This is a genomic window from Kibdelosporangium persicum, assembly GCF_013280595.1.
Taxonomy (GTDB): Bacteria; Actinomycetota; Actinomycetes; order Mycobacteriales; family Pseudonocardiaceae; genus Kibdelosporangium; species Kibdelosporangium persicum.
In genome coordinates, this window is record NZ_JAAATY010000018.1 from 1 (window position 1) to 198,352 (window position 198,352).

Below are 198,352 nucleotides of genomic sequence, written 5' to 3' on the forward strand. Positions count from 1 at the left end.
GCGACCAAACGCGGCCGCACCCGGCCTGCTTCGGCCTTGGCCTTGATCTCACGGACCTTCTGCCGGTCAGCCTCCTCACGCAGAGCCTTCTCCCGAGCAGCGTCACGCTCATCGGCCGCCTTCATACCGGTGTCGATGAACGCCTTCCAATCCGCCGGATTGGTACTGCGCAACGCGGCGTCCGCGGCGTTCTTCACCTCGATGTGCCGCGGCTGCGCCAGCTCCGGCGTGGTCAGCAACTGACGGATGAAATTGTCGTCCGACAGCGTCAGCCAGCCTTCCGGCGCGATGATCCCCAGCAGCGCGGCCGCGTTCTTCTTCGCCTGCTTGGCAGCCAGAATCCGCGCGGCCTCCTCGCTTTCCTGCTTGGCCTTCTCGATCGCGTCGCGCTGGTCCTCGATGTGCAGGGTGTAGATCGTGGTGGTGATGAACGTCTTCCACGCCACCGCGTCACCACCCCACGCGTCCACCGCGCCCTGCTTGACCTTCGGGCCGGTCGAGCGGCGCCACACCTGGTAGACGAAGTTCTGGTCGTTGCCGTCCAGCATCGCCGCATCCGCCGGGATCTCCGCGAACGCCGCCGCGTTCTGCCGCGCCTCCCGCGCCTGACGCGCCTCTTCCGTACGCCGGGCATACTCAATATGGTCACGATCGACAAAATCATGAATACCAGTACGGATGAACGCCGTCGCATCCGGCGCATCCGGCGTATCCACCACAATCCGGTAAACCCGGTAAGCCTCAGCCTTCGTCAGCGGATACTTGTCCGGACTGATCCGGTCATACACCCGGAACACGAAATTCTTGTCCGACAACATCAACCACTCATCGGTCGCCTCACCGACCTCGATCGCGCGCACCGCACGGACCTTCTCCACCTCAGTGGACTCCGGCATCGCGGTGGCCGCCGGGTCGTCGGCTATCACCGGGATGGCGGGCACGGCCGGAGCGACCGGCTCCGCGTGCGCGGCCTGCGGCACCAGCAGGCCGGTGATCATCGCGACCGACGTCACCCCGTAGACCAGTCGTCTACTTCGGACACGTGGTCTTCGCATACTTGTTCCCACCCTTGTTGAAGGAAAAATGGGCAGACCGCACCCACGAAAAGAAAAAGGGACCGTCACAAGACCGGCGGCGCGAACCGCCTAACGGCCTTGCCCCCGAATGGCCCCCAGCCGACTACTCCCCAGTCGCCAACGCGAGAAAACGTTCACATCAATCGCCCCCATGTGTGGCCGGCCCACCTCCGGCACGCGCGTAACAACGTATCCACCGGGACCACGACTGCGCAAGCGGTAGCCTCGCGACGTGACCAGCACCGTTGAAGCACCGATCGTGGCCGTGACCGTGTACCCGGGGCAGGCCCGCGTCACCCGGCGGGCGACCGTCACGCTGGACCGGGGCGAGCAGCGGGTCGAAGTGGGCGGGTTGCCGCTGGGCCTGCAACGTGACTCCGTCCGGGTCAGCGGACGCGGGCAGGTCACTGTGCTGGGGGTCGACGTCGTCATGCAGACCCGGCCGCGCTCCGAGGACGCCAAGGTCTCGGAGTTGCGGCGAAGGCTGCTCGAGATCAGCGGAGCGTTGCAGGAACTGGCGGACAACGCCGCGGTGGAGGACAGCCGCGCCGAGCTGCTCGGCAAACTGAGCGACCGAGCCGGTGGCGCGTTCGCGAAAGCCTTGGCCAAGGGCGAGATCCAGCCCGACCGGATCGCCGACCTGACCAGCAGCCTGGGTGTTCAGCTGGCCCAAGTGCTTGGCCGCAAACGGGAACTGGCCGAGCAGCAGGTGCGCCTCCAGGAGGAGTTTGAAGCGGCCAACCGGGAACTCGCCGGTCTGAGCACGCAGCCACCCGACCGGCAGGCGGTCCTGATCGATCTCGACGTCACTGACGGCACTGTCGAGTTTGAACTGTCCTACGTGGTCAACGAGGCGTCGTGGAGTTCCGGCTACGACATCCGTTTGGACAACCAGGCTCTCACCCTCACGTGGTACGCCCAGATCACGCAGTACACCGGCGAGGACTGGCCCGAGTGCGAGCTGGCGTTGTCCACCGCACGGCCCGCGGACACGGCGAAGCTCCCCGAACTCGCCCCTTGGTTCCTGGACCGTCAGCGGCCGGTTCCGCCGCCCGCGCCGATGGTCGTCGCCGAGCAGGCGGTCTATGGCGCACCGGGCGGCATGATGGACGCGGGGGCCCCTGTGGAGCGGATGGCCGTCGCCACAGTCGTGCACGGCGAAGCGGCGACGACGTACCGTCCGGCCAGGCAGGTCGCGGTGCCTTCGGACGGAACCGCGCACCGGACAACGGTCGCGGTGGTCGAACTGTCCGCGGCGATCGACCACGTCACCGCCCCGGTCCACGGCCTGGAGGCATACCTGCGCGCCACCGCGGTGAACACCTCGGAGCACACGCTGAGGCCGGGCAAGGCCTCGGTGTTCCACGACACCGAGTTCGTCGGCACGACCACCCTCGACACCTGGGCGCCGGGCGAGGAGGTCGAGCTGAACCTGGGCGTCGACGACCGGATCCGGGTCGAGCGTGAACTGGTCCGGCGCACCGCGGGCAAGGCTGTCATCGGCGGCACCAAGCGCCGCGAGGCGCAATACCTGATCACGGTGGGGAACTACGGCAGGCGAGCCACAAAAATCACCGTCCTTGACCAGATCCCGGTGTCCCGCGACGACGGGATCGCGGTGAAGGACGTCAGCTGCCGGCCGGAACCCGCGCGGCGAACCGAACTCGGTGAGCTGATCTGGGAGCTGCCCCTGGACCCCGGGCAGAACGCCGAGATCCGGGTGAGCTTCCGGGTGGACGTGGCACGCGGCGTCGACCTACTCGGCTGGCGCGAGTAGCCCCCACCCCCTCGTGAGTGTTTATCAGGGGTTAGAACACGGATAAACACTCACGAAGGGTCAGCCCTGGGTGATGTAGGCCTCGAGCTGCTGCTGGTCTTCTTCGAGCTTCTTGATCCGGCTCTTGACCACGTCACCGATGCTGACGATGCCCACGAGCCTGCCGCCCTCCACCACCGGCACGTGCCTGATCCGGCGCTCGGTCATCAGCACGCTGAGGCTGTCGACCGAGTCGTCAGGCCCGGTGGTGAACACCTCGGTGCTCATGATGTCGGCGACCGGCGAGTCGAGCAGCCCGGCTCCGTAGTCGTTCAGGCGGCGCACGACGTCGCGCTCCGAGACGATGCCCGCGACGCTGTCGTCGTCGGCGAGGACCACCATCGCACCGATGTTGTGCTCGGCCAGCGCGGCCAGCAGTTCTCTGACCGGCGTGCCCGGCTCGACCGTCGCCACGGTAGAGCCCTTGGTACGCAACACGTCCGCGATCCGCATCAGCGCCTCCATCCCCGCAACCGGTGTGACCCTGCTGACAAGGAGGTTAGGCCTTCCCCCGTGATCAGCAACAGATCACGGAATGTGTCCGTTATGTTTCGTTCTGTGCCGGTCGGCGCAGCACCACGCGTGCGCCCAGCTCGTCCAGCCCGGCCCGGCGCTCCTCCGCGACGAGTTCCGCCAGCTCAGGGCCGGGTTCGGCGAGGACCCCGAAGCCGAGCCGGGTGTACCAGGGAGCGTTCCACGGCACATCGGCGAAGGTCGTCAGCGTGACGCCGCGTGATCCCGCACGGTCGAACACGGCTTGCATCAGCGCGGTGCCGATCCCCTGTTTCGCCCACCGCGGATCCACCGCGATCTGGAACAGGTGGAGATGGTCGTCGACCTGCCCGACGTAGGCGAACGCGACCGGCGGATCGCCCACGACCAGCACGTCGGACGGGTCGGTGACGGTCTCGACGACGGTCGTGCCCGGCGGGAACACGATGCCGACGGACTCGAACACACCGTCAGCGGCGCGTTCGATGTCGCCCAGAGCGGGCAACTCGGCCGCGGTCGCGGTTCGGACGACTGGGACCATGGCAGCGCACGCTACCGTCCCGATGGAGCCACTGACGATGAATTTCGAGCCGCACACGAAGCTGGAACGCCGGGTGGCCGCCGCGGCCGAGCAGGAGCTCGCCGAGGCGAAGATCGTCACCCCGCTCGCGGTGTTCCGGCGGATGGGCTGGCTGCACAAGGTCGAGCGCTGGGAACGCGAACAGGTCGAGACGCTGGAGTCGATCGCGGCGGTCAGCGCGGACAAGCTCACCGACGCGCGCGAGATCCTCAGCCGCTGGGCCGAGGCACGAGGCCTGACGCCCGGGGAAAGCACTTACGTGTCAACCAATCGCGGCCGTCGCCCGCTGAAGTTCACCGTGAGGCAGGACGAAGCGACCGAACGGGCGTACCGGACGCACTGGACGTCACCGGACCTGTCCGACAAGCGGCGGGAACGGATCACCCAGAAGCAGAACACCGCGCCGGACCTCGTGGTCGTCATCCCGCTGACCGACTGGACGTGCGTCTCCTGCCGGGACACCGGCCCGTACTTGATCATGGACAACAGCGGCCCGCTGTGCCTGACCTGCGCGGACATGGACCACCTGATCTTCCTGCCGGCCGGCAACGCCACGCTGACCCGGCGCGCGAAGCAGGCCAGCGGCCTGTCCGCGGTGGTGGTCCGGTTCGACGCCCGGCGCAAGCGCTACCAGCGGCAGGGCCTGCTGGTCGAGGAATCCGCCCTGGAGCAGGCCGAACAGTCCTGCCTGGCGGACGAGGAGGTACGGCTGCGGCGCCGCGAACGCGACCGGGAGCGCCGGGCGAACGAGGACGTCGTGCTGATCACGCGGATGACCGAACTGATCGGCACACTGTTCCCGCACTGCCCCACGGAACGGGCCGAGGCGATCGCCCGGCACACCGGGTTACGCGGCAGCGGGCGGGTCGGGCGTTCGGCGGCCGGCCGCGCGCTGGACGAGGAGGCGATCACCCGGGCGGTCGTGGCGTCGATTCGTCATGAGGACACCGAGTACGACGCGCTGTTGATGTCCGGAGTGGACCGTGACGAGGCCAGGGCCAGGATCCGGTCCAAGATCGACTCGGTTCTCGCATCCTGGCGGGACGGCTGACACACTGGGCTCATGAGTGAGCACGACGACCCCTACCTCTGGCTCGAAGAGGTGACCGCGGACGACGCGATGGCGTGGGTCCGCAAGCGTAACGCGGAGACGGTCGCCGAGCTGACCGGTAGCGCGCGTTTCGCCGAGCTGCGTGACGAGATCCGCGCGGTGTTCGACGCCGACGACCGGATTCCCTACGTCCGCCGCCGCGGCGAATACCTCTACAACTTCTGGCAGACGCCGGCCAACCCACGCGGGCTGTGGCGCCGTACCACCCTGGAGCAGTACCGCCTCGACGAGCCGGACTGGGAGGTCTTGCTCGACGTGGACGCGCTGGGCGAAGCCGAAGGCGAGAACTGGGTCTGGGACGGTGCCGCCATACTGCGGCCCGGCTACCGGCTGGCGCTGGTGAACCTGTCGCGCGGCGGCGCCGACGCCGCCGTGGTCCGGGAGTTCGACCTGGCGAAGCGCGAGTTCGTGCCCGGCGGGTTCGAACTGCCCGAGGCCAAGAGCTTCCTGCGCTGGATCGACGCCGACCGGGTGTACGTGGGCACCGACTTCGGGCCCGGGTCGATGACGTCGTCCGGATACCCCCGCGTGGTCAAGGAATGGCAGCGGGGCACGCCGTTGACCGAAGCGGTCACGGTGTTCGAGGGCAAACCCGAGGACGTGTCGGTCTACGCCACCCACGACCCGACACCGGGCTACGAACGCGACTTCGTCGGCCGCAACATCGACTTCTACCGCTCGGAACGCTTCCTGCGCACGGAATCCGGCGACCTGATCCGGATCGACGTTCCGGACGACGCCGAGACCGACGTGGAACGCGAGTGGCTGCTGATCACGCTGCGCTCGCCGTGGACCGTCGGTGGGACGACGTATCCCGCCGGTGCGCTGCTGGCCACCAGGTTCGACGATTTCCTTGCCGGCGCACGCGAAATGGACGTCCTGTTCGAACCGGACCCGCACACGTCGCTGACGTACCACTCGTGGACCAAAAACCACGTCCTCATCAACACGCTGCACGACGTGCAGAGCCGCATCGAGGTGCTCACGCCCGGCCCGGACGGCTGGCGGCGCGCGCCGCTGACCGGCGTGCCGACGGGCGCGCTGTCGGAGATCACCGACACCGATCCCGATGTCAGCGACGAGTACCTGATGAACTCCAGCGGGTACACCGAACCCGCGACGCTGCGGCGTGGTGTGGTCAACGGCGAGCCGGAGATCCTCAAGCAGGCGCCTGCCCGGTTCGACGCGACCGGGATCGAGGTGCGGCAGCACTTCGCGACTTCGGCCGACGGCACGAAGATCCCGTACTTCGTGGTCGGCAAGGACGACCCGATCGCCCGTCCCACCCTGCTTTCCGGGTACGGCGGCTTCGAGGTCTCGTTGACGCCAGGCTACCTGGGCCACGTCGGCCGGGCATGGCTGGCACGCGGCGGCACGTACGTCGTGGCCAACCTGCGTGGCGGCGGTGAGTACGGGCCGAACTGGCATTCCCAGGCGGTGAAAGCGAATCGGCACCTGGTCTACGAGGATTTCGCGGCGGTGGCGCGGGATCTGATCGACCGCGGCATCACCACGCCGGACCGGCTGGGCATCCAGGGCGGCAGCAACGGCGGCCTGCTGATGGGTGTCATGCTGACCCACTACCCCGAACTGTTCGGCGCGATCGTGTGCCAGGTGCCGCTGCTGGACATGAAGCGCTATCACGAGTTGCTGGCCGGCGCGTCCTGGATGGCCGAGTACGGTGATCCGCGCAAGCCGGAGGAATGGGCCTTCATCGAGCCGTTCTCGCCGTACCACAACGTCCGTGCGGACGCGAAGTACCCGCCCGTGCTGTTCGCGACGTCCACAAGGGACGATCGGGTGCATCCGGCGCACGCCCGCAAGATGGTCGCCCGAATGCGTGAGCACGGCCACGACGTGCGCTACTACGAGAACATCGAAGGCGGGCACGGCGCGGCCGCGGACAACGAACAGCTCGCGTTCAAGTGGGCACTGGTCTTCGAGTTCCTCTGGGAGAAACTCAGCTGACCTCGCCGGCCGGGGCCAGCCAGGTGTTGCAGGACGCGGTGTTGTTGTTCTTCACACCGGCTGTGCCCCACTGGATCTGGTGCTTGACGCTGCCGTGTGTCTTGTCCGCGACCGAACTGCGGAACGCCGAGGACGCGGAGTTGCTCAGCGACTTGGTGATCGACCCGCGTCCCCCGGCGGCGCCGATGAACATGCCGGAGAAGCAGTCGGCCTGCAGTTCCATCCGGCGGGTCAGTTCGAGGTACTCCGGCGAGCCCTCGTCCATCCCGGCCATCTTCATGCCCATGCCCTGGTTGATGCGGCTCAACGCCTGCACGTGGTGGCCGTACTCGTGGGCCAGCACCATGACGTGGCCGCCCTGGTTGCTGCCCATGGACTCGTTGACCCGGCTGCGCGGCATGAAGATCCCCTTGTCCCGTGGGCAGTAGAAGGCGACCGCCTCCTCCCTGCTCGGGGTGCCGCAACTGCTCGTCGGGGCGTCGTCGACCGACAGCTTCGGCGATTCGAAGACGTGGTCGGCCTGTTCGAGCAACGGGCGCCACGCTTCGTCGAGACACCCGATCATGGCCTGGTAGTAGGCCCGCAACTGGTCCGCGGACCGGCCGAACCCGGGCAGCTTGCACGTGATCTGCGGCAGCTGCAGGCCCGGCGTGAGCAGCGGGTTGGCCTCGGTCAGCTCCTGCCAGCGCGGCTTCGACGACCTGCTGGTCGTCGTCGGGGTGACGGTGTTCGGGGCCGCGGCGTTCGGTTTGTTCTCCACCGGAGGCGCGGCCAACGGGGTACCGGCCACCGCGGTGGTGAACTTGCCCGGCGCGCCCATGGCCAGCACGACGACGAGCACAAGACCGAGGACTGCGAAGATCGCCAGCGGTGAGTTGCGCCGCTGGCCGGCAACCTGGATCGTCTCCGGCCGAGGCAGTGACCGCCACCTCGGCTCCGGCGGTTCCGCGACCGGCGGGCCCTCGTCCTCGGCCATGTGTCCCCCTCTGGGTGCAGTGCGATCATGCCATCAGCGGGTGCCCGTCCGCTGTGCCCCCACCAGATCACGCACGGCCGTGTCTGGTGTGGACAGTACGGCGGGCGCGCGGTTCCAGATGGCCTCAGGCACGGCCGCGACCGTGGCCAGCCACTCCCGCAGACGGTTGCGGGCAAGGCTGAACACGGAGCAGTCGCAGGCAGCGGCCACACCGTCGGCCTGCACCCCGAGACCGCGGCAGAGCGCGACGGCCCGCGGCAGATGATAGGGCTGCGTGACCAGCAACGCGCGGTCTATTCCGTAGACCTGGACGGCCCGTGCGCATGTGTCGTACGTATCCAGGCCGAACGGGTCCACCACGATCATCTTCGGATCGACACCCCTGGCGGTCAGGTACTCCGCCATCGCCTTCGTCTCGTTGCCCGAAGTACCGTTCGCGTCCCCCGACACGAGGACGACCTTCACCTTGCCCGCCCGCACCAGTTCCACGGTCGCGTCCAACCGGCCTGCCAGGAACGGCAGCGGCCGGTCATCCCGCACCTTCGCCCCGAACACGATCGCGACAGGCGCACTGGGCGCCCCGGCCACATCGAACCGATGGCCGGCGGAGGCGCCGTAGGACCACGTCAGGCTCCCGCCGACCGCGGCACCGGCGACGCCGACGGCGATCAGCCCGAACCGCAGAGTCAGGCGCCGCCAGCGCCGCTTGTCCATACGACAATGAAACCAGAAACCCGCCTGGCAAGCCGGGAACGCCGTGCCAGGCGGGCGGACGGCCGGTCAGGTGCGGCGGCGTTTCCTGGTGAACAGCACGGCGCCGATTCCCAGCGCCAACACCGCGATTCCGCCGATGGTCAGGCCGATGACGTTGGCGCCGGTGGTGGCCAGTGTCTGGGTCTGGTCCGCGGAGACCTTCTTGGCCTGCACGACCGGGCCTCGCGGAGCCTCGACGGGTGCGGTGCCGGCTGGGCCGGGCACGACCGGGATCGCCCAGCCGTCGCCGAAGCCGTCCGCGCTGACCACGACGAACTCGTTGAACTTCATCTTCCACGGGCCCTGGAAGACCGGGACGTACCAGCCAGCCGGGATGTTCTCGAACCGGTAGCCGCCGTCGGCGCCGGTCGTGGCGGACGCGATCTTCGTGCCGTCAAGGGGATCGGTCAGCGTGACGACGAGGCCTCTGACGTGCTCGCCTTCGTCGACCGCGTTGTCGTTGTCCTTGTCGTGGTAGAACAAGCCGCTGCCGGTGCCGTTCTTGCCGGGCACCTTGGCCAGGGTGAAGATCCGCGGGAAGCCTTCGACGTTCGGGTCACCCTTGCGGCCCACGTCGCAGTGGACGAACACGACGCCCTGGTCGATCGCACCTTCCGGCACGAGGCCGTCGACCGTGTACGTCCGGGTCTCCCCCGCCTTGACGGTCGTGCCCTGGCCGAGGACGGCCAGTTCGCCCCAGCGTTTGAAGTTCTGGCTGCCGAGCAGGTGCACCGGGTTGTCCGCGCGGTTGCAGGTCGCGACGACGCCGGTGATCTCGTCCGCGCCGCTGTTGGTCAAGGTGATCGCAGCGTGGCCTCGTCACCCGGCTTGTACGGGCCCTCGTTGAACTTCGCGGTCGCCTTGAGTTGCGCGGACAACGGGCGGACCGCCTGGATCAGGATGTTGTCGTTGGGCCTCTCGCCGTTGACGACAACCGTGGCGGTCTGGGTCAGCCATCCGTCGGCCAACTGGCGGGGCGCGTTGACGGTGTACTGGCCCGCCGGCAGGTCCTTGGCCTCGAACCGGCCGTTCGCGTCCGTCCTGACCGTCAGGTCCTGCACGCGCGGGCCGTTGATCGTCACCGGGACGTCCGCGGCGCCTTCACCCGCGTCCGCGATGGTGTTGTTGTACTTGTCCAGGTAGACGGTTCCGGCGACCGAGCCCTTCGTGGCCGGCGGAACGACCGGGACGGACACGACCTTCTTGTTGTCCGCCAGGTCCGAGTCGTTCACGGTCGTGGTGGAGAACTCCAGTTGCGCGCCGGTCCCGGTCGCCTCCTTGAAGTGACCGGTCACGCGCAGTTCACGGGTCTCCTTGGGGGCCAGCGTCACCCCGGTCCCGAGGTCCCCCCACTGCGCGTCGTCGAACGTGAACTGCGCGCCGCTCACCGACCGGAAACCGGCCTTGACCTCCTTGGCCTCCCCCGGGCCCATGTTGGCGATGGTGAGCGTCACCCGCAGCGGTTCACCCTCGACGTATCCGCGTGACTCGAACTGCGGTTCCCGCAGCTCCACATCGGGCTGGAGCTCGGGCTGCCCCGGCTCGGCGGGCTGGCCCTTGGGGGCGATCTCAGGGACGGCCTCAGGCGCGTTCGACGACGTGGGGACCGCGGAGCCGGACGGCGCCGGATCAGCGAAGGCCGGTGCGCCGCCGAGGGCGACGAACAACGCCGCGGACGCACAGGCCATGTGTCTGAGTCGACGCGTGTGCAAGGGACACCCCCGTGTCAGGCCACCCCCATGGCGTTCGCGACGCCCCGACACCGCACGTGAGGTCGCCAGAGTGTGACGTACCGATGAACAACCGAAAACCTATCGGTACGCGCCTGCCCTTGAACACCCTCGGCACCGAAACTGTTACCTGGCGCTACTTCAGCAGTACAGGCAGCGAATCGACGCCGTAGACGATGGAGACCTTGCGGAACTCGAGTTCGTCGGCCGACTTCGCCAGCCGCATCTTCGGGAAACGCCGCACCAGCGCGGGATACGCGGCCCGCAGCTCCATCCTGGCCAGCTCGGCGCCGATGCAGCGGTGCACGCCGTACCCGAAGGCCAGGTGCGAAGTCGGTGTCCTCGCCGGGTCCACCTTCTCCAGGTCGGTGCCGAGCGCGCCGTCCCGGTTGGCGCCGCTCAGTGACACGATGACCACGTCACCCTTGGCGATGCGCTCGCCTGCCACCTCGATGTCGTCACGGGCGAAGCGCGGGAACGCGACCTGCACGACCGTCAGGTAACGCAGGATCTCCTCGACGAAACCGCTGACCGCGTCGTCGTCGTCGTGGATCAGCTTGAACGTGTCCTCGTCCTGCAGCAACACCAGCGCGCCCAGGGCCAGCATGCTCGCCGTGGTCTCGAAACCACCGGTGAGCACACCGTCGGCCAGGCCCGCCAGCTCCATGTCCTCGACCTCGTCCCCGTGCTCCCGGATGATCATGCCGAGCAGGCCGTCACCGGGGTTCTCCCGCTGCTGGCGGACCACGCCCAGCAGGTACTCCAGGGATTCGGAGATCGCGCCGAGCGAGGCGTCCGCGCCGCCGAACAGGTCGAAACGGGCCATGGCGAGGCGCTGGAAGTCGTCCCGGTCGTCGTACGGCACGCCGAGCAGCTCGCAGATCACCAGCGACGGGATCGGTAACGCGAACTCCGCGACCAGGTCGACCGGGCCCGCGGCCTGGTCCATGGTGTCCAGGCAGCCCTCGATGATCCGCTTGATGCCGGGCGTGAGCCGGGCCAGCCGCCGCATGGTGAACTCCGGCGTGAGCAGCTTGCGCAGCCGGGTGTGCACCGGCGGGTCGGCGAACCCGAGGCCACCCGGGTTCTGCTGGACGCTCGTGGCCCCCGTGCCCATCAGGTGCGCGAAGTCGTTGCTGAACGCCTTGGTGTTGCTCAGCACCGCCTTCGCCTCTTCGTAGCCGCTGACCAGCCAGAGGTTGATGCCGAACGGGATCGGCAGCTTGTTGACCGGCGCGTCGGCGCGCATCTGCCCGAGATCGGGCACCGGATCCAGGCCGGTGCGCTTCAGCGGCATCAACGCGCTGTCAGGAATCGGCATCTTGCCGAGGTCGAACCCCTTTTTCCTGGCACGGGCCAGGTACCAGCGTGCGAACCAGGCTGTGACGCGCGAGCGGAGACTCCCCACGGTGTTGAGGCTAGGACAACCTTGCTGAGAAGCGGGAGGCGGGTGACCTGGTTAATCTTCGAACTGTGAATGAACAAGAGATTCTCGACCAGATCCGGACCCTTGTCGATCAAGAACACGACCTGCGCACCCGGAGCGTCGCGGGCGAAATCGACTCCGCCGAGGAACAGGCCAGGTTGCGGTCCCTCGAGGAGTCGCTCGACCAGTGCTGGGACCTGCTGCGCCAGCGCCGCGCCCGGCGTGAGGTGGGCGACAATCCCGACAACGCCGAGGTGCGCCCAGCCCAGCAGGTCGAAGGCTACCTACAGTAACCACCCAGCCTCGTGAGTGTTTAGCCGGGTTCTAACCCTGATAACCACTCACGAGGGGTTCTCGGCGCGGGCTCGCAGCGCGGCGTCCTTGGCCCGGGCCTCCTCGGTGAACTCGTCGCCGAAGTCGTCCGGCCCGAACACCGGCCGGATCTCGATCTCGCCGTGCACGCCCTCCGGGTTGGGCACCTGCTTGACCCACTCGATGGCCTCCTCCAGCGACGGCAGCTCCCAGATCCAGTAGCCCGCGATCAGCTCCTTCGTCTCGGCGAACGGGCCGTCGATCACGGTGGTCTTCTTGCCGTCGAACTTCACCCGCGCGCCCTTGGAGCTCGGGTGCAGGCCGTCGCCGCCGACCATGATCCCCGCGTTGACGAGCTTCTCGTTGAACTCGGTCATCTCGGTGAGCAGTTCCTCACTCGGCATGACCCCGTTCTCCATGTCCTCGGTCGCCCTGATCATGACCATGAACTTCATCGGATTTGTGCTCCCACCAGTAAAGTGTTGCCTATGCGACGGTGACTGAGGCGTAAACTGTATCCATCGGACGCTGTGTAGGCCAGACACGGTTCTTCTACCGGAAGCAGGGCTGTGGAGAACGTCTTCGGTGATCATGCGGACGTCGTCGAACTGCTGTGGGGCCTGCGGGAGCCGCCGAGCCGGGGCCCGAAGCCCACGCTCAGCGTCGAGCGGATCGCCCGGGTCGCGATGGGCATCGCGGACACCGACGGGCTCGCGGCCGTCTCGATGCAGCGCGTCGCCGGCGAGCTCGATGTCACGAAGATGGCGCTGTACCGGTACGTCTCCGGCAAGCCGGAACTGCTCGCGGCGATGATCGAACTCGCCGCCGGAGACCCGCCGGACCTCAGCGGCGTGCCCGGTGGGTGGCGCGGCAAACTGGAGGAGTTCGTCCGCAGGCTGGCCATCGTGTGGCGGCAGCACCCCTGGCTGCCCTGGTCCACGCTCGGCGACCGCCCGATGGGGCCCCGGGAGCTGGGCTGGATCGAGTCGGCGATCAGCGCGCTGGCCGGCACCGGGCTGACCGGCGAGGAACAGCTGGACGCCGTGTTCATCCTCTTCGGACTGATCCGGAACACGCAGTCGATGTCCACGGCGGGCACGCAGCCGTGGGACGCCGACAAGAATGTCAAACCCCTCATGCAGGAACTACTGCACCGCTACGGCGACAGGTTTCCCGCGTTGACCGCTGCGACGACGGGAACCACATGTTCGTCACGGGACAACGGCCGCGAATTCGGTGTGCACAGATATCTCGACGGCCTGGAAGCCCTGATCAACCAGCGCGCATCCGACGGTACCCGCCCGGAGGCAGGCCGAAAGCCCGCTTGAAGGCCTTGGCGAAGGCGAACTCGGAGCTGTAACCCGCCCGGCCCGCCACCCCGCCGACGGGAAGGTCGGTGTCCCGCAACAGTTTCGCCGCCATGGTCATCCGCCACCACGTCAGGTACGCCAACGGCGGCCTGCCGACCAGGTCGGTGAACCGCCGCGCGAAGGCGGCACGGGAAAGCCCGGCCCGCGCGCCGAGCTCCTCGACTGTCCACGGGTGCTCGGGCGCGTCGTGGATGGCCCGTAACGCCGTACTGATCCCGGGGTCGTTCACAGCGCTCGCCCAGCCACCGATGTCCGCGTTCTGCTTGTACCAGGCGCGCAAGGCATAGAGGAGCAATGTGTCGAGCAGCGCCGGGACGATCGCGTCCGACCCGGCCTGTGGCTCCGCGAGCTCGGCGTCGAGCAGGTCGATCGGACCGGCCATGTCTGTCAGGTGGATGACGTCGGGCAGTTCGTCCAGCAACGGATGTGGCCGTGATCGGTCCAGGAAGTAAGCGCCACACAGCATTCGCGTGTCACCGAACCCGCTCAACCGATACGCGGTCCGGCGCGGCAACACGCACACGACATCGCCCGCGGACAACGGCACCGGTTCGCCTGCCGGCGGGGTCAGCAGGCAGGAACCTTGCCGCACAACGTGAAAACCGAACCCGGCGAACGGTTCCCCGACGAATTCCCAGGCACCGCTTTGGTGTGTGCGGGCGGCATGCGGTTTGCCCGCCCGGGTCGCGGTGATCACGTCGCTCAGCACATCCACGGCACCCAGCCTAGAAGACGATCGGACAAAGTCCGAAGACTTTGTGACATAGGGCCACGACGTGGTTCGTCATAGCGTGACGGCATGACAATCGCCGTGTACGGAGCCACTGGCCACACCGGGAAACTGGTCCTCGCGGAACTGGCTCGCCGCGACCTCGACGCCGTGCTGGTCGGCCGGAACGCAGAACGTCTGCGAGCCGCCGGATCGCCGGTGCGCCAAGCGTCCCTCGACAACGAAGCCCAACTGGCCGACGCGTTCCGCGACTGTTCCGTCGTGATCAACTGTGTCGCGCCCTTCACCAGGTACGGCGCACCGGTGATCCGTGCGGCCATCGCCGCGGGCGTGCACTACCTCGACATCGCCGGGGAACAAACGTACATCAAAAGCGTTTTCGACACGTTCGCCGCCGAAGCGACGGACGTGACAGTCATTCCCATGGTGAACGACGGCGGATTCCTCGCCGACCTGCTCGTCGGCATGCTTGCGTCGCCGGACGCTCAGGACGTGGTGGTGGTGCACCGGTTCTCCGACGTGGAGCTGTCGCGCGGCAGCGCCCGGACCGCGCTGGCCAACCGGGATCTGTTCACCAGCGGTGGACTGACCTTTGTGGACGGACAATGGCGGTCCGGGGCACCGCAGAAGCACACGGAGATGACGTTCCCCGGCGAGGAAACGCCGGTGCCGCTGGTCAAGTTCGCGATGCCCGAGATCGCCACCATCCCCCGGCACCTGCCCGCCCGGCACGTCGAAGGCCTCGCCGAGCAGGCACTCAGCACCGCGTTCACCGCACTGACCGAGGACATGATCGAGAGCTTCCCCGAGTCCCCTGGCCACGCCGGGACGTTCACGCTGCTCGCCGACGTCGACGGGCGACGTGGAGTCGTCGACGGTGCCGACACGTACGGAATCACGGCCGTGACCGTCGTCGAGGCCGCTCACCGGCTCATCACGACCGGCGCCAAGCCGGGAGTGCTCGCTCCGGCACAGGCCTTCGACCCGGCGGACTTCCTCGATTCCCTTGCCTCGCGTGGAGTTCGCACTCAGGCGTGAGTCAGCCGATCGTGATCTGCTCGCCGGGTCGCACGATGCGCGCGTGGACGCCGTGGACCTTCGCCGCGTGCAGGAGATCGGTCACCGGGTCGGCGACCTCCACGTACGCGGGTTGCCCCTCGACGCCGTAGTGGATCGGGATCACTTCCCGCGCACCGAGGATCTTGCCGGCCACGATGGCCTGTTCCGGGGTGAGGACCGCGGGCAGCGGGCTGGGTGGCTGACGTTGCGGGAAGTTCACCGCGGCTCCGTTGATCGGCAGGAACGCCGCGTCGACCGGGCCGCAGCGGCCGGCGATCAGCCACCAGAAGCCGTGGAACACGGTGTCGCCGCCATGGAAGATCCGGCCACCGTCGGCCGAGATCACCCAGCTGACCTGGGGATCACCGAGGCCGTCCACGGCCGGGACCGCGGTGATGCCGAACGGGCCGACGGTGACGGTCTGCCAGTCCGTCACCGTCCGCACGTCCAGGGATCGCGCGGCGAACCCCCGTTCCGCCAGCACGGTCCACAGGTTCTCGGCGGTGCTCCCGCCAAAAGCGGCCGGGCGCAGGACGATGCCGTCCGGCGCGAGGACATTCTCAATGGCCACGGGGTCCGCATGGTCGCTGTGCAGGTGGGTGCACAGCGCCGCGACCGCACCCTCACGCGCCGGTAACAGCGCGCCGTCCGGGAGTACCGAGGTCAGCAGCCCGGACTCCGTCACCAGATCCACGACCAACGTCTGACCAGCCGATTCGACTTCCACACCGGCCCAGCCCAACCTGCGCACCCGCATCGCGACCCCTCCATTTAGCGACCGATCGTTCGGACTCTATAGCACGTTATAGCGACCTGTCGATCGCTAAAGTAGAGTTTCCGGCATGTCACCCCGGCGCACGGCCGTTGAAGCCCAGCACACCAAGGACTCGATCCTGACCACCGCGTTGGACATCGCGTCGCTGGACGGCCTGGAAGGCGTGACCATCGGCAGGCTCGCGGCCGAGCTGACGATGAGCAAGTCCGGTGTGCTCAACCACTTCGGCACCAAACAGTCGTTGCAACTCGCCGCGGTGCACTGGGTGGTCAACGACTTCACCCATCGCGTCGTCGAACCGGCCACCCGGTCACGGCCAGGGCTGGATCGGCTGCTGGCCTTGTGCGACAACTGGTTCGACTACCTCGCGGACACCGGCCTGCCGGGTGGCTGCCTGCTCACAGCCGCTGCCGCGGAATTCGACGGCCGGGACGGCGAAGTCCGCGACGCCGTCGTGGACTCGTGGCGAAGCTGGCAATCCCACCTGCGCGCCGAACTGGTCCGCGCCAATCTGGACGTCGACCCGGACCAGGCGGTCTTCGAGATCGTCGCTTTTGGACCCGCCCTGAACCAAGCGCTGCAACTGCACGGCGACCGCGAAGCCGTTCGGCACGCCAAACGCGCGGTACGCCGGACGCTGGGCCAACCGGATTCCGGGTGATCCCCTTGGCCGCTTGGCCGACCCCAGGGTGACACACCGGAACATCTGGGCCGCCTCCGCTTCACACGTGCACGACGACCACTCGCTGGTCCTTACGGCGGTCGGGCTCCTCGACAAGCCGGTTCAGATCGCCGGGATCGCTCGTCAGCAGGACAACCGGTCGAGCCATGACCAGTGCGGTGGCCGCCACTACTGAATCGACCGCGCACCTGTGTCCCGACAGCCCGGTGGCACCCAGCAGTGCACCCGCTGCGCGACCGAGTTCCGTGGTGACCGGAACCGTCACGATCCTGGACAGCACGCGATGCACTGCCGCATCCCGGGCGCCACCTCGCAGGACCTCAGCCAGCGTGATCGCACTGACGACGACTCTGGCTCCCCGCACCCGTGCGGTCTCCAGGTACGCCCGCACCCGCGAATCCCCGGCAGCCAGCTTGGACAGCCCTTCGCAGTCCAGGACAAGCGTGCCCGCCGCGACTACTCGCCGTCCGGCCATGCCGCCGCAGCCTCCGCCAGGTACTCCTCAGGGACGCGCCCGTGCTCGGCTTCGAGCGTCTCAGCCAGCTCCGCCAGCAGGTCCAGCTCCAACTGCCGGGCCACCGCACTGGCCACGTACTGGCTGAACTCGCCTTTGCCCACGCGCTCCTGCACAGCGGCGGTGAGCTCCTCGGGCAGGGACACGCTGACCTTACGCGCCTTCCCTAACGGCATTCCGGAGAACTCGACGGCCACCTTGCCTGGGTCGTGCAACTCCGCCAACCGCCACACAAGGTCGATCGTGGCTCGGACGGGGACCTCGGTGTCGTCCTTCTCATGCGGCAATGCAGTCATATCTTCATGCTACCACCGGTAGCAACATAGCTTGACCTGCACAAACAGTGCGACCCCAGGCAGAGCATGTCCGCCTGGGGTCGCACTGTCGGAGTTCGCGCTGCCCGTCATGCCGGGCAGCGCCAGCGGTCAGCTGCAGCCGGAAGTGGAGCCGCAGCCCTCGCAGACGTAGCAGGAGCCGGCGGGACGCATCTTCGTGCCGCAGGTCATGCAGAGCGGGGCGTCGGCGACCGTGCCGAGTTGCAGTTCGAGCAGTTCGGTCGAGCTGTGGGCCTTCTCCAGCCCGGTCTTCGGGGCAGGCGGCGCGGTGGCGGACGAGGCCTCCACAGTGGACCGCATGCCTTCCAGGTCGACGTCGGACGAGCCGTAGTCGTTGTTGACCTGGGCGGAGCGCTCGTCGGCCGTGTAGATGCCGAGCTGTGCGCGCTTCTCCAACGGCAGGTAGTCCAGTGCCAGGCGGCGGAACAGGTAGTCCAGCACGCTGGTGGCGATCCGGACGTCCGGGTCGTCGGTCATGCCCGCCGGCTCGAAGCGCAGGTTCTGGAACTTCGAGACGTAGAACTCGAGCGGGATGCCGTACTGCAGGCCGACCGAGATGGACATCGAGAACGCGTCCATCACACCGGCCAGCGTCGACCCCTGCTTGCCGAGCTTGACGAAGATCTCGCCGAGGCCGTCGTCGGGGTACGAACCGGCGTGCAGGTAGCCCTCCGCACCACCGACGGTGAACGACACCGTCTGCGACGGGCGCTTCTTCGGCAGGCGCTTGCGGACCGGCCGGTACTCGACGACCGTCTCCTTCTCCGCGCCCTTGTCCGCGCGGGCCGACTTGCCCGCCGACAGCGGCTGGCCGACCTTGCAGTTGTCGCGGTAGATCGCCAGCGCCTTCAGGCCCAGCTTCCAGCCCTGGAAGTAGATCTCCTCGACGTCCTCGACGGTGGCCGCCTCGGGCATGTTCACCGTCTTGGAGATCGCACCCGAGATGAACGGCTGCACCGCGGCCATCATCCGGACGTGTCCCATCGGCGCGATGGAGCGCTCGCCCATGGCGCAGTCGAAGACCTCGTAGTGCTCACGGCGCAGGCCCGGCGCGTCGACGACGTGCCCGTGCTCGGAGACGTACTCGACGATCGCCTCGATCTGCTCTTCCTGGTAGCCCAGTGCCTTCAGCGCCCGCGGCACGGTCTGGTTGACGATCTGCATCGAGCCGCCGCCGACCAGCTTCTTGAACTTGACCAGCGCCAGGTCCGGCTCGATGCCGGTGGTGTCGCAGTCCATCATCAGGCCGATGGTGCCGGTCGGCGCGAGCACCGACGCCTGCGCGTTGCGCCAGCCGTCCCGGACACCGATCTCCAGGCCACGCCGCCATTCCTCACCGGCGACACGCTGGATCGCGGTGTCGTCGTCGGCCAGCGTGCGGATCAGGTCGTTGGCCGCGGCGTGCTTACGGATCACGCGGATGTGCGGCTCGGCGTTGCGGGCGTAGCCCTCGTACGGGCCGACGACACCGGCGAGCTCAGCGGAGCGACGGTACGCGACGGCGTTCATCAGCGAGGTGATCGACGCGGCGAGCGCGCGGCCGCCCTCGGAGTCGTACGCGTGCGCGGTCGCCATCAGCAGCGCGCCGAGGTTGGCGTAACCGATGCCCAGCTGACGGAACTTGCGCGTGGTGTCCGCGATCGGCTCGGTCGGGAAGTCCGCGAAGCAGATCGAGATGTCCATCGCGGTGATGACGAACTCGACCGCCTTGACGAACGTCCGCGTGTCGAACGTGCCGTCCTCACGCAGGAACTTCATCAGGTTCAGCGACGCGAGGTTGCAGCTGGAGTTGTCCAGGTGCATGTACTCGCTGCACGGGTTCGACGCGGTGATCCGGCCGGACTCCGGGCAGGTGTGCCAGTCGTTGATCGTGCTGTCGTACTGGATGCCGGGGTCGGCACACTCCCACGCGGCCTGCGACAGCTTGCGGAACAGGCTCTTGGCCTCGACCTCTTCGATGACCTCGCCGGAGGTCCGCGAGCGCAGGCCGAACTTGCCGCCGTTCTCCACCGCGTGCATGAACTCGTCGGAGACGCGGATCGAGTTGTTGGCGTTCTGGTACTGGACCGAGGTGATGTCCTTGCCACCGAGGTCCATGTCGAAGCCGGCGTCGCGCAGGACGCGGATCTTGCGCTCCTCCTTGGCCTTGGTCTCGATGAACTCCTCGACGTCCGGGTGGTCCACGTCGAGCACGACCATCTTGGCCGCCCGCCGGGTCGCGCCACCGGACTTGATCGTCCCCGCGGACGCGTCGGCGCCGCGCATGAACGACACCGGGCCGGACGCGGTGCCGCCGGAGGACAGCAGCTCCTTGGACGAACGGATCCGGGAGAGGTTCAGGCCCGCGCCCGAACCGCCCTTGAAGATCAGGCCCTCTTCCTTGTACCAGTTGAGGATCGACTCCATGGTGTCGTCCACCGCGAGGATGAAGCAGGCGCTGACCTGCTGCGGCGACGCGGTGCCGACGTTGAACCAGACCGGCGAGTTGAAGCTGAACACCTGGTGCAGCAGCATGTAGGTGAGCTCGTGCTCGAAGATCTCGGCGTCCTTCGGCGTGGCGAAGTACGCGTGCTCCACACCGGCCGCGACGTACGTCTTGACCACGCGGTCGATCAGCTGGCGCAGGCTGCTTTCCCGGACCTGCGAGCCGACCGCGCCGCGGAAGTACTTGCTGGTGACGATGTTGACCGCGTTGACCGACCAGAAGTCGGGGAACTCGACGCCGCGCTGTTCGAAGTTCACCGACCCGTCACGCCAGTTGGTCATCACCACGTCGCGGTGCTCCCACGTGACCGCGTCGTAGGGATGCACTCCCTCGGTCGTGTAGACCCGCTCCATCCGCAGGCCTTTGACCTGCTGATCACCCCCAGCGGGCACACCCACCGTTTCCGTCATGACCAGTCCCTCTCCCTCAACACTCGCGTTAACTGGCGCGGCCACGTCCGGGGTCCCCGTCCGATCCGGTCCGTGCGAATTCCTTGTTGTCCGTGCGCGCGTCCGGCGGCTCACCGTTCCGCCTCCGCACGCTTGGCGATCGCCGCTTTCAGGTCCGCGATCTCCTTCTCGAAGTCCTCAACCGATGTGAACGAGCGGTACACGCTGGCGAACCGCAGGTAGGCGACCTCGTCGAGCTCGCGCAGCGGGCCGAGAATGGCGAGCCCCACCTCATGGCTCGGGATCTCGGCGGCACCGCCCGAGCGGATCGACTCCTCGACCCGGTGGGCCAGTTTCTGCAGCGCGTCCTCGTCGACCGGCCTGCCCTGGCAGGCGCGTTGCACGCCGCGCACGACCTTGTCGCGGCTGAACGGCTCGGTCACGCCGGATCGTTTGACCACCGCCAGCACGGCCTCCTCGACGGTGGTGAACCTGCGGCCACAGCTCGAGCACGACCGCCTGCGCCGGATCACCTGGCCCTCGTCGACTTCCCGGGAGTCGACCACCCGAGAGTCGGAATGCCGGCAGAACGGACATCTCATCGCAGGCTTCCTCACTCTCACTCACGGTCATCCGGCAACACCCGTGCGTCACCGCAACAGCCTGGTTGGTGATCGACTTGTGGATGAAGGGTGGACAACTCGTCCGCCCCCAGCCCCAACCTGTGGACTACTTACAGCGGTGTAACTACTAGATGTTGGGGTGACAGTATGCCCGAGGCCTACTCGACGCAAGTCGACACGGCGCGACTCGCCTGGTCACGAACGCACTGTGGCGAGCGCCACACGGGGTGTCGATCCAGACCGGACCACGCCAACGCAATCAGCCGTTCGAGGGAACTCAGCACGATCGACTGCGCACAGCGCGTACACCCGTTGAACGACCCGCTCGACGACCGACGAGCGCCCCGGAGATCCACACGGAGCCCTCATGCCGGGAACAACACGGTCCTCCAGCCGCGCGATCGGACCAACTGGATCACAGTTCCCACGACCGGGCGCGACCCACGACAAAGGCCGACACGGCAAAGGTCCCCGCGCGATCAAGGCAACGCGTGGTGTCATCCCGAGCGAGTCGCGGAAGTCGCGGCCTTGAGTTGATCAAATCGGCTGCCGTGGCCGCGGGATTCCGGTAAAGTTGATCTTATGCGGGACCGGGCACCGTCCAGGGCGAACAGTCGCGGCGAGCGGTTTCCGTTACAGCGCGGCATGTCCCGCCGAAGCGCGAATTCGGCAGCCCGCAACCAGCACACGGTCGAACCTCACACCAGCACGGCAGATCGACCGGACACAAAGGACGTTCTGGCCCGCCGGACGATCAGGGCGCGGACGGGACCTGCAATGCCTGACCGGCGAGCACCCCGGCACCGGAGATCTCGTTGAGTTCATGGATCCGGGCGACCACTGCCTCCGGGTTGTACCCGGGCGCCGATCGTTCCGCCACGTCCCACAGGCTCTCGCCGGGCTGGACCCAGACGACCGCCGTCCGCTCGGGCACCACGTTCGACGTGAACACGTCCACCAGGCTGCCGACTCCGAACACCGTGAGGAACATGCCGAGCCCGACCAGGATGGACGCCGCCACTCGCCTGCGGCGCCGGATCGCCGGCGTGCAGGCGGCCACACGCCGGTGCGACGGCCGGCGCTTGCGCGGCGCCTTGGGTTCGGTGACCCGCGGTGCCGCCTTCTCCTCCCGGGGTTTTTCCTCGACCTCGGGCAGTGGCGGCACCAGCCGGAGCACCGGCCGGCCGGCCGGCTGCGACAGGTCGATCTTCGTGCGTACCGGAGCCGCCATGTCGTATCCTCCTCGCGTGACCTGAGATCGAACACCGGTTCGATCGAACGTCCGTGCGAATGTGTACCACCTACCACCGACAAAAATCGAGATCCGCTCGGCGTGTCCCTCGAACAGGTGTTTGATCTCCTGGTCGAAGCGGACTACGGTCGGTGAAGATGATCGAGCTCGCCCACAGGTGGGCGAGGATTTTTGGAGGCGGAAGCGGTGCCGCAGCGCAGCAAGACACCAGAGCAGGGCGACAACATCCGCCCCTTCCCCGAGCAGGCCGAAGACCTGGACTCGGGCACCCTGCCGCCGCGACAGCGCGCGGTGCTCGAGGTCATCAGGGCCTGGGTCGAACGGGTGGGGTATCCGCCCAGCGTGCGGGAGATAGGTGAGGCGGTCGGCCTGACATCGACCTCGTCGGTCGCCTACCAGCTGAAGGCCTTGGAGCGGAAGGGCTACCTGCGCAGGGACCACAACCGGCCGCGGGCGATCGGCGTGCTGCCGCCGGACGCCGACGCGGCCCAACTGGCCGGCGAGGACACCCCGGCGCCCACGCCGGCGTACGTCCCGGTGCTGGGCCGGATCGCCGCCGGTGGCCCGATCCTGGCCGAACAGGCCGTCGAGGACGTCTTCCCGTTGCCCAAGGAGATCGTCGGCGAGGGCTCGCTGTTCCTGCTCAAGGTCGCCGGCGACTCGATGATCGACGCGGCGATCGCGGACGACGACTGGGTCGTGGTGCGCCAGCAGTCGGTCGCCGACAACGGCGAGATCGTCGCGGCGATGATCGACGGCGAGGCCACGGTGAAGACGTACAAGCTGCGCGACGGCCACGTGTGGCTGTTGCCGCAGAACGAGGCGTACGAGCCGATCCCCGGTGACGAGGCCACCATCCTCGGGAAGGTGGTCGCCGTCCTGCGCCGGCTCTGACGGGTCACCGTCACCTCCGGGCGGCCGTGTTCTCCGCCGCCGCTCGGAGGGCGCACAGCTAGGCCGTGTTTCAAATGCCCGATCGCGATAGCCGGGCCGGATGCGGCCCCTGACGCCACCGCGGGACCGCCCAAAGACAACCAGTATTCGCGGCGATCCCGCGGCGACGCCAGGAACCGCCCCACCGAGCCGATTCCGGCCTCCGGCCGGGGCAGACTCTCATCGACCGGGACATTCGAAACACGACCTAGCGGGTTTTGCCCTTGCGGGCCATGAACGCCAGTCCGCCGAGCACGACGACACCGCCGACCACGACCGCCAGCCAGGTCGGGAACCCGGAGTCCTCGGTGGCCGGAGCGGCGTTCGCGTCCCCTGCCGCGCCGCCGGGACTCGCGGGGTTGCCCCCGGCCTGCGGTTTGGGGGACACCAAGCCGGTCGCTCCCGCGACCGTCCGGATCGGCTGGCCGACTCCTTCCGAGCCGGTCAGCAGCGTGCCGTCCGGTTCGAAGGCGATCGTCTCGCCTTGCGGTTCGTTCGGCAGCGGGACACGGACGGGGTCGCGGCCCAGTGCGGCCACGATGTCGCCGTCAGGTGCGCTGTAGAGGTACGCGTCGGTGTACGTGCGCAGCGCGACGACCTTTCCGTCGGCGCTGACCGCGCCGCCGGTCACCAGGATCGTGGCGATGGAGTGCGGAATCCGGGTCGGGCCGCCCGCGGTTTCGGTGGTCTTCAGGTCGACCGAGGCCACTTTGGTCAGTTTTGTCGGCCCGGGGCTCCGCAGTTCGCCGTCGGGCCGGTAGACCTCGGCCGGGCCGAACGGCTCCTTGGTGACCAGGTACGGCACGCCCTTCTGGTCCATCAGCAACGCTTCCGCGTCGTGCTGTCCGTCCGGATAGGACAACCGGTACAGCGTCGCCTTGCCGTCCGGGGACAGCGAGTGCAGCGCGACGGTCTCGCGTTTCTTGCCGTTGTCGCCGGTGTCGGCCAGCCAGATCGTGCCGTCCTTCGTCCGTGCCATGTCCTCGACGTCGAACGGGTCGGTCTTGTTGGTGATCGTGCGCTCGACCTTGCAGTCCTTGTTGAGCACGCTGACGGTCAGCTTGGTGCCGCCGTCGTTGGTCGCGTACATCTTCGAGCCGTCCGACGCCAGGCCGGACAGCTCGCCGATGTTCCTCGCACTGATCTTGCAGCGCTCCACCGGATCGGCGTGAGCCGCCGTCACCGGTGCGAGCGCCCAAGCGAGAGCCAGGGCGCCTCCCCACGCCAAGACTCTCCTACCCTTGATCACGACCAGTAGACGCGTCAGACCGGGGCGCCGTTGCTTGCGAACTGACCCAAAGCACCGGCCAGGTCACCGTTCACCCGTGCGTGCAACTGGGTGCCCTCGGCGGTGTGCCGCTCGGCGAGCACCTCACCCTCCCGGTGCACCCTGGCCACGAGCTCGCCACGGGCGTACGGCACCAGCACCTCCACCTCGACGTCCGGCCGCGGCAACGCCGTGGCCAGGTGCTCACGCAGCTCGTCGAGCCCGAGGCCCTTGTGCGCCGAGACGAACAACGCGCCGGGCAGCAGGTGGCGCAGACGCGCCAGTTGCAGCTCGTCCGCCGCGTCGATCTTGTTCACCACCAGGACCTCCGGCGGCATCGGGGTGTCGTTGCGCTCGGCGATCTCGCCCAGCACCTCGCGCACCGCGTTGACCTGCCACTCCGGGTTGGCTTCCGATCCGTCCACCACGTGCACCAGCAGGTCCGCGTCGGCCACCTCGTCCAAGGTGGACCGGAACGCCTCGATCAGCTGGTGCGGCAGGTGCCGCACGAACCCGACCGTGTCGGTCAGCGTGTACGTCCGCCCGTCCGGTGTCTGGGTACGGCGCGTGGTCGCGTCCAACGTGGCGAACAACGCGTCCTCGACCAGCACGCCCGCGCCGGTGATCGCGTTGAGCAGGCTGGACTTGCCCGCGTTGGTGTAACCCGCGATGGCCACGCTCGGCACCTCGTTGGCCACCCGGCGGCCACGCTTGGTCTCCCGGACGCCGGCCATCGCCGTGATCTCACGCCGGAGCTTGGAGATCTTGGCGCGGATCCGCCGCCGGTCGGTTTCCAGCTTGGTCTCACCGGGGCCACGAAGACCCACACCGCCGTTGCCGCCACCGGCCCGGCCACCGGCCTGCCGGGACAGCGACTCACCCCAGCCGCGCAGGCGCGGCAGCAGGTACTGCAGCTGCGCCAGCTCGACCTGGGCCTTGCCCTCCTTGGACCGCGCGTGCTGCGCGAAGATGTCCAGGATCAGCGCGGTCCGGTCGATCACCTTGACCTTGAGGCGCGCCTCCAGCTGGCGGAGCTGACCGGGTGAGAGTTCACCGTCGCAGATCACCGTGTCCGCGCCGGTCGCCAGCACGGTCTGGAAGATCTCCTCCACCTTGCCGGAGCCGACGTACGTGGCCGGATCCGGCCGGTCACGCCGCTGGATGAGCCCTTCGAGGACCTCGGAACCGGCCGTCTCGGCCAGCCGCGCCAGCTCGGTGAGCGACGCGTCGGCCTGCTCGGCGGTGCCCTCGGTCCAGACGCCGACCAGAACCACCCGTTCCAGCCGGAGTTGGCGGTACTCGACCTCGGTGATGTCGGAAAGCTCGGTGGACAGCCCGGCCACTCGACGTAGCGCGGACCGGTCCTCGAGTTCCAGCTCCCCAGTCGAGACCAGTTCTTCCGCGTAGTCTTCCGTCATCGAGTAAGCCCTGTCCTTACCTGTCGTTTCGATGTTGCCTGCCCATCGTCGCACGCTCGGCGGAATCCGCCGACTGGTTATCGCACCTCCTACAACGCTCCGGACCACCCAATTCGTTCCCATCCGGCCCGGCGTTCGGGCAAGGTGAGAGCCGTGTCCCTATTCCGCCACCACGGTTTCCGGATGTTGTGGGCCAGCGACACCCTCAGCCAGTTCGGCACGTACATCGGGCACACCGTGTTACCGCTGGTCGCGGTCACCGTGCTGGCCGCGACGCCGTTCGAGATGGGCCTGCTCACCGCCGCGGAGACAGCCGCGTTCCTGCTGATCGGCCTGCCCGCCGGGGCCTGGGTGGACCGGATGCGGCGCAGGCAGCTCATGCTGCGCGCCGACCTCGCGCGGGCCGCGTTGCTGCTGAGCGTTCCGGTGGCGTGGTGGCTGGACGTCCTGACGTTGCCGCACATGATCGTCGTAGGGCTGCTGGTCGGCGTCTGCACGGTCTTCTTCGACGTGTCGTACCAGTCGTACCTGCCGACGCTGGTCGGCCGTGACCAACTGCTGGAGGGCAACGCGAAGCTCCAGGCCAGCCAGTCGGTGGCGATGGTGTCCGGACCCGCCATGGGCGGTGGCCTGGCGGCGCTGGCCGGCGCCGCCAACGCGACCATCACGGTGGGACTGGGCTTCCTGGCGTCCTGGCTTTTCCTGTTCCGGATCAAGCAGGAGGAGCCACGGCCGGTCCGCACCGAGCACCGCAAGCTGCGCGCCGAGGTCGCCGAGGGCCTGCGGTTCGTGTTCCACAACAGCATGCTGCGGGCGATCGCGCTGACCGGCACCACCGCGGGTTTCTTCTTCCAGATGGAGACCGCGGGCATGGTGCTGTTCCTGACCAAGGACCTGCTGCTCAGCGAGGCCCAGGTCGGCCTGGTGCTCGCGGTCGGCGGCGTGGGCGGGTTCCTCGCCGGGATGACGGCGAACTGGTGGTACCGCCGGATCGGCAACGTGCGGGCGATGTGGGTGTCGCTGGTGGCGATCGCGCCGTTCGAGCTGCTGATCCCGCTGGGCCAGCCGGGCTGGCTGGTCTGGCTGACCGTGCTGGGGCACGTCGGCGTCGGCTACGGCGTGATCGTGCACAACATCGCGCAGGTCAGCTTCCGTCAGTCGATCTGCCCGGACCGGTTGCTCGGCCGGATGAACGCGAGCATGCGGTTCATGATCTGGGGCGCGTTCCCGCTCGGCTCGCTGGCCGGCGGCGTGCTCGGCGAGGTCATCGGGGTGCGCGGCACGCTGTGGGTCGCGGCGAGCGGCCTCGCGGTGTCCTGGATCTGGATGATGTTCTCGCCGATCCGCACGATGGTCAGGACACCGAGTCCCACCACCGCCGATCCAGCTGACCACGGGCGACCAGCACCGCAGGCCCCGTGAGCGTGCTGGCGTCCTCGCCGATCTCCACCCGGACCCGGCCGCCGGGGACGTCCACGTAGGACGAACCGGTGGGCTCGTCGGCCAGGTGCAGCAACGCGGCCACGGCCGCGACCGTGCCCGTCCCGCAGGACCGGGTCTCCCCCACGCCCCGCTCGTGCACACGCATCTGGATCGCGTCCGGCCCCTTGCGGCGGAACAGTTCCACGTTCACGCCGTGCGGGAAAAGCACCGGATCGTGCCCGGGAGGCAGAGAGAGGTCCAGGTCCGCCGGGTCGCTGTCGATCTGGCACGCCAGGTGCGGGTTGCCGACGTCGATCGCGATGCCGGGGAACGCCTCACCGGACACCGTGGCCTGGGAGCGGCCGAACACCCGGGCCGGTCCCATCTGGACGGTCACCGAGCCGTCCTCGTGCGTCTTCACCGGGCGCGGGCCCGCCCGCGTCCCGAGCACGAACTCGCCGGGTTCGGCCAGACCGGCCTCGACCAGGTAGGCGGCGAACACCCGGACCCCGTTGCCGCACATCTCGGCGATCGAGCCGTCGGCGTTGCGGTAGTCCATGAACCAGCCGTCTGGGTCCACATCGGACGGCTTGTCCGGCACGGCCGCCCCTTTGACCACCCGCAGCACACCGTCCGCGCCGAGACCGCGACTGCGGTCGCAAAGCGCGCGGACCCGTGCCGCGGTCAGCTCCAGGGTGCCGTCCTGGTCGGGCAGCACCACGAAGTCGTTCTCCGTGCCGTGTCCCTTGACGAATTCGATGTCCCGCACACCTCTGAGGTTACGGGGTGACGACCCGGAGCACCTCGTCGAGGAGGTCGTCGGCGCCCGCGTCCAGCCACGTGATCCGCTTGTCACGGCGGAACCACGAACGCTGCCTGCGCACGAACCGCCGGTGGCCCTGCGCGGTCAGCGCCGTCGCTTCGCCGAGGTCGTACTCGCCGTCGAAGTACGCGAGGACCTGCTGGTAGCCGAGGGCACGCGACGCGGTCAGCCCGTCACGCAGCCCGATCTTCTCCAGCTCACGGACCTCGTCGACGAACCCGGCGGCGAACATCCTGGCCACCCTGGCGTCGATCCGTGTGTCCAGTTCGGACGGCTCGCGGTCCAGTCCGATCAGGATCGTGCCGTAACGCGCGGGTCCCGGCTTGGGCATCGTCGCGGAGAACGGACGCCCGGTCAGCTCGATCACCTCCAGGGCCCGGACCACGCGGCGGCCGTTGCTCGGCAGGATCGCGCCCGCCGCGACCGGGTCGAGCGTGGCCAGCCGCTCGTGCATCAGCTGAGCGCCCACAGTGGCCAGCTCCTGGTCGAGCCGCTCCCGGATCCGCGGGTCCGTGCCGGGGAACTCCAGGTCGTCCAGGACGGCCTGGACGTACAGGCCGGAACCGCCGACCAGGATCGGTACCTTCCCGGCCGCCAGGACGTCCTCCACGACCCGGCGGGCGTGCCGTTGGTATGCGGCTACCGACGCGGTCTCGGTGACGTCCAGGACGTCCAGGAGGTGGTGCGGGACGGCCTCGCGTTCGGCCCGCGTGACCTTGGCCGTGCCGATGTCCATGCCCCGATAGAGCTGGGAGGCGTCGGCGTTGACGACCTCACCGCCGAGCTTCTCGGCCAGCGCGATGCCCAGGTCCGACTTGCCGGTCGCGGTGGGGCCGACGACTGCGATGGGGGTGGTCACGACCGGCCATTTTCCCAAACGGCGACGTGGTAGGCGACGCCGAAGGGCACCATGAGCTCGCTGCCGGCGCACCGCCAGTCGCCGCCGGTCCCGGCAAGCACCTGCCAGGGCGCCCGGCCCTGCGCGTCCAGCTCGCCCGCCAGGCCCTCGTCCAGCGCGAGCAGTGCCTCGGCATCGGCGTTCGACAGGGCTGTGTGGACGGCGTCGTCGAAGTCAGGGGCCCGCTCGTCCGGCCTGCCCGGAGCACGGTCACCGTGCTTGGGCGAGCCGTCCCCGAGCACGAGCAGGCCAACTGGACCGCTCGTCTCCCGGGCGAGGCGGGCGCCCAGCTCCTGGCATTGCTCCCTCGTCGCCTCGGGTGAGACCAAATGGACGCTCACCGACTGTGCGCCTGCTTGCTGTCGCAACCACCCGGCGATCAGGACCGGTAAAGGCAGAGACGGATCAACGTCACCCTCCGTGTCGGCGGCCAGCCGGACCCGGACGTCCACCCCGAACCCCCGGAACGTGCCCACGGCACCGTCCGGGACCTCGCCGAATCCCGGCGCGACCGCGATCCACCTGCGGGAACCCGCTGCCAGGAACCGCGCCGCCGCCACGCACGCGCGCCGCACCGAGGACACCTCAGGCACGTCGGCGACGACCAGTTCCGGCACCAGAAGTGGTGGATAAGGCACTACAGCGGCACGAGCGATCACGCTGAGGAACGTTACTAGGATGACCGGAGGTGAGCCTGGTGGTTCCGACGCGGGCCTTGACCTGTTTGAATGCGCGCGGAACCAGTCGCCTCAGGCGACCGGATTCCACGTTGCTGGGCCCCGGCGAACGACGGGGCGCCCGTGGGAGGCGCGGGCACGCAGGCGAGGAGGAGCCGGCGATGACGGACAGGGAAACAACCCAGAGCACGGATGTGGCCGAGGTGGCGGAGGTGGTTGTGGCTGAGCCGGCTGCTCCGGCCGAATCCGCTGCTGTCGAAACCGCTCCGGCTGGAGAGCTCAAAGCACCCGCGCCGGTGCCGGTCGCGTCGACCGACCCGGGCAGGTGGGGCCGGGTGGACGAGTCGGGCACGGTTTTCGTGAAGACCGTGGACGGTGAACGAGCGGTCGGCTCGTGGCAGGCGGGCGAACCGACGGAAGGGCTGGCGCACTACGCGCGGCGGTTCGACGACATCCGCACCGAGGTCGAGCTGCTCGAGGCACGGATCGTCTCCGGGGCCGGCGATCCGAAGCAGTCGCTGACCAGCGCGAAGCACATCAAGGAGAGCCTGGTCGATGCGGCGGCGGTCGGCGATCTGGCCGCGCTGGAGGCCCGCGTGGAGTACGTGCTCGCGCACGCCAAGCAGGCGATCGAGGCGTCCAAGCAGGCCCGCGAGGCGGCACGGGCCGCGTCGGTGGCGCGCAAGCAGGAGCTGGCCGAGGAGGCCGAGCGGATCGCGGCGGAGTCGACCCAGTGGAAGGCCGCGGGTGACCGGCTGCGGACGATCCTGGACGAGTGGAAGACCATCCGCGGGGTCGACCGGAAGACCGACGAGCAGCTGTGGCGCCGGTTCTCCAAGGCACGTGACACCTTCAACCGCAGGCGTGGCTCGCACTTCGCGGATCTGGACCGGCAGCGTTCCACGGCGAAGGCCCGCAAGCAGGAACTGGTCGAGGAGGCCGAGCAGCTGGCGGACTCGGACGACTGGGGCCCGACCGCGGGCCGCTACAAGGCGCTGATGACCGAGTGGAAGGCGGCCGGGCGCGCGCCGAAGGACTCGGACGACGCGCTGTGGCAGCGGTTCCGCGCGGCGCAGGACAAGTTCTTCGCCCGGCGGTCGGCGGCGTTCAGCGAGCGGGACGCGGAGTTCCACGACAACGCCCGCGCCAAGGAAGAACTGCTGGCCGAAGCCGAGAAGATCAACATCTCCGACCTGGACGCGGCGCGCTCGCAGCTGCACCGCATCCAGGAGCGCTGGGAGTCGATCGGCAAGGTGCCGCGCGAGCGGGTGCGGGAGCTGGAAGGCCGCCTGCGCGCGGTCGAGGAGAAGGTGCGCCAGGCCGCTGACCAGCAGTGGCGCCGTACCGACCCGGAGGCTCAGGCCCGTGCCGCGCAGTTCCGCGAGCGCGTGGAGGAGTTCGAGTCGAAGGCCGCCAAGGCCCGTGCGGCAGGCGACAACCGCCGCGCCGAGCAGGCCGAGGCGCAGGCCGCCCAGTGGCGTGAGTGGCTGGCCGCCGCCGAGCAGGCGGTCGCCACCCGATAGTCCGGTTCACTGTGGACTGCCCGGCCCGTTCGCGGGCCGGGCAGTCCTTTCTTCGAAACTTCCTCGAAAGTTGTTGCCACGCCCGCACTTGCGGATCCATAGTGAGGCAGCGCGGTACCACGCCCACGGTCAACCGAAAGTTTCGAGTCACGTGGGAAGAGGAAGACATGCGAAGGATCGCTCCCGCACTGGTCGCTGCTGTCACCCTGTTGCTGACTTTGTCGCCCGCCAAGGCGTCCGCGGCCGCGCTGACCGAGGTCACGAACTTCGGCACGAACCCGACCAACCTGCGGATGCACATCTACGTCCCGGACGGCATCACGAGCAGACCCGCTGTCCTGGTCGCGGTGCACTACTGCACCGGGTCCGGCCCGGCCTACCACTCGGGCACGGAGTTCGCCCGGCTGGCCGACCGTCACAAGTTCATCGTCGTCTATCCGTCCGCCACTCGCAGCGGCCAGTGTTTCGACGTGTCCTCGCCGCAGGCGTTGCGACGCAACGGCGGCAGCGATCCCGTCGGGATCATGTCGATGGTCCAGTACACCCTGCAGCGCCACAACGGCGACTCGAACCGGGTCTACGCCACCGGCTCCTCCTCCGGTGCCATGATGACCAACGTCCTGCTCGGTGACTACCCGGACGTGTTCAAGGCGGGTGCGGCGTTCGCCGGTGTCCCTTTTGGATGCTTCGCCACCACCGACGGCTCCGGCTGGAACAGCACGTGCGCGCAAGGGAACCTGATCAGGACCCCGCAGCAGTGGGGTGATCTGGTCCGCGCCGCCTACCCGGGCTATTCCGGCGCGAGGCCGAGGATGCAACTGTGGCACGGCACCGCGGACGACACCCTGAGGTACCCCAACTTCACCGAAGAGATCAAGCAGTGGACCAACGTGTCCGGCCTGAGCCAGACGCCGACGAGCACCGACCGTCCACAGTCGACATGGACGCGGACCCGGTACGGCACCCAGGTCGAGGCCATCAGCATCCAGAACGGCTCGCACAACATCCTGACCACCGGCATGGCCCAGTACGCGATCGACTTCTTCGGCCTGTCCCGCAGGTGAGGGTTTCCGGCATCTGGCGCTCAATCCGAAGAAGTCACGAGCGCTGATCGCCGAGGTCGGAAAGGAAGTCCAGTGATCGACAACTGGCGTAAGGCGACGTACAGCGCCAACAACTCGGCGTGCGTGGAGACCGGCTGGGCGGACGGATTGGTCGGCTACCGGGACACCAAGCACGCGGCGTTATCCGACGACAACCGCCCCACGTTGCTGTTCAGCAAGGACGCGGCCCGTACTTTCCTGACCATGATCAGATCGACGACCAACTGATCAGCAGGAACCCCTCCACCGTCCCCAACGTCTCACGAACAGCCAGTGATCATGGAATCACTCTTGGTAAGCTGTCGCGGTTGGCAACCATCAAGGGGAGTGAGCGGTGGCCGAGGGATTTCAACCTGAGCAATCGGAGCCGGCAAGACAGCAGATCGACACCGAAATCGCGGTGACACAGACCGGTCGCGCGATCGCGGCCATGTTCGGCGGTGAATACGCACACCAGTCCGGTGGCGGCGGCGCTGGTGGCTACTACGAGTTCACCAGCCTCGCCGAGCTCGACGAAATCATCACCGAAATCAAAACCGTCGCCGACGGCATAATCGAGGACAGCCGCAAGCTCTACCATGCGCGAGGCCTGATGACGCCGCCCGCGAAAGACATCATGAGTGTTTTGCAGGCCAACGCTGCGGCCGCCTCGGTCGAAGCCGCATACGAGCACAACGGGCGAATGTCGGCTGCTGCTGAAGCGGAGATCGTAAAGCTGGAGGCTGCCCGCCAAGCATATGCTCGGGTCGAGGATGTGAGCGCACAAAGCTTCCGGATGCGAGACTGATCAATGCGATCATCGCTAGCCTTGACACTGCTAGCCGCCAGCGTAGTGATACTCGCGGCGACAGCGTGCACAAGTACTGAGGCAGGTACCCCCCGCCCAGCACCCGGCACCAATTCGGACAGCCCAGCCAACGACTATGAGGCACCCCGAGTGGCGACTCCACTCGACGGGACGCCGTTCCTCGCCAAACCGTGCGCTACGCTCACACCAGCCCAGCTGCAGGTTCTCAATCTTCCGCCAGGAAAGCCAGACACCGACAGCGCCGTAGCCAGATCGTCCGGTCCTGCATGTGACTGGATCAATAGCGACACCCGTGAGGGCGTCGGAGTCGGGTTTCTGTCCGGTAACAAGAACGGCCTGTCAGATACGTACCGTGGCAAGGATCGGTTCGACGGGTATTTCGAACCGATCGAGGTAGATGGATACCCAGCGGTGTTCAATGATTCGGGTGACTATCGGCCTCAAGGAACCTGTGGCATGACGGTCGGCATATCGGACACGCTGACGTTCACCGTGTTGGAGCAGGGCAGGCTCGGGGTGAAGTCGTGCGAACGCGCGAAACAAGTGGCGTCCATGGTGATCCAGACGATCAAGGCGGGGGGCTGATCATGTTCTTGTCCGGACAGGACATCTACGAGAACTTCACCAACGCGCGTGGCCCGGCGGACATGGCCAGCGGCGCGGATGTGGTCGCCGAGGTGGTCAAGACCTATAACGAGCGTGGCGACCAGATCAAGAAGCTTCTCAACAAGATGGACGCAGTCTGGAAAGGCGACGCCGCCGGTGCGGCACATCGTGGCGTCGGTCCGTTGGCCGTCGAGCACGCTCTGGCCGCCCCGGCGATGGACACCATGCGTGATCTGGTGAGCCGTCAGGCCGGGTCGTTCAACGACGCGAAGAACGCCGTGATGCCGGTGCCGCCCGCGCCGGAGAAGGTCGATCCGCTGGCCGCGTTCCTGGCGCCTGGCGAACTGGTCACCTACCAACAACAACTCGGCAGGCACCACGCTGCGGCGCAGCACAACGCCGATGTCATGCGGGGCTACGAGAACGCGTCAACCTACAACATGAATCTGCCCAGCACGTACGGGTCCATAACTGCCGACCAGAGCGAGATCCGCATCGCACAGGCGCCGCCTCCCTCTCAACCCCCGCCGCCTGGTGACCGCCCGAGCCCTCCAAAGCCGAGAACAACGGCGCCACCTCCACCGATCCGCGGCGGTGAGGGTCCTGGCGGTACGGGCAGCAACGTGACACGCGCTGGCGGTCCTGGTGACGGACCGGGCGGCAGTGGTGTCGTGGTGTCGCCGTCTCAGAGCACGGCGCCGCCTGGAACAACGCCTGGCGGATACACATCCCCGGCGCCAGGGCCTGGACTGGGCACAAGCGGTTCCGGTGTTCTGGTCGGCGCGAGCCCTGGACCAGGGGCAGGCGGCCCCGGGCTCGGGTTCTTCGGCCCAGGTGCCGTTCCGGGCGAAGGCGCGGGTTCTCCCGGGCACACAGGTGCCCCAGGTGCGGCGGGCGGTGGATCTGTCGCCGGAGGTCCCGGACCGGCCGGCCGAACAGGTGCGGGTCCAGTGAGTGGCCCCGGAGCGGCCGCGGAGGCAGCGGCCGCGCGGAACGTTCCAGCGGGACGGGGCACCCCGGGCGGTCTGCCCATGAGCGCTGTCCCTGGCGGCCGGAACCAGGGCAGTGAGGACGAGGAGCATCGGCGGGCGTCGTTCCTCGAGGAGCCGGACCCGGAAGCGGTCTTCGGGACCGACAAACCGACCGCTCCCCCGGTGATCGGCGGCTGATCGCGGTGCTGTGGCCACGGCCAGTCCAGGTGGCACTGGACTCGCTGGCACGCCTGGTCCGGATCGAGGACATCGGTACCGTGCCCGAGGTGCTGTTGCCGTCGGCCGGATGGCAGCCACGGCACGAGGATCACGCGCTGGACAGACAGGTACGGGACGAGTGCGCCCGGCTGAACTGGCTGGACCACCGCGGCCAGCTGGATGTCGACGTGGCCTCGGCGTTGCGGGTGGTCTGCCGGGCCACCACGGAGTTCTACGGATGGATCACCGCGGGCCAGACGACGACGGGTGTGCTGGCTGGGCGTCTCGGGCGGCAGGCACTTCTGGCTGTCCGGCGTGAGACATCGGTGTCACTCTGCTCGATCCGGTCGGACAACCTCGCGACGATGGTGGTCGCTCAGACCCCGGACGTTCCTGCTGGACAAGGAAAGCCGGCCCGGGTACAACGCTCGGACGCGCTCGCTTTCGACGGCGGTCGGCCACGCCCGCACGGCGGGCTGACCGTGAAGCCGGTCCCGCCGGACGTCCGGCGGCTGATCCAGGTCGCCATGCTGCCGCGAACCGGCGGAGGCGAGTTCCACGTCGCGGTGCGGGATTCCATGGGCCGCCGAGTGTCCAGTGTGGACAATGTGTCTTATGTGGACACGGCGGCGGGCCGGTACGCCACCTTGACCAGCACCGTCGACGGCGACACCGAACTGCTGCTCATTCCGACAGATCAGCGCGACCTGGTCGCCCGGCTGCACGAAACACACCACTCACTGACCAGATGAGTCCTGCATGTCCTGCCCGTTCTCGGTTCGTGATCGCCGCCCGCTTCGAACGGCGATCACGAACCGGATTTGTCAGTGCAGCGGTGGGATGGTGTTGGCAACCGACAGCTGGCACGTGGCCGTGCTCGTGGCGCTGGGGTTGCTCTCCGACTTCGCGGTCAACGTCACCGTCGCGTGCGGCATGCCGCCATGGGCACGAACCGCGTTGACGGGCACCTGAACGGTCGTCCCGGCCTTGGCGGTCACGATCTCCGAAGGCAACTGGACGCTCCAGCCGTTGCCGGACACCGAAGCCGACAGACGGTAGACGTCAGAGTCCACGTAGGCGCTGACGTCCTCCGGGTGGCCGTTGGTGAACGGACGCACCTGGCCGGTGTTGCGCAGCGGGAACTGGCAGGTCGCGACCTCGGCGGGGACGCGACCGACCGGGTTGCCCCGGCCGACGGAGACGCCGCGGGTGTGCGGGCCCTGGCCGTCCAGCGACCGTACCGCCAGCTTGTAGCTCAGCACTCCCTTGGCGTCGCGGTTGACGTCGATGACGTAGAAGTGCAGGCGGTTGACCGAGTCGACGTACTCGTACTTCGTGCCCGATCCTGTTCCGGCGTGGAACAGGGCGTCCGACAGCTGCCGGTAGTCGCCGATCGTCATGTACTGCTTCGTCCCGTCAGGACGGACGAAGTCGACAGTCCGGATGTCCTCCGGGTGTGAGTCGACGACCCAGACGAACGGCGTCGAGTCGGCGTTCTTGGTCTTCGACAGCATCACACCGGAGTCCGGGGTGAACGAGTCGTAGCCGATCCGGTCGACCACCTCGACGGTGTAGTTGTTGTAGTTCCCGCCGTCACACAACGGATCCTCTGCCGTTTTGCACGATCCAGTCGACTTGTCGCCGTTCATCGCGATGTTGGCGCCGGTCAGGCCGGTCCGCCCGGCCGGGCCCATGGGGATCGCGCGGGCGGTCACGTTCATCACCACGACACCCGACGTGGCAAGGGCTTCCCGCGACAGCCGCAGGATGTTGGCCTCGTCCACGATGTTCAGTTTCATCTTGTCGCGCAAGGTGTGCTGCACGCCTGCCGCGCCGCCTTGCGTGGCGGGGATGTGGTAGCGCGTGTGCGGGCCGCCTGGGCCGTTGAACGTGCCACGGTCGAGCATGCTCCACGGACCGGCACCGGCACGGCGTTGTGGTGTGCCGTAAGGGTTGTTGTAGTTGTCCGCGATGCCGAAGACGTGGCTCAGCTCGTGGGAGAACGTGCCCAGACCGGAGCTTTCGGCCTGGGTCGTGCTCTTGCCCGAGGCGTTGGGCCAGTGGTTCGCGGCGGCCTGCCACGTGGTCCACGGCACGTACCGCGTCTTGGCGCACCGGGGTTTCGTGGGGTCCGGGCCGCCGAACGCGGCGGGGATCGACTCGCAGTCGGCGAACTTCATCTCGCCGAACTCCTGCCACGTCGACGATTCGTCGTTGCCCGCGGTCTGGTAGAAGATCACGTCGTACTTGCCGTCGATGTCCGAGCCCTGCTCGGCTCGCCACGCACCGCCCAGGTCGGTCCGCAGACTGCGGTTGCACTGGTCGCCTGCCGGGCAGCTGCCCGCGGCCTGATCCCATTCGTTGAAGCCGTATTCGTGCTTCTTGCCGGGCAGGCGGTACACGCCGAACGCGTCGAGCGTGACGCCGATGCGCCCGTTCGACACCTCCATCCAGTACCCGTGCATCGTCAGGCCGTGGTTGATCTCCTGCGGCTTGTTCAGGAAGTCCCGGTAGAAGTTCGCGACCTCTTTCGGGTCGAGTTTCAGGTCGGAACGCGGGTTGTTGTACACGTCGGTGTTGCGCGCCCGGGTGATCGCGAACTGCTCGTTGGGGTAGTCACCGAGGACGAGCGCCGCCTTGATCGTGCGCACCGAACCCTTGCGGTTCGGGTCGGACCAGTCGATGTCGGGGACCTCGCGCAGGTCCTGCCACGTCATCGCGTCCGGGTTCTCCCAGTTCTGCGGGTCGATCGGGGCGAGGACCTGCTCTTTGGTCGGCCACGGTCTGCCGGGTGCGGCGTACGCGGGAGCCGAGGCCAGCGCGAGTCCTAACCCGGTGACCACCATTAACGAAAGCAAACGACGGCCAGGTGGGGACATGACGTTCCTTCCGGAGGAAGCAGGGAGAAAGCCTGTCCCGCGAGCCTATGAGCGCCCGGCTATGTCGATCAATCGGCCGAAAGTCGCTGATTGTTGTCGAGATCCGGCCGTGACCAGGCGGTACGGAACCAGCACGTCGCGATCACGACCATCGCGATCACGGCGATGACGAGGCCGATGCCGGGCGACGCCTCCGGCGTGGACTGCCGCGACCAGATCGCCAGCATGCCGTCGACCGAGGCGAACCAGCCGCCGATCGCGCACACCCACGTCAACGCCCAGAGCCGCGTCATCAACGCCAGCATCGAGGCCAGCACCCCGAACCCGGCCGCGGTCGCCGCGAACAACCGGGGCACCACGCCCGCCTTGCCCTCGACGTGCCCTAGCAGCACCTGCCAGCCGTTCGCCCCGTTCAGCCACGGCAGCAGCAGGCCCACCAGCAGCACCAGCACCGCCACCGAGATCACGATCGCCCTGGCGCCCAGGTCGACGGTGCGAATGGCCTTGCGCTCCACCGCGTCGATCTGGTCACGCAGGTGGTCGACGTCCGTCATCGGACCGCACATCCTTCGTCGCTCGTCTCGACCACGGGCGGCTTGCCGAATCCCGGCAGCCCGAGGCTGATCCCGTTGGTCTTCGGCCGCAGCCCGGCCTCGGAGTTGTCGCCCGCACGCGTCCGCCTGTGGCTCACCAACGGACCGTCGGCGACGAGGTGGTGCGGCGCGCCGTACGTCACCGTCGCCTCGACCACGTCTCCGGGCCGTACGTTGGCGTCTCCCGGCGTGAAGTGCACCAGGCGACCATCTCGTGCCCGGCCGCTCATCCGGCGCGTGTCAGCGTCCTTACGGCCCTCGCCCGCGGACACCAGGACCTCGAGGGTCCTGCCGACCAGGTCCTTGTTCAGCTCCCAGGAGATCTCCTCCTGCAACGCCACCAGCCGGTCGTAACGCTCCTGCACGACCTGCTTGGGCACCTGCTCGTCCATCCCGGCCGCCGGCGTGCCCGGGCGCTTGGAGTACTGGAACGTGAACGCGCCCATGAACCGGGCCTCGCGGACCACGTCCAGCGTGGCCTGGAAGTCCTCCTCGGTCTCCCCGGGGAAGCCGACGATGATGTCGGTGGTCAGCGCCGCGTCCGGCATGGCGGCCCGGACCTTCTCGATGATCCCGAGGTAGCGCTCGGAGCGGTACGAGCGGCGCATCGCCTTGAGCACCCGGTCCGAGCCGGACTGCAGCGGCATGTGCAGCTGGTGGCAGACGTTCGGGGTCTCGGCCATCGCCGCGATCACGTCGTCGGTGAAGTCCTTCGGGTGCGGCGAGGTGAACCGGACCCGCTCGAGCCCGTCGATGTCGCCGCACGCCCGCAGCAGCTTGCCGAACGCCAGCCGGTCGCCGAACTCGACGCCGTAGGAGTTGACGTTCTGGCCGAGCAGCGTCACCTCGAGCACGCCCTCGTCCACGAGTGCCTGCACCTCGGCGAGAACCTCGCCGGGCCGACGGTCCTTCTCCTTGCCCCGCAACGACGGCACGATGCAGAACGTGCACGTGTTGTTGCAGCCGACCGAGATCGACACCCAGCCCGAGTAGGCCGAGTCGCGCCGGGCGGGCAGGCTGGACGGGAAGACCTCCAGCGCCTCGAGGATCTCGACCTGGGCCTCCTCGTTGTGCCGGGCACGCTCCAGCAACGTCGGCAACGAGCCGATGTTGTGCGTCCCGAACACCACGTCCACCCAGGGCGCACGCTTGACGATCTCGCCCTTGTCCTTCTGCGCCAGGCAGCCGCCGACGGCGATCTGCATGCCCGGATGGGCCTTCTTCGTCGGCAACAGGTGGCCGAGGTTGCCGTAGAGCTTGTTGTCCGCGTTCTCGCGGACCGCGCACGTGTTGAGCACCATCAGGTCAGGCGTCTCGTCGCCGGTCGCGGCCGTGTACCCGGCCTCTTCGAGCATGCCGGCCAGCCGTTCGGAGTCGTGCACGTTCATTTGGCAACCGAACGTACGGATGGCGTAACTGCGAGTCACACTGGCTCCTCAAACGATGGTGTCGCGCCCATCCAGGGTAGTTCCCACGTCTGGCACCATCGTGACCGTGTCTCGGAAGCTCGTCACACTGATTACCGTGCTGCTGGTCGTGGCCGGCTGTACGAGCGTCACCGAGGACCTCAGGCTGACGATCGCCACGGGGTTCCCGAGCGGCGTCTACAACAAGCTCGGCAACGCACTGGCCACGGAGTGGTCCAAGCAGATGGGCATGCCGACGCCCACCGTGCTGGCCACCGAGGGCTCGCCGGACAACATCAACCGGCTGGCGGCGGGCCAGGCCGACATCGCCTTCAGCGCCGCCGACGTGGCCAACGACCGGCGTAACGACAAGTTCAGCGCGCTCGCCCGGATCTACGACGACTACCTGCACATCGTCGTGCGGGCGGACTCCCCGATCCGGGCGCTGGCGGATCTGACCGGCAAGCGGATCGGGATCGGCGCGGCCAACTCGGGCGTCAAGACGATCGCCGAGCGTGTGCTGAAGATTCTCAAGGTGGACGGCCAGCCGTTCGAGTACGGCCTGCCGCAGTCCACCGACGCGCTGCGCAAGGGCGAGATCGACGCGTTCTTCTGGTCCGGTGGCCTGCCGACCGACGAGATCGTCCAGCTGTCGCGGGCCATGGACATCCGGCTGCTCGACATGAGCGAGCAGATGCGCACGATCCGCAAGGACTACCGCTATTACGGCGCCGCGACGATCCCGCTGTCGGTGTACCAGGTCGCCAACACCGTCCCGGTGACCACGTTGACCGTGCCGAACCTGCTGATGGTGACCGACCGGCTGTCCAACGACGCGGCCAAGGCGCTCGCCCAGGGCATCTTCGCGGCCCAGAAGCAGCTGGCCGACGTCACCGAGGCGGCCGACTCGATCGACATCCGCTCGGCCGTGGAAACCCACCCGATCCCGCTGCACCCCGGCGCCCGCGAGTTCTACCGCGACGAAAAACAGCTGTAAAACCCTCGTGAGTGTTTATCCGTGTTCTAACCCTGATAAGTACTCACGAGGGGTGAGCTGGGAGTTCGATGGTGACGCGGAGGCCGCCCGCGCCGTCGTCCGGCAGGTCGAGGCGGACGTCGCCGCCCGCCCGTTCCGCCAGGCGCCGGGTGATCGCCAGGCCGAGACCGGAGCCGCTGATGTTCTGGTGCGCCTGGCTGCGCCAGAACCGGTCGGTCGCCCGCTCCAGCTCATCCGGTTGCAGGCCGGGGCCGTGGTCACGGACCGAGACGAACACCCGCGACTCCTCGGCGCGCACGTCGACCGCGACGACCGACCCCTCCGCGGTGAACTTCAAGGCGTTGTCCAGCAGCGCGTCCAGCATCGCCTCGACGCTGCGCGGCGGCGCGGTGGCGAAGATCCGGTCGGACGACGTGGTCAGCTCCAGCCGCACCTCACGGGAGTCCGCGACCGCCTCCCAGTCGGTCAGCCGCGTGCTCACGGTCGCCACCACGTCCACGGGCACGAGTTCGCCACCCATGCCTTCGGCACGGGCCATCGCCAGCAGGTCGTCGACGATCTGGTTGAGCCGGTCGGTCTCGGCCATCGCGGCGATGTGGTGCTCGGCCTCCTCCTCGTCGACATGCCCCTCCAAATTGCTCAGCCGCAACCGCAGCGCGGTCAACGGGTTGCGCAACTGGTGGGACGCGTCGGCGACGAAGGCCCGTTGCGCGGCAAGGGTGTCGCTGACGCTCGCGGCCATCTGGTCGAACGAGCGGCTGAGGTGTCTCAGTTCCGCGGGACCGTGCCCGTCGTCGACCGCCGGGACCGTCCGGCCGCTCATCACCGCGGCCACCAGGGAACCGGTCGCCTGGTCGAGCCTGCGGACCGGACGCAGGGTCCATCCCACCAACGGCAACGCGACCAGCACGGCCAGTCCGAGTGCCATGGCGCCGCCGATGAGGATCACGGCCCACCAGAACACCACGCGGCCACGTGCGGAGTTCGTCGGCGAGCGGGTGATCACCGCGCCCTGCACCTCACCGTCGACCAGCACCGGTTCGGCGATCACCAGCGGGTCGGTGTCCCACGGCAACAGCAGCGACTCCGGCTCGGGATGTTTGCCGCTCAGCGCGTTGTCCAGTTCCTGCGCGACGTCCCCGGCCTGGAACGGCGGCTGCTGGGAGACGGCCGAACTGGCGACGGGCTCCCGGTCCCGGTTGAACACCACGGCGTCGATGTCGTACGTGGCGTGGAAGCTGATCAGCTCGTCCTGGAGCGCTTCCTCCTCCTCGTCGAGCAACGGCCGCTGCGACAACGAGGCGTACCGGCTGGTGTCGGTGAGCCGGTCGAGGAACAGGTCCTGCTGCTCGCGCTGCGCGACGCTCAACGCCAGCGGCACGCCGAGGCCGACGACGAGCAACGCGACCAGCGAGAGCACGATGCCGAGCAGCCGGACTCGCATCGCGTCACTCCGGGCGGCCGGCGAGCCGGTATCCGACGCCGCGCACGGTCTCGATCAGCGCGGGCCGCTTGAGTTTCGTGCGCAGCGTCGCCACGTGCACGTCGAGCGAGCGGTTCTCCGCCGCGCCGCTGCGGCCCCACACCTCGGCCAGGATCTGGTCCCGCGGGCAGACCGCGCCGCGTGCGGACATCACCAGCGCCAGCACCTGGAATTCTTTCCTCGACAATCCGATCGGCTCGCCCGCGACGGTCACCTCGTGCCGCCCGATATCGACTCGGACATCGTCGAACATTATCGGTTCGGTATTCGATTGACCACGATCCGTGCTCCTTCGGCGAACCGCGTGCACCCGGGCCACCAACTCACCGACGTCATACGGTTTCACCAAGTAATCGTCGGCACCGGCCTGCAACGCCAGAATTCGATCGTCCACCTCACCGCGGGCGGAGACGACAATGACCGAGACGTCACTCACCGCCCTGATCTGGCGACAAAGCGTCATCCCGTCGATGTCGGGCAGCCCCAGATCGAGCAGAATGACGTCGACCTCGCCGACCAGATCGAGCACGCCCCGGCCGTGCGCCAGCCGCCTGACCGCCAGGCCGCGCTTGACCAGGGCAGGGGCCAGCGCCTGAGCGACCCGGTCGTCGTCCTCGACAAGGAGCACTCGCACGCGTGTCCCCTCCGCAGGTGTCATGACCATGTGACAGAGTTGAGACCCTAAGTGTTGCTCAAGGTCGCTGGACTGTGTGAGCCGAGGCCCCTAGGTTTCCGCCAACGCACGCTGCCCGTTTTGGAGGATTGATGACCGAAGTTGCCGCCGCGCCTCCGATGATCCGGATGAAGGCGGTAGACAAGTTCTTCGGGCCGTTGCATGTCCTCAAGGACATCAACCTCGAGATTCCCAAGGGCGAGGTCGTCGTCGTGCTCGGCCCGTCGGGTTCGGGCAAGTCGACCCTGTGCCGGGCGATCAACCGGCTGGAGCCGATCAACGAAGGTGTGATCGAGGTCGACGGCAAGCCGCTGCCCGCCGAGGGCAAGGACCTGGCCAGGCTGCGTGCCGACGTGGGCATGGTGTTCCAGTCGTTCAACCTGTTCGCGCACAAGAGCATCGTCGACAACGTGACGCTGGCCCCGATCAAGGTCCGCAGGGTCGCGAAGGACGAGGCCCGCAAGCACGCGATGGAGTTGCTCGAGCGGGTCGGCATCGCCAACCAGGCCGACAAGTACCCGGCTCAGCTGTCCGGCGGGCAGCAGCAGCGTGCGGCCATCGCCCGGGCACTGGCGATGCGCCCCAAGGTGATGCTGTTCGACGAGCCGACGTCCGCGCTGGACCCGGAGATGGTCCAGGAGGTGCTGGACGTGATGACCAGCCTCGCCAAAGAGGGGATGACCATGCTGGTGGTCACCCACGAAATGGGTTTCGCCCGCAAAGCAGCCGATCGGGTGATTTTCATGTCCGACGGCGAGGTGGTGGAGGACTCCACTCCGGAGTCGTTCTTCACCGCGCCCAAATCCAACCGGGCGAAAGACTTCCTTGGCAAGATCCTGACCCATTGACGATGGACAGCGGCGCCTCCTTTCGCAGGGACGGGGTGCCGTGTGGAACAGCAGAGCAGGAGAAAAAAGACGATGAGGGTTCGTACCCTGGCAGTAGGCCTGATGGTCGGCGGCCTCGCGCTGACCGCGTGTGGCAAGGAAGGCACCCCGGGTGACGCCGGTGGCGCCACGCCGCCGCCCCAGGACGTCGCCACGAACGTCACCGTGGCCGGTTCGCCGACGTTCGACCAGATGAAGCAGCGCGGCAAGGTCATCATCGGCGTCAAGGAGGACCAGCCGGGACTGGGCTACAAGGACCCGACCACCGGCAAGTACTCCGGGTTCGACATCGAGATCGCCAACCTGGTCGCCGCCAAGCTGGGCTTCAAGCCCGACCAGATCGAGTACAAGGCCGTCGCGTCGGCCGGCCGTGAGGCCGCCATCGCCAACGGCAACGTCGACTACTACGTCGGCACGTACACCATCAACGCCAAGCGCAAGGAGCAGATCTCCTTCGCCGGCCCGTACTTCACCGCCGGCCAGGACCTGTTGGTGCGCAAGGACAACACCGACATCACCGGCAAGGACACGCTCAAGGGCAAGAAGGTCTGCTCGGTGACCGGCTCGACCCCGATCCAGCGGGTCCGGGAGCAGAACCTGACCGAGCCGGGCAACATCGTCGAGCTGCAGAACTACTCGCAGTGCGTCACCCAGCTCGACCAGAAGCAGGTCGACGCGGTGACCACCGACGACGCCATCCTGAAGGGCTACGCCGCCCAGGAGCAGAACAAGTTCAAGGTCGTCGGCAAGACGTTCTCCGAGGAGCCGTACGGCATCGGCCTGCCCAAGACCGACAAGGCGTTCAAGGACAAGGTGACCGAGGTCCTGCAGACCGCGCTGGACGACGGCACCTGGCAGAAGATCTACGACAGCACGCTGGGCAAGTCGGGCTCGCCGGCCACCAAGCCGGTTCTCGACAAGTCCTGATCCGTAAGTCCGTACCCGGTCGGTGGTCGCACGGCGGCCACCGGCCGGTCCGCGTCAGAGCTGGCGGGAGCCGATGAACGTCCTGTTGGAAAACGTCGACCTGTTCCTGAACGGGTTCGGCAACACCATCAAGCTCTTCCTGATCTCCGGGGTGCTGTGCCTGATCCTCGGCGTCATCCTGGCGATGATGCGGGTCAGCCCGGTGCCGGTGTTCCGGGCGTTCGGCACGGTGTACGTCACGGTCGTCCGCAACACACCGCTGACGCTCGTGTTCTTCTTCTTCGCCTTCGCGTTCCCGCTGCTGGAGATCATCGACCGGAACGACTACGACTTCTTCATCGCGGCGGTCATCGCGCTGACGCTCTACACCGCGGCGTTCGTGTGCGAGGTCGTCCGGTCGGGCATCAACACCGTCGCGGTGGGACAGATCGAGGCGTCCCGGGCGCTCGGCCTGACCTTCGGCCAGTTGCTGTCCAGCGTGGTGCTCCCGCAGGCGACCCGCTCGGTGGTGCCGCCGATGGTCTCCACCATGGTGGCGCTGCTGAAGAACACCACGATCGCCGCGGGTTTCTCGGTCGCCGAGGCCGGCGCGATCCGTGACTCGCTGTCCGAGGACGGCTACAACGTGATGACCGGCCTGCTGTGGGTCGCGTTCTTCTTCGTCGTCCTGGTGGTTCCGCTGACGCTGCTGCAGCGCAGCCTGGAGAAGCGTTGGAGTGTGGCCCGATGAGCGCATCCGCTCTGTTCGACCTCCCGGGGCCGAAAGCCCGGATGCGGTACCGGATCTACGCGGTGGTGGGCGCCGCGCTGATCGTCGGCGCCATCGCGTACGTGATCTACCGGTTCATCGACGCGGGCCAGTTCGACGCGCAGGTCTGGGAGTGGATCCAGTACGAGCAGATCCAGACCGACCTGCTGACCGCGTTGGGCCGGACGCTGACCGCGTTCGCGGCCGCCGCGGTGCTCTCGCTGATCTTCGGCGCGATCTTCGCCGCGGGACGGCTGTCGGACCACGCGATCTTCCGCGTGCCGTCCATGGTGATCGTCGAGCTGTTCCGGGCGATCCCGGCCGTCATCCTGATGTTCATCTTCCACTACGGCATCCAGCTCGGTGACCCGTTCAACTCGGTGGTCGCCGCGCTGACGCTGTACAACGGATCGGTGCTCGCGGAGGTGTTCCGCGCGGGCATCCTTTCGTTGCCACGCGGGCAGAGCGAGGCCGCGTACGCGGTGGGCATGCGCAAGACCCAGGTGATGATGCTGGTGCTGCTGCCGCAGGCGCTGCGGGCGATGCTCCCGGCGATCATCAGCCAGCTCGTGGTCGTGCTGAAGGACACCGCGCTCGGCTTCCTGATCACCTACGAGGAGCTGCTGTACTACGCACGTCTGCTCGGTGGTGTGGCGCAGTTCGGCCGTCCGCTGATCCCGCTGACGATCGTGGTCGCGGCGATGTACATCGTCATGTGCCTGTTGCTCTCGTGGCTGGCGAACTACCTGAGCAAGCGGGAACGCAAGAGCAAGAAGCACATCGAACCGGAGGGCAAGGGCCCGGTCGGCGAGGACACCACGTTCGCGGGCGCACCCGCGGGCGCGACCCTGTAGCTCACCCGGTAGGTAGCTCACCGACGAAGGGCGCACCAGTGCGGAACCACTGGTGCGCCCTTCTCGTCGACAGGGGTCGCCGCCCGCCCCCAGCGCCGTTGCTGGGAGCAGGCGACGGGGGTGATCAGCTCTTTTTCGACGAGCGGCGGAACAGCTTGTTGCCCAGCCACACGACCGGGTCGTACCGCCTGCCGGCCACTCGTTCCTTCATCGGGATGAGCGCGTTGTCGGTGATCTTGATGTGTTCCGGGCAGACCTCGGTGCAGCACTTGGTGATGTTGCAGTATCCGAGGCCGTGCTCGTCCTGCGCGGCGTCGCGCCGGTCGGCGGTGTCGAGCGGGTGCATCTCCAGCTCGGCCACCCGCATCAGGAACCGCGGCCCGGAGAACGCTTCCTTGTTCTCCTCGTGGTCACGGATGACGTGACACGTGTTCTGGCACAGGAAGCACTCGATGCACTTGCGGAACTCCTGCGAGCGCTCGACGTCCACCTGCTGCATCCGGTACTCGCCCGGCTTGAGGTCCGGCGGCGGCGTGAACGACTGCACCTCGCGGGCCTTGGTGTAGTTGAACGACACGTCCGTCACGAGGTCACGGACGACCGGGAACGTCCGCATCGGCGTCACGGTGATCACCTCGTCCTCGGTGAAGGTCGACATCCGCGTCATGCACATCAGCCGCGGCTTGCCGTTGATCTCCGCCGAACACGACCCGCACTTGCCGGCCTTGCAGTTCCAGCGGACCGCGAGATCGGGTGCCTGCGTGGCCTGCAGCCGGTGGATGATGTCGAGGACGACCTCGCCCTCGTTCACCTCGATGACGTAGTCCCGCAGCTCGCCGGACTCGTCGTCACCCCGCCAGACCCGGAATTGCGCTTTGTACCCCATGTCAGGCATTCCTTCCCGGGTGCGCGGCCAGCTCCTCGTCGGTGTAGTACTTCTCCAGCTCACCGATCTCGAAGAGCTCGAACAGCTCCTGGCGCATCGGGATCTGGGGCTGCTCCACCACTGACACGTCCGTACCGTCAGTCGAACACACCAGCAGCTTGTTGCGCCAGGTCGCGTTCATCGACGGGTGGTCGTCGCGGGTGTGCCCGCCACGGCTCTCCTCGCGCAGCAGCGCGGCCTTCGCCACGCACTCGCTGACCAGGATCATGTTGTACAGGTCGATCGCGAGGTGCCAGCCGGGGTTGAACTGGCGGTGGCCCTCCACCGCGATGTTCGGCACCCGGGACTTGATCTCCTCGATCTTCTCCAGCGCCTGCCGGATCTCGTCGGCCTTGCGGATGATGCCGACCAGGTCGTTCATCGACTGCTGCAGCTCGGAGTGCAGCGTGTACGGGTTCTCCTCGACGCCGTCGCCCTGCGGGTCGAACGGCCGCACCGCCTTCTCCGCCGCGGCGTCCACATCGGACTGCGCGACGGCCGGGCGCTCGGCGAGCGAGTCGACGTAGTCGGCCGCGCCCATGCCGGCCCGGCGCCCGAACACCAGCAGGTCGGACAAGGAGTTGCCGCCCAGGCGGTTCGAGCCGTGCATGCCGCCGGCGACCTCACCGGCCGCGAACAGGCCCGGGACCTTCGCCGCGGCGGTGTCCGGGTCGACCTCGACGCCACCCATCACGTAGTGGCAGGTCGGCCCGACCTCCATCGGCTCGGCCGTGATGTCGACGTCCGCCAGTTCCTTGAACTGGTGGTGCATCGACGGCAGCCGCCGCCGGATCTCCTCGGCGGGCATCCGGCTGGAGATGTCGAGGAACACGCCGCCGTGCGGCGATCCCCGGCCCGCCTTGACCTCCGAGTTGATCGCGCGGGCGACCTCGTCGCGCGGCAACAGGTCCGGCGTGCGCCGGTTGTTGTCCGGGTCGGTGTACCAGCGGTCGGCTTCTTCCTCGTTGTCCGCGTACTTGTCCTTGAAGACCTCGGGGATGTAGTCGAACATGAAGCGCTTGCCGTCGGAGTTGCGCAGCACGCCACCGTCACCGCGAACGCCTTCGGTGACAAGGATTCCCTTGACGCTCGGCGGCCAGACCATGCCGGTCGGGTGGAACTGGATGAACTCCATGTTGATCAGCGTCGCGCCCGCGCGCAGTGCCAGCGCGTGCCCGTCGCCGGTGTACTCCCACGAGTTCGACGTGACCTTGAAGGACTTGCCGATCCCGCCGGTGGCCAGCACCACGGCGGGCGCCTCGAACAGGATGAACCGGCCGGACTCACGCCAGTAGCCGAAGGCCCCGGCGATCCTGTCGCCGTCCTTCAGCAGATCGGTGACCGTGCACTCCTGGAAGACCTTGATCTTCGCCTCGTAGTCGCCGGTCTCCTTGTGGTCTTCCTGTTGCAGCGACACGATCTTCTGCTGCAGCGTGCGGATCAGCTCCAGGCCGGTCCGGTCGCCGACGTGCGCCAGCCGCGGGTACTCGTGCCCGCCGAAGTTGCGCTGCGAGATCCGGCCGTCCTTGGTGCGGTCGAACAGCGCGCCGTAGGTCTCCAGCTCCCACACGCGGTCCGGGGCCTCCCTGGCGTGCAGCTCGGCCATCCGCCAGTTGTTCAGGAACTTCCCGCCACGCATGGTGTCGCGGAAGTGCACCTGCCAGTTGTCGTTGCTGTTGACGTTGCCCATGGAGGCGGCCACGCCACCCTCGGCCATCACCGTGTGGGCCTTGCCGAACAGGGACTTGCAGACCACGGCGGTACGCAGACCGCGTTGCCGGGCCTCGATCGCGGCTCGCAGACCGGCACCGCCGGCCCCGATCACGACGACGTCGTACGTGTGCCGCTCGACCTGGGTCATGAAGAAATCCTCTTTCTCAAACGAAACGCAGGTCGGAGATCGCACCACTGGCCACGAGCATCACGTACAGGTCGGTGAGCATCAGCGTGCCGAGAGTGATCCATGCCAACTGCATGTGCCGGACGTTCAGCTTGGAGACGAAGGTCCAGAGTTTGTACCTGACCGGGTGGGCGGAGAAGTGCTTGAGCCTGCCGCCCGCGATGTGCCGGCACGAGTGGCAGGACAACGTGTACGCCCACAACATGATCACGTTGATCAGCAGGATGACGTTGCCGAGTCCCATGCCGAAACCGCCGTCCGGCGAGTGGAACGCGACGATCGCGTCGTAGGTGTTGATGACCGCGACGATGCCCGCGACGTAGAAGAAGTAGCGGTGCACGTTCTGCAGGATCAGCGGGAAGCGCGTCTCACCCGAGTACTTCGCGTGCGGCTCGGCCACCGCGCACGCGGTCGGCGACTGCCAGACCGAGCGGTAGTAGGCCTTGCGGTAGTAGTAGCAGGTGAGCCGGAAGCCCAGCAGGAACGGCAGGGCCAGGAAACCCATCGGGATCCAGCCGGGCAGTTCGCCTATCCACTCGCCGAAATGCGCGGAGCCCGGCACGCACGACTCGCTGATGCACGGCGAGTAGAACGGCGTCAGGTAGTGGTAGTCGTCGACCCAGTACCACTCACCCATGAATGACCGGACGGTCGCGTAAATGACGAACGTCGCCAGGCCGAGGTTGGTGATCAGCGGCGGGAGCCACCACCGGTCGGTGCGCAAACTGCGCACCGGGATCCGCGCCCGGCCCGGCGCGTTGATTCCAGCGGTCATCAGTCCTCAGTTCGGTTTTGACTTCTTTGTCTAGTCGTCGTGGCGGACGAACTCGTCGTCGGTCCCGCGCCACATCGCCGGGTCGTACGGGGTGTCCGGCACGACCACGACCTCGTGCTCGGAAACCTGGGGGCGGCGCGGCATGGGTGTCTCGGGCTCGCTGCGGAAGTCGCAGGTGTCGATATCCAGCCGCTCGACGTCGTTGACGAGCCTGCGCACAGCGGGGATGTCGCCGTACTTGGCGCGCAACTCGCCCACGGCCTGCTTGACCTGCCCGATAGCACGCTGCAGCTCCGTGATGTCGCTCATCGACATGACCCGACTCCATTCACCGTCTCGAACACACGTCAGCTACTTCAAGACGTCCTGGTCGGCCCTGTCGCCCTCGGGCCGGTTGGTGGTGGACGCCCTCTGCCGCCGACTGTGCCGCGCCGGTGACCTTGTGACAAGTACCACAGGACATGATCCGCTCTGTGACCGGATCAACACCCCTCCGCCTCGCCCTGGATCGATCCCTGTGTTCGACGTCACCGAGCCCTTTCGCGACACGACGAACTTGCTTGTGACGACGGGCACACTTCTTGCCCCCAAGCTGGGGACAAGCTCGGGCTTTGCCCACAGGGTGGAACGGTCAGCCATATGTTGAGAAGATCACAAGAGGGCCGCGAAGCCGCTGCGGAGACCGATAATCGGGGGTCTGACACCCCTCGCGGCGACGCCGGCCAACGTGTTCGCGCGACACCTTCCACGAGGCACTTTCCGAAGAGCGACACCGAACTGTTTGACTATCCGTAACTGGATCGATACCGAGCAGTCGCCCTGCAGATGGCCAACCGGCTCGGACCCACCCCAGACCTCACCCCGATTTTTCTTAATCGATTTTGATCCGTGGCCGCCGGATGACTACGTTGTGCCTTGTCACCACCGTGTGCGACGCCAGCGTTGCCGTCACCACCGAACGGGAGGCCGCAATGCACACGAATCTCCACCGCGTCGTCGGCGACGTCACGCAACGTATTGCCGAGCGCAGTGCACGTACCCGTCAGGCTTATCTCGACCGGGTACGGGGCATGGCGACCGACGGCCCAGCACGGGCCGGGATGGCCTGCAGCAACCTCGCGCACGGCTTCGCCGCCTGCGACGGCCCGGACCGCCTCGCCGTGCGGGGACTGACCAAGCCGGGCGTGGCGATCGTGTCCTCGTACAACGACCTGCTTTCCGCTCACCAACCGCTGCACGAGTACCCGGACTGGCTGAAGGACTCGGTGCGCGAGGCAGGCGGAGTCGCTCAGTTCGCCGGTGGTGTGCCCGCGATGTGCGATGGCATCACGCAGGGCCGCGCGGGGATGGAACTGTCGCTGTTCAGCCGTGAGGTCATCGCGATGGCCACGGCGATCGCGTTGTCCCACGAGATGTTCGACGGTGCCCTGTTGCTGGGCGTGTGCGACAAGATCGTGCCGGGCCTGCTGATCGGCGCGCTGTCGTTCGGGCACCTGCCGTCGATCCTGGTGCCCGCCGGCCCGATGACCTCCGGCCTGCCGAACAAGGAGAAGGCCCGCGTCCGGCAGCTGTTCGCCGAAGGCCGGGCCACGCGCGACGAACTGCTTGCCGCCGAGTCGGCGTCCTACCACGGCCCGGGGACGTGCACGTTCTACGGCACGGCCAACTCCAACCAGATGGTTGTCGAAGTGATGGGCCTGCACTTACCGGGCGCGAGCTTCGTGCACCCGCACACGCCGCTGCGACGTGCGCTGACCGAGGAAGCGGGCCGTCAGATCGTGCGGCTGACGCAGACCCGTGGGCAGTACACGCCGATCTCGGAGATCGTGGACGAGAAGTCGATCGTCAACGGCCTGGTCGCGCTGCTGGCCACCGGCGGCTCGACGAACCACACGCTGCACCTGCCCGCGATCGCCGCCGCCGCGGGAATCCAACTGACCTGGGACGACTTCGCGGACCTGTCCGCGGTCGTGCCGTTGCTGGCCCGCGTGTACCCCAACGGCAGCGCGGACATCAACCACTTCCACGCCGCCGGCGGCGTGCAGTTCCTGGTCAACACGCTGCTGGACGCCGGGATGCTGCACCGGGACGTCCACACGGTCGCGGGCGGCGGTCTCGACCTGTACCGCCAGGAACCCGTACTGGAGAACGGAAAGCTGATCTGGCGCGACGGCCCGACGGAGAGCCTGGACACCGATGTGCTGCGCGGTATGGACGACCCGTTCGAGCCGGACGGTGGGCTGCGGATGCTGTCGGGCAACCTCGGCCGCGCGGTGATCAAGGTGAGCGCGGTGCGGCACGAGAACTGGGTCGTGGAGGCGCCCGCACGCGTTTTCGAGAACCAGGAACAGCTTTCCGCGGCCTTCAAGGCGGGCGAGCTGGATCGTGATGTCGTTGTGGTGGTGCGCAATCAAGGCCCACAGGCGAACGGAATGCCTGAGCTGCACGGGTTGACGCCCGCGCTCGGCGCCCTGATGGACCGTGGCCACAAGGTCGCGTTGGTGACCGACGGGCGGATGTCCGGGGCGTCCGGCAAGATTCCCGCCGCCATTCAGGTCTCGCCGGAGTCGGTCGCGGGCGGTCCGCTGGCACGACTGCGGGACGGTGACGTGATCCGGCTGGACGCCGGACACGGCACGCTGGACATCCTGGCGGATCCGGCGGAGTTCGCTTCGCGGTCCATTGTGGAGACCCAGCGCCCGGCGTGGGAGGGTACCGGCAGGGAGTTGTTCGGTGCCTTGCGCAACGCTGTCGGCCCGGCCGAGCGCGGCGCCACCGTGTTCTCATCGATCTGAGGAGCTGGATTGACCACCACTGCGGAACACCTGCTGGACCTGTCGCCGGTCATCCCGGTCGTGGTGATCGACGACGTGGAGCACGCCGTCCCGGTCGCCGAGGCGCTGCTGGCCGGTGGCGTCCCGCTGATCGAACTGACCCTGCGCACGCCGGTCGCGATCGAGGGGATTCAGCGAATCCGCAAGGAAGTCCCGGACATCCTGGTCGGCGCGGGCACGGTGACCTCACCGGAGCTGGCCGCCCGAGCCGCCGACGCGGGCTCGTCCTTCCTGGTGACGCCAGGCTCGACGGACACGGTCGTCGACGCGTGCGCGGCAACGGGATTGCCGTTCCTGCCCGGCGTGAGCACGGTGACCGAGGCCATGCGGATGGCCGAGCGCGGCTTGACGGCGTTGAAGTTCTTCCCCGCTGAGGCGTCCGGTGGCGTCGAGTATCTGAAAGCGCTCGGCGGACCGTTGCCCGGACTGCGGTTCTGCCCGACCGGGGGAATCTCGGCCGGCACGGCGTCCACCTACCTGGCGCTGCCGAACGTCGGCTGCGTCGGCGGGTCGTGGCTCGTGCCGAAGTCCGCCTTGTCGGACAACGACTTCAACCGCGTGAAGGCCCTGGCCGAGGCGACTGCCGCGCTGCGCTGAGGTTCACTCGAAGGTGTCGAGGAGGTCGGTCTCGTCGCCGGCGTTGGCCAGTTCGTCCTTGACGACCCGGTACGCCAGGCCCTGGGTGTAGCCCTTGCGGGCGAGCATGCCGACGAGGCGACGGATCTTGGTCTGCTGGTCGGCGGACCGCATCGAGGGCAGCTTCTTGCGGACGAGTTGGCGCGCGCGGTCCTCTTCGGCTTCTTCGTCGACAGCGGCGACGGCCTCGGCGGCGGTGTCGTTGTCCACGCCACGACGACGAAGCTCGACGCTGAGGGCCTTGCGTCCCATGCCCTGATAGGTGTGCCGGGACCGGACCCACATCTCGGCGAACGCCTTGTCGTCGATCAGGCCGACCTCGTCGAGCCTGCCCAGCACCCGCTCGGCCACCTCAGGCGCGATTTCTTTCCGCAGCAGCGCCTTGTACAGCTCGGCGCGGGTTCGTGGCCGGGCAGTGAGCAGCGTCAGACAGACGTCCTTGGCGTGCGCTTCCGGGTCACGGTCCATCTCGGCGGTTTTTCGCTGACGACGCTGCTCGCCGTCAGGTGTCGTCCGTGATCGCCGCGGCTTCTGGTCACCGCGCCGCCGCGATCGCCCGCGGCCTTCCGCGGCGGGCGAATCCTCGACGCCGGTCGACTGACCGCGCAGGTCGGCAGTCTCATCGTGCGAAGAGTCCGCCGCCGGCCGCCGCGCGGAACGTTTCGGCTCCCGGCGCCCGAGCTGGTCCTGCGCCGAAGCCTCGGCCAGCCGAGCGCGCAACTGGTCCAGTCGCGCATCCCGCGAAGCCGCTTGGGAGGCCTCGGTCATTCCGGCACCCGGCTGAACATCCCGCGAAGCCGGAGCAGCCTGAGGCTTGGGCCGGGCCTGCGAGGACTTCGCCATCTGGTCACGCAGGTCGGCCACCACCGCGTCCGCGCTCTGCGACGCATCCCCGAGCCCAGCCGAAGGCCCGGCGATGTCCGTCTTCTCACCGCCGGATTGGGCATCCCGCCCGGCCTTCGGGGCCACGTCTGGCCCCGAAGGCCGGTGAGCGGGATGTGTCGGCGTCGGCGGGGTCGGTTCTTCCCCGGCCCAAGGGTCGATACCCGGGTCCGCCGGTGCCTGGGCTCGCTGGTCCGTCACCCAGTTCTCGAGCCACGTCAGATCGCCAGAGCGTTCCGGCATCAGAAGTCGACGGGGGCGGGCGCCGCTTCCTCGGCGTCAAGCTTCGGGCCGATCCCCATCTTGTCCTGGATTCGCTTCTCGATGTCGTTGGCGACGTCCGGGTTCTCCCGCAGGAACCGGCGGGCGTTCTCCTTGCCCTGGCCGAGCTGGTCGCCCTCGTAGGTGTACCAGGCACCGGACTTGCGCAGGATGCCCTGGTCGACGCCCATGTCGATGAGCGAGCCCTCACGGCTGACGCCGTGGCCGTACAGGATGTCGAACTCGGCCTGCTTGAACGGCGGGGCCACCTTGTTCTTGACGACCTTGACCCGGGTGCGGTTGCCGACCGGCTCGCCGCCGTCCTTCAGGGTCTCGATCCGGCGCACGTCGAGCCGGACCGACGCGTAGAACTTCAGCGCCTTGCCACCGGTGGTGGTCTCCGGCGAACCGAACATCACGCCGACCTTCTCGCGCAGCTGGTTGATGAAGATCGCGGTGGTGCCGGAGTTGCTCAGCGCACCGGTGATCTTGCGCAGCGCCTGGCTCATCAGCCGGGCCTGCAGACCCACGTGGCTGTCGCCCATCTCGCCCTCGATCTCGGCGCGCGGCACGAGGGCCGCGACGGAGTCGATGACCAGGATGTCCAGCGCGCCGGAGCGGATCAGCATGTCCGCGATCTCCAGCGCCTGCTCACCGGTGTCCGGCTGGGAGACCAGCAGCGCGTCCGTGTCCACCCCGAGGGCCTTGGCGTACTCGGGGTCGAGCGCGTGCTCGGCGTCGATGAACGCGGCGATACCGCCCGCGCGCTGGGCGTTGGCCACCGCGTGCAGGGCGACGGTCGTCTTACCGGACGATTCCGGGCCGTAGATCTCGACGATGCGGCCGCGGGGCAGGCCGCCGATCCCGAGCGCGACGTCCAGGGTGATGGAGCCGGTCGGGATGACTTGGATCGGCGCACGCGCCTCCTCACCGAGGCGCATGACCGAGCCCTTGCCGTACTGCTTGTCGATCTGGGCGAGGGCGAGCTCGAGTGCCTTGCCCCGGTCGGGTGCTGCTGGTGCCATCTGAAGTCCACCTCGTTGGGTCGAGCGGTCTGTGTCGGAGGAGACGCTACGGGTGGGGACCGACAATTTCGGGGGACCGCCGATCCCGGTGCCCCGACATCGTAGCGAACACCTGTTCGAGCCGCCGGGGCGACACGCCGGTCAGCGCCTCTCCCTGGGGACGCCGAAGTCGTCGCAGACCGCGCGCCAGATCTCCTTCGGCTCGACACCTGCCTCCAGGGCCTGGTCGACGGTACGCCCGCCGAGCGCGCCCAGCACGTGGTCACGAGCGAGCATCTCGGCCCGGACCGCGCCGAACTCGGTTGCCATCAGATTGCGGAAGACCGTGGTACGCATCAGCGACTAGGTTAGTGAGGGTGGAAGCCCCGAGCGGAATCGAGTCGGTGGGCCTGACGGTCCTGTCGATCGCCAGCGTGGTCGCCGCGCTGGTGGTGCTCATCCTGTGGTACCGGAACCAACGCAGGCGCTGAGACGGATCGGAGCGGACCGTTGCGCTACATGATCATCATCAAGTCCGACGAGGAGACCGAGGCCGGCCGGGTGCCGTCCGAGGACGAGTTCGCCGAAATGGCGCGGTTCAACCAGGAGATGGCGGACGCGGGCGTCCTGCTGGCCGCCGAGGGCCTGCTCGACAGCCACAAGGGTGCCCGGGTGCGGCTGTCCGGCGGCAACACCACGATCACCGACGGCCCGTTCACCGAGTCCAAGGAGCTCGTCGCGGGCTTCTGGATCATCCGGGCGGACTCGCTGGAAGAGGCCATCGACTGGGCGAGCCGGGTGCCCAGCCCGCCGGACGTCGAGACCAACCTCGAGGTCCGCCAGGTCGCCGAGGCGTTCGAGGACTACGCCGAGACGTACACCGAGGAGCTCAAGCAAGGCGAGGACAAGCTCAGGGAGCAAATGGCCGAGAACCAGTGAGCTGACCGATCTCCGTGGTCGGCGGCACCGTGGTCACCGCCGACGACGGTCGGGGCGTCGTGGATGGCGTCGAACCACCGGACAACGCCACGGTGGAGGCACCGCCCGCAGCGTTGTGCCGCACAGTCAGTTCCCCTGTCCGTTTGCCGGATTGGGCCGGTTTGAACTGCACTCGGACCCGGCAGCTCTTCCCCGGTTCCAGGCTGCCACCCGACTGCTTACACGTGCTACTCGTCCAGACGATCTTGAATTCCTTGGCGTGAGGTCCGCCGACGTCGTCGAATCCGGAGAGTTCGAGAGTCGCCAGGCCGGTGCTCCTGACGGTGATCTCGCCACACATACTCGCCACTCCGACTTTCGGCGACCCACAGGTGACGGATTCCGCGATTCCGATGGCGGCTCCCTCGGCGACCGGCTGCGGCACAACCGGTTTCGGCTTCGGTGGATCGACCGCATCCTTGGTGAACGGAAAAGTATTCTGTGTCTCTCCGGAAACGGACTTGCCCCTGATGTCGTCCAGCAGCTGGAACCCACCGAAGTTGACGATCAGCGCGCCACCGCCGAGCAGCAGCACCATGACCGCTTTCGCGCCGGTCGCGGCTCCGGCCTCGCTGCCTGCCAGGCCGAACGCGGCGAGCAGGGTGACGACGACGGAACCGAACAGCGTCAGCCAGGGGCTGCCGCTGAGCAACGACGTGATCACGGTCCCGCTCATCGTGCCCGCGAGGGTGAGCAGGAATCCCAGGACAGTGAAATTCCGGGCGTTCCGCAGATCTTCCTTGACGGAGTGATGTGCCGCCGGCGTGTGCGCGTAAGACATCCCGTCTCCCCCTCTGAGACAGATTTGTTCTCAGGCGAGAGTCCGCCGGCGAAGGAACCGCGTCAAGTCGATTCGCCCCATGGGGCAGCCGGAATGTCCTTCCGGGAATTCCCTGCGAAGTCATCGCGGAGCGTTTTCCCGGTGTGACGCTGCTGTGCTCGGTAAAGCCGTGGCCGTCATGCGGTCAGGTACCGGGCTGGACGTTCTTCTCCCAGTAGTTGGCGATGTCGTCGGGCGTTCCCGCGTCCCGCAACTGGACCTTGCTCAGCACGCCGAGCAGCGGCCGGTCCTTGACCGTGAAGACGAGTTTGCCGGTTCCGTTGCTGACCGCGGCCCGGTACTGCCCGGTCAGGCCGTTGCCCTTCCAGTCGGCCTGCACCATGTCGCCGCCGAGCGAGTTGATCACGGCGCGTGCCTGCTTGTCGGCCTCGTCGTTCGACGTGGCGTGCAGGTACGAGACCTGGTAGTCGTCGCTGAGGGTGCAGGTCGCGGTCAGCCCGGCGCCCGCGTCGATCCCGCTGCTCTCCACGCCGGACTTGCACGTGTTGCCGTCCGGCACGCTGCCCGCCAGCTGTCGCAGGCAGGAGGTGAAGCCCTTGTCGTCCTTCTCCCCCACCGAGGCGCAGTCCTCCGCCGAGGGCGTGCCACCGCCGTCCGGGAGCAGGTAGAACCCGCCGACCGCGGCCAGGGCCACGACGACCAGCGCCGCCACCCCGATCAGCAGCTTGCGGTTCGGTTTCCTCTTCGACGCCGCCGGGGTCAGCGTCGGGAAGTTGCTGGGCAGCGGCGCGGGCTGGGGTGGCTGCTGCGCCGGAAAGCCGCCGCTCGGCGGGGTCGGCGGCCGGAAGTTCGGCCGCACCGGCGACAGGGTCGCGGTCGGCTGGTCCTCGGCCAGCGCGGCCGGAACGGGACTCTGCACGGTCTGCGTCTGGGTACGTGCGCTGATGCCCTCGCGTGGCACGTGGTGCGCGCCCAGCGCCACGGCGGTCTCCGGCTGGTCGAGGCTCGTGGGCACGACCCGTAACTGCTCCGCGATCAGCGTCGCCACCAGCGGCATCCGGCTCGATCCACCGACCAGGTAGATCCCGAGCAGCCGGTCCGGAGTCATCCCGGTCGACCGGATCGTCCCGGCGAGCAGCTCCACGCTGCGCAGCAGGTTCGGCCGGACCAACGCCTCCAGCTCGGCCCGCGTGACGAGCACGTCGTCGAACGGCTCGGGCATCGGCACCTCGGTCTGCGGATGCCGGGACAACGCTTCCTTCGCGGCCTTCACGTCCTCACGCAGCGAGCGCTGCGCACGCCGGTCCGCCGTGGTCTCCGGGCGCAGCAACCGCTGCCAACGCGCGGGGTCGCGGTGCGAGACCTCGCGGCCGACGTGTTCGAGCAACGCCTGGTCGACGTCCAGACCACCCAGGTCGGGCAGGCCGTCCTCGGCCAGGACGGTGAAGCCGTTCTGGGTCGCGCCGACCACGGCGATGTCGAACGTGCCCGCACCGAGGTCGTACACCGCAAGCGCTTTCCCCGGCGCCAACGCCTGCCCTGGGAACGACGCGAAATGCGCGGCCGCGGCCACGGGCTCCGGCACGAGAACCAAGTTGTTGCCCAGGCCGGCGAGCCGTGCCGCCGCCATCAGGACGTTGCGCCTCGTCGGCCCCCATTGGGCCGGGTGCGTCAGCCGGACCTCGTCCGGTTTCGCGCCACCGAGTTGACGCGAGGTCTCTTCGCCGACGCGGCTCAGCACCGCGGCGAGCGCGTCGGTCACGGGCACGATGTTGTCGCCGAGCAGCAGCGTGCCTTCGTCGACCCGGCGCTTGGGGTTGGGCTCGAACCGGGACGGGTCCAGCCGCGCACGGCGCTCGGCGTCCCGGCCGACCAGCAGGTTCCCGTCCTCGCCCGCGAACACCGCCGACGGCATGGTCGCCGATCCGTCGACCTCCACCACACGCGGCGGCCGCCCATGGGCGGACAGCACGGCCACGGTGTTCGACGTGCCGAGGTCAACTGACAGGACGCGCACTGATCTCCCCTTTGATGCGACCGGATGGTCGGCCCAGATGCTGCCATGCCGAGTGGTCCGGATGGGTCCGGGTTGACTTTATGCTCATTGTGAGCACGATGGTGCTCACAATGAGCAATCTCCGCGTCCTCGTCATCGGCGACGACCTGACCGGCAGTAATGCGACCGGCGCGTTGTTCGCCCGGTTCGGGATGCACACCATGACTGTGCAGGGCACTACTGCCCTGCCGGACATCGAAGCGCTCATCGTCAACCTGGGGAACCGGCACGCGCCGCCGGACGAGGCCAGGGCCGCGGTCAAAGCGACCATCGCGGCCGCGGGCGACGTGCCGCTTGTCGTCAAACGCGTCGATACGACCCTGCGCGGCAACGTCGGTGCCGAGACCGATGCCGCCATCGAGGCGCTGCGTGTCCGGGCGCTTGTCGTGCCCGCGTTTCCCGACGCCGGACGGGTGACCGTCGGCGGGCTGCACCTCGTCGACGGCGTGCCGCTGGCTCAGACAGCGGCCGCACGAGATGCACTCAATCCGGTGAAGTCTTCGCGTGTGGCGACGATCCTGCGTGCCGGGACCACCCGATCGATCACCGAGATTCCGCTGGATGTCGTAGAGCAAGGTGCCGAGGCGATCGCCGGAGCGCTCCGGGCCGGCAGTGAGATCGTGGTGTGCGACGCGACCCGCAACGCACACCTTCGGGTGATCGCCGAAGCGGCGGCACAGGTGTCGAAACACTGGCTGTCGGTCGATTCCGGCCCGTTCGGCGTGCGTCTGGCCGCCGCGTTGGGCATCGCCCCCGGTGACCAGCCGCGGCCGCCGGTGTTCGCCGTGATCGGCAGCATCACCGCGATCACCGCGGAACAGATCCACGAGACCGAGCAGACGCTCGGCGCCCGCTACGTCACGGTGACCGGAACGGAATCACCCGAAGAGGTGGTCGCCCAAGTCGGCGCCCTGCTCGACCAGGACTTGGAAGTGGTCGGCGTCCGCACCATGGCCGCGGCACTGGACCGGCGGCTCGCCGCGAAACTGCCGGAGACGCTCGCCGAGGTCACCAGACTGGTGCTCACCAGGCACCGGATCAGCGGCCTGTACGCGACCGGCGGCGACATCGCCACGGCGATCACCTCGGCACTGAACACCGACGGATTCGTGATCGACGACGAGGTGGTACCACTCGCCGTGGTCGGCAGGCTCGCGGGCGGCCCGTTCAACGGGCTGCCGTTCGCCACCAAAGGCGGCCTGATCGGCGACCACACCGCGGCGGTGGCCTGTATCGAACGGCTGAGAGGAAGCACATGACCAAGCCCCTGCTCGCGGTGACGCTCGGCGATCCGGCCGGGATCGGCCCGGAGATCACCGCGAAGACCCTGGCCGCGCCCGAGGCCACGGACACCGCCCGTCCCCTGGCGGTCGGGGACGCGCCCGTGCTGCGCCGCGCGATCGACGTGCTGGGCCTGGATGCCAGGGTCAACGCGGTCTCCTCGGTCGCGGACGCGAAGTTCGAACCCGGCACGATCGACATCCTCGACCTGGGCATCGCACCCGGTGACCTGCCGTGGGGCGAGGTGAACGCGACCGCGGGCAAAGCGGCCGTCGCCGCGATCGAGGCGGCCACCGAGGCCGCGCTGCGCGGCGAAGTGGACGCCGTGGTGACGTCACCGATCAACAAGGAGTCGATCTGGGCGGCCGGGTCGAAGCACCTCGGCCACACCGAGATGCTCGGCGAGCTGACCGGGTCGGACCGGTTCAACACCATGTTCTGGGTCCGTGGCCTGCGGATCTTCTTCGCCACCCGGCATCTGTCGCTGCGCGAGGCGGTCGAGCAGATCACCCGGCCGAACATCGAGCACGCGATCCGCGAGGCGTACACGGCGTTGCGCGTGTTCGGCAACGATTCGCCCAGGCTGGCGGTCGCCGCGCTGAATCCGCACGGTGGCGAGGGCGGCAAGTTCGGCGACGAGGAGATCGTCGCGATCGCGCCCGCGGTGCGGGCCGCGAAGGCCGACGGGCTGGACGTGCACGGCCCGATCCCGGCCGATTCGGTGTTCCACCAAGGACTTGAGGGCCGCTACGACGGCGTTCTCTCGCTGTACCACGACCAGGGGCACATCGCGTCCAAGACGGTGGACTTCCACGGCACGGTCTCGGTGACCGTCGGTCTGCCGATCCTGCGCACGTCCGTCGACCACGGCACAGCCTTCGACATCGCCGGGACGGGCCGCGCCGAGCACGGCACGATGGTCGCCGCTTTCCGCGCGGCGGTCGATCTCGCTCCGTACGCACCACGTCTGCGTGAGGCCTATCCCGGCAAATGAACGCGCGAGAACGCCGGGCGCGGCTGCTCAACGAGGTTCGCGGCGGGTCGGGTCACATCCACGAACTGGCCGACCAGTTCCGGGTCTCCCCGTCCACGATCCGCCGCGATCTCACCGCGCTCGAACGCGACGGGCATGTCGTTCGGACATACGGCGGCGCGGTGGAACGCGGCGTGCGGGAGAAAGACGCGCGAAACTCCGCCGAAAAGGAGGAAATCGCCAGGAACGCCGCGGCGGTGATCGAGGACGGCGAGATCGTCGTGCTCGACGCGGGCACCACCACCGGCAGGCTGGCGGCGCACCTCACGCACCGCAGGCTGACCGTCGTCACCAACGGCCTCACCGCCATCCTCGCGCTGGCCGAGAGCCCGACCGTGGAGTTGATCATCCTCGGTGGACGGTTGCGGCAGCCGAACGCGGCGATCATCGGCGCCACGGTGAGCGAGCAGCTGCGGCACATCGGAGCCGATCGGGTGTTCCTCGGCACCGATGGGCTGCATCCGCAAAAAGGTCTGTGTTCACCGAGTCTCGAACAGGCGCACCTGAAGCACACGATGCTGCATAGCGCACGACACGCATACGTGCTGGCTGATCATTCCAAGATGGGCCAGGAACCGTTCTCCTACTGGACTCCCCTTGACAGGCCGTACACCGTGCTGACGAACCAGCCCGTGATCTGACCGAGACATCCCCTGAACCGGACGCACACGATTGCCCGTATGAACGGTGCAGCCGCCAAGAGACGGGAGTGATCGCGTGCGACACGGCCACAGTGTGGACACCAGCTTGTTCCAGCGTGCGGCGCACAGCCCGTCATACTTCGAGCTGATCCGGGGGATGGGCGACGGCGGCAGGCAGATCGCGGACTTCTGCATCCCGTGCAACCCGTACTTCCCGACGCCGGAGATGTTCGGTGAGCTGGCCAAGAACCTCGAGATGGTGCTGAAGTTCTACCCGAGCGACGCGGGCACCATCGCGGGCAGGCTCGCCCGGATCCTCGGGCTCAACCCGGCGACCGTCGCCATGTCGAACGGCTCCACCGAGCTGATCACGTGGATGGACCACCTGTGGTTCAAGGAAAGCGTGGCGGTGCCGATCCCGACCTTCGGGCGGTGGACCGACCAGCCGCTGGAGACCGGCAAACGCGTCGACATGTACCCGTTGCAGGAAAGCAGCGACTTCAACCTGAGCATCGACGACTACGTCAAGTTCATCCGGAAGCGTAAATCCCGGGTCGCGGTGCTGTGCAACCCGAACAATCCCGACGGCGGCTACCTGCCGCGCCGCGAGATCGTCCGGTTCATGGACGAGCTGGCCGACCTCGACCTCGTGGTGATCGACGAGTCGTTCATCGACTTCGTCGAGGTGGAACGGCATCCCTCGGTGGCGACGGACGCGACGATCCGCCCGAACGTGGTGGTGCTCAAGAGCCTCGGGAAGAACTTCGGCCTGCACGGCATCCGGTTCGGCTACCTCGTGGCCAACCCCGCGCTCGCGGGCAGGATGGCCAAGACCTTGCCCAAGTGGAACCTGAACTCGCTGGCCGAAACGGTCGTGTTCATGCTGGAGGAGCACGCCGCCGACTACGCGGAAAGCCTGCAGCTACTGGCCCGCGACCGTTACCGGATGGGCATGGAACTGGCCAGGAACCCGGATCTGACGGTCTACTCGTCGCAGGCGAACTTCCTGCTCGTCAAGCTGGCGGCGACCATCGACGGGCTGGCGCTGCGGGACTTCCTGTTGCAGCGCCACCAGGTCTTCATCCGCGAATGCGGCAACAAACTGGGAATGAGCAGCCAGTTCGTCCGCCTGGTGGTGCGTCCGGAACAGGACGTTCAGCGTCTGGTCGAAGGACTGCGTGCGTTCACCAAGACCCGATGGGAGCACGACCATGCCACCCCTGCCCTCGTCCACAGCGTGTCCTGACGACTGGACCGAACTGGTCGACTACATCGAGGTCTTCCGGCGCACACGGCGTTGACGCCGCACAGGTTTCTCGGGTGCCGCTGGTTCGGCGGCCGGCGGCACCCGAGCCCCGTCACACCGGACGGCGGGTGCGGCGCCACGCGATCACGATCAGCGCGACCAGGCCGAACAGCGGGATCGTGCTGATCGCCCAGCTCAGCCCGAGCGGCGGTCCCGGCTGCTCCATCACCTTGAGGTTGCGCAGTTCACCCGTTCCGGTACCCGCGGGTCCTTCGATGTCGAACCGCATGGTCCAGTCGCCGGGCTCGGGCAGGCTGTACACGTCCAGGCCCCAGACCTCGCGCTTGCGCGGGTGCCGCGCGAGCCGTTCGCCCTCACGCTCCTCGCCGAGGCTCAGCATCACCACACCTGCCTTGCCGGTGATGCCGTCGTCCGGCGCGAACGTGAAGTCCAGGGACTGCATGGCTTTCAGCGGCCACGTGCTGAAGCCGACGGTCACGTTGTACGGCCCGGCTTGCACTTTCTCGGTGTGCACGATGTTCACCGGCTCGTACGCCGAAGCCGGTGCCGCCAGCCCGAACAGCAGCAGGATGGCGGAGAGCAGGCACAAGGCGGTCTTACGCATGGCTCGTTTCCTTTGCTGGAGCGAGGTGTCGCAGCATCTGCCCGAAGCGCCTGCCGAGCAGCCCGGCGAGGGCGCCGAACACGGTGCCGAGCAGGACCGTGAAGACGTAGGGAGTGGTGTCCGGCAGGGAAGCGCCGTACACCAGTGACGTCTGCAGCGGCGCGCAGACCGTGACGATCAGGCCGCCGACGGCACCGGCCACGGCAGCGGGCAGTTTGCGCAGAAGCTCGACGGCCACTGCCACGATCAGCAGGCACATCGGGATCATCGACGGCAGAGCCGGGACACCGTCGACGTAGTCGCGCACCGGCAACCCGGTCGCGTCGGCGTACACCTCCGCGGCCCAGGGGGAGAACCACCAGAACACGGCTTGCAGCACCGCCACGACAGCCGCGACGGCAAGCGCGCCTCCGCGGCGACCGACCGCTCCGGCACCCATGAGCAGGATCAACACCGACATGAACGCGACGCCGACATCCACTGAGTCGACCGTGCCGCGAGGCAAGGCCTGGAGGCCCAGCACAGTGACCATGCTGAACGACAGCAACACGGCAGCGCTGCCGATCGTGCCGAAGAGGCCCCAGCGGTGTTCGCGCGCGGTCGCGAAGACCATGACCGCGCCGACCATGGTGATCGAGACCGAGAGCAGCAGCCCGATGTGCGGCGGCGACGCGATCACCGCGTCGAAGCCGTACAAGCCGTGCCACCACTGGTCCCACAGGCCGTACAGCAGGAAGGACGCCGCGCCGATGCCGGAGATCAGGTAGCCGACCGGCGCGGCGAACGTCCGGCCGAACACGCCGACCGCACGCCCGCCCACGATCGGATCTGTTCGCTGGCCACGCCGTTGCGCGGCCGTGGTCATCAGAACCACGACCAGGCTCGCGATTCCGGCGACGGCACTGCCGGAGTACAGGAACAAGTGCGGCATCGTGAAGAACGTGTCCGGCCCGACGTCCGAGTGCCACTGGATGTCCCAGGTGAGGCCGACGAGCGAGAGGAACGTCCCGCCGAGTACGAAACTCGCGGGCACCAGGCCTTTCGGCACGCTCCTGGCTTCGGCGGCCACCGACGCGGTCAGGTCCATTGATCCACCCCTTTCAGGTGAGCAGCAGGGGGACGACGACCCGGTCGGTCCCCAGCGAAACGGTTACTTCCCACTGACCCGCCATCGGCAGGTCGACGCTGTCCACGCGGTAGCGCCCAGGCTGGTGCGGCGACGCGGTGACCGGGCTGAGGGCGTGACCCATCTGCGGCATCGCCGGTTCGATCGTGACGTCGCCGGTCGCGGGATTGCCTGCCCGGTCGGTGATTTCGATGTCGAGTGAGTTGACGCCCTGCTTGAGCGGCTGTGCGGAGACTTTGAAGCTGTAGCGCTGCGAGTCGGCGACAAGCTGGTGCGTGTCGCCGGATCTCGGCCACAGCAACAGCGCGGCCACGGCGACGATGGCCACGCCCAGTGCGGTCAGGAGAATTTTCATCCCTGCACCCCTTGGGGAACTTCGACGACTGCCGGCACGGTGAGGACCGTGTAGTCGCGCTCGACCTGAATCCACACCAGATACCGGCCGGGCAACGGGAAGGAATAGGTGAACGACACGTCGGGGCCGTACGCGGCGACGCTCTCGTCCGGTTTGTCCGGCATCCCCGGTGTGGGCGGGATCATCGCGTGGACGTGCGCCCAGATCGGGGCTGCGCTGGACGTCGCGGCCGGGGTCTGGCTGTCGGTGACGGGTCCGACGACGATCATGTGGCCGAGCATGCCCAGCCACGGCTGCAGATCACGGGTACCGAACTTCGCGGTGATCGTGCTCGGCGAGCCTGCCGCGCGGATCTGCGTGGTCAGGTCCGCCTTTCCTTCGTTCGTGTGAGATTTCCCTTCGCCTGTCACCGTTATGGATGAACGCAGCAGTTGCACTCCCCCGCCGCGCCGGGCGATCTCGGCGGCGATCGCGTGCACGCCCGGTTCCGGCTTGAGCCGCGCCCGGAATTCGCCCGGTGCGACCCGGATCGGGTGCAGGTGCTGGAGCCGGCCGCTCGGCGAAATCACCACAAGGTGTATGAACGCGTTGTCGTGCACCAGAAGGTCGTCGACGGGACGGCCGGACGAACCATCGGTCAGGCTCAGCGTGAGGTCGTTGCCCGTGATGCTCGGTACCAGGTTCACCGGCGGCCGCGAGAAGTCCACTATGGACGTTCGCTGGTACGGGTCGTTGACGTTGTCGAACGTCGGATCGAGGTCCTCGCCCGGTGCCGGTGGCTGCGGGATCATCGGCGCGAGCACGGCGGCCGTCACGGCGACCGCGAGCGCGGCGATCATCCCGCCAGCGGGCACGATGGCCAGCCCGGTCCGTCCCCTGACGCCCAGCACCAGAGCGACGACCAGGAGCAACCCGGCCGCGACGAACCCGCCGTAGGTGGCGTTCTCCCATGGGGACGACACGATCGCGGGGACGACGAACGGGATCGTGGCCTCGTCGACCTTGAGCTCCCACGGACCGGCACGGTCCACGTGGACCGTGCCGGAGTAGAAGCCCGGTGTGCCACCGAGTTCCACCTTCGTCGTACTGGTGGGCGATCCGGCGGCGCCGGCGCTCACCGTGACCACGCCGGGCGGTGATCCGGCGTGCGTCACCAGATCGATGTGCACCGGCCCGGGGACCTCGGCGACCCGGCGGATGATCACGGTCAGTTCGCGATCGCCCAGGGTCTGCGCCACGTGGATGTCGGCGCCCGTCTGGGCACCGTCGGCCAGCGCCGGAGCGGTGATTCCCAGCAGCGTCCCCAGCGTGAACAGCACGATCGAGAGAGTTCGCATCGGCATGGATGCAACCAGGAAGCGCCCCGCGTTTCGTCCTTTCGCGGGTTGAATCCGCGTCCCCTGCACGGGGGATACGGACCCCCGAGAAGAAGGAGTGCCCCGGCCGCGCGATGCGGCAGGATGCCAGACGATGCTCCCCACCAGTGTGTCCTTGAAACGCCAGTCATGGCTGGTCGCTGCTGTGTGCATGGTCGCCGACGGCACGGCTGTCGTGCTGTACGGCTGTCACACGTGGCAGAACTGGCTGACGCTCGTGATGACGCTCGCTGTCGACGCGGCGCTCGCCGGACCTGCCCGTCTTTCGGGCTATGTCGCGTTCGCGCACGCGGCCGTCCCCCTCATGGCGATTTCGGTCGGCGACTGGACTCCGGCCAACGACGCGGGGATGTTGATCGCGGGCTACCGGGCGGGAGCCTGGTTGCACGGCGTACCGGCGGTCGCGTCCCTGATCGTGTTGGCGGCGAGTCTGCTGCTCTGCGGGTGGATCGAGAGCGGCGACCCGAGCCGGGGCATCGTCATGATGGGCAAAGCCGCGGTCCTGCCGTGGCTGGTCGGCCGGTACACCACCGCTCGGCGCGCGTACCTCGCCGAACTGGAACGGCGTTCGGAGCTGGAACGGCGTGACGCGCGGGAAGCCGTGGCCAAGGCGATCGCGGAAGAACGCAGTTCCATCGCGCGTGACCTGCACGACGTGATCGTGCACCACGTCAGCGCGATCGGGGTGCACGCCGGAGCGGCACGGCTGGGCCTGCCCACGGGCAACACGAGGCTGGAGTCCTCGTTGCGGTCTGTCGAGACCGCCAGCCGCGCGGCCATGGTGGACCTGCGTCATCTGCTCGATCTGCTGCACGGCGACAACTCCGAAGGGGCGCGTCAGCCCGGGCTGGACAACCTCGACGAACTGTTCGAGGGCGTGCGAGCGGCTGGTTCGCCCGCGCGCCTGACCGTGTGCGGGGTTCCGCAGGGCATCTCGGAGTCGTTGAGCGTAACGGTGTACCGGATCGTGCAGGAGATGCTGACCAACGCCTTGCGGCACGGTGATTCCACCGGGGTGGCGGTCACACTGGAGTACGGGCCGGATTCGCTGACCGTGACGTCGGTGAACAAGGTCGGCACCGAGCGGGAGCCTGCGGGAGTGGTCAGGCGAGGCCTGGCCGGCATCCGCAACCGGGCCGGTATGTTCGCCGGCCGGACCACTGCCGGCCTGGAGCCGGACGGCGAGACGTGGCGGACGAGCGTGAGGTTCCCGGTATGACACTGCGAGTGTTGCTGGCCGACGATCACGCCATGCTGCGATCCGGCATGCGCGCGATCTTCGACACCCAGCCGGACCTGGAGTGTGTCGCCGAGGTGGCCGACGGCCGGGCCGCCGTCGCCGAGGTGGCCCGGCTGCGCCCGGACGTGGCGGTGCTGGACATCCGGATGCCCAGACTGGACGGGCTCGGCGCGACCGAGGAGATTCTCGCCGACCAGGACAACCGCACCAAAGTCGTCCTGCTGACGACGTACGACAGCGACGAATACGTGTACCGGGCGTTGCGGGCCGGGGCCAGTGGCTTCCTGCTGAAGTCGTTGCCACCCGAAGAGATGATCTCCGCGATCCGGGTGGCCGCGCGCGGTGACGCGCTGATCGATCCTTCGGTGACACAACGCCTGATCGCGCGGTTCGCGGTCGGCATCACGCCGCCGGTCACCCCACCGGAACTGGACCAGCTCACCGCCCGCGAACGGGAGGTGCTGCAACTGATCGCGGCCGCGTACAGCAACGCGGAGATCGCCGCGAAGCTGCACGTGGGCGATGAGACGGTGAAGACCCACGTGTCACGGGTGCTCGCCAAACTCGGACTGCGCGACCGTGTGCACGCCGTGGCCTACGCGCACCTCAACGGACTGGTGACCGGACGGCATCCTCTTCCACCGGGGTGAGCCCGGCCTGCTTGCCGTCCCGCTCACAGCCCTTCGCCAGAACCCGCATGGCGCCTTGCTTTCGCAGAGGACCGTTCGCGGCCACCGTTCTCCGCTCACAGCGGAATCGCTACAAGCGAACAGGATTGTCACCCGACAGGGGGAAGCCAGCGAAAATCCCAGAATCAGAACGCTGGGTGCGACCATGGCGCGGTGACCGTGCCGAGTCGACCGACGTTCCTGCGCCGCAAACTGGGCGCGAAACTCCGGCGAATGCGCGAGCAGGCCGGACTCTCCCTGGACGAGGCAGCATCCCGGCTGGACAAGACGCGCAGTGCCCTGCACCGCGTCGAGACCGGCGAGACGAGAGTGGACGTGCACCTCGCTCGCTCGATCATGGACGTCTACGACATCTTCGACACCACATTGCTGGACGAGGTGCGCCAGGCTTTCAAGCCGCCCTGGCACTGGGCATACGGCATCAAGCGGCGCGGATATGTCGACGCCGAGACCGAAGCCGCACGCGTCCATGAGTACGTGGTGCTTGATATGCCGGGCCTGCTGCAGACCAAGGCATACATGCGGGCGCTCTTCGCCGGTGGCATTCCCCGATCCGAGCAGGTGATCGACCGGGACATCACCGTCCGCACCATTCGCCAGTACCGGCTGACTGACCCTGACCGACCGCTCGAACTGGTTGTCGTCGTTCATGAAGCGGCACTACATCGCGAACTGGGCGGCCGAGAGGTGATGCGGGCACAACTGTGGCACTTGATCGAGATGTCCCAGCTCACCACTGTGACACTCCAGGTTCTTCCACTCAGCCAAGGCGCGCACCTCGTCCCCAACGCGCCCTTCTTCGTACTGAGCTTCGCTGACGAGGAGGACCCCGAACTACTGCACGTCGAACATCCAGGTGGCTCCATCCAGACCGAGGAACCCGCGGAGGTACAAGCCGCTAAACTCGCGTTCGAGCAGGCGCAATCCGTTGCGCTGAGTCCCGCCGATTCCATCGCTTTGCTAGAGCGGTTGGCCGTCGAACTGTATGGCTTGTGAGGTGCGTGTCGTGGACAGCCTGGACTGGCGCAAGAGCAGCCGCAGTACCAGCGGCAGCGATGCCGGATGTGTCGAGGTTGCTCAACTTCCCCGCCTCGCAGCCGTCCGGGACTCCAAGAACCCCGAGGCCGGTGTCCTCACTTTCCCCGCGGCCCCCTGGGCCACTTTTCTCGCCGCCCTCGACTAGCGATGGGTCGCCGGTATGGCGACCCACCACTCACCTGATCACTGGAACCAGGGCATGTCCGCCTTCGGCTCCACCGGCGTACGCTCCTTGACCTTGCTCCACGAGAAGCCGTACCTGGCGAAGGTCTGGCCGTCGACGATGTGCCGGAATCCGAAGTAGGCGTCCCAGATGTACACCCGGGGGTCCCCGGGTTCCTTGACCAGTTCCGCGTCGTACAACGGAACGGGATTCGGATAGCAGGACAGGACGCCGTCGTTGATCACGTAGCTCCAGCTGTCCCACAACGAGAAGTACGTCGCCTGGTCCGGAATGGACCGCAGCCGGAAGTCCGGGTCGACCAGGTAGATCGCCGGACTGGTGGAAGTCTTGACTCGCTGCCCTGGCTGTGGGCAAGAGGCAGGCGCGGCTTGCTCCGACGCTGCCGCGACGGTGGGTGTCACCAGCGCGAACACCATTCCGGCGACAGCTGTGAGCACGGCGTGACCAGCACGCCTTGTCTTGTTCATGAGAACTGCAACCCCCTAGAGAAAACGAACCTCGCAGACCGTACAGACGTCCGGCTGCACCCACAACGGGGCCATTCCGCCGCGCCCGCTGCGCCGAACGGCCGGACCATCAGCCTGTTTTCGCAGGTCAGAGGGCACGCCGCAAAAACTGTCGGACCCCCGATGCATGATGGTCAGCGTGGACGAACTCGACCTCTTCTCACCCGCGACCCGTGACTGGTTCGCCGGAGCCTTCGCGGCCCCGACCCAGGCGCAGGCCGGGGCGTGGCGCGCGGCCGCCGCGGGTGAGCACGCGCTGGTCGTGGCGCCCACCGGATCAGGCAAGACGCTCGCCGCGTTCCTCTGGGGCCTCGACCGGCTGGCCACCCAGCCCGCCCCCAGCGAGCCGAAACACCGCTGCCGGGTCCTGTACATCTCCCCGCTCAAGGCGCTCGCGGTGGATGTCGAGCGCAACCTGCGGGCCCCGCTTGCCGGTATCCGGCAGGCCGCGCACCGGCTGGGACTGACTCCTCCGGCCATCTCGGTCGGCATGCGCACCGGCGACACCCCGGCCGACGAACGCCGGTCGTTCGCCAGAACCCCGCCGGACATCCTGGTGACCACGCCCGAATCCCTCTTCCTGCTGCTGACGTCGGCGGCGCGGGAATCGCTCAAGGGCATCGAGACTGTGATCGTCGACGAGGTGCACGCGGTGACCGGCACCAAACGCGGCGCGCACATGGCGTTGTCACTGGAACGGCTGGACGCGCTTTTGCCCGAACCGGCGCAGCGGATCGGGCTCTCGGCCACTGTGCGTCCCATCGAGGAGGTCAGTGCTTTCCTCGCGGGCGGCCGCCCGGTCACCGTCGTCCAGCCGAAGACGGCCAAGACCGTGGAGGTCACCGTCCAGGTCCCGGTCGAGGACATGGCCAACATCGACACCCCTCAGGCGCCCGGCCCCACCGGGGAGCTCCCGGTCGAGGACGGGATCGGCACGCTCGAGGAGATCGGCGCGCCCCGGCGGCCGTCGATCTGGCCCGCGGTCGAGGAACGCATCCTCAGCCTGGTGCGTGGGCACCGCTCGACGATCGTGTTCGCCAATTCCCGGCGGCTCGCTGAACGGCTCACCGCAAGACTCAACGAGCTCGCAGAAGAACAGCCCTGGGAACTGGACCGCTTCCCAGCCGAAGCGATCGGTCAGTCCGGGTACTCCGGCGGCGCCTCGCCGGTGATCGCCCGGGCGCACCACGGTTCGATGGCGCGCGAACAGCGCACCGTCGTGGAGGAGGAGCTGAAGTCCGGCCGGCTCCCGTGCGTCGTCGCGACGTCCTCGCTGGAACTCGGGATCGACATGGGCGCCGTCGATCTCGTCGTCCAGGTCGAGGCGCCGCCGACGGTCGCGTCCGGCCTGCAACGCGTCGGCCGGGCCGGGCATCACGTGGGCGCGGTGTCCCGAGGCGTGATGTTCCCCAAGTTCCGTGGCGACCTGGTGTCGTGCGCGGTGGTCGCGGAACGCATGCGCGACGGGGCGATCGAGGCGCTGCGATATCCCCGCAACCCGTTGGACGTACTGGCGCAGCACATCGTGGCGATGGTCGCACTCGAAGCATGGACCATCGACGAGCTGTCCACAGTGGTCCGGCGGGCCGCGAACTTCGCGTCGTTGCCGCAGTCCGCTCTGGAGTCCGTGCTGGACATGCTGTCCGGGCGGTATCCCAGCGAGGAGTTCGGCGAACTGCGGCCACGGGTGACGTGGGACAGGATCACCGGCGAGTTGCGCGGCCGTCCGGGCGCGCAGCGGCTGGCGGTCACGTCCGGCGGCACCATTCCCGACCGGGGGCTGTTCACCGTGATGACCCCGCCCAGTGAAGGGCGTGCGGGGTCACGGGTCGGCGAACTGGACGAGGAGATGGTCTACGAGTCCAGAGTCGGCGACACCTTCCTGCTCGGCACGTCGGCGTGGCGTGTCGAGGACATCACCCACGACCGGGTGATCGTGCTGCCCGCACCGGGGCAGCCTGCCCGGATGCCGTTCTGGAAGGGTGACGCACCCGGGCGTCCCTTGGAACTCGGCCGTGCGATGGGAAAGTTCCTGCGCGAACTGTCCACATTGGAGGACGCCAGGGCCAGGGAACGGGCCGCTTCGGCAGGTCTGGACGAATGGGCGACGGACAACCTGCTGGCCTACCTCGCCGAGCAGAAACAAGCCACGAGACACGTGCCGGACGACCGGACGGTGCTGGTCGAGCGGTTCCGGGACGAGCTCGGCGACTGGCGGCTGGTCGTGCACTCGCCGTTCGGCGCACGCGTCAACGCACCATGGGCGTTGGCCATCGCCGCGCGGCTGCGCGAGCAACGCGGTATCGACGCCCAGATGGCGCACTCCGACGACGGGATCGTCATGCGGCTGCCGGACGCCGTGGACGACTCGGGCGCCGAAGTCACCGCGACAGCCGAGGACGTTCTGCTCGATCCGGAGGAGATCGAGCAGATCGTGGTGGCCGAGGTGGGTGGTTCGGCGTTGTTCGCGGCCCGGTTCCGCGAATGCGCCGCCCGCTCGCTCCTGCTGCCCCGAAGGGATCCACGACGGCGCAGTCCGCTGTGGCAACAGCGCCAGCGCGCGGCGCAGTTGCTGTCGGTGGCGGCGAAGTACGAGCGGTTCCCGGTGGTGCTGGAGGCCATGCGGGAGTGCCTGCAGGACGTGTACGACCTGAACGGCTTGCGTGAGCTGATGACGGACGTGCGCTCCCGGCGGGTGCGTGTGGTCGATGTGGAGACGCCGACACCGTCCCCCTTCGCCCGCAGCCTGCTGTTCGGCTACGTGGGGATGTTCCTGTACGAGACGGACACGCCACTGGCCGAGCGGCGTGCCGCGGCCTTGTCGCTGGACTCGTCCCTGCTGGCGGAGCTGCTCGGCTCCGAGGCGATCCGGGAACTGCTGGACGCCGATGTGGTGGCCGAGGTCGAGCGGTCACTGCAACGGCTCGATCCGGACAGGCACGCCAGGCACGCGGAGGACGCGTCCGACCTCCTGCGTTTCCTCGGTGACCTGACCGAACAAGAAGCCGCCGCGCGCGGCATCAGGCCGGAGTGGCTGGCCGAGCTGATCGCCCAGCGCCGGGTGATCAGGGTGCGGATCGCCGGTGAAACCCGCAACGTCGGCATCGAGGACGCCGGCCGGATGCGGGACGCACTCGGGGTGGCGCTGCCGGTCGGTGTGCCGGAGGCGTTCACCGAGCCGGTCGCCGACCCACTCGGTGATCTGCTCGCCCGTTACGCCCGCACGCACGGCCCGTTCCCCGCGGCGGAGGCCGCGGCCAGGTTCGGGCTGGGCACAGCGGTGGTGACCGGTGTGCTGGACCGGCTGGCCGGTACCGGGCGGCTCGTCCGTGGCGAGCTGCGGCCGGGCGGCACACACACCGAATACTGCGACGCCGAGGTGTTGCGTCGCCTGCGCCGAGCTTCGTTGGCGCGGCTCAGGGCTGAGGTGGAGCCGGTCGAGCAGGCCGCGCTCGGGCGATTTCTCCCCAGTTGGCACGGTGTGGGGAAGCGTTTGCGCACCGCGCCGACAGCGGACGACGTGTTGTCCGTGGTGGAACAGCTCGCGGGGACTCCCCTCCCGGCGAGCGCGCTCGAGTCGTTGATCCTGCCGGCACGGCTGCCAGGCTTCTCCCCTGCTCTGCTCGACGAGCTCACCGCGGCGGGCGAGGTCACCTGGTGTGGCAGTGGTTCGCTGGCCGGGGGCGATGGCTGGATCGCCCTCGCGCCCGCGGACGTCGCCGACCTGTTGCTGCCGGACGTGGAGGAGAACGTCCCGGACTCCCCCGTGCACCAGGCCATCCTGTCCGCGTTGGACGGTGGTGCGCTGTTCTTCAGGCAACTGGCCGACCGGATCGGCTCCACCGACGACCAAGAGGTGGTCACCGCCCTCTGGGACTTGGTGTGGGCCGGTCTGGTCACCAACGACACACTCAACCCGTTGCGCGCCTTGGTGTCCGGCCGTGGAGCAACCCACAAGCCACGCCGCTCGGCACCGCGCGGCCGCTACGCCCGCATCCGAGCCCAACGCCCGGCGATGCCCAGCAGGACCGGCCCGCCCACGGTCGGCGGCCGCTGGTCCCTGGCGGTCGAACGGGAGTCCGACCCCACCCGCCGCGCCCATGCCCGCGCCGAGGCTTTCCTTGAACGCCATGGTGTGCTCACTCGCGGCGCACTGGACACCGAACGCGTCACGGGCGGCTTCAGCGGCGTGTACAAGGTTTTGCGCGCGATGGAGGAATCCGGCCAGGTCATCCGCGGCTACGTGGTCGAGGGGCTCGGCGCGGCCCAGTTCGCCGCCCGCGGCGCCGTCGACCGTCTCCGTGCCCTGTCCCGCACAGCAGGCCGCGACCCCGAGCCCGTCGGTGCGACAGTGCTCGCCGCCGCCGACCCCGCCCAGCCTTATGGCGCGGCCCTTCCGTGGCCGGCCACCGTCGGCGAGACAAAGCACCGCCCGGCCCGCAAAGCCGGCGCACTGGCGGTTCTCGTCGACGGCGAACCGGCCCTCTACGTCGAACGAGGCGGAAAGTCCCTGCTGTCCTTCACCGAGGACGACAAGGCACTGCGCTCCGCCGCCGAAGCCCTCTCCCGCGCCGTCCGCGAGGGCTGGCTAGGTCAGCTCGCCGTCCAACGCACCGACGGCGACATCGCCCTCACGTCCCACCTCGCCGACATCCTCCGCGACGCCGGCTTCCGCGCCACCCCCAAAGGCCTCCGCCTCCGCGCCTGACCCCGGCGTGTCCACCATTCCGACACCCCGAAATACACATTCCGGCACCCAGAAATGACCGTTCCGGCACAGTGAAATCCCTAGCCGGCGGCTGAAAGCCGGGCACGGCGGACTCACTGTGCCGGAAGGCGAAACTCGAGGTGCCGCAACGTGCATCTCGGGGTGCAGGAACGTGCATCTCACTGTGCCGGAAGGCGAAACTCGGGGTGCTGGAACGTGCAACTCGGGGTGCTGGAAAGGTGGACACGGCGGGGCGGTGCTGGTTCGGCGCTGGGGGTGGACGACCGTTCCGGCTCACCTGTTCGCGGTGGTGAGTTCCTCGAGACGGTCCATCGAGTCGCGGATGCCGTGTTCCATCCCGGACGCCACGGCGGCGTCACGGCCTTCGACCGACGGGTACACCGAATGGGTGTGCAGGCGGGTCCGCCCGCCGGGCAGCTCCGTCAGCGTCATCGTCTCGATGGCGACCTGGTGCGGAACGCCTTCGAACTCGAAGGTCTGGATGACCATCTCGTTCGGCACGACCGTGTGGAAGACGCCGCGGAAGGCGTACTCGCCGTTGTCGTCGCGGTGGAGGTAGCGATAGCTGCCGCCGGGCCGGGCGTCGTAGTCGATCACCTCGATCTGCACGTCGCGTGGCCCCAGCCACTGCCCGACCAGGTCGGGATCGGTCTGCGCCCGGTAGAGCCGCGCGGGCGTCGCGTCGAACTCCCGCACGACGTCGATGAACGGCGTGCCGGGCTGGGCGGTGATGGTGGTCGGGTTGGTCATTTCTCCTGCTCCTTCATCTGTTCCAGGACGGTGTCCAGTTGCCGGAACCGGCTTTCGGTGGCCAGCCGGTACTCGTCGATCCAGCTGGTCAGCTCCTCCAGCGCGGCCGCGTTGAGGTGACACGGCCTGCGCTGCGCGTCCCGGCTGCGGGTGATCAAACCGGCCGCTTCGAGCACCTGGATGTGCCGGGACACCGCCTGTTTGGTGATCGGGAACGGCTCCGCGAGCTCGTTGAGCGTCGCGTCGCCCCGTGAGAGGCGCGCGATCAGCCCACGCCGGATCGGGTCGCCCAGCGCGGTGAACGCCCGGTCAAGACGGTCGTCCAGGTCATCGTCGGCCATCTTAGTCAACCAATCGCTTTATCAACGGATTTGTTGACTATAGGCATGAGACGGGTCGCGGCGCAAGTCCCTCGGCCGGTTTCGCGTCGCGGCGGACCACCCCTGAGAGGCATTGACTTCGTAAAGAAAGTTCCCTATTAATAGGCGGTCCCTGGCCCTGAGGAGGCCCCGCATGTCCGCCTTTCGGGTGCGTGTCGCCCTTGCCCTGGCTGTCCTACTGACTCTCTCGCTGGCGCCTGCCAGCACCGCCGCTCCCGCCGACGTGGTGACCACGTTGTCCGAGGCGGAGTCCGGCACCACCGCCATCGCCGGCTGGCAGATCCAGTCGTCGGCCCAGGTCTCCGCGACCGGTGCGGAGATCTCCCAGCCGCGCTACGACGATTCCCGGTGGTACCGCGTCGGCCCACGCTCGACCGTGCTGGCCGGGCTGGTGCAGAACGGGCGCTACCCCGACTTGTTCCACGGCACGAACATGCGCGACAACGTCAACCGTGCCGACTTCCAGGTGCCGTGGTGGTACCGCACCGAGTTCCACGTGCGTGACCGCTCGCCCAACACCGTGCTCAAGATCCCCGGTGTGACCTCACGCGGTGAGGTGTTCCTCAACGGCACCGAACTGGGCGACGTCGTCGGCACCTACAACGCGCGCGAGTTCGACATCAGCGCACTGGTCAAGCCCGGCCGCAACGCACTCGCGATCAAGGTCGCGCCCGCCGATCCGAAGAAGGACTTCACGATCAGCTGGATCGACTGGGCGCAGCCGGCTCCGGACAACAACATGGGCCTGTTCCGCGACGTCGAGATCGCGCGCGGCGGTGCGGTGTCGCTGGCCGGGGCGTACGTGCACACCAAGCTCGCGCTGCCCGGCATGGGTTCCGCGGAGGTGCAGGCGTTCGCCGAGGTGCGCAACACCACCGACAGGCCGCAAACCGTTGCGCTGCAAGGTGAAGTCGCCTCACGATGGCTCAACCAGGTTGTGCGGCTGAACGCGAACGAGACGAAGACCGTGGCGTTCACGCCGGAAACGCTGCGCAATCCCCGCGTGTGGTGGCCCTACCAGTACGGTGAGCAACCGCTGTACCGGCTGGATCTGACCGCACGGGTGAACGGCCGGACAACCGACCGCACCGGTACGACGTTCGGTATCCGCGACGTCGTGTCGAACCTCAATGCTAAGGGCGACCGGCAGTTCATCATCAACGGCAGGCAGATCCAGATCCGCGGCGGCGGCTGGGCGTCGGACCTGTTGCTGCGCACGCAGCCGGACCGCCTTGAGGCACAGTTGCGCTACACGCGCGACATGGGCCTGAACGCCATCCGCCTGGAAGGCAAGCTGGAGACGCCGGAGTTCTACGAGCTGGCTGACCGCTACGGCATCATGCTGCTGCCCGGCTGGGAATGCTGCGACAAGTGGGAGCCGTGGACCGGCTGGGGCGGCGAGGCCTGGACGCCGGAGGACTACCCGATCGCGCAAGGTTCGCTCAACGCCCAGGCGCGCTTCCTGCGTAACCACCCGAGTGTGATCGCGTTCCTGATCGGCAGTGACATCTCGCCGCCGGAGGACGTGCAGCGGATGTACCTGGCCGAGTTCGAGAAGGTCGGCTGGCCCAATCCGGTGCTGCCCGCGGCTTCCCTCAACGGTGGCCCGCGGCCGCCGCTCGGCTCGTCCGGCAGCAAGATGGAAGGCCCGTACGACTGGGTCCCGCCGGTCTACTGGTACGGCGACAAGCTGGGCGCTGCCTTCGGGTTCGCCGGTGAGCTGAGCGCCGGACACTCCATCCCCGCCCTGGACACCGTGCGGGGCATGCTGAACGCGACCGAGCAGGAGCAGCTGTGGCGTGAGCCTGCGACGCCGCAGTTCCACACCGGCCGCGGCAACGAACCCTTCAACAACCTCTACCTGTTCAGCAACGCGCTGGCGCAGCGGTACGGCACGCCGACCAGCCTGGCCGACTACGTCGACAAGGCGCAGCTGGCGAACTACGAGCAGGTCCGTGCCCAGTTCGAGGCGAACGCGCGGCGGATGACCGCCGAGCGGCCCGCCACCGGCTTCATCTACTGGATGCTCAACAACGCCTGGCCGTCGCTGAACTGGCACCTGTACAGCTACGACCTCAACCCGGCAGGCGCCTACTTCGGTGCGAAGAAGGCGAACGAGCCGATCCACATCCAATACTCGTACGACGACCGCTCGGTGGTCATCGTCGGCCAGGGCCCGAAGAAGGCCGACCAGCTGACGGCGCTGGCCGAGGTCTACACGATCGACGGAAAACTGGTGCACAGCCAGACCAAGAGCGGGATTTCCGTTTCGCTGCCGGGTTTGGCGGAGGTGTTCACGTTGCCGGCGGTGCAGAACCTGTCGGCGACGTACTTCGTCCGGTTGAAGCTGACCGACGGGCACGGCAAGGACGTCAGCAGGAACACGTATTGGTTGTCGTCGAAGCCGGACATCCCGGACTGGGACAACAGCGAGTGGTACTACACGCCGGTCAGCCAGTTCGCGGACCTGAAAGGACTGGCTGCGCTGCCGAACGCGTCGGTCGACGTGCGTGCCCGCAGCTTCGGTGACAAGACGACGGTGACCGTTCGCAACACGTCCAGCACCATCATTCCGGCGGTGCAGCTCACGCTGCGCAAGGCGGACGGCTCGCAGCTGTTGCCGGTGACCTGGTCGGACAACTACGTGGCGCTCTGGCCGGGTGAGTCGATCACCGTCCAGGCGTCGCACGAACCGGCGCGGCGGCCCACTGTGGACATCGGCGGGATCAACGTGGCGACGCAGAGGCTGGCCGCCACACAATAACTGTTTCGGAGGAGTACACGTTCGTGTGGAGTGCGCTGGGTGACCGGCGCACTCCACACTTTCGGGTGAATCCCGCGTCAGTCACCGCGGAGTCGCACGCAGCACTCCCCCGGCGTCGGTTCGAGCACCGCGCGCACGGTGGGTGCCCGCAGGCCCTCCAGCAGTCCGCTGAGGAACGCCTGGTTGATCCCACAGACCAGCGCGGGCTCCTTGGCCGCGAGCGGGTGGAACGGGCAGTCGCGCAGCCGCAGGCAGGTCGGGCTGTCCCTGGCCGGTTCGAAGCCGTGCCTGGCCAGCAGCTCCTGGGCCACGGTCAGCGCGCGTTCGGAGCCCAATCGGCCCAGCTTCGCCTTGTCCCGCTCGCTTGTCCCGAGCTTCTCGCCGCGCTGGGCCGCCGCCCGGACGGCCGCGTCCTGGACGTCCTCGGCCACCACGGCATCCATCAGGATTTCGGCGAGGACGTCGTGCTGTCGCTGCGGGATGGCCACCCGGACGTCCACGTTGGCCGGTTCGTAGACCTTCGGGGCGCGCCCGACCTTCCCAGCCGCTTGGTAGCCCGCCCGCAGCAGGCCCGCGTCCACCAGTTTGTCCAGGTGGAAGGCGGCCAGTTTGCGGGAGATGCCCACCGATGCCGCGGCTTCGTCCCGGGTCACCGGGCGTCGCTCGGCCCGGATGAACGTGTACATCCGCCAGCGCAGGTTGTCGTCCAGCGCCGCGATCGCCTTGATGTCCGCCGAGCTCACCCTCCTACCATATCGCCAACTTGGATGTTCTAAACCACACTCCTTGACCTTTTCTGCGAATAAGACCAAGATTTGTTAGCGTAACTTGGGTCAAGAGGAGTCGCATATGCGTGCCGCAACCGGCCTGCGGGTCGTCCACGAGCCGGACACCGGGGTCGACCTCGCCGCCGCGGAGAACGCCGCGGCGGCGTTCCTTCACGCACTGGGCGTGTCGACCGATTCGGAGAGCCTGCGTGGCACGCCGGGCCGGATGGCCCGGGCCTACGCCGAGCTGTTCAGCCCGCGTCCGTTCGACCTGACGACGTTTCCCAACGACGAGGGCTACGACGAGCTCGTCCTGGCCCGCTCCATTCCGGTCCGGTCGGTGTGCGAGCACCATCTGCTGCCGTTCGTCGGCACCGCCCACGTCGGCTACCTGCCAGGCGAACGCATCCTCGGGCTGTCGAAGCTCGCCAGGATCGTCGAGTACTTCGCCTGCCGCCCGCAGGTCCAGGAACGGCTGACCAAACAGGTCGCCGACTGGCTCAACGACCACCTGCACCCGCGCGGTGTCGGCGTGGTGATCGAGGCCGAACACACCTGTATGACCCTGCGAGGGGTCCTGGCCGGCGGCTCGACCACGGTCACCTCTACCTTGCTGGGCAGTCTGCGTGACGACGCCCGCTCACGCCAGGAGTTCTTCGCGCTCAGCGGCGTCCACGCCTGAACCTTGGAGGAATTCGCGTGACCACCTTCGTCATCGTCGGCGGCGGCCTTGCCGGGGCCAAAGGCGCGGAAGCGCTGCGGGACCAGGGATTCGACGGCGACATCGTGCTCGTCACCGACGAGCGGGACCGGCCCTACGAACGACCGCCGCTGTCGAAGGACTACTTGCAGGGCAAGGCCGAACGCGACAGCGTGTTCGTGCACGGGCCGGACTGGTACGCCGAGAACGACGTGGACCTGCGGCTCGGCGTGTCCGCCACCGCCATCGATCGCGCCGCGCACCAGGTACGACTGTCCGACGGCTCGTCCGTCGAGTACGCGAAACTGTTGCTGGCCACCGGATCCAGCCCGCGTGAGTTCCCGGGTGCCGAGGATGCGCTGTACCTGCGCAAGATCGGCGACTCGGAACGGATCAAGGCGGCGATCGTCAACTCGTCCCGGTTGATCGTGATCGGCGCGGGCTGGATCGGCCTGGAGGTCACGGCCGCGGCGCGCAACGCGGGCGTCGAGGTGACCGTCCTGGAAGCCGCGACGCAGCCGTTGCTGGCCGCGGTCGGGCCGGAGGTCGCTGAGGTGTACGCGAATCTGCACCGCGCCAACGGCGTGGACCTGCGCCTGGGCATCGAGGTCGACCAGGTCGGCGCCAAGAGCGTCGGCCTCGTGGACGGCACGGTCGTGGAGGCCGACGCCGTGCTGGTCGGCATCGGCGCGGCCCCGAACGTCTCCCTGGCCAAGGCGGCGGGGCTGGAGGTGGACAACGGCGTGCTCGTGGACGCCTCGCTGCGCACGTCCGACCCCGACATCTTCGCGGCAGGCGACATCGCCAACGCCGAAAACCCCGGGCTGGGCAAGCGGGTCCGCGTCGAGCACTGGGCGAACGCGCTCAACCAGCCCGCCGTGGCCGCGACCGGGATGCTCGGCGGGTCGGCGGCCTACGACGAGTTGCCGTACTTCTACACCGACCAGTACGACCTGGGCATGGAGTACATCGGCGACATCACCGGGTACGACCGCGTGGTGTTCCGGGGCGACAAGCCGGGCCGCGAGTTCATCGCGTTCTGGCTCAAGGACAACCGTGTCCTGGCCGGGATGAACGTCAACATCTGGGACGTGGTCGACCCCGTCAAGGCACTGATCCGGGCCGGCAGGCAGGTCGACCCGGATCGGCTGGCCGACCCGGAGGTCCCGCTCGAGGAGATCTAGAACTCCAGCGTGCTGTACGCGTTCAACGCGGGCTGCCCGCCGAGGTGCGCGTACAGCACCGTGGAATCCTTCGCGATCTCCCCGGAGGCGACCAGGTCGATCATCCCGGCCATGGACTTGCCCTCGTAGACCGGATCGGTGATCATCGCCTCGGTCCGGGCCGCGAGTTTCATCGCCTCGATCGTCCGGTCGTCCGGAATTCCGTACGTGCCGGCGTGGTAACGCTCGTCCAGTTCGATGTGGTCGTCCGAGATGGACGTTCCGACCAGTTCGGCGGTCCGCCGGGCGATCCGGGTGACCGCGTCCCGCGTCTCCGCGGGCTTGGCCGACGCGTCGATGCCGATCACCCTGCGGTCGCCCGCGAAACCGGCGACCATCCCGGCCTGTGTGCTGCCGGTGACCGAACAGACCACGATCGTGTCGAAGAAAACACCCAGTTCGGCTTCCTGGCGGCGTACTTCCGCCGCCCAGCCGGCGAAGCCGAGGCCGCCGAGCGGGTGGTCCGAGGCGCCCGCCGGGATCGAGTACGGCTTGCCGCCACTCGCGTGGACCTCGTCGATCGCGCGCTGCCACGATTCCCTGATGCCGATGCTGAACCCGGACGGGTCAAGCCGGACGTCGGCGCCCATCAGGCGGCTCAGCTGGATGTTGCCGGTGGTGGCGTAGCCCGGGTCGGTCCAGTCCACCCACTTCTCCTGCACCAGAACGCATTTCAGGCCCGCACGAGCGGCGGCCGCGGCGACTTGCCTGGTGTGGTTGGACTGCACGCCCCCGATGGACACGAGCGTGTCGCAGCCGGTGGCGATCGCGTCGGCGACGAGGTACTCCAGTTTGCGGGTTTTGTTGCCGCCAAAGGCAAGTGGCGAGTTTCCGTCCTCACGCTTGGCCCACAGTCGAGCTCCACCCAAATGTGTGGTGAGGCGTTCGAGCGGGTGAATCGGCGACGGGCCGAACAGCAGGGGGTAGCGGGCGAAGTTCTCCAGTGTCACGTTTTCTCCTTCAACAACACGGCCAAAGTCGCCCAGTTGCGCTCGGCGAGGTCAGCGGCCAGGCTCGCGTCGCCCGCTTCGCAGGCGGCGATGATCCGCTCGTGCATCGGTGCCGAGTCACGCCCCAACGGTGAACCCAGGTACAGGTAGATAGCGCGGTGCAGCAACGGCGTGTACCGCTGGATCGTCGCGGCGACCGCACGGTTCTCACTCGCCTGCACCAGGACGTCGTGGAACGCGTCGTCGCACGCGATCGCGTCCTCCAACGCGCTCGCGTCGACCGCCGACGCGAACCTCAAGTTGGCCGCACGCATCGCGTCGAGGTGCCGCGGGGTGAGCTTCGGGACGGCGAGACGCGTGGCCAGCCCGTGCATCGACTGCACCACCGCGTGCGCGTCGCGGACCGCGGCCGAGTCCAATTGAGTCACGCGGGTGTAGCTGTGCGGCTTGGTCTCGATCAAGCCTTCGTCGGCCAGCCGGGCGAGCGCCTCCCGGACCGGTGTGCGGGACAGACCCATCTGCGCGGCCAGCTCGACGTCCTTGACCGGTGTGCCCGGAGCCAGTTCGCCCGCGACGATCGCACGCCGGATGGCACTGAGCGCCTGATCGCTGAGCAGAGCCCGGTCGAGCCGACCAATATATTGCATTTCACTAGGCTAACAGCCGAGGTCAAGGGGCCTCTTCACTGGCACGAAAGGTTTGCAAAGAGTAGACTTTGCAAAGTGCCCCCACCGGACCATCCGATTCGCGCCGCGCTGCTCGCGCTGCTGCGTGAGCGGGACACCGTGACCTCGACCCAGGCCGCGCAGGCCCTGGGCTTCAGCTCGGGACTGTGCTCGTTCCACCTGCGCCAGCTCGCGCGGTACGGCTACGTTGAGGAGGCCGCCACGACCGACGGCCGAGCCCGGCCGTGGCGGCTGGCCGGTCAGCCGGACGGGCCCGACCTCGGCCTGCTGGCCCGCGAGCTGGAGGACGAGGGCTATCAGCGCTGGCTGCAGCACAAGGACAGCGCTCCGGCCGACTGGTCGACCGACGACGCCTTCAGTTCGGTGCTCTTCCTCGAACCCGGGGAACTGGCCGAAGTGGGCGCGCAGATCCGGGCGGTGCTCGCCCGGTACGCCACCCGGGAGGTCAGCCCGGCCGCCAGGCCCGTCGCCGCGGTTGCCCGGTTGTTCCCCTTGCTCCCCGTCGAACAGGAGACGACATGGCCGTCCGAGAGTTGAGATACCTTGGCGACCCGGTCCTCACCACCCCCGCCGACCCGGTCACCCACTTCGACCGCAAGCTCAAAGCGCTCGTCGACGACCTGATGGACACAGTGTTACTGCCGGGCCGTGCCGGTCTGGCCGCACCGCAGATCGGCGTCGGGCTGCGGGTGTTCAGCTACAACGTCGGCGGGCTGCACGGGTACGTGGTCAATCCGCACCTGGTCGACCTGTCCGAGGAGACGCAGGAAGGCCCGGAAGGCTGCTTGTCCGTGCCGGAGTTGTGGTTCCCGACACGGCGTGCCGCGGAGGCGACCGTGAAAGGCGTCGACGTCAAGAACAAGCCGATCTCGGTCACCGGCACCAAGGAACTGGCACGTTGCCTGCAGCACGAGGTGGACCATCTGGACGGCAAGCTCTACCTCGACCGGCTGGATCCCGAGGTCCGCAGGGAGGCCATGCGCAAAGCCCGGGAATCCCGGTGGTTCTGGCGCGGGAACGGTCAGTGAACCGTGAGGGCGCGGCCCGCGCCGAGGCCCACGGCCGCCTGCGCCAGCGCCGCGGCCATCAGCACGGCCAGCGGCAGTGACCAGCCGTGCGTCCAGTCGTGCAGGGCTCCGAAAAGGACCGGGCCGGTGGTCGCGAAGAGGTAGCCGATCGACTGCGCCATGCCGGAAAGCGCCGCCGCGCCAAAGGAATCCGCGGCTCGCAGGGTGAAGAACAGCAGGGCGAGCACGAAGCAGATCCCACTGGCCAGGCCGACGACCACGGCCCAGAGCACGGCCAGTCCGGGTGCCACGAGCATGCCCGCGTACCCGCAGAGGCTCATCAGCGAACCACCTGTCGCCAGCAGCCGCTGATCGCGCATCTTGTTGGCCACCAACGGGATCGCGGCGCTCATGGTCACTCCGAGCACCTGCAGGAGCAGCAGCAGCCAGCCGCTGTTCTCCTCGCTGATCCCGTTGTCGTTCATGATCGCCGGGAACCACGCGAGCACGATGTAGAAGCCGAACGACTGCAGGCCCATGTACGCCGTCACCTGCCACGCCAGCGCGGAGCGCCACGGCGCGCCGGCAGCGTCCACCGTCGGTACGACCGGTTGTGCTTGACGGCCGAGTGCCTGCGGAGCCCAGACCGCGAACCCGATCAGGGCCAGCCCGGCGAGGCAGCCCAGGGCCATGCGCCAGCCGCCCGGCAGCACGCCGGCCAGCGGCACCGCGAGCCCGGACACCAGAGCGCCGACGACCCCCATGGTGACGGAGTAGAGGCTCGTCATCGGCGCCACCCGGTCCGGGAAGTCCCGCTTGAGCAGCGCGGGCAGCAACACGTTGCCCACCGCGATGGCCATGCCCAGCAGCACCGTGCCCAGCCAGAGCAGTCCGGTCACCGGCACGGACCGCAGGACGATCCCGGCCGCAAGGGTCAGCAGGGCGTACCAGGTCAGCCGCTCCATGCCGACCCGGCGGGCCACTTTGGGCACCTGCGGCGAGAACACCGCGAAGGTCAGCAGCGGCAGCGCGCTGAGCAGGCCCGCCTGTCCCGCGCTGAGCCCTTCCGAGCGCCTGATCGTCTCCATCAGCGGGCCGACCGCGGTCAACGCGCCTCGCAGGTTGGCGGCCACCAGGAGAATCCCGGCGATGAGCAGCACCCGTCGCGCGGTTGTCATCCGGGCGTCCGCCACCCGATCGCTGATCGTGCTCACGTCAGCGCTCATGTCACCGCCCACTTGGTCCAGATCGTCGCCGACGGATCATCCTACGTATCTGTCGACGATCGGCCAATGACGCGTTGTGAGCAGTTTGTCGGCTACCCAGCTTCCGCTAGCGCGGCGGCGTCAGGACACAGAACTCGTTGTCCTCAGGATCGGCCATCACCTCCCACGGCACATCCCCCTGGCCGATGTCGATCGGCCTGGCGCCGGACCGGCGGAGCCTGTCCACCTCGGCCTGCTGGGCGTCGCCTGCGTGCGGGCGGACATCGAGGTGCAGCCGGTTCATGACCGTCTTGGGCGGGTGCCCGGTCAGGAACTCCAGCCACGGGCCCCGGCCGTTGGGCGCCCGCAACGCGAATTCGCCATGGGGCTTGGCGGTCAGGTTCCATCCGGTCGCGTCGCGCCAGAACCGGCTGAGGGCACCGGCGTCGACCGACTGGACGACGATCGCCGCGATCGGACCGGCGTCCTGGTAGACCTCGCGGGGCTCCAGGACGCAGAACTCGTTGCCGTCCGGGTCGGCCATCACCTCCCACGGCACGTCCCGCTGGCCGATGTCGATCGGCTTGGCCCCGAGGCCCTTCGCTCGTTCGATGATCTCGGCCTGGTCGGCGGGCGTGGCGCTGGCCAGGTCGAGATGGACGCGGTTCTGGACCACCTTCGGCTGGTCGTCCCGGTCGAACACCAGGTCAAGGTGCCAGCCCTGGGACTCGGGCGCACGGACGTCGATCTCGCCGTGCTCGGCCACGACCGGCCAGCCCACCAGCCGCGACCAGAACTCGGCGAGAGCCTCCGGGTTCGCGGTGTGGAAGATGACGTTCTCCAGTCTGGTAGCCATGCCCGCAAGCTAGCAGCGGGCACCGACATCCGACGGGCGGGCAGGGCCGCCGGCCCGGCCCGCTCGGCGGCCCTTCGGGCACGTCAGCGGGTCGCGAGCCGCATCAGTGCCCACATCTGGTTGATCGCGTCGAAATCTCCTTCCCGGGTGACGGCTCGTTCACCGAGCCGGCCCCACAGGTAGCGGTACACGTTCGCCGGCGGCCCGGTGACTTCGGCGTCGATCCGGCCGATGTCGGCCCGGTCGATGTCCGAACCGGGGACGCGCCACGCGCCGACGCCCCCCGTTGTCACACGGACCAGCCATGCTCTGCCGCCGGTCCGGACGGCGACCGTGCCGTCCCGCGCGCCGACGACGCCCTGGACTGTCAGGCGATGGCCGAACCAGAGCGTGAGGACCTCGTCGACGCCGTCGACGGCGAGGTCGTCAGCGATCTCGCCGACCGGCCGGTCCAGCGCCGCCTGGACGTCCATCCGGTGGACCACGGTCTCGTGCGCCATCCGGCGGCGCCAGAAACCGTACGTCGAATCCGCCGCCCACCAGGTGGAGCACGGCTCCGCCGGGTCGTGCCGGGCGAGTTCGTCGACCAGCTCACGCACGCCGCTGATCACGTAGTCCCGCGACGACTGGAACGGCCCCGGCTGACGCTGCCACGTCTCGGGGGCGTCCCCGGTCCGCATCCACTCCAGCGCCATCCGGTACACACTGCCCACGTGCCTGGCCGTTTCCCCGACGGTCAGGCCCGGACAGTTCGGGATTCTCAGGTCCTCTCTCGCCCCGTCAACCGTCTCGGCCAGCACCGTGGCCTCGATCTCCAGGACGTCCAGCAGTCGTGCCTGATCGAACAGTGCCTTACCGCTCACCCCGGGACGACCCGGGCGATCAGACCGATGAACACACCCGCCTGCCTGACCAGGTCGTCGGCCGAACGAGCGCTGACCAGCCGGACCCGGCCGGCCTGCACCGCCGCCCGCGTTCGCGAGTGGGCCGCGAAGAACGCGGACCATTCCCGAAGCTCGGGCGCGACCGACGACAACAACGTCCACGCACTGGTGGGGCGGGCGCGGCCCCGGTGCGGACGGCCGCGGTGCGCGAGCATCGCGGCGGCCGCTCGTAGCGCGGACAGATACGCCTGAGTGAACCGCTCGGCGGGTTCGGTCTCCGCCTCCGCCGCCGCGATGCCGCATTCGGCCTGGCGCAGCAGTGAAGCCGGTGATCCCGAGGCCCAGGAACGGTTGCCTCGACGCGAGGGGGAGCTTGGGAAGTCGACTCTGGTTGACATCAGGCCTCCTCACGTCCCTCGGCGCGACCAGGCGGCCGCGCCGAATCCACCGTGGGGAAGCCGGTGGGCCCGGTGGCGAGGCGCTTCCCCCGCCCCACCACCGGGCAGTCGTGTTCGATTTCGAACACGTGTTCGAGTCTACCTGGGCGACGGCAGCCGCTCAAGCTGCTTCAACCCTGGTCATGGTGTGATTACGGGGTGACCACCGACCATCCGGCCGTCGCCAAGTTCACCGCCGCCCTGCTCGAGGCCGGCCAGACCGAATCCGCCCACGGGATCCGATTCCTCGACGACGAGGTGCGCACCGCCGCCGCGGCGGCGAACGCGCTGGGTGTCGAGGTCGGCGCGATCGCCAACAGCTTGATCTTCCGGGCCGCGCACGGGGACACCGTCGAGCCGCTGCTCGTCCTGACGTCAGGCGCGCACCGGGCGGACACCGGCCGCGTCGCGCGACTCGTCGGTGCGGACCGGATCGACAAGGCGGACCCCGCCTTCGTCAGGGCGAACACCGGCCAGGCGATCGGCGGCGTGGCCCCGTCTGGTCACCCGAGGCGCATCCGGACGCTCGTGGACAACCATCTGGCGACATATGACGTGGTTTGGGCGGCGGCTGGGCACCCTAAATCCGTATATCCCACTACGTTCGAGCAGCTGCTCGCCCTCACCGGGGGGACGGCCACGGACGTTCGAAGCGTGGAGGATGATTCCTGACGTGACCGCGGTGCCATCGCACAGAAGCCAGCTCGTCGAGCTGTCGGCCGACGCGTTGCGGGCGCGGCTCTACGAGGCCTTAGGCCTGTACATCACGGCCATGGGCTATCCGAAGGGAACCGCTGAACAACGAGCGCCCATGTGGCTGGCGCACATGCTGCGCGAGGGGTGGCGTTGTGTCGCGGCGCTGGACCAGAACGACGAGCTCACCGGGATCTGCTACGGCTACAAGGGCGCTCCCGGCCAGTGGTGGCACGAGCAGGTCCGCCGCGGGGTGCTCGAACTGGCCGGTCCCGGCGTCGCCGACGAGTGGATGCGCGACTATTTCGAGCTGACCGAGTTGCACGTCCGGCCGGACAGCCAGGGCAGGGGCACCGGCGAGCGGCTGTTGCGGATGCTGCTGGACGGCGTGCCGCAGGACCGCGTGCTGCTGTCCACGCCGGAAGGCAAGACCAGGGCGTGGAGCCTGTACCGCCGGGTTGGCTTCGTCGACGTGCTGCGCAACTACCGGTTCACCGGGGACCCACGGCCGTTCGCCGTGCTGGGGCGTCAGCTTCCGATGACGCCCTCGTGAGTGGCTTGCCGAAGCACGCCACCCACGAGGGGGTTCCGCCGCGCTCTTAGGGCCGTGGCGCGGGCAGCGCGGGCGGAACCGATAACCGCGGCGGCGGTGGGCGGCGCGACCGCGGTCTGGCCCAATGCCGTTGGCGGGTTCCCGGCGAAGATCCGCGCCACGTCGATGGTAAGCACCGCCGCCCGTTCTGACCTGGAAGAACATCGAATTTCACCGGATGGGATGGTTCGCCTGGCGTAACGCTCCGAAAGTGGTTGGATACGTGCCGCGATCGCTTGACTGACAGATATTGAAATCTGTCATCGCAACGCGCATACTTGAGTCGACCCCGAACACAGGAGGAGATCCAGTGCGCAACCGTCGACTTGGCACGACCGGCCCCGAGGTGTCCGAGCTGGGACTCGGCGCGATGGGCATGTCCGACATGTACGGACCGGCCGACGAGACCGAGAGCGTCGCGACCATCCACGCCGCGCTCGACAGCGGCATCACGCTGATCGACACCGGCGACTTCTACGGCATGGGCCACAACGAGATGCTGATCGGCCGCGCGCTGCGCGACCGTGTCCGCGAGGACGTCGTGATCAGCGTGAAGTTCGGCGCCCAGCGCGGCCCGGACGGCCAGTGGCTCGGCTACGACGCCAGCCCCACCGGCGTGAAGACGGCCCTCGCCTATTCGCTGCGCCGGCTGGGCACCGACTACATCGACATCTACCGGCCCGCACGGCTCGACCCGAACGTCCCGATCGAGGACACGGTCGGCGCGATCGCCGAGATGGTCCAGGCCGGCTACGTCCGGCACATCGGCCTGTCCGAGGTCGGCGCCGAGACCGTCCGCCGGGCCAACGCCGTGCACCCGATCGCCGACCTGCAGATCGAGTACTCGCTGATCAGCCGTGGCGTCGAGGAGAACATCCTGCCGGCCCTGCGGGAACTGGGCATCGGCCTGACCGCGTACGGCGTGCTCTCGCGCGGCCTGCTGTCCGGCCACTGGACGAAGGACCGGACGAACGCGCCCACCGACTTCCGCGCGCACAGCCCGCGGTTCCAGGGCGAGAACCTGGCCCACAACCTCACGCTGGTCGAGGCGTTGCGGGAGATCGCCGGCCAGAAGTCGGTGTCCGTCGCCCAGATCGCGATCGCCTGGGTACTGTCGCGGGGTGAAGACATCGTGCCGCTGGTCGGTGCCCGCAGACGGGACCGGCTCGCCGAGGCGACCGGAGCGCTGGACGTCGGCCTGTCCGAGGAAGATCTCGCTGTGATCGAGAAGACCGTGCCGAGCGACGCGGCCGCGGGCGAGCGGTACGCGCCCGCCCAGATGCGGACCCTGGACAGCGAGCGCTGATGGCGGAAACCCTGACGGCGGAGCAGATCCTCGATGCGGCGCAGGACGTCCTGCGCCGCTTCGGCCCGAGCAAGGCGACCGTCGTCGACGTCGCCCGCGCGCTGGGCGTCAGCCACGGCAGCGTGTACCGGCACTTCCCGAGCAAGGCCGCGCTCCGGGAAGCCGTGACGCGGCAATGGTTACACCGCTCGCACGCGCCGGTCGCGAAAGCCGCTGGCGCGGATCTGCCCGCGCCCGAACGGTTGCGCAACTGGCTGGCGACCCTGTTCGACACCAAGCGGCACAAGGTCCTGGACGATCCCGAACTGTTCGCCACGTTCACCGCGCTGGTGGTGGAGAACAGCACGGTGGTCGCCGATCACATCGCCGACCTGACCGGGGAGATCGCCCGGATCCTGCGGGACGGCGTGGCAGCCGGTGAGTTCGCGCCGATCGAGGACGTCGACCGGACCGCGCGTGCCGTTTTCGACGCCACCGCCCGGTTCCACGACCCGGCCTACTCGGGCGACTGGACGCGGGACGGCATCGACCAGGCCTTCGATGCCGTCTGCGTCCTGATCCTGACGAGCCTAACCGCGCAGCCCGGCCGCGAGGTTGTCCAGCCCCATTGAGCCCAGGCGCAGCGCGCGCATGTGGAAGTCCTTGGAGTCGAAGGCTTCCCCGTCGCGGCGGCGCGCCTCGTCGCGCAGCTGCAACCAGTAGCGCTCGCCGAGCTTGTACGACGGTGCCTGTCCCGGCCAGCCGAGGTACCGGTCGATCTCGTCCGGCACGAGCGCGGCGTCGGAGATCGTGCGGGTCAGCATGAACTCGAGGCCCAGGTCGGGCGTCCACCGCTCGCCGTCGTGGAACCCGGCGCCCTGGGGGATCTCCAGCTCCAGGTGCATGCCGATGTCGATGATCACCCGGGCGGCCCGGAACTGGTGCGCGTCCAGCATGCCCATCAGGTTGCCGTCGTCGGTCAGGTAGCCGAGCTCCTGCATCAGCCGTTCCGCGTACAGCGCCCAGCCTTCGCCGTGCCCGGACACCCAGCCGAACAGCCGCTGGTAGCGGTTGAGCGACTCGGCCTGGTACACGCCGGTGGCGATCTGCAGGTGATGCCCGGGAACGCCCTCGTGGTACACAGTGGACACCTCACGCCAGGTGCTGAACTCCTCGCGGCCCGGGGGCAGCGACCACCACATCGCGCCGGCACGGGAGAAGTCGTCGCTCGGGCCGGTGTAGTACGCGCCCGCGCCACCGCCGTCCGGCGCGATCCGGCAGTCCAGCCGCATCAACGGATCCGGGATGTCGAAGTGCACGCCGCGCAGCTCGGCCAGTGCCGCGTCGGACAACTGCTGCATCCACTGCTCGAACTGACGGCGGCCCTGGATGCGGTAGCGCGGGTCGGCGTCCAGCGCGGCGGCCGCCTCGGCCAGGGTCGCGCCCTTCTTGATCCGCTCGGCGACCGCGGTCATCTCCTTCTCCACGCGGAAAAACTCGTCCCAGCCCCACTCGTAGGCCTCGTGCAGGTCGAGTTTCGCGCCGAGGAAGTACCGCGACCACACCTCGTAGACGTCCTCGCCGACAGCGTCCTTCTTCGGCGCCTTGTCGGCGACGTCCTCGCGCAGGAAACGCGCCAGTTCCCGGTACGCCTCGGAGGCCGCCCGCGCGGGCGCCTCCAGCCGGACGTTCTCGGGCGCGTCCTTCACCAGCGTCGCGAAGAACGAGTCACCGTGGGCGCCCGACCACGTCTCGCACTGCTCAGCGACCTTTGTCACCTGACGTAGTGCGGCCAGTCTGCCGTTGTCCGCGGCGTGCAGCAGGCTCGCCTTGATGCCCTCGACCGCGTCGGGCACCTTGGCCAGCCGCGTGCCGATGTCGGCCCACTGCTGCTCGGTCCCGGTCGGCATCAGGTCGAAGACCGCGCGGACGTTCTGCACCGAGCTGGCGATCACGTTGAGGTTGCCGATGTCCAGGCCGGCCTCGTGCAACTCCACTTCGAGCCCGACACGTTCGAGGAAGTGCGCCTTGGCGGCCCGCTCCGAGTCGTCGGCCGGCTCCAGTGCCTCGATCTGCCGCACCGCGCGGGCCGCCAGCCGGGCGCGTTCCCGGTAGCCGTCAGGGGAGAAGTCGGTCATCTCCGACTCGTAGCCGGTGAGCCCGGCGTAGTCGGCGGAGATCGGGTCAAGGGTGGCGTACTCGTCCACGAAACGGTCACTCGCCTCGTGGACCCCCGCAGTGTGGTTGGCCATGGTCCGGACGGTACCCGCTGGGGTTGTGCCCCGAACCCGCCGGATTTCGCAAAAGGCTGGACATGACTGCCGGTGGGCACGACTGGCATAGTGGCCGCGTGCACCACGCTGCCCGCCGTTCAGCCCGCCGGTGGGCTGCCGTGCCCCTACTGCTCGTGCTGGCGTTCGCCCTCAGCGGCTGCGTGCGGGTGCGCGCGGCGATGGCGATCGACGCCCACGACCTGATCTCCGGCACCCTGGAGATCGGCACCGTCCAGGTCAAGCCCGAGGAGATCGGCCCGCAGCTGACCGTCCCGGCCGAGCTGTCCAGCCAGGTCACCATGGAGCCGTACAAGGCGGACGGCTACGTCGGGCAGACCGTGCGGTTCACCCGGCTCAGCTTCGACCAGCTGCGCACGCTCAGCGAGTCGATCAGCTCGGTGGCCAGCCGCTACAAGCTGAACTTCCGGCGGTCCGGCGACATCGTGTCGCTGGCCGGGGTGGCCGACCTGAGCCAGTTGCGGCAGGACGGCGTCGACGTGCAGCTCAAGATCGCCTTCCCCGGCCCGGTCGGCAAGACCAACGGCATCCTGGAGATGGACAACAACATCTCGTGGAAGCTCACCCCCGGCCGGATCACCGACATCACCGCGACCTCGCAGTACAACGCCGACACCGGACTGTCGTGGACCCGGTGGGTGCTTTTGGTGGGCGCCGGAGCCGTGGGCACGGCGTTGATCGTGCTGGCCCTGGCGCTGTACACACACCGGCGCAACAGGCGCAAGGAACAGATGTCGGAGTACGTCTAGGCAGTGCGGCTGGGCACCAGTCCCAGCCTGCCGAGCACCTCTTTCGTCGCCTTCGCCCGGTTGAACGTGTAGAAGTGCAGCACGTCCACGCCCTCGGCGAGCAACTGCTGGCACATTTCCGTCACCACATCGATGCCCTCGGCACGGAACGCCTTCGGGTCGTCCGCCAGCGGCTCCAGCCGGGCCGCGATGTGCGGCGGCACGGGCGCGCCGGACAGCTCCACCGTCTTGCTCAGCATCTTCGGGGTGGTGAGAGGCATCACACCGGGCAGGATCGGGGCGTCACAGCCGCGCGCGGCCACCCGGTCACGCAGCCGCAGGAAGTCCTCCGCCGAGTAGCACAGCTGGCCGATCGCGAAGTCCGCGCCCGCGCGCAGCTTGCTCACCAGCCGGTCGGCGTCCATCTCCACGTCCGTGCAGCGCGGGTGCCCGTACGGGAACGCGGCCACACCCACGCAGAACTCGCCCAGCTCCCGCACCAGGCGCACGAGGTCCTCGGCGTAGCTCAGGCCCTGCGGATGCTTGACCCACTCCCCCATCGGGTCGCCCGGCGGGTCGCCGCGCAGCGCGAGCACGTTGCGCACGCCCACGGCCGCGTACCAGCCGATGACGTTGCGCAGCTCGGCCACGGAGTGGTCGACCGCGGTCAGGTGCGCCATCGGCACCAGCGTGGTCTCCCTGGCCACTCGCCCGGTCGTCCGGATCGTGCGGTCGCGGCGGGATCCGCCCGCACCGTACGTCACCGAGACGAACGCAGGGTCCAGGCCTTCGAGTTCGCGGATCGAGCGCCACAGGATCTGCTCGTCGGCGTCGTCTCGGGGCGGCATGAACTCGACGGAGAACGTCGCTCGGCCGATATGGATGCGCTCCAGTACGGACGTCATGACCAAAATCCTATCGGGATCGGCGACCCCGCCGCGTCGGCCAACCGAGCCTGGACGCACTATGGAGGGGTGCACCCGACCACCATCGACGAGTCCGTCCGAGCCCACGTCGAACTCACTCTGACGGAGTACCTGGCGGCCAAACAGTCCACAATGGCCAGCCTGACCCAGGAGCTCGCGGACGCTCTCGACGCCCTGGTCGAGTTCATCCTGCGGGGCGGCAAACGCATCCGGCCGACCTTCGCGTGGTGGGGCTGGCGGGGCGCGGGCGGCCAGCCGGACGCTCCGGCCGTACTGCGTGCGGTCAGTGGTCTCGAGCTGATCCAGGCGTGTGCTCTCGTGCACGACGACCTGATGGACGCCTCCGCCGTGCGACGGGGTTCGCCGACCGTGCACGTGACGTTCGAGCGGCTGCACCGGGAGCGGGGCTGGCTGGGGCCCTCGGACCGGTTCGGCATGGCGGCCGCGATCCTGCTCGGCGACATCGCGCTGGCCTGGGCGGACGACATGTTCTACGGCTCGGGTGTCTCGGCCACCCGGATCGCGGCGGCCAGCGAGCCGTGGCAGGCGATGCGCTCGGAGATGCTCGCGGGCCAGTACCTGGACATCCTCACGCAGGTCGAGGGCGACGAGTCGCCGGAGGCGGCGCTACGGGTGGCGCGGATGAAGACCGCCGCGTACACCGTGGAGCGGCCGCTGCAGATGGGCGCCACGCTGGCCGGCGCCGACCCTGAGGTGATCGAGCGGCTGCGGGCGTTCGGCGCGGACATCGGCGTGGCGTTCCAGCTGCGGGACGACCTGCTCGGCGTGTTCGGCGACACCGAGGTGACCGGCAAGCCCGCCGGTGACGACCTGCGGGAAGGCAAGCGGACCCTGCTCGTGGCACTCGGTCTGCGGCGGGCGACCGAGGCGGGCGCGGCCGTGCTGCGGGACTGCCTGGGCCGTCAGGACCTCACCGGCGACGACGTCAACCGGGCGCGTGCGGTGCTGGTCGAGTCCGGTGCCGTGGACGCTGTCGAGCACAGGATCGAGGCGTTGACGTCGACCGCGATGCGGGCGTTGACGTCGACCGACCTCGCCGAGCCCGCGGGCGACCGGCTCGCCGAGCTCGCGGTGGCCGCGACCAGGAGGAACCACTGAGAACCGTCACCGGCCGGACTGATCACGTCGTCGTGGTCGGCGCCGGGCTCGCCGGCCTGTCCTGCACGCTGCACCTGCTCGGGGCCGGGCGCCAGGTCACCTTGCTGGAAACCGCGCCGACGCCCGGCGGACGCGCGGGCCGGACGCGGATCGGCGACTACACCGTGGATTCGGGCGCGAGCGTGCTGACCATGCCCGAGCTGATCGAGGACGCGCTGGCGCGGGTCGGGGCGCCGATGCTGGACCTGGTCAAGCTCGATCCGGCCTACCGGGCGCATTTCGCCGACGGCAGCACGATCCACGTGCACTCCGACGCCGCGGCGATGGAGGACGAGATCCGCCGGGCAGCCGGCCCGAAGGACGCTCTCGGCTACCGTGAGCTGCGGCGATGGCTGTCCGAGCTGTACCGCGTCGAGCGGGACTCGTTCATCGGCGCGAACTTCGACTCACCGCTCGACCTGCTCGGTTCACGACTGGCCAGCCTGATCGCGCTCGGCGGGTTCGGGCGGCTCGGGCCCGCGATCGCCAAGCACCTGTCGGACGACCGGTTGCGCCGGTTGTTCTCGTTCCAGTCGCTCTACGCGGGTGTGCCGCCGCGGCGGGCTTTGGCGGCGTACGCGGTGATCGCGTACATGGACACCATCGCGGGCGTGTGGTTCCCGCGTGGCGGTGTGGCCGCGGTCGCCGAACACATGGCGCAGGCGGCCTCGAAGGCGGGCGCTGACGTGCGGTACTCCTGCGGCGCCGCATGGCTGGAGCGCGTGGGTTCCCGCGTGACGGCCGTGCGCACCACATCGGGTGAGCGGATTCTTTGTGACGCGGTGGTCCTGACGCCCGATCTGCCCGTCGCCCGCGGGTTGCTGGGTCTGCCGTCCCGCCGTGTGGTGCCGCTGCAGTGGTCGCCGTCGGCCGTGGTCCTGCACGCGGGCGTGAACCGGTCGTGGGACTCGCTCGGCCATCACACGATCTTCTTCGGCGACGCGTGGGACCGGACGTTCGACGAGATCACCCGGCGCGGCACGCTGATGAGCGACCCGTCCCTGCTGGTCACGAGGCCGACCGCGACCGATCCGGCGCTCGCCCCGCAAGGCCGTGAGGTGGTCCAGGTGCTGGCGCCGTGCCCGAATCTGCGGACGTCCCGGATCGACTGGCCCCGGGTCGGGCCCGCGTACCGCGACGAGCTGGTCGGCGTGCTGGAGCGGCGCGGCCTGACCGGGTTCGGCGAGTCGATCGAGGTCGAGGAGCTGGTCACACCGGCCGAGTGGGAAGCGCGGGGCATGGGCGCGGGCACGCCGTTCTCGCTGGCGCACTCGTTCCGGCAGACCGGCCCGTTCCGGCCGCGCAACCTGGTTTCCGGCGTGGACAACGCCGTGCTGGCGGGCTGCGGCACGACTCCTGGCGTCGGCATCCCGCCTGTCGTGATCTCCGGACGCCTCGCCGCCCAGAGAATCACCGGAAGGTAGCGAATATGTGCCGGACTGGGCCGTGGAGTCCGACTGCAGCCCGTAGTCAACTAACGTTGATGCCGTGACACGGCACCGAATCGGCATCCTCGCGGTGGCGGTTCTGCTGTCTTCCGGGTGCACCGGGGACGAGCCGTCGCCCAACGGCCCCCCGCCGCCGCGCATCGTCACGACCGACGCGGTCGACCAGTCCATTGTGGACCTCAGAAGCGCGGGCGCGGTGCACTACAACGGTTCGCTGACCGCCCCCGCGGGCGACACGGTGACCATGAAGGTCACGGTCACCAAGGCGGGCGAGGCCATCGGCGACCTTTCGGTCAACGGGCTGCCCGCCGCGGTCCTCGTGGTCGGCCACACGCTGTACCTCAAGGCCGGGCTGGACTTCTGGCTCAAGCTCTCCGGTGTGCCGGACTCGACCGCGCCGACCGTGGCCGACCGGTGGGTGAAGGCGCCCGGCGTGCTGCTCGGCGTGGACATCGAGCGGATCTTCGACACCGAGACGCTGCCCGCGCTGTTCGGCAGACCCGTCGGCGGCCAGGCGCCGGATGCCGTCAAACGCACCAAGGTCGCCGGTCAGGAAGTCCTGGAGGTGCCGACCGACACCGGCGTGCTCTACCTCGGGGTGAACCCGCCGCACGGGCTGGTCCGGTTCGACCTGACCAAGTCGGGCAAGACGGACCCGACCAAGGTGCGTGACCTGGCGTTCAGCGTCACGGACGCGACCGCCGACATGGCCGCGCTCTACCGCGACCTCGCCGCGAGAACGGCCGAACTCGACACCGCCTACGACCCGTTCACCGGCGTCAGGCAGGGCGCGCACAGGTTCCAGAACTGCGGCGCGACCAGCTGCGCGATCGTGGTCGAGCTGACCAACACGGGCAAGCAGCCGATCCGCGTGGCGGTCAAGGCGACCTGGACCGGAGCCGGCGCCGTCATCGGCTCCTGCGAGAGCCGGGTGGGGCCGCTGCAACCCAACCAGGCAGGCAGTGCGACGTGCACGCTCGCCTCGCCGCAGTGGACACAGTTCTACCGCCGCGCGCAATCCGTGGCCGGGCAGCATCCGTACGGCGCCGAATGGACGGCTATGGCGCTGATCACCCCGCCTGACCCGACCGAGCTGCGCACATTGGCGACGTCGGCGGAGACACCGGTCGCCAACCCGCAGGGCAACCAGCACGTGTACGTGATCCGCGACAGCGCGGGCAAGGACGACAAGCACATCTGGAAGTACGGCGTCTCGACCGGCCCCGAGTGGCGCAGGATCGCCGATGACCAGCTGAAATACTGCAAGGCGAGCGGTAAGGCCGACTGTGTCGCCGAGGAGGTCGCCGCGACCGGCGACCCGGCCTCCGCGCACGCTTTGGCCCGCCAGCTGGTCGACGCATACCGTGGCCGGGCCGGTTCGTGCCCGCCTGCCCAGTGGGTCGGGTGTTGACCTACGCTGGCGCCGCCATGGTCCTCGCTCCTTCCCCCACGCAGCACCGGCTGACGGTCGCGCTCGGGTTCGTCGGCTCGGCCGCGATCGGTGCGAGCACGTTCGTGCCCGGTGGCCGGGTCGTGTTCTACGTGGGCGTCGCGGCTTTCGTGTGGGCGTGGCTGCGGCTTCGGACGTGTGACAAGCGGCAGATCCTGACGGCGATCGGTGTCTGGGCGGTGCCGCTGCTCGTGCCGCTGCCGATCCTGAGCCAGGACGTGTACATCTACCTGGCGCAGGGCGCCATCGCGCACGCCGGGCTGGACCCGTACACCGTCGGGCCGTCCGGATTGGACAGTCCACTGACCGATCGGGTCAGCTGGGTGTGGGAGAACACGCCTTCGCCGTACGGACCGCTGTTCATCCTGCTGATGAAGAGCATCGTCGCGGTGGTCGGGCCCAACGTCGTGGTGGCGGCTTTCGTGACCAAGGTCGTGATCGCGAGCGGTCTCGTGCTGCTGTGCGCGGCGTTGCCCGGCCTGGCACGGCATCTGGGCGGTACGCCGGAGCAGGCGTTGTGGATCGGCGTGGCGAACCCGTTGGTGCTGGTGCATCTGACCGGCGGGCCGCACAACGACCTGTTGATGGTCGCTTTCCTGGCCGCCGGGACATTGCTCGTGCTCGACCGCAGGCATGTCGCGGGCATCGCGGTGGTGGCGCTGGCGATGAGCATCAAGGTGACCGCCGGGCTCGTGCTGCCGTTCCTGGTGTGGGTGTGGGCGGCACGGGTGAAGCGCTGGGGTTTTGTCACCGCCGCTGGTGCCGGGGCACTGGTCACTGTCGTCGTTTTCGGGCTGTGCACGCTCGCCGCGGGCGTCGACCTGGGTTGGCTGGGCGCGCTCGACGGGAACGCGCTGCTGATCCACTGGCTGTCGATCCCGACCGGGATCGGCGAGCTGTTCGGGATCATCCCGGTCGCCCGGATCATCGGCTGGGGACTGCTCGCCGGGATCGTCGTCCTGCTGTGGGGCCGTTGCCGGTCCGGCGGCCCGGCGGCGATCTCCGCCGCCGCTTGGGCGTTGCTGGCGACCGTGCTGCTGTCGTCGGTCACGATGCCGTGGTACTTCACATGGCCGCTGGTCCTGGCCGCCGGATTCGCGCTCCGGCCGGCGATTGTGGCGGGAATCTCGGTGTGGCTTGTGCTTGTCAACTATCCCAACGGGGATACCGGTCTCTACAACTGGTGGTGGGTGCTGCTGACCGCGGCAGCAGGTGTTTTCGTCTGGTGGACGGTACGGCGTGAGTACGCGTGAGCTGGATGCGGCTGGGATCACTGATCCTGACCTGCGGGCCGCGTACGCCGAAAGCAAGGCCATCAACGCCAGCCACGGCCGGACGTACTTCCTGGCCACTCGGCTGTTGCCGATCGCCGACCGCCCGGCCGTCCACGCGCTGTACGGCTTCGCCCGGATCGCGGACGACATCGTCGACGGCACGCTCCCGAAGGCGCAGCAGACCATGGAGTTGCTGGCCCTGGAGCGGACCATGTGGGACGGCGGCCGGCCTGTGCTGCGCGCCCTGGCCGACACGGTCCGGCGCTACCGGATCGACCGGCGGCTGTTCACCGACTTCCTCGCGTCCATGCGGATGGATCTGCACGTCAAGGAGTACGCGACCTACGCCGACCTCGCCGAGTACGTCTACGGCTCGGCGAGCGTGATCGGGTTGCAGATGCTTCCCGTACTGGGCACGGTCTCGCCGCGTGAGGAGGCTGAGCCGTACGCCGCCGCGCTCGGTGAGGCGTTCCAGCTGACCAACTTCCTGCGGGACGTCGGCGAGGACCTCGACCGTGGCCGCGTGTACCTGCCGTCGGACGAACTGGCCGCGTTCGGCGTCGACCGTGACCGCCTGCGTTGGGCCCGCCGGACCGGACAGCACGACCCGTACGTACGCAGGGCGCTCGCCCATATGGTCGCTCGTACCGAGGCGATTTATCGCCGCGCCGAACCGGGCATCGCGATGCTTCGGCCGTGGTCGCGGCCGTGCGTGAGCACCGCCGCGAAGCTGTACCGGGGCATCCTCGACGAGATCGTGGCAGCGGACTACGCGATCCTCAACCGGCGCGCGGTCGTCCCCACCGGGCAGCGGTTACGGGTCGCACTGCCCGGCGCCGCGGCGTCACTCGGTCAGAACGCCAGGGCCTGGGCCCTGCGCTTGACCTCCCGGCCCCGGTCGCCCCGCAGCGCGTCGATCGGCGTGCCGGGCAGCGACTCGTCAGCGGTGAACAGCCACCGCAGGATCTCGCTCGGCGAGTAACCCGAGTCCACCAGCAGGGTGATCGTCCCGGGCAGGCCCTTGACCACCTCGTCGCCGTCGGTCAGGAAGACCGCCGGGACGAGCAGCTCGCCGTTCCTGCGCACCGCGATCAGCTGGTGGTCCCGCAGGGCCTGCTGAACGCGGCTGACCGGACGGTCGAACCGGTCGGCCACCTCCCGCAGGGTCAACACCTCCACCGCTGGGTCGAGCACATCGTCAGCAATGGGAATCGCACTCACGACTGAACACGATGCCACATGCCGGACGTATGAGAAATGAGGCAGGCCGACCCACAGGGGGCGAACCGATCCGTACGATCGCACACGTGCAGGAAAGAGGCGGGCTTGGAATGGCGACGTTGCTCGAGCAGCGTTACCGGGTCGACGCGCCGCTGGCCCGCGGCGGTATGTCGGCTGTCTACCGTGGCATGGACACCCGGCTCGAGCGGCCGGTGGCGATCAAGGTGATGGATCACCGGTTCGCCGAGGACCGGTCGTTCGTCGACCGGTTCGAGCGCGAGGCGAGAGCCGCGGCGAGCCTGCACCACCCGAACGTGATCGCCGTGCACGACCAGGGCTTCGACGGGGACCACGTGTTCCTGGTGATGGAGCTGGTCGACGGCGGCACCTTGCGTGACCTGCTGACCGAGCGCGGACGGCTGACCGTGCCGCTGGCGTTGTCGGTGCTCGAACCGGTGCTGTCGGCGCTGGCCGCGGCGCACCAGAACGGCCTGGTGCACCGGGACGTCAAGCCGGAGAACGTGCTGATCGGCAAGAACGGCGTGGTCAAGGTCGGCGACTTCGGCCTGGTCAAGGCCATGGCCAGCGGGAACAACACCAGCAACAGCGTCATCCTCGGCACGGTCGCGTACCTGTCGCCGGAGCAGGTGACCACAGGCGCGACCACCGCCCGCGGCGACGTGTACTCCGCGGGCGTGCTGCTGTACGAGATGCTCACGGGCACGCCGCCGTACGTCGGCGACACGCCGCTGTCCGTGGCGTACCGGCACGTGAACGACGACGTGCCTCCGCCGAGCCTGTCCGCCCCCGGCATCCCGAAGGCGCTGGACGAGCTCGTACTGCGCGCGACCCGCCGTGACCCGATGGCCCGTCCGGCCGACGCAGGCGCGTTCCTGCACGAAGTCGAGCGCGTCCGGCACGCGATCGGCGCCCCGCTCGTGCCGATCCCCGCTTCGGCGCACGGCATGAAGACCATGCCGTCCGTGCCCGCCGACGCGACCGTCCAGACCGTGCCCGTCCAGGCGCCTCCTGCCGTCGCCAGCGTGTCCGGACCGCGAGGCACGCGGGCCATGCTGCGCACCGACCTGGACCGTGAGCCCCCGTCGACCGGCCCGCAACCGGTGGCCTCCCCGTCGTCGCCGAGGAAGCGCTTCCCCGTGCCGAAGTGGGGCATCGCCGCGGCCGTGCTGGCGGTCGTCGCGATCGTCGCCACGTTCCTGCTGACCAGCGGACCCGACCCGGTCGCCATCCCGAACGTCGCGGGCAAGGACAAGGCCACCGCGGTCGCCGAGATCGAACAGGCCCAGCTCGTGCCGACGGTGCTCGAGTCCCGCAGCGACAAGGTCGACCGCAACAAGGTGATCAGGACCGACCCGCCGACCGGCACGCTGCTGCCGGGCTCCGCGGTGAACGTGTACGTCTCGGCCGGCCCGCCGATCGTGCCCGAGGTCGAACCCGGCGCCACGGTGCAGGCGGTCGAAGAGGCGCTGAAGAAGCAGGACCTGAAAGCACGCCTGGCGGCGGACGAGGACAGGTACGACAACAACGTGCCCCAGGGCGCCGTGCTGACCGTGTCCCCCAGCCCGGGAACGCAGCTCAAGCTCGGCGACTCGGTGACGTTGATCCTCAGCAAGGGTCCCGCGCCGTTGAAGCCGCTGCCGGACGTGCGCGGCAAAACCGAGGCCGAGGCCCGTCAGCTCGTCGAGGAGGCCGGGTACACGGCCACCGTCCGTGCCCAGTTCGACGAGCGGGTCGACGGCGGACGGGTGATCTCCACCAGCCCCGAGGCCGGCGCCGTCGCCGAGGACAAGAAGGTCACGCTGCTCGTCTCGAACGCCGTCACGGTGCCCGACCTGCGCAACAAGCGGCTCAACGAGGCCAGGGACCAGCTCGACAAGCTCGGCCTGAAACTGGAGGTCGCCTTCGGCAACGACCGCGGCAACCGGCGGATCTTCGCCCAGGGCCCGAACGCCGGGGCCCGCGTGCAGAAGGGCTCGACCGTCCGCGTCGGCGTCGACTTCTTCGGCTGAACCACCTCGTGAGTGGTTATCAGGGTTAGAACACCGATAACCACTCACGAGGGGTTTTTACGACCTGAGCATCTCCGCGACCAGGAAGGCCAGTTCCAGGGACTGCTGGGTGTTCAGGCGCGGGTCGCAGGCGGTCTCGTAGCGGCCGGAGAGGTCCGTGTCGGAGATCTCCTGGGCGCCGCCCAGGCATTCGGTGACGTCCTCGCCGGTCAGTTCGACGTGGATGCCGCCGGGGTGCGTGCCGAGCCTGCGGTGCACCTCGAAGAAGCCCTGGACCTCGTCGACGATCCGGTCGAAGTGCCGGGTCTTGTAGCCCGTCGAGGACTCGTGGGTGTTGCCGTGCATCGGGTCGCACTGCCAGATGACCTTGTGCCCGGACGCCTCGACCTTCTCCACGATGCCCGGCAGCACGTCGCGGACCTTGTGGTTGCCCATCCGGCTGATCAGCGTCAGGCGGCCGGGCTTGTTGTGCGGGTCGAGCCGCTCGACGTACTCCACCGCCAGCTCGGGCGTGGTGGACGGGCCGATCTTCAGGCCGATCGGGTTGGACACCAGCTCGGCGAACGCCAGGTGCGCGCCGTCCATCTGCCGGGTCCGCTCGCCGATCCACAGGAAGTGCGAGGACAGGTCGTAGAGCTTGGGCTCCTCGCTGGAGGTGTCCATCCGCAGCAGGGCGCGCTCGTAGTCCAGCAGCAGCGCCTCGTGGCTGGCGAAGATCTCGGTGTGTTCCAGCGAATGGTCGCGCACGCCACAGGCCTGCATGAACCGCAGGCCGCGGTCGATCTCGCCGGCCAGTGCCTCGTAACGCTCACCGGCCGGGGAAGTGCGGACGAAGTCCTTGTTCCAGTCGTGCACCATGGTCAGGCCTGCCATGCCCGCGCCGGTCAGGGCACGCAGCAGGTTCATCGCCGCGCCCGCGTTGGCGTACGCGCGGATCATGCGCGACGGGTCCGGCACACGCGCCTCCGGCGTGGCGACCAGCGAGTTGACGATGTCGCCGCGGTAAACCGGCAGGCCGAGCGCGTCCGTGGCGTTGGAGCGTGGCTTGGCGTACTGGCCGGCGATCCGGCCGACCTTCACCACCGGCAGGCTCGCGCCGTACGTGAGCACCACTGCCATCTGCAGCAACGTGCGGATGTTGCCGCGGATGTGGGGCTCGGTGTTGTCCGCGAAGGTCTCCGCGCAGTCACCGCCCTGCAGCAGGAACGCCTCACCGTTGGCCACCTGGGCCAACCGCTCGTGCAGCCGGTCGATCTCGGCGGGAACGGTGATCGGCGGCACGGACTCGAGCACCGTGCGCACCTTGCGCACGTCATCCTGGCTCGGCCACTCGGGCTGCTGCGCGGCCGGCTTGGCCAGGGCCTCGTCGAGCGCCTTGCGCAGGTGCGGCGGCAGCGGGGGCAGTTCGGGAAGCGTGTCCACAGGCACGTCCACGGTCCAGTTCACGCCCCTAGCCTAAGAGGTCGGCGACCGACTTTTGTCGTCAGGCAGGATTGGGGCCCATGTCCTCACTTCCCGGCACGAACCGGTTGGCAGGCGAGACCGCGAACCGGTTGCTGCAGACCGCCATCGCCAACATCCAGCGCGACTATCCGGTGCACTGGACCAGGGTGATCTCCGGCCCGGACGACCTCGTGCCGCACCGGCGGCTGCACCCGGTGTTCGCCGGTTCGTTCGACTGGCACTCGTGTGTGCACCAGACGTGGCTGGCGGTCCGCCTGCTGCGGCTCTACCCCGGCTTACCCGAGGCGTCCGCGGCCGGCTCCGTGCTCACCTCGTTGATCACTCCGGAGGGGTGCGCGACCGAGGCGGCCTACTTCACGACCGGCACCGCCTGGGAGCGTCCGTACGGCTGGGCATGGTTGTTCATGCTGGACGCCGAACTGGCGGGCACCCCGTGGTCTGTCACCCCGCTGACAGAGGTTCTCCGGGTGAACTGGCTCAAGTGGATCCAGGCGGCACGGTTGCCCGTCCGCGTCGGCACCCACGCGAACACCGCGTTCGCCACCGGACTCGTGCTGGACGCCGCCCGGGCGAAAGGTGACGAAGAACTCGCCGAGGCGTGCACGTCCGCGGCACTGCGCTGGTACTTCGACGACGCCGGATACGGCGGTTTCGAGCCGGACGCGGCCGACTTCCTCTCCCCCGCCCTGGCCGAGGCCGACCTGATGCGCCGGGTGCTGGACGGCCCCGAGTTCGCCCAGTGGTTCGACGCGTTCCTGCCGGACCTCACCGCGGAGCGCTGGCAGGTCCTGCGTGAACCCGTCCCCGTGGACAACCCGAGCGACCCGTACGGCTCGCATCTGTCCGGGCTGCTGCTGTCGCGGGCATGGGCCTGGCGCGCCATCGCCGAGACGTTGCCGGACTCGCACCGGTACACGGCTCTGGCGCGCGAGGCCGCCGAGGCCCACTCCACGGCCGGCTGGGACTACGTCTTCGGGTACGGCTACAACGCCGAGCACTGGCTCGGCACGTTCGCCGCGTACCTCGAAATCGGGGCGCTGTCCTAGCTAGGTCAGGCGGTCTCGTAGCCGAGGTTCGGCCGCAGCCAGCGCTCCACCACCTCGATGTCCACGTCCTGGCGACGGGCGTAGTCCTCGATCTGGTCGCGGCCGAGCCTGCCGACGGTGAAGTACCGGGAGGCCGGGTTGGCGAAGATCAGGCCGCTCACCGCGGCCGCGGGCGTCATCGCGTACGACTCGGTCAGCGCCATCCCGATCTTCTCCGCGTCCAGCAGGTCGAACAGCTGCTTCTTCTGGCTGTGGTCCGGGCTGGCCGGGTAGCCCAGCGCCGGGCGGATGCCGCGGAAGCGCTCCGCGTGCAGGTCCTCCAGCTTGGGATCGGCGTCCGGCTCGAACCAGGCACGCCGCGCTTCGAGGTGGATGTACTCCGCGAACGCCTCGGCCAGGCGGTCGGCCAGCGCCTTGACCATGATCGAGCGGTAGTCGTCGTTGCGCTCCTCGTAGTACGCGGCCAGTTCCTCCGCACCGTGGATCGCGACGGCGAACCCGCCGAGGTGGTCGCCTTCCGGCGCGATGTAGTCGGCCAGGCACCGGTTCGGCCGGCCGGTGGGCTTCTCGGTCTGCTGGCGCAGCATCGGCAGCCGCAACTGTCCGTCGAGGACGATGTCGTCGCCTTCGGCGTGCGCGGGCCAGAACCCGTACGCGCCCTGTGCCTGGAACGACCCGTCGGCGATGATCTTGTCCAGCAGGGCGTTGCCGTCGTCGAACAGTTCCCGGGCCACCGGCTGGTCGAGGATCGCCGGGTACTTGCCCTTCAACTCCCACGCCAGGAAGAAGAACTGCCAGTCGATCATCTCGCGCAGCGTGGCCGGCTCCGGCTCGACGATCCGCACGCCGGTGAAGTCCGGCGTCGGCAGGTCGTCGAACGAGACCTGCTCGCGGTTCGCCCGCGCCTGCTCGACCGTCAACAGTGGACGGCGTTCCTTGGCCTCGTGCTGCTCACGCAACCGGTTCTGCTCGATCCGGTTGGCCTCGTCCAACGCCGCCGCTTTGTCCTCGTCGAGCAGGTCCGAGACGACACCGACCACACGGGACGCGTCGAGCACGTGAACCGTCGAACCGTCGTAGGCGGGCGCGATACGGACCGCGGTGTGCTGACGGGACGTTGTCGCGCCACCGATGAGCAGCGGCAGCTTCATCCCGCGGCGCTGCATTTCCTTTGCCACGCCGACCATTTCGTCCAGCGACGGGGTGATCAGCCCGGAAAGGCCGATCGCGTCCGCGCCCTCCGCGATCGCGGTGTCCAGAATGGTCGCGGCGGGCACCATCACGCCGAGGTCGATCACCTCGTAGTTGTTGCAGCCCAGCACCACGCCGACGATGTTCTTGCCGATGTCGTGCACGTCGCCCTTGACCGTGGCCAGCACGACCTTCCCGTTGCCGCTGCGGGTGTCGATCTTGCCTTCGGCGCGCAGCTTCTCCTTCTCGGCCTCCATGAACGGCTCGAGGTACGCCACCGACCGCTTCATCACCCGCGCGCTCTTGACCACCTGCGGCAGGAACATCTTGCCGGACCCGAACAGGTCGCCGACGATCTTCATGCCGTCCATCAGCGGACCTTCGATGACGTCGAGCGGGCGGGCCGCGGACTGCCGCGCCTCCTCGGTGTCCTGTTCGATGAAGTCCACGATCCCGTGCACCAGCGCGTGTTCCAGGCGCCGCTGGACCGGCGCCTCCCGCCACGCCAGGTCGACCGTGCGCCTGGTTCCCTTGCCGTTCACCGTCTCCGCGAACGACACCAGCCGGTCGGTGGCGTCCTCGCGGCGGTCGAACAGCACGTCCTCGACCAGTTCCAGCAGGTCCGCGGGGATGTCCTGGTACACCGCGAGCTGACCGGCGTTCACGATGCCCATGTCCAGCCCGGCCTTCACGGCATGGAACAGGAACGCCGAGTGCATCGCCTCACGCACGACGTTGTTGCCACGGAAGGAGAACGACAGGTTCGAGATACCACCACTGATCCGCACGCCGGGGCAGCGCTGCTTGATCAGCGGCAACGCGTCGATGAACGCCTTCGCGTACCCGTTGTGCTCCGCGATACCGGTCGCGACCGCGAGCACGTTCGGGTCGAAGATGATGTCCTCGGCGGGAAAACCGGCCTTCTGGGTCAGCAGGTCGTACGCGCGGGCGCAGATCTCGACCTTGCGCTCGGTCGTGTCCGCCTGGCCCTGCTCGTCGAACGCCATCACCACGACGCCCGCGCCGTACCCGCGGATCTTGCGGGCGTACTCGAGGAACTGCTCCTCGCCTTCCTTGAGGCTGATCGAGTTGACCACGCCCTTGCCCTGCACGCACTTCAGGCCGGCTTCCAGCACGCTCCACCGGGAGCTGTCGATCATCACCGGGATACGGGCGACCTCGGGCTCGGTCGCGATCAGGTTCAGGAACGTGGTCATCGCCCGCTCGCTGTCGAGCAGGTCGGCGTCCATGTTGACGTCGAGCAGGTTGGCGCCGCCGCGCACCTGGTCGAGCGCGACGTCCACGGCGGCCTGGTAGTCGTCGGCCTCGATCAGGCGGCGGAACTTCGCCGACCCGGTGACGTTGGTGCGCTCGCCGATCATCACGAAACCGGTGTCCTGGCCGATCTCGAACGGCTCGAGCCCGCTGAACCGGGTACTGGTCTTCCGGCTGGGCACCTGGCGCGGCTTGAGGCCTTCGACGGCCCGCGCGATCTGCTTGATGTGCGCGGGCGTGGTGCCGCAGCAGCCGCCGACGATGTTGACCATGCCCTGCTCGACGAAGTCCTTGAGCAGCGCGGCGGTTTCGTCGGGTGTCTCGTCGTATCCGCCGAAAGCGTTCGGAAGACCCGCGTTCGGGTGACTCGCGGTGTACGTGCCCGCGAGCCTGGCCAAGTCGGCGACGTGCGGGCGCATCTGGACGGCGCCCAGCGAACAGTTGACGCCCACGACCAGCGGGTTCGCGTGTTCGATGGAGCTGAAGAACGCCTCGACGGTCTGGCCCGACAACGTCCGGCCGGACAGGTCGACAATGGTCACCGAGATCCACAACGGCAGGTGGGGCGCGACGTCCTTGGCCGCGGCCACGGCCGCCTTGGCGTTCAGCGTGTCGAAGATCGTCTCGATCAGCAGCAGGTCCACCCCGCCCTCGGCAAGGGCCTTGATCTGCTCGGCGTAGGAGGCGTAGACGTCGCCGAACGTGACCGCGCGGTACGCCGGGTCCTCGACCTTCGGCGACAGCGACAGGGTGACGTTCAACGGTCCGATCGACCCGGCGACGAACTTGCCGCCCGCCTCGTCCGCGGCCTGGCGCGCGAGCTGGGCGGCCCGCACGTTCATGTCGTGCACCAGCGGCTGCAGCGCGTAGTCGGCCTGGCCGATGCTGGTCGCGGTGAACGTGTTGGTGGTGGTGATGTCCGCGCCCGCGGCCAGGTACTGGCGGTGCACGTCGAGGATCAGGTCGGGGCGCGTGAGGTTGAGCAGGTCCGGATCGCCCGTGACGTCCTTGGGGTGGTCCGCCGCGATGAAGTCGGCCTGATAGTCGGCGGGGGTGAGCCCCGCGTTCTGCAGCATCGTGCCCCAGGCGCCGTCGAGCACGACGACACGCTCGCCGAGAAGCTCCTGCAGGGACTTATCCATGATCGCCTCCCACCATCTGGGAGGCGCCCTTGTTGACCTTCGTGCCAGGCCGAGCGTGGCGGACCTCCCCGGTCCGTTGCAGCGCCTCTCGGCCTAGGCTTCGTAGGTTACCGGGAAAGCGCACGCCTTGCACACATCCTCCAGCTAGCCTCGTGCGGTGTTCTCATTATCCGAACCGCCGCTGTTCACACGCCTGCGGAACGCTCAACGGGTTCTCGTCGCGGGTGCGGGCGGAGGCTTCGACGTCTACGCCGGAATCCCGTTGGCACTGGCGTTGCGCGCGAACGGCAAGGAGGTTCACCTCGCCAATCTGTCCTTCACCAATCTATCGGGGCTGGACACGGATTCCTGGCCGGCGCCGGGGGTCGCGGCGATCACTCCGTCAACTGGGGGCGTGCGGGGCGGATACTTCCCGGAAAGAGTGCTGGCTTCGTGGCTGGAACTGGAAGGTCTGCCGTCCACCGTGTACGCGTTCCCACGGCTCGGTGTCCAACCGCTACGGATCGCGTACACCTCGCTGCTCTCGCATCTTGGGATCGACGCACTGGTCCCTGGTCGACGGCGGAACGGACATCCTGCTGCGCGGTGACGAGGTCAGCCTCGGCACCCCGGAAGAGGACATGACGAGATCGGCCCCGTGAAGAGCCGCAGCGGGCGGGATGAGCTTGAACACGTTTATCCGACGGCCAGAATCTGCCGGGTCTGCCTGGCGTGAGCATCGTCAGACCCGGCCGTTGCGGGCTTTGCTGGACGGTTGATCGACCAGGGACCTAACGTGACAGCCGTGGACCTGCACAGCGCCGTCGCGAGCGGTGATGCGGACGCGGTCCGCGCGCTGCTCGCGGGTGGGGCGGCGTTGTCGGTCACGGACGACGACGGCAACACGCCGTTGGAGGTGGCGAAGGATCCGGACATCGCGCGGCTGCTCATCTCGGCGGGTGCTCCGGTCAGGACCAGCGGCGATTCCTCCCCGCTGCACCGGGCGGTCGCGTTCGGGTGGACGGATGTGGCGGACATGCTGCTCGAACGAGGTGCCGATCCGGGGTGCCGGGACGAGTTCGGGGACCTGCCGCAGGACCTGTTACCTCCAGGCCCGTCCGACCTGCGGGAACGGATGGCGCGGAGGCTTCGCTACCACGGGCGGTCGGCCCGGTTGGGGCTCGACGAGGTGGAGCACGGCCCGCAGCAGACGGTGGCGATCCGGCCGCATCGGGCGGAGGCGTTGACCACGATGTACCGCGGCACCGTGCTCGTCAGGTGGGAGCTTGAGCCGCGGATCAAGCCGTTGGAGATCCTGCGGGTCGGGTCCCGTACCGACCTTCGAGGGCCGGTCGGCTCGTTCACCGGTCCGTTGGTGGCGTTCGCCGGTGAGAAGTCCGTGCAGCTCAGGCAATGGGCGGCGGTCCGGCTGACGCACGAACTGCCGGACGTCCCGACCGGCAGCCTCGCCATGGCGCCGGACGGCGAACGGCTCGCCATCGGCGGCGACCAGAAGCTGCGGATCGTCGAGACCTCGACCGGCCGCACGCTCGCCGGCGACCAGGATCTCGACCACACCGACTGGGAAGGGCTCGGCGACACCCGGGTCACGCCCGAGTTCTCCCCCGACGGCCAACGGCTCGCGGTCGGCAATTCCATGCGGGGCAGCTGGTGGCTGACCGTTCTGGACATCGCCAGGGACGGCCATCTCCGGCACCGCTACGACCGGCGTGACCCGCAGCCGTGGAGTTCCGAAGTGTCCGGAACGCTGCGGTTCTCCCCGGACGGGGAGCTCATCGCGATGTGGGTGCATCCGACCGGTGTCGTGGCGACTCGGACCACGAACGGCGAAGCCGCGTGGACGCACGAGATGCAGTCCCGGACCGGCACTCTGTGTTTCACCGGTGACGGCCGGACCCTGGCTGTCGGCACCGCGTCCGGAGTGTCCTGGTTGGACGCTTACACCGGCAGGCCGCGTGGCCGCGAGACCACCTTCGGCGCGGTGAACGACCTCGCGTTCGCCGACCACTGCGGCATGCTCGCGGCCACGAGCACCGGTCTGCACCGGCTGATGGGCTGAACCGTCAGCAGGCGACGGTGATGGTCACGGGACAAGGCTTCGTTCACCACTCGGCGCCCGGCGTTCCCGCCCGCTCCGAACACTGTCATCCGCGTGGGTCGCTCCTTGGGTCTGGGCCGCGATCAGCGACAGCAGCACGATCACCGCGCCGATCACCTGGGCCGTGGTGAGTTCCTGGCCGAGGGCCAGCCAGCCGACGAGGGTGGCGACCACCGGGCTGAGCAGGCTGAGGAAGGTGACGTTCACGGCGGTCAACGACCGGATGCCGCGGAACCACAGGACGTACGTCACCGCGGCGCCGATGATCGACAGATACCCGAATCCCAGCAGGTTCACGCCGGTGACCTGTGCGGGCACCCCTTCGAAGAGCAGCGTCACGGGAAGCAGCAGCACGCCACCGGCGACGAGCTGCCACCCGGTGGTCGCCAGCACCGGCGCGGGCGCCACCCACCGCTTGCTCAGCACCACGCCACTGCCCATCACAAAAGCTCCGGCGAGCGCGGCGAAAACACCGACCGCGTCCAGTTGTGCGTTGGCACGCAGGACAAGCAGGGCGACGCCGAAGACGCCGGCCACTCCCGCCAGCGCTTTGCGCAGCGTGAGCCGGTCGTTGAGGACCAGGGCCGACAGGCCCACCACGATCAACGGCTGGATCGCGCCGACCGTGGCCGCCACACCGCCCGGAAGCCGGTACGCGGCAAGGAAAAGCAGCGGCATGAAGGCACCGATGTTGAGGGTGCCGAGGATCAGGGCACGCCACCACCAGTCGCCCTGGGGCAGGCGGCGGGTGACGGCGAGCAGCAACAGCCCGGCGGGCAGGGTGCGGGCCAGCGCCGCGAACAACGGCCGGTCCGGCGGCAGCATTTCCGTGGTGACGAAGTAGGTGGTCCCCCAGATCATGGGCGCCAGCGCGGTCACCAGCACGAGAGCGATCCGATTGCTTAGCACTAAGACAATGTATCTCAGCGCTAAGCTATCTCGGTAGGGTGAATTAGCTCACCACTAAGACAGTTCGGCTATCATTCGCCGCATGGCCGACCACGTCGACATGGTGCTCGATCAGTGGCGCAGAAGGCGTCCCGACCTGGACGTCTCGCCGATGGGGGTGATCGGGCGGCTGTCCCGGCTCACCCAGCTGGTGAACACCGAGCTGGCCAGGACGTTCGCCGAACACGACCTGGACCGGGCCTCGTTCGATGTCCTGGCGACCCTGCGGCGGTCCGATCCGCCGCACCAGCTGACGCCGAACGACCTGATGAAGGCGTCCATGGTCACGTCGGGGGCGGTCACCCAGCGGCTGGACCGGCTGGAAGCGCGCGGACTGGTGCGGCGGACCCGCAACGAGGCGGACGGCCGCAGCGTCAAGGTCTCGCTGACCGAGGAAGGCCGGGACCTGATCGACCGGGTGCTGCCGCGACACCTGGAGACGGAGAACCGCGTGCTGGGCGCGCTCACCGGCAAACAGCGGGACACGCTGGCCAGGACGCTGCGGGAACTGCTGGAATCCCTGGGCGACACCCAGGAGTGAGGTGGACGGGCCGCCGCGTCCCGCGGGATCCGGGCGGCCCGCCCACCGTGATCACTTCACCTTGCACGCCGCCTGCGACTCGGCGATCACCAAGTCACCGGCGAGGGTGTCGAGCGCTACCGCGCGCTGCGTCACCGAGGTCGCGGTCTTGACGGTGCTGTTCAACTTCAGCGAGCCGACCACCAACGGGACGGTGACCGGCTTGGAACCGACCGGGATCGCCACGCCGTCGATCCGCAGCGAGCCGACCTTCGACCCACCGGCCGGCTTGCCCTTGCCGCAGTTCGCGGCCGCCTGCGACTCGATCAGCCCGATCTCGACGTCCTGGCCGAGCGCGGTGATCTTCACCGTGCCCACCGAGGCCTGGGAGGTGGCCTGGCTGGTCTTCGCCGACACCGCACCGACCTGCACGGACAACAGACCGGCGTTGAGGTTCGCCGAGGCCACGGCTTTGGTGTCGTTCTTGCACGACGTCTTGGCCGGGTTGGCGACAGCGATCTTCTTGCTGAGCAGGTTCACGGCGTTCGCCGTGCACGAATGCACGGTGATGATGCCACCGTCATCGTCCTTGATGGTGATGGTGGCGGTGTCGACCACGCTGCCGCCCATCGACAGCGTCACCGTGAACGTCTCGTCGTACTCGCCGTAGTCGTCCTCGACGATCCGGACCGTGATCTGTTTACGGGTTTCCCCTGGCGCGAACGTCACCTCGCCGTTGACGGCGGCGTAATCCGCCGGCGCGGTCGCCGTGCCGTCGGAAGTCCGGTACTGCACGGTGATCGGACTACGGCTCGGCGCGTCCAGACTCAGGGCGATGGTCGCGGTCTCCCCCTCCGTTTCGCTGGTCGCGGCGGCCTGCACACCCGGCACGCGGACCGTGATGGTCTGTGCGAGGCCCTGCGAGGCACCGTTGATCAGGAAGTCGACCTTGCAGCGGTACGTGCCCGGCGCCGTTCCGGGCTTGACCGCGATCGTCTCGGCGAATTCGACTGCCCGTCCACTCTGGACAGTCTGGCTCGCCGGGGTGAGCGTCGTGGTCAGCTGCGAGGCACAGTCGACCAGGCGGTGCGTCACCGTGGCGTCGAGGTTCGTGACACCGTCCAGGACGGCCTGGGCGACCGCCGCCGGGGAACTGCCCGGCATCAGCCTGCCGCCGGTCTGCGACGTGATGGCCGTGGCCTGACCCAGGTTGTCCAGCCCGCCGCCGTCGGTCCCGGCGATCGGCACCGCGACCACCCGGATTCCCCTGGCCTGCAGGGCACCGATCGCCTGCTGCAGCGTGCGCCCGAGGCTCGGGTTCGCCGACCGTGCGTCCCCGAACCAGGCGACGATCCTGCTGCCGCCCTGACGGAAGGCGATCGCGTCGGTGGCGATCCGGTAGTGCGCGTTGATGAAGTCGGTCGTCGGGATCCCGCCGCCGCCCGCGTTGTCGATCCACTTCTGGGTGGCGGCGCGGACCTGTTCCTGGCTGCCGGTCAACGCCTGGTTCACCGTGAACGCCAGTGGCCCGTCGACGTTGTGTTTGTACTCGGCGACCGCGAACCGGGCGGACGGCTGGATGTCCAGGATCCGGTCGGTGATCGCGTCGGCGTTCGCCCGGACGTTCTCCATGACGTCGATCATGCTTCCGGTGGTGTCGCCGAGCAGCACGATGTCGGGGTTCGGCGGAACGACCGGGGTGGTGACCTTCTTGGTCAGGGTGGCACTGCCGCCGGGCCCCAGGGTGAAGTCCACCGACGCCGGATCCACCGGCGCGGGCGCGGACGCCGCCGGTACGGCGAAACCGGCGAACAGCGCGGCTGACGCCACGGTCAGCGCCAGCGTTCTTTTGGGCATAGCACCTCCTTCGATGCGCGCAGCCCTGTGAGCCTTGCGTGGAGGTTGGCCTGGGACAACACATGCGGGTGACGTCTGCGCTACGGCGCGGAAGGTGTGCCCTTTCGGGCGGAGGTCCGGACCGTAACGGCGCTGTCAGCGGTCCAATTGGCCGTCCTGGGCGACCGCGGTGCCGGTCTACCGGCGTGCCGGAGGTTCGATCTCGGCTCCGACCTGGGCCGCACGGGCGCCGCCCCAGTCGTACAGCGCCTGCAGAACCGGCCGGAGCGAATCGTCGGCCAGGGAGTACGACACGGCGAGCGGCAGGCCGGACTCGACGGTGCGTTCCACCAGCCCCGCCGCTTCGAGTTCGCGCAGCCGTTGGGTGAGCATCTTCTCGGTGATGCCCGGGATCAACCGGCGCAGCTCGCCGTACCGCGACGAACCTTCCTTCAGCTGCGCCAGGATCACCACGGCCCACTTCCCGCCGAGGGTGTCGACCGCGAACTCGACCGGGCACGAGTACCTTCTCACGCACCAGAAAGTACGTACTTGAGCGGCCGTTGCCAAAGTGGTCGACTGCACCCGTGATCATCGAGTACGTCCACTACCGCGTCCCGGCCGGCCAGACCGCGGCTTTCGAGGAGGCCTGCCGCAAGGCCGCGCAGGCACTGTCCGCCTCGCCGCATTGCCGTACCTACGACTTGTCGCGTAACGAGAACCGCTACACATTACGGATCACCTGGACGACACCGCAGGAGATCCCGGAACTCGCCGGATACGAGTCGGCCAGCCACCGGGAAGAGCCGATCGATCTCGCACCCACGTTGTACGAATGGGCGGGCGGCGCCGAGGCGTTCGAGAGGCTGTTCACCGCGTTCTACGCGAAAGTCGCCGAAGACCCCGTGCTGGCACCGGTTTTCGCCGGGATGCACCCGGATCACCCGAAGCACGTGGCCTTGTGGCTCGGCGAGGTGTTCGGCGGCTCCAAGGTCTATTCCGAACGGCACGGCGGCCACCGGCACATGATCTCCCGGCACCTCGGCCGGGCACTCACCGAAAAGCACCGCAGGCAATGGGTGAATTTGCTGATCGACACCGCGGACGAGGCCGATCTGCCGTCGGACGCGGAGTTCCGGTCGGCTTTCGTGGGCTACCTGGAATGGGGCACCCGGATGGCGTTGATGTTCTCCCGGCCCGGCGTCGAGGCCGAGGTCGCCGAGCCCATGCCGACGTGGAGCTGGGGTGAGGTCCGGCCCTGGTTCTAGCGAACGTCGAACCCGATCGACCGCGCGACCGTCATGGCCTGCTCCACGCCGATCATCGTGCCTTTCCGTGCGGCGCCGACGGGGTGAGCGACGACAGGTCGCTGAGGTTCATCCGACGAGCTTGTCCAGCGGGACGTCGACAGCCCTGGCGATGGCGGCGACGGTGAAGAAGGCGGGCGTCGGAATCCGGCCGTGCTCGATCTTACGCAGGGTCTCCACCGAGATCCCGGCCGCCTCGGCGACCTCGACCGTGGTCCGGCTCGCGCGTGCGGCACGCAGAGCCTCACCCAGGCGGACACCGCGTTCGCGGTCCTCGGGAGTCAGTGGTGGTCGCACCATGAGCCCGATGATAGTGCCGCGATTGACCTCGACCGCGGTTGAGGTTCTAGCGTCCGGGCCATGGTGATCGACTCTCGAGTGTCCGAAGTGCTGACGCACGTGCGCGTGGTGGAACTGGCCACGGTGGGCAAGGACGGCAGGCCGCAGGCGCGGCCCATGTCCGCGATCTGGGTGCCGGACAAGGGCCACATCGTGCTCACCACTCCACCGGCGTTCCCGCAGAAGGTGTTCAACATCCGGCGGGACGGCCGGGTCGCGCTGCTCTACTCCGACATGACCGGCAGCGGCCTCGACGGCGGGACAGCGGTCCTGGTGCAGGGCAAGGCCAGCGCTCCGGCGGTCGTGGCCGGAACGGAGGATCTCTCGGACTTCTGGCGCGCGGTCTACGCGCGTAACGCCGGATACGCCAAGGACCTCAGGGACCCGGGGTACCGGGCCAGGATGGACTGGTACTACTGGCGGCTGCCGATGTTCGTCACGCCTGAGCGTGTCCATGTCTTCGACACGACGCCCGTCGGCGGCGCGCTGGAGCCGTTCCCGTCGTCGGACCTGCCGATGTCCGAGCAGATCAAGGACGCGGTCTCGCGCTACCCCACGGCCGTGCTCACCGCGTTGGACGACACAGGGCATCCGTACTCCGTGCGCGCCGAGGTGTCCGAAGACCTGACAGTCACCCCGTTGCAGCCGTTCGCGGGCAAGCCGGGACCGGCGAGCTTGTTGTGGCACCGGCACGACGGCAGCACCGGCGGCATGCTTTCGTTGCTGGTCACGGGCACTCTCAGCGGCTCGGGTTTCGTCCCGGAGCGCATTCCCGGGGCGCTGCCCGGCGAGCACGAGGCCGGGCCCGAGCGGGACTGGATCGCCCTGGGCAGGCGGCGTTCGCTGGAGTACCTGGCGAAACGCGGGCTGGACGTGCCTGTGGTGGACTGGGACGCCTTGGTCGGCTACGCCTCCCGGGAAGTGTGATACGAATACTGGGATAGTTATCCCTGCCAGGAGAGCGTGATGGTCGAACTCAAGACACCTGCCGAACTGGAGCTGATGCGCGAAGCGGGCAAAGTGGTGGCCGCGGCGCTGGCCGCGACCAAGGAAGCGGCGGCTCCCGGCGTGTCACTGCGCGAGTTGGACACCATCGCGGCCGAGGTGATCGCGTCCCGCGGCGCCAAGTCGTCGTTCCTGCACTACCACCCGCACTTCGCCCCGACGCCGTTCCCCGGCGTGATCTGCGCGTCGGTCAACGACCTTGTCGTGCACGGAATCCCGGACGACTACAAGCTCGAAGAAGGCGACCTGCTGAGCATCGACTGCGGCGCGCACGTCGCCGGATTCCACGGGGACGCGGCGATCTCCTTCACCATCGGCGAACCGGCGCGGGAAGACGCGCGGCTGATCGAGCACACGCGGGAGGCGCTGTACGCGGGCATCGCCGCGGCCAGAGTCGGCAACCGGCTCGGCGACGTCTCCCACGCCATCGGCAAGATCGGCCGCGAGCACGGTTACGGCCTGCTGATGGGCTACGGCGGGCACGGGGTCGGTCGCAAGATGCACGAGGAACCCCATGTGCCGAACGAGGGAAAAGCCGGTCGTGGCCTGAAACTGCGAGCGGGCCTGGTGATCGCGATCGAGCCGATGTTCATCGCGGGCGGGCGCGACACGTTCACCACCGACCCCGACGGCTGGGGCCTGCGCAGTTCGGACCGGTCCCGGGCGGCGCACTGGGAGCACACGATCGCGGTCACCCCACAGGGCCCGGTGATCCTCACCGAGCCGTGAGCCGGTCCACTGTAGACAGCGAAATGCCCCCGATGTCGCCATCGGGGGCCTGGTGGTCGATTGTGGACGATCAGCCGAAGAAGACTTCGGCCTCCTGGTAACGCTCGAGCGGAACGGTCTTCAGCTCCGCGGTGGCCTCGGCCAGCTTCACGCGGACGATGTCCGTGCCGCGCAACGCGACCATCACGCCGAAGTCGCCGTCGTGCACCGCGTCGACCGCGTGCAGACCGAACCGGGTCGCCAGGACACGGTCGTACGCGGTCGGCGTGCCGCCGCGCTGCGTGTGGCCGAGCACCACGGCACGGGACTCCTTGCCCGTCCGCTGGGCGATCTCCTCGGCCAGCCACGTGCCGACGCCGCCCAGCCGGACGTGCCCGAACGCGTCCTTCTCGCCACTGGTGAGCACCTCGGCGCCGCCCTCGGGGACCGCGCCCTCGGCCACGACGATGATCGGCGCGTACTCGCGCTCGAACCGCCGCTCGACCCACTCGACGACCTTCGCGACGCTGAACTCGCGCTCCGGCACCAGGATCACGTTCGCGCCGCCCGCGAGGCCGGAGTGCAGCGCGATCCAGCCCGCGTGCCGGCCCATGACCTCGACGACGAGCGCACGGTGGTGCGACTCGGCCGTGGTCCGCAGCCGGTCGATCGCCTCGGTCGCGATGTGCACCGCGGTGTCGAACCCGAAGGTGTAGTCCGTCGCGCCGAGATCGTTGTCGATCGTCTTGGGCACGCCGACCACGCCGACACCGTCATCGGTCAGCCGCTTGGCCACCCCGAGCGTGTCCTCGCCACCGATCGCGACCAGCGCGTCGATGCCCTGGTCGGCCAGGACCTTCTTGATCTTTTCGACGCCGCCGTCGACCTTGTACGGGTTGGTGCGCGACGAGCCGAGGATCGTGCCGCCGCGGGTGAGGATGTCTTCGACCTGGTCGAGCCCGATGGGCTTCGACTTGCCTTCGAGTGGACCCTGCCAGCCGTTGCGGAACCCGACGATCTCCCAGCCGTGAGCCTCGATGCCCTTCCTGGTCACGGCCCTGATCACCGCGTTCAGCCCTGGACAGTCGCCACCACCGGTGAGTACGCCTATACGCATGCGTGCAGGGTGTCACGCGCTGGATCGGTAAAGCAACCGGGTCCGGCTTAACACGCGGGAAACCGTCCCACTTAGTGAAATCGGGCCTCAGCGGACCGGGAAGCCCTTGCGCAGCCGCTCGATCTCGATCACGTTCCAGCGTGCCAGGTTGTGCCGCGCGTCGGCCAGCGCGTCGTGCGCGTCGGTCGGCGGGTTCGGCAGCGGGGGCTTGCCCACGTCCTCCCACCGCTGGCGCAGGTCACGCGTGAACCGCGGCAACTGGCGAGGCAGCGCGGGCATCGCGCCCCAGAGCTGAGCCAGCGCCACGTGGTCGTACGCGGCGAACCAGGCCCACAGCTCCACACTCTCGCCGCGCGGGCTGAGGAACTCCATCAGGTCCTCACGGATGGTCCTGCGGTCGCGCCACGCCTTGTCGCCCGGCGCCGGGAGCTTGTCCAGCACGTTCTCCCGCACCCACTGGCCGGCCTTGTTCGGGTCGAACTCGGTCGAGACGGCGTAGAACTCCCTGCCGTCCTCGGCTACGACACCGATCGACACCAGGTCGATGGTCACTCCGTCTTCGATGAACTCGGTATCGTAGAAAAACCGCACCCGTACAACCTTAGTTGTGAATCATCCGGCTCTGGTCTCGGGGATGCGATCGGTGTCATCGCGCTGTGACTCACCGCGTTGGGCGGGCACACCGCCGGGCGCCTGCCCGTCGGTCTGCATCTCCTTGACCTTCGCGGCGTACATGTCCACGTACTCCTGGCCGGAGAGCTCCATCAGCGCGTACATCACCTCGTCGGTGATCGACCGCTCCACGAACCGGTCGCCGGACAGGCCCTCGTAGCGGGAGAAGTCCAACGGCTTGCCGAACTTCACCCTGATCTTGGTCGGCTTCCACATCTTCGAGCCGATCGGGTTGGCGACGTCCGTGCCGAACATCGCCACCGGGATGACCGGCACGCCCGCCTCGAGGGCGATCCGCGCCATGCCCGTCTTGCCCTTGTAGAGCCGGCCGTCGGGCGAACGGGTGCCCTCCGGGTAGATGCCCAGCAGGTGGCCTTCGCGCAGCAGCCGGATGCCGGTGTCCAGCGCGGCCTGCGCGGCCGAGCCGCCGGTCCGGTCGATCGGGATCTGGCCCATCCCGGTGAAGAACCACTTCTTGAAGGCGCCCTTGATGCCCTTCTCGGTGAAGTACTCCAGCTTCGCCGGGAACGTCACCCGCCGTCCCGGGATCACCAGCGGCATGAAGAACGAGTCGGAGACCGCGAGGTGGTTGCTCGCCAGGATCGCGCCGCCGGACTTCGGGATGTTCTCCAGCCCCTCCGCCTCCGGGCGGAAGAACAGCCGCAGGACCGGCCCGAGGAGGATGTGTTTCATGACGAAGTACAGCACCGTGAAGAGCGCCTCCTGCCCCTGACTGCCCACCGACTGCCCGCAGGACAGCCTACGAACAGTGCCCGCCCGGGCACAACGCGGCCGTCGCCACCCTTGTCGCGGATAACAACGCGCAAAAGAGCCGGAAGTAACTGGCCAACCGTACCGGTGTCCGTGCGACGATGGCGGTACGAGGCTGAGCTTGAGGAGGGTCATGAAGGGCGGGTCTGACGGGCCGGAGGACGTTGACGCCGCGTTCGCGCAGATCGTCGCCGACCTGGAACGCGAGGGCCTTGGCTCCGCCGTGCAGGCCGACTTGGACCGCGAGGCCGAGGCGGAGTCCCGCGCGGAGCACACCAGCACGGCCGAACCGGACGCCGAGCCGCCCGGCGACGAGGACAAACCCGTCACATCCACGAAAACCGGCCGGCTGGACGAACCGGACCTCCCGGAGATCTCCGCACCGGCCACCGCGGGCTGGCGCGGCCACGAGACCGAGATGGACTGGGCGTGGAGCTCGGACGACGACCACTACGTGCCGCCTGAGCCGCCGCCCATCCCCCGGCCGAGCCCGCTGACCATCCTCGCCCTGGTGCTGATGCTGATCGCGCTGCTGCTGCTGGTCGCGCCCGGCCTGATCGGGCTGGCCACCCGGGTGGCGACACCGATCGCGCTGGTCTCCGCCGCCGTCGGGATCGGCCTGGTGGTGCTGCGGATCCGGCAGAACAACGACGACGGCGACAACGGCGCCCAGGTCTGACCTCGTGAGTGTTTGTCCGGGTTAGAACACGCATAACCACTCACGATCAATGACCTGCGTAAATGGCTTCGATGCGGTCGGCGTACTTCGAGGCGATGATCTCGCGGCGCAGCTTGAGGCTTGGCGTGATCTCGCCGCGCTCCTCGCTGAAGTCCTGCGGCAGCACGGTGAAGCCGCGGATCGACTCGGCCCGGGAGACCGAGGTGTTGGCCTCGTCCACCGCTGACTGCAGTTCGGCCCGCAGCTCGGGGTCGTCGGCGAGCTCGGCGACCGTGCCGCGCTTGCCGTTGCGGGTCTTCCAGCCCGCGAAGTACTCCTCGTCGAGGGTGATCAGCGCACCGATGAACGGCTTCCGGTCGCCCACCACCAGGCACTGGCTGATCAGCGGGTGCGTGCGCAGCCGGTCCTCCAGCACCGCGGGCGCCACGTTCTTGCCGCCCGCGGTGACGATGATCTCCTTCTTGCGGCCGGTGATCGCCAGGAAACCGTCGTCGTCCAGCGTGCCCAGGTCGCCGGTGTGGAACCAGCCGTCCCGCAGGGCCTCCCGCGTGGCCTCCGGGTTATGCCAGTAGCCGCGGAACACCATGTCCCCGGACAGCAGCACCTCGCCGTCGTCGGCGATCCGCACGGCCGCACCCGCGACCGGGCGGCCGACCGTGCCGGCCTTGAAGTCCGAGCCGGTGTTCACGGCGATCGCGGCGGACGTCTCGGTCAGGCCGTAGCCCTCGAAGACCGGGACGCCGATGCCGCGGAAGAAGTGCGCGAGCCGCTCCCCCAGCGGCGCTCCGCCGGAGATGGCCGCCTCGCAGCGCCCGCCGAGCGCCAGCCGCAGCTTGCCGTAGACCAGCCGGTCGGCGACCAAGTGCTTGGCGCGCAGGGCGATCCCGGGCTTCGGGGTGGTGCTGTACTCGATCGCCAGCGCCTCGGCGGTGTCGAAGATCCCGCCCTTGCCCTCGGCGTGCGCCTTCTGCTTCGCGGTGTTGTAGACCTTCTCGAACACGCGGGGCACCGCCACCACGAACGTCGGGCGGAACGTACCGAGGTCCTTGACCAGCGTCTTGACGTCCGGCAGGTGGCCGACCGTGGTGCGGGCGTACACGCAGCAGATCGCGATGGCCCTGGCGAACACGTGCGCCAACGGCAGGAACACCAGCATGGAGTTGCCCGCGCGCAGCAGATGCGGGAACGCCTTGATGTCCGCACGCACCTCGGCCAGCAGGTTGCGGTGCGTCAGCTCGACGCCCTTGGGACGGCCGGTGGTGCCGGACGTGTACACGAGCGTGGCCACGGAATCGGCCCGCACCCCGCGGTGCAGGTCGTGGACGGCTTCCTCGTCGACCTCGGCGCCCAGCGCGGTCAGCTCGTCGACGGCCGGGGCGAGGTCCTCGCCCGCCTCGATCTGCCAGACCCTGGTCAGCTCGGGCAGCCGGTCAACGAGCCCGTCGACGGTCGCGTGGTGCGCGGCGGTCTCCACGACCACCGCCCGCGCGCCCGAGTCGGCCAGGATCCACTCGACCTGTTCGGCCGAGGACGTCTCGTAGATCGGCACGGTCACGCCGCCCGCGGTCCAGATCGCGAAGTCCAGCAACGACCACTCGTACCGCGTCTTGGACAGCAGCGCGACCCGGTCACCGGGCCGCACCCCGGCGGCGATCAGTCCTTTCGCGACCGCGAGCACGTGCGCGGCGAACTCACGGGCGGTCACGTCCACCCACGAACCGTCCACCAGACGCCGGAAACTGACCGCGTCACCGAAGCGGTCGGCGTTGGCCCAGACCATGTCGGTGAGGTTCTCTTCGTCGGTCACCGTTACCGTGGCCGGCGCACTGTATTCCCGCACGTCACGTGAACTTAGTACAGAGACCGTGACACCATGCACCTGTGCCTGCAGTGGACGTCGTCGACGAGACCTTCCTCGCCGTGCCCCCGCCAGTGGTCAAAGCCGCCTTCGCCGACCGGGGCGGGTGGCGCAGGATGTGGCCTGACCTCACCCTCGAGGTGTACGCCGACCGCGGCGACGAAGGCCTGCGGTGGACCGTGCGCGGCGCGTTGACCGGCACGATGGAGGTGTGGCTCGAACCGATGCTCGACGGCACGCTGCTGCACTACTTCCTGCGCGCCGACATGCCCGGACGGCCCGGTCCCCGCGACATCCGGCGGGAGCTGACCCGCCGCCAGTTCGCCGCCAAGAACATCGCCTTCGACCTGAAGGCCCAGCTGGAGGACGGCCGCCGTCCTGGCTGCCCGCCGAGGACCGAAACCGTAGAGTGAACTCGTGCGTGTCCACGTGGTTTCCGATGTCCATGGCAATTCGGAGGCGTTGGCCAGGGCCGGGGACGGCGCCGACGCGCTCGTCGTGCTCGGCGACCTGATCGACTTCGTCGACTACCACGACCACGGCAGCGGCATCCTCGGCCGCGTGTTCGGCGCGGAGAAGGTCGCCAGGTTCGCGCAGCTGCGGCGCAGCCGTCAGCTCAAGGAGCTCAGCGAGTACTCCCGCTCGTTGTGGGCGAGCCTGGACAACGCCGCCGACGTGGTGCAGGAAGCGCTGTACGAGCAGTACACGCGCCTGTTCGCGGCGATGACGGCGCCGACGTACGCCACGCCGGGCAACGTCGACGTGCCGGATCTGTGGCCGGAGTTCTCCCGGGACGGCCTGACCGTCCTGGACGGCGAGGTCGCGGAGATCGACGGGCTGCGGTTCGGGTTCGTCGGCGGCGCGTTGCTGTCGCCGGGCGGACGTGTCCGGCGGTCCGGGGCGTGGTTTCCGTACCTGCGCACCGAGGACGACTACAACGCCTCGGTCGGCAAGCTGACGGACGTCGACGTGCTGTGCACGCACATCCCGCCCGCTGTGCCGGAACTCACCTACGACGTCGTGGCGCGACGCCCCGAGCTCGGGTCGTACGCGTTACGCGAGTTGATCATCGAGCAACGGCCGCGGTGGTCGTTGTTCGGTCACGTGCACCAACCGCTCTCCGGGAGGATGCGGTTCGCCTGGACCGACTGCATCAATGTCGGGCACTTCCAGCGCAGGCAGGTGCCGCACGTGCTGCGCTGGTGACCTCACCAGGTAGCCTGCCCGGCATGGCCGACGAGTCCACCCAGTCCATCACCGTAGAGGCAGACGCGGACACGATCATGGGCGTGATCGCCGATTTCGCCGCGTACCCGGAGTGGACCGGGGCGGTGAAAGAGACCGAGGTCCTCACCGAGGACGGCGACGGCCAGGCCACCCAGGTCCGGTTCGTCATCGACGCCGGGATGTTCAAGGACACGTACACGCTGGAGTACGAGTGGGCCGAGGACGGCCTGTCGGTGAACTGGCACCTGGTGAAGGGCCAGATGCAGCGCTCGCAGCGCGGCCGCTACCTGCTGGAGCCGCAGGGTGACGACGCGACCAAGGTGACGTACACGCTGTCGGTGCAGCTGGCCGTGCCGATGATCGGCATGTTCCGCCGCAAGGCCGAAAAGATGATCATGGACATCGCGCTGAAGGACCTCAAGCGCCGCGCCGAAGGGTTGTAACCACCGCCTTGCGGATCCTGCTGTTCACCGGAAAGGGCGGGGTGGGCAAGACCACCCTGGCCGCGGCCACCGCGGTGCGGCTGGCCGGGCGCGGGCGCGAGACGCTGGTCGTGTCCACCGACCCGGCGCACTCGCTGGCGGACGCGTTCGGCACCAAGCTCACCGGTGCCCCCGCGCTGGTGGACGCCCGGCTGCACGCGGCGCACGTGGACACCCGTGGCCTCGTCGATTCGGCGTGGGACGAGCTGCGCGCCCAGCTGCGGGCCGTGCTGGCCGGCGCCGGCGTGGACGAGCTCGACGCCGAAGAGCTGACCGTCGTGCCCGGCCTGGACGAACTGCTGGCGTTGACCGAGGTGGCCCGGCTGGCCAGGACCGGCCAGTGGGACACGGTCGTGGTCGACTGCGGGCCGACCGCGGAGACGTTGCGGCTGCTGGCGTTGCCCGACGCGATCGCGACCTACCTGCGGCGCGCGTTTCCCGCCCGCTCGGTCCGGGGAATGGTCTCCGGTATGGGACGACAGGGCTGGATCGACGCGGTCGGCAGGCTCGCCACGCACCTGACGGAACTGCGTGACCTGCTGGCCGATCCGAAGGTCACCGGAGTACGGCTGGTGTTGACACCGGAACGGCTGGTGGTCGCCGAGAGCAAGCGCACACTGGCGGCGTTGGCACTGCGGGACATCCGGGTGGACGGGATGATCGCCAACCGGCTGGTGCCCAAGGCCGGGATGCGCCGTGGCCCGGCGGCCACGTGGCTACGGACCCGGCGGGCCGAGCAGGACACCGTGCTGGCCGAACTGCGTGCCTCCACACCGACCGAGCTGCGCGTGGTCGAGCACCGCGCGGCCGAACCGGTCGGCCTGGAAGCCTTGGCTTCGTTGGCCGACGAGCTGTACGGGCGGTCGGACCCGTTGGGCGCCAGTACTTCCCGCCCGCCGTCGTTGCTGCAGATCCGGCCGGAGGGCACGGGCTATGTCCTGCGCGTGGCGATCCCGCTGACCGAGCAGTCCGATGTGGACCTGGCGCGGGTCGGGGACGACCTGGCGATCACAGTGGACGGTATGCGCAGGTTGGTTCCGTTGCCCGCGGTGTTGCGGCGCTACGTGGTCGCGGACGCCTCGGTGGACGGTGACGGCTTGGTACTGCAGTTCGCGGGAGCCACGTCATGAGCGCCGAGCCCGGCTCGCGGCTGCTGGAGGAGATCGTGCTGCTGCTGGAGGCGGTGGCCGAACGCCTCGGGCCGTACCTGGACCGCGTGGCCGCCGAACACGACGGCCCGCCGGACAACTGTCCACTGTGTGCCGTCATGGCTTTGCTGCGCGGCGAACCGAACGAGCTCGCCGCGACCACGCTGGACCGGGCCGCGGACATCGTGGCGCTGCTGCGCGCGGTGCTGGCCGACCGGTGGGAGCCAGGCGTGCCGCACATGCCCGGTTTCCGGCCGCCCGGGCGTCCCGGTCGCGAGGCCGAGCCCGCCCGGCGTGACAATAGGCCTGTGCAACACATCCAGGTCCGCCGCGGACCGTTCGGAAACGACAGATGCTGACGATCGGCGTCGACATCGGCGGGACGAGCGTGCGTGCCGGTGTCGTCGACAAACGCGGAACGATCCTGGACACCGCACGCGTGGGCACGCCGTCGGGCGCGGACGCGCTGAACGACGCGATCGTGTCGGTGATCACCTCGCTGACCGCCCGGCACGCCATCTCGGCGGTCGGGCTGGCCGTGGCCGGGTTCGTGGCCACGGATCTGAAGACGGTGATGTTCGCCCCGCACCTGGCGTGGCGGCATGCCTCGGTGGCCGAGCGGATCTCGCAGAAGATCGACCTGCCTGTGGTCCTCGAACACGACGCCAACGCGGCGGCACTGGCCGAGTACCGCTACGGCGCGGCCCGCGGCGCCAAGGTCGTCACGCTCGTGGCGATCGGCACGGGCATCGGCGCGGGCCTGCTGCTCGACGGCAAGATCTTCCGCGGCGCCCACGGAGTCGCGCCTGAGCTCGGCCACCTGCGGATCGTGCCGAACGGCCGTCCCTGTTCCTGCGGCAAATCCGGCTGCTGGGAGCGGTATTGCAGCGGTACGGCGCTGAGCGCGACCGCGATCGAACTGCTCTCCGGGCACCCCGGCCAGTCGACCGTGCTGGCCCGTGAGGCCGCGGGCGACGCGCGGTCCATCACCGGCCGCAAGGTCGCCGGGGCCGCACGGGACGGCGATCCCGTGGCTCTGCGGGCCATGGCCGAGCTGGCCCGGTGGCTCGGTGAAGGGCTGGCGTTGGTCGCGGACATCTACGACCCGGAGGTGATCGTGATCGCGGGTGGCGTGTCGGAGTCCGCTCCCCTGTTCCTGGACGACGCCCGCGAGATCTACCGCGATGCCGTGACCGGCGCGGGATACCGGCCGCTGGCCCGGATCCGCACCGCGCAACTGGGCGACGACGCGGGCTTGGTCGGTGCCGCGACCCTCGCGCGCGATGTCGCGAACGGCCGCCGGTCCTGAGACCTCAACGCCCGGCCTCCCAACGGCGCCGCAGATCGTTCAGCGCCGCTTCGAACCGCTCGGGCTTGAGTCGCTTGTTGTGGAGGTAGGGCAGCACCACTCGCTGTCCGTCCACGTCGTAGAGGGCGACGCCGGAGACCTGGAGGTGGGCCGCTGACTGGCCGGAGACCTCCTCGGTCTGGATGTCCGCGATCCGTGCCCACGGCAGGGTACGCGCGTCGAACGCCCGGCGAACCTGAACGCCGGCGCCGGAGACGACGGTCGAAGGCCGGACGGCCAGCATGAGCATGAACGCGGTGAACACCAGCCAGCCGGCGCCCATCCCGATCAGCACCCCGGCCGACGCGTCGTTCAACGACAGCGCGACCAGCAGCAGCGCACCCACAACCAGCAGAATCGCCGTCAAGACCGACACCAGACCGACGGACACTCGGTACACGACGCGGTCGTTCTCCATGCCCGCAGTCTCGTGCAGCGGCCCGGGACCGGTCCCGGCTACCCCCGGAACGCCGAGAAGCGGGCGTGACCGCCGGACAGCAGGGTCGACAGGCGGCTGGCCAACGTGTCCCAGCGCCATTCCGCGGCGACCCAGTCGCGGCCTGCTTCGCCCATCGCGGCCGCCGCGTCGGGGTCGGCGAGCAGGGCGGAGATCCTGGTGGCGATCTGCGTGACGCTGCGGCCGTCGACCACGTGGCCGGTGACGCCTTCCCGGACCGTTTCCGGCGCGCCGCCCGAATCGCCTGCCACGACTGGGAGTCCGCTTGCCGAGGCTTCGAGGAACACGATTCCCAGGCCTTCGACGTCCAGGCCGCCGCCGCGGGTACGGCAGGGCATCGCGAACACGTCACCGGCCACGTAGTGCGCGGGAAGTTCCTCCCACGTCACGGATCCGGTCAGGACAACATGGTCCGAGACGTCGTTCTGCCTGGCCAGGGCCGTCAGTCTGGCGGCGTACCGGCCGCCGCCGACCAGGAGCAGTGCCGCGTCGGGCACTTCGCGGCGGATCGCGGGCAGGGCGCGGATCAACATGTCCTGCCCTTTGCGCGGCACCAGCCGCGACACGCACACGATCGTCGGACGGTCGGAAAGGTTGTGGCGCTTGCGGATCAGCTCACGAGCGGCCGGGTCGGGACGGTACAGCGAAGTGTCCACACCGGACGGCAGGTGTTCCAGGGCCGCGTACCGGCCGAAGGCCGCGGCGAAGCGCGATCGGGTGTACTTGCTGACGTACGTCACCACGTCGGTTGTGGACCCGATGCGACGCAAAGCCTGACGCGACACCGGAAGCATGGACCAGCCGACCTCGTGGCCGTGCGTCGAGGCGACCACGCGCCGCGCACCCGCCTCGCGCAGACCAGGTCCGAGCAAGGCCAACGGGGCCGCGGCGCCGAACCACACCGAGGTGCAGGACTCCGCGCGGAGGATCTCCTTCGCGCGCCTGGCCACGTCGGGAGTGGGCAGCATCAGCGACGTCGGGTGCCGGACGACCGGGAACGGCAGCGAGGCGTCGAACTCGGCCGCACCCGGCCATGACGGCGCGTACACGACCAACTCCTGTGCGGGCAACCGGGTCGCCAGCGCCTGCAGGTACGCCTGGATACCGCCAGGCCGGGGCGGGAAGTCGTTGGTCACCAGAAGGGTCCGAACCACGCCAGCACCCTATCCGAGGGTCTCCCGCAGGTATTCCTGCCAGCCCGCCACGAACTGCTCGCGGTTCAGCCCGACCACGTCGACCAGCAGTTCGTCGATCCGCTCCGGGGTGGCCCGGCCCGCTCTGGCCAGCTCCCGGTACAGCTGAAGCAGCTTGGGCTCGCCCAGCTTCTCCGCGACGAACCGGGCCACCGAGAACGACTGCTGATAGGCCAGGTCCAGGGTGCGGCCCTGGGAGCGGAACTCCTCGTCGGCCGGCAGCCGGGCCGGCGGGCCGCTGGTCAGCATGGCCGCGTTCAGGTCCGGCGCTGCCTGGGCCAGCGGGATGCCGCTGTCGCGGTAGCCGACGTAGTCGGCGAACCCCTCCAGCAGCCACATCGGCGAGCCGTCCACAGTGGAGCCTCGGGCCGCGATGTGGGTGAACTCGTGGCGTAACACGATCTTCAGCGCGGTGAGCGACAAGGCGTCCGCGCTCGTCGCGCTCATCACCACGCGTTGCCCTTCAGCGGTGTTCTTGTCCACGTCCACCCGGTCGGCGACCGAGACGGCGACGACCGACTCGACCGGGAAGTTGGGGCCGACCATCGCCCGCATCTCGTCGCTGGAATCCGGCAGCACGACCACCGCCTGCTGCGGCCAGTCCGTCCCCCACACGCTCGTCACGGACTGCACGGCGGCGTCGAGTTCCGCCGCGACGCGCTTGGCCATGGCCTCCCGCGCCGGATGACTCAGCACCAGGCCACGTTCTGTCGTGATGACCTGGCACGGACCGAAGTCCCAGGGACCACGCCAGGTCCGCCTGCCGACGCCCAGCAGGTCGTTGTCCGACCGGATGAACCACGACCCGTCCCGCTTCACCAGCAGGTACCCCATCGGCCGCCGGGTAGGTGCCGGGTCGGCGCCGCGCAGCGCGTACGCCAGGTCGATCTCAGGCGCCCACAGTTCCTGCGCACCGGCCACGCTCGGCAGCACCGAGGAGTCCAGCGACCGCTGCGGTTGCAGGACGTACGACCACTCGCGCAGCGGGACACCGGCGAGGTTGTGGAACAGCGCCCGTTGCGCGTCCCGGAACTCCGGTTCGGCCTGCGGGTCGATGCCGGCCATGAAGGCCTGTTCGTCCCGGTGCTGGACGGCCTGCGCCCGCGCCCGCAGCAACACCTGGGCCGCTTCGATGCGATCGGCGGCCGCCGGCGCGACAGCGCCCTGGTTGGGCGGCGTGAAGACCTGGGCAGGCGGCGGGGCCGGAGTGGTCACGTCGTGGCGCGCGAACGGTGCCGAGACCAGCGCGAGACCGCCGAGCAGCGCGACCGCCACTCCGGCTACGAGCAACGCGCGAAACCGGCCCACGACTTGAGATCGTATTGCCCGGCGCGTCAGAACGACGCGACCCCTGACCCGCACCACCGGTCAGGGGTCGCGTCGCGACCATGTTCGTGCAGGTCAGCCGACCACGCGCTTGGCACCGAACACGTCGGAACCACCACCGCGGACGGTGGTGACCGCGACCGGCTTGCCGAACGTCGAGGCGTGCACGATCTTGTCCGGGCCGATGGCCAGCGCCACGTGGTGGATCGACCCGGCACTGGCGCCGTAGAACACCAGGTCACCGGCCTGCAGTGCGTTCAACGGGACCGACTTGCCGACGGTGTACTGCTGCTTGCTGGAACGCGGCAGCGTGACGCCGGCCTGCTTGTAGGCCCACAGGGTCAGGCCCGAGCAGTCGAAACCACCCGGCGAGGTACCACCCCAGACATAGGTGTCACCCTGCCGGCTCAGCGCGGCCTGGACCGCGGTGTTCGCGGCACCGGGCGGGCCGAAGTACTTGCCGGTGTCCTTCGCCACGTTGAAGGTGGCCTGGTCGGCGGCCGACAGCCTGTTCTTCGCCGCCTTGACCTCGTTGATCTGCTTCTGCAGATCCTTGGCGCGGTTTTCGATCTCGGTCTGCAGCTTGGCCGCCGCGTCGCGGGCCTCGGTGGCGCGCTTCTGCGCGTCCTCGGCCTTGGTCGCGGCCTCGGCCGCGGTGGTGACGGCCTTGTGCAGCTCGCTGAGCGCCTTGTTGTTGTCGGTCGCCAGGATGTTCAGCGCCGACGACCTGTCGAGGAAGTCCTGCGCCGAGGTGCCGGTGAGCAACGCGGACAACTTGTTGAAGCGGGCGCCGCGGAACGACGCGGAGGACAGGTCCTCCACCTGGCCACGGAACTGCTCCTCCGTGGCGGCGGCCGCCTGCTTGGCCTGGTTGGCAGCGGCCAGGTCGGCCGTCGCCTTGTCCAGTTCCGCCTGCTTGGCGTCCTTGTCGTCCTTGGCCTTGTTGAGATCGTCGTTGACGATCGCCGCTTGCTTGTTGAGCTCGTTGTACTTCTTCAGCGCGTCGGATTCGGTACTGCCTGTGGGGGGCTGCGCGATAGCCGGAGCGGGGGCGGTGCTAACCATCGCGATGATGGCGGACGCTGTCAGTGCTCCACGCATGCCGCGCTTGAGTCTTTGCGACGCCACGTCGCGCGTGTCTCCTTCGTCTGTCCTACCGCCGAGGGAAGGGATCTTGCGTCCATGAGGCACGGGGGTACCTCAGGGACGGCCGGACAAGCGAGTGGACACGCACTCAAGCTCCGGCACGTTCTCCCAACCGGTGGGGTTTCGGTTCAGCTCCCCGACGAAGCTGACTCGGCGGCGATCTCGCGTCATCACCCTTGTTGGGCGACCGGGGGCCGCGAGGTCTCGGACAGGTTACGAAAGGACACGGCAGCCGTCCAGCGGCTCTCGCGAAAAACTTGGTTCCGTGACTGTTAAACCCCAATGGAGCAGTGCGGAATCCACGATGTGATGACTACAACACGCAGGTCATCACGGTCGGCTGCCGTTCGGCGCCCGCTGGGTACCGTTCGGCGCCCGATCAGGCGACCTCGGGCGTGTTCACGGTGTTCAAGGGGGTGATCGGGATCAACCGGAGCTTGGGCACCATGCCGGCACTGGCCAGCACGTCGATCGCGCGCTGCTCGGACGAGTCCAGTTCCACCGTGCTCGGCGGACCGAGAAGGACACTGACAACGCACTCCTGGCAAGCCTTGCCCCGCACTTCACAGCTGTCGCAGTCGACGACCATGTCCAGCTCCCAGCTCAGAGTTCGATCGTATGTTCGAATCGATTGAGGTCACCTTAGCGGTCACCTCCGACAGTTTTCGTCGCCCTCCCATCCGTGCAGGTCAGAACCGGTTTTTCGGCGGAAATACCGTCAAAATCCGCAGCCGGTCAGGTGCACCGTCGTCAGGCTCTGGGTGGCCCGGGTCATGGCCACGTAGAGATCGTTGTGGCCCCGCGGCGAACCGTCGAGGACCGCGCCGGGATCCACCACGAGCACCGAGTCGAACTCCAGTCCCTTGGCCTGCGCCGGAGTCAGCGGCACCGCGTCCAGCGGCGGCAGCACGGCCAGCCGGTGCGCCGGCCCGATGACCGCGATCCGGCCGGGCAGCCCGGCCAGCAGCCCGGGCACCTCGGCGGGCGCCGCGTGCACCTCACGCGGCGGAACGCCGGTCGAGCGGACCGACGTGGCCGGCCGCAGGCCGGGCTGACGCGCGACCAGCATCTCGTTGGCGGCGCTCATGATCTCGGCCGGCGTGCGGTAGTTCACGGTCAGCTCGGCCATCCGCCACCGATCGGCCACGTACGGCCGCAGCACCTCGTCCCACCCGGTCGCACCGGCCGGATCGCTGGTCTGGGCGAGGTCACCGACGACGGTCATGGACCGGCTGGGGCACCGGCGCATCAGCATCCGCCAGGCCATCTCGGACAGTTCCTGCGCTTCGTCGACCACGACGTGGCCGTACGTCGTGCCGTCGCCGCCGTCGACCAACGCGGCGGCCTCGTCGAGCAACGGAATGTCCGCCGTCGAGAAAGGACCCGCCACGAAGTCGGTCACGGACAACGGCGGCCAGATCGCGTCCATCGCCGCCTGGACCCCCGGATCGGCGAGCAGGCTGCCGTGCAGGCCTGCCACGTCCACTTCGTCCAGCAGGCGCCTGGGGCCCGTGTCTGACCAGTCGACGACCACACCGGCGGCCCGCAGTGCGCGCAGATCCGCCTCGCCCAGCGCACCGTCCGGATCGCCGCCGTCGATCGCCTCGCCGCTGTCGGTCAGCGTCACCGCTTCCAGCCGCGCGGCGAGGTCATCGGCGAGAACGCCGACGATCTCGCGCTGGAAGACAAGCCTCGCCTTGTTGTGCGGCAGGCCCGTTTCCCGGGCGCGGCGAACGGCGTGACGGCAGGCCGTCGGCCGCAACGTGAGGATTTCCTGTTCGAACGGGACCTCCACAGGGCCGTCGGGGACCCGGACACGGCCGCGCACCGCGGCGGCCAGCTCGGCGGCCCGGCTCCCGCTTCCCTTGTGCCGAGCCTCGTCGGGGGTGTCGGCACGTTCCAGCCGAACGCCGGGCCACAGGTCGGCGATGGTCGCGGTCACCACGCTGTTCTCGCCGAGTCCCGGCAGCACCTGGCCGATGTACTCGAGGAACATCCGGCTGGGCCCGACGACCAGCACGCCACGGGTACGCAGGTGCGGATGGCTGTAGAGCAGGTACGCGACCCGGTGCAACGCGACCGCCGTCTTGCCCGTGCCCGGTCCGCCCTGAACCACGAGCACACCGGCGTACGAGTCACGGATGATCCGGTCCTGTTCGGCCTGGAGCGTCGTGACGACATCCGGCATGTGCTCGGTCCGCTCCGCGGTCACAGCCGCCAGCAGCGCGGCGTCACCGGTGAGTTCCTCGCCCCGGACCGCACCCACAGCGAGCAGTTCGTCATCGACGTCGACGACTGTGCGGTCCCGGGTCGTGATCCGCCGTCGTAGGCGTACGCCTTCCCGTGCGGCCGCCGTCGCGGTGTAGAACGGCCGCGCGGCTGGAGCCCGCCAGTCGATCAGCAACGGCTCGTCGCCGTCGAACAGCCCGGTCCGGCCGACGTAGAGCCGACGGCCGTCGTCCAGGTCCACCCGTCCGAAACAGAGCTTGTCGGCCACCGCGTCCAGCCGGGCGGCCTCACCCGCCCAGTAGGGCCGTTCGGCCGGGTGGGACGCGGCCAGATGACGGGCCGCTTCGGCACGCAGCGCGTCGAGCCGGTCGTAGAGGGTCGTGAGATTGGCCTGTTCGAGGTCGATCTGGGACACCTGGCCGAGAGTGCCCGGCGAGTTCGCCGAAGAACAGTCTTGTTCTTCCCGGCCGCGTCAGCCGTTCCCCGATTCCCCGTGCCACGGGTGATTTTCAAGGTCGTGACGCGCGTGATCCGGTGACGCGGTTGGATGGCGCGCGTGAAACCCGACGAATCACCCGCCGCAACCGAGTGGCGGACGCTCCTTGACGCGGACGGCTCCGCGTCCGCCGCACGGCGGATCGCCGCGATCCTGCACGACCCACGCTCGCTCTCGTTACGTGCCGAGCTGCTGGAATGGCTGTGTGGTTTCGCCGAGTCGACGGCGTACGACCCGAACGCCGATGACGAGTGCCGCGCGGTCCTGCCGGAGGTCTACACGGCCGTGCTGCCGTTCATCGACAATGACGACCTCGCCGTGCGGGAGGCGGCGCTCGGCGTCGTCAGCGTCCTGCCCGACCTCGCGGACGCCCGGCTGTTCCAGCGCGTTCTCGCCAGCAGCGGCGACCGGCGGGAACGAGCCTCCGCCGTGTTCGGCCTCGGCGAGGCGGGCGCGGACACCACGAGCCTGCTCACCGACGCCGACCCCGCGATCCGTGTCTGCGCCGCGCTGACGCCCGGCTGCGCGGACGACAGCGAGGCCACCCGCCTGATCCTTGAGGCGTTGCGCGATCCGGCGGCCGCCGACGCCTGGTTCCCGGAGCCGCTGCCGCAGTTCGACGGCTGGTTCCGGTTCACGCTGGTCGCGGCGGCGATCGAGCGGGCCGAGACGTTCGAGGACCTGCTGCCCGCCGCGTTGGCCGTGGTCGCGGTCGGCAGCTGCTACACCGTGGACAGCGACTGGGGCCCGCTGCTCGCGAAGGCCTTCCCGACGCCTTATGACGGCACATTGACGTCGGCGCAGCGCAGCTTCTTGTCAGCCGTTGCCGAGAACGACCGCAACTGGGGAACGGTCGCCAATCCGCTGATCTGGCTGCGTAAGGCCGGTTTGCCGGAGACCCGCGACGAGCTGCGTGAGCTGGTTCGATCAGGAACGTGACTGCAAATGGCCGCAAATGGACTGCAAGGATTGTCTTATAGTTGCGGTCATGACGCGAAGACTTGCCGAAGTCGCCCGCAAGGTCGGGGTGAGTGAGGCGACCGTGAGCCGGGTGCTCAACGGAAAGCCGGGAGTTTCGGAGAGTACCCGTACCGCGGTGCTGACAGCGCTGGACGTACTGGGCTACGAGCGGCCGACCCAGCTGCGGGGGGAACGCGCCCGGCTGGTCGGCCTGGTGCTGCCCGAGCTGCAGAACCCGATCTTCCCGGCGTTCGGGGAGATCATCGGCAACGGGCTGGCCCAGCAGGGCTTCACGCCCGTGTTGTGCACCCGCACGGCGGGCGGCGTCTCCGAGGCCGACTACATAGAGTTGCTACTGCAGCAGCACGTCTCCGGCGTGGTGTTCGCGGGCGGCCTGTACGCGCAGGCGGACGCGGGGCACGACCACTACGGCAGGCTGACCGAGCGCAACCTGCCGACCGTGCTGATCAACGCGGCCATCGAGCACCTGGGCTTTCCCCGGGTCTCCTGCGATGACGCGGTCGCCGCCGAGCAAGCGCTGACGCACCTGGCGTCCCTGGGGCACACCAAGGTCGGCATGGTGCTGGGCCCGAACGACCACGTGCCGTCCCGGCGCAAGCAGGACGCGTTCCAGGCCGCGGCCAAGGCGGCCGGCATCGACGTGCGGCCGGACTGGTTCGAGCACGCGATGTTCTCGCTGGAAGGCGGCCAGGCAGCGGCCGCGCGCCTGGTGAAGCGCGGGATCACCGGCATCGTCTGCGCGAGCGACCCGCAGGCGCTCGGCGCGATCCGCGCGGTGCGCCGCCAGGGACTGTCGGTCCCGCAAGATGTTTCGGTCATCGGGTACGACGATTCCGCGTTCATGAACTGCGTGGATCCGCCGCTGACCACCATCCGCCAGCCGATCGAGGCGATGGGCCGGGCCGCGGTCGACCTGCTGACGATGCAGATCAACGGTGCCTCGGTGACCGACGAGGAGCTGTTGTTCGAGCCCGAGCTCGTGGTCCGGGGGTCCACTGCACCGAGTAGCCGGTAAGCTGTTCGTTACTTGCGAAATCTCATCGACATCTTGCGGGGACTCGTTCGGGTCTCTTATGGTGAGCGCCATCACACAGCGTCGTTGGACAAGCTGAGATGAGGCGCGTGCCATGCACAGAACCCCGGCCCGCAGGGTGGCGGTCCTGGCCGCCGTAGCAGCGTTAGGCCTGTCGGCCTGCGGGAGCGAGTCAGCGGAACAGCCCTCGGGCGGCGGCAAGGTCGCCATCACGGTGACCGGCCAGCCGCCGAGCAGCCAGGCGGTCGAACGCAGGATCTTCGACGCGGACGTGGCGGAGTTCGAGAAGCTCAACCCGGACATCGACATCGTGCCGCACGAGGGGTTCATGGACCCCAAGACGTTCTCCGCCAAGCTGGCAGGCGGCCAGCTCGAGGACGTCTACTACGTCTACTTCACCGACCCGGCGAACATCATCGCCCGCAGGCAGGCCGCGGACATCACCGACCACATCAAGGACATGGCGGTGGTCAAGCAGTTGCAGCCGGCGCTGCTGGACATCTTCAAGGACCGCAACGGCAAGGTGTACGGCCTGCCGACGGCCAACTACTCGATGGGCCTGCTGTACAACCGTGCCCTGTTCAGCAAAGCCGGGCTGGACCCCGACAAGCCACCGGCCTCGTGGGACGAGGTGCGTGCCGCGGCCAGGAAGATCTCCGCGCTGGGCAACGGAACCATCGGTTTCGCCGAACTGAGCAAGAACAACCAGGGCGGCTGGCACCTGGTGACCTGGGCGTACGCCATGGGCAGCCAGATCGCCAGGCAGGAAGGCGGGAAGTGGACCGCCGACTTCAACAACGCCAAGGTCAAGCAGGCCTTGCAGCTGTTGAAGGACATGCGCTGGACCGACAACTCGATGGGCGACAAGCAACTGCTCGAAGCCACCGACGTGCAGCGGCTGATGGGCGCGGGCCAGCTGGGCATGTACCTGGGCGCGCCGGACAACGTGCCGGTGCTGGTCAAGGAGTTCAAGGGCAAGTACGAGGACTACGGCGTGGCCGCGCTGCCCGGTTCCGGCACGCTGCTCGGCGGCGAGGGCTACATGATCAACCCGAAGGCGTCTCCGGAGAAGATCAAGGCGGGTCTGAAGTGGATCGACTGGAAGTACCTCGCGGCTGACCGGATCGAGCCGCGGATCAAGCAGTACCTGGCCGAGAACCAGCCGATCGGCCTGCCCGCGGTCCCCACGCCGGACGTCTACACCGGCGACACCCGGACCAAGCAGGCCGAGCTGAAGACCCAGCACGCCAACGTCCCGGAGAAGAACTTCGCGTCCTATCTGGACGGCAACACCAAGCTCAAGGGCAACCTCGAGCCGCCGAACGCCCAGCAGGTCTACGCGGTGCTGGACAACGTGATGCAGGGTGTGCTGACCAACAAGGACGCCGACATCGACCAGTTGCTCTCCGACGCGGAAGCCAAGGTCAACAGTGCCCTCGCTCAAGTCAAGTGAGGCACCGGCCCCGACCGGCCGGCCACAGTGGCCGGTCGAGGCCAGGCCCGCGGTGCGCGCCACGACCAGGCTGCGGCGCAGGATCAACGACAACCTGACCGCGTACGGCCTGCTGGCCGCGGCCCTGGTGGTCTTCGCGTTGTTCTCCTGGTACCCGATCGTGCGCGGAATCCTGTTGTCCTTCCAGGAGGTCAACTTCGTCGACCCGCCGAAGTGGGTCGGGTTCGACAACTTCGAGCGGCTGTTCGCCGACCCGCTGTTCGCCACCGCGTGGCTGAACACGCTGGAGTTCACCGCGGTCGCGTTGCTGCTGGGTTTCGCGGTGCCGTTCGTGACCGCGGTGCTGCTCAACGAACTGCGGCACGCCAAGGCCTTCTTCCGGGTCGCGGTGTACCTGCCGGTGATGCTGCCGCCGGTGGTCGTGGCGATGCTCTGGAAGTGGATCTACAACCCCGGCCCCGGGCTGGCCAACGCCACCCTCGGCGCGGTCGGCCTGCCCGGCGGCGCGTGGCTGGATTCGTCCAGCACGGCAATGGTCTCGCTGGTGATCGTGTCCACTTGGGCCAACATGGGCAGCACCACCCTGATCTACCTGGCCGCGTTGCAGACGATCCCCGGCGAGCTCTACGAATCGGCCGAACTGGACGGTGCGGGCCTGTTCAAACGCCTCTGGCACGTCACCATCCCGCAGACCAAGTTCGTGCTGATGGTGTTGTTGCTGCTACAGATCGTGGCCACCATGCAGGTGTTCACCGAGCCGTACGTGATGACCGGCGGTGGTCCTGAGGACTCCACGGTCACAGTGCTGTTGCTGCTGTACCGCTATGCCTTCACGTACAACGACTTCGGCTCGGCGAGCGCGATGAGCCTGTTGCTGCTGATCGCCCTGGCCATCTTCTCCGGCGCCTACCTGCGGCTGACGAGGACAAGGAGCGAGGACTGATGCGTACCTTGGTCTCGCCGACACAACTGCGCAGCGGGCGCGGCAAAGCCGTCTACTGGACCGTCTTCGCCGTTGTCATGCTGTTGTTCCTGCTGGCGTTCGTCTTTCCGCTGTACTGGGCCATCACCGGCGCGATGAAGGCCCCGGCCGAACTGGTCCGCACCCCGCCGACGATGTTCCCGCAGCAGTGGCACCCGGAGGTGTGGGGCGAGTCGTGGGAACGGCTGAACCTGCTCACCTACTTCGGCAACACCGTGTTCGTCGCGCTCGGCGCGTGGCTGATCCAGCTGGCCGTCGACGTTCCCGCGGCGTACGCGTTGTCGAAGCTGCGTCCGGTGCTGGGCAACAAGATCCTGGCCCTGATGCTGGCGACCCTGATGGTGCCCGCGTCGGCCCTGCTGGTGCCGACGTACGTCACCATCACCGATCTGCCGGTCCTCGGCGTCAATCTGATCAACTCGCCGGCCGCGATCTGGTTCCCTGCCGCGGCGAACGCGTTCAACATCTACCTGTTGAAGCGGTTCTTCGACCAGATCCCCGGCGAGCTGCTCGAAGCGGCGGTGCTGGACGGCGCAGGCCAGATCCGCATCCTCTGGCGGATCGTGCTGCCGATCTCCAAGCCGATCCTGGCCGTCGTGTCGATCCTGGCCATCGTGGCCGCCTGGAAGGACTTCATCTGGCCGTTGCTGGTGTTCCCCGACCCGGGCAAACAGACCCTGTCGGTGGCGCTGCAACGGATGGAGATCGACATGCCGCTCAACATCCTGCTGGCCGGGCTGGTCCTGGCGAGCATCCCGATGGTGCTGCTGTTCCTGTTCTTCCAACGTCACATCCTGGCCGGTCTGACCGCCGGCAGCGTCAAGGGCTGACCCGTAACCACAGGGAGGAACCCAACCGTGTCCGTTACGAATCGCCTGTCCCCGGACACGCCCACCGCCTGGTGGCGCGGCGCGGCGATCTACCAGGTCTACATCCGCAGCTTCGCCGACGGCAACGGTGACGGGATCGGCGACCTCGCCGGTGTCCGGGCGCGGCTGCCGTACCTGGCGGACCTGGGGATCGACGCGATCTGGTTCAACCCTTGGTACCCGTCCCCGATGGACGACGGCGGCTACGACGTGTCGGACTACCGCGACATCGAGCCGTCCTTCGGCACGCTGGCGCAAGCCGAACTGCTGATCGCCGAGGCGCACGCGCTCGGTATCCGGATCATCATCGACATCGTGCCCAACCACTGCTCGGACGAGCACCCGTGGTTCCGGGCGGCACTGGCCGCCGGGCCGGGATCGCCGGAGCGGGAACGGTTCTGGTTCCGCCCGGGCCGGGGCGAGAACGGCGAGCTGCCGCCGAACGACTGGCAGTCGCGGTTCGGCGGCCCGGCGTGGACCAGGGTCGCGGACGGCGAATGGTTCCTGCACCTCTACAGCTCCCGCCAGCCGGACTTCAACTGGCAGAACCCCGAGGTGCACGCGGAGTTCCTGGACATCCTCAGGTTCTGGTTCGACCGGGGCATCGACGGCTTCCGCATCGACGTGGCCGACGGCCTGATCAAGGACCCCGGGCTGCCCGACGTGCACGGCGCGACCACCGGCCGGCTGCCGTTCTCCGACATGGACGGCGTGCACGAGGTCTACCGGGCGTGGCGGCGGATCTCGGACTCCTACCCGGGCGAGCGGATCTTCGTCGGCGAGATGTGGCTGCCCGACCCGGTCCGGTTCGCCCGCTACCTGCGGCCGGACGAGCTGCACTCGGCGTTCAACTTCGACTTCCTGTCCTGCCCGTGGGAGGCCAAGCGCCTGCGTGAGGTCATCCAGGCCAGCATGGACTCGCACGAACCCGTTGGCGCGCCACCGACCTGGGTGCTGTCCAATCACGACGTGACGCGGCACGTGACGCGTTATGGCCGTTCCGGGGACACGGGATTCGAGTTCGCCGACCGGCGGCACGGGACTCCCGTCGACCGGGACCTGGGGACCCGGCGGGCGCGTGCGGCGGCGTTGCTCACCATGGCCCTGCCCGGCGGCGTGTACGTCTACCAGGGCGAAGAGCTGGGTCTGTGGGAGGTCGAGGACATCCCGGACCAGCTGCGCCAGGACCCGGTGTTCGAACGGACCAAGCACGCCGACCCCGGCCGGGACGGCTGCCGGGTCCCGATCCCCTGGGGCGGCACACAACCACCGTTCGGCTTCGGCACCGGTGACGCGTGGCTGCCGCAGCCCGCGGAATGGGCCAGGTACACCGCGGAGGCCGAGACGGACGACCCCGATTCGATGCTTTCCCTGTACCGCAAGGCACTGCACATACGCCGTGACGAGCCCGCACTGGGCGACGGCGAGATGAACTGGGTCGTGTCGCTGGCCGACGTGATCACGTTCACCCGTGACCCCAGGTTCACCTGCGTGGTGAACCTGTCGTCCGAACCGGTGCCACTGCCCCGGCACGAGTCGGTCATCCTGGCCAGCGGACCGCTGCGGGGCGACCAGCTACCGCCCGACACCACAGCCTGGCTGCGCACCCACTGAAACCCCCTCGTGAGTGTTTATCGGTGTTAGAACACGGATAAACACTCACGAGGGGTGGTGCTGGGTTTTCCAGATCGACTGGACTTGTTCCAGCCAGGGGCGCCAGCTCGCGGCGGACGCGGCCGGGACGGTCCATGGCGAGGTGCAGCGGACCATCCGTGTCCCCGGGCGTTCCAGCCAACGCAGGACCGCGCCGACTTCCTCAGGCGGGGCGCCGTACAAGGGACCGGAAGACGGCACGACCGTCTCGGCGGACGACACGAGCATCTCGACAACCGGCATAGGCGATACGCCCCGTGGCGCGGTGCCCGCCGAAGCGAGCCTGCCGTGCCGGACGACCGCGAAATCCCAGCCGCCGGAACCGTCCGGGCGTGCGGCGACGAGTTCGGTGATGGAGGCGAGCGCCGCAAGGCGTTGGCCTCGGTCGAGCGTGCGCACGAGCAGAGCGAGCCGATCGCGTCCCTCGGCGGCCTGCTCGAACCGTTGCGCGTCGGACAGCTGCGACAGCCGTGCGGCGGCACGCCAGAGAGCATCCACCCGTTGCCCGGCGACCAGACCGCGTACGGCCTCAACGTACGGCCGGTACTCGTGCACGGCCTGATGCCCAGCGCACGGCGCGCCGCAACGGCCGATTTCAGCTAACAGACACGGCGTGCCCTTGGGTGACCGTGCCGAGATGCGTTGCGTACACGGCCGTATGCCCGTGCCCTCTTGCAACGCGACGGCCGCGCCTTCCGCCGAGCGTTGCGAGCGGAACGGCCCGAGGGCGCCGTCTCGTGGCGTACGGACGATCGACAACCGTGGGAACGCCTCGTCGGTCAGGACGAGCCACCACGCCTGGTGCTTGTTGCGGGAGCGCCGGTTGTACGTCGGTTTGTGCGCCGCGAGCAGCCGTAACTCCCTCACCTCGGCTTCCAAGGCGTGGGAGCACGTCACCGAGTCGACACGGACCGCGAGCGCGACCATCTCGCGCAGCCGACGGCGTGTCTCGCTCGCGGTGAAGTACTGACGGACGCGCCGCCGCAGGTCGGACGCCGTGCCGACGTACAACACCTCGTCACGCGGACCACGGAACATGTACACGCCTGGCGCGCTCGGCAAGTCGGCGGCCAGCGTACGTTTGCGCCGCTGCTCGGGCGTGACCTCGGGGATGTAGTCGAGCAGCTCTTCAAGCGACTGCACGCCGACGGAGCCGACCCGTTCGAGCAGCCCGTGCAGCACGTCGACGGTCGCCCGCGCGTCGGCCAGCGCGCGGTGGATGGGCGTCGTGCTCGCCCGGAACAGCGTGGCCAACGCCGAGAGACGGCAGCTCGGCGCCTCTTCCCTGCTCAGCACCCGTCTGGCCAGGCGAGCCGTGCATACGACGGCAGGGCGTGGCCAGTGGTAGCCGTATCTGCGGCACGCCGCCTTCATGAAGGTGACGTCGAAGCCCGAGTTGTGCGCCACCAGCACCGCGCCCGCCGCGAACTCGAGGAACGCCGGGAGCACCTCGGTCAGCGGAGGTGCCTGGTAGACCATGGCGTCGGTGATGCCGGTGATCGCCACGATCTCCGGCGGGATGCCCCGGCCGGGGTCGACGAGCGTGGCGAACTCGCCGATCACCTCGCCACCCCGGACCTTGACCGCGCCGATCTCGGTGATCGCGTCCTGCTCCGCGCTGCCACCGGTGGTCTCCAGGTCGAAGACCACGAACGTGGTGGTCCGCAACGGCGTGCCGAGTTCGTCGAACGACAGCTGCGTGTTCATCGGCCGAGACACTAGGGGGCCACACCGACAGTTTTGACGGTCCTCGCTTCCGCCCGGACGGGTCGCGTGGTGTCCATGACCAGCGCGACCAAACCGGAGCCCGGCGGGTCATTTCCGGTCCGGCCAACTAACCTGGAGAGATGGCGCCGCACGAGCAGGACGTGACCGACGAGCCGGAGGACGAGCTCGCCGAGACGTCTGAGGTGGACTGGGACGGCATCCCCGACGCCGTGCGGTCCCGGCTTGCCGAAATCGGCGCCGAGGCGATCAGCGGGCTCAGCCGGGTGGACATCCCCCAGCAGCTCAGAGCGGTCGCCAAGTTCGCGCCGGCGAAACGGGCCCGGCTGGGCGGCGCGTCGATCATGGCAGCGCTGCGCCAGTCGAACAGCTTCCGCACCGCGGTGGTCGAGTGGTGTCGTGAGCACCGGCCCGCCGCGCTGGAGGTCAGCGGCGCTGAACCCGTGTCCGCGGCGGCCGCGGCCGTTCTGCTGGGCGACGAGACGGCCGTGCACTACCTGGAGCTGGTCTCACGGCGTGCCGGCGACGCCGTGCTGCGTGCGGAGCGGGACGCGGCGCTGACGCGCGCCGACCGGTTGGAGAACGAGCTCAAGCAGACCCGCGGCGAACTGGAAGTCGCCCAGGGCGCGGCCGAGGTCATCCGCGCTGATGCCGAAGTCGAGCTGGACCGGCTGCGCAAACGTCTGCGCGAGCAAGGCGTGAAGCTCCGCGAGGCCAAGGACGCCGCCGCGGCGGCGGCAGCGGAGGTGGACCGGTTGCGGGCCGAGGTGGCCGCGCAGATCGCGGACCTCACCGCGCAGCGCGACCGGGAGCGCGACCGTGCGGAGAGCGAGCGCAAGAAGGCCCGGCGCGCCGAGGCGGACGCCGAGGTGGCCCGCCAGTCCGCCCGCGAAGCCCGGCAGGCCGACGAGGTCCGCCTCGCCCTGCTGGTGGACACATTGGACGGTGCGGTCACCGGCCTGCGCCGGGAACTGGCCCTCGGCGGTGGCGGCCCGCGCCCGGCCGACCTCGTCCGTGGCGCCACGGCCGCACAGGGCACCGTCGGCCGGGTCGAGGACCCGGCCGCACTGGACCGGCTGCTCGCCTTGCCTTCCGTGCACCTCGTCGTGGACGGCTACAACGTCACGAAGACCGGCTACCCGGACCTGCCGCTGGCCGACCAGCGCGAACGCCTGACCCACCAGCTGGCGGCGTTGGCGGCCCGGACGTCGGCCGAAGTCACGCTCGTGTTCGACGGCGCAGGCGTCGTGGCCGTGCCGTCGGCCGCGCCTCGCGGGGTTCGCGTGCTGTTCAGCGACCCCGGTGTGCTGGCGGACGACGTGATCCGTGCTCTCGTCGCGGCGGAGCCGGAGGGACGGCCGGTCGTGGTCGTGACCTCGGACCGTGCCGTCGCGGATTCCGTACGGCGGCGGGGCGCGCATCCGGTGCCCTCAGCCGTTCTGCTGTCCCGCCTCGGCAGGGTTTAGCCCGGACCGGCACGACAGTTCCCGGCCACGTCGACGTCACCACCGGACACGTCGCCGTCTAGGCTGTGCCTGGCACCGACCAGGGAGGACACCCCCGTGATCAAGGCGATCGTGATGATCCAGGTGAATGCGGACAGCATCCCCGAGACCGCGCAGGCCATCGCCGACGTCGAAGGCGTGACCGAGGTGTACTCGTGCGCCGGTGACGTCGACCTGATCGCCATCATGGGCGTGGCCCGGCACGAGGACCTGGCCGACCTGATCCCCGGCAGGATCAGCAAGATCCCCGGCGTGGTCGCGACCGACACGCACATCGCGTTCCGCTCGTACTCCCGCCAGGACACCGAGGCCGCGTTCTCGATCGGTGCCGACGCCGAGTAGATAACCCCTGATCAGGGCTTTCGCGACCGAGCGCGCTCCAGCGCCTGGGTCTCCTCGACCGGGTCGGGCGCCAGCAGGGTGCCCGCGACCGGGCGTCCGGCCGAGCCGAGCTTGTTCATCTTCTTCGGCACGGCCGTGCCCTGGTAGCGAAGGGGACGGTCCGCCAGCGGCTGGTGCAGTTCGATGAACTCGCCGTGCGGCAAGCGTTTGATGATGCCGGTCTCGACGCCGTGCGCGAGCACCTCACGGTCGGCGTGCTGCAGACCGAGGCAGATCCGGTACGTGATGAAGTACACCAAGGGCGGCAACACCAGCAGCCCGATCCGGCCCATCCACGTGGTCGCGTTCAGCGAGATGTCGAACTTCTCCGCGAACACGTCGTTGGCGGCCGAGAGCAACATCACGAGGAAGTACGTGATGGCCATGGCGCCCAACGAAGTCCGCACCGGCACGTCCCGCGGCCGCTGCAACAGGTTGTGGTGCGCGTAGTCCTTGGTGAACCGTCGTTCGATCCACGGGTAGACCGCCGCGAGCCCGGTCAGCAACGGCAAGCCGAGCATGAACGGGAAGAACGCGGCCGGGATCGTGTAGTCCCAGAACGAGATCTCCCACGCGGGCCACAGTCGTACCAGCCCGTCCGTCCACGCCATGTACCAGTCCGGCACGATGCCCGCGGAGATGTGCGCGGTGTTGAACGGGCCGAAGTTCCAGATCGGGTTGATCTGGAACAGACCACCCAGCAACGCGATCACGCCGACCACGATCGCGAAGAACCCGCCTGCCTTCAGTGAGAAGTACGGCATGATCCGCACACCGACCACATTGGACTCCTTGCGCAGGTGCCCGGGGAACTGGGTGTGCTTCTGGTACCAGACCAGGCCGACGTGCACGGCGACCAACGCGAGGATGACGCCGGGGATGATCAGGATGTGCGCGGTGTAGATGAACGGGATGAACTCCTCACCCGGGAACTCGCCGCGGAACAGCAGCCAGTTCACCCAGGTCCCGATCACCGGGATGGACATGATCAGCCCGGAGGTCACCCGGATGCCCGCGCCAGAGAGCAGGTCGTCGGGCAGCGAGTAGCCGGTCAGGCCCTCGATCGTGCCGATCAGGAAGATCACGATCCCGATCACCCAGTTCGCCTCGCGCGGCCGCCGGAACGCGCCGGTGAAGAACGTCCGGAACATGTGCAGCACCAGGGCCGCCATGAACAGCAGCGCCGCCCAGTGGTGCACCTGACGGACGAAGAGACCACCACGCACCTCGAACGAGATGTTCAGCGCGGACTCGTACGCCCGGGACATCTGGACGCCACGCAGGTTCGCGAACGACCCCTGGTACTCCACGTGCTGCATCGACGGGTCGAAGAACAACGCCAGGTATGTCCCGGACAGCAACAGGACGATGAAGCTGTACAGCGCCACTTCACCGAGCAGGAACGACCAGTGCGTCGGGAAGACCTTGTTCAACTGCCGCCGCACCCCGCCCGCGGCGTGCAACCGGTCGTCCGCCCAGTTCCCGGCGCCCGCGAGAACACGAGCAGCCGGGTTGCGTCCCTTGGTCGGTGTGGTCAATCCGCTCATGGCGCCTCCCCAGGTCCCCCAGATCAATTCTGGTTGCCGGAAAACGCCACACCAGGGACCTACGTCCCGAAAACCCACAGAAAAACCCTCGTGAGTGTTTGTCAGGGTTAGAACCCTGACAAACACTCACGAGGGGTGGTCAGCCTGGGGGCCTGGGGCTTCAGCCGTGGCTGTGTGAGCCCGGGCCTTCGCTGTGCTCGCCGGGCTGGGCCTGGCCGTTGCCGTGCCCGTTCCGGTGCCCGTTGTGCTGGCCCGCACGGGCCGCTTCCAGCGCCCTGGTCTCCTCGACCGGGTCCGGGGTGAGCAGCGTGCCCTTGACCGGGCGTCCGGCCGAACCGAGCTTGTTCATCTTCTTCGGCACCGCGGCGCCCTGGTAGGCCAGCGGGATCGGGTGACCGTGGTCGTCGACCGGGCCCAGCGGCTGGTGCAGTTCGATGAACTCGCCGTGCGGCAGCCGCTTGATGATGCCGGTCTCCACACCGTGCGCCAGCACCTCACGGTCGGCGTGCTGCAGACCGAGGCAGATCCGGTACGTGATGAAGTAGGCCAGCGGCGGCAGGACCAGCAGGCCGATCCGGCCCATCCAGGTCGTCGCGTTCAGCGAGATGTCGAACTTCTCGGCCAGGACGTCGTTCGCGGCCGACAACAGCGCGACCATGAAGTACGTGATGGCCATGGCACCCAGCGAGGTACGGACCGGCACGTCCCGCGGCCGCTGCAACAGGTTGTGGTGCGCGTAGTCCTTGGTGAACTTCCGCTCGATCCACGGGTAGACCGCCGCGACCCCGGTCAGCAACGGCAGACCCAGCATGAACGGGAAGAACGACGCCGGGATCGTGTAGTCCCCGAGGTAGACCTCCCACGCCGGCCACAACCGGATCAGGCCGTCCGTCCAGCCCATGTACCAGTCGGGCACGGTGCCCGCGGAGATGTGCGCCGCGTTGTACGGGCCGAAGTTCCAGATCGGGTTGATCTGGAACAGACCGCCCAGCATCGCGGTGACACCGACGACGATCGCGAAGAAGCCGCCGCCCTTGAGCGAGAAGTACGGCAGGATCCGCACGCCGACGACGTTCTTCTCGGTGCGCATCACACCGGGGAACTGGGTGTGCTTCTGGTACCAGACCAGGCCCACGTGCACCGCCACCAACGCGAGCAGGATGCCCGGGATCAGCAGGATGTGCGCGGTGTAGAGCATCGGGATGACGTCTTCACCGGGGAACTCGCCGCGGAACAGCAGCCAGTTCACCCAGGTGCCGATCACCGGCAGCGAGAGGATCAGGCCCGACATGATCCGCAGACCGGCACCGGAGAGCAGGTCGTCCGGCAGCGAGTAGCCGGCGAAGCCCTCGATCGCGCCCAGCATGAACAGCAGGATGCCGATCACCCAGTTGGTCTCACGCGGGCGGCGGAACGCGCCGGTGAAGAACACGCGGAACATGTGCAGCACGATCGCCGCCATGAACAGCAGCGCGGCCCAGTGGTGCACCTGACGGACGAACAGACCGCCACGCACCTCGAACGAGATGTTCAGCGCCGTCTCGTAGGCCCGGGACATCCCCAGGCCACGCAGGTTGACGAACGCGCCCTGGTACTCCACGTGCTGCATCGACGGGTCGAAGAACAACGCGAGATACGTCCCGGACAGCAGCAACACGATGAAGCTGTACAGCGCCACTTCACCGAGCAGGAACGACCAGTGCGTCGGGAAGACCTTGTTCAACTGCTTGCGCAGCCCACCCGCGGCGTGCAGCCGGTCGTCAGCCCAGTTGCCGGCGGCCGCGGCGGCCTTGGCCGCCGGGTTGGCTTGTTTGGTCGGCGTGGTGAGGCCGCTCATGACTTACGCTCCCAGAATGCCGGGCCGACCGCCTCGTTGAAATCGTGCGTGGCGTAGAAGTAGCCCGTCTCCTCATCGACCTGGATAGGCAGCTGCGCCAGCTTGCGGGTGGCCGGTCCGAAGATCGGCTTGGCGTACTGCAACGCGTCGAACTGCGACTGGTGGCACGGGCACAGGATCCGGTTGGACCGCTGCTCGTACAGCGAGGTCGGGCAGCCCAGGTGGCTGCAGATCTTCGTGTACGCGTAGAAGTCGCCGAAGTTGTAGTCCTCCTGGCCCTGGTGCTTGACCACGCGCTTGGAGTCGTCCGGGCGCAGCCGGATGAGCATCACCGGGTTGTCGGAGCGGCGCAGGGCGTCGACCAGTTCGTGCTCGTCGACCCGCTCGGTGCCGGCCAGGATGCCCTCGAGCTTGGCGTAGTCCACGCTGCCGGAGGCGGTCTTCGGGGCGTGGAACGGGAACACCGTCTCCATCGAGCCCGCGTCCAGGTCCTCCGGCTTGACCAGCTCGACCACGTGCGGGTCACCGGTGTCGCGGCGCAGGAACACGCGCTCGCCGTCGTGCGCCAGCCAGCCGGTGTGCCACAGGCCGTTCTCGTTGGCCGAGTCCTTGTGCGGGTTGTGGATCAGGCTGCCCAGCGGCAACGCGGCCGTGGCCAGGCCGAAGGTCCCCGCGCCGAACAGCGCCGTGCGCTTGATCAGCGAGCGGCGGGCGATGGTGCTGCGGTCGCCCGCGTCGGCCAGGTGCGCCACGAACGTCTGCCGGTCCAGCTCGGTCGAACGGCCTTCGTGCCGCTCCTGGACCGCGACCTCGTGCGGCAGGAACTTCTTGGCGTACATCACGACGCCGACACCCACACCGAGGATCGACAGGCCGAGCGTGAGGCCCAGCAACGGCGTGTACAGCAGGTACAGGAAGTGACCGTCGGTGTTGGCCGGGGCGTAGTGCCACGGCCACCACAGGAACACTCCGAGGAACGCCAGGCCGGACAGGCCGGAGAGGGTGAACCAGGCGGCGACGGCACGTTCGGCGCGCTTCTCCGCCTTGGTGCCCTTGACCGGCCACTGCTCGGTGTACTCGACCAGCTCGACCCCGTCGAGCTTGCCGCCCAGCTTCAGCAGCTGGTCGCGGTCCATCTCGGCGAGCTCGGCCTCGGTCGGCAGGCCTTGTTTGTTCTGCTCGCTCACGACTTGGCTCCGATCCACAACGTGATGCCAATCAGCGCCGCCATGCCCACGATGAACGCGATCAGCCCCTCGGACTGTGGTCCGAGCCCGCCCAGAGGCGCGCCACCGGGGTTGTTGTTCCCGTCGGTCACCGACTTGACGTACGCGATGATGTCCTTCTTCTCCTCCGGCGAGAGCTGGCGGTCGGAGAACTTCGGCATGTTCTGCGGACCGGACAGCATCGCCGCGTACAGCTGCTCCTCGGTCGCCGGGTCCAGCTCGGGCGCGAACTTGCCGGACGAGAGCGCACCACCGCGACCGGTGAAGTTGTGGCAGGAGGCGCAGTTCATCCGGAACAGCTCGCCGCCGCGCGCCGGGTTGTCCCCGCGCAGCTGCTGGCCGTGCTCCTCGGGCATCTTCGGGCCGCCCGGGCCCTTCGACTCGATGTACGCGATCACCGCGTCGATCTCTTCCGGGGACAGCTTCGGTGGCTTGCGCTCGGCCTGTGCGGTCTGCGCGGCCATCGGCATCCGGCCGGTCGAGGTCTGGAAGTACACCGACGCCTCACCGATGCCGATCAGGCTGGGGCCGCGGTCCTTCACGCCCTGCGCGCCCTCACCATGGCAGGTGATACAGGTGTTGTTGTAGATCTGCTCGCCCTTGCGGACCAGCGCCGGATCCTGCGCGGCGACGGCGGTCTGCGGCTCCGGGGCGATCGCGCTGTACAACGCGCCGACACCGATCAGAGCCACACCCAGGGCAAGCAGGCCGGAGATCCGCCGGCGCCGCTTGGAGGAGCGGGCTTGTTTGCGCGCCGCCTTGCTCTCCCCTGCGGCTTCCGCCTTCTTACTCGTCATGGTGATGGGCAACCTTGCTGGAGAAGTCAGTTCGGGGTGGTGATGCGTCAGGGCACGATGTAGATGACGGCGAACAGCCCGATCCACACGATGTCGACGAAGTGCCAGTAGTACGAGACCACGATCGCGGCGGTGGCCTGCGCCGGGGTGAACTTGCTCATCCGGGTTCGGATCAGCAGGTACACGAAGGCGATCAGACCGCCGATCACGTGCAGCCCGTGGAAGCCGGTGGTCAGGTAGAAGACCGTGCCGAACCCGCCGGAGGGGATGGTGACACCCTCTTCGATCAGGGCGACGTACTCGATGCCCTGGCCGGCGACGAAGATCGCGCCCATCACCAGGGTCAGGGTGTACCAGCGGCGCAGCCCGAACACATCGCCCCGCTCGGCCGCGAACACACCGAGCTGGCAGGTGACCGACGACAGGATCAGGATCACCGTGAACGGCGTGGCGAAGGGCAGGTTCAGATGGATCGGCTCGCCACCGGGCACCAGTGGCGGCGGCCAGTGGCCGGTGGCGTTCTGCGCCTTCACCGTGAAGAACATGGCGAACAGCCCGGCGAAGAACATCAGCTCACTGGACAGCCACACGATCGTGCCCACACTGACCATGTTCGGCCGGTTCAGCGAGTGCACGCGCTGGCTGATCGAAGGCGTAGCTGTTGTCACGCGACGCATTATGTCTTGCGGTTATCCGCCTCGCCCGGTCGGGTACCGGTTGGGCCGTGGGTCGTGTCGCGGCGCACTGGCGATAGCATTCCCCTGGTCGTGATCAGGCCTAGTGAGAGAGCCGGAGGGCGCTGAAGAATGAGCACGCAGCCGCTGACCATCCTTGTCTTCAGCCACCGGCCCGAAGTGCGCGAGAGCATCATCACAGCGGTGGGCCGCCGCCCGGCCGCCGACCTCGGCCGGGTCACCTTCGTCGAGGCCGCGACAGTCGCCGACGTGATCTACCACATGGACGCGCACGACTCGGACCTCGCGATCCTGGACGGCGAGGCACAGCCGACCGGCGGCATGGGGCTGTGCCGCCAGCTGAAGAACGAGATCGACGACTGCCCGCCGATCGTGATCGCGGTCCGCCGCAAGGACGACCGCTGGCTGGCGACCTGGTCGCAGGCCGACGCCGTCCTGGTGCACCCGCTCGACCCGCTGACCGCCGCCGAGACGGTCGCGGACGTGCTGCGGTCGCACAAGCTGCCCACTGTCCGAGGGTGACGGGCATGCGGCGCGATAGCTGGCCTGCGCTGCTCAACCACCTGGTCGACGGCGGCGACCTGACCGCCGAGGACACCGCGTGGGCGATGAACGAGATCATGTCGGGCAACGCCACCAACGCCCAGATAGCGGGCTTCGCGGTGGGCCTGCGCGGCAAGGGTGAGACACCCGAGGAGATCTCCGGCATGGCGGCCGGGATGCTCCAGCACGCCACACGCGTCCCGCTGACCACCCGCGCGGTCGACGTGGTCGGGACCGGCGGTGACCGGTCCGGCAGCGTGAACATCTCGACGATGAGCGCGATCGTCACCGCGGCGGCCGGGGTTCCCGTGGTCAAGCACGGCAACCGGTCGGCGTCGTCGAGGGCCGGCACGGCGGACGTGCTCGAGGTGCTGGGCATCGCGATCGGCCTCGGGCCGTCCGCGATCGTCCGGTGTGCCGAGGAACTCGGGATCGCCTTCTGCTTCGCGCCGGTGTACCACCCGGCGCTGCGGCACGCCGGTCCGGTGCGCTCCGAGCTGGGCATTCCCACGGCGTTCAACGTGCTGGGCCCGTTGACCAACCCGGCACAGCCCGCGGCGGGCCTCATCGGCTGTGCCTTCGAACGGCTGGCCCCGGTGATGGCCGAGGTGTTCGCCCTGCGCGGCGGCTCGGTGCTGCTGGTCCGTGGTGACGACGGCCTCGACGAGATCACCACGTGCGCCACGACGTCCGCCTGGGTCGTCGAAGGCGGGACAGTGCGGCGTGAACGTATCGATCCGGCCACGTTCGGCTTCCCGTCCTGCACGCCGGAAGACCTGCGTGGCGGCGACGCCAGGCACAACGCGGAGGTCGTGCGTCGAGTCCTCGACGGCGAACAGGGCCATGTCCGCGACGCCGTCCTGCTCAACGCGGCGGGCGCGGTGGCCGCGTACCGGGGCTTCACCGGCGATCTGACGGCCGATCTGCGTGCGGGCCTCGCCCAGGTCGCCGAAGCGGTCGACTCCGGCGCGGCGACGGAGCTGCTGGCCCGCTGGGCGGCCCGCTCGACCGAACTGGCCAAGTAAACACACCGCCCAGACGCGAAAAGGGGCCTCCCGCGGTTGACGCGGGAGGCCCTTCGCTGTCCGGGAGCTCAGTCCTTGTCGGGCTGCGTGTGGTACTCGAAGACCAGGCCGCCGACGGTGATCAGGACGCAGACGATGCCGATCACGAGCAACCAGATGTGGAAGTACGCCAGCGCGAACCCGGTCAGCGCGGCCGAGGCGGCCAGGCCGACCGGCCAGTAGCTGCCCGGGCTGAAGAAGCCCAGCTCACCGGCGCCGTCGCTGACCTCGGCCTCCGCGTTGTCCTCGGGGCGCTCCTCGACGCGGCGGGCGACGAAGCTGAAGTAGCTGCCGACGATCAGTGACAGGCCGCCGGTCAGGGTCAGCCCGACGATGCCGACCACCTCCTTGGCCCAGAAGCCGTAGAGGATGGCCGCGACGAAGAAGAACGCCGTGCAGATGTGGAAGATTTTGGCTTCGACCTTCATGGTTCTCTCTCCCCTGCCCCTCAGCCCGAAGCCGTCCGCGCAGTGCGGTCGGGGTTGAACGGGGACGTGGTCACCGCGTACGGGGTGCACAGCTGACCGCAGTTCATCTGGGTCAGTGCCTCGGCGGCCGTGTACGGCGCGGCGGTGCGTGGGTTGATCTGGGTCCGCAGCCGCATGTACTCGTCGAACTGCTCACCCGGCAGCGCGCGGACCTCGAAGTTCATGAACGCGTGGTACGAGCCGCACAGCTCGGCGCACCGGCCGACGAACGAACCAGGGCGGTCGATCTTGTTCTGGAACGTGTTGTCCTGGTTGTTCTTCTCCGGGTACGGGAAGACGTCCCGCTTGAAGTGCATCTCCGGCACGTAGAACGAGTGGATCACGTCCCGCGCCCGCAGCTGGTACTCGACCGTCCGCCCGGCGGGCAGGACCAGCAGCGGGATCTCCCGCGTGCTGCCGACGGTGTGCACCTCGCCGCCGTCCGGGGTCCTCGGCGTGGAGCCGTTGACCTCCTTGTAGCTGAAGTCCCAGTTCCACTGGAAGGCCAGCGCCTCGACCTTCACGTCCGGCTTGTCGGTCTCGGCCAGCACCTTGTTCTCGGTGCTCGCGGTGAACACGAACAGCACGACGACGATGATGACGGGGATGCCCGTGTAGATCAGCTCGAGCACGTTGTTGTACTGCGTCTGACGGGGCAGCTGGTCGCCCTTCTTGCGGTGGAACGCCACCGGCCACAGGATCAGCACCCACGTGATCAGACCGACCACCAGTGACGCGATCACCGAACCGGTCCACAGCCTGCGCATGTCCTCGGCCTGCTCGGTGACCCCGACGGGCCAGCCGAACCGCAGCACCTCGTCGGTCGAGCAGCCGGTCGCCGCGAACGCGACCAGGCCGACCAGCCCGATGACCTTGGCCAGCCTGCGCTTGCGCGAGCGCTCCTGTTGGCTCACCGTTCGCTCTCCTCCTTGCCGCGACTTGCCGTGCGCTCATGCTGGACTCGGCATGCAAGTCTTCAGCGATTCGCTCCAGCGGGAGCGTAGCTCAGCGACATATGTGACGTGGATCAGGGGCCGGGCCACGTCGCCCCGGAAGGCGAGGAGGGCATACTGGGCCTTCAAACACCACTCGACCGGAAGGTTCTGAGAGAGCGTGTGCGGTCTGCTTGGCCTGGTCTGCCCCTCTGAACTCGACGCCGACGCGGCCCGTAACGCGGTCGACGCGGCCCTGCGCTGCCAGCGGCACCGCGGCCCCGACGAGAGCGGCACTTGGGCCGACCGCGGGGTGATCTTCGGCTTCAACCGGTTGTCGATCGTCGACATCGCACACTCCCACCAGCCCCTGCACTGGGGCCCGGTGGACGCGCCGAACAGGTACACGATCCTGTTCAACGGTGAGGTCTACAACTACCTGGAGCTGCGCGCCGACCTCAAGCGCGAGTTCAACCTGAAGTTCGCCACCGACGGCGAGGCCGAGGCGATGGTGGCGGCGTACCACTTCTACGGCCCCGAGGTGGTCAAGCGCTTCCGCGGCATGTTCGCGTTCCTGATCTGGGACTCGCACAGGCAGACGCTGTTCGGCGCACGTGACCCGTTCGGCATCAAGCCGCTGTTCTACGCCTCCGGCCCTGGCGGGATGGCGTTCGCCAGCGAGAAGAAGAGCCTGCTGGCGCTGGGCCGCACGCTGGGCATGTCGCCGCGGCTGGACAAGACGGCACTGCAGCATTACATGGTGCTGCAGTACGTGCCCGAGCCGGAGACCATGCACGACACGGTCCGGCGGATCGAGTCCGGCACGTCGTTCACGGTCACGCCGGACGGCACGATGACCATGACCCGGTACTTCGACCCGGTGTTCCGGCCGTTGTCGGTCAGCCAGTACGAGTCCGGCCGCCTGCACTCGGACATCGCCGCGGTGATGCGCGACTCGGTCGCCAAGCACATGCGCGCGGACGTCACGGTCGGCTCGTTCCTGTCCGGCGGGATCGACTCCACCGCGATCGCGGCACTGGCCAAGCAGCACAACCCGGACCTGATCACGTTCACCACCGGGTTCGAGCGCCAGGGCTACTCCGAGGTGGACGTCGCGGCCGAGTCCGCGGCGGCGATCGGCGTGAAGCACGTGGTCCGCACGGTGTCGCCGCAGGAGATGATGGACCACCTGCCGTTGATCGTCTGGTACCTGGACGACCCGGTGGCCGACCCGGCGCTGGTGCCGTTGTGGTTCATCGCCCGCGAGGCACGCCAGTACGTGAAGGTGGTGCTCTCCGGCGAAGGCGCGGACGAGCTGTTCGGCGGCTACACGATCTACCGCGAGCCGATCTCGCTGGCGCCGTTCGAGAAGGTGCCGGGCGCGTTGCGCAAGGCGATGGGCAACCTGTCGACGAAGCTGCCGGAAGGCAAGCGCGGCAAGGACCTGCTCCGCCGCGGCGCGCTCAAGCTGGAGGAGCGCTACTACGGCAACGCCCGGATCTTCCGGGACGACCAGATCCAGAAGGTGCTGCGCACGTTCAACCCGTCGATCGGGCACATGGACGTGACCGCGCCGCACTACCGGGCGTCGAAGGACTGGGACCCGGTGACGCGGATGCAGCACGTGGACCTGTTCACGTGGTTGCGCGGTGACATCCTGGTCAAGGCCGACAAGGTGACCATGGCCAACTCGCTGGAGCTGCGGGTGCCGTTCCTGGACCCCGAGGTCTTCAAGATCGCCGCGAAGATCCCGCTCGAGCAGAAGATCACCAAGGAGACCACGAAGTACGCGCTGCGGGCCGCGTTGCGCGACATCGTGCCCGCGCACGTGATCAACCGCCGCAAGCTCGGCTTCCCGGTGCCGATCCGGCACTGGCTGCGGGAGGAGCTCTACGAGTGGGCCGCCGGGATCATCCGTGACTCGGCGACCGACCCGTTCCTGGACAAGGCCGCCGTGCTGGAGATGCTCGAGGAGCACCGCCGCGGCGACCTCGACCACAGCCGCCGGTTGTGGGCGCTGCTGGTGTTCATGATCTGGTACGGCATCTTCGTCGAAGGCCGGATCCGCCCGCAGGTCCCCGAGCCGCGCTACCCGGTCCGTCTCTGATGGTCACCCCTCGTGAGTGTTTAGCCGTGTTCTAACCCCGACAAACACTCACGAGGGTTTTCAGAAGGCGAAGCCGCCGGGGCGGCCGTTGCGGTCGGCGATCAGGCCCGCGATGGTCGCGATGGCGATCTCGGGCGGCGTACGGGACCCGATGTTCAGGCCGACCGGCCGGTGCACCCGGGCGATCTGCTCGTCGGGGACGCCCAAAGCCTTGAGCGCCTGCACATGTGGGCCTTCGTGCCGAGGATTGCCCATCACGCCGACCCACCGGACCGGATGGGCCAGCACGTCACGCAACACCGTGCCCAGCTCGTCCCGGTGGTGGTTGGTCACGACGACGTCGTAGGACTCGTCGAGCGATGGCAGTGCGGAAGACGGCTCGTAGACGAACGCCTCGTAGCCGAGGTCTTTCGCGTACCGCACCAGGTGCTGGGCCACGGGCGTGTCGAACACCGCGACCAGACCGCGGTGTCCGACCTCAGCGGGAACAGTGCCGTGCGCTACGTCGCAGGACGGATCGCCACTCATGCCCTCATCATGGCAGTACCTAGGGCAGTACGGCCCCGATGTCCTGGGCGGCTTCCGGCCCGAAGGCGCCGCTGATGCGCGTGAGTGCCTCGGCGGAGTCGAACGTCCACTCCTGCGGTCCCATCGTCTCCAGGACGAGCACAGCGATGTAGGACCCCAGCTGGGCGGCCCGTTCCAGGTCCAGGCCGTGCGACAGGCCGGCCAGGAACCCGGCGCGGAACGCGTCGCCGACACCGGTCGGGTCGGCCTTCGCCAGCTCGGGCACCGCGGTCACGTGCACGACCGGGCCCCTGCGGTCGACGATCTCCGCGCCCTTCTCGCCGAGCGTGGTGATCCGCATGCCGACCTGGTCGAGCACCTCGGCCTCGGTCCAGCCGGTCTTCTTCAGCAGCAACTCCCACTCGTAGTCGTTGCTGAACAGGTACTTCGCGCCGACGACGAACTCACGGACCTGCTCGCCGGTCATCCGGGCCAGCTGCTGCGACGGGTCCACCGCGAACGTGTAACCGCGCTGACGGCACTCGTGCGCGTGCCGGATCATGGCCTCGGGGTCGTCCGGGCTGATCATCACCAGGTCCAGCTCACCGACCTGGTCGACGATCGGCTTGAGCTCGATCAGCCGCGACTCGGCCATCGCGCCGGCGTAGAACGAGGCGATCTGGCACATGTCCTCGTCGGTCGTGCAGACGAACCGGGCGGTCTGCGCGGTCTCCGAGATGTGCACGCCGCGGCAGTCCACGCCGTGGCGCTCCAGCCAGGAGCGGTAGTCGGCGAAGTCCTTGCCCGCCGCGCCGACCAGGACCGGGTTGCAGCCGAGCACACCCATTCCGAACGCGATGTTGGCGCCGATCCCGCCGCGCCGGACCTGCAGGTCGTCCACGAGGAAGCTGAGCGAGAGCCGGGCGATCTGCTCGGGCATGATCTGCTCGCCGAAGCGGCCCGGGAAGTGCATCAGGTGATCACTGGCGATGCTTCCGGAAACGGCAACGGGCACTTTGCCCTCCTGTCTTGTTCGGGCGACTACGTCCGGCAGCCAGGGGTGGCCCAGTCCACCCGCCAGGGTGGTTCGTCGGCTGCCTCAGCACACTACCGGTTGGTAAGACTGGGCAGCTGGAAAACGGCTCAATAACGTGACGTCCGTGCACATCACCGAGGCCGATTCGATCGACGAGCTGATCGCCGACTGCGCCGACATCCCACCGTCCGTCCGCCGTCACGAGACCCGGGCGCCGCTGCCCAGGCAGGCGCCCGTGTGGGAGGTCACCGAGGGCTGTCACGCCCAGGTGCGGGATATCGACGAGTACGTCTAGAACAGCGGAAAGGGCCGCTGCCGGTGACCGGCGGCGGCCCTTTCCGTGGCTGCTCGGTACTTACTGCTCAGTGGAACGAGTCGCCGCAGGCGCAGGACCCGGTGGCGTTCGGGTTGTCGATCGTGAACCCCTGCTTCTCGATGGTGTCCACGAAGTCGATCACGGCACCCTCGACGTACGGCGCGCTCATCCGGTCCACGGCCACCTTCAGGCCGCCGAAGTCGCGGTAGAGGTCGCCGTCGAGCGAGCGCTCGTCGAAGAACAGCTGGTAGCGCAGACCGGCGCAGCCCCCGGGCTGGACGGCGATCCGCAGGTGCATGTCGTCGCGACCCTCCTGCTCGAGCAGTGCCTTGGCCTTGCTCGCGGCAGTATCGGTCAACGTCACGCCGTGCGTGGTCGCCGCTTCGGTCGTGTTCTCCTGCGCGGTCGTCATGACACTCCCTTGAAGATCCGACTACAGCGGTGCGAACACATCGCCATGGTGTCTTGTTCCATGGTGACACACATGTCCGGCTGGACAGCTGTCATGCCGACCACTGGGACGCCACGTGCCCGGCCAGCGCCGAAAGGGTGCCCGCCGGGTCGGCGAAGGCCGCCTCGACCGAGCCGGCGTGCTCGACCACGGCGTACGCGGCCTCGATGCCCGCCGCGGCGGCCTCCCGGCGGCCCACGCTCACCTGACCGGCGAGCACCAGGCACGGCAGGCCGCGTCCGGCGGCCGCCGATGCGACGGAAGTCACAAGTTTGCCCCGCAGCGACTGCCAGTCGAAGCTGCCTTCGCCGGTGAGCACGAGCCGCGCACCGGCCATCGCCTCGTCCAGTCCGGTCAGGTCCCGCACCAGGTCCGCACCGGACACCCGGGTCGCCCCCAGCAGGAACAGCCCGTAGCCCAGGCCGCCCGCGGCACCGGCACCCGGCTGGTCCCGCAGGTGAGGGCCCTTTTTCGCGGAGAAATCGGTCAGCCGCTGCTCCAGTTCGTCGACGTCCTGCGGGGACGCGCCCTTCTGCGGCCCGAACGTGTGGGCCGCGCCGTGCGGTCCGAGCAGGGGGTTCTCCACGTCGGTCGCGGCGATCAGCTTGGGCCAGTCGCCTGCCGGCGCCGTGACTTCCAGCATTCCTTGTCCGCCGTCGGTCGTGGCCGAACCGCCCAGACCGATGACGATCGTGTGTACGCCTGCATCGCGCGCGGCGACCATCAGCTCGCCGACGCCACGCGTGGTGGCGTCGAGCGGGCGGCGGTCGGCTTCAGGTACCAGGTGCAGGCCGTTCGCCTGTGCCGATTCGACATAGGCCGTTCCATCGTGTTCGAGCCATGTGGCCGTCAGGGGCTCGCCGAGTGGGCCGGTGACCTCGAGGGAGTGCGGCGTGCCACCGAGCACGGTGTGCAGCACGTCCACGAAGCCTGGGCCGCCGTCGGTGAGCGGACGGAGCACCAGCTCGTCGTCAGGGGCAGCCGCGTGCCACCCGTCGGCCATCGCCTGGGCGGCCTCCGGGGCGGACAGCGTGCCGCCGAAACAGTCAGGAGCGATCAGTACGCGCACGGATCGCAGCGTATCCGGCGAACCACCCGATCAGGGCTTGTCATAACCTATGGGACGTGAGGTTCCTGCGCCGCAATTCAGCCGAGAAGGCCGACGACACCGCTGTCGAGGAGACAGGTGTGGATGTCGAGGAGCCCACGGCCAAAGCCTTCACGCCCGCCAAGGGCAAGCCGACGCCGAAGCGCCGCGACGCGGAGGCACGCCGGCGTGGCCCGGTCGCGCCCGCGCCGAAGACGACGCGCGAGGCCATGCGCCGTGCCAAGCAGACCCGTCCGTCGAAGGACGAGCGCCGGGCCGCGGCGGCGGAGCGCCGTGAGCGGATGATGGCGGGCGACGACAAGTACCTGATGCCGCGCGACCGTGGCCCGGTCAAGGCGTACGTCCGTGACGTGGTGGACTCGCGGCGCAACCTGCTCGGCCTGTTCATGCCGCTGGCGATCGTCGTGTTCGTCGCGCTGCTCGTGCCGAACCCCGCGCTGCAGAACTACGCGACGCTGCTGTGCCTGGCGATGCTGCTGATGATGATGTTCGAGGGATTCCTCAACGGCCGCCGGGTGGCCAGGATGGCCAGGGAGAGGTTCCCGAAGGAGACCATCCGCGGGGCGTCCATCGGCTGGTACGCGTTCGTGCGGGCGAGCCAGATCCGCAAGCTGCGGGTGCCCAAGCCGCGGCTGAAGCCGGGCGACCCGATCCCCCGCTGACACGACGGCCGGGACAACGGCTGGGACAACGTGGGAGGAACCTCCAGGGGCGGCGCCCCTGGAGGTTCCTGTTTCTCATGGCGTGTGCGTCAGCCGCGGGTCGGTGACGACGACCTCGTCGAGAACCGAGTCGATCTTGTCGAGCAGATCGGACTCCAGCACCTTGCCTGCCGCCTTGACGTTCTCGGTGACCTGCTCGGGCCGGGAGGCGCCGATGATCGCCGAGGCGACGTTCTTGTTCTGCAGCACCCAGGCGACCGCGAGCTGGGCCAGCGTCAGACCGGCCTCCTCGGCCAGCGGCCTGAGCCGCTGCACGCGCTCCAGGACGTCGTCCCGCAGCCACCGGGCGACGAAGTTCTTGCCCGACTCGTCGGTGGCCCGGGAGCCCTCCGGCACCGGCTGGCCGGGCAAGTACTTGCCGGTCAGCACGCCCTGCGCGATCGGCGAGAAGACGACCTGGCTCAGGCCCTCCCGCTCGGACGCGGGGATGATCTGCGGCTCGATCACCCGCCACAGCATGGAGTACTGCGGCTGGTTGGAGATGAACGGCACCTGCAACTCGCGGGCCAGCGCGGCGCCGCGGGTGATCTGCTCGGCGTTCCACTCCGAGACACCGATGTAGAGGACCTTGCCCTGCCGCACGAGGTCGGCGAAGGCCAGCATGGTCTCCTCGAGCGGAACGGTCCGGTCGAACCGGTGCGCCTGGTAGACGTCGATGTAGTCGGTCTGCAGCCGCTTGAGCGACGCGTTCGCCGACTCGATGATGTGCTTGCGGCCGAGGCCGCGGTCGTTGGGGCCGCCAGGGCCCGTCGGCCAGTAGACCTTGGTCAGGATCTCCAGGCTCTCCCGGCGCTCACCGGCCAGCGCCCGCCCGAGCACGGACTCCGCAGCGGTGTTGGCGTACACGTCGGCGGTGTCGAACGTGGTGATCCCGGCGTCCAGAGCAGCCCGCACGCAGGCGTTCGCCTGCTCCTCCTCAATCTGGGACCCGTGCGTCAGCCAGTTGCCGTACGAGATCTCACTGACCGTCAGTCCACTGCGACCCAGTCTCCGAAACTCCATGCGGACAACGTAGTCCCCAACTCATTCGCAACGCTAATCAACCCGGCGGGCTGGTCAGGACGCCACGGCGCACACGACCAGGACCACTGTGACGGTCAGTTCGCAGGCGGCGCCGAGGATGTCGCCGGTGATGCCACCGAGGCGCCGCCGGATGTGCGCGGTGACCACGACCAGGGCCGCGGCCGCCACGACAACCGCCAGCGGCCCGGCCCACAGGCGGGACGGGACCACGGGAACCGCCGCGGCCGCCAGGACCACGAACCAGCCGACGGGCACGTACACCGGTTGAGACCCGGCCACGAGCGCGCCGAGCCCTTCCGGACGTGCCGCGGGCATGCCGTGACGGCAGCACCACGAGAACGCGGCACGCCCGGCCGCGAAGGCCAGCACGACCGCTCCCCAGTGGACAGTCGCCAACGAAACCGCTTGCAGCCCAAGGACGACGATCAACGCCACGACAGCGAACGCGCCGACTCCGCCCTCCCGCATCACGGCCAGCGCACGCTCAGGCGGTCCGTAACACCCCAGGCCGTCCGCCGTGTCGGCAAGGCCGTCGAGGTGCATGCCTCGTGTCGCCAGAGCCACCAGACCGACGCAGAGGAAGCCGCCAAGCAGACCGTGGACTCCCTGCAACACAGCGGCCACAAGCAGCCCCAGGACAGCCCCGACGACGGGGGCGACGGCGATCGCCCGGCGCGCGGCCCGGGCGTCGACGTGGCCCGGCCGCAGCGGCAGAACCGTCAGCCAGGAGAAGGCAAGCAGCACTAGCTGGCCGGGCCGGAGACGTCGGCGTCCTGGAACGTCGCCATCTCCGCCAGGATCCGGGTCGCCATCGCCACCAACGGCAACGCCGTCACCGCACCGGAGCCCTCACCGAGGCGCATCTCCATGTCGAGCAACGGTTCCAGGCCGAGCTGTTCGAGGGCCAGCTGGTGCGAGGGCTCGGTGGACCGGTGGCCCGCGACCCACCAGAGCCGGGCGCCCGGAGCGAGCTCCTCGGCCACCAGTGCGGCTGCCGTGGACACCACGCCGTCCAGGATCACCGGCGTCCTGCGGACCGCCGCCTGGGCGAGAAACGCGGCCATCGCGGCGATGTCGGCACCTGCCGAGGTGCGCAGCAACGCCATCGGTTCGGCGCTGACCGGGCGGGCGCGGCGCAGTGCGTCACGGATCGCGGCCGTCTTGCGCATCCACGTCTGGTCGTCGATGCCGGTGCCACGGCCGACCACCGCGACGGGCTCGGCGCCGGTCAGCGCGGCCACGAGCACAGCGGCCGGGGTGGTGTTGCCGATGCCCATGTCGCCGGCGATCAGCAGGTCCGCGCCGCCGTCGACCTCCTGGTCGGCGATGGTCTTGCCCGCTTCGACCGCGGCCTTGACCTCGTCCTCGGTCAGCGCGTCCTCGACGTCGATCGAGCCCGAGCCCTGCCGGACCTTGAACTCCGTCACCTGGTCCGGCGCTGTCACGCCGGACGCCACCGACATGTCGACCACGCGGACCGTGGCGCCCGCGGACGCCGCGAGCACGTTCACGGCCGCGCCACCGGCGAGGAAGTTCGCCACCATCTGCCCGGTGACCTCGGCCGGATACGCCGACACGCCCTTGGTCGCGACGCCGTGGTCACCCGCGAACACCACCACCCGGGGCCGGGTGAACGGCTTGGGCGGGCAGACGCCCTGGCACGACGCCACCCACACCCCGAGCTCCTCGAGCCTGCCCAGCGCGCCCGCCGGCTTGGTCAGCCGGTCCTGCCTGGCCAGCGCATCGCGCCTGGCCGAATCGTCGGGTGGGGAAACGTACGGGAACACCCCGAACCTCCGTTAACGCAACCGCATCGGAATACCGGCCACGAGCAGAAGGACCTCATCGCACCGTTGCGCCAACGCGGTGTTGAGGGCACCGAGCTCGTCACGGAAGAGCCTGCCAGAGCGCGTGTGCGGCACGACGCCCAGGCCGACCTCCGACGACACGAGCACCACGCGCGCCTCCGTCGCCGCGACCGCCTCGACGAGCATGGCGCCTTCCCGGCGCACCAGGTCCAGGCCGGCGCCCTCCCAGGCGCCCGCGGCGTCCATCACGCCGGTCAGCCACGTGGCGACGTCGTCGACCAGCGTCGCGCCCTTCGCCGCACGCACCACGTCGGCGAGTTCACGCGACGCCTCGACCGTGCGCCACGTGTGCGGACGGCGTGCGATGTGCGCGTCGATCCTCGCCGTCCACTCAGGATCAGTCGGGTCCCGGCGGCCGGTGGCCACGTACAGGACTTCTTCGTCGGCGGGGAGCAGGCCCTCCGCGTGCGCCGACTTGCCGGATCGTGCCCCGCCCAACACAAGTGTCCTGCGCGTCACATGTCCCTCACGTCGCCGGGTGACATAGCCTCGGGCCAAAACTACCGCCCCACGGGAGTCGACGTGGACTATCGCTGGCGCTGCCAGGACGCACGTGGCCGGGACGTCCCCGGCGACGAGACCGTGTTCGCCGACCAGACCGAGGCCGAGGACTGGCTCAGGGACTCCTGGCGGGAGCTGCTCGCCGCCGGAGTCGACCGGGTGACGCTGTTACACAACGAAGCCGAGGTCTACGGCCCGATGTCCCTGCACAGCTCGTGAGTGTTTATCCGGGTTCTAACCCTGACAAACACTCACGAGGGGGGTTCAGGCCAGGCGGTGCAGCCAGTTGTGGGTGTCCGGGGCGGCGCCGCGCTGCAGGTCGTTGAGGGCCTGCCGGAGCTTCATCGTCACCTCGCCGGGCTGTCCGCCCGCGATCGTGAACTCGCCCGCGGCGCTCTTCACCGACCCGACCGGGGTGATCACCGCGGCCGTGCCGCAGCCGAAGACCTCGGTCAGCTCACCGGACTCGGCCTTCTTCTCCCACTCCTCTGTGGACACCCGGCGCTCCTCCACTGTGTACCCGTGGTCACGGGCCAGCGTGAGCAGGCTGTCGCGGGTGATGCCGGGCAGCAGCGAGCCGGACAGCTCCGGGGTCACCAGCCGGTCGCCGAACACGAAGAACAGGTTCATCGCGCCGACTTCCTCGACCCAGCGGCGTTCCACGGCGTCCAGCCAGACCACCTGGTCGCAGCCCTGCGCCACGGCCTGCGCCTGCGCGACGAACGAGGCCGCGTAGTTGCCGGCGCACTTGGCCGCGCCGGTCCCGCCGGGCGCCGCGCGCACGTAGTCGTCGCACAGCCACACCTTCACCGGCTTGACGCCGCTGGCGAAGTACGGGCCCGCGGGCGAGGCGATCAGCGCGTACAGGTAGTGGTTCGCGGGCCGGTTCACGCCCAAAGTGGACTCGTCGGAGATCATGAACGGCCGCAGGTACAGCGAAGCCTCGGCGCGGTCGGGCACCCAGCGGCCGTCCACGGCCAGCAACTGGTGCAGCGACTCGATGAACAGCTCGGTCGGCAGCTCCGGCATGGCCATCCGGCGCGCGGAGTTCTGGAACCGCTCGGCGTTCGCCTCGGGACGGAACGCCACGGTCGAGCCGTCGGCGTGCCGGTAGGCCTTGAGGCCCTCGAAGATCGCCTGGCCGTAGTGCAGCACGGTGGCGGCCGGGTCAAGCGTGAGGGGGTGGTACGGCTCGAGCGCGGCGGAGTGCCAGCCCTGGTCGTGGCTCCAGCGAATGGTCACCATGTGGTCGGTGAAGTGCTGTCCGAAGCCAGGATTGGCCAATACCTCCGCGAGCCGCTCCGGGGTCGCCGGGTTCGGGCTGGAGGTCTGGGTGAACGACAGCATGGACGTCATGCCAGTACGTTAGTCGGCGTTAGCGTCGAAGAAAATCGCTATCCCGAGGATCGGACGTCCTACTTTCGAGTACCCCGGCCTTCCGGGCACACCGCCTTTTCGAGCACCGCCTTTCGAGTACACCGCGGCCACGGCATGCCCGGCACTACGATGACGTCGTGGACTACACACGGAAGAACGCGGTAACCGCGGGCCCGGGCTCCGACTTCCGGGTCGCCACGCTCGGCGCGATGATGCCGTTCGGTGCCGGGCTGCTGGTGCTCGTCGGCTACGCGTGGATGGGCGTCTTCGGCGTCATCCTGGCCGTGCTCGGCGGGGTCTGGTGGGCGGTGTGGTGGCGCCGCAAGCACAAGAAGTTCTTCCCACGGGACGTCGAGAGTGGGCCGTTCGTGCTCACCATCGTGCTCATGGTCATCCTGTTCATCGCGGCGCTCGCCAGCATCTAGCCCCGGTCGGGTCAGGTCACCGGACGTGCGTCTGCACGAACGGTGGCTTGACGACCTCGCAGCGCAGTTCGCGGCCGCGCACGTCCAGGGTGACCTCGGCGCCGAACTCCACACCGGCCGACGTGTCGATCAGCGCCAGCGCGATCCCGGTCTTCAGCGTCGGGGAGAACGTGCCGGACGTGGTCACGCCGATCCGCTTGCCGTCGGCGTCCAGCACGGCCATCTCCGGCCGCGGCACGCCCCGCTCCAGCGCGCGCAGGCCGCGCAGCCGGCGTGCGGGCTCCTTGCGTTCGGCCATGAGCGCCGCACGGCCCCAGAACTCGTCCTTCGACCAGCCGACCGCCCAGGTGGACCCGGCCTGGACCGGGCTGATGTCCAGCGACAGCTCGTGGCCGTGCAGCGGGTAGCCCATCTCGGTGCGCAGCGTGTCACGGGCGCCCAGGCCGCACGGCACGCCGCCCGCCTCACGCAACGCCTCCCATACGGCAGGCGCGTCGTTCCACGCCGGGATGAGCTCGTAGCCGTGCTCACCGGTGTAGCCCGTGCGGCATACACGGACCTTGATGTCACGCCAAGCCGCGTCGCGGTACGCCATGTACTCCAGCTCGGTGGGCAGGCCGAGCGTCTTGAGCAGCTCGGCCGACCGCGGGCCCTGGACGGCCAGCACGGCGTGCTCCCGGTGCTCGTCGGTGACTGAGATGCCCTCCGGCGCCGCGGCGACCAGCCGGCGCGCCACCTCGGCGGTGTTCGCCGCGTTCGGCACGAGGAACACGTCGTCCGGGCTGACCAGGTAGGCGATGATGTCGTCGACCGTGCCGCCGGTCTCGGTGCAGCACAGGGTGTACTGGGCCTTGCCCGGGGCGATCCGGCCGAGGTCGTTGGTCAGGCACCGGTTGACGAACCCGGCCGCGCCCGGCCCGGCGACCCGGACCTTGCCGAGGTGGGACACGTCGAAGATGCCGGCGTTCTCGCGGACGGCCGTGTGCTCGGCGACCACACCGGTCTTGTACTGGATCGGCATCTCCCAGCCCCCGAACGGGGCGAAGGTGGCGTCAAGGCTCGCGTGCAGGTCGTGCAAGGGCCCTCGTAGCAGCTGCTCAGTCACGTCACGGAACTTACAGGCCCGGCTAGTTGCGGGCGTACCTCGACGTGACGGCACCCGCGAGACACCCCACAACCATCACGAGCACCACGACGACCAGGTACTTGACCGACATGTTCATCCCGACGAGCACGGAGAACCCGAGTCCGAAACACGCCGCTCGACGCGGCCACGCGCGCTCCGCGGGCATGAGCAGGCGGGCGGACGCGTTGGTGAACGCGTAATAGAACAGCAGCAGACAGGCGGAGACGCCGATCGCCTGCGGCGGGTTGAGCAGGGCCGCTGCCATCGCCACGGCCAAGCCGCTGATCACCGCGGCGGGCGCGGACACGCCCCGTTCTCCGACGATCGCCAGCGACGGTGGGACGTCGGAGAACTCCGCCATGGCGCTGAGCGTGCGGCGGATCGAGCCGATCGCCAGCAACAGCCCGAACAGTGTGGCGATCCCGGCGACGCCCGACATCAGCGGCTGCAACAACTGCGCGTCGGCTGCCGCGAGCGCGTCCAGCAGCGGCGCGGGAGACAGCGCCAACCGTGGTCCGCCGAGTTGGTACAGCGCGGCGCCCCCGACGGCCAGCGCGGCCACGAGCGCGCCGACCAGCATCACCGGGATGGCCACGCGCATCTGGCGGACCGTGTACTCCTGCTGGGACGACGACGTGACCCGTTCGAAGCCGAGAAACCCGAAGAACATCAGACCGGCCGCGGTCAGCAGCCCACCCGGGTCGTCCTTGCCGGCGATGTCCGGCGGCAACGGCAACGCAGGCGGTGGCGCGATGGCGAACGACACGGCCACGAACAACGCGAGCCCGGCCAGCGTGATCACGAGCACCGCGATCATCACACCCCGTGACGGCCGCATCCCCAGCGCGTCGGCGAGCATCGCGACCAGGCTCACCGCGATCGCCGCGACCACGGGGTGCTGCGGGACGACGTACACGCCGAAGGTGCCCGCGATCGCGGCACCGGCGACGATCCGGCCGACGAGCACTGTGCTGCCGGCCATCCGGCCAGGCAGAACGCCCAGCTGGTGGCGGGTGTAGAGGTAGCCGCCGCCCACCCCGACGAACCGGCGCGACTGGTCGGACGTGGAGAACGCCCCGCATAACGCGGTGAGAAAGGCGATGACGGCACCGGCCAGCAGCCACGTCCCGGCCGCGGCGGCCGCGGGCGCGATGGCGGCCAGCAGCCCGGCTCCCAGCATCGCGGACAGCCCTGGCACCACGCCGGCGGTGGCCTTACGCCGATCGGGGACTGCTTGTCGCACCGGCACACAGTGACAGACCGGCCCGGTGTGATGGAACAGCACCGGGGTTGGTTCACTCGATCTCGCCATCACCCTGCCGGGTCACGGACCCTGGCCGGGTCGTTAGCATGCGTCACTATCCACCGTCCGACGAGGAGTAGCCAGTGACCGCCCCCAAACTCGCCCTGTCCGACAACGCAGTCACCGACATCACCGCCGACGTCGTGGTGATCGGGACAGTGCAGCAGGACGGCGGAGGCTTCACCCTCGCTCCGGGTGCTGAGGCCGTCGACGCCGTCTTCGATGGTTCCCTGGTCGACGTGCTGACCAGCCTCGGCGCCGGCGGCAAGGCCGAAGAGGTCGTGAAGGTCCCGACGCTCGGCAGGCTGAAGGCAGGCGTCGTGCTCGCCGTGGGCCTGGGCAAGGCCGACCCGACGGCCGAGCAGGTACGGCGTGCCGCCGGTGCCGCCGCCCGCGCGCTGACCGGCGTGAAGCGTGCCCACAACTTCCTGTCGGTCGTGGACCTGCGGGCCGCGATCGAAGGCACCGTGCTGGGGGCGTACACGTTCACCCAGTACAAGTCGGAAGCCGGTGAGGGCCCGGTCGGCCGCGTCGACTTCGCCTCGCCGAACACCAAGGAGACGAAGGCGGTCCTGAAGACCGCGACCGCGATCGCCGAGGCGGTGGCCACGGCCCGTGACCTGATCAACACCCCGCCGAACGACCTGTTCCCGGCATCCTTCGCCGAGCGCGCGGTCAAGCTGGGTGAGGCGGCCGGCCTGACCGTCGAGGTGCTCGACGAGAAGGCGCTGCGCAGGGGCGGCTACGGCGGCATCCTGGGCGTCGGCAGCGGCTCGGCGCGGCTGCCGCGGCTGGTCCGGCTGTCCTACAAGGGCCCCAAGGCGGCCAAGAAGGTCGCCCTGGTCGGCAAGGGCATCACGTTCGACACCGGCGGCATCTCGATCAAGCCCGCGGCCAACATGGAGGAGATGACCTCCGACATGTCCGGCGCGGCGGCCGTCGTGGCCTCGGTCGTGCTGGCGGCGAAGCTGAAGTACCCGCTCGAGGTGATCGCGACCGTGCCGATCGCCGAGAACATGCCGTCCGGCACCTCGTACCGCCCGGGTGACGTGCTCACCATGTACGGCGGCAAGACCGTCGAGGTGCTGAACACCGACGCCGAGGGCAGGCTGATCCTGGCCGACGCGATCGTGCGCGCGGGCGAGGACGACCCGGACTACCTGATCGAGACGGCGACCCTGACCGGCGCCCAGGTCGTCGCACTGGGCAAGCGGACCGCGGGCGTGATGGGCTCGGACGACTTCCGCGACCGCGTGGCCCGCATCGGCCAGTCGGTCGGCGAGAACGCGTGGGCCATGCCGTTGCCGGACGAGCTGCGGTCCGACTTGGACTCCCGGGTGGCGGACCTGGCGAACGTGACGGGCCACCGTTGGGGCGGAATGCTCGCGGCAGGCCAGTTCCTGAAGGAGTTCGTCCCGGACGGCCTGGACTGGGCACACATCGACGTCGCAGGCCCGGCGTACAACAGCGGCGGCGCCTACGGCTACACAACCCGCGGCGGCACAGGCGTTCCCGTCAGGACAATCGCGGCGGTCCTGGCGGACATCGCGGAAAACGGCTGAAAGCCTCGTGAGTGTTTATCGGGGTTCTAACCCTGATAAACACTCACGAGGGGGTTTCAGCAGCAGCTGGCTGGGCCGCAGGAACCGCCTCGGGACGCGACCATCGGGCAGGCGTAGCCGTAGTCCGGGTGCGGGACGAGCGGCAGGCGTTGCCGGTCGCCCGGGCCCACCTTGACCTTCACCGGGCCACCGGTGACGAGCTGGACGTTCGTGCCGCTGTCCTGTGCGTCATAGGCGCCCTTGGTCAGCGACACGATCTCCACGCCGCGGGAGATGTCGGCGACGAAGACGTTGCCCTTGTGCCAGTACGGTGCCCAGGAGGTCGCCGCGTCCGGCCGCCAGTACGCGATCTGGATCGGCTTGGCCGGGTTGGAGATGTCAAGGAACCGGGTTCCCTGCTCGTACCAGGAGTAGGCGACGATCCGCTGCTGCACGTCGAAGTAGTGCGCGGAACACGTGACGTCACCGGGAAGTGTGCCTTCCTGGTCGTCCGGGCTCCACACGCCGACGGTCTTCATCTCCTTCGGCGTGCTGCCCCAGCCTTCGCCGTTCTCCGTGCCCCGCAGGGACGAGATGACGAACCGGCCCTGGTCCTTGCACGTCGACGACCCGAACGCCTCCTCGGTGTGCAGCAGCAGGCTGCCCGCCGGGTTCTCCCGTGTCGGCCTCGGCCCGTCGGCCAGGGTCCGGCCGGCCGGGCGGAACGAGTTGTGCGTGAACCGGGTCGGCATGTCGATCTTCGGCACGTTTCCGCCCGCGTACGGGATCGGGTCCACCGCGGTGGCCTTGCGGATCTTGCCGGTCAGCGGATCGCGGTGCCAGCCGTCGGTCCAGTAGCCACGGGTGCCGTCGTCGCCGGCCACCCACGCGATCCCCTGCGCGTCGACCTGGACGTCGTGCGTGATCTTGCCCTGGCCGCGCACGTCCACCGAGACCGGCAACTCCTTGGGGTTACGGGGATCGCGGATGTCCGTGACGAAGATCCGGCCGGTGTTGTCGGCCGAGCGGTCGCGCCCGGCCGTCCACAGGTACTGGCAGTCGTTGACACACGTGCTGGTGTGGCCGGTGTTCTGCCGGTGGAACGTCAGGATCCGCAGATCCGCCGGGTTCACCGCGGACACGATGTAGTTGCCCGTCGGCCGGTCGCCGGGCAGCGCGCGACCGAACGAGTTCACCTCACGGGCCAGGAACGCGAGCTTGCGTTTCGGGTCGACGTTGATGTCCTCGTTCTCCCAGAAGCGTTGCGACGGGTCGTCGCCGGGCAACGCCATTTCCTGCTTGGTCAGGTGGTCGAGTTCCCTCGGCTTGTCCACGTCGGTCACGTCGAACGTCTTCAACCCGAACTCGCCGCTGACGAACGCGACGTCCTGGCGGCCGTACTGGGCGAACGCGATCGAGATCGCCCGCTCGGTGCCGGGCAGTGTGGTGCGCAGCCGCACGTTCTTGGCCGCCGCCGCGAGGCGTACCTCCTCGACGCCGTCCTGCTGGGCGTCCTGGGGCGCCGCCGACGCGTCCTGCACAGTCAGGGCCATCATCAGGCCCGCAGTCAACGCAGTGAGCACTCTCATGCACCGAGCGTGGCAAAGCCGCCGTGCGCCAGCTACGTCCGAACGTCTGGTGCCGGACACGTGGAAGGCCCCGCACCGGGAGCGGTGCGGGGCCTTCCAGGTACCGCTTAGAGGCCGAGCTCGGCCTCGAAGTTGCCTTCCTGCAGGCGACGCTTGATGGTCGTCAGGAAACGACCGGCGTCCGCCCCGTCCACCAGGCGGTGGTCGTAGGTCAGCGACAGGTAGACCATCGAGCGGACGGCGATCGTGTCGTCGCCGTTCTCGTCGGTGATCACCACCGGGCGCTTGACGACCGCGCCGACGCCCAGGATGCCCACCTGCGGCTGCAGGATGATCGGGGTGTCGGACAGCGCGCCCGCGGTGCCCAGGTTGGTCAGCGAGAACGTGCCGCCCGCCAGCTCCTCGGGCTTGATCTTGTTCGACCGGGCCCGCGCGGCCAGGTCGGCGATCTTGTGCGCGAGACCGGTCAGGTTCAGGTCACCGGCGTTGTGGATCACCGCGTTGAGCAGGCCGCGCTCGGTGTCGATCGCGATCCCGAGGTGCTCGGCGCCGTGGTAGGTGACCTCCTTGGCCTCCTCGTTGATCGACGCGTTGAGCTTCGGGTGCTGCTTGAGCGCCTCGACCGTCGCCTTGGCGAAGAACGGCAGGAACGTCAGCTTGACGCCCTCCCGCGCCTGGAACGAGTCCTTGGCGCGCTGCCGCAGCCGGGCGACCTTGGTGACGTCCACCTCGAACAGCTGCGTGAGCTGGGCCGAGACCTGCAGCGACTCACGGGTGCGCTGCGCGACGATCTGACGCAGCCGGGAGAGCTTCTCGGTCTTGCCCCGCAGTGCCGACGCCTCGGGCGACGGCGCCGCCGACGGAGCGGAAGGAGCCGACGGAGCGGAAGCCGGTTCCGGCTTGGGCTCGGGCTTCCTGGCGGCCTCGACCGCGGCGAGCACGTCCTGCTTGCGGATCCGGCCGCCGACACCGGTGCCGGTCACCTTGGCCAGGTCGATGCCGTTCTCCGACGCCAGCTTGCGCACCAACGGCGTGACGTACGGGGCGTCGCCCCGGTCGCCGTTGTTCGCGGCGGCGGGCTGCGGAGCCGGTTCGGGCTTGGGTTCCGGCTTGGGTTCCGGCTTGGGCTCCGGCTTCGGTGCCGGTGCTGGGGCCTGCGCGGCGGGCTCGGGCTTGGGTTCCGGCTTCGGCTCCGGCTTGGGGGCCTGCGGTGCCGGTTCCTGCTTGCCGGGCGCGGCGTCGGCCGAGCCGATCACCGCGAGCTGCCCGCCGACCTCGACGGTGTCGTCCTCGTTCGCGGTGATCTCCAGCAGGGTGCCGGCCACCGGGGACGGGATCTCGGTGTCCACCTTGTCGGTGGAGACCTCCAGCAGCGGCTCGTCGACCGCGACCGAGTCACCGACCTGCTTGAGCCAGCGGGTCACGGTGCCCTCGGTGACGCTCTCGCCGAGCTCCGGCATGGTCACCGGCGTACCCGGCGCCGAGCCACCGCCGGACGACGCACCGGAGCCCGAGGACGCCTGCGGCGCCGGGGCCTCCTGTGCCTCCTCGGCGGGCTGCGCCGGTGCCTGCGGCTCGGACTCGTCGACCTGTGCCTCGGCCGAGCCGGTGTCGCCACCGTCGTCGGAGCCCGAAGCACCGGAGCCGTCGCCGATCACGGCGAGTTCCGCGCCGATCTCGACGGTCTCGTCCTCCTGGGCGACGATGCGCTCGAGCACACCGGCGGCGGGCGACGGGATCTCGGTGTCGACCTTGTCGGTGGAGACTTCCAGCAAGGGCTCGTCGACCTCGACGGTGTCGCCCACCTGCTTCAGCCACCGGGTGACCGTGCCTTCGGTGACACTCTCACCGAGGGCCGGCATCTGGACGGAGAAGGCCATGGTTTCGCTTACTCCTCGTGCGTTTGAGCTTGGCTGACCTCGAGCCCGTGCGTCAGCCGTGCACGTGCAGGGGCTTGCCGGCAAGGGCGAGGAAGGCCTCGCCAATGGCTTCGGTCTGCGTTGGGTGTGCGTGGATCAGCGGGGCGACGTCTTCGGGGTACGCCTCCCAGCCGTAGATCAGCTGCGCCTCACCGATGAGCTCCCCGACTCGCTCACCGACCAGGGTCATGCCGACCACGGGGCCGTCCGGTGCCTTGATCACCTTCACGCCCCCGGACGTCTTCAGGATCTTGCTCTTGCCGTTTCCGGCCAGGTCGTAGACCAGCGTCTGCACGTCGCCGTACTTCTCCCTGGCGGCGGCCTCGGTCAGGCCGACCGACGCCACCTCCGGCTTGCAGTACGTCACGCGCGGGATGCCCGCCTCGTCGATCACCTTCGGGTTCTGGCCGGCGATCTGCTCGGCCACGAAGATGCCCTGCTGGAAGCCGCGGTGCGCGAGCTGCAGGCCGGGGACGATGTCGCCGACGGCGTACACGTTCGGCAGGTTGGTGCGCAGCCGCTCGTCGGTGAGCACGAAACCGCGGTCCATCTTGACCCCGGCCTCCTCGTAGCCCATCGCCGCAGTGTTCGGGCCACGGCCGACGGCCACCAGCAGCAGGTCGGCCTCGAACTGCTCGCCGGACTCCAGCGACACGGTGACCGCGTCACCGGTCTGGGTCGCGCCGGTGAACCGCACGCCGGTCTTGAACTTGATGCCGCGCTTGCGGAAGGCGCGCTCAAGCTGCTTGGACGCGTACTCGTCCTCCAGCGGGACCAGCCGGGGCAGGGCCTCGACGATGGTCACCTCGGCGCCGAACGAGCGCCACACGCTGGCGAACTCGACGCCGATCACGCCGCCGCCGAGCACGACGACCCGCTCGGGCACGTGGTCGAGGTTCAGCGCCTGGTCGGACGTGATGATCCGGCCGCCGATGTCGAGGCCGGGCAGCGTCTTGGCGTACGACCCGCTGGCCAGCACCACGTTCTTGCCGGTGTAGCGGGTGCCGTCCACGTCGACCGCGTTGGGCGCGACGAACGTGCCGGTGCCCTCGACCATCTTGACCTTGTTCAGCTTCGCCAGGCCCTGCAGGCCCTTGTAGAGCTGGGCGATCACCCCGTCCTTGTACGAGTTCACGCCGTTGATGTCGATGCCTTCGAGCGAGCTCTTGACCCCGAACTGGTCACCTTCACGCACGTTGTCGGCGATCTCGGCGGCGTGCAGCAGCGCCTTGGTGGGGATGCACCCCCGATGCAGGCACGTCCCGCCCAGCTTGTCCTTCTCCACCACGATCACGGAAAGGCCGAGCTCAGCGGCGCGAAACGCGCAGGCATAACCGCCGGACCCGCCACCCAGGATCACCAGGTCTGCGGAGGTGTCACTCACAAGGTCTCCTCGACAGCTTCGTCTCTTTCGGGCCAGCCCGCGTACGCCCCCTGGCCCGACCACACGCCATCTTGTCACTTCATCGGGCAGGCTTGCGAACTGGCCAGGTGTGTCGGACCGGTGCACAGGTGTGTCTCAGGTCGCCAGAGCAGAATGTCCGGTATAGGGCAGCTAGGGAGGTCGTCCAGGTGGGGATATTCGACAAACTGCGCCGCAAGCCGAAGCCGGGCGTGACACGGACCGCCACCTCGAAGGACACGGATCATCTGGCGGCGTGGGCGCAGGCCAGGCGTGGCGTCGAGGCGTACGTCGAACCGCGGACGAATGTGACACATACGACTGTGGTCCTTGTCGCGTTCGACGGCGAGTGGACCCGCAGGCGCATCGAGAACGAGGAGGCGGCGCGTCACCTCGGCAAGAAGCTCGGCATCCCGGTCTACGACGCGGGCATCGTCGGCTACCCGCAGCGGATGCGCGACTACACCCGCCGCAAGGCCGAGGAGGAGAAGCGCCGCAACGCCTGATCTGTCCGGTGATCCGGACCGAAGCGACTACTTCAGCGCGAAGGTGACACCCGGGGCCTCGGCGCGCGGCAGCCAGTGGTCGGCGACCGGCAGCGTGCCGTCCAGGGCCCTCAGCACGAGGTCCCGGGCCAGCGGCAGCACCTCGGCCACCGTGACGTCGCGGCCCAGTTCCCAGCTCAGTGACGTCACACCGGCGTCGCGGATGCCGCACGGCACGATCCGGTCGAAGGCCGACAGGTCGGCGTCGCAGTTGATCTCGAAGCCGTGCATCGTCACGCCGCGCTGCACGCGGATGCCGATCGCGGCGATCTTGCGCTCGGGGCCGCGGTCGTCGGCGGGCAGCCAGACCCCGCTGCGGCCTTCGACGCGCCCGGTCACCAGGCCTAACCGCGCGCAGACGGCGATCAGGGCCTCCTCGATCCGCCGCACGTACTGCACGACGTCGATCGGGTCGGCCAGCTGCACGATCGGGTAGCCGACCAGCTGGCCGGGGCCGTGCCAGGTGATCTTGCCGCCGCGGTCGACGTCGATGACCGGCGTGCCGTCGGCCGGGCGCTCATCGGGCTGGGTGCGCTTGCCGGCGGTGTAGACGGACGGGTGTTCGAGCAGCAGCAGGGTGTCGGGCCCGGTGCCCGCGGCGCGCGCCTCGGCGAGTTCGCGCTGCAGATCCCATGCGGCGAGGTAGTCGATAGTGCCGATCTCACGCGTGTCCACGGGTTGCGTGGAGGCACGGCAGGATATCTCGATCACTCTGAAACCCTACGCTCCTTCAGCGGGATCAAGTGCAAAGCGGCCGCGACGAGCAGTCCGATTCCCGTCACACCGACCGTGCCGCCGAGCACGTCGGTGACCCAGTGCACGTCGAGCAGCACCCGGCACGCGGCGGAGACGACCACGAGCACGACGGCGATCACCGTCACCCGGCGCAGCAGGTGCCGCGTCAGCCACCCGCACAGCACTATCCCGGTGAACGCGACGCTGGCCATCGACACCACGTGCCCGCTGGGATAGCTGAAGTCCACATAGTCGCGTGGGCGGTCCCGTTCGTACACGCCCTTGAACAGCGACACCATCCGGCACGCGGCCAGCAACACGATGGACCGCAACAGGACGTTGAACGTGTAGGCGTCTCGCCGGTACCAGACCGCCCAGAACACGAGGACCAGGAACATCACGATCGGCAGGACCGGCCCGAGCAGGTCGGACACCACCCACACGACGTCACCGGCAGGCGTCAGCCAGAAACCCTCCAACGCGTCGGCCACGGCCAGGTCCAGCGGCCAGGCCGAGTCGTGCACCCAGTACCCCAGCAGCAGGAACAGCGCGAGCAGCGCGAATCCCCATGCGTAGGCACGGATCAACGCTTCGCCACCGATCCCAACGCTTCGTCCACGGTGTTGTACTGGAATGTGAAGCCGTTGTCCTGCAGGGCCTTCGGGATGATGTGCTGGCTGGCCAGCGCGCCTTCGTCGGCGAGTTCGCCGAGCGCGAGCCGCAGCGCGAACTTCGGCGCGACCCATGGTGCGGGCCTGCCCATCGCGCGACTCAGCGCACGCGTGAACTCCGCGTTGGTCACGGGGTTGGGCGCGGTCATGTTCACGGGCCCGTGCAACGACTCCGTGGCCAGGATGTGCAGCATCGCGTTGATCTGGTCAGTGTGGTGGATCCACGGCATGTACTGACGGCCGTCACCGAGCCGCCCGCCGAGCATGACCGAGAACAGTAACCGCAGCGGCCCGAGCAGCCCGCCTTCCTTGCTGAGCACGAGCCCGGTCCGCAGGAGCGCCACGCGGGCGCCCGCGTCGGCGGCGGGCCGCGTGGCGGCTTCCCACTCCTTGCACATCTGAGGCAGGAAACCGGTGCCCGCCGGCGTGGTCTCGTCGACGACCCGGCCACCGGTGTCGCCGTAGTAGCCGACCGCGGAAGCGTTGACCAGCAACGGAATGCCGTGCTCGGCGACCGCGGCGGCGAGCACCTCGGTCGGCTCGACCCGGCTGTTGAGCAACAGCTGCTTACGCGCGTTGCTCAGCCTGGTCAGCGTGATGGGCGCGCCGCAGAGGTTGATGACCGCCTCGGCACCGTCCAGGGCACCGTCCTCGATCCTGGCCGCGGGCGGGTCCCAGGTCCGCTCGTCCGGCGCGGAGGACGGGCGGCGCACTAACCGCAGCACCTCGTGCCCTTCGCGTCGTAGCGCCGAAACGAGCTCAGTCCCGATCAAGCCGGACGACCCGGCGACGACGACGCGCATGGGCCCGATCCTAATGAGGGACGTCCGAACGCGCCGATCCGCCCGTCCCGCTCAGAGCTGGGGGGCGACCTCCGCGGCGATGAGCTCCAGGTGGTCGAGGTCGTGCAGGTCCAGGACCTGGAGGTAGATCCGGCTGACGCCGGTCTGCTCACGCCACTGGCCGATGCGGTCGACGACTTCGGCAGGGGTGCCCGCGAGGCCGTTGCGCTTCAGCTCCTCGACGCTCCGGCCGAGCGCCGCGGCACGCCGGGTGACCTGGGCGTCGTCCCAGCCCACGCACACCACCTGGGCGATGGATCGGACCATTCCGGCCGGGTCGCGGCCGATCGCTCGGCAGGCGGCGTCGACGCGCTCGAACTGTTCGCCCGCCACGGTCGTGTCGGAGAACGCCACGTTGAACTCGTCGGCGAAGCGGGCGGCCAGCGCCGGGGTGCGTTTGGCTCCGCGGCCGCCGATGATCACCGGCGGCCGGGGCCGCTGCGCGGGTTTGGGCAGCGCGGGCGAGTCGGTGAGCCGGTAGTGCTTGCCCTCGTAGGAGAACGTCTCGTGCAGTGGCGTCGTCCACAGCCCGGTGATCACTTCGAGCTGCTCGGTGTAGATGTCGAAACGGTCGCCCAGCGCCGGGAACGGGATGCCGTACGCGGTGTGCTCGGTGTCGTACCAGCCGCTGCCGATGCCGAACTCCACGCGCCCGCCGGACATCTGGTCGACCTGGGCGACGGTGATGGCGAGCGGTCCGGGCAGCCGGAACGTGGCGGCGGTCATCAGGGTGCCGAGCCGCACCCGGCTGGTCTGGACGGCCAGCCCGGCCAGCGTGGTCCACGCGTCGGTCGGGCCGGGCAGCCCTTCGACCGACCCCATCTTGACGTAGTGGTCGGAACGGAAGAACCCGTCGTAGCCGGCGTCCTCGGTGGCCTTGGCGACCTTGAGCAGGTCGCTGTAGGTGGCGCCCTGCTGCGGTTCGGTGAAGATCCTGAATTCCACCCGACCAACGTAACTCAGCGGTCGCGCCTTATCCCCTCGATCATGTGGATCAAGGCGGTGAACACCTCGGCACTGGCCTTCTTCGGGTCGGACGCGTCGGCGATGATCTGCGCGCCCGCCGACAGCGAGGCGAACATCATCCGCGCGGTCACCTCGACCGGGACGTCGCCGATCTCACCGGCCTCGATCAGCCGTTCCAGCACGCTGCGCACGATGCCGAAGCTGAAGTGCTCCTCGGCCTCACGCCAGCGCTCGATGCCCATCACGACCGGTGCCTCCCGGATGACCAGCCGCTGGTAGGCCGGGTCGAGACAGACCCTGATGTACTCCTGCACGCCGTCCAGCGCGCGTTCCCACGGTGATCCGGCGCTGTCGATGGCCTTGCTCAGCTGGGCCATCGCGCGGGTCTCGACCTGGTTGAACGCGGCCTCGAACAGCGCCTGTTTGCCGCTGAAGTGGTGGTAGAGCGCGCCTTTGGTGACCCGTGCGCGCTTGACGATCGCGTCCAGCGACGTGGCCGCGTACCCGTTCTTGGTGAACAGGTCGGTGGCGGAGTCGACCAACGCCTGTTTGGTGGACTCCGAGTAGTCCGCGCGCCGCGACCGCATCATCGCCATCCGCACAACCTTAGGACATACCGCCGGTACGTACTCGTGGTATGTTGGCCGTGTCGGGACATACCGACGGTATGCCGCAAACCAGCGGTATGACCCAGGTCACGACTGGGGAGGCTGACATGAGCTGGACGGATTACTACGAGCGCAGGAACGCGCTCGACTCGGTACTGGCCCGCGCGGAGAAGGATCCCGCCGGCCCGTTGCCGACGTCCCCGGCTTTCCACGACCCGGCCGGGCTGCTGCTGGCGTTGCACTACCGGTGGACCCTGAAGCTCACCGGCCGGCTGGGGACGGTCCTGGCCGAGGCGGAACGCGATCCGTCGATCGACCTGGTCGACGCGATCTCGGACGCCTGGCGCCGCACAGTCGCGGAGAACAAGACGCTGTACGCGGTCCTGGAGGCGCACGCCGACCGTTACGAGGCGCTGTGGCCGCAGTTGCGGGCCGAGCAGCGGACGCTGGCGCTGGCCGCCGGACTGGCCGAGACGCACGAGCCCACCGAGGAGATCACCCGGATCGGCGCGGCGTTCCAGACGCTGCTCCGAACGGCCGCACAGCAGCCGTCCCGCAGGCAGCCCGGTCGCCACAACCCGGTGGAACAACTCCTTCGCAGGCTCGTGGCCAGCGCCTGAGGCGGCATATATTCGCCAGATGGCGCACTGGTCAGAGGCTGACATCCCCGATCAGACCGGCCGTACCGCGCTGATCACCGGCGCCAACTCCGGCCTCGGCCTGCGCAGTGCGCAGGTCCTCGCCGGGATGGGCGCACGGGTGATCGTGGCGTGCCGCGACGCCGACCGCGGACGGCGGGCCGTCGCGCGGATCGGCAGCCGGGCGGAGCTGGTCGAACTCGATCTGTCCGATCTGGCCTCGGTCCGCAAGGCCGCGGCCGAGGTGCGGGAACGCACCGGGGACAAGCTTGACATCCTGATGAACAACGCCGGGGTGATGGGCCCGCCGTTCACCCGCACCACCGACGGTTTCGAGCTGCAGTTCGGCGTGAACCACCTCGGCCACGCCGCGCTGACGTGGCTGCTGATGCCCGCGATCCGCGACGGCCGCGTGGTCACCGTGGGCAGCCAGGCATCCCGGGGCGGCGGCATGGACCTGGACGACCCGAACTTCGAACGCCGCCGGTACTCCATCGCCGCGGCCTACAGCCAGTCCAAACTGGCCAACCTCATCTTCATGGTGGAGCTGGGCCGCCGCGCGAAGGCCGCGGGCCTCGACCTGGTCAGCACGGGCGGGCACCCGGGCATGGCCGCGACCGAGCTGGTCGGCAACTCGGTGCGGTTACGTCCCCGCTCGGCTGTCGGCTCGATCATGACCTGGGGCATGGCCCAGTTCTGCCAGTCGGTGGAAACGGGCGCCCTGCCGCAGCTGCGTGCCGCGACCGACCCGGGCGTGCGCAGCGGCGACTACTTCGGCCCGAAGTGGATCATGCAGTTGTGGGGCCCGCCGGTGAAGGTGCGGCCCAGAGCCGCCGCCCTCGACAAGGAACTGGGACGGCGGCTCTGGGACGTGACGGCCGTGCTGACCGGCGTCACACCGGATTTCTAGTGGCACTCCAGTAGACGGCGTTGGCCACCTGGGCGTACAGGCCCTTGGGGTGCGCACGGAACAACGGCTCCGTGCCGAACATCACGACTCGCGCGCCGCGTTCGTCGGCGCCCGAGACGACGGCCGCCTGGCCGCTCGCCGCGTCCGGCCCGCCGGTCCCGTCCTCGTTGGCCCGCCAGTGGCCTGCCACCAACGGGTTTCCGGTGGCGTACCGCTGCTCCACGGTCACGCCCGCGCCGAGCCCGGTGAACCACTGCGGTGAGTACACAAAGGACTGTGGCAGCGCGTCGCCACCGATCGGCCCGGTGCCGTTGGTGACGTTGACGATCCCGTTCGCGTCGCCGCGCCCGGCCACCGCGGTCACGTCCAGCAGCCCGGCGTCGGCGTTGAACTTCGACCCGGTCGCGCCTCGCGTGATCACGCCACCGCGTGCCGCGAACGCGTCGACCGCGGCCTTGGCGGCGGCGTTGAGCTGGTCGTGACGCAGCCCGGACGAGACCATCAGAACGTCCACTCGGGACAGGTCGAAGCCGGCGTTCAGGGTGGCCGTGGACACCGGGCGGACCTCGAAGCCCATGTCGCGCAACGCGAACAGCTCGTCGTTGCCGACGGCCGCCGCGATGGCCGGCCGCCGCAGCACGACACCCGCGTCACCGGCCGGAGCCAGGCTGAAGCGCACGCCGTGCCGGTCGGCGACCTGGATCGCCGCCGCCCGCGCCGAAGCCGGGACGACGACGGAACCGTTGGCGCGGCGCCGCAACTCGATGCCACGGCCGAGCAGGTCGTTGACCGCCGCGGCGTCCTTGCTGTCCCGCACGGTGATCGCCAGGTCCTGGCCGGGTGCCGCGTCCACGCCGCCGGTCGGCGACGCGGCGACCACGGGCTTGCCGGGAACCTTGACGTCACCGCCCTGGACGATGTCCACGGACGCGCCCCACAGCAGGCGGTGGCTCCAGCCGGAGATGTCGTACATCACCTCCGCCTTCGCCGAGACGTCACCGCCCTGCTCCAGCATCACGTTGGCCAGCGCCCGCTTCGGCTGGTGCATGTCCACGACGTACGAACCAGCCGGGTACGTGCGGCCGGCCAGCGAGAACGGCCGGTCCGCCTGGCGCACCCGGACGTCGTGCGCGACGAGCAGGTCCACCAGGCGCGCCGCCGCGGCACCGGAACGCTGGGTCGCGCCCGCCGGGATCACGTACGCCCGCGGGAACTTCGTCGTGTAGCGGTCCTCCGGCCCGAAGCCGGGCACGAACCCGTCCGGGATGAAGCGCTGCTGCTCACCGGCGGCCCCGCGGCGGAAGATCTCGATCTGGCCGGCGATCAGGTCCGGCCGGTTCTCCCGCACGTACGCGAGGCTGGCCTTCATGCTGGCCTCGGCCACGTCGGTGTTGATGGCCGCCCGGCGCCGCAGCTCGGTCTCCGGGAGGTTGTAGGCGTCGTTGTTGACCCGCTGCGGGACCTCGATGGTGTACGAGACCGCGCCGTGGAACATCGAGTACTGCGCGGTGTAGATCGGTGCCCAGCCGTCCCATTCACCGGACGGGTAGTCCCGGAACGGGATCTGCGTGTTCTGCGCCTCGGGGTGGCCGAGCGCCTTGACGGCCTTCTCGATGTTCAGGCCGTTGGCGTAGCCGTGCTTGATGTACAGGTCGAAGTCGTAGTTCTGGCCGTGCGGCGGGCCGGTCGGCTCGATCAGCGTGCCGTCGACGTACCCGTGCTCGTCGAGCATCATCACCGGCTGGATCGTCTTGACGATGTCGCGCATCACGACGCCCTCGGGCTGCGACGAGGTCACGAAGTCGCGGTTGAGGTCGAAGCCGTTGGCGTTGGCCCGGGTGCCGAGGTTGCGGCCGTCCGGGTTGGCCGTGACGGTGAAGTAGATCCTGCTGCGTGACAACAGGTCCAGCGCCGCACGGTCCCGGGTGGTGGCCAGGTACTCGATCTGCCGCAGCGCGGCGTCGGTGCCTTCCCACTCGTTGCCGTGGATGTTGTTGTTGATCCAGACCGGCGTCTTGTACTCCCGCGCGAGCCTGCGGTCGCGGGCGGCGGCGGCCGGATCGTTCTCGATCTTCTCGCGCCACTGCTCCTGCTGGCGGGTCTCCGACGGGCGTTCCGGCGCGGTCAGCGTGACCAGGTACAGGTCACGGCCGAGCGCGGACTGGCCGGCCACCTCGACCGAGATCCGGTTGCTGCGGCCCTGAAGGTCGTTCAGCCTGGGCGCGATCGCGTGGTACGGCGTGAGCCCGAGTTTGATCGACTTGTCGGCCGGGTCCTCGGGGTAGACCCGCAGCTGTGTGGTGCGCGGGTAGCCCTCCCGCGTACCGAGCTTGTTCTCGCCCGGCGCGGAACGGGACAGGGCCCCGGCCCGCGGCGGGTCGACCGCGGCGACCTCGTTGCGCTCAGGGCCGTTGCCGGGCTCCTCCCCCTTCGGGGACCGCGGCGGGGCACCCGCCGCCGCCGGAGCCAGGGTGATGACCGTGAGCAGGGATAACGCCGAAGCGGCGAGCACTCTGCCAACCGGACTTAGTTGCACGAAAAAGCACCTCCCACTGGACTGGGGTAGTCAGCCAACTGGCGGAGCCGATGTCAACCCTCGTCAGCAGGGGAATCGGCGCCGATCGGGCCGGGTGCGCGTGACCCCGGACACGTCCGGCCAGGGCGTAACCTGTGAGCTGTGACTGTGGCGCCGGAGGGACGAAAGCTGCTGCGTGTCGAGGTCCGCAACAGCCAGACCCCGATCGAGAAGAAGCCGCCGTGGATCAAGACCAAGGCGCGGATGGGCCCGGAGTACACCGAGCTCAAAGGCCTGGTCCGGCGGGAGGGCCTGCACACCGTGTGCGAGGAGGCCGGTTGTCCCAACATCTACGAGTGTTGGGAGGACCGCGAGGCCACGTTCCTCATCGGCGGCGACCAGTGCACGCGGCGCTGCGACTTCTGCCAGATCGACACCGGCAAACCGGCTTCGCTCGACCGCGAGGAGCCTCGCAAGGTCGCCGAGTCGGTCCAGGCGATGGGCCTGCGGTACTCGACCGTCACCGGCGTCGCCCGTGACGACCTGGAGGACGGCGGCGCCTGGCTGTACGCCGAGACCGTCCGCCAGATCCACGCGCTCAACCCGGGCACCGGCGTGGAGCTGCTGATCCCCGACTTCAACGCCGACCCCGCCCAGCTGGCCGAGGTGTTCGGCTCGCGGCCGGAGGTGCTGGCGCACAACCTGGAGACCGTGCCGCGGATCTTCAAGCGGATCCGGCCGGGCTTCCGTTACGAGCGCTCGCTCGACGTGATCACCCAGGCCCGCGAATACGGCCTGGTGACCAAGTCGAACCTGATCCTGGGCATGGGCGAGACGCCCGAGGAGGTCACCGAGGCGCTGCGGGACCTGTACGAGGCGGGGACCGACATCGTCACGATCACCCAGTACCTGCGCCCGTCGCCGCGGCACCACCCGATCGACCGCTGGGTCAAGCCCGAGGAGTTCGTGTTGCACAAAGAGGCAGCCGAAGAGATCGGGTTCGCCGGCGTGATGGCCGGGCCGTTGGTGCGCTCGTCGTACCGCGCGGGACGGCTGTATGCCCAGGCCATGGCGCATCGCGGCGAGACCGTGCCCGAGCACCTCGCGCATCTGGCCGAGCAGGGTCCGGCCAGCCAGGAGATCGGGTCACTGCTCTCCCGGTAAAGTGGCGCCTGGAGGGACGGAACCTCACCGACGGGGTGTGCGTCCCTTTGGGGGTAATCGCCTTTCTTCGAGGGGGAGTTCGTCTTGGTCGCCGACCTGCTTGCCTGGCTGCAGTCGTTGCCCCAGCCGCTTCTGGTCGGTGCGACCGGCCTGCTGGTGCTGCTGGAGTGCACGATCGGTCTCGGTTTCATCGCACCCGGTGAGTCCGGCCTGCTGGTCGCCGCGACCACGGTGACCGGCTCGTGGCAGCGGTTCGTGGTGCTGTGGGCGGTCGTCACGGTCTGCTGCGCGATCGGCGACTCGATCGGCTACACGATCGGCCGCAAGTTCGGCCCGGCGCTGCGCGAGACGAAACTGATCCAGAAGCACGGCGCGGAAGGCTGGGACAAGACGACCGACATCCTGCGCAGGCGGGGTGCGTGGGCCGTCTTCTTCGCCCGGTTCCTGCCGGTGGTGCGGACCCTGATGCCTGCCGCCGCGGGCACGTCCGGCCTGCCGTACCGCAAGTTCCTGCCCGCCGTGGCCCTGGGCGCGGCCTCGTGGTCGCTGGTGCACATCTCGATCGGCGCGGCGCTGGGCGAGGCGGCCAAGCGCATCGAAGGCATGCTCAACACCGGCGGCCTGATCGTCGTGGCCGCGCTTGTCGTCGGCCTGTTCGTGTTCATCACCCTCCGCAAGCGCAAGAAGGCCAAGGCCAAGGCGCTCGCCGCGGAAGCGGAGGCGCTCAAGGCGGCGACCGAGCCGGTGAATTGATCGGTTTGGCGTAGTTTGTCCTGATCGGTTCGCTACCATCCTCCCCGGCCGCGGGAAAGCGGCTGGTCACGAGGCTGGGGGCAGGCAAGCGATGCCGGATTTCACCGTCGACGTCGGCGGCTTGGAAGAGCTGGGCAAAAATCTCGACCGGACCGTCGAGAACATCAACGAGGCCACGAAGCGGCTCGACGATCTGGGGCCCGATTCGATCGGCCCCGGTGAGCTCGACGAGGCGACCGCCGACTTCCGCAAGGACTGGGAAGAGGGCCTGGACAAGATCCGCGACGCGGTGGCGGAGGTCCGCGGCGGCATCGACCAGACCAAGCAGGCGTACGCCGAACTGGAGACCGCGCTACGGCAGGGCCTGACGCAGATGTCGAACGACATCGGCACGGCGATCGGCGGCAAGTGATGGCTGACGCGGACTTCCCCGCACTCGGGTTCGACCCCGCGATCGGCAACGTCGGCACGGTCCGCACGCTGTCCAAGCAGATGAAGGACACCGGCGTCTACGCCAAAGAGGCGTACGAGATGCTCAAGTCCATCCAGGACAAGCAGGACGTCTGGACCGGCGAGGCGGCCAAGGCGTTCACCCGCAAGCTCGGCGACCTGCCGGGGCACCTGGAGAAGGCCAACAAGTCGCTGGAGGCCGCCGGCACCGCGTTGTCCACGTGGAGCGACCGGCTGGCGGCGCACCAGCAGCGGGCCAAGCAGCTCGAACAGCAGGCCGCGCAGGCCAAGGCGGACGCGCAGGCCAAGGACGCCAGCGCCCGCGGTGCCCGGGCCGCGGCCCAGAACGACACGGCCAACTCGGCGCTGCACGACGACGCGGTCAACAAGATCAACGCCGCGAACGCCGCCTGGGACAAGCTGGACGACATCCGCGCGCAGGCCAGAAAACTCAGGGACACCTGGGAGGACGACGGCAAAACATGTGCCGACGCGCTGCGCTCCGCCGCGAAGGACGCGCCGAACAAGGCGTTCTTCGACTCGTTCGGCGAGATGTTCGACGACCTCGGCAAGTGGTTCAAGGACCACCTCGGCGACATCGGTGACATCGCGGGCATCGTCTCGGCCGTTGCGGGCGCGCTGGCGTTCATCCCGGTCCTCGCGCCCGTCTGCGGTCCGATCGCGCTGGTCGCGGGTGGCGTGGCGCTGCTCGCGCACGGCGCCGACATGGTCGTCAACGACAAGTGGGACGACAAGAACGCGTGGGTGTCGCTGGGTGCCGACGTCCTCGGCCTGGTCCCGGGTGTCGGCGCGATCAGCAAGGGTTTCAGCGCGGCGGGCGACGCGCTCGCGGGCGTGGACCGGCTGGTGGACGTGAGCCGTGGCGCCACCGCGATGCTGGACGACGCGGGCCGCGCCGTGACGCAGGGTGGCCGGGCGTTCGTCGACGAGGCGGGCAAGGTGGCCGAGCCCGCGAGGATGTTCTCGTGGATCGCCGAGAAGACCGTCGGCAACCCGCTGGTGCACCCGATGTCGGACGTCGCCGCGAAAGCGTTGCAGGGCGGGACGAACGTCGCACTGCAACTGCCCGGCGCGATCGGCCTGTTCGACAACAGCTCGCCGACCACGGCGGTCAAGGACGCCGCGGGCTGGGCCTCGGGCATCCTCAACGGAATCCAGATCAGGTAAGGGCCGATGAACGTTTCCGCCAAACTCGGCGCCGAGGACGTGGCGCAGCCGCTGCGCTTCACCGTGCCCGAACAGCTGCACGAGATCGACCTGACCGAGGACGCCGAGACACGCGTCCAGCGGGCGTACGCCAACGCCACGGCGATCATGCGCGGCGCCACCGAGATGCAGCGGCTGAGCGTCGTGTTCAACCAGGAGATGATGATCGCCCAGCTGGTGTCCGAGGGCGCGGTCTACGCCGGGCAGCTGATCGCCCGCTCCGACGCCGACCCGGCCAGGCTGGCCACCGCCCAGTTCTCGATCCTCGTCAAGGACGCGGTTCTGGACGCCGCCAACGCGCTCGCCGCGGTCGCCGACGGACTGAAGGAACCAGGCAGGACGCGGGAGGTCGCCTTCGCGCGGTACCCGGCCGGTGAGGCGCTGGTGATCGGCGAGGAGGTCAAGGTGACCATGCCCGTGACGGTGACCGGCGAACCGGTCGCCAGCACGTCGCTGGTGCGCCAGGCCCAGATCATCTTCGCCTGCCCGGACCGCAGGCACATCGCGATCCTGACGCTGTCCAGCGACTCGCTCGCGGACTGGCGGGCGTACATCGACATACTGGACGGCATGGCCAGGAGTGTCTCGTTCCGCGCCACCAAGACGTCCGCGATCGCCGACCGGCTCTCGGGGTTCTGATGGGCCTGCTGATCGGCGGCGTCGCGTTCGCACTGGTGGCGGTGTGGATCGTCACGGCCCGGCTGCGTACCCGGTCGCAGACCTACCGCCAGGGAGCCGACCAGGTGGCCCGGCATCTCGGCCGCAACACCACGTCGGACAACCGCGAGACGTGGGTAGAGATCTGGGACTGCCACCCGCTGACCATCCCGATGATCAGGGAGGTCGCCGAGTCGATGGGCTACGAGTACACCGGCGACTCGCTCAACCGCCGCAACGCGGCGAAGTCGTTGGTGTTCAAGCCACCCAAGCCCAAGCAGAGGCGGCTGAACCTGTGAGAACCGACCAGATCGGCCTGGTGGTCGGCGGGACGGGCTTCGTCCTCCTGCTGACCATGGTGATCGTCACGATGATCGTGCCGTCCGCGGGCAGGCGGCTGCGCCGGTACAACGAGCAACGGGCCGCGCTGAAGGACTTCTTCGCCTCGGCCCCGGGGCGTTCGCTCGGCCTGGACTGGGCGGCCTACGGCGAAGTCCCCAAGCAGGAGGTCATTCTGGTGGCGCGCAAGGCCTCGTGGCAGTTCACGGGCGACGAACTGACCGACACCGGCTGGACCCTGCGGTTCACGAAGTCACAGTGACCGGTCCGGCGACCACACCGTCCAAAGTGCGCACGAAGTCCGCGCCGAAGGCGGTCGCCGGGGTGTGGGCGCCGGGCTGCACGTCGCCGATCCCGGTCGCGATCCGCACGACGGCGTCCGCGGTGATGTCGTAAGCGCTAGGCGTGACAAGGGTTCCGCTGGCGGTACGGCCGTCATCCGCCCGGGCCTCGCCCCAGAACTCCGAGCGGCTGCCGGTGCGGCGCTTCTCCCCCGGCCCGCTGATCAGGCCGGCCAGCGACTTGCCGATCCGCTGCGCCAGGGCGGTGCGCATCACCGGCACCGAGAAACGCTGGAACCGGCCGACCAGCCCGGCGGGCAGCCCGAGGGCCATGTACGTGGTGATGTCCGGGATTCCGGTCGACCGGTACGCCGTGGAAACGTCGCCCCACGGCAGGGAAAGCACACTCCGCCTGCCGGACGGGAACGACACGACCAAAGTCTTGTGTCCAACCGGGACAGTCACGAGCCTGCCGTCCCGGCGGACCCGCCCGCCGGTGCCCATTCCCTCGACCGCGGTCTTCAGCGTGCCGCCGCTGAAGCCGCCACCCGCAGCGAAGGCCAGCCTGAGCGACGTCGCCCCGGGCAAGGCCGCGGCCAGCGACGCGGCCAGGCAGTCGCTCGGCACGACGTCGAACCCGGCGCCGGGCAGCAGCACCACGCCCGCGTCCACCGCCTCCGCCGACCGGGCGAAGACGGCCTCGAAGACCTCGATCTCACCGGTGACGTCCAGGTAGTGCGTCCCGGTCGCCAGGCACGCGTCCACCATCGGCCGGGACGTCGCCGAGAACGGCCCCGCGCAGTGCGCCACCGCGGTGATCCCCGCCAGCCCTTCACCGGCACGGGACAGGTCGAAGATCCGGTGTTCGAGCCCCAGCTCAGCAGCCACTTCACGGACCGCCGGACTCCGTCCCGCCAGGACGGGACGTTCCCCGCGCGCCACCGCGAGGCGGGCGACGAGCTTTCCTGTGTAGCCGTTCGCGCCGTACACCATCCAGGTCATGCCGGGTACGTTACCGCCGAGTAGCTAAGAATCCCAGGTCAGCAGGCTCGTGCGCAACTGCTCGTCATTCAGAATAGGCAGCAGCTGCGGACGATCGGCGAACAACTGCGACGCCCCGGGCGCATGGGCATACCGCAGCATCGCATAGATCACATCAGCGAACGGCTGTTCTCTGATCGTGTTCATAAGGCTGGTCTTCTTGTATTCATCCTCATGATCACTGGCCTGCCGCCACGCTTCCAATATGATCGTCATCGTCTCGTACGCGGTCTGCCGTCCACGACTGAGGATATCTCGATTGAGCTGACAGATCTCGATTGTCGCCCGACCGCGATCAGTAATCGGCGCGTAGAGCCCCACACTCAACGCGAGCGCCAGGTGGTCAAAAGGGTCGTCAACGGTCGGGTCCAGCAGGAGGGGTACACCGTCACGACTTTTGGGGAACCCACCGCGCTTGAAGTGACTATTGCATCCCGAGCATGCGAGCAGGTGATTCTTCCACACGAAAGTGCGGAGCGGCGCAACAGCAAGTGGCTCGTAGTGGTCGACATCAGTGCCTTGGTTGTCCCCACAGTACATGCATCGACTACGGCCACTGGCGAAGCCCTGGAGCGTTTCCTTCAAGGCCGATCGCACATTGGGACGACCTCGCCAGAGCCTCCTCGCTTCACGCACCCGCAACGACCTCGACCGTTCCTGGATGGACTTGGTCAACGTCACAAGCTGAACGGAGACGGAGTCCGCGAGTTCCGGACGGTACAGACGAATCACTTCTCCACCGCCCGGGCCAAGCGCGTCACAACCTCGCCCACCCTGGCCACTGGAGAACTGGTAAGCACGTCCTTCAATTCCGCATAGCGCTTCCGTTGGTCCGCATCCGCCGAGCCCGCCAGAACCGACATCTCCAGGGATACCAACTCTTCACGAAGGGCATTCGCCTGATCCGAGTACGCGGTGTCCAATCCGAACAGGTCCGACAGGACGGCGTCGTCCCCAGTGCCGTAAACGATTCGTTCCCACAAGTCCGTGCCTACGGTTTGTGGCGCCTCTTGCTGGTCGGGACCGGGAAGCCGGATCAGGCCCGCCGGATCCGCGGCCTGACAGATGTACGGGCTGTGCGTCGTGACAATGAACTGGATAGCCGGGAAGTGACGCTTCAGCCAAGCACCGATGCGTTTCTGCCACGACACGTGCAGATGCGCGTCAACCTCGTCGATGATCACAACACCGGGAGCCGTGACAATGGGCGCGTCCGCGAACAATGTCGCATCCAGCGGAAGTTCACCGTATGCCTCATAGAGTTGTTTGAGGAGGTCCACCACGAGTGCGACCACGGTGCGGTAGCCGTCACTCATCTCCCGCAGGGGAAAACGTCGGCCTTCGCTGATCACCCACAGTCCGTCGGAGTCGACCGACTCGATCCGGTAGTCGTCAGGCAACAGCCCGTCCGCCAGGATGGCCAGCGCCACCTCCTTGAGCCGGTCGGCACCGGGGCGTTTCTCCAGCGAACGGAGATGCTGCTCGATCAGCCAGCTGACGCCTTCCGCCAGCGAGGCATCCTCGTGGAAGAGGCTCGCCATCCGGGCGACAGGCCCAGACGTCAACATGAGGCGCTGAGCATCGCCGGTCCCACCGACGAGGCGACGAAAAGGCCCGTACGCCGCACAGAACCACCCAGTAGGGTTGTCCTGCCAAGGCCCGCGCCTCGCGGCCGTCTTCGCCTTGCTGCTGGAGTTGAACTCACCGAGGGACGGCTGTACCGGACGCTGGAACAGGCTGCCCTCGACGTCCGGTGCCGTCCAGCGCAGTCCCGCCCAGAACGTCGTCGCCGGAGGCCGGCCTGTCTTGAACTTCTCCCAGGCGGAGTCGAAATGCACCAGCACTTCCGCCCGAGCTTCGGGCGTGTCGGCCGAGATCCAGTTGTCGAAGTCGGCGACAAGACTTCGCGCCACGGCTGGACCGCCCAACGCCAAGGCGATACCCCGCAGCAGCGTGGTCTTGCCCGATCCGTTCCGACCCGCCAGTACGGTCCATCCGGCGAAGCTGCCGTCCGGCCTACGCAGTTCAAGATCGACGTCGCGCACACCGTGGAAGCCCTTGATGTTGGTCAAGCGCACGCGCGATACGTACACGCCGCCTCCGAGTCGTCAGCCAGCCAACCTGCCATTCAGGCTGCACACTACCGATGGGCTCGCTGACCGCCGCACCAAAATCGGAGCGTGTCCACCAGGATCGTTGGCTAGGTTGGCCGGCATGCGCATCCGCAGGCTCAACGCCGAAGACCTGGCCGACGTCCTGACCGTCGAGTACGCCTTCAGCCAGTCCCCCATGCCCGAGGAAGCCCGGGCGAAGTGGCGTGACTCGATCTTGAAGTACGAAGCGGACCACCTGACGCTGGCGATCGACGAGGACGGCGCCAAGGTCGCGGAGGCCACCGCGATCCCGATGCGACAGAACGTCCGCGGCTCCGTGCTTCCGATGGCGGGTGTCGCCGCCGTCGCCGCTCAACCCCAGGTGCGCCGCCGTGGGTACATCAGGGCGTTGGTGACCGAACTGCTCGGCCAGATGCGCGATTCCGGGCACGTCCTGTCCGCGCTCTACCCGTTCCGTCCGTCGTTCTACGGCAAGTTCGGCTTTGTCGGCATGCCCAAACCGCGCACGGCCCGGTTCGACCCGGCGGGTCTGGCCGAGCTCGTACGGACCGAACTGGACGGTACGGTCGACTGGCAGCCGATCGGCACCGGGTACCCGAACCACCGCGAGATCACCGAGCGCTTGCTCGCTCAGCGGCACGGTTTCGCGATTTTCCCCGAGTCGCGTGACGTCCGGCTGCGCGACAAGGACGACCGCTGGATCGTCACCGCCAAGTCAGGCGGCGAGGTGGTCGGCGCGGCGATGTACCGGATGAAGACCGAGGGCAACGCCCTGGAGGCGTACAGCATGCTGTTCACCAGCGAGGTGGGCCGCGCGCTGTTGTTGCGGTTCTTCGCGATGCACGTCGACCAGGTCGACGCGGTCGTCGTGCCGGTGGCGCCGGACGAGCTGCCGGAGCTCTGGGGGACGGACCTCGCGGTCGGTGTGGAGGCCAAGCCGACGTGGTCGGTCGCGCCGATGGCCCGTGTGCTGTCGGTCGAGGCGCTGGCCGGCATGGCCGTCGGGCCGGGCCGGGTGGGCATCGAGATCGTCGACGACCCGTTCATCGCCGGGAAGTACATGCTGGACGGCACATCCGGCCGGCTCGAGGTGACGTCAGGCGATCCGACCGTCACGCTCACGGCCGCGGGTTTCGCGGGCCTGGTCTACGGCGCGCTCACCCCGGAGGACGTCGTGCTGCGAGGCTTCGGAACGATCCCGGAGCCCGGCGAACTGGCCAGGCTGTTCCCCCGCCGGCTCCCGTACTTCTTCGCTGAGTTCTAAGAGGAAAGCGGGGAGCCCTGCCGCCGGGCAGGGCTCCCCTGGCCGTCACGGTGTGGCGCGGTCCGGCCGCTCGGTCACCCTGACGCCGTTGACGATCGGCGCACCCGCCCGGGACACGAAGCGGATGTTCAGCTGCCCGTCCTCGACCAAGGCGAACTGCGACGTGGCCAACGCGGCGAACCCGCCGACCTCACCGGCGACGTCCAACGCGGGCGTGACCAGCCTGCCCTCGATGATGACGTCGAACAGCCTGGTGTTCGGGTCCGTCCAGCCGAGTTCGGCGTAGTTGAGCTCGACCTGGTAGACGCCCTTGGCCAAGCCGTCGAAGCGGTACTCGTACGCACCCTCCCGCTGGGTCTGGAACAGTGGCTGCTCCGCCGTGCCGGAGATCGCCTCGGTCGTGCTCACCGGCTTCGACGACTGGCCGAGCCAGCCGAATCCGCCGGTGGAGTACGCCTGGTCGGAACCCCACGTGTCGCCGAGCGCGTCGACGCCGCCGTTGCCGCCGGAGTCCACGCCGATCCGGGTCTTGGGCACGATCACCTTGACCGGTATCCCGATCGTCGACCGCTTGGCCGCGTTGCTGACCAGGAAGATGGTCGCGCCGTGCACGCCGGGCTGCAGGTTCGTCGCGTCGATCGTGAGCTCGACCTGCTGCCCGCCGCCCGCGGCCACACTGCCCGCCGCGAGGCTCTGCGACAGCCACGGCACGTCGGCGTAGCTCGGGATCGGCGTCTCCACCAGCGTGGCCTTGCTCTTGTTCGTGCCGAGCTGCGAGATCACCCAGAGGTTGCCCGCGTCGTCGAGCTCCAGACCGGCGCCGGAGAACGTCGTCGTCGCCTCCGGGTCGGTCACCGACGCCACCGTGGCGCAGGTGTCCGGATTCACCGCCGAGATCGGGTCCGTGGACGCGTTCGTGGCGACCCACAGCACGCCTCGCGGTGACCATGCCAGACCGGAGATCCCCGACAGGGTCGCCGCCGGACGGCACTGGCTGACCAACGCGCCCGCGTCCGGATAGGACAGACCCTTGACCTTGTAGATGATGCCTTCGTTCCAGCCACCGATGTAGAACGTGTCGTCGTCGGCCCGGTAGGCCAGGCCACGCTGCGAGATCGACGTCCACGGGCTGCCGGTGATGGTGCTGACCAACGCGCCGGTGGCCGGGTTGAGGCACTTGATCCCGTTGTCCCCGCCGACCGTGACCTGGCAGACCAGGTTGCGGCTCGGCACGAACGTCAGGTCGGCGGGCCACCCGCCGTGGCTCGACGGGAACGACTGTCCGAACGCGCCTTCGGCGGAATACCGGGCGACAGCCTGGGAAGCCGCCGTGGAGTCGGTGACCCACACGTTGCCCGCGTGGTAACCGGCACCCCAGCCCTTGCCGAGTTCGTTGACGGGCCAGGACTTCAGGACCTGACCGGGCGCCTGCGGAACGGCTCCGGCGGCCTTGCTCACGTCGGCGGTGTCCAGACCAATGGCGGTACGGGCGTTCGGGTCGTACCCCTGCACACCCCGGGCCGCCAAAGGCTTCGCGGCCGCGGCGGGCTCACTGGCCGTGCCACCGCTGACTTCCTTGAACTCCCACGTGCCGTCGGCCGTACCGGTGTTGCGGACGGTCACCGTGCGCTTGCGGGTCTCCCCGGCGGGCACGACGACCTCCAACGCGGCCGGGTTCGCCTCGAAGAACGGCGCCCGCAGCGCGAAGTCCCTGCCCAGGACGACGCCTTCGGAGCCGATCGTGAGGTTCGCCCGCTCGGTCTCGTAACCACGCTGGCTGGCCACCACGGTGAAGCTGCCCAGCGCGACCTCGGCCTGGAAGAACCCGGTCGAGTCGGTGACCGCGCTGACGGTCTTGCCCGCACGCTGCAACGCCACGGCACCGCCGGCGATCGGCTGCTTGTCGTTGGCGTCGGTGATCGTGCCGCGGACCAGACCGGTGTTCGGCACGCGCGCCGAGATGGCGACGGTGTCGGACAGGTGGGCCTTCTTCGCCGAGTACGCCAACGCGACCGTGCCGGTCTCGTTCTCCAGGCCGACCGTGGCCGTCGCGCCCGACTCGGCCGGACTCGACGCGTCGATCCCGTTGTACTGCAACTGAAGGCGGCCGCCCTCGGTCAGGATCAGCTCGGCCGACACACGGCTGCCCGGTGCCGACTTCACCGTCACGTCACGCCATTCCACAATGAACCGGCGGTTCGGTGCGGCGCCTTCGGTCTGCGTGCGCACGCTCGCCTGCGCGTCGACCACCAGGTCGTCCCAGAAGGCGTAGATCGCGCCGTTCGGGGCGGCAGGTGCCGGGATCGCTCCGCCTGGCGCACCGGTTCCCGCGAACGCGAGGTATCCGTCGGTGTGCACCGCGGCGGTCTTGTATGTCTTGCCGTAGAACGTGACCGGGAACGGCAGGTTCACGGTCGCTGAGGCGTTGTCACCGGTCAACTGCAACGCGGTCGACGCGGCGACCCACGACGGCGCGACGTGCCGCGGGGTGTAGCCGTACGCGTCCACCTTGGGCTCCAACGCGAAGTCGGCGGTCACGTTCCCGCTGACGTTCACGCTCTTGCGCCCGGCCTGCAGCCAACGGCCGTAGTCCGCGACGACGTCGTAGGTGCCCGCGGGCACGGACAGGGTGTACGCGCCGGTGTTGTCGGTCTTCACCGCGGCCACCGGGGTGTTCGCGAGGGAGATCTCCGCACCGCCGAGCGCCGAGCCGTCCGTGGACTTGACCACGCCCTTGATCGTGAAGCTCGGCGCGGACGCCAGGTCGAAGTCGGCGGTGGCCGTCTCGCCCTCCGCCACGGTGACCTTCAGCTCCTTGGTGACCAGGCCGAACTTGCTGGCCTTGACCACGTAGTCGCCCACCGGGGCCCGGTCGAGCGTGAACTTGCCGTCCGCGCCGGTGGTCTTGACCACCGTGGTCGGGCCGCTGATCTCGATCCTGACGGCGTCGGCGGGCTTGCCCGCGCTGACGACCGTGCCCGAGATCGTGCCGGTCGGGCCACGCGGTGCCGCCTCGACCGAGGCGAAGGTGTCCAGCTTGCCCTCGCCCCAGACGTTGTTGTTCTCCGGCGTGCCACCGCACTGCGTGCTGGCGGTGTCCACAGCGGTCTGGTTCAGCAACGCCTTGGTGGCGTTGATGTCACCGGCGAGCGCCGGGGACGCCGACCACAGCAGCGCGACCGCGCCCGCCACGTGCGGCGAGGCCATCGACGTTCCGTTGAACGAACCGTAGCCGTTGTTGGCGATCGACGAACGGACCGCGACACCCGGTGCGGCGATGTTCGGCTTGATCAGGCCGCCGGAACCCGGGCCCCGCGAGGAGAACGACGCGATGGCGTTGTTGACGTCGAAGGCACCGGCCGAATAGGACACCGCGTAGTCACCGGGCGAACCGGAGCTGTTGCAACCCAGCGTACCGCTGTTGCCGTTGGAGAACGCCGGGAAGATGCCCGCGGCGACCCACGCGTCCACGGTGGCCTGGTACCAGGTGTTGCCACCGCCGCCGCCCCAGGAGTTGTTCACCACGTCCGGCGCGAGGTCCGGCCGCGGGTTCTGTCCATTCAGGTCGGTCGGGGCCAGGACCCACTGACCGGAGGACAGCAGCGCGGCGTCCGAGCAGTTGTTGACCTCGCAGCCCTTCGCCGCGATCCACTTCGCGTTCGGCGCGACACCGATCTGGTTGGCACCGCCGTCGTCCCCGACCATGGTGCCCATCGTGTGCGTTCCGTGGTTGTTGTTGTCACACGGAGCCAGCGACGGGTTACCGCAGACCTTGGACGGGTCGTGCCAGTTGTAGTTGTGGTCGAAGGTGCCGTCGCCCTTGTTCCCGCGGTACTTGCCCACCAGAGCGGGATGCGTGTACTGGACGCCGGTGTCGATGTTGGCCACGACGACGTTCTCGCCGCGGATCGAGAAGTCCGCCCACACCTTGTTGGCCCGCACCCGGTCGATGTTCCACTCGACCGCGTTGACCTGGGCCAGCTCCTCGGCGGGCGTCGGCTGCGGCACGTCGTAGACGCGCTCCGGCAGGATCTGCTTGACCTCGGGACGCGCCGCGACCTCGTCGACGAGCGCGGCGTCACCGGTCACCTTGATGGTGTTGACGATCCAGAACGGAGTGAACTCCGCACCCCGCGCGGTGAGCAGGTCGCGCAATCCTGCCTGCGCACGGTCGGCGTGGGACGTCAAGGCGGAGAACACATCCGCCGTGCGTTGGGTGCCCGCCCGCCCGGTCGTCGAGATGGACGAGAGGTTGGCCGCCGAGTCCAGCACGGCGAAGAACGTCGTGGAACCGGACTGTGCCAGGGACTTCGAGACCTCACTGGCGATTTTTTCCGAGGCCGGCTTGATCTGACCGGCCGCATCACTGCCGCTGTTCGGACCAGCGGCACCTAGGGCATGACTCGAGTACACGGTCGCAAGGACGAAGGCGAGTACGGCGACTAACGCCGCTCTGACCAACCCGCCACTACGTCTACGCCTGGACATAGCGCTCCTGTCTCGCGGGATTGCCGCGAAAGGGCCGCACTGTTGCGCCGGTCGGCGCAACAGCAGGGCCGTCAATGCACCAGCCGACCCTCCGAGAAGGACATTCACCCCCAGCCCGATCATCAACACGTAACACGGAGGATCTTTCGGATTGTGTGCATTCCGATACGCTGCGCTCCATGCCTGACCGTGGCGGACTGATGACATGGCGTCATTCCGTCACGTTTTCCGTCCCGGAAGCGACGTAGCGGGAAAGAAACCAACTAGGGGGTCGCATGCTCGAGGTCTCCGGTCTCACCGCCTCCGAGGAATCCGCGTACCGTGCCCTGCTGCGACTTGCCGCGGCGACCGACCTGGAATTGGCACACGACCTGGGAACCACCGCGCTGGAAGCGGCGCAACTGCTGCTGTCACTGGAAAACCAGGGGATGGCCACGCTGGTGCCTGGCACCGCGAGAAGGTATAGACCAGCGCCACCGGATCTGGCGTTCGGCCCGCTCGTGCAGAGCAGGGAACAGGAGCTGCGGGAGATCCGGGCACGGATCACCGTGCTCACCACCGAATACCGTAGCCGCGCCGACCCGGCCGGGTTCGTCGAAGTGGTGCACGGCGCCAAGGCGATCGCTCAGCGTGTGGACCAGTTGCAGCGCAACGCCCGCAAGGAGGTCCGCGGGCTCGTCAAGCCGCCAGTCGTGGCGGCTTGCGAGCAGGACAATGACGCTGAGTACGACGCGCTCGCGCAAGGCGTGCGGTTCCGGGTGATCTACGACCGGGAAATGCTGCTGCTGCCGGGAGATCCCCCCGACGTCGCGGACGCCGTCGCCCACGGCGAGGAGGCCCGGATCGCGGTCGGCCTGCCGTTGAAGCTCGCCATCGCCGACGACGACCTGGCGATCGTCCCGGTGGCCGAAACCGTTCCAGACCCTGGGACGAACACTGAGCCAACTGCGGTTCTGTTACGTCCCAGCGGCTTGCTCGACGCGCTCAGCGCGTTGTTCGAATCGCTGTGGCAGTCCTCGACGCCGATCCTGATCGGCGCGAACGGGGAACTGGACGAAGATCCCGCCAGTGAGGAACCGACCCCGGGCGACATGCGGCTGCTTTCGTTACTCCTGGCGGGTCTGACCGACCAGTCGATCGCCACGCAACTGGGGCTGAGCACCCGAACGGTGCAACGCCGGTTACACGACCTGATCAAGATCACCGGTGTCCGTACCCGAGTCCAGCTCATCTGGCAAGCCACCAAACGCGGCTGGATCTAGTTCCCTTGTTCATTTCCCCTGGCAGGTAACAGAATCCGCACTCGCAGCGGCCCCGGCACCCCGTGTCGACCTTTCCGGCACGCCGTGTCCACCGTTGCGGCACGCCGTGTCCGCCTTTCCGGCACGCCGTGTCCGCCTTTCCGGCACCCCGTGTCGACCTTTCCGGCACGCCGTGTCCACCGTTGCGGCACGCCGTGTCGACCTTTCCGGCACGTCGTGTCCACCGTTGCGGCACGCCGTGTCCACCGTTGCGGCACGTCGTGGTCGCCGTTGCGGCACCTCGCCTTCCAGCTTTCTGGCGCGTTGCGGCACCTCGCCTTCCAGCTTTCTGGCGCGTTGTGGTTACCGTTGCGTTGCGTCATGGTCGCCGCGACATGTCGCCTTCCAGCCTTCTGGCACGTCGTGGTCGCCGTTGCGGCACCTCGCCTTCCAGCTTTCTGGCGCGTTGTGGTTACCGTTGCGTTGCGT

At 68.7% G+C, this 198,352-nt stretch carries 190 protein-coding genes, 2 pseudogenes and 1 riboswitch; of the genes and pseudogenes, 92 read left to right on the top strand and 100 right to left on the bottom strand.

Annotated elements, in window-relative coordinates; translation table 11 throughout:
- A pseudogene (locus tag GC106_RS27995) lies at positions 1-860 on the bottom strand (AbfB domain-containing protein); the annotation flags it as partial.
- Between the two features lie 22 nt (positions 861-882).
- Here GC106_RS27995 and GC106_RS28000 point away from each other — a divergent pair.
- Positions 883-1,020 (top strand): hypothetical protein, encoded by a 138-nt coding sequence (locus GC106_RS28000; RefSeq protein WP_173136770.1) that lies wholly within the window; start codon positions 883-885, stop codon positions 1,018-1,020.
- 288 nt (positions 1,021-1,308) lie between these two features.
- Positions 1,309-2,853: a mucoidy inhibitor MuiA family protein gene (locus GC106_RS28005; protein WP_173136772.1), complete on the top strand. Its 1,545-nt coding sequence runs from the start codon at positions 1,309-1,311 to the stop codon at positions 2,851-2,853.
- Between the two features lie 60 nt (positions 2,854-2,913).
- Here GC106_RS28005 and GC106_RS28010 read toward each other — a convergent pair whose 3' ends face one another.
- Both GC106_RS28010 and GC106_RS28015 read right to left on the bottom strand, forming a co-directional pair.
- Positions 2,914-3,345, bottom strand: a complete 432-nt coding sequence (locus tag GC106_RS28010; RefSeq protein ID WP_173136774.1) for a CBS domain-containing protein — start codon at positions 3,343-3,345, stop codon at positions 2,914-2,916.
- A 91-nt stretch (positions 3,346-3,436) separates the two neighbouring features.
- The gene (locus GC106_RS28015; protein WP_173136776.1) at positions 3,437-3,925 is read right to left on the bottom strand and encodes a GNAT family N-acetyltransferase; all 489 of its coding nucleotides are present in this window, start codon (positions 3,923-3,925) and stop codon (positions 3,437-3,439) included.
- Between the two features lie 37 nt (positions 3,926-3,962).
- Here GC106_RS28015 and GC106_RS28020 point away from each other — a divergent pair, with 37 nt between their 5' ends.
- Complete coding sequence (locus GC106_RS28020) at positions 3,963-5,015, top strand: DUF2293 domain-containing protein (protein ID WP_173136778.1); 1,053 nt, start codon at positions 3,963-3,965, stop codon at positions 5,013-5,015.
- Between the two features lie 12 nt (positions 5,016-5,027).
- Positions 5,028-7,043: a prolyl oligopeptidase family serine peptidase gene (locus GC106_RS28025; protein ID WP_173136780.1), complete on the top strand. Its 2,016-nt coding sequence runs from the start codon at positions 5,028-5,030 to the stop codon at positions 7,041-7,043.
- Here GC106_RS28025 and GC106_RS28030 read toward each other — a convergent pair.
- From GC106_RS28030 to GC106_RS28050, 5 genes are all read right to left on the bottom strand, one after another.
- A complete protein-coding gene (locus GC106_RS28030) occupies positions 7,036-8,019 on the bottom strand; it encodes a neutral zinc metallopeptidase (protein ID WP_173136782.1) in 984 nt (327 codons plus the stop codon). The genes GC106_RS28025 and GC106_RS28030 overlap by 8 nt on opposite strands.
- Positions 8,020-8,052: 33 nt before the next feature.
- Positions 8,053-8,733: a SanA/YdcF family protein gene (locus GC106_RS28035; protein ID WP_173136784.1), complete on the bottom strand. Its 681-nt coding sequence runs from the start codon at positions 8,731-8,733 to the stop codon at positions 8,053-8,055.
- Between the two features lie 66 nt (positions 8,734-8,799).
- Entirely contained in the window at positions 8,800-9,570 is a 771-nt protein-coding gene (locus GC106_RS28040) for an SdrD B-like domain-containing protein (RefSeq protein WP_173136786.1), read from the bottom strand.
- Positions 9,567-10,460 (bottom strand): hypothetical protein, encoded by an 894-nt coding sequence (locus GC106_RS28045; protein WP_173136788.1) that lies wholly within the window; start codon positions 10,458-10,460, stop codon positions 9,567-9,569. The genes GC106_RS28040 and GC106_RS28045 overlap by 4 nt, the downstream gene beginning before the upstream one ends.
- 178 nt (positions 10,461-10,638) lie before the next feature.
- Positions 10,639-11,910 (bottom strand): cytochrome P450, encoded by a 1,272-nt coding sequence (locus GC106_RS28050; RefSeq protein ID WP_312872899.1) that lies wholly within the window; start codon positions 11,908-11,910, stop codon positions 10,639-10,641.
- Positions 11,911-11,975: 65 nt separating this feature from the next.
- On the opposite strand from GC106_RS28050, the gene GC106_RS28055 reads away from it, so the two are divergent.
- A complete protein-coding gene (locus GC106_RS28055) occupies positions 11,976-12,221 on the top strand; it encodes a DUF2630 family protein (RefSeq protein ID WP_173136790.1) in 246 nt (81 codons plus the stop codon).
- A 48-nt stretch (positions 12,222-12,269) separates the two neighbouring features.
- On the opposite strand, the gene GC106_RS28060 is transcribed toward GC106_RS28055, so the two are convergent.
- On the bottom strand, positions 12,270-12,695 hold the full coding sequence (locus GC106_RS28060; RefSeq protein ID WP_173136792.1) for a YciI family protein: 426 nt from the start codon (positions 12,693-12,695) through the stop codon (positions 12,270-12,272).
- Positions 12,696-12,809: 114 nt separating this feature from the next.
- On the opposite strand from GC106_RS28060, the gene GC106_RS28065 reads away from it, so the two are divergent.
- Positions 12,810-13,568: a TetR/AcrR family transcriptional regulator gene (locus tag GC106_RS28065; protein ID WP_173136794.1), complete on the top strand. Its 759-nt coding sequence runs from the start codon at positions 12,810-12,812 to the stop codon at positions 13,566-13,568.
- Here the strand turns inward: GC106_RS28065 and GC106_RS28070 are convergent.
- Positions 13,513-14,325, bottom strand: a complete 813-nt coding sequence (locus GC106_RS28070) for an AraC family transcriptional regulator (protein ID WP_173136796.1) — start codon at positions 14,323-14,325, stop codon at positions 13,513-13,515. The two genes, GC106_RS28065 and GC106_RS28070, sit on opposite strands and share 56 nt — an antisense overlap.
- Before the next feature lie 84 nt (positions 14,326-14,409).
- Here GC106_RS28070 and GC106_RS28075 point away from each other — a divergent pair, with 84 nt between their 5' ends.
- A complete protein-coding gene (locus GC106_RS28075) occupies positions 14,410-15,378 on the top strand; it encodes a saccharopine dehydrogenase NADP-binding domain-containing protein (RefSeq protein ID WP_173136798.1) in 969 nt (322 codons plus the stop codon).
- A gap of 1 nt (position 15,379) precedes the next feature.
- Here GC106_RS28075 and GC106_RS28080 read toward each other — a convergent pair whose 3' ends face one another.
- The gene (locus tag GC106_RS28080) at positions 15,380-16,156 is read right to left on the bottom strand and encodes an MBL fold metallo-hydrolase (RefSeq protein ID WP_173136800.1); all 777 of its coding nucleotides are present in this window, start codon (positions 16,154-16,156) and stop codon (positions 15,380-15,382) included.
- Between the two features lie 85 nt (positions 16,157-16,241).
- Here GC106_RS28080 and GC106_RS28085 point away from each other — a divergent pair, with 85 nt between their 5' ends.
- Positions 16,242-16,835 carry a TetR/AcrR family transcriptional regulator gene (locus GC106_RS28085; RefSeq protein WP_173136802.1) on the top strand — a complete coding sequence of 198 codons (594 nt, stop codon included), beginning with the start codon at positions 16,242-16,244 and terminating at the stop codon, positions 16,833-16,835.
- A 61-nt stretch (positions 16,836-16,896) separates the two neighbouring features.
- Here the strand turns inward: GC106_RS28085 and GC106_RS28090 are convergent, their stop codons facing one another.
- The 5 genes from GC106_RS28090 to GC106_RS28110 form a co-directional block, all read right to left on the bottom strand.
- A complete protein-coding gene (locus GC106_RS28090; RefSeq protein ID WP_173136804.1) occupies positions 16,897-17,331 on the bottom strand; it encodes a type II toxin-antitoxin system VapC family toxin in 435 nt (144 codons plus the stop codon).
- Entirely contained in the window at positions 17,313-17,666 is a 354-nt protein-coding gene (locus tag GC106_RS47105; protein WP_217281059.1) for a hypothetical protein, read from the bottom strand. The genes GC106_RS28090 and GC106_RS47105 overlap by 19 nt, the downstream gene beginning before the upstream one ends.
- A 129-nt stretch (positions 17,667-17,795) precedes the next feature.
- Positions 17,796-20,600: a vitamin B12-dependent ribonucleotide reductase gene (locus GC106_RS28100; RefSeq protein ID WP_173136806.1), complete on the bottom strand. Its 2,805-nt coding sequence runs from the start codon at positions 20,598-20,600 to the stop codon at positions 17,796-17,798.
- Between the two features lie 110 nt (positions 20,601-20,710).
- The gene (gene nrdR / locus GC106_RS28105; RefSeq protein WP_173136808.1) at positions 20,711-21,181 is read right to left on the bottom strand and encodes a transcriptional regulator NrdR; all 471 of its coding nucleotides are present in this window, start codon (positions 21,179-21,181) and stop codon (positions 20,711-20,713) included.
- Positions 21,182-21,956: 775 nt separating this feature from the next.
- A complete protein-coding gene (locus GC106_RS28110; protein WP_173136810.1) occupies positions 21,957-22,433 on the bottom strand; it encodes a LysM peptidoglycan-binding domain-containing protein in 477 nt (158 codons plus the stop codon).
- A gap of 246 nt (positions 22,434-22,679) precedes the next feature.
- Between GC106_RS28110 and lexA the strand changes: the two genes are divergently transcribed.
- The gene (lexA, locus tag GC106_RS28115; RefSeq protein ID WP_312872918.1) at positions 22,680-23,348 is read left to right on the top strand and encodes a transcriptional repressor LexA; all 669 of its coding nucleotides are present in this window, start codon (positions 22,680-22,682) and stop codon (positions 23,346-23,348) included.
- Positions 23,349-23,595: 247 nt separating this feature from the next.
- On the opposite strand, the gene GC106_RS28120 is transcribed toward lexA, so the two are convergent.
- Positions 23,596-24,570, bottom strand: coding sequence for a hypothetical protein (locus GC106_RS28120; protein WP_173136812.1), 975 nt, complete (start codon positions 24,568-24,570; stop codon positions 23,596-23,598).
- Between the two features lie 80 nt (positions 24,571-24,650).
- Positions 24,651-26,072 (bottom strand): GTPase HflX, encoded by a 1,422-nt coding sequence (hflX, locus tag GC106_RS28125; RefSeq protein WP_173136822.1) that lies wholly within the window; start codon positions 26,070-26,072, stop codon positions 24,651-24,653.
- A 144-nt stretch (positions 26,073-26,216) separates the two neighbouring features.
- Between hflX and GC106_RS28130 the strand changes: the two genes are divergently transcribed.
- Positions 26,217-27,494 carry an MFS transporter gene (locus tag GC106_RS28130; RefSeq protein ID WP_173136824.1) on the top strand — a complete coding sequence of 426 codons (1,278 nt, stop codon included), beginning with the start codon at positions 26,217-26,219 and terminating at the stop codon, positions 27,492-27,494.
- Here GC106_RS28130 and dapF read toward each other — a convergent pair.
- Genes dapF through GC106_RS28145 form a run of 3 tightly spaced genes read right to left on the bottom strand, consistent with a single transcriptional unit; the run spans position 27,427 to position 29,874 of the window.
- On the bottom strand, positions 27,427-28,263 hold the full coding sequence (gene dapF, locus GC106_RS28135; RefSeq protein ID WP_173136826.1) for a diaminopimelate epimerase: 837 nt from the start codon (positions 28,261-28,263) through the stop codon (positions 27,427-27,429). The genes GC106_RS28130 and dapF overlap by 68 nt on opposite strands.
- A 10-nt stretch (positions 28,264-28,273) precedes the next feature.
- Complete coding sequence (gene miaA, locus GC106_RS28140) at positions 28,274-29,176, bottom strand: tRNA (adenosine(37)-N6)-dimethylallyltransferase MiaA (protein ID WP_173136828.1); 903 nt, start codon at positions 29,174-29,176, stop codon at positions 28,274-28,276.
- Positions 29,173-29,874: a class III extradiol ring-cleavage dioxygenase family protein gene (locus GC106_RS28145; protein ID WP_173136830.1), complete on the bottom strand. Its 702-nt coding sequence runs from the start codon at positions 29,872-29,874 to the stop codon at positions 29,173-29,175. Before GC106_RS28145 ends, miaA begins: the two co-directional genes overlap by 4 nt.
- Positions 29,875-30,053: 179 nt before the next feature.
- On the opposite strand from GC106_RS28145, the gene GC106_RS28150 reads away from it, so the two are divergent.
- The 7 genes from GC106_RS28150 to GC106_RS28180 all read left to right on the top strand — a co-directional run bounded on the left by GC106_RS28150 (position 30,054) and on the right by GC106_RS28180 (position 35,874).
- Positions 30,054-31,415 (top strand): DUF349 domain-containing protein, encoded by a 1,362-nt coding sequence (locus GC106_RS28150; RefSeq protein ID WP_173136833.1) that lies wholly within the window; start codon positions 30,054-30,056, stop codon positions 31,413-31,415.
- A gap of 167 nt (positions 31,416-31,582) precedes the next feature.
- Positions 31,583-32,479 carry an extracellular catalytic domain type 1 short-chain-length polyhydroxyalkanoate depolymerase gene (locus GC106_RS28155; protein ID WP_173136835.1) on the top strand — a complete coding sequence of 299 codons (897 nt, stop codon included), beginning with the start codon at positions 31,583-31,585 and terminating at the stop codon, positions 32,477-32,479.
- Between the two features lie 72 nt (positions 32,480-32,551).
- Entirely contained in the window at positions 32,552-32,746 is a 195-nt protein-coding gene (locus GC106_RS28160) for a DUF397 domain-containing protein (protein WP_173136837.1), read from the top strand.
- Between the two features lie 106 nt (positions 32,747-32,852).
- Positions 32,853-33,305 (top strand): hypothetical protein, encoded by a 453-nt coding sequence (locus tag GC106_RS28165; protein ID WP_173136839.1) that lies wholly within the window; start codon positions 32,853-32,855, stop codon positions 33,303-33,305.
- 3 nt (positions 33,306-33,308) lie between these two features.
- Positions 33,309-33,911 (top strand): DUF3558 domain-containing protein, encoded by a 603-nt coding sequence (locus tag GC106_RS28170; protein ID WP_246366822.1) that lies wholly within the window; start codon positions 33,309-33,311, stop codon positions 33,909-33,911.
- Positions 33,912-33,913: 2 nt separating this feature from the next.
- Positions 33,914-35,101 (top strand): hypothetical protein, encoded by a 1,188-nt coding sequence (locus tag GC106_RS28175; RefSeq protein ID WP_173136843.1) that lies wholly within the window; start codon positions 33,914-33,916, stop codon positions 35,099-35,101.
- A gap of 29 nt (positions 35,102-35,130) precedes the next feature.
- Entirely contained in the window at positions 35,131-35,874 is a 744-nt protein-coding gene (locus tag GC106_RS28180; protein ID WP_173136845.1) for an ESX secretion-associated protein EspG, read from the top strand.
- 72 nt (positions 35,875-35,946) lie between these two features.
- Here the strand turns inward: GC106_RS28180 and GC106_RS28185 are convergent, their stop codons facing one another.
- The 3 genes from GC106_RS28185 to miaB all read right to left on the bottom strand — a co-directional run bounded on the left by GC106_RS28185 (position 35,947) and on the right by miaB (position 40,021).
- Positions 35,947-37,968 carry a M6 family metalloprotease domain-containing protein gene (locus tag GC106_RS28185; RefSeq protein WP_173136847.1) on the bottom strand — a complete coding sequence of 674 codons (2,022 nt, stop codon included), beginning with the start codon at positions 37,966-37,968 and terminating at the stop codon, positions 35,947-35,949.
- A gap of 101 nt (positions 37,969-38,069) precedes the next feature.
- Positions 38,070-38,555 carry an Rv2732c family membrane protein gene (locus GC106_RS28190; RefSeq protein ID WP_173136849.1) on the bottom strand — a complete coding sequence of 162 codons (486 nt, stop codon included), beginning with the start codon at positions 38,553-38,555 and terminating at the stop codon, positions 38,070-38,072.
- Complete coding sequence (gene miaB / locus GC106_RS28195; RefSeq protein ID WP_173136851.1) at positions 38,552-40,021, bottom strand: tRNA (N6-isopentenyl adenosine(37)-C2)-methylthiotransferase MiaB; 1,470 nt, start codon at positions 40,019-40,021, stop codon at positions 38,552-38,554. The genes GC106_RS28190 and miaB overlap by 4 nt, the downstream gene beginning before the upstream one ends.
- Positions 40,022-40,088: 67 nt before the next feature.
- On the opposite strand from miaB, the gene GC106_RS28200 reads away from it, so the two are divergent.
- Positions 40,089-40,997, top strand: coding sequence for a TAXI family TRAP transporter solute-binding subunit (locus tag GC106_RS28200; RefSeq protein WP_173136853.1), 909 nt, complete (start codon positions 40,089-40,091; stop codon positions 40,995-40,997).
- A gap of 43 nt (positions 40,998-41,040) precedes the next feature.
- Here the strand turns inward: GC106_RS28200 and GC106_RS28205 are convergent, their stop codons facing one another.
- Together GC106_RS28205 and GC106_RS28210 are read right to left on the bottom strand one after the other, a co-directional pair.
- Positions 41,041-42,441, bottom strand: a complete 1,401-nt coding sequence (locus GC106_RS28205; protein ID WP_173136855.1) for a sensor histidine kinase — start codon at positions 42,439-42,441, stop codon at positions 41,041-41,043.
- 4 nt (positions 42,442-42,445) lie between these two features.
- Positions 42,446-43,114 (bottom strand): response regulator transcription factor, encoded by a 669-nt coding sequence (locus GC106_RS28210; protein ID WP_173136857.1) that lies wholly within the window; start codon positions 43,112-43,114, stop codon positions 42,446-42,448.
- 158 nt (positions 43,115-43,272) lie between these two features.
- Here GC106_RS28210 and GC106_RS28215 point away from each other — a divergent pair, with 158 nt between their 5' ends.
- The 4 genes from GC106_RS28215 (at position 43,273) to GC106_RS28230 (ending at position 46,569) form a co-directional block, all read left to right on the top strand.
- A complete protein-coding gene (locus tag GC106_RS28215; RefSeq protein ID WP_173137153.1) occupies positions 43,273-44,001 on the top strand; it encodes an amino acid ABC transporter ATP-binding protein in 729 nt (242 codons plus the stop codon).
- A 72-nt stretch (positions 44,002-44,073) separates the two neighbouring features.
- Entirely contained in the window at positions 44,074-44,967 is an 894-nt protein-coding gene (locus GC106_RS28220; RefSeq protein ID WP_173136859.1) for a glutamate ABC transporter substrate-binding protein, read from the top strand.
- Positions 44,968-45,040: 73 nt separating this feature from the next.
- Positions 45,041-45,697, top strand: a complete 657-nt coding sequence (locus GC106_RS28225) for an amino acid ABC transporter permease (protein ID WP_173136861.1) — start codon at positions 45,041-45,043, stop codon at positions 45,695-45,697.
- Positions 45,694-46,569 (top strand): amino acid ABC transporter permease, encoded by an 876-nt coding sequence (locus tag GC106_RS28230; RefSeq protein ID WP_173136863.1) that lies wholly within the window; start codon positions 45,694-45,696, stop codon positions 46,567-46,569. The genes GC106_RS28225 and GC106_RS28230 overlap by 4 nt, the downstream gene beginning before the upstream one ends.
- A 124-nt stretch (positions 46,570-46,693) precedes the next feature.
- On the opposite strand, the gene GC106_RS28235 is transcribed toward GC106_RS28230, so the two are convergent.
- From GC106_RS28235 to GC106_RS28250, 4 genes are read right to left on the bottom strand one after another with little or no spacing between them, the layout of a single operon-like run.
- A complete protein-coding gene (locus tag GC106_RS28235; protein WP_173136865.1) occupies positions 46,694-47,455 on the bottom strand; it encodes a succinate dehydrogenase/fumarate reductase iron-sulfur subunit in 762 nt (253 codons plus the stop codon).
- A 1-nt stretch (position 47,456) separates the two neighbouring features.
- Positions 47,457-49,355 carry a fumarate reductase/succinate dehydrogenase flavoprotein subunit gene (locus GC106_RS28240; protein ID WP_173136867.1) on the bottom strand — a complete coding sequence of 633 codons (1,899 nt, stop codon included), beginning with the start codon at positions 49,353-49,355 and terminating at the stop codon, positions 47,457-47,459.
- 16 nt (positions 49,356-49,371) lie between these two features.
- Positions 49,372-50,169 carry a succinate dehydrogenase subunit SdhC gene (sdhC, locus tag GC106_RS28245; RefSeq protein WP_173136869.1) on the bottom strand — a complete coding sequence of 266 codons (798 nt, stop codon included), beginning with the start codon at positions 50,167-50,169 and terminating at the stop codon, positions 49,372-49,374.
- A 30-nt stretch (positions 50,170-50,199) separates the two neighbouring features.
- Positions 50,200-50,484: an Rv0250c family protein gene (locus tag GC106_RS28250; protein WP_173136871.1), complete on the bottom strand. Its 285-nt coding sequence runs from the start codon at positions 50,482-50,484 to the stop codon at positions 50,200-50,202.
- Between the two features lie 656 nt (positions 50,485-51,140).
- Between GC106_RS28250 and edd the strand changes: the two genes are divergently transcribed.
- Positions 51,141-52,964: a phosphogluconate dehydratase gene (gene edd, locus GC106_RS28255; RefSeq protein WP_173136873.1), complete on the top strand. Its 1,824-nt coding sequence runs from the start codon at positions 51,141-51,143 to the stop codon at positions 52,962-52,964.
- Between the two features lie 9 nt (positions 52,965-52,973).
- Positions 52,974-53,600 carry a bifunctional 4-hydroxy-2-oxoglutarate aldolase/2-dehydro-3-deoxy-phosphogluconate aldolase gene (gene eda / locus GC106_RS28260; RefSeq protein WP_173136875.1) on the top strand — a complete coding sequence of 209 codons (627 nt, stop codon included), beginning with the start codon at positions 52,974-52,976 and terminating at the stop codon, positions 53,598-53,600.
- Between the two features lie 3 nt (positions 53,601-53,603).
- Here the strand turns inward: eda and GC106_RS49765 are convergent, their stop codons facing one another.
- The 3 genes from GC106_RS49765 to GC106_RS28275 all read right to left on the bottom strand — a co-directional run bounded on the left by GC106_RS49765 (position 53,604) and on the right by GC106_RS28275 (position 56,143).
- A complete protein-coding gene (locus GC106_RS49765; protein ID WP_217281080.1) occupies positions 53,604-54,107 on the bottom strand; it encodes a regulatory protein RecX in 504 nt (167 codons plus the stop codon).
- 656 nt (positions 54,108-54,763) lie between these two features.
- Positions 54,764-55,807, bottom strand: a complete 1,044-nt coding sequence (gene recA, locus GC106_RS28270; protein ID WP_173136876.1) for a recombinase RecA — start codon at positions 55,805-55,807, stop codon at positions 54,764-54,766.
- A 141-nt stretch (positions 55,808-55,948) separates the two neighbouring features.
- Entirely contained in the window at positions 55,949-56,143 is a 195-nt protein-coding gene (locus GC106_RS28275) for a DUF3046 domain-containing protein (RefSeq protein ID WP_173136878.1), read from the bottom strand.
- Between the two features lie 162 nt (positions 56,144-56,305).
- On the opposite strand from GC106_RS28275, the gene GC106_RS28280 reads away from it, so the two are divergent.
- Complete coding sequence (locus GC106_RS28280) at positions 56,306-56,725, top strand: YciI family protein (protein WP_312872902.1); 420 nt, start codon at positions 56,306-56,308, stop codon at positions 56,723-56,725.
- On the opposite strand, the gene GC106_RS28285 is transcribed toward GC106_RS28280, so the two are convergent.
- Complete coding sequence (locus GC106_RS28285) at positions 56,697-57,545, bottom strand: hypothetical protein (protein ID WP_173136882.1); 849 nt, start codon at positions 57,543-57,545, stop codon at positions 56,697-56,699. The genes GC106_RS28280 and GC106_RS28285 overlap by 29 nt on opposite strands.
- Before the next feature lie 184 nt (positions 57,546-57,729).
- The gene (locus GC106_RS28290) at positions 57,730-59,562 is read right to left on the bottom strand and encodes an Hsp70 family protein (RefSeq protein ID WP_173136884.1); all 1,833 of its coding nucleotides are present in this window, start codon (positions 59,560-59,562) and stop codon (positions 57,730-57,732) included.
- Positions 59,563-59,672: 110 nt separating this feature from the next.
- On the opposite strand from GC106_RS28290, the gene GC106_RS28295 reads away from it, so the two are divergent.
- The 4 genes from GC106_RS28295 (at position 59,673) to GC106_RS28310 (ending at position 63,802) form a co-directional block, all read left to right on the top strand.
- Positions 59,673-60,860, top strand: coding sequence for a four-carbon acid sugar kinase family protein (locus GC106_RS28295; RefSeq protein ID WP_173136886.1), 1,188 nt, complete (start codon positions 59,673-59,675; stop codon positions 60,858-60,860).
- Positions 60,857-61,876 (top strand): 4-hydroxythreonine-4-phosphate dehydrogenase PdxA, encoded by a 1,020-nt coding sequence (gene pdxA / locus GC106_RS28300; RefSeq protein WP_173136888.1) that lies wholly within the window; start codon positions 60,857-60,859, stop codon positions 61,874-61,876. Before GC106_RS28295 ends, pdxA begins: the two co-directional genes overlap by 4 nt.
- On the top strand, positions 61,873-62,556 hold the full coding sequence (locus GC106_RS28305) for a DeoR/GlpR family DNA-binding transcription regulator (RefSeq protein ID WP_173136890.1): 684 nt from the start codon (positions 61,873-61,875) through the stop codon (positions 62,554-62,556). The genes pdxA and GC106_RS28305 overlap by 4 nt, the downstream gene beginning before the upstream one ends.
- 76 nt (positions 62,557-62,632) lie before the next feature.
- Positions 62,633-63,802, top strand: a complete 1,170-nt coding sequence (locus GC106_RS28310; RefSeq protein ID WP_312872903.1) for a pyridoxal phosphate-dependent aminotransferase — start codon at positions 62,633-62,635, stop codon at positions 63,800-63,802.
- Between the two features lie 112 nt (positions 63,803-63,914).
- On the opposite strand, the gene GC106_RS28315 is transcribed toward GC106_RS28310, so the two are convergent.
- From GC106_RS28315 to GC106_RS28330, 4 genes are read right to left on the bottom strand one after another with little or no spacing between them, the layout of a single operon-like run.
- Complete coding sequence (locus GC106_RS28315) at positions 63,915-64,427, bottom strand: hypothetical protein (RefSeq protein WP_173136892.1); 513 nt, start codon at positions 64,425-64,427, stop codon at positions 63,915-63,917.
- On the bottom strand, positions 64,420-65,514 hold the full coding sequence (locus GC106_RS28320; RefSeq protein WP_173136894.1) for a hypothetical protein: 1,095 nt from the start codon (positions 65,512-65,514) through the stop codon (positions 64,420-64,422). Before GC106_RS28320 ends, GC106_RS28315 begins: the two co-directional genes overlap by 8 nt.
- 13 nt (positions 65,515-65,527) lie before the next feature.
- A complete protein-coding gene (locus GC106_RS28325) occupies positions 65,528-65,908 on the bottom strand; it encodes a FixH family protein (protein WP_173136896.1) in 381 nt (126 codons plus the stop codon).
- Positions 65,905-67,245, bottom strand: a complete 1,341-nt coding sequence (locus tag GC106_RS28330; RefSeq protein ID WP_173136898.1) for a DUF8832 domain-containing protein — start codon at positions 67,243-67,245, stop codon at positions 65,905-65,907. The genes GC106_RS28325 and GC106_RS28330 overlap by 4 nt, the downstream gene beginning before the upstream one ends.
- A 133-nt stretch (positions 67,246-67,378) precedes the next feature.
- On the opposite strand from GC106_RS28330, the gene GC106_RS28335 reads away from it, so the two are divergent.
- The 4 genes from GC106_RS28335 (at position 67,379) to GC106_RS28350 (ending at position 70,396) form a co-directional block, all read left to right on the top strand.
- Complete coding sequence (locus GC106_RS28335) at positions 67,379-68,503, top strand: sensor histidine kinase (RefSeq protein ID WP_173136900.1); 1,125 nt, start codon at positions 67,379-67,381, stop codon at positions 68,501-68,503.
- Positions 68,500-69,174: a response regulator gene (locus tag GC106_RS28340; protein WP_173136902.1), complete on the top strand. Its 675-nt coding sequence runs from the start codon at positions 68,500-68,502 to the stop codon at positions 69,172-69,174. The genes GC106_RS28335 and GC106_RS28340 overlap by 4 nt, the downstream gene beginning before the upstream one ends.
- Before the next feature lie 198 nt (positions 69,175-69,372).
- Complete coding sequence (locus GC106_RS28345; protein ID WP_312872919.1) at positions 69,373-70,209, top strand: helix-turn-helix domain-containing protein; 837 nt, start codon at positions 69,373-69,375, stop codon at positions 70,207-70,209.
- A gap of 1 nt (position 70,210) precedes the next feature.
- Entirely contained in the window at positions 70,211-70,396 is a 186-nt protein-coding gene (locus tag GC106_RS28350) for a DUF397 domain-containing protein (protein WP_312872904.1), read from the top strand.
- Between the two features lie 38 nt (positions 70,397-70,434).
- On the opposite strand, the gene GC106_RS28355 is transcribed toward GC106_RS28350, so the two are convergent.
- Entirely contained in the window at positions 70,435-70,902 is a 468-nt protein-coding gene (locus GC106_RS28355; RefSeq protein ID WP_173136908.1) for a hypothetical protein, read from the bottom strand.
- A gap of 169 nt (positions 70,903-71,071) precedes the next feature.
- Between GC106_RS28355 and GC106_RS28360 the strand changes: the two genes are divergently transcribed.
- Positions 71,072-75,649 carry an ATP-dependent helicase gene (locus tag GC106_RS28360; protein ID WP_173137159.1) on the top strand — a complete coding sequence of 1,526 codons (4,578 nt, stop codon included), beginning with the start codon at positions 71,072-71,074 and terminating at the stop codon, positions 75,647-75,649.
- Between the two features lie 294 nt (positions 75,650-75,943).
- On the opposite strand, the gene GC106_RS28365 is transcribed toward GC106_RS28360, so the two are convergent.
- Both GC106_RS28365 and GC106_RS28370 read right to left on the bottom strand, forming a co-directional pair.
- Positions 75,944-76,420 (bottom strand): SRPBCC family protein, encoded by a 477-nt coding sequence (locus GC106_RS28365; RefSeq protein WP_173136910.1) that lies wholly within the window; start codon positions 76,418-76,420, stop codon positions 75,944-75,946.
- Positions 76,417-76,761 (bottom strand): ArsR/SmtB family transcription factor, encoded by a 345-nt coding sequence (locus GC106_RS28370; RefSeq protein ID WP_173136912.1) that lies wholly within the window; start codon positions 76,759-76,761, stop codon positions 76,417-76,419. Before GC106_RS28370 ends, GC106_RS28365 begins: the two co-directional genes overlap by 4 nt.
- Before the next feature lie 172 nt (positions 76,762-76,933).
- Between GC106_RS28370 and GC106_RS28375 the strand changes: the two genes are divergently transcribed.
- Positions 76,934-79,564, top strand: coding sequence for a glycoside hydrolase family 2 protein (locus GC106_RS28375; RefSeq protein ID WP_173136914.1), 2,631 nt, complete (start codon positions 76,934-76,936; stop codon positions 79,562-79,564).
- Positions 79,565-79,641: 77 nt separating this feature from the next.
- Here the strand turns inward: GC106_RS28375 and GC106_RS28380 are convergent, their stop codons facing one another.
- On the bottom strand, positions 79,642-80,307 hold the full coding sequence (locus tag GC106_RS28380; protein ID WP_173136916.1) for a helix-turn-helix transcriptional regulator: 666 nt from the start codon (positions 80,305-80,307) through the stop codon (positions 79,642-79,644).
- 106 nt (positions 80,308-80,413) lie between these two features.
- On the opposite strand from GC106_RS28380, the gene folE reads away from it, so the two are divergent.
- Positions 80,414-81,013: a GTP cyclohydrolase I FolE gene (gene folE, locus GC106_RS28385; protein WP_173136918.1), complete on the top strand. Its 600-nt coding sequence runs from the start codon at positions 80,414-80,416 to the stop codon at positions 81,011-81,013.
- Between the two features lie 11 nt (positions 81,014-81,024).
- Entirely contained in the window at positions 81,025-82,215 is a 1,191-nt protein-coding gene (locus GC106_RS28390) for an NAD(P)/FAD-dependent oxidoreductase (RefSeq protein ID WP_173137161.1), read from the top strand.
- Here GC106_RS28390 and GC106_RS28395 read toward each other — a convergent pair.
- Together GC106_RS28395 and GC106_RS28400 are read right to left on the bottom strand one after the other, a co-directional pair.
- Positions 82,212-83,204 carry a 1-aminocyclopropane-1-carboxylate deaminase gene (locus GC106_RS28395; protein WP_173136920.1) on the bottom strand — a complete coding sequence of 331 codons (993 nt, stop codon included), beginning with the start codon at positions 83,202-83,204 and terminating at the stop codon, positions 82,212-82,214. The two genes, GC106_RS28390 and GC106_RS28395, sit on opposite strands and share 4 nt — an antisense overlap.
- Positions 83,201-83,851: a GntR family transcriptional regulator gene (locus tag GC106_RS28400; RefSeq protein ID WP_173136922.1), complete on the bottom strand. Its 651-nt coding sequence runs from the start codon at positions 83,849-83,851 to the stop codon at positions 83,201-83,203. The genes GC106_RS28395 and GC106_RS28400 overlap by 4 nt, the downstream gene beginning before the upstream one ends.
- 75 nt (positions 83,852-83,926) lie before the next feature.
- On the opposite strand from GC106_RS28400, the gene GC106_RS28405 reads away from it, so the two are divergent.
- Together GC106_RS28405 and def are read left to right on the top strand one after the other, a co-directional pair.
- Positions 83,927-84,427, top strand: a complete 501-nt coding sequence (locus GC106_RS28405; protein WP_173136924.1) for a winged helix-turn-helix domain-containing protein — start codon at positions 83,927-83,929, stop codon at positions 84,425-84,427.
- The gene (gene def, locus GC106_RS28410) at positions 84,409-84,918 is read left to right on the top strand and encodes a peptide deformylase (protein ID WP_173136926.1); all 510 of its coding nucleotides are present in this window, start codon (positions 84,409-84,411) and stop codon (positions 84,916-84,918) included. The genes GC106_RS28405 and def overlap by 19 nt, the downstream gene beginning before the upstream one ends.
- Here the strand turns inward: def and GC106_RS28415 are convergent.
- The 4 genes from GC106_RS28415 to GC106_RS28430 all read right to left on the bottom strand — a co-directional run bounded on the left by GC106_RS28415 (position 84,912) and on the right by GC106_RS28430 (position 88,240).
- Positions 84,912-86,123, bottom strand: a complete 1,212-nt coding sequence (locus GC106_RS28415; protein WP_173136927.1) for a CynX/NimT family MFS transporter — start codon at positions 86,121-86,123, stop codon at positions 84,912-84,914. The genes def and GC106_RS28415 overlap by 7 nt on opposite strands.
- Positions 86,124-86,229: 106 nt before the next feature.
- On the bottom strand, positions 86,230-86,958 hold the full coding sequence (locus tag GC106_RS28420; RefSeq protein ID WP_173136929.1) for a VOC family protein: 729 nt from the start codon (positions 86,956-86,958) through the stop codon (positions 86,230-86,232).
- A gap of 83 nt (positions 86,959-87,041) precedes the next feature.
- Entirely contained in the window at positions 87,042-87,821 is a 780-nt protein-coding gene (locus GC106_RS28425; RefSeq protein WP_173136931.1) for a maleylpyruvate isomerase family mycothiol-dependent enzyme, read from the bottom strand.
- Positions 87,818-88,240, bottom strand: a complete 423-nt coding sequence (locus tag GC106_RS28430; RefSeq protein ID WP_173136933.1) for an SAV_6107 family HEPN domain-containing protein — start codon at positions 88,238-88,240, stop codon at positions 87,818-87,820. The genes GC106_RS28425 and GC106_RS28430 overlap by 4 nt, the downstream gene beginning before the upstream one ends.
- 198 nt (positions 88,241-88,438) lie before the next feature.
- Here GC106_RS28430 and GC106_RS28435 point away from each other — a divergent pair, with 198 nt between their 5' ends.
- From GC106_RS28435 to GC106_RS28450, 4 genes are all read left to right on the top strand, one after another.
- Entirely contained in the window at positions 88,439-88,951 is a 513-nt protein-coding gene (locus GC106_RS28435; RefSeq protein ID WP_173136935.1) for a YbaK/EbsC family protein, read from the top strand.
- Between the two features lies 1 nt (position 88,952).
- Positions 88,953-89,525 carry a GNAT family N-acetyltransferase gene (locus GC106_RS28440; protein WP_173136937.1) on the top strand — a complete coding sequence of 191 codons (573 nt, stop codon included), beginning with the start codon at positions 88,953-88,955 and terminating at the stop codon, positions 89,523-89,525.
- Positions 89,526-89,874: 349 nt separating this feature from the next.
- On the top strand, positions 89,875-90,870 hold the full coding sequence (locus tag GC106_RS28445) for an aldo/keto reductase (protein WP_173136939.1): 996 nt from the start codon (positions 89,875-89,877) through the stop codon (positions 90,868-90,870).
- Positions 90,870-91,481 (top strand): TetR/AcrR family transcriptional regulator, encoded by a 612-nt coding sequence (locus GC106_RS28450; protein ID WP_173136941.1) that lies wholly within the window; start codon positions 90,870-90,872, stop codon positions 91,479-91,481. The genes GC106_RS28445 and GC106_RS28450 overlap by 1 nt, the downstream gene beginning before the upstream one ends.
- On the opposite strand, the gene GC106_RS28455 is transcribed toward GC106_RS28450, so the two are convergent.
- Positions 91,440-93,101 carry a DUF885 domain-containing protein gene (locus GC106_RS28455; RefSeq protein ID WP_173136943.1) on the bottom strand — a complete coding sequence of 554 codons (1,662 nt, stop codon included), beginning with the start codon at positions 93,099-93,101 and terminating at the stop codon, positions 91,440-91,442. The genes GC106_RS28450 and GC106_RS28455 overlap by 42 nt on opposite strands.
- Positions 93,102-93,241: 140 nt before the next feature.
- Here GC106_RS28455 and GC106_RS28460 point away from each other — a divergent pair, with 140 nt between their 5' ends.
- Positions 93,242-93,889 (top strand): DUF3153 domain-containing protein, encoded by a 648-nt coding sequence (locus tag GC106_RS28460; protein WP_173136945.1) that lies wholly within the window; start codon positions 93,242-93,244, stop codon positions 93,887-93,889.
- On the opposite strand, the gene GC106_RS28465 is transcribed toward GC106_RS28460, so the two are convergent.
- Entirely contained in the window at positions 93,886-94,773 is an 888-nt protein-coding gene (locus GC106_RS28465) for a methylenetetrahydrofolate reductase (RefSeq protein ID WP_173136947.1), read from the bottom strand. The two genes, GC106_RS28460 and GC106_RS28465, sit on opposite strands and share 4 nt — an antisense overlap.
- 69 nt (positions 94,774-94,842) lie before the next feature.
- Here GC106_RS28465 and GC106_RS28470 point away from each other — a divergent pair, with 69 nt between their 5' ends.
- The 5 genes and pseudogenes from GC106_RS28470 to GC106_RS28490 form a co-directional block, all read left to right on the top strand.
- Positions 94,843-95,913 (top strand): polyprenyl synthetase family protein, encoded by a 1,071-nt coding sequence (locus GC106_RS28470; RefSeq protein WP_312872906.1) that lies wholly within the window; start codon positions 94,843-94,845, stop codon positions 95,911-95,913.
- The gene (gene crtI, locus GC106_RS28475) at positions 95,910-97,376 is read left to right on the top strand and encodes a phytoene desaturase family protein (protein ID WP_173137163.1); all 1,467 of its coding nucleotides are present in this window, start codon (positions 95,910-95,912) and stop codon (positions 97,374-97,376) included. The genes GC106_RS28470 and crtI overlap by 4 nt, the downstream gene beginning before the upstream one ends.
- Before the next feature lie 64 nt (positions 97,377-97,440).
- Positions 97,441-98,811: a hypothetical protein gene (locus GC106_RS28480; RefSeq protein WP_173136954.1), complete on the top strand. Its 1,371-nt coding sequence runs from the start codon at positions 97,441-97,443 to the stop codon at positions 98,809-98,811.
- A gap of 17 nt (positions 98,812-98,828) precedes the next feature.
- On the top strand, positions 98,829-100,103 hold the full coding sequence (mptB, locus tag GC106_RS28485; RefSeq protein ID WP_173136956.1) for a polyprenol phosphomannose-dependent alpha 1,6 mannosyltransferase MptB: 1,275 nt from the start codon (positions 98,829-98,831) through the stop codon (positions 100,101-100,103).
- A pseudogene (locus GC106_RS28490) lies at positions 100,090-101,013 on the top strand (phytoene/squalene synthase family protein); the annotation flags it as partial. The gene mptB and the pseudogene GC106_RS28490, both read left to right, overlap by 14 nt.
- Here GC106_RS28490 and GC106_RS48135 read toward each other — a convergent pair.
- Positions 100,977-101,345: an Rv2175c family DNA-binding protein gene (locus tag GC106_RS48135; RefSeq protein ID WP_312872908.1), complete on the bottom strand. Its 369-nt coding sequence runs from the start codon at positions 101,343-101,345 to the stop codon at positions 100,977-100,979. The pseudogene GC106_RS28490 and the gene GC106_RS48135 sit on opposite strands and share 37 nt — an antisense overlap.
- Before the next feature lie 110 nt (positions 101,346-101,455).
- Here GC106_RS48135 and pknB point away from each other — a divergent pair, with 110 nt between their 5' ends.
- Positions 101,456-103,375, top strand: a complete 1,920-nt coding sequence (pknB, locus tag GC106_RS28495) for a Stk1 family PASTA domain-containing Ser/Thr kinase (protein WP_173136960.1) — start codon at positions 101,456-101,458, stop codon at positions 103,373-103,375.
- A 57-nt stretch (positions 103,376-103,432) separates the two neighbouring features.
- Here the strand turns inward: pknB and GC106_RS28500 are convergent, their stop codons facing one another.
- Positions 103,433-104,821 carry a class II 3-deoxy-7-phosphoheptulonate synthase gene (locus GC106_RS28500; RefSeq protein WP_173136962.1) on the bottom strand — a complete coding sequence of 463 codons (1,389 nt, stop codon included), beginning with the start codon at positions 104,819-104,821 and terminating at the stop codon, positions 103,433-103,435.
- 56 nt (positions 104,822-104,877) lie between these two features.
- Between GC106_RS28500 and GC106_RS28505 the strand changes: the two genes are divergently transcribed.
- Positions 104,878-105,885, top strand: coding sequence for a DUF2891 domain-containing protein (locus tag GC106_RS28505; RefSeq protein WP_173136964.1), 1,008 nt, complete (start codon positions 104,878-104,880; stop codon positions 105,883-105,885).
- Positions 105,886-105,890: 5 nt separating this feature from the next.
- Here the strand turns inward: GC106_RS28505 and metH are convergent, their stop codons facing one another.
- Positions 105,891-109,493, bottom strand: a complete 3,603-nt coding sequence (gene metH / locus GC106_RS28510; protein ID WP_173136973.1) for a methionine synthase — start codon at positions 109,491-109,493, stop codon at positions 105,891-105,893.
- Positions 109,494-109,507: 14 nt separating this feature from the next.
- Positions 109,508-109,589, bottom strand: a riboswitch (S-adenosyl-L-homocysteine riboswitch).
- Between the two features lie 61 nt (positions 109,590-109,650).
- Here metH and GC106_RS28515 point away from each other — a divergent pair.
- Positions 109,651-110,082 (top strand): hypothetical protein, encoded by a 432-nt coding sequence (locus GC106_RS28515; RefSeq protein WP_217281066.1) that lies wholly within the window; start codon positions 109,651-109,653, stop codon positions 110,080-110,082.
- Positions 110,083-110,268: 186 nt separating this feature from the next.
- Positions 110,269-111,552 (top strand): ankyrin repeat domain-containing protein, encoded by a 1,284-nt coding sequence (locus GC106_RS28520; protein ID WP_173136975.1) that lies wholly within the window; start codon positions 110,269-110,271, stop codon positions 111,550-111,552.
- 24 nt (positions 111,553-111,576) lie between these two features.
- Here GC106_RS28520 and GC106_RS28525 read toward each other — a convergent pair whose 3' ends face one another.
- Positions 111,577-112,500, bottom strand: a complete 924-nt coding sequence (locus tag GC106_RS28525; protein ID WP_173136977.1) for an EamA family transporter — start codon at positions 112,498-112,500, stop codon at positions 111,577-111,579.
- Between the two features lie 82 nt (positions 112,501-112,582).
- On the opposite strand from GC106_RS28525, the gene GC106_RS28530 reads away from it, so the two are divergent.
- Positions 112,583-113,080, top strand: coding sequence for a MarR family winged helix-turn-helix transcriptional regulator (locus GC106_RS28530; RefSeq protein WP_173136979.1), 498 nt, complete (start codon positions 112,583-112,585; stop codon positions 113,078-113,080).
- Between the two features lie 51 nt (positions 113,081-113,131).
- Here the strand turns inward: GC106_RS28530 and GC106_RS28535 are convergent, their stop codons facing one another.
- Together GC106_RS28535 and GC106_RS28540 are read right to left on the bottom strand one after the other, a co-directional pair.
- A complete protein-coding gene (locus tag GC106_RS28535) occupies positions 113,132-114,916 on the bottom strand; it encodes a Calx-beta domain-containing protein (protein ID WP_173136981.1) in 1,785 nt (594 codons plus the stop codon).
- 177 nt (positions 114,917-115,093) lie between these two features.
- Complete coding sequence (locus GC106_RS28540) at positions 115,094-115,429, bottom strand: winged helix-turn-helix transcriptional regulator (protein ID WP_173136983.1); 336 nt, start codon at positions 115,427-115,429, stop codon at positions 115,094-115,096.
- A gap of 53 nt (positions 115,430-115,482) precedes the next feature.
- On the opposite strand from GC106_RS28540, the gene GC106_RS28545 reads away from it, so the two are divergent.
- Complete coding sequence (locus tag GC106_RS28545; RefSeq protein ID WP_173136985.1) at positions 115,483-116,163, top strand: group II truncated hemoglobin; 681 nt, start codon at positions 115,483-115,485, stop codon at positions 116,161-116,163.
- Between the two features lie 108 nt (positions 116,164-116,271).
- On the opposite strand, the gene GC106_RS28550 is transcribed toward GC106_RS28545, so the two are convergent.
- Positions 116,272-116,502, bottom strand: a complete 231-nt coding sequence (locus GC106_RS28550) for a helix-turn-helix domain-containing protein (protein ID WP_173136987.1) — start codon at positions 116,500-116,502, stop codon at positions 116,272-116,274.
- Between the two features lie 60 nt (positions 116,503-116,562).
- Between GC106_RS28550 and GC106_RS28555 the strand changes: the two genes are divergently transcribed.
- Together GC106_RS28555 and map are read left to right on the top strand one after the other, a co-directional pair.
- The gene (locus tag GC106_RS28555) at positions 116,563-117,468 is read left to right on the top strand and encodes a pyridoxamine 5'-phosphate oxidase family protein (protein WP_173136989.1); all 906 of its coding nucleotides are present in this window, start codon (positions 116,563-116,565) and stop codon (positions 117,466-117,468) included.
- A 39-nt stretch (positions 117,469-117,507) separates the two neighbouring features.
- On the top strand, positions 117,508-118,275 hold the full coding sequence (gene map / locus GC106_RS28560; RefSeq protein WP_173136991.1) for a type I methionyl aminopeptidase: 768 nt from the start codon (positions 117,508-117,510) through the stop codon (positions 118,273-118,275).
- 70 nt (positions 118,276-118,345) lie between these two features.
- Here map and GC106_RS28565 read toward each other — a convergent pair whose 3' ends face one another.
- The 3 genes from GC106_RS28565 to GC106_RS28575 all read right to left on the bottom strand — a co-directional run bounded on the left by GC106_RS28565 (position 118,346) and on the right by GC106_RS28575 (position 120,751).
- Positions 118,346-119,371, bottom strand: a complete 1,026-nt coding sequence (locus tag GC106_RS28565) for a 6-phosphofructokinase (protein ID WP_173136993.1) — start codon at positions 119,369-119,371, stop codon at positions 118,346-118,348.
- 87 nt (positions 119,372-119,458) lie between these two features.
- Positions 119,459-119,962: a polyadenylate-specific 3'-exoribonuclease AS gene (locus GC106_RS28570; protein ID WP_173137002.1), complete on the bottom strand. Its 504-nt coding sequence runs from the start codon at positions 119,960-119,962 to the stop codon at positions 119,459-119,461.
- A 21-nt stretch (positions 119,963-119,983) separates the two neighbouring features.
- The gene (locus GC106_RS28575) at positions 119,984-120,751 is read right to left on the bottom strand and encodes a lysophospholipid acyltransferase family protein (RefSeq protein ID WP_173137165.1); all 768 of its coding nucleotides are present in this window, start codon (positions 120,749-120,751) and stop codon (positions 119,984-119,986) included.
- 196 nt (positions 120,752-120,947) lie between these two features.
- Between GC106_RS28575 and GC106_RS28580 the strand changes: the two genes are divergently transcribed.
- A complete protein-coding gene (locus GC106_RS28580; RefSeq protein WP_173137004.1) occupies positions 120,948-121,493 on the top strand; it encodes a hypothetical protein in 546 nt (181 codons plus the stop codon).
- A 46-nt stretch (positions 121,494-121,539) separates the two neighbouring features.
- Here GC106_RS28580 and GC106_RS28585 read toward each other — a convergent pair whose 3' ends face one another.
- Entirely contained in the window at positions 121,540-123,333 is a 1,794-nt protein-coding gene (locus tag GC106_RS28585; RefSeq protein ID WP_173137005.1) for an AMP-dependent synthetase/ligase, read from the bottom strand.
- A gap of 41 nt (positions 123,334-123,374) precedes the next feature.
- Here GC106_RS28585 and GC106_RS28590 point away from each other — a divergent pair, with 41 nt between their 5' ends.
- From GC106_RS28590 to GC106_RS28615, 6 genes are read left to right on the top strand one after another with little or no spacing between them, the layout of a single operon-like run.
- The gene (locus GC106_RS28590; RefSeq protein ID WP_173137007.1) at positions 123,375-123,764 is read left to right on the top strand and encodes a polyketide cyclase / dehydrase and lipid transport; all 390 of its coding nucleotides are present in this window, start codon (positions 123,375-123,377) and stop codon (positions 123,762-123,764) included.
- A gap of 4 nt (positions 123,765-123,768) precedes the next feature.
- Positions 123,769-124,557 carry a metallophosphoesterase family protein gene (locus GC106_RS28595; protein WP_173137009.1) on the top strand — a complete coding sequence of 263 codons (789 nt, stop codon included), beginning with the start codon at positions 123,769-123,771 and terminating at the stop codon, positions 124,555-124,557.
- Positions 124,558-124,580: 23 nt separating this feature from the next.
- Entirely contained in the window at positions 124,581-125,021 is a 441-nt protein-coding gene (locus GC106_RS28600) for an SRPBCC family protein (RefSeq protein ID WP_173137011.1), read from the top strand.
- 8 nt (positions 125,022-125,029) lie between these two features.
- Positions 125,030-126,190: an ArsA family ATPase gene (locus GC106_RS28605; RefSeq protein WP_173137013.1), complete on the top strand. Its 1,161-nt coding sequence runs from the start codon at positions 125,030-125,032 to the stop codon at positions 126,188-126,190.
- The gene (locus tag GC106_RS28610; protein WP_173137016.1) at positions 126,187-126,567 is read left to right on the top strand and encodes a hypothetical protein; all 381 of its coding nucleotides are present in this window, start codon (positions 126,187-126,189) and stop codon (positions 126,565-126,567) included. Before GC106_RS28605 ends, GC106_RS28610 begins: the two co-directional genes overlap by 4 nt.
- Complete coding sequence (locus GC106_RS28615) at positions 126,561-127,517, top strand: ROK family glucokinase (RefSeq protein WP_173137024.1); 957 nt, start codon at positions 126,561-126,563, stop codon at positions 127,515-127,517. The genes GC106_RS28610 and GC106_RS28615 overlap by 7 nt, the downstream gene beginning before the upstream one ends.
- 4 nt (positions 127,518-127,521) lie before the next feature.
- On the opposite strand, the gene GC106_RS28620 is transcribed toward GC106_RS28615, so the two are convergent.
- The 6 genes from GC106_RS28620 to GC106_RS28645 form a co-directional block, all read right to left on the bottom strand.
- Positions 127,522-127,974 carry a PH domain-containing protein gene (locus tag GC106_RS28620; RefSeq protein WP_173137026.1) on the bottom strand — a complete coding sequence of 151 codons (453 nt, stop codon included), beginning with the start codon at positions 127,972-127,974 and terminating at the stop codon, positions 127,522-127,524.
- A gap of 38 nt (positions 127,975-128,012) precedes the next feature.
- A complete protein-coding gene (locus tag GC106_RS28625) occupies positions 128,013-129,167 on the bottom strand; it encodes a glycosyltransferase family 4 protein (protein ID WP_173137028.1) in 1,155 nt (384 codons plus the stop codon).
- Positions 129,168-129,176: 9 nt separating this feature from the next.
- Entirely contained in the window at positions 129,177-130,514 is a 1,338-nt protein-coding gene (locus tag GC106_RS28630) for a gluzincin family metallopeptidase (RefSeq protein WP_173137030.1), read from the bottom strand.
- Positions 130,515-130,607: 93 nt separating this feature from the next.
- Positions 130,608-131,660, bottom strand: coding sequence for an NlpC/P60 family protein (locus GC106_RS28635; RefSeq protein ID WP_312872910.1), 1,053 nt, complete (start codon positions 131,658-131,660; stop codon positions 130,608-130,610).
- A 397-nt stretch (positions 131,661-132,057) separates the two neighbouring features.
- The gene (locus GC106_RS28640) at positions 132,058-132,267 is read right to left on the bottom strand and encodes a hypothetical protein (protein WP_173137032.1); all 210 of its coding nucleotides are present in this window, start codon (positions 132,265-132,267) and stop codon (positions 132,058-132,060) included.
- A gap of 129 nt (positions 132,268-132,396) precedes the next feature.
- The gene (locus GC106_RS28645) at positions 132,397-134,322 is read right to left on the bottom strand and encodes a HelD family protein (RefSeq protein WP_173137034.1); all 1,926 of its coding nucleotides are present in this window, start codon (positions 134,320-134,322) and stop codon (positions 132,397-132,399) included.
- 141 nt (positions 134,323-134,463) lie between these two features.
- Between GC106_RS28645 and GC106_RS28650 the strand changes: the two genes are divergently transcribed.
- The 6 genes from GC106_RS28650 to GC106_RS28675 all read left to right on the top strand — a co-directional run bounded on the left by GC106_RS28650 (position 134,464) and on the right by GC106_RS28675 (position 141,335).
- Positions 134,464-135,342, top strand: coding sequence for a HEAT repeat domain-containing protein (locus GC106_RS28650; protein ID WP_173137036.1), 879 nt, complete (start codon positions 134,464-134,466; stop codon positions 135,340-135,342).
- 49 nt (positions 135,343-135,391) lie between these two features.
- The gene (locus GC106_RS28655; protein WP_173137038.1) at positions 135,392-136,399 is read left to right on the top strand and encodes a LacI family DNA-binding transcriptional regulator; all 1,008 of its coding nucleotides are present in this window, start codon (positions 135,392-135,394) and stop codon (positions 136,397-136,399) included.
- 112 nt (positions 136,400-136,511) lie between these two features.
- Positions 136,512-137,870 carry an ABC transporter substrate-binding protein gene (locus GC106_RS28660; protein WP_173137040.1) on the top strand — a complete coding sequence of 453 codons (1,359 nt, stop codon included), beginning with the start codon at positions 136,512-136,514 and terminating at the stop codon, positions 137,868-137,870.
- A complete protein-coding gene (locus tag GC106_RS28665; RefSeq protein ID WP_173137042.1) occupies positions 137,848-138,813 on the top strand; it encodes a carbohydrate ABC transporter permease in 966 nt (321 codons plus the stop codon). Before GC106_RS28660 ends, GC106_RS28665 begins: the two co-directional genes overlap by 23 nt.
- On the top strand, positions 138,813-139,682 hold the full coding sequence (locus tag GC106_RS28670; protein WP_173137044.1) for a carbohydrate ABC transporter permease: 870 nt from the start codon (positions 138,813-138,815) through the stop codon (positions 139,680-139,682). The genes GC106_RS28665 and GC106_RS28670 overlap by 1 nt, the downstream gene beginning before the upstream one ends.
- 27 nt (positions 139,683-139,709) lie before the next feature.
- On the top strand, positions 139,710-141,335 hold the full coding sequence (locus GC106_RS28675; RefSeq protein WP_312872913.1) for a glycoside hydrolase family 13 protein: 1,626 nt from the start codon (positions 139,710-139,712) through the stop codon (positions 141,333-141,335).
- A 45-nt stretch (positions 141,336-141,380) separates the two neighbouring features.
- Here the strand turns inward: GC106_RS28675 and GC106_RS28680 are convergent, their stop codons facing one another.
- Positions 141,381-143,081 (bottom strand): DEDD exonuclease domain-containing protein, encoded by a 1,701-nt coding sequence (locus tag GC106_RS28680; protein ID WP_173137046.1) that lies wholly within the window; start codon positions 143,079-143,081, stop codon positions 141,381-141,383.
- A 140-nt stretch (positions 143,082-143,221) separates the two neighbouring features.
- On the opposite strand from GC106_RS28680, the gene GC106_RS28685 reads away from it, so the two are divergent.
- On the top strand, positions 143,222-144,565 hold the full coding sequence (locus GC106_RS28685) for an NYN domain-containing protein (protein WP_173137048.1): 1,344 nt from the start codon (positions 143,222-143,224) through the stop codon (positions 144,563-144,565).
- Between the two features lie 96 nt (positions 144,566-144,661).
- Positions 144,662-144,946: an Lrp/AsnC ligand binding domain-containing protein gene (locus GC106_RS28690; protein ID WP_173137049.1), complete on the top strand. Its 285-nt coding sequence runs from the start codon at positions 144,662-144,664 to the stop codon at positions 144,944-144,946.
- Positions 144,947-144,957: 11 nt separating this feature from the next.
- On the opposite strand, the gene qcrB (GC106_RS28695) is transcribed toward GC106_RS28690, so the two are convergent.
- The 5 genes from qcrB (GC106_RS28695) to ctaE all read right to left on the bottom strand — a co-directional run bounded on the left by qcrB (GC106_RS28695) (position 144,958) and on the right by ctaE (position 151,069).
- Positions 144,958-146,532, bottom strand: coding sequence for a cytochrome bc1 complex cytochrome b subunit (qcrB, locus tag GC106_RS28695; RefSeq protein ID WP_173137051.1), 1,575 nt, complete (start codon positions 146,530-146,532; stop codon positions 144,958-144,960).
- Between the two features lie 160 nt (positions 146,533-146,692).
- The gene (qcrB, locus tag GC106_RS28700; protein ID WP_173137053.1) at positions 146,693-148,369 is read right to left on the bottom strand and encodes a cytochrome bc1 complex cytochrome b subunit; all 1,677 of its coding nucleotides are present in this window, start codon (positions 148,367-148,369) and stop codon (positions 146,693-146,695) included.
- Positions 148,366-149,505 (bottom strand): cytochrome bc1 complex Rieske iron-sulfur subunit, encoded by a 1,140-nt coding sequence (gene qcrA, locus GC106_RS28705; protein ID WP_173137171.1) that lies wholly within the window; start codon positions 149,503-149,505, stop codon positions 148,366-148,368. Before qcrA ends, qcrB (GC106_RS28700) begins: the two co-directional genes overlap by 4 nt.
- 47 nt (positions 149,506-149,552) lie before the next feature.
- Positions 149,553-150,392 (bottom strand): cytochrome bc1 complex diheme cytochrome c subunit, encoded by an 840-nt coding sequence (gene qcrC, locus GC106_RS28710; RefSeq protein WP_173137055.1) that lies wholly within the window; start codon positions 150,390-150,392, stop codon positions 149,553-149,555.
- Positions 150,393-150,439: 47 nt separating this feature from the next.
- Positions 150,440-151,069, bottom strand: coding sequence for an aa3-type cytochrome oxidase subunit III (gene ctaE, locus GC106_RS28715; protein WP_173137057.1), 630 nt, complete (start codon positions 151,067-151,069; stop codon positions 150,440-150,442).
- A gap of 129 nt (positions 151,070-151,198) precedes the next feature.
- Between ctaE and GC106_RS28720 the strand changes: the two genes are divergently transcribed.
- On the top strand, positions 151,199-151,609 hold the full coding sequence (locus GC106_RS28720) for a hypothetical protein (RefSeq protein WP_173137059.1): 411 nt from the start codon (positions 151,199-151,201) through the stop codon (positions 151,607-151,609).
- A gap of 5 nt (positions 151,610-151,614) precedes the next feature.
- Positions 151,615-152,655 (top strand): anthranilate phosphoribosyltransferase, encoded by a 1,041-nt coding sequence (gene trpD / locus GC106_RS28725; RefSeq protein WP_173137061.1) that lies wholly within the window; start codon positions 151,615-151,617, stop codon positions 152,653-152,655.
- Positions 152,656-152,723: 68 nt separating this feature from the next.
- Here the strand turns inward: trpD and GC106_RS28730 are convergent, their stop codons facing one another.
- The gene (locus GC106_RS28730; RefSeq protein WP_173137063.1) at positions 152,724-153,122 is read right to left on the bottom strand and encodes a cytochrome c oxidase subunit 4; all 399 of its coding nucleotides are present in this window, start codon (positions 153,120-153,122) and stop codon (positions 152,724-152,726) included.
- A 20-nt stretch (positions 153,123-153,142) separates the two neighbouring features.
- Entirely contained in the window at positions 153,143-154,075 is a 933-nt protein-coding gene (gene ctaC / locus GC106_RS28735) for an aa3-type cytochrome oxidase subunit II (RefSeq protein ID WP_173137065.1), read from the bottom strand.
- 199 nt (positions 154,076-154,274) lie between these two features.
- Here ctaC and asnB point away from each other — a divergent pair, with 199 nt between their 5' ends.
- The gene (asnB, locus tag GC106_RS28740) at positions 154,275-156,200 is read left to right on the top strand and encodes an asparagine synthase (glutamine-hydrolyzing) (protein WP_173137067.1); all 1,926 of its coding nucleotides are present in this window, start codon (positions 154,275-154,277) and stop codon (positions 156,198-156,200) included.
- A 60-nt stretch (positions 156,201-156,260) separates the two neighbouring features.
- Here asnB and GC106_RS28745 read toward each other — a convergent pair whose 3' ends face one another.
- Together GC106_RS28745 and GC106_RS28750 are read right to left on the bottom strand one after the other, a co-directional pair.
- The gene (locus tag GC106_RS28745) at positions 156,261-156,728 is read right to left on the bottom strand and encodes an XdhC family protein (protein WP_173137069.1); all 468 of its coding nucleotides are present in this window, start codon (positions 156,726-156,728) and stop codon (positions 156,261-156,263) included.
- A 19-nt stretch (positions 156,729-156,747) separates the two neighbouring features.
- The gene (locus tag GC106_RS28750; protein WP_173137173.1) at positions 156,748-157,680 is read right to left on the bottom strand and encodes a carbohydrate kinase family protein; all 933 of its coding nucleotides are present in this window, start codon (positions 157,678-157,680) and stop codon (positions 156,748-156,750) included.
- A 187-nt stretch (positions 157,681-157,867) separates the two neighbouring features.
- Here GC106_RS28750 and GC106_RS28755 point away from each other — a divergent pair, with 187 nt between their 5' ends.
- Positions 157,868-158,038, top strand: coding sequence for a hypothetical protein (locus GC106_RS28755; protein ID WP_173137070.1), 171 nt, complete (start codon positions 157,868-157,870; stop codon positions 158,036-158,038).
- A 67-nt stretch (positions 158,039-158,105) separates the two neighbouring features.
- On the opposite strand, the gene GC106_RS28760 is transcribed toward GC106_RS28755, so the two are convergent.
- A complete protein-coding gene (locus tag GC106_RS28760; protein ID WP_173137072.1) occupies positions 158,106-158,471 on the bottom strand; it encodes a HesB/IscA family protein in 366 nt (121 codons plus the stop codon).
- 91 nt (positions 158,472-158,562) lie between these two features.
- Positions 158,563-159,579, bottom strand: coding sequence for a glycerate kinase family protein (locus GC106_RS28765; RefSeq protein ID WP_173137074.1), 1,017 nt, complete (start codon positions 159,577-159,579; stop codon positions 158,563-158,565).
- 56 nt (positions 159,580-159,635) lie between these two features.
- Here GC106_RS28765 and GC106_RS28770 point away from each other — a divergent pair, with 56 nt between their 5' ends.
- Positions 159,636-160,280 (top strand): DUF3043 domain-containing protein, encoded by a 645-nt coding sequence (locus GC106_RS28770; RefSeq protein WP_173137076.1) that lies wholly within the window; start codon positions 159,636-159,638, stop codon positions 160,278-160,280.
- A 75-nt stretch (positions 160,281-160,355) separates the two neighbouring features.
- On the opposite strand, the gene GC106_RS28775 is transcribed toward GC106_RS28770, so the two are convergent.
- Genes GC106_RS28775 through cobU form a run of 4 tightly spaced genes read right to left on the bottom strand, consistent with a single transcriptional unit; the run spans position 160,356 to position 163,672 of the window.
- Complete coding sequence (locus tag GC106_RS28775) at positions 160,356-161,342, bottom strand: aldo/keto reductase family protein (RefSeq protein ID WP_173137078.1); 987 nt, start codon at positions 161,340-161,342, stop codon at positions 160,356-160,358.
- 54 nt (positions 161,343-161,396) lie between these two features.
- Complete coding sequence (locus GC106_RS28780; RefSeq protein WP_173137080.1) at positions 161,397-162,107, bottom strand: adenosylcobinamide-GDP ribazoletransferase; 711 nt, start codon at positions 162,105-162,107, stop codon at positions 161,397-161,399.
- A complete protein-coding gene (gene cobT, locus GC106_RS28785; RefSeq protein ID WP_173137082.1) occupies positions 162,107-163,150 on the bottom strand; it encodes a nicotinate-nucleotide--dimethylbenzimidazole phosphoribosyltransferase in 1,044 nt (347 codons plus the stop codon). Before cobT ends, GC106_RS28780 begins: the two co-directional genes overlap by 1 nt.
- A 12-nt stretch (positions 163,151-163,162) precedes the next feature.
- Positions 163,163-163,672, bottom strand: a complete 510-nt coding sequence (cobU, locus tag GC106_RS28790) for a bifunctional adenosylcobinamide kinase/adenosylcobinamide-phosphate guanylyltransferase (RefSeq protein ID WP_312872921.1) — start codon at positions 163,670-163,672, stop codon at positions 163,163-163,165.
- Between the two features lie 81 nt (positions 163,673-163,753).
- On the opposite strand from cobU, the gene GC106_RS28795 reads away from it, so the two are divergent.
- On the top strand, positions 163,754-163,951 hold the full coding sequence (locus tag GC106_RS28795) for a hypothetical protein (protein ID WP_173137086.1): 198 nt from the start codon (positions 163,754-163,756) through the stop codon (positions 163,949-163,951).
- 45 nt (positions 163,952-163,996) lie between these two features.
- Here the strand turns inward: GC106_RS28795 and GC106_RS28800 are convergent, their stop codons facing one another.
- A complete protein-coding gene (locus GC106_RS28800; RefSeq protein WP_173137088.1) occupies positions 163,997-165,088 on the bottom strand; it encodes a branched-chain amino acid aminotransferase in 1,092 nt (363 codons plus the stop codon).
- Positions 165,089-165,246: 158 nt separating this feature from the next.
- On the opposite strand from GC106_RS28800, the gene GC106_RS28805 reads away from it, so the two are divergent.
- The gene (locus GC106_RS28805; protein ID WP_173137089.1) at positions 165,247-165,534 is read left to right on the top strand and encodes a hypothetical protein; all 288 of its coding nucleotides are present in this window, start codon (positions 165,247-165,249) and stop codon (positions 165,532-165,534) included.
- Positions 165,535-165,550: 16 nt separating this feature from the next.
- Here the strand turns inward: GC106_RS28805 and gcvT are convergent, their stop codons facing one another.
- A complete protein-coding gene (gene gcvT / locus GC106_RS28810) occupies positions 165,551-166,639 on the bottom strand; it encodes a glycine cleavage system aminomethyltransferase GcvT (protein WP_173137091.1) in 1,089 nt (362 codons plus the stop codon).
- A gap of 22 nt (positions 166,640-166,661) precedes the next feature.
- Positions 166,662-167,903: an APC family permease gene (locus GC106_RS28815; protein WP_173137094.1), complete on the bottom strand. Its 1,242-nt coding sequence runs from the start codon at positions 167,901-167,903 to the stop codon at positions 166,662-166,664.
- 143 nt (positions 167,904-168,046) lie between these two features.
- On the opposite strand from GC106_RS28815, the gene GC106_RS28820 reads away from it, so the two are divergent.
- Positions 168,047-169,525 (top strand): leucyl aminopeptidase, encoded by a 1,479-nt coding sequence (locus tag GC106_RS28820; protein ID WP_173137096.1) that lies wholly within the window; start codon positions 168,047-168,049, stop codon positions 169,523-169,525.
- Between the two features lie 56 nt (positions 169,526-169,581).
- On the opposite strand, the gene GC106_RS28825 is transcribed toward GC106_RS28820, so the two are convergent.
- From GC106_RS28825 to lpdA, 3 genes are all read right to left on the bottom strand, one after another.
- Positions 169,582-171,093: an LVIVD repeat-containing protein gene (locus tag GC106_RS28825; RefSeq protein ID WP_173137098.1), complete on the bottom strand. Its 1,512-nt coding sequence runs from the start codon at positions 171,091-171,093 to the stop codon at positions 169,582-169,584.
- Between the two features lie 107 nt (positions 171,094-171,200).
- Positions 171,201-172,973: a 2-oxoglutarate dehydrogenase, E2 component, dihydrolipoamide succinyltransferase gene (gene sucB, locus GC106_RS28830; protein WP_173137100.1), complete on the bottom strand. Its 1,773-nt coding sequence runs from the start codon at positions 172,971-172,973 to the stop codon at positions 171,201-171,203.
- A 52-nt stretch (positions 172,974-173,025) separates the two neighbouring features.
- Positions 173,026-174,396 (bottom strand): dihydrolipoyl dehydrogenase, encoded by a 1,371-nt coding sequence (lpdA, locus tag GC106_RS28835; protein WP_173137102.1) that lies wholly within the window; start codon positions 174,394-174,396, stop codon positions 173,026-173,028.
- 188 nt (positions 174,397-174,584) lie between these two features.
- Between lpdA and GC106_RS28840 the strand changes: the two genes are divergently transcribed.
- Complete coding sequence (locus tag GC106_RS28840) at positions 174,585-174,920, top strand: oxidoreductase (RefSeq protein ID WP_173137104.1); 336 nt, start codon at positions 174,585-174,587, stop codon at positions 174,918-174,920.
- A 27-nt stretch (positions 174,921-174,947) separates the two neighbouring features.
- Here the strand turns inward: GC106_RS28840 and lipB are convergent, their stop codons facing one another.
- From lipB to GC106_RS28865, 5 genes are read right to left on the bottom strand one after another with little or no spacing between them, the layout of a single operon-like run.
- On the bottom strand, positions 174,948-175,661 hold the full coding sequence (lipB, locus tag GC106_RS28845; RefSeq protein ID WP_173137175.1) for a lipoyl(octanoyl) transferase LipB: 714 nt from the start codon (positions 175,659-175,661) through the stop codon (positions 174,948-174,950).
- A gap of 5 nt (positions 175,662-175,666) precedes the next feature.
- Positions 175,667-176,281, bottom strand: coding sequence for a phosphatase PAP2 family protein (locus GC106_RS28850; protein WP_173137106.1), 615 nt, complete (start codon positions 176,279-176,281; stop codon positions 175,667-175,669).
- The gene (locus GC106_RS28855; RefSeq protein WP_173137108.1) at positions 176,278-177,168 is read right to left on the bottom strand and encodes a TIGR01777 family oxidoreductase; all 891 of its coding nucleotides are present in this window, start codon (positions 177,166-177,168) and stop codon (positions 176,278-176,280) included. The genes GC106_RS28850 and GC106_RS28855 overlap by 4 nt, the downstream gene beginning before the upstream one ends.
- Positions 177,169-177,219: 51 nt before the next feature.
- Positions 177,220-178,152 (bottom strand): LLM class F420-dependent oxidoreductase, encoded by a 933-nt coding sequence (locus GC106_RS28860; RefSeq protein WP_173137110.1) that lies wholly within the window; start codon positions 178,150-178,152, stop codon positions 177,220-177,222.
- A gap of 14 nt (positions 178,153-178,166) precedes the next feature.
- The gene (locus GC106_RS28865; protein WP_173137177.1) at positions 178,167-178,760 is read right to left on the bottom strand and encodes a TetR/AcrR family transcriptional regulator; all 594 of its coding nucleotides are present in this window, start codon (positions 178,758-178,760) and stop codon (positions 178,167-178,169) included.
- 128 nt (positions 178,761-178,888) lie between these two features.
- Between GC106_RS28865 and GC106_RS28870 the strand changes: the two genes are divergently transcribed.
- Entirely contained in the window at positions 178,889-179,401 is a 513-nt protein-coding gene (locus GC106_RS28870; RefSeq protein WP_173137112.1) for a hypothetical protein, read from the top strand.
- Positions 179,402-179,420: 19 nt separating this feature from the next.
- Positions 179,421-180,329: an oxidoreductase gene (locus GC106_RS28875; RefSeq protein WP_173137114.1), complete on the top strand. Its 909-nt coding sequence runs from the start codon at positions 179,421-179,423 to the stop codon at positions 180,327-180,329.
- On the opposite strand, the gene GC106_RS28880 is transcribed toward GC106_RS28875, so the two are convergent.
- Positions 180,313-182,865: a M14 family zinc carboxypeptidase gene (locus tag GC106_RS28880; RefSeq protein ID WP_312872917.1), complete on the bottom strand. Its 2,553-nt coding sequence runs from the start codon at positions 182,863-182,865 to the stop codon at positions 180,313-180,315. The genes GC106_RS28875 and GC106_RS28880 overlap by 17 nt on opposite strands.
- A gap of 141 nt (positions 182,866-183,006) precedes the next feature.
- Between GC106_RS28880 and lipA the strand changes: the two genes are divergently transcribed.
- From lipA to GC106_RS28915, 7 genes are all read left to right on the top strand, one after another.
- Positions 183,007-184,008 carry a lipoyl synthase gene (gene lipA, locus GC106_RS28885; RefSeq protein ID WP_173137116.1) on the top strand — a complete coding sequence of 334 codons (1,002 nt, stop codon included), beginning with the start codon at positions 183,007-183,009 and terminating at the stop codon, positions 184,006-184,008.
- 84 nt (positions 184,009-184,092) lie between these two features.
- The gene (locus GC106_RS28890; protein ID WP_173137118.1) at positions 184,093-184,761 is read left to right on the top strand and encodes a DedA family protein; all 669 of its coding nucleotides are present in this window, start codon (positions 184,093-184,095) and stop codon (positions 184,759-184,761) included.
- A gap of 91 nt (positions 184,762-184,852) precedes the next feature.
- Positions 184,853-185,173: a hypothetical protein gene (locus GC106_RS28895; protein WP_173137120.1), complete on the top strand. Its 321-nt coding sequence runs from the start codon at positions 184,853-184,855 to the stop codon at positions 185,171-185,173.
- A complete protein-coding gene (locus tag GC106_RS28900) occupies positions 185,173-186,399 on the top strand; it encodes a putative T7SS-secreted protein (protein WP_173137122.1) in 1,227 nt (408 codons plus the stop codon). Before GC106_RS28895 ends, GC106_RS28900 begins: the two co-directional genes overlap by 1 nt.
- 6 nt (positions 186,400-186,405) lie before the next feature.
- On the top strand, positions 186,406-187,077 hold the full coding sequence (locus GC106_RS28905; RefSeq protein ID WP_173137124.1) for a hypothetical protein: 672 nt from the start codon (positions 186,406-186,408) through the stop codon (positions 187,075-187,077).
- On the top strand, positions 187,077-187,394 hold the full coding sequence (locus GC106_RS28910; RefSeq protein WP_173137126.1) for a hypothetical protein: 318 nt from the start codon (positions 187,077-187,079) through the stop codon (positions 187,392-187,394). Before GC106_RS28905 ends, GC106_RS28910 begins: the two co-directional genes overlap by 1 nt.
- A complete protein-coding gene (locus GC106_RS28915) occupies positions 187,391-187,696 on the top strand; it encodes a hypothetical protein (protein ID WP_173137128.1) in 306 nt (101 codons plus the stop codon). The genes GC106_RS28910 and GC106_RS28915 overlap by 4 nt, the downstream gene beginning before the upstream one ends.
- Here the strand turns inward: GC106_RS28915 and GC106_RS28920 are convergent.
- From GC106_RS28920 to GC106_RS28930, 3 genes are read right to left on the bottom strand one after another with little or no spacing between them, the layout of a single operon-like run.
- On the bottom strand, positions 187,680-188,717 hold the full coding sequence (locus GC106_RS28920; protein WP_173137136.1) for a saccharopine dehydrogenase family protein: 1,038 nt from the start codon (positions 188,715-188,717) through the stop codon (positions 187,680-187,682). The two genes, GC106_RS28915 and GC106_RS28920, sit on opposite strands and share 17 nt — an antisense overlap.
- Before the next feature lie 24 nt (positions 188,718-188,741).
- On the bottom strand, positions 188,742-189,488 hold the full coding sequence (locus GC106_RS28925; RefSeq protein ID WP_173137139.1) for an HNH endonuclease family protein: 747 nt from the start codon (positions 189,486-189,488) through the stop codon (positions 188,742-188,744).
- Positions 189,485-190,849 carry an AAA family ATPase gene (locus tag GC106_RS28930; protein WP_173137141.1) on the bottom strand — a complete coding sequence of 455 codons (1,365 nt, stop codon included), beginning with the start codon at positions 190,847-190,849 and terminating at the stop codon, positions 189,485-189,487. The genes GC106_RS28925 and GC106_RS28930 overlap by 4 nt, the downstream gene beginning before the upstream one ends.
- A gap of 121 nt (positions 190,850-190,970) precedes the next feature.
- On the opposite strand from GC106_RS28930, the gene GC106_RS28935 reads away from it, so the two are divergent.
- Positions 190,971-192,134, top strand: coding sequence for a GNAT family N-acetyltransferase (locus tag GC106_RS28935; RefSeq protein ID WP_173137143.1), 1,164 nt, complete (start codon positions 190,971-190,973; stop codon positions 192,132-192,134).
- A 45-nt stretch (positions 192,135-192,179) separates the two neighbouring features.
- Here the strand turns inward: GC106_RS28935 and GC106_RS28940 are convergent, their stop codons facing one another.
- Positions 192,180-196,622 carry a S8 family serine peptidase gene (locus GC106_RS28940; protein ID WP_173137145.1) on the bottom strand — a complete coding sequence of 1,481 codons (4,443 nt, stop codon included), beginning with the start codon at positions 196,620-196,622 and terminating at the stop codon, positions 192,180-192,182.
- Positions 196,623-196,897: 275 nt separating this feature from the next.
- Between GC106_RS28940 and GC106_RS28945 the strand changes: the two genes are divergently transcribed.
- Complete coding sequence (locus GC106_RS28945) at positions 196,898-197,884, top strand: helix-turn-helix domain-containing protein (protein WP_173137147.1); 987 nt, start codon at positions 196,898-196,900, stop codon at positions 197,882-197,884.
- Positions 197,885-198,352: the final 468 nt, after the last annotated feature.

Bases quoted from the DNA above. Each gene is read 5' to 3' on its own strand.
- GC106_RS28035 (WP_173136784.1), bottom strand. From the start codon at position 8,733: ATGGACAAGCGGCGCTGGCGGCGCCTGACTCTGCGGTTCGGGCTGATC.
- GC106_RS28720 (WP_173137059.1), top strand. From the start codon at position 151,199: ATGAGCACGCAGCCGCTGACCATCCTTGTCTTCAGCCACCGGCCCGAA.
- GC106_RS28920 (WP_173137136.1), bottom strand. From the start codon at position 188,717: ATGACCTGGATGGTGTACGGCGCGAACGGCTACACAGGAAAGCTCGTC.
- GC106_RS28170 (WP_246366822.1), top strand. From the start codon at position 33,309: ATGCGATCATCGCTAGCCTTGACACTGCTAGCCGCCAGCGTAGTGATA.
- GC106_RS28670 (WP_173137044.1), top strand. From the start codon at position 138,813: ATGCGTACCTTGGTCTCGCCGACACAACTGCGCAGCGGGCGCGGCAAA.
- GC106_RS28335 (WP_173136900.1), top strand. From the start codon at position 67,379: ATGCTCCCCACCAGTGTGTCCTTGAAACGCCAGTCATGGCTGGTCGCT.
- GC106_RS28205 (WP_173136855.1), bottom strand. From the start codon at position 42,441: ATGCGAGTCCGGCTGCTCGGCATCGTGCTCTCGCTGGTCGCGTTGCTC.
- GC106_RS28900 (WP_173137122.1), top strand. From the start codon at position 185,173: ATGGCTGACGCGGACTTCCCCGCACTCGGGTTCGACCCCGCGATCGGC.
- GC106_RS28550 (WP_173136987.1), bottom strand. From the start codon at position 116,502: ATGGTGCGACCACCACTGACTCCCGAGGACCGCGAACGCGGTGTCCGC.
- GC106_RS28935 (WP_173137143.1), top strand. From the start codon at position 190,971: ATGCGCATCCGCAGGCTCAACGCCGAAGACCTGGCCGACGTCCTGACC.
- GC106_RS28420 (WP_173136929.1), bottom strand. From the start codon at position 86,958: ATGGCTACCAGACTGGAGAACGTCATCTTCCACACCGCGAACCCGGAG.
- GC106_RS28230 (WP_173136863.1), top strand. From the start codon at position 45,694: ATGAGCGCATCCGCTCTGTTCGACCTCCCGGGGCCGAAAGCCCGGATG.
- GC106_RS28855 (WP_173137108.1), bottom strand. From the start codon at position 177,168: ATGCGCGTCGTCGTCGCCGGGTCGTCCGGCTTGATCGGGACTGAGCTC.
- GC106_RS28730 (WP_173137063.1), bottom strand. From the start codon at position 153,122: ATGAAGGTCGAAGCCAAAATCTTCCACATCTGCACGGCGTTCTTCTTC.
- GC106_RS28370 (WP_173136912.1), bottom strand. From the start codon at position 76,761: ATGGCCGACGATGACCTGGACGACCGTCTTGACCGGGCGTTCACCGCG.
- GC106_RS28895 (WP_173137120.1), top strand. From the start codon at position 184,853: ATGCCGGATTTCACCGTCGACGTCGGCGGCTTGGAAGAGCTGGGCAAA.
- GC106_RS28535 (WP_173136981.1), bottom strand. From the start codon at position 114,916: ATGCCCAAAAGAACGCTGGCGCTGACCGTGGCGTCAGCCGCGCTGTTC.
- sdhC (WP_173136869.1), bottom strand. From the start codon at position 50,169: ATGACCGCTGGAATCAACGCGCCGGGCCGGGCGCGGATCCCGGTGCGC.
- GC106_RS28615 (WP_173137024.1), top strand. From the start codon at position 126,561: ATGCTGACGATCGGCGTCGACATCGGCGGGACGAGCGTGCGTGCCGGT.
- GC106_RS28505 (WP_173136964.1), top strand. From the start codon at position 104,878: ATGTCCTCACTTCCCGGCACGAACCGGTTGGCAGGCGAGACCGCGAAC.
- GC106_RS28610 (WP_173137016.1), top strand. From the start codon at position 126,187: ATGAGCGCCGAGCCCGGCTCGCGGCTGCTGGAGGAGATCGTGCTGCTG.
- GC106_RS28905 (WP_173137124.1), top strand. From the start codon at position 186,406: ATGAACGTTTCCGCCAAACTCGGCGCCGAGGACGTGGCGCAGCCGCTG.
- folE (WP_173136918.1), top strand. From the start codon at position 80,414: ATGCGTGCCGCAACCGGCCTGCGGGTCGTCCACGAGCCGGACACCGGG.
- GC106_RS28185 (WP_173136847.1), bottom strand. From the start codon at position 37,968: ATGGTGGTCACCGGGTTAGGACTCGCGCTGGCCTCGGCTCCCGCGTAC.
- GC106_RS28555 (WP_173136989.1), top strand. From the start codon at position 116,563: ATGGTGATCGACTCTCGAGTGTCCGAAGTGCTGACGCACGTGCGCGTG.
- GC106_RS28315 (WP_173136892.1), bottom strand. From the start codon at position 64,427: ATGCGTAAGACCGCCTTGTGCCTGCTCTCCGCCATCCTGCTGCTGTTC.
- GC106_RS28155 (WP_173136835.1), top strand. From the start codon at position 31,583: ATGCGAAGGATCGCTCCCGCACTGGTCGCTGCTGTCACCCTGTTGCTG.
- GC106_RS28685 (WP_173137048.1), top strand. From the start codon at position 143,222: ATGGCGCCGCACGAGCAGGACGTGACCGACGAGCCGGAGGACGAGCTC.
- GC106_RS28285 (WP_173136882.1), bottom strand. From the start codon at position 57,545: ATGTCTTACGCGCACACGCCGGCGGCACATCACTCCGTCAAGGAAGAT.
- GC106_RS28295 (WP_173136886.1), top strand. From the start codon at position 59,673: ATGAGCAATCTCCGCGTCCTCGTCATCGGCGACGACCTGACCGGCAGT.
- GC106_RS28080 (WP_173136800.1), bottom strand. From the start codon at position 16,156: ATGCGGGTGCGCAGGTTGGGCTGGGCCGGTGTGGAAGTCGAATCGGCT.
- GC106_RS28680 (WP_173137046.1), bottom strand. From the start codon at position 143,081: ATGAACACGCAGCTGTCGTTCGACGAACTCGGCACGCCGTTGCGGACC.
- metH (WP_173136973.1), bottom strand. From the start codon at position 109,493: ATGGATAAGTCCCTGCAGGAGCTTCTCGGCGAGCGTGTCGTCGTGCTC.
- GC106_RS28775 (WP_173137078.1), bottom strand. From the start codon at position 161,342: ATGGAGTTTCGGAGACTGGGTCGCAGTGGACTGACGGTCAGTGAGATC.
- GC106_RS28750 (WP_173137173.1), bottom strand. From the start codon at position 157,680: ATGCACTTCCCGGGCCGCTTCGGCGAGCAGATCATGCCCGAGCAGATC.
- pknB (WP_173136960.1), top strand. From the start codon at position 101,456: ATGGCGACGTTGCTCGAGCAGCGTTACCGGGTCGACGCGCCGCTGGCC.
- GC106_RS28240 (WP_173136867.1), bottom strand. From the start codon at position 49,355: ATGACCCAGGTCGAGCGGCACACGTACGACGTCGTCGTGATCGGGGCC.
- GC106_RS28325 (WP_173136896.1), bottom strand. From the start codon at position 65,908: ATGAAAATTCTCCTGACCGCACTGGGCGTGGCCATCGTCGCCGTGGCC.
- GC106_RS28800 (WP_173137088.1), bottom strand. From the start codon at position 165,088: ATGACGTCCATGCTGTCGTTCACCCAGACCTCCAGCCCGAACCCGGCG.
- GC106_RS28025 (WP_173136780.1), top strand. From the start codon at position 5,028: ATGAGTGAGCACGACGACCCCTACCTCTGGCTCGAAGAGGTGACCGCG.
- GC106_RS28215 (WP_173137153.1), top strand. From the start codon at position 43,273: ATGATCCGGATGAAGGCGGTAGACAAGTTCTTCGGGCCGTTGCATGTC.
- GC106_RS28090 (WP_173136804.1), bottom strand. From the start codon at position 17,331: ATGGCCGGACGGCGAGTAGTCGCGGCGGGCACGCTTGTCCTGGACTGC.
- pdxA (WP_173136888.1), top strand. From the start codon at position 60,857: ATGACCAAGCCCCTGCTCGCGGTGACGCTCGGCGATCCGGCCGGGATC.
- GC106_RS28100 (WP_173136806.1), bottom strand. From the start codon at position 20,600: ATGACGGAAACGGTGGGTGTGCCCGCTGGGGGTGATCAGCAGGTCAAA.
- GC106_RS49765 (WP_217281080.1), bottom strand. From the start codon at position 54,107: ATGGACCGTGACCCGGAAGCGCACGCCAAGGACGTCTGTCTGACGCTG.
- GC106_RS28355 (WP_173136908.1), bottom strand. From the start codon at position 70,902: ATGAACAAGACAAGGCGTGCTGGTCACGCCGTGCTCACAGCTGTCGCC.
- hflX (WP_173136822.1), bottom strand. From the start codon at position 26,072: ATGACGGAAGACTACGCGGAAGAACTGGTCTCGACTGGGGAGCTGGAA.
- GC106_RS28020 (WP_173136778.1), top strand. From the start codon at position 3,963: ATGAATTTCGAGCCGCACACGAAGCTGGAACGCCGGGTGGCCGCCGCG.
- GC106_RS28415 (WP_173136927.1), bottom strand. From the start codon at position 86,123: ATGAGCGCTGACGTGAGCACGATCAGCGATCGGGTGGCGGACGCCCGG.
- GC106_RS28600 (WP_173137011.1), top strand. From the start codon at position 124,581: ATGGCCGACGAGTCCACCCAGTCCATCACCGTAGAGGCAGACGCGGAC.
- GC106_RS28910 (WP_173137126.1), top strand. From the start codon at position 187,077: ATGGGCCTGCTGATCGGCGGCGTCGCGTTCGCACTGGTGGCGGTGTGG.
- GC106_RS28655 (WP_173137038.1), top strand. From the start codon at position 135,392: ATGACGCGAAGACTTGCCGAAGTCGCCCGCAAGGTCGGGGTGAGTGAG.
- map (WP_173136991.1), top strand. From the start codon at position 117,508: ATGGTCGAACTCAAGACACCTGCCGAACTGGAGCTGATGCGCGAAGCG.
- GC106_RS28870 (WP_173137112.1), top strand. From the start codon at position 178,889: ATGAGCTGGACGGATTACTACGAGCGCAGGAACGCGCTCGACTCGGTA.
- ctaE (WP_173137057.1), bottom strand. From the start codon at position 151,069: ATGCGTCGCGTGACAACAGCTACGCCTTCGATCAGCCAGCGCGTGCAC.
- trpD (WP_173137061.1), top strand. From the start codon at position 151,615: ATGCGGCGCGATAGCTGGCCTGCGCTGCTCAACCACCTGGTCGACGGC.
- GC106_RS28745 (WP_173137069.1), bottom strand. From the start codon at position 156,728: ATGAGTGGCGATCCGTCCTGCGACGTAGCGCACGGCACTGTTCCCGCT.
- GC106_RS28320 (WP_173136894.1), bottom strand. From the start codon at position 65,514: ATGGACCTGACCGCGTCGGTGGCCGCCGAAGCCAGGAGCGTGCCGAAA.
- GC106_RS28375 (WP_173136914.1), top strand. From the start codon at position 76,934: ATGTCCGCCTTTCGGGTGCGTGTCGCCCTTGCCCTGGCTGTCCTACTG.
- GC106_RS28400 (WP_173136922.1), bottom strand. From the start codon at position 83,851: ATGCAATATATTGGTCGGCTCGACCGGGCTCTGCTCAGCGATCAGGCG.
- GC106_RS47105 (WP_217281059.1), bottom strand. From the start codon at position 17,666: ATGACTGCATTGCCGCATGAGAAGGACGACACCGAGGTCCCCGTCCGA.
- GC106_RS28865 (WP_173137177.1), bottom strand. From the start codon at position 178,760: ATGCGGTCGCGGCGCGCGGACTACTCGGAGTCCACCAAACAGGCGTTG.
- GC106_RS28465 (WP_173136947.1), bottom strand. From the start codon at position 94,773: ATGACGTCCGTACTGGAGCGCATCCATATCGGCCGAGCGACGTTCTCC.
- GC106_RS28045 (WP_173136788.1), bottom strand. From the start codon at position 10,460: ATGGCCTGTGCGTCCGCGGCGTTGTTCGTCGCCCTCGGCGGCGCACCG.
- qcrB (WP_173137053.1), bottom strand. From the start codon at position 148,369: ATGAGCGGCCTCACCACGCCGACCAAACAAGCCAACCCGGCGGCCAAG.
- GC106_RS28330 (WP_173136898.1), bottom strand. From the start codon at position 67,245: ATGCGAACTCTCTCGATCGTGCTGTTCACGCTGGGGACGCTGCTGGGA.
- GC106_RS28175 (WP_173136843.1), top strand. From the start codon at position 33,914: ATGTTCTTGTCCGGACAGGACATCTACGAGAACTTCACCAACGCGCGT.
- qcrB (WP_173137051.1), bottom strand. From the start codon at position 146,532: ATGAGCGGATTGACCACACCGACCAAGGGACGCAACCCGGCTGCTCGT.
- mptB (WP_173136956.1), top strand. From the start codon at position 98,829: ATGGTCCTCGCTCCTTCCCCCACGCAGCACCGGCTGACGGTCGCGCTC.
- GC106_RS28075 (WP_173136798.1), top strand. From the start codon at position 14,410: ATGACAATCGCCGTGTACGGAGCCACTGGCCACACCGGGAAACTGGTC.
- GC106_RS28565 (WP_173136993.1), bottom strand. From the start codon at position 119,371: ATGCGTATAGGCGTACTCACCGGTGGTGGCGACTGTCCAGGGCTGAAC.
- GC106_RS28455 (WP_173136943.1), bottom strand. From the start codon at position 93,101: ATGGCCAACCACACTGCGGGGGTCCACGAGGCGAGTGACCGTTTCGTG.
- GC106_RS28940 (WP_173137145.1), bottom strand. From the start codon at position 196,622: ATGTCCAGGCGTAGACGTAGTGGCGGGTTGGTCAGAGCGGCGTTAGTC.
- GC106_RS28945 (WP_173137147.1), top strand. From the start codon at position 196,898: ATGCTCGAGGTCTCCGGTCTCACCGCCTCCGAGGAATCCGCGTACCGT.
- nrdR (WP_173136808.1), bottom strand. From the start codon at position 21,181: ATGAGATGTCCGTTCTGCCGGCATTCCGACTCTCGGGTGGTCGACTCC.
- GC106_RS28875 (WP_173137114.1), top strand. From the start codon at position 179,421: ATGGCGCACTGGTCAGAGGCTGACATCCCCGATCAGACCGGCCGTACC.
- GC106_RS28220 (WP_173136859.1), top strand. From the start codon at position 44,074: ATGAGGGTTCGTACCCTGGCAGTAGGCCTGATGGTCGGCGGCCTCGCG.
- GC106_RS28225 (WP_173136861.1), top strand. From the start codon at position 45,041: ATGAACGTCCTGTTGGAAAACGTCGACCTGTTCCTGAACGGGTTCGGC.
- def (WP_173136926.1), top strand. From the start codon at position 84,409: ATGGCCGTCCGAGAGTTGAGATACCTTGGCGACCCGGTCCTCACCACC.
- recA (WP_173136876.1), bottom strand. From the start codon at position 55,807: ATGGCACCAGCAGCACCCGACCGGGGCAAGGCACTCGAGCTCGCCCTC.
- GC106_RS28530 (WP_173136979.1), top strand. From the start codon at position 112,583: ATGGCCGACCACGTCGACATGGTGCTCGATCAGTGGCGCAGAAGGCGT.
- qcrC (WP_173137055.1), bottom strand. From the start codon at position 150,392: ATGACGAGTAAGAAGGCGGAAGCCGCAGGGGAGAGCAAGGCGGCGCGC.
- sucB (WP_173137100.1), bottom strand. From the start codon at position 172,973: ATGGCCTTCTCCGTCCAGATGCCGGCCCTCGGTGAGAGTGTCACCGAA.
- GC106_RS28825 (WP_173137098.1), bottom strand. From the start codon at position 171,093: ATGAGAGTGCTCACTGCGTTGACTGCGGGCCTGATGATGGCCCTGACT.
- GC106_RS28450 (WP_173136941.1), top strand. From the start codon at position 90,870: ATGGCGGAAACCCTGACGGCGGAGCAGATCCTCGATGCGGCGCAGGAC.
- GC106_RS28660 (WP_173137040.1), top strand. From the start codon at position 136,512: ATGCACAGAACCCCGGCCCGCAGGGTGGCGGTCCTGGCCGCCGTAGCA.
- GC106_RS28305 (WP_173136890.1), top strand. From the start codon at position 61,873: ATGAACGCGCGAGAACGCCGGGCGCGGCTGCTCAACGAGGTTCGCGGC.
- GC106_RS28150 (WP_173136833.1), top strand. From the start codon at position 30,054: ATGACGGACAGGGAAACAACCCAGAGCACGGATGTGGCCGAGGTGGCG.
- GC106_RS28340 (WP_173136902.1), top strand. From the start codon at position 68,500: ATGACACTGCGAGTGTTGCTGGCCGACGATCACGCCATGCTGCGATCC.
- GC106_RS28250 (WP_173136871.1), bottom strand. From the start codon at position 50,484: ATGTCGATGAGCGACATCACGGAGCTGCAGCGTGCTATCGGGCAGGTC.
- GC106_RS28060 (WP_173136792.1), bottom strand. From the start codon at position 12,695: ATGAAGTTCATGGTCATGATCAGGGCGACCGAGGACATGGAGAACGGG.
- GC106_RS28360 (WP_173137159.1), top strand. From the start codon at position 71,072: ATGGTCAGCGTGGACGAACTCGACCTCTTCTCACCCGCGACCCGTGAC.
- GC106_RS28580 (WP_173137004.1), top strand. From the start codon at position 120,948: ATGAAGGGCGGGTCTGACGGGCCGGAGGACGTTGACGCCGCGTTCGCG.
- GC106_RS28015 (WP_173136776.1), bottom strand. From the start codon at position 3,925: ATGGTCCCAGTCGTCCGAACCGCGACCGCGGCCGAGTTGCCCGCTCTG.
- GC106_RS28190 (WP_173136849.1), bottom strand. From the start codon at position 38,555: ATGACGGACGTCGACCACCTGCGTGACCAGATCGACGCGGTGGAGCGC.
- GC106_RS28280 (WP_312872902.1), top strand. From the start codon at position 56,306: ATGATCATCATCAAGTCCGACGAGGAGACCGAGGCCGGCCGGGTGCCG.
- GC106_RS28235 (WP_173136865.1), bottom strand. From the start codon at position 47,455: ATGGGGTACAAAGCGCAATTCCGGGTCTGGCGGGGTGACGACGAGTCC.
- GC106_RS28760 (WP_173137072.1), bottom strand. From the start codon at position 158,471: ATGACGACCGCGCAGGAGAACACGACCGAAGCGGCGACCACGCACGGC.
- qcrA (WP_173137171.1), bottom strand. From the start codon at position 149,505: ATGGACCGCGACCAGCTGCTGAAGCTGGGCGGCAAGCTCGACGGGGTC.
- GC106_RS28110 (WP_173136810.1), bottom strand. From the start codon at position 22,433: ATGGCGGCTCCGGTACGCACGAAGATCGACCTGTCGCAGCCGGCCGGC.
- GC106_RS28085 (WP_173136802.1), top strand. From the start codon at position 16,242: ATGTCACCCCGGCGCACGGCCGTTGAAGCCCAGCACACCAAGGACTCG.
- GC106_RS28365 (WP_173136910.1), bottom strand. From the start codon at position 76,420: ATGACCAACCCGACCACCATCACCGCCCAGCCCGGCACGCCGTTCATC.
- GC106_RS28620 (WP_173137026.1), bottom strand. From the start codon at position 127,974: ATGGAGAACGACCGCGTCGTGTACCGAGTGTCCGTCGGTCTGGTGTCG.
- GC106_RS28010 (WP_173136774.1), bottom strand. From the start codon at position 3,345: ATGCGGATCGCGGACGTGTTGCGTACCAAGGGCTCTACCGTGGCGACG.
- GC106_RS28030 (WP_173136782.1), bottom strand. From the start codon at position 8,019: ATGGCCGAGGACGAGGGCCCGCCGGTCGCGGAACCGCCGGAGCCGAGG.
- GC106_RS28275 (WP_173136878.1), bottom strand. From the start codon at position 56,143: ATGCGTACCACGGTCTTCCGCAATCTGATGGCAACCGAGTTCGGCGCG.
- edd (WP_173136873.1), top strand. From the start codon at position 51,141: ATGCACACGAATCTCCACCGCGTCGTCGGCGACGTCACGCAACGTATT.
- GC106_RS28640 (WP_173137032.1), bottom strand. From the start codon at position 132,267: ATGGTCGTCGACTGCGACAGCTGTGAAGTGCGGGGCAAGGCTTGCCAG.
- GC106_RS28430 (WP_173136933.1), bottom strand. From the start codon at position 88,240: ATGTCAACCAGAGTCGACTTCCCAAGCTCCCCCTCGCGTCGAGGCAAC.